Origin of the sequence: Methylocystis sp. L43 (assembly GCF_015709525.1) — a bacterium.
Taxonomy (GTDB): domain Bacteria; phylum Pseudomonadota; class Alphaproteobacteria; order Rhizobiales; family Beijerinckiaceae; genus Methylocystis.
Genome location: NZ_JADNRA010000036.1, coordinates 1 through 224,883, shown reverse-complemented (window position 1 = coordinate 224,883; position 224,883 = coordinate 1). Strand labels below are relative to the sequence as shown.

Annotated in this window: 207 protein-coding genes, 2 tRNA genes and 1 riboswitch (1 of these 210 only partly in view); of the genes, 106 read left to right on the top strand and 103 right to left on the bottom strand. The window is 63.3% G+C overall.

Annotation, left to right across the window (positions count from 1 at the left end; genetic code table 11):
- On the top strand, nucleotides 1-1,422 hold the 3' portion of the coding sequence (locus IYX23_RS19095) for an ATP-binding protein (protein ID WP_196394530.1). It extends 294 nt beyond the left edge of the window; the window shows 1,422 of its 1,716 coding nt (coding positions 295-1,716); its start codon lies beyond the left edge, outside the window; its stop codon occupies nucleotides 1,420-1,422.
- 66 nt (nucleotides 1,423-1,488) lie between these two features.
- Here IYX23_RS19095 and IYX23_RS19090 read toward each other — a convergent pair whose 3' ends face one another.
- Nucleotides 1,489-2,367: a pirin family protein gene (locus tag IYX23_RS19090; RefSeq protein WP_196394529.1), complete on the bottom strand. Its 879-nt coding sequence runs from the start codon at nucleotides 2,365-2,367 to the stop codon at nucleotides 1,489-1,491.
- A 126-nt stretch (nucleotides 2,368-2,493) separates the two neighbouring features.
- Here IYX23_RS19090 and IYX23_RS19085 point away from each other — a divergent pair, with 126 nt between their 5' ends.
- A complete protein-coding gene (locus tag IYX23_RS19085) occupies nucleotides 2,494-2,820 on the top strand; it encodes a multidrug efflux SMR transporter (RefSeq protein ID WP_196394528.1) in 327 nt (108 codons plus the stop codon).
- 51 nt (nucleotides 2,821-2,871) lie between these two features.
- Here the strand turns inward: IYX23_RS19085 and IYX23_RS19080 are convergent, their stop codons facing one another.
- Nucleotides 2,872-3,984 (bottom strand): amidinotransferase, encoded by a 1,113-nt coding sequence (locus IYX23_RS19080; protein ID WP_196394527.1) that lies wholly within the window; start codon nucleotides 3,982-3,984, stop codon nucleotides 2,872-2,874.
- A gap of 359 nt (nucleotides 3,985-4,343) precedes the next feature.
- Here IYX23_RS19080 and rpmI point away from each other — a divergent pair, with 359 nt between their 5' ends.
- The 3 genes from rpmI (at nucleotide 4,344) to lpdA (ending at nucleotide 6,668) form a co-directional block, all read left to right on the top strand.
- Nucleotides 4,344-4,544, top strand: coding sequence for a 50S ribosomal protein L35 (gene rpmI, locus IYX23_RS19075; RefSeq protein WP_109025906.1), 201 nt, complete (start codon nucleotides 4,344-4,346; stop codon nucleotides 4,542-4,544).
- A gap of 37 nt (nucleotides 4,545-4,581) precedes the next feature.
- Nucleotides 4,582-4,947: a 50S ribosomal protein L20 gene (rplT, locus tag IYX23_RS19070; protein WP_018409162.1), complete on the top strand. Its 366-nt coding sequence runs from the start codon at nucleotides 4,582-4,584 to the stop codon at nucleotides 4,945-4,947.
- 281 nt (nucleotides 4,948-5,228) lie between these two features.
- Complete coding sequence (gene lpdA / locus IYX23_RS19065) at nucleotides 5,229-6,668, top strand: dihydrolipoyl dehydrogenase (RefSeq protein ID WP_196394526.1); 1,440 nt, start codon at nucleotides 5,229-5,231, stop codon at nucleotides 6,666-6,668.
- A 6-nt stretch (nucleotides 6,669-6,674) separates the two neighbouring features.
- Here the strand turns inward: lpdA and IYX23_RS19060 are convergent, their stop codons facing one another.
- Nucleotides 6,675-8,558: an alpha/beta fold hydrolase gene (locus IYX23_RS19060; protein ID WP_196394525.1), complete on the bottom strand. Its 1,884-nt coding sequence runs from the start codon at nucleotides 8,556-8,558 to the stop codon at nucleotides 6,675-6,677.
- Between the two features lie 146 nt (nucleotides 8,559-8,704).
- Here IYX23_RS19060 and IYX23_RS19055 point away from each other — a divergent pair, with 146 nt between their 5' ends.
- Nucleotides 8,705-9,247, top strand: coding sequence for a peroxiredoxin (locus IYX23_RS19055; RefSeq protein ID WP_196394524.1), 543 nt, complete (start codon nucleotides 8,705-8,707; stop codon nucleotides 9,245-9,247).
- A 79-nt stretch (nucleotides 9,248-9,326) separates the two neighbouring features.
- Here IYX23_RS19055 and irrA read toward each other — a convergent pair whose 3' ends face one another.
- Nucleotides 9,327-9,809: an iron response transcriptional regulator IrrA gene (gene irrA / locus IYX23_RS19050; protein WP_014890443.1), complete on the bottom strand. Its 483-nt coding sequence runs from the start codon at nucleotides 9,807-9,809 to the stop codon at nucleotides 9,327-9,329.
- Nucleotides 9,810-9,995: 186 nt separating this feature from the next.
- On the opposite strand from irrA, the gene IYX23_RS19045 reads away from it, so the two are divergent.
- Nucleotides 9,996-11,165 (top strand): lytic murein transglycosylase, encoded by a 1,170-nt coding sequence (locus IYX23_RS19045; RefSeq protein ID WP_196394523.1) that lies wholly within the window; start codon nucleotides 9,996-9,998, stop codon nucleotides 11,163-11,165.
- Between the two features lie 12 nt (nucleotides 11,166-11,177).
- Here IYX23_RS19045 and IYX23_RS19040 read toward each other — a convergent pair whose 3' ends face one another.
- On the bottom strand, nucleotides 11,178-11,960 hold the full coding sequence (locus tag IYX23_RS19040; RefSeq protein ID WP_196394522.1) for a hypothetical protein: 783 nt from the start codon (nucleotides 11,958-11,960) through the stop codon (nucleotides 11,178-11,180).
- Between the two features lie 165 nt (nucleotides 11,961-12,125).
- Between IYX23_RS19040 and IYX23_RS19035 the strand changes: the two genes are divergently transcribed.
- Nucleotides 12,126-13,964 carry a M3 family oligoendopeptidase gene (locus IYX23_RS19035; protein WP_196394521.1) on the top strand — a complete coding sequence of 613 codons (1,839 nt, stop codon included), beginning with the start codon at nucleotides 12,126-12,128 and terminating at the stop codon, nucleotides 13,962-13,964.
- A gap of 83 nt (nucleotides 13,965-14,047) precedes the next feature.
- On the opposite strand, the gene IYX23_RS19030 is transcribed toward IYX23_RS19035, so the two are convergent.
- Nucleotides 14,048-14,419: a hypothetical protein gene (locus tag IYX23_RS19030; RefSeq protein ID WP_196394520.1), complete on the bottom strand. Its 372-nt coding sequence runs from the start codon at nucleotides 14,417-14,419 to the stop codon at nucleotides 14,048-14,050.
- Nucleotides 14,420-14,620: 201 nt separating this feature from the next.
- Between IYX23_RS19030 and IYX23_RS19025 the strand changes: the two genes are divergently transcribed.
- Nucleotides 14,621-15,289 carry an O-methyltransferase gene (locus IYX23_RS19025; RefSeq protein WP_196394519.1) on the top strand — a complete coding sequence of 223 codons (669 nt, stop codon included), beginning with the start codon at nucleotides 14,621-14,623 and terminating at the stop codon, nucleotides 15,287-15,289.
- Between the two features lie 19 nt (nucleotides 15,290-15,308).
- Here the strand turns inward: IYX23_RS19025 and IYX23_RS19020 are convergent, their stop codons facing one another.
- From IYX23_RS19020 to crcB, 8 genes are all read right to left on the bottom strand, one after another.
- Nucleotides 15,309-15,758, bottom strand: a complete 450-nt coding sequence (locus tag IYX23_RS19020; protein WP_196394518.1) for a hypothetical protein — start codon at nucleotides 15,756-15,758, stop codon at nucleotides 15,309-15,311.
- A 170-nt stretch (nucleotides 15,759-15,928) separates the two neighbouring features.
- Nucleotides 15,929-16,324: a hypothetical protein gene (locus IYX23_RS19015; RefSeq protein ID WP_196398862.1), complete on the bottom strand. Its 396-nt coding sequence runs from the start codon at nucleotides 16,322-16,324 to the stop codon at nucleotides 15,929-15,931.
- A gap of 84 nt (nucleotides 16,325-16,408) precedes the next feature.
- Nucleotides 16,409-17,473: a GTPase ObgE gene (gene obgE / locus IYX23_RS19010; protein ID WP_196394516.1), complete on the bottom strand. Its 1,065-nt coding sequence runs from the start codon at nucleotides 17,471-17,473 to the stop codon at nucleotides 16,409-16,411.
- Between the two features lie 7 nt (nucleotides 17,474-17,480).
- Nucleotides 17,481-18,083 carry a GNAT family N-acetyltransferase gene (locus tag IYX23_RS19005; protein ID WP_196394515.1) on the bottom strand — a complete coding sequence of 201 codons (603 nt, stop codon included), beginning with the start codon at nucleotides 18,081-18,083 and terminating at the stop codon, nucleotides 17,481-17,483.
- 178 nt (nucleotides 18,084-18,261) lie between these two features.
- Nucleotides 18,262-18,531 (bottom strand): 50S ribosomal protein L27, encoded by a 270-nt coding sequence (gene rpmA, locus IYX23_RS19000; protein WP_109025895.1) that lies wholly within the window; start codon nucleotides 18,529-18,531, stop codon nucleotides 18,262-18,264.
- A 66-nt stretch (nucleotides 18,532-18,597) separates the two neighbouring features.
- A complete protein-coding gene (gene rplU, locus IYX23_RS18995; RefSeq protein ID WP_018409146.1) occupies nucleotides 18,598-18,906 on the bottom strand; it encodes a 50S ribosomal protein L21 in 309 nt (102 codons plus the stop codon).
- A gap of 234 nt (nucleotides 18,907-19,140) precedes the next feature.
- Nucleotides 19,141-19,833 (bottom strand): spermidine synthase, encoded by a 693-nt coding sequence (locus IYX23_RS18990; protein WP_196394514.1) that lies wholly within the window; start codon nucleotides 19,831-19,833, stop codon nucleotides 19,141-19,143.
- A gap of 29 nt (nucleotides 19,834-19,862) precedes the next feature.
- Nucleotides 19,863-20,237: a fluoride efflux transporter CrcB gene (gene crcB, locus IYX23_RS18985; RefSeq protein ID WP_196394513.1), complete on the bottom strand. Its 375-nt coding sequence runs from the start codon at nucleotides 20,235-20,237 to the stop codon at nucleotides 19,863-19,865.
- Between the two features lie 84 nt (nucleotides 20,238-20,321).
- Nucleotides 20,322-20,383, bottom strand: a riboswitch (Fluoride riboswitch).
- Between the two features lie 289 nt (nucleotides 20,384-20,672).
- Between crcB and IYX23_RS18980 the strand changes: the two genes are divergently transcribed.
- Entirely contained in the window at nucleotides 20,673-21,008 is a 336-nt protein-coding gene (locus IYX23_RS18980) for a Kazal-type serine protease inhibitor family protein (protein WP_196394512.1), read from the top strand.
- 44 nt (nucleotides 21,009-21,052) lie between these two features.
- Here IYX23_RS18980 and IYX23_RS18975 read toward each other — a convergent pair whose 3' ends face one another.
- From IYX23_RS18975 to IYX23_RS18940, 7 genes are all read right to left on the bottom strand, one after another.
- A complete protein-coding gene (locus IYX23_RS18975) occupies nucleotides 21,053-21,394 on the bottom strand; it encodes a hypothetical protein (protein WP_196394511.1) in 342 nt (113 codons plus the stop codon).
- A 97-nt stretch (nucleotides 21,395-21,491) separates the two neighbouring features.
- Nucleotides 21,492-22,799: a murein L,D-transpeptidase family protein gene (locus IYX23_RS18970; RefSeq protein WP_196394510.1), complete on the bottom strand. Its 1,308-nt coding sequence runs from the start codon at nucleotides 22,797-22,799 to the stop codon at nucleotides 21,492-21,494.
- A gap of 75 nt (nucleotides 22,800-22,874) precedes the next feature.
- A complete protein-coding gene (locus IYX23_RS18965; protein WP_196394509.1) occupies nucleotides 22,875-23,402 on the bottom strand; it encodes an adenine phosphoribosyltransferase in 528 nt (175 codons plus the stop codon).
- A gap of 924 nt (nucleotides 23,403-24,326) precedes the next feature.
- Nucleotides 24,327-24,500, bottom strand: coding sequence for a hypothetical protein (locus tag IYX23_RS18960; RefSeq protein ID WP_196394508.1), 174 nt, complete (start codon nucleotides 24,498-24,500; stop codon nucleotides 24,327-24,329).
- Between the two features lie 157 nt (nucleotides 24,501-24,657).
- Nucleotides 24,658-24,873 carry a type II toxin-antitoxin system RelE/ParE family toxin gene (locus IYX23_RS18950; protein WP_196394506.1) on the bottom strand — a complete coding sequence of 72 codons (216 nt, stop codon included), beginning with the start codon at nucleotides 24,871-24,873 and terminating at the stop codon, nucleotides 24,658-24,660.
- Nucleotides 24,870-25,127 (bottom strand): hypothetical protein, encoded by a 258-nt coding sequence (locus IYX23_RS18945; protein WP_196394505.1) that lies wholly within the window; start codon nucleotides 25,125-25,127, stop codon nucleotides 24,870-24,872. The genes IYX23_RS18950 and IYX23_RS18945 overlap by 4 nt, the downstream gene beginning before the upstream one ends.
- Before the next feature lie 21 nt (nucleotides 25,128-25,148).
- Nucleotides 25,149-26,024 (bottom strand): S-methyl-5'-thioadenosine phosphorylase, encoded by an 876-nt coding sequence (locus IYX23_RS18940; protein ID WP_196394504.1) that lies wholly within the window; start codon nucleotides 26,022-26,024, stop codon nucleotides 25,149-25,151.
- 250 nt (nucleotides 26,025-26,274) lie between these two features.
- Here IYX23_RS18940 and IYX23_RS18935 point away from each other — a divergent pair, with 250 nt between their 5' ends.
- The 5 genes from IYX23_RS18935 to IYX23_RS18915 all read left to right on the top strand — a co-directional run bounded on the left by IYX23_RS18935 (nucleotide 26,275) and on the right by IYX23_RS18915 (nucleotide 31,269).
- Nucleotides 26,275-26,838, top strand: a complete 564-nt coding sequence (locus IYX23_RS18935; RefSeq protein ID WP_196394503.1) for a F0F1 ATP synthase subunit delta — start codon at nucleotides 26,275-26,277, stop codon at nucleotides 26,836-26,838.
- Complete coding sequence (gene atpA, locus IYX23_RS18930; RefSeq protein WP_018409135.1) at nucleotides 26,838-28,367, top strand: F0F1 ATP synthase subunit alpha; 1,530 nt, start codon at nucleotides 26,838-26,840, stop codon at nucleotides 28,365-28,367. Before IYX23_RS18935 ends, atpA begins: the two co-directional genes overlap by 1 nt.
- 50 nt (nucleotides 28,368-28,417) lie before the next feature.
- The gene (locus IYX23_RS18925; protein WP_196394502.1) at nucleotides 28,418-29,299 is read left to right on the top strand and encodes a F0F1 ATP synthase subunit gamma; all 882 of its coding nucleotides are present in this window, start codon (nucleotides 28,418-28,420) and stop codon (nucleotides 29,297-29,299) included.
- 24 nt (nucleotides 29,300-29,323) lie between these two features.
- The gene (gene atpD, locus IYX23_RS18920; RefSeq protein WP_196394501.1) at nucleotides 29,324-30,751 is read left to right on the top strand and encodes a F0F1 ATP synthase subunit beta; all 1,428 of its coding nucleotides are present in this window, start codon (nucleotides 29,324-29,326) and stop codon (nucleotides 30,749-30,751) included.
- Nucleotides 30,752-30,867: 116 nt separating this feature from the next.
- The gene (locus IYX23_RS18915; protein WP_196394500.1) at nucleotides 30,868-31,269 is read left to right on the top strand and encodes a F0F1 ATP synthase subunit epsilon; all 402 of its coding nucleotides are present in this window, start codon (nucleotides 30,868-30,870) and stop codon (nucleotides 31,267-31,269) included.
- A gap of 308 nt (nucleotides 31,270-31,577) precedes the next feature.
- On the opposite strand, the gene IYX23_RS18910 is transcribed toward IYX23_RS18915, so the two are convergent.
- From IYX23_RS18910 to IYX23_RS18890, 5 genes are all read right to left on the bottom strand, one after another.
- Nucleotides 31,578-32,819, bottom strand: a complete 1,242-nt coding sequence (locus tag IYX23_RS18910) for a cyclic nucleotide-gated ion channel (RefSeq protein WP_196394499.1) — start codon at nucleotides 32,817-32,819, stop codon at nucleotides 31,578-31,580.
- Entirely contained in the window at nucleotides 32,816-35,488 is a 2,673-nt protein-coding gene (alaS, locus tag IYX23_RS18905) for an alanine--tRNA ligase (protein ID WP_196394498.1), read from the bottom strand. Before alaS ends, IYX23_RS18910 begins: the two co-directional genes overlap by 4 nt.
- A 295-nt stretch (nucleotides 35,489-35,783) precedes the next feature.
- The gene (gene recA / locus IYX23_RS18900) at nucleotides 35,784-36,857 is read right to left on the bottom strand and encodes a recombinase RecA (protein WP_196394497.1); all 1,074 of its coding nucleotides are present in this window, start codon (nucleotides 36,855-36,857) and stop codon (nucleotides 35,784-35,786) included.
- A gap of 212 nt (nucleotides 36,858-37,069) precedes the next feature.
- Complete coding sequence (locus tag IYX23_RS18895) at nucleotides 37,070-37,894, bottom strand: hypothetical protein (RefSeq protein ID WP_196394496.1); 825 nt, start codon at nucleotides 37,892-37,894, stop codon at nucleotides 37,070-37,072.
- A 183-nt stretch (nucleotides 37,895-38,077) separates the two neighbouring features.
- Nucleotides 38,078-38,872, bottom strand: a complete 795-nt coding sequence (locus IYX23_RS18890; RefSeq protein ID WP_196394495.1) for an IS1595 family transposase — start codon at nucleotides 38,870-38,872, stop codon at nucleotides 38,078-38,080.
- Nucleotides 38,873-39,040: 168 nt separating this feature from the next.
- On the opposite strand from IYX23_RS18890, the gene IYX23_RS18885 reads away from it, so the two are divergent.
- The 3 genes from IYX23_RS18885 (at nucleotide 39,041) to IYX23_RS18875 (ending at nucleotide 41,158) form a co-directional block, all read left to right on the top strand.
- The gene (locus tag IYX23_RS18885; RefSeq protein WP_196394494.1) at nucleotides 39,041-40,057 is read left to right on the top strand and encodes an alpha/beta fold hydrolase; all 1,017 of its coding nucleotides are present in this window, start codon (nucleotides 39,041-39,043) and stop codon (nucleotides 40,055-40,057) included.
- A 10-nt stretch (nucleotides 40,058-40,067) separates the two neighbouring features.
- Nucleotides 40,068-40,826 carry a class I SAM-dependent methyltransferase gene (locus tag IYX23_RS18880; protein WP_196394493.1) on the top strand — a complete coding sequence of 253 codons (759 nt, stop codon included), beginning with the start codon at nucleotides 40,068-40,070 and terminating at the stop codon, nucleotides 40,824-40,826.
- A 140-nt stretch (nucleotides 40,827-40,966) separates the two neighbouring features.
- Complete coding sequence (locus IYX23_RS18875; RefSeq protein ID WP_196394492.1) at nucleotides 40,967-41,158, top strand: hypothetical protein; 192 nt, start codon at nucleotides 40,967-40,969, stop codon at nucleotides 41,156-41,158.
- A gap of 84 nt (nucleotides 41,159-41,242) precedes the next feature.
- On the opposite strand, the gene IYX23_RS18870 is transcribed toward IYX23_RS18875, so the two are convergent.
- Nucleotides 41,243-42,199 (bottom strand): glycoside hydrolase, encoded by a 957-nt coding sequence (locus IYX23_RS18870; protein ID WP_196394491.1) that lies wholly within the window; start codon nucleotides 42,197-42,199, stop codon nucleotides 41,243-41,245.
- Nucleotides 42,200-42,405: 206 nt separating this feature from the next.
- On the opposite strand from IYX23_RS18870, the gene IYX23_RS18865 reads away from it, so the two are divergent.
- The 5 genes from IYX23_RS18865 to IYX23_RS18845 all read left to right on the top strand — a co-directional run bounded on the left by IYX23_RS18865 (nucleotide 42,406) and on the right by IYX23_RS18845 (nucleotide 45,116).
- Nucleotides 42,406-42,921, top strand: a complete 516-nt coding sequence (locus tag IYX23_RS18865; protein WP_196394490.1) for a phage tail protein — start codon at nucleotides 42,406-42,408, stop codon at nucleotides 42,919-42,921.
- 92 nt (nucleotides 42,922-43,013) lie between these two features.
- Nucleotides 43,014-43,442, top strand: a complete 429-nt coding sequence (locus IYX23_RS18860; protein ID WP_196394489.1) for a universal stress protein — start codon at nucleotides 43,014-43,016, stop codon at nucleotides 43,440-43,442.
- A gap of 41 nt (nucleotides 43,443-43,483) precedes the next feature.
- A complete protein-coding gene (locus IYX23_RS18855; RefSeq protein WP_196394488.1) occupies nucleotides 43,484-43,825 on the top strand; it encodes a cytochrome c in 342 nt (113 codons plus the stop codon).
- 34 nt (nucleotides 43,826-43,859) lie between these two features.
- Nucleotides 43,860-44,540: an MOSC domain-containing protein gene (locus tag IYX23_RS18850; RefSeq protein ID WP_196394487.1), complete on the top strand. Its 681-nt coding sequence runs from the start codon at nucleotides 43,860-43,862 to the stop codon at nucleotides 44,538-44,540.
- Between the two features lie 120 nt (nucleotides 44,541-44,660).
- A complete protein-coding gene (locus IYX23_RS18845) occupies nucleotides 44,661-45,116 on the top strand; it encodes a phosphate-starvation-inducible PsiE family protein (protein ID WP_196394486.1) in 456 nt (151 codons plus the stop codon).
- 55 nt (nucleotides 45,117-45,171) lie between these two features.
- Here IYX23_RS18845 and IYX23_RS18840 read toward each other — a convergent pair whose 3' ends face one another.
- Entirely contained in the window at nucleotides 45,172-45,405 is a 234-nt protein-coding gene (locus tag IYX23_RS18840) for a cysteine rich repeat-containing protein (RefSeq protein ID WP_154453230.1), read from the bottom strand.
- 223 nt (nucleotides 45,406-45,628) lie between these two features.
- Between IYX23_RS18840 and scpA the strand changes: the two genes are divergently transcribed.
- Together scpA and IYX23_RS18830 are read left to right on the top strand one after the other, a co-directional pair.
- Nucleotides 45,629-47,791: a methylmalonyl-CoA mutase gene (gene scpA, locus IYX23_RS18835; protein WP_196394485.1), complete on the top strand. Its 2,163-nt coding sequence runs from the start codon at nucleotides 45,629-45,631 to the stop codon at nucleotides 47,789-47,791.
- Between the two features lie 282 nt (nucleotides 47,792-48,073).
- Complete coding sequence (locus tag IYX23_RS18830; protein ID WP_196394484.1) at nucleotides 48,074-48,265, top strand: DUF6494 family protein; 192 nt, start codon at nucleotides 48,074-48,076, stop codon at nucleotides 48,263-48,265.
- A 5-nt stretch (nucleotides 48,266-48,270) separates the two neighbouring features.
- On the opposite strand, the gene IYX23_RS18825 is transcribed toward IYX23_RS18830, so the two are convergent.
- The 3 genes from IYX23_RS18825 to IYX23_RS18815 all read right to left on the bottom strand — a co-directional run bounded on the left by IYX23_RS18825 (nucleotide 48,271) and on the right by IYX23_RS18815 (nucleotide 50,596).
- The gene (locus IYX23_RS18825; RefSeq protein ID WP_196394483.1) at nucleotides 48,271-49,557 is read right to left on the bottom strand and encodes a DUF2254 domain-containing protein; all 1,287 of its coding nucleotides are present in this window, start codon (nucleotides 49,555-49,557) and stop codon (nucleotides 48,271-48,273) included.
- A 283-nt stretch (nucleotides 49,558-49,840) separates the two neighbouring features.
- The gene (locus tag IYX23_RS18820; RefSeq protein WP_196394786.1) at nucleotides 49,841-50,203 is read right to left on the bottom strand and encodes a hypothetical protein; all 363 of its coding nucleotides are present in this window, start codon (nucleotides 50,201-50,203) and stop codon (nucleotides 49,841-49,843) included.
- 316 nt (nucleotides 50,204-50,519) lie between these two features.
- Nucleotides 50,520-50,596 (bottom strand) — tRNA-Asp (locus tag IYX23_RS18815).
- A 198-nt stretch (nucleotides 50,597-50,794) separates the two neighbouring features.
- On the opposite strand from IYX23_RS18815, the gene IYX23_RS18810 reads away from it, so the two are divergent.
- The 3 genes from IYX23_RS18810 (at nucleotide 50,795) to IYX23_RS18800 (ending at nucleotide 55,950) form a co-directional block, all read left to right on the top strand.
- Nucleotides 50,795-51,067 (top strand): succinate dehydrogenase assembly factor 2, encoded by a 273-nt coding sequence (locus IYX23_RS18810; RefSeq protein ID WP_196394482.1) that lies wholly within the window; start codon nucleotides 50,795-50,797, stop codon nucleotides 51,065-51,067.
- Nucleotides 51,064-54,603 (top strand): transcription-repair coupling factor, encoded by a 3,540-nt coding sequence (gene mfd / locus IYX23_RS18805; protein ID WP_196394481.1) that lies wholly within the window; start codon nucleotides 51,064-51,066, stop codon nucleotides 54,601-54,603. The genes IYX23_RS18810 and mfd overlap by 4 nt, the downstream gene beginning before the upstream one ends.
- 372 nt (nucleotides 54,604-54,975) lie before the next feature.
- The gene (locus IYX23_RS18800) at nucleotides 54,976-55,950 is read left to right on the top strand and encodes a Spy/CpxP family protein refolding chaperone (RefSeq protein WP_196394480.1); all 975 of its coding nucleotides are present in this window, start codon (nucleotides 54,976-54,978) and stop codon (nucleotides 55,948-55,950) included.
- Nucleotides 55,951-56,078: 128 nt separating this feature from the next.
- On the opposite strand, the gene IYX23_RS18795 is transcribed toward IYX23_RS18800, so the two are convergent.
- The gene (locus tag IYX23_RS18795; protein WP_196394479.1) at nucleotides 56,079-57,773 is read right to left on the bottom strand and encodes a multicopper oxidase family protein; all 1,695 of its coding nucleotides are present in this window, start codon (nucleotides 57,771-57,773) and stop codon (nucleotides 56,079-56,081) included.
- A gap of 216 nt (nucleotides 57,774-57,989) precedes the next feature.
- Between IYX23_RS18795 and IYX23_RS18790 the strand changes: the two genes are divergently transcribed.
- On the top strand, nucleotides 57,990-58,988 hold the full coding sequence (locus IYX23_RS18790; protein ID WP_196394478.1) for a TonB family protein: 999 nt from the start codon (nucleotides 57,990-57,992) through the stop codon (nucleotides 58,986-58,988).
- Between the two features lie 56 nt (nucleotides 58,989-59,044).
- Here IYX23_RS18790 and IYX23_RS18785 read toward each other — a convergent pair whose 3' ends face one another.
- The 6 genes from IYX23_RS18785 to IYX23_RS18760 all read right to left on the bottom strand — a co-directional run bounded on the left by IYX23_RS18785 (nucleotide 59,045) and on the right by IYX23_RS18760 (nucleotide 67,492).
- Nucleotides 59,045-59,824 carry a polyphenol oxidase family protein gene (locus IYX23_RS18785; protein WP_196394477.1) on the bottom strand — a complete coding sequence of 260 codons (780 nt, stop codon included), beginning with the start codon at nucleotides 59,822-59,824 and terminating at the stop codon, nucleotides 59,045-59,047.
- Nucleotides 59,825-59,835: 11 nt separating this feature from the next.
- On the bottom strand, nucleotides 59,836-60,918 hold the full coding sequence (locus tag IYX23_RS18780; RefSeq protein ID WP_196394476.1) for a class I SAM-dependent methyltransferase: 1,083 nt from the start codon (nucleotides 60,916-60,918) through the stop codon (nucleotides 59,836-59,838).
- The gene (gene lgt, locus IYX23_RS18775) at nucleotides 60,915-61,739 is read right to left on the bottom strand and encodes a prolipoprotein diacylglyceryl transferase (protein WP_196394475.1); all 825 of its coding nucleotides are present in this window, start codon (nucleotides 61,737-61,739) and stop codon (nucleotides 60,915-60,917) included. Before lgt ends, IYX23_RS18780 begins: the two co-directional genes overlap by 4 nt.
- Before the next feature lie 311 nt (nucleotides 61,740-62,050).
- Nucleotides 62,051-64,258 (bottom strand): 3-hydroxyacyl-CoA dehydrogenase NAD-binding domain-containing protein, encoded by a 2,208-nt coding sequence (locus IYX23_RS18770; RefSeq protein ID WP_196394474.1) that lies wholly within the window; start codon nucleotides 64,256-64,258, stop codon nucleotides 62,051-62,053.
- Between the two features lie 150 nt (nucleotides 64,259-64,408).
- Nucleotides 64,409-65,617: an acetyl-CoA C-acetyltransferase gene (locus IYX23_RS18765; RefSeq protein WP_196394473.1), complete on the bottom strand. Its 1,209-nt coding sequence runs from the start codon at nucleotides 65,615-65,617 to the stop codon at nucleotides 64,409-64,411.
- Nucleotides 65,618-65,698: 81 nt separating this feature from the next.
- On the bottom strand, nucleotides 65,699-67,492 hold the full coding sequence (locus IYX23_RS18760) for an acyl-CoA dehydrogenase C-terminal domain-containing protein (RefSeq protein ID WP_196394472.1): 1,794 nt from the start codon (nucleotides 67,490-67,492) through the stop codon (nucleotides 65,699-65,701).
- 289 nt (nucleotides 67,493-67,781) lie between these two features.
- On the opposite strand from IYX23_RS18760, the gene IYX23_RS18755 reads away from it, so the two are divergent.
- The 3 genes from IYX23_RS18755 to IYX23_RS18745 all read left to right on the top strand — a co-directional run bounded on the left by IYX23_RS18755 (nucleotide 67,782) and on the right by IYX23_RS18745 (nucleotide 73,018).
- Nucleotides 67,782-71,378, top strand: coding sequence for an SEL1-like repeat protein (locus tag IYX23_RS18755; RefSeq protein ID WP_196394471.1), 3,597 nt, complete (start codon nucleotides 67,782-67,784; stop codon nucleotides 71,376-71,378).
- Nucleotides 71,379-71,496: 118 nt separating this feature from the next.
- A complete protein-coding gene (locus IYX23_RS18750; RefSeq protein ID WP_196394470.1) occupies nucleotides 71,497-71,778 on the top strand; it encodes a hypothetical protein in 282 nt (93 codons plus the stop codon).
- A 64-nt stretch (nucleotides 71,779-71,842) separates the two neighbouring features.
- Nucleotides 71,843-73,018, top strand: coding sequence for a lytic murein transglycosylase (locus IYX23_RS18745; RefSeq protein ID WP_196394469.1), 1,176 nt, complete (start codon nucleotides 71,843-71,845; stop codon nucleotides 73,016-73,018).
- Here the strand turns inward: IYX23_RS18745 and IYX23_RS18740 are convergent.
- Together IYX23_RS18740 and IYX23_RS18735 are read right to left on the bottom strand one after the other, a co-directional pair.
- Nucleotides 72,986-74,149: an AI-2E family transporter gene (locus tag IYX23_RS18740; protein WP_196394468.1), complete on the bottom strand. Its 1,164-nt coding sequence runs from the start codon at nucleotides 74,147-74,149 to the stop codon at nucleotides 72,986-72,988. The two genes, IYX23_RS18745 and IYX23_RS18740, sit on opposite strands and share 33 nt — an antisense overlap.
- A 157-nt stretch (nucleotides 74,150-74,306) precedes the next feature.
- Entirely contained in the window at nucleotides 74,307-74,504 is a 198-nt protein-coding gene (locus tag IYX23_RS18735) for a hypothetical protein (protein ID WP_196394467.1), read from the bottom strand.
- Between the two features lie 162 nt (nucleotides 74,505-74,666).
- On the opposite strand from IYX23_RS18735, the gene IYX23_RS18730 reads away from it, so the two are divergent.
- The 3 genes from IYX23_RS18730 (at nucleotide 74,667) to lptA (ending at nucleotide 76,583) form a co-directional block, all read left to right on the top strand.
- Nucleotides 74,667-75,281, top strand: a complete 615-nt coding sequence (locus IYX23_RS18730) for a ribonuclease D (protein WP_196394466.1) — start codon at nucleotides 74,667-74,669, stop codon at nucleotides 75,279-75,281.
- Nucleotides 75,282-75,347: 66 nt separating this feature from the next.
- Nucleotides 75,348-76,052, top strand: a complete 705-nt coding sequence (gene lptC, locus IYX23_RS18725) for an LPS export ABC transporter periplasmic protein LptC (protein WP_196394465.1) — start codon at nucleotides 75,348-75,350, stop codon at nucleotides 76,050-76,052.
- Complete coding sequence (gene lptA / locus IYX23_RS18720) at nucleotides 76,053-76,583, top strand: lipopolysaccharide transport periplasmic protein LptA (RefSeq protein ID WP_029651623.1); 531 nt, start codon at nucleotides 76,053-76,055, stop codon at nucleotides 76,581-76,583.
- A gap of 13 nt (nucleotides 76,584-76,596) precedes the next feature.
- Here the strand turns inward: lptA and IYX23_RS18715 are convergent, their stop codons facing one another.
- Entirely contained in the window at nucleotides 76,597-77,094 is a 498-nt protein-coding gene (locus tag IYX23_RS18715) for a lytic transglycosylase domain-containing protein (RefSeq protein ID WP_196394464.1), read from the bottom strand.
- A gap of 169 nt (nucleotides 77,095-77,263) precedes the next feature.
- Here IYX23_RS18715 and IYX23_RS18710 point away from each other — a divergent pair, with 169 nt between their 5' ends.
- The 3 genes from IYX23_RS18710 to IYX23_RS18700 all read left to right on the top strand — a co-directional run bounded on the left by IYX23_RS18710 (nucleotide 77,264) and on the right by IYX23_RS18700 (nucleotide 78,469).
- A complete protein-coding gene (locus tag IYX23_RS18710) occupies nucleotides 77,264-77,593 on the top strand; it encodes a DUF3175 domain-containing protein (RefSeq protein ID WP_196394463.1) in 330 nt (109 codons plus the stop codon).
- 199 nt (nucleotides 77,594-77,792) lie between these two features.
- On the top strand, nucleotides 77,793-78,047 hold the full coding sequence (locus tag IYX23_RS18705; protein WP_246716952.1) for a type II toxin-antitoxin system prevent-host-death family antitoxin: 255 nt from the start codon (nucleotides 77,793-77,795) through the stop codon (nucleotides 78,045-78,047).
- Nucleotides 78,044-78,469 (top strand): type II toxin-antitoxin system VapC family toxin, encoded by a 426-nt coding sequence (locus tag IYX23_RS18700; protein ID WP_196394461.1) that lies wholly within the window; start codon nucleotides 78,044-78,046, stop codon nucleotides 78,467-78,469. The genes IYX23_RS18705 and IYX23_RS18700 overlap by 4 nt, the downstream gene beginning before the upstream one ends.
- 83 nt (nucleotides 78,470-78,552) lie before the next feature.
- On the opposite strand, the gene ettA is transcribed toward IYX23_RS18700, so the two are convergent.
- On the bottom strand, nucleotides 78,553-80,205 hold the full coding sequence (gene ettA / locus IYX23_RS18695) for an energy-dependent translational throttle protein EttA (RefSeq protein WP_196394460.1): 1,653 nt from the start codon (nucleotides 80,203-80,205) through the stop codon (nucleotides 78,553-78,555).
- 133 nt (nucleotides 80,206-80,338) lie between these two features.
- Nucleotides 80,339-81,022 (bottom strand): hypothetical protein, encoded by a 684-nt coding sequence (locus IYX23_RS18690; protein WP_196394459.1) that lies wholly within the window; start codon nucleotides 81,020-81,022, stop codon nucleotides 80,339-80,341.
- A gap of 139 nt (nucleotides 81,023-81,161) precedes the next feature.
- Between IYX23_RS18690 and purD the strand changes: the two genes are divergently transcribed.
- Nucleotides 81,162-82,445: a phosphoribosylamine--glycine ligase gene (purD, locus tag IYX23_RS18685; protein ID WP_196394458.1), complete on the top strand. Its 1,284-nt coding sequence runs from the start codon at nucleotides 81,162-81,164 to the stop codon at nucleotides 82,443-82,445.
- A gap of 39 nt (nucleotides 82,446-82,484) precedes the next feature.
- Here the strand turns inward: purD and IYX23_RS18680 are convergent, their stop codons facing one another.
- Genes IYX23_RS18680 through IYX23_RS18665 form a run of 4 tightly spaced genes read right to left on the bottom strand, consistent with a single transcriptional unit; the run spans nucleotide 82,485 to nucleotide 84,837 of the window.
- Nucleotides 82,485-83,093, bottom strand: coding sequence for a TPM domain-containing protein (locus tag IYX23_RS18680; RefSeq protein ID WP_196394457.1), 609 nt, complete (start codon nucleotides 83,091-83,093; stop codon nucleotides 82,485-82,487).
- The gene (locus tag IYX23_RS18675) at nucleotides 83,093-83,878 is read right to left on the bottom strand and encodes a TPM domain-containing protein (RefSeq protein WP_196394456.1); all 786 of its coding nucleotides are present in this window, start codon (nucleotides 83,876-83,878) and stop codon (nucleotides 83,093-83,095) included. Before IYX23_RS18675 ends, IYX23_RS18680 begins: the two co-directional genes overlap by 1 nt.
- A 2-nt stretch (nucleotides 83,879-83,880) precedes the next feature.
- Nucleotides 83,881-84,312: a transcriptional repressor gene (locus tag IYX23_RS18670; protein ID WP_196394455.1), complete on the bottom strand. Its 432-nt coding sequence runs from the start codon at nucleotides 84,310-84,312 to the stop codon at nucleotides 83,881-83,883.
- A gap of 39 nt (nucleotides 84,313-84,351) precedes the next feature.
- Complete coding sequence (locus tag IYX23_RS18665) at nucleotides 84,352-84,837, bottom strand: hypothetical protein (protein WP_196394454.1); 486 nt, start codon at nucleotides 84,835-84,837, stop codon at nucleotides 84,352-84,354.
- A gap of 105 nt (nucleotides 84,838-84,942) precedes the next feature.
- Here IYX23_RS18665 and IYX23_RS18660 point away from each other — a divergent pair, with 105 nt between their 5' ends.
- From IYX23_RS18660 to IYX23_RS18645, 4 genes are all read left to right on the top strand, one after another.
- Nucleotides 84,943-86,181, top strand: coding sequence for an argininosuccinate synthase (locus IYX23_RS18660; RefSeq protein ID WP_196394453.1), 1,239 nt, complete (start codon nucleotides 84,943-84,945; stop codon nucleotides 86,179-86,181).
- Between the two features lie 170 nt (nucleotides 86,182-86,351).
- Entirely contained in the window at nucleotides 86,352-87,446 is a 1,095-nt protein-coding gene (locus IYX23_RS18655; RefSeq protein ID WP_196394452.1) for a lysine-2,3-aminomutase-like protein, read from the top strand.
- A 58-nt stretch (nucleotides 87,447-87,504) separates the two neighbouring features.
- Entirely contained in the window at nucleotides 87,505-90,180 is a 2,676-nt protein-coding gene (locus IYX23_RS18650) for a DUF3772 domain-containing protein (protein ID WP_196394451.1), read from the top strand.
- A 40-nt stretch (nucleotides 90,181-90,220) separates the two neighbouring features.
- On the top strand, nucleotides 90,221-90,745 hold the full coding sequence (locus IYX23_RS18645) for a CAP domain-containing protein (RefSeq protein ID WP_196394450.1): 525 nt from the start codon (nucleotides 90,221-90,223) through the stop codon (nucleotides 90,743-90,745).
- A gap of 2 nt (nucleotides 90,746-90,747) precedes the next feature.
- Here the strand turns inward: IYX23_RS18645 and IYX23_RS18640 are convergent, their stop codons facing one another.
- Nucleotides 90,748-90,948, bottom strand: coding sequence for a hypothetical protein (locus IYX23_RS18640; RefSeq protein ID WP_196394449.1), 201 nt, complete (start codon nucleotides 90,946-90,948; stop codon nucleotides 90,748-90,750).
- Between the two features lie 164 nt (nucleotides 90,949-91,112).
- Here IYX23_RS18640 and IYX23_RS18635 point away from each other — a divergent pair, with 164 nt between their 5' ends.
- On the top strand, nucleotides 91,113-92,162 hold the full coding sequence (locus IYX23_RS18635; protein ID WP_246716949.1) for a DUF2336 domain-containing protein: 1,050 nt from the start codon (nucleotides 91,113-91,115) through the stop codon (nucleotides 92,160-92,162).
- A gap of 108 nt (nucleotides 92,163-92,270) precedes the next feature.
- Here IYX23_RS18635 and IYX23_RS18630 read toward each other — a convergent pair whose 3' ends face one another.
- The 3 genes from IYX23_RS18630 to IYX23_RS18620 are packed head-to-tail and all read right to left on the bottom strand — an operon-like array spanning nucleotide 92,271 to nucleotide 95,270.
- Nucleotides 92,271-92,612, bottom strand: a complete 342-nt coding sequence (locus tag IYX23_RS18630; protein ID WP_175092558.1) for a DUF1491 family protein — start codon at nucleotides 92,610-92,612, stop codon at nucleotides 92,271-92,273.
- A 47-nt stretch (nucleotides 92,613-92,659) separates the two neighbouring features.
- Nucleotides 92,660-93,427, bottom strand: coding sequence for a peptidoglycan-binding domain-containing protein (locus IYX23_RS18625; protein ID WP_196394447.1), 768 nt, complete (start codon nucleotides 93,425-93,427; stop codon nucleotides 92,660-92,662).
- Entirely contained in the window at nucleotides 93,420-95,270 is a 1,851-nt protein-coding gene (locus tag IYX23_RS18620) for a HAMP domain-containing sensor histidine kinase (RefSeq protein WP_210330774.1), read from the bottom strand. The genes IYX23_RS18625 and IYX23_RS18620 overlap by 8 nt, the downstream gene beginning before the upstream one ends.
- A gap of 216 nt (nucleotides 95,271-95,486) precedes the next feature.
- Between IYX23_RS18620 and IYX23_RS18615 the strand changes: the two genes are divergently transcribed.
- From IYX23_RS18615 to IYX23_RS18595, 5 genes are all read left to right on the top strand, one after another.
- The gene (locus tag IYX23_RS18615; RefSeq protein WP_196394446.1) at nucleotides 95,487-95,771 is read left to right on the top strand and encodes a hypothetical protein; all 285 of its coding nucleotides are present in this window, start codon (nucleotides 95,487-95,489) and stop codon (nucleotides 95,769-95,771) included.
- 192 nt (nucleotides 95,772-95,963) lie between these two features.
- On the top strand, nucleotides 95,964-96,557 hold the full coding sequence (locus tag IYX23_RS18610) for a hypothetical protein (protein WP_196394445.1): 594 nt from the start codon (nucleotides 95,964-95,966) through the stop codon (nucleotides 96,555-96,557).
- Nucleotides 96,558-96,669: 112 nt separating this feature from the next.
- The gene (gene lepA, locus IYX23_RS18605; protein WP_196394444.1) at nucleotides 96,670-98,475 is read left to right on the top strand and encodes a translation elongation factor 4; all 1,806 of its coding nucleotides are present in this window, start codon (nucleotides 96,670-96,672) and stop codon (nucleotides 98,473-98,475) included.
- 144 nt (nucleotides 98,476-98,619) lie between these two features.
- Nucleotides 98,620-98,850, top strand: coding sequence for a type II toxin-antitoxin system prevent-host-death family antitoxin (locus tag IYX23_RS18600; RefSeq protein WP_196394443.1), 231 nt, complete (start codon nucleotides 98,620-98,622; stop codon nucleotides 98,848-98,850).
- Nucleotides 98,851-98,917: 67 nt separating this feature from the next.
- Nucleotides 98,918-99,991, top strand: a complete 1,074-nt coding sequence (locus IYX23_RS18595) for a hypothetical protein (protein ID WP_196394442.1) — start codon at nucleotides 98,918-98,920, stop codon at nucleotides 99,989-99,991.
- 8 nt (nucleotides 99,992-99,999) lie between these two features.
- On the opposite strand, the gene IYX23_RS18590 is transcribed toward IYX23_RS18595, so the two are convergent.
- Together IYX23_RS18590 and IYX23_RS18585 are read right to left on the bottom strand one after the other, a co-directional pair.
- Nucleotides 100,000-100,902 carry a DMT family transporter gene (locus IYX23_RS18590; RefSeq protein ID WP_196394441.1) on the bottom strand — a complete coding sequence of 301 codons (903 nt, stop codon included), beginning with the start codon at nucleotides 100,900-100,902 and terminating at the stop codon, nucleotides 100,000-100,002.
- Between the two features lie 130 nt (nucleotides 100,903-101,032).
- Nucleotides 101,033-101,764 (bottom strand): class I SAM-dependent methyltransferase, encoded by a 732-nt coding sequence (locus IYX23_RS18585; protein ID WP_196394440.1) that lies wholly within the window; start codon nucleotides 101,762-101,764, stop codon nucleotides 101,033-101,035.
- Nucleotides 101,765-101,912: 148 nt separating this feature from the next.
- On the opposite strand from IYX23_RS18585, the gene IYX23_RS18580 reads away from it, so the two are divergent.
- From IYX23_RS18580 to IYX23_RS18570, 3 genes are all read left to right on the top strand, one after another.
- The gene (locus IYX23_RS18580; RefSeq protein WP_246716947.1) at nucleotides 101,913-103,166 is read left to right on the top strand and encodes a glutamate-5-semialdehyde dehydrogenase; all 1,254 of its coding nucleotides are present in this window, start codon (nucleotides 101,913-101,915) and stop codon (nucleotides 103,164-103,166) included.
- A 48-nt stretch (nucleotides 103,167-103,214) separates the two neighbouring features.
- Nucleotides 103,215-103,775 carry a DUF4145 domain-containing protein gene (locus tag IYX23_RS18575; RefSeq protein ID WP_196394438.1) on the top strand — a complete coding sequence of 187 codons (561 nt, stop codon included), beginning with the start codon at nucleotides 103,215-103,217 and terminating at the stop codon, nucleotides 103,773-103,775.
- A gap of 151 nt (nucleotides 103,776-103,926) precedes the next feature.
- The gene (locus tag IYX23_RS18570; protein ID WP_196394437.1) at nucleotides 103,927-104,532 is read left to right on the top strand and encodes a nicotinate-nucleotide adenylyltransferase; all 606 of its coding nucleotides are present in this window, start codon (nucleotides 103,927-103,929) and stop codon (nucleotides 104,530-104,532) included.
- 71 nt (nucleotides 104,533-104,603) lie between these two features.
- Here the strand turns inward: IYX23_RS18570 and IYX23_RS18565 are convergent, their stop codons facing one another.
- Nucleotides 104,604-104,924, bottom strand: a complete 321-nt coding sequence (locus tag IYX23_RS18565; protein WP_196394436.1) for a hypothetical protein — start codon at nucleotides 104,922-104,924, stop codon at nucleotides 104,604-104,606.
- A gap of 42 nt (nucleotides 104,925-104,966) precedes the next feature.
- Nucleotides 104,967-106,316 carry a 30S ribosomal protein S12 methylthiotransferase RimO gene (rimO, locus tag IYX23_RS18560; RefSeq protein ID WP_196394435.1) on the bottom strand — a complete coding sequence of 450 codons (1,350 nt, stop codon included), beginning with the start codon at nucleotides 106,314-106,316 and terminating at the stop codon, nucleotides 104,967-104,969.
- Nucleotides 106,317-106,667: 351 nt separating this feature from the next.
- Here rimO and IYX23_RS18555 point away from each other — a divergent pair, with 351 nt between their 5' ends.
- From IYX23_RS18555 to hypB, 17 genes are all read left to right on the top strand, one after another.
- On the top strand, nucleotides 106,668-107,651 hold the full coding sequence (locus IYX23_RS18555) for a beta-ketoacyl-ACP synthase III (RefSeq protein WP_196394434.1): 984 nt from the start codon (nucleotides 106,668-106,670) through the stop codon (nucleotides 107,649-107,651).
- 194 nt (nucleotides 107,652-107,845) lie between these two features.
- Nucleotides 107,846-108,820, top strand: coding sequence for a sulfate ABC transporter substrate-binding protein (locus IYX23_RS18550; protein WP_281431805.1), 975 nt, complete (start codon nucleotides 107,846-107,848; stop codon nucleotides 108,818-108,820).
- 428 nt (nucleotides 108,821-109,248) lie between these two features.
- Nucleotides 109,249-111,798: an alginate export family protein gene (locus IYX23_RS18545; protein ID WP_196394432.1), complete on the top strand. Its 2,550-nt coding sequence runs from the start codon at nucleotides 109,249-109,251 to the stop codon at nucleotides 111,796-111,798.
- 348 nt (nucleotides 111,799-112,146) lie between these two features.
- Complete coding sequence (locus IYX23_RS18540) at nucleotides 112,147-113,232, top strand: hydrogenase expression protein HypE (protein WP_196394431.1); 1,086 nt, start codon at nucleotides 112,147-112,149, stop codon at nucleotides 113,230-113,232.
- 17 nt (nucleotides 113,233-113,249) lie between these two features.
- Nucleotides 113,250-115,070, top strand: coding sequence for a nickel-dependent hydrogenase large subunit (locus IYX23_RS18535; RefSeq protein ID WP_196394430.1), 1,821 nt, complete (start codon nucleotides 113,250-113,252; stop codon nucleotides 115,068-115,070).
- The gene (locus IYX23_RS18530) at nucleotides 115,067-115,588 is read left to right on the top strand and encodes a nitrogen fixation protein NifU (protein WP_196394429.1); all 522 of its coding nucleotides are present in this window, start codon (nucleotides 115,067-115,069) and stop codon (nucleotides 115,586-115,588) included. Before IYX23_RS18535 ends, IYX23_RS18530 begins: the two co-directional genes overlap by 4 nt.
- 22 nt (nucleotides 115,589-115,610) lie before the next feature.
- Nucleotides 115,611-116,234, top strand: a complete 624-nt coding sequence (locus IYX23_RS18525) for a DUF5947 family protein (RefSeq protein ID WP_196394428.1) — start codon at nucleotides 115,611-115,613, stop codon at nucleotides 116,232-116,234.
- Nucleotides 116,227-116,874, top strand: a complete 648-nt coding sequence (locus IYX23_RS18520) for a DUF6084 family protein (protein ID WP_196394427.1) — start codon at nucleotides 116,227-116,229, stop codon at nucleotides 116,872-116,874. Before IYX23_RS18525 ends, IYX23_RS18520 begins: the two co-directional genes overlap by 8 nt.
- On the top strand, nucleotides 116,871-118,229 hold the full coding sequence (locus IYX23_RS18515) for a hypothetical protein (RefSeq protein ID WP_196394426.1): 1,359 nt from the start codon (nucleotides 116,871-116,873) through the stop codon (nucleotides 118,227-118,229). The genes IYX23_RS18520 and IYX23_RS18515 overlap by 4 nt, the downstream gene beginning before the upstream one ends.
- Entirely contained in the window at nucleotides 118,226-118,714 is a 489-nt protein-coding gene (locus IYX23_RS18510; RefSeq protein WP_196394425.1) for a hydrogenase maturation protease, read from the top strand. The genes IYX23_RS18515 and IYX23_RS18510 overlap by 4 nt, the downstream gene beginning before the upstream one ends.
- 171 nt (nucleotides 118,715-118,885) lie before the next feature.
- Nucleotides 118,886-121,285, top strand: coding sequence for a carbamoyltransferase HypF (hypF, locus tag IYX23_RS18505; RefSeq protein ID WP_196394761.1), 2,400 nt, complete (start codon nucleotides 118,886-118,888; stop codon nucleotides 121,283-121,285).
- Complete coding sequence (locus IYX23_RS18500; protein ID WP_196394424.1) at nucleotides 121,249-121,545, top strand: HypC/HybG/HupF family hydrogenase formation chaperone; 297 nt, start codon at nucleotides 121,249-121,251, stop codon at nucleotides 121,543-121,545. Before hypF ends, IYX23_RS18500 begins: the two co-directional genes overlap by 37 nt.
- Before the next feature lie 5 nt (nucleotides 121,546-121,550).
- Entirely contained in the window at nucleotides 121,551-122,240 is a 690-nt protein-coding gene (locus IYX23_RS18495) for an SIS domain-containing protein (RefSeq protein WP_196394423.1), read from the top strand.
- Entirely contained in the window at nucleotides 122,237-123,382 is a 1,146-nt protein-coding gene (gene hypD / locus IYX23_RS18490) for a hydrogenase formation protein HypD (protein WP_196394422.1), read from the top strand. The genes IYX23_RS18495 and hypD overlap by 4 nt, the downstream gene beginning before the upstream one ends.
- Complete coding sequence (hypE, locus tag IYX23_RS18485; protein ID WP_196394421.1) at nucleotides 123,379-124,446, top strand: hydrogenase expression/formation protein HypE; 1,068 nt, start codon at nucleotides 123,379-123,381, stop codon at nucleotides 124,444-124,446. The genes hypD and hypE overlap by 4 nt, the downstream gene beginning before the upstream one ends.
- Before the next feature lie 10 nt (nucleotides 124,447-124,456).
- Nucleotides 124,457-124,795, top strand: a complete 339-nt coding sequence (locus IYX23_RS18480; protein WP_196394420.1) for a hydrogenase maturation nickel metallochaperone HypA — start codon at nucleotides 124,457-124,459, stop codon at nucleotides 124,793-124,795.
- On the top strand, nucleotides 124,795-125,730 hold the full coding sequence (gene hypB / locus IYX23_RS18475) for a hydrogenase nickel incorporation protein HypB (RefSeq protein ID WP_196394419.1): 936 nt from the start codon (nucleotides 124,795-124,797) through the stop codon (nucleotides 125,728-125,730). Before IYX23_RS18480 ends, hypB begins: the two co-directional genes overlap by 1 nt.
- 23 nt (nucleotides 125,731-125,753) lie before the next feature.
- Here hypB and IYX23_RS18470 read toward each other — a convergent pair whose 3' ends face one another.
- Genes IYX23_RS18470 through IYX23_RS18460 form a run of 3 tightly spaced genes read right to left on the bottom strand, consistent with a single transcriptional unit; the run spans nucleotide 125,754 to nucleotide 132,443 of the window.
- Nucleotides 125,754-126,635: a transglutaminase family protein gene (locus IYX23_RS18470; protein ID WP_196394418.1), complete on the bottom strand. Its 882-nt coding sequence runs from the start codon at nucleotides 126,633-126,635 to the stop codon at nucleotides 125,754-125,756.
- Complete coding sequence (locus tag IYX23_RS18465; protein ID WP_196394417.1) at nucleotides 126,632-129,145, bottom strand: circularly permuted type 2 ATP-grasp protein; 2,514 nt, start codon at nucleotides 129,143-129,145, stop codon at nucleotides 126,632-126,634. The genes IYX23_RS18470 and IYX23_RS18465 overlap by 4 nt, the downstream gene beginning before the upstream one ends.
- The gene (locus tag IYX23_RS18460; RefSeq protein ID WP_196394416.1) at nucleotides 129,135-132,443 is read right to left on the bottom strand and encodes a transglutaminase family protein; all 3,309 of its coding nucleotides are present in this window, start codon (nucleotides 132,441-132,443) and stop codon (nucleotides 129,135-129,137) included. The genes IYX23_RS18465 and IYX23_RS18460 overlap by 11 nt, the downstream gene beginning before the upstream one ends.
- Nucleotides 132,444-132,739: 296 nt before the next feature.
- Here IYX23_RS18460 and IYX23_RS18455 point away from each other — a divergent pair, with 296 nt between their 5' ends.
- Both IYX23_RS18455 and lldD read left to right on the top strand, forming a co-directional pair.
- Nucleotides 132,740-133,822 (top strand): putative zinc-binding peptidase, encoded by a 1,083-nt coding sequence (locus IYX23_RS18455; RefSeq protein WP_196394415.1) that lies wholly within the window; start codon nucleotides 132,740-132,742, stop codon nucleotides 133,820-133,822.
- 207 nt (nucleotides 133,823-134,029) lie between these two features.
- Complete coding sequence (lldD, locus tag IYX23_RS18450; protein ID WP_196394414.1) at nucleotides 134,030-135,163, top strand: FMN-dependent L-lactate dehydrogenase LldD; 1,134 nt, start codon at nucleotides 134,030-134,032, stop codon at nucleotides 135,161-135,163.
- 99 nt (nucleotides 135,164-135,262) lie between these two features.
- Here lldD and IYX23_RS18445 read toward each other — a convergent pair whose 3' ends face one another.
- Nucleotides 135,263-136,030 (bottom strand): carbonic anhydrase, encoded by a 768-nt coding sequence (locus tag IYX23_RS18445; RefSeq protein WP_196394413.1) that lies wholly within the window; start codon nucleotides 136,028-136,030, stop codon nucleotides 135,263-135,265.
- A gap of 329 nt (nucleotides 136,031-136,359) precedes the next feature.
- On the opposite strand from IYX23_RS18445, the gene IYX23_RS18440 reads away from it, so the two are divergent.
- Nucleotides 136,360-136,566 (top strand): NepR family anti-sigma factor, encoded by a 207-nt coding sequence (locus IYX23_RS18440; RefSeq protein WP_196394412.1) that lies wholly within the window; start codon nucleotides 136,360-136,362, stop codon nucleotides 136,564-136,566.
- Nucleotides 136,567-136,665: 99 nt separating this feature from the next.
- On the top strand, nucleotides 136,666-136,947 hold the full coding sequence (locus tag IYX23_RS18435) for a PsiF family protein (protein ID WP_196394760.1): 282 nt from the start codon (nucleotides 136,666-136,668) through the stop codon (nucleotides 136,945-136,947).
- A 54-nt stretch (nucleotides 136,948-137,001) separates the two neighbouring features.
- On the opposite strand, the gene aqpZ is transcribed toward IYX23_RS18435, so the two are convergent.
- From aqpZ to IYX23_RS18370, 13 genes are all read right to left on the bottom strand, one after another.
- The gene (gene aqpZ / locus IYX23_RS18430) at nucleotides 137,002-137,703 is read right to left on the bottom strand and encodes an aquaporin Z (protein ID WP_196394411.1); all 702 of its coding nucleotides are present in this window, start codon (nucleotides 137,701-137,703) and stop codon (nucleotides 137,002-137,004) included.
- 174 nt (nucleotides 137,704-137,877) lie between these two features.
- Nucleotides 137,878-138,846 (bottom strand): DUF5996 family protein, encoded by a 969-nt coding sequence (locus tag IYX23_RS18425; protein WP_196394410.1) that lies wholly within the window; start codon nucleotides 138,844-138,846, stop codon nucleotides 137,878-137,880.
- 30 nt (nucleotides 138,847-138,876) lie between these two features.
- Nucleotides 138,877-139,839, bottom strand: coding sequence for an L-histidine N(alpha)-methyltransferase (gene egtD, locus IYX23_RS18420; protein ID WP_196394409.1), 963 nt, complete (start codon nucleotides 139,837-139,839; stop codon nucleotides 138,877-138,879).
- On the bottom strand, nucleotides 139,839-141,143 hold the full coding sequence (egtB, locus tag IYX23_RS18415) for an ergothioneine biosynthesis protein EgtB (RefSeq protein WP_196394408.1): 1,305 nt from the start codon (nucleotides 141,141-141,143) through the stop codon (nucleotides 139,839-139,841). The genes egtD and egtB overlap by 1 nt, the downstream gene beginning before the upstream one ends.
- A 102-nt stretch (nucleotides 141,144-141,245) precedes the next feature.
- Nucleotides 141,246-141,962, bottom strand: a complete 717-nt coding sequence (locus IYX23_RS18410) for a glutathione S-transferase (protein ID WP_196394407.1) — start codon at nucleotides 141,960-141,962, stop codon at nucleotides 141,246-141,248.
- 239 nt (nucleotides 141,963-142,201) lie between these two features.
- Nucleotides 142,202-142,810, bottom strand: coding sequence for a nucleotidyltransferase family protein (locus tag IYX23_RS18405; protein WP_196394406.1), 609 nt, complete (start codon nucleotides 142,808-142,810; stop codon nucleotides 142,202-142,204).
- Nucleotides 142,807-143,823 carry an XdhC family protein gene (locus tag IYX23_RS18400; protein ID WP_196394405.1) on the bottom strand — a complete coding sequence of 339 codons (1,017 nt, stop codon included), beginning with the start codon at nucleotides 143,821-143,823 and terminating at the stop codon, nucleotides 142,807-142,809. The genes IYX23_RS18405 and IYX23_RS18400 overlap by 4 nt, the downstream gene beginning before the upstream one ends.
- Nucleotides 143,824-146,085, bottom strand: a complete 2,262-nt coding sequence (locus IYX23_RS18395; protein ID WP_196394404.1) for a xanthine dehydrogenase family protein molybdopterin-binding subunit — start codon at nucleotides 146,083-146,085, stop codon at nucleotides 143,824-143,826.
- A gap of 9 nt (nucleotides 146,086-146,094) precedes the next feature.
- Entirely contained in the window at nucleotides 146,095-147,111 is a 1,017-nt protein-coding gene (locus IYX23_RS18390) for a xanthine dehydrogenase family protein subunit M (protein ID WP_196394403.1), read from the bottom strand.
- On the bottom strand, nucleotides 147,108-147,629 hold the full coding sequence (locus IYX23_RS18385; protein WP_196394402.1) for a 2Fe-2S iron-sulfur cluster-binding protein: 522 nt from the start codon (nucleotides 147,627-147,629) through the stop codon (nucleotides 147,108-147,110). The genes IYX23_RS18390 and IYX23_RS18385 overlap by 4 nt, the downstream gene beginning before the upstream one ends.
- A gap of 119 nt (nucleotides 147,630-147,748) precedes the next feature.
- Entirely contained in the window at nucleotides 147,749-148,108 is a 360-nt protein-coding gene (locus tag IYX23_RS18380) for a hypothetical protein (protein WP_196394401.1), read from the bottom strand.
- 352 nt (nucleotides 148,109-148,460) lie between these two features.
- Nucleotides 148,461-148,536, bottom strand: a tRNA-Ala gene (locus tag IYX23_RS18375).
- Between the two features lie 269 nt (nucleotides 148,537-148,805).
- On the bottom strand, nucleotides 148,806-149,180 hold the full coding sequence (locus IYX23_RS18370) for a response regulator (protein ID WP_196394400.1): 375 nt from the start codon (nucleotides 149,178-149,180) through the stop codon (nucleotides 148,806-148,808).
- 239 nt (nucleotides 149,181-149,419) lie between these two features.
- On the opposite strand from IYX23_RS18370, the gene IYX23_RS18365 reads away from it, so the two are divergent.
- From IYX23_RS18365 to glcF, 3 genes are read left to right on the top strand one after another with little or no spacing between them, the layout of a single operon-like run.
- Nucleotides 149,420-150,913, top strand: a complete 1,494-nt coding sequence (locus tag IYX23_RS18365) for an FAD-linked oxidase C-terminal domain-containing protein (protein WP_196394399.1) — start codon at nucleotides 149,420-149,422, stop codon at nucleotides 150,911-150,913.
- A gap of 2 nt (nucleotides 150,914-150,915) precedes the next feature.
- A complete protein-coding gene (gene glcE / locus IYX23_RS18360; protein ID WP_196394398.1) occupies nucleotides 150,916-152,145 on the top strand; it encodes a glycolate oxidase subunit GlcE in 1,230 nt (409 codons plus the stop codon).
- Between the two features lie 6 nt (nucleotides 152,146-152,151).
- Entirely contained in the window at nucleotides 152,152-153,438 is a 1,287-nt protein-coding gene (gene glcF / locus IYX23_RS18355; protein ID WP_196394397.1) for a glycolate oxidase subunit GlcF, read from the top strand.
- Here glcF and trpS read toward each other — a convergent pair.
- On the bottom strand, nucleotides 153,435-154,469 hold the full coding sequence (trpS, locus tag IYX23_RS18350; protein ID WP_196394396.1) for a tryptophan--tRNA ligase: 1,035 nt from the start codon (nucleotides 154,467-154,469) through the stop codon (nucleotides 153,435-153,437). The two genes, glcF and trpS, sit on opposite strands and share 4 nt — an antisense overlap.
- A 239-nt stretch (nucleotides 154,470-154,708) precedes the next feature.
- Between trpS and IYX23_RS18345 the strand changes: the two genes are divergently transcribed.
- Complete coding sequence (locus IYX23_RS18345) at nucleotides 154,709-155,692, top strand: hypothetical protein (RefSeq protein WP_196394395.1); 984 nt, start codon at nucleotides 154,709-154,711, stop codon at nucleotides 155,690-155,692.
- Here the strand turns inward: IYX23_RS18345 and hslU are convergent.
- The 3 genes from hslU to IYX23_RS18330 form a co-directional block, all read right to left on the bottom strand.
- A complete protein-coding gene (gene hslU / locus IYX23_RS18340; RefSeq protein WP_196394394.1) occupies nucleotides 155,682-156,986 on the bottom strand; it encodes an ATP-dependent protease ATPase subunit HslU in 1,305 nt (434 codons plus the stop codon). The two genes, IYX23_RS18345 and hslU, sit on opposite strands and share 11 nt — an antisense overlap.
- Before the next feature lie 84 nt (nucleotides 156,987-157,070).
- Nucleotides 157,071-157,634 (bottom strand): ATP-dependent protease subunit HslV, encoded by a 564-nt coding sequence (gene hslV, locus IYX23_RS18335; protein WP_196394393.1) that lies wholly within the window; start codon nucleotides 157,632-157,634, stop codon nucleotides 157,071-157,073.
- 120 nt (nucleotides 157,635-157,754) lie between these two features.
- A complete protein-coding gene (locus IYX23_RS18330) occupies nucleotides 157,755-158,441 on the bottom strand; it encodes a hypothetical protein (protein ID WP_196394392.1) in 687 nt (228 codons plus the stop codon).
- A 360-nt stretch (nucleotides 158,442-158,801) separates the two neighbouring features.
- Between IYX23_RS18330 and hisB the strand changes: the two genes are divergently transcribed.
- From hisB to IYX23_RS18290, 8 genes are all read left to right on the top strand, one after another.
- Nucleotides 158,802-159,398 (top strand): imidazoleglycerol-phosphate dehydratase HisB, encoded by a 597-nt coding sequence (hisB, locus tag IYX23_RS18325; RefSeq protein WP_196394391.1) that lies wholly within the window; start codon nucleotides 158,802-158,804, stop codon nucleotides 159,396-159,398.
- Between the two features lie 34 nt (nucleotides 159,399-159,432).
- On the top strand, nucleotides 159,433-159,831 hold the full coding sequence (locus IYX23_RS18320; protein WP_018409005.1) for a DUF2628 domain-containing protein: 399 nt from the start codon (nucleotides 159,433-159,435) through the stop codon (nucleotides 159,829-159,831).
- Nucleotides 159,828-160,478: an imidazole glycerol phosphate synthase subunit HisH gene (gene hisH / locus IYX23_RS18315; protein ID WP_196394390.1), complete on the top strand. Its 651-nt coding sequence runs from the start codon at nucleotides 159,828-159,830 to the stop codon at nucleotides 160,476-160,478. The genes IYX23_RS18320 and hisH overlap by 4 nt, the downstream gene beginning before the upstream one ends.
- Nucleotides 160,475-161,221: a 1-(5-phosphoribosyl)-5-[(5-phosphoribosylamino)methylideneamino]imidazole-4-carboxamide isomerase gene (gene hisA, locus IYX23_RS18310; protein ID WP_196394389.1), complete on the top strand. Its 747-nt coding sequence runs from the start codon at nucleotides 160,475-160,477 to the stop codon at nucleotides 161,219-161,221. Before hisH ends, hisA begins: the two co-directional genes overlap by 4 nt.
- Entirely contained in the window at nucleotides 161,221-162,000 is a 780-nt protein-coding gene (gene hisF / locus IYX23_RS18305) for an imidazole glycerol phosphate synthase subunit HisF (protein ID WP_196394388.1), read from the top strand. Before hisA ends, hisF begins: the two co-directional genes overlap by 1 nt.
- A 172-nt stretch (nucleotides 162,001-162,172) precedes the next feature.
- A complete protein-coding gene (locus tag IYX23_RS18300; RefSeq protein ID WP_196394387.1) occupies nucleotides 162,173-162,496 on the top strand; it encodes a phosphoribosyl-ATP diphosphatase in 324 nt (107 codons plus the stop codon).
- Entirely contained in the window at nucleotides 162,493-163,455 is a 963-nt protein-coding gene (coaA, locus tag IYX23_RS18295) for a type I pantothenate kinase (protein ID WP_018408999.1), read from the top strand. Before IYX23_RS18300 ends, coaA begins: the two co-directional genes overlap by 4 nt.
- 61 nt (nucleotides 163,456-163,516) lie before the next feature.
- Nucleotides 163,517-165,127, top strand: coding sequence for a Na+/H+ antiporter (locus IYX23_RS18290; protein ID WP_196394386.1), 1,611 nt, complete (start codon nucleotides 163,517-163,519; stop codon nucleotides 165,125-165,127).
- Nucleotides 165,128-165,297: 170 nt separating this feature from the next.
- On the opposite strand, the gene clpB is transcribed toward IYX23_RS18290, so the two are convergent.
- A complete protein-coding gene (clpB, locus tag IYX23_RS18285) occupies nucleotides 165,298-167,922 on the bottom strand; it encodes an ATP-dependent chaperone ClpB (protein ID WP_196394385.1) in 2,625 nt (874 codons plus the stop codon).
- 178 nt (nucleotides 167,923-168,100) lie between these two features.
- Nucleotides 168,101-168,511, bottom strand: coding sequence for a hypothetical protein (locus IYX23_RS18280; protein ID WP_196394384.1), 411 nt, complete (start codon nucleotides 168,509-168,511; stop codon nucleotides 168,101-168,103).
- Nucleotides 168,512-168,605: 94 nt separating this feature from the next.
- Here IYX23_RS18280 and IYX23_RS18275 point away from each other — a divergent pair, with 94 nt between their 5' ends.
- Nucleotides 168,606-169,364, top strand: a complete 759-nt coding sequence (locus IYX23_RS18275) for an MOSC domain-containing protein (protein WP_196394383.1) — start codon at nucleotides 168,606-168,608, stop codon at nucleotides 169,362-169,364.
- A 117-nt stretch (nucleotides 169,365-169,481) separates the two neighbouring features.
- Here IYX23_RS18275 and IYX23_RS18270 read toward each other — a convergent pair whose 3' ends face one another.
- The 3 genes from IYX23_RS18270 to htpG all read right to left on the bottom strand — a co-directional run bounded on the left by IYX23_RS18270 (nucleotide 169,482) and on the right by htpG (nucleotide 173,697).
- Nucleotides 169,482-170,366 carry a DUF4167 domain-containing protein gene (locus tag IYX23_RS18270; RefSeq protein WP_196394382.1) on the bottom strand — a complete coding sequence of 295 codons (885 nt, stop codon included), beginning with the start codon at nucleotides 170,364-170,366 and terminating at the stop codon, nucleotides 169,482-169,484.
- A 518-nt stretch (nucleotides 170,367-170,884) separates the two neighbouring features.
- A complete protein-coding gene (gene prmC / locus IYX23_RS18265) occupies nucleotides 170,885-171,784 on the bottom strand; it encodes a peptide chain release factor N(5)-glutamine methyltransferase (RefSeq protein WP_196394381.1) in 900 nt (299 codons plus the stop codon).
- A gap of 2 nt (nucleotides 171,785-171,786) precedes the next feature.
- Complete coding sequence (htpG, locus tag IYX23_RS18260; protein ID WP_196394380.1) at nucleotides 171,787-173,697, bottom strand: molecular chaperone HtpG; 1,911 nt, start codon at nucleotides 173,695-173,697, stop codon at nucleotides 171,787-171,789.
- Nucleotides 173,698-174,167: 470 nt separating this feature from the next.
- On the opposite strand from htpG, the gene IYX23_RS18255 reads away from it, so the two are divergent.
- The gene (locus tag IYX23_RS18255; RefSeq protein ID WP_196394379.1) at nucleotides 174,168-174,578 is read left to right on the top strand and encodes a DUF2794 domain-containing protein; all 411 of its coding nucleotides are present in this window, start codon (nucleotides 174,168-174,170) and stop codon (nucleotides 174,576-174,578) included.
- A gap of 30 nt (nucleotides 174,579-174,608) precedes the next feature.
- Here IYX23_RS18255 and IYX23_RS18250 read toward each other — a convergent pair whose 3' ends face one another.
- Entirely contained in the window at nucleotides 174,609-175,853 is a 1,245-nt protein-coding gene (locus IYX23_RS18250; protein ID WP_196394378.1) for an FAD-dependent oxidoreductase, read from the bottom strand.
- A gap of 92 nt (nucleotides 175,854-175,945) precedes the next feature.
- Between IYX23_RS18250 and purB the strand changes: the two genes are divergently transcribed.
- Complete coding sequence (gene purB / locus IYX23_RS18245) at nucleotides 175,946-177,289, top strand: adenylosuccinate lyase (RefSeq protein ID WP_196394377.1); 1,344 nt, start codon at nucleotides 175,946-175,948, stop codon at nucleotides 177,287-177,289.
- Here purB and IYX23_RS18240 read toward each other — a convergent pair.
- The 3 genes from IYX23_RS18240 to IYX23_RS20335 all read right to left on the bottom strand — a co-directional run bounded on the left by IYX23_RS18240 (nucleotide 177,243) and on the right by IYX23_RS20335 (nucleotide 178,943).
- Entirely contained in the window at nucleotides 177,243-177,719 is a 477-nt protein-coding gene (locus tag IYX23_RS18240; RefSeq protein ID WP_196394376.1) for a DUF2721 domain-containing protein, read from the bottom strand. The genes purB and IYX23_RS18240 overlap by 47 nt on opposite strands.
- Nucleotides 177,720-177,829: 110 nt before the next feature.
- Nucleotides 177,830-178,426 carry an AAA family ATPase gene (locus IYX23_RS20340; RefSeq protein ID WP_246716944.1) on the bottom strand — a complete coding sequence of 199 codons (597 nt, stop codon included), beginning with the start codon at nucleotides 178,424-178,426 and terminating at the stop codon, nucleotides 177,830-177,832.
- Entirely contained in the window at nucleotides 178,389-178,943 is a 555-nt protein-coding gene (locus tag IYX23_RS20335) for an AAA family ATPase (RefSeq protein ID WP_348643691.1), read from the bottom strand. Before IYX23_RS20335 ends, IYX23_RS20340 begins: the two co-directional genes overlap by 38 nt.
- Nucleotides 178,944-179,035: 92 nt before the next feature.
- On the opposite strand from IYX23_RS20335, the gene ccmI reads away from it, so the two are divergent.
- The 8 genes from ccmI to IYX23_RS18195 all read left to right on the top strand — a co-directional run bounded on the left by ccmI (nucleotide 179,036) and on the right by IYX23_RS18195 (nucleotide 187,340).
- Complete coding sequence (gene ccmI / locus IYX23_RS18230; protein ID WP_196394375.1) at nucleotides 179,036-180,151, top strand: c-type cytochrome biogenesis protein CcmI; 1,116 nt, start codon at nucleotides 179,036-179,038, stop codon at nucleotides 180,149-180,151.
- A 59-nt stretch (nucleotides 180,152-180,210) separates the two neighbouring features.
- Complete coding sequence (gene ccmE / locus IYX23_RS18225) at nucleotides 180,211-180,648, top strand: cytochrome c maturation protein CcmE (RefSeq protein ID WP_196394374.1); 438 nt, start codon at nucleotides 180,211-180,213, stop codon at nucleotides 180,646-180,648.
- 219 nt (nucleotides 180,649-180,867) lie between these two features.
- Entirely contained in the window at nucleotides 180,868-182,835 is a 1,968-nt protein-coding gene (locus IYX23_RS18220; RefSeq protein ID WP_196394373.1) for a heme lyase CcmF/NrfE family subunit, read from the top strand.
- Between the two features lie 152 nt (nucleotides 182,836-182,987).
- On the top strand, nucleotides 182,988-183,479 hold the full coding sequence (locus IYX23_RS18215) for a cytochrome c-type biogenesis protein (RefSeq protein WP_196394759.1): 492 nt from the start codon (nucleotides 182,988-182,990) through the stop codon (nucleotides 183,477-183,479).
- Nucleotides 183,480-183,673: 194 nt separating this feature from the next.
- Nucleotides 183,674-184,765, top strand: a complete 1,092-nt coding sequence (locus tag IYX23_RS18210; protein ID WP_196394372.1) for a hypothetical protein — start codon at nucleotides 183,674-183,676, stop codon at nucleotides 184,763-184,765.
- Between the two features lie 124 nt (nucleotides 184,766-184,889).
- Nucleotides 184,890-185,141 carry a zinc-finger domain-containing protein gene (locus IYX23_RS18205; RefSeq protein ID WP_196394371.1) on the top strand — a complete coding sequence of 84 codons (252 nt, stop codon included), beginning with the start codon at nucleotides 184,890-184,892 and terminating at the stop codon, nucleotides 185,139-185,141.
- Nucleotides 185,142-185,154: 13 nt separating this feature from the next.
- A complete protein-coding gene (locus IYX23_RS18200) occupies nucleotides 185,155-186,339 on the top strand; it encodes an FAD-dependent monooxygenase (RefSeq protein ID WP_196394370.1) in 1,185 nt (394 codons plus the stop codon).
- 377 nt (nucleotides 186,340-186,716) lie between these two features.
- Entirely contained in the window at nucleotides 186,717-187,340 is a 624-nt protein-coding gene (locus IYX23_RS18195; RefSeq protein ID WP_196394369.1) for a transglutaminase-like cysteine peptidase, read from the top strand.
- 6 nt (nucleotides 187,341-187,346) lie between these two features.
- Here IYX23_RS18195 and IYX23_RS18190 read toward each other — a convergent pair whose 3' ends face one another.
- Complete coding sequence (locus IYX23_RS18190; RefSeq protein WP_196394368.1) at nucleotides 187,347-187,877, bottom strand: gamma carbonic anhydrase family protein; 531 nt, start codon at nucleotides 187,875-187,877, stop codon at nucleotides 187,347-187,349.
- Between the two features lie 212 nt (nucleotides 187,878-188,089).
- Here IYX23_RS18190 and IYX23_RS18185 point away from each other — a divergent pair, with 212 nt between their 5' ends.
- From IYX23_RS18185 to IYX23_RS18175, 3 genes are read left to right on the top strand one after another with little or no spacing between them, the layout of a single operon-like run.
- Nucleotides 188,090-189,808: a heparinase II/III family protein gene (locus tag IYX23_RS18185; RefSeq protein WP_196394367.1), complete on the top strand. Its 1,719-nt coding sequence runs from the start codon at nucleotides 188,090-188,092 to the stop codon at nucleotides 189,806-189,808.
- Between the two features lie 28 nt (nucleotides 189,809-189,836).
- The gene (gene purH / locus IYX23_RS18180; protein WP_196394366.1) at nucleotides 189,837-191,429 is read left to right on the top strand and encodes a bifunctional phosphoribosylaminoimidazolecarboxamide formyltransferase/IMP cyclohydrolase; all 1,593 of its coding nucleotides are present in this window, start codon (nucleotides 189,837-189,839) and stop codon (nucleotides 191,427-191,429) included.
- Nucleotides 191,430-191,486: 57 nt separating this feature from the next.
- A complete protein-coding gene (locus IYX23_RS18175) occupies nucleotides 191,487-191,816 on the top strand; it encodes a cellulose-binding protein (RefSeq protein ID WP_196394365.1) in 330 nt (109 codons plus the stop codon).
- A 70-nt stretch (nucleotides 191,817-191,886) separates the two neighbouring features.
- Here the strand turns inward: IYX23_RS18175 and IYX23_RS18170 are convergent, their stop codons facing one another.
- From IYX23_RS18170 to ptsP, 3 genes are all read right to left on the bottom strand, one after another.
- Nucleotides 191,887-192,150 carry a hypothetical protein gene (locus tag IYX23_RS18170; protein ID WP_196394364.1) on the bottom strand — a complete coding sequence of 88 codons (264 nt, stop codon included), beginning with the start codon at nucleotides 192,148-192,150 and terminating at the stop codon, nucleotides 191,887-191,889.
- A gap of 121 nt (nucleotides 192,151-192,271) precedes the next feature.
- Nucleotides 192,272-193,342: a peptide chain release factor 1 gene (gene prfA / locus IYX23_RS18165; protein WP_196394363.1), complete on the bottom strand. Its 1,071-nt coding sequence runs from the start codon at nucleotides 193,340-193,342 to the stop codon at nucleotides 192,272-192,274.
- Between the two features lie 57 nt (nucleotides 193,343-193,399).
- Nucleotides 193,400-195,664 carry a phosphoenolpyruvate--protein phosphotransferase gene (gene ptsP / locus IYX23_RS18160; RefSeq protein WP_196394362.1) on the bottom strand — a complete coding sequence of 755 codons (2,265 nt, stop codon included), beginning with the start codon at nucleotides 195,662-195,664 and terminating at the stop codon, nucleotides 193,400-193,402.
- Between the two features lie 319 nt (nucleotides 195,665-195,983).
- Between ptsP and IYX23_RS18155 the strand changes: the two genes are divergently transcribed.
- Both IYX23_RS18155 and ligA read left to right on the top strand, forming a co-directional pair.
- Nucleotides 195,984-198,851 carry an EAL domain-containing protein gene (locus tag IYX23_RS18155; RefSeq protein ID WP_196394361.1) on the top strand — a complete coding sequence of 956 codons (2,868 nt, stop codon included), beginning with the start codon at nucleotides 195,984-195,986 and terminating at the stop codon, nucleotides 198,849-198,851.
- Between the two features lie 261 nt (nucleotides 198,852-199,112).
- Entirely contained in the window at nucleotides 199,113-201,227 is a 2,115-nt protein-coding gene (gene ligA / locus IYX23_RS18150; protein ID WP_196394360.1) for an NAD-dependent DNA ligase LigA, read from the top strand.
- A 160-nt stretch (nucleotides 201,228-201,387) separates the two neighbouring features.
- Here the strand turns inward: ligA and IYX23_RS18145 are convergent, their stop codons facing one another.
- From IYX23_RS18145 to IYX23_RS18130, 4 genes are all read right to left on the bottom strand, one after another.
- Nucleotides 201,388-202,035 carry a sterol desaturase family protein gene (locus tag IYX23_RS18145; RefSeq protein WP_196394359.1) on the bottom strand — a complete coding sequence of 216 codons (648 nt, stop codon included), beginning with the start codon at nucleotides 202,033-202,035 and terminating at the stop codon, nucleotides 201,388-201,390.
- A gap of 3 nt (nucleotides 202,036-202,038) precedes the next feature.
- Complete coding sequence (locus IYX23_RS18140; RefSeq protein ID WP_196394358.1) at nucleotides 202,039-203,034, bottom strand: fatty acid desaturase; 996 nt, start codon at nucleotides 203,032-203,034, stop codon at nucleotides 202,039-202,041.
- On the bottom strand, nucleotides 203,031-204,245 hold the full coding sequence (locus IYX23_RS18135) for a hypothetical protein (RefSeq protein WP_196394357.1): 1,215 nt from the start codon (nucleotides 204,243-204,245) through the stop codon (nucleotides 203,031-203,033). Before IYX23_RS18135 ends, IYX23_RS18140 begins: the two co-directional genes overlap by 4 nt.
- A 62-nt stretch (nucleotides 204,246-204,307) precedes the next feature.
- Nucleotides 204,308-205,546 carry an aminotransferase class I/II-fold pyridoxal phosphate-dependent enzyme gene (locus tag IYX23_RS18130; protein ID WP_196394356.1) on the bottom strand — a complete coding sequence of 413 codons (1,239 nt, stop codon included), beginning with the start codon at nucleotides 205,544-205,546 and terminating at the stop codon, nucleotides 204,308-204,310.
- Nucleotides 205,547-205,778: 232 nt separating this feature from the next.
- On the opposite strand from IYX23_RS18130, the gene ccmA reads away from it, so the two are divergent.
- Nucleotides 205,779-206,444: a heme ABC exporter ATP-binding protein CcmA gene (gene ccmA / locus IYX23_RS18125; protein WP_196394355.1), complete on the top strand. Its 666-nt coding sequence runs from the start codon at nucleotides 205,779-205,781 to the stop codon at nucleotides 206,442-206,444.
- A gap of 175 nt (nucleotides 206,445-206,619) precedes the next feature.
- Nucleotides 206,620-207,291, top strand: a complete 672-nt coding sequence (gene ccmB / locus IYX23_RS18120; RefSeq protein WP_109026715.1) for a heme exporter protein CcmB — start codon at nucleotides 206,620-206,622, stop codon at nucleotides 207,289-207,291.
- Between the two features lie 9 nt (nucleotides 207,292-207,300).
- Here the strand turns inward: ccmB and IYX23_RS18115 are convergent, their stop codons facing one another.
- The 4 genes from IYX23_RS18115 to IYX23_RS18100 form a co-directional block, all read right to left on the bottom strand.
- Nucleotides 207,301-207,741, bottom strand: coding sequence for a DUF1036 domain-containing protein (locus IYX23_RS18115; protein WP_196394354.1), 441 nt, complete (start codon nucleotides 207,739-207,741; stop codon nucleotides 207,301-207,303).
- A 434-nt stretch (nucleotides 207,742-208,175) separates the two neighbouring features.
- The gene (locus IYX23_RS18110; RefSeq protein ID WP_196394353.1) at nucleotides 208,176-208,982 is read right to left on the bottom strand and encodes an enoyl-CoA hydratase; all 807 of its coding nucleotides are present in this window, start codon (nucleotides 208,980-208,982) and stop codon (nucleotides 208,176-208,178) included.
- A gap of 60 nt (nucleotides 208,983-209,042) precedes the next feature.
- Nucleotides 209,043-211,448 (bottom strand): penicillin-binding protein 1A, encoded by a 2,406-nt coding sequence (locus tag IYX23_RS18105; protein WP_196394352.1) that lies wholly within the window; start codon nucleotides 211,446-211,448, stop codon nucleotides 209,043-209,045.
- A 377-nt stretch (nucleotides 211,449-211,825) separates the two neighbouring features.
- Nucleotides 211,826-213,043: an N-acetylmuramoyl-L-alanine amidase gene (locus tag IYX23_RS18100; protein ID WP_196394351.1), complete on the bottom strand. Its 1,218-nt coding sequence runs from the start codon at nucleotides 213,041-213,043 to the stop codon at nucleotides 211,826-211,828.
- A 696-nt stretch (nucleotides 213,044-213,739) separates the two neighbouring features.
- Here IYX23_RS18100 and IYX23_RS18095 point away from each other — a divergent pair.
- Nucleotides 213,740-216,751 (top strand): ribonuclease E/G, encoded by a 3,012-nt coding sequence (locus tag IYX23_RS18095; RefSeq protein ID WP_196394350.1) that lies wholly within the window; start codon nucleotides 213,740-213,742, stop codon nucleotides 216,749-216,751.
- Nucleotides 216,752-216,861: 110 nt separating this feature from the next.
- Here IYX23_RS18095 and IYX23_RS18090 read toward each other — a convergent pair whose 3' ends face one another.
- Nucleotides 216,862-218,025 carry a pyridoxal phosphate-dependent aminotransferase gene (locus IYX23_RS18090; RefSeq protein ID WP_196394349.1) on the bottom strand — a complete coding sequence of 388 codons (1,164 nt, stop codon included), beginning with the start codon at nucleotides 218,023-218,025 and terminating at the stop codon, nucleotides 216,862-216,864.
- A 102-nt stretch (nucleotides 218,026-218,127) separates the two neighbouring features.
- On the opposite strand from IYX23_RS18090, the gene IYX23_RS18085 reads away from it, so the two are divergent.
- Together IYX23_RS18085 and IYX23_RS18080 are read left to right on the top strand one after the other, a co-directional pair.
- Entirely contained in the window at nucleotides 218,128-218,469 is a 342-nt protein-coding gene (locus tag IYX23_RS18085; RefSeq protein ID WP_348643690.1) for an MmcQ/YjbR family DNA-binding protein, read from the top strand.
- Entirely contained in the window at nucleotides 218,457-219,743 is a 1,287-nt protein-coding gene (locus IYX23_RS18080; RefSeq protein ID WP_196394348.1) for an MgtC/SapB family protein, read from the top strand. Before IYX23_RS18085 ends, IYX23_RS18080 begins: the two co-directional genes overlap by 13 nt.
- Here IYX23_RS18080 and modC read toward each other — a convergent pair.
- From modC to IYX23_RS18055, 5 genes are all read right to left on the bottom strand, one after another.
- On the bottom strand, nucleotides 219,738-220,832 hold the full coding sequence (gene modC / locus IYX23_RS18075) for a molybdenum ABC transporter ATP-binding protein (protein WP_246716940.1): 1,095 nt from the start codon (nucleotides 220,830-220,832) through the stop codon (nucleotides 219,738-219,740). The two genes, IYX23_RS18080 and modC, sit on opposite strands and share 6 nt — an antisense overlap.
- Entirely contained in the window at nucleotides 220,825-221,499 is a 675-nt protein-coding gene (gene modB, locus IYX23_RS18070; RefSeq protein ID WP_196394346.1) for a molybdate ABC transporter permease subunit, read from the bottom strand. Before modB ends, modC begins: the two co-directional genes overlap by 8 nt.
- Nucleotides 221,500-221,602: 103 nt before the next feature.
- Nucleotides 221,603-222,385 carry a molybdate ABC transporter substrate-binding protein gene (gene modA / locus IYX23_RS18065; protein WP_196394345.1) on the bottom strand — a complete coding sequence of 261 codons (783 nt, stop codon included), beginning with the start codon at nucleotides 222,383-222,385 and terminating at the stop codon, nucleotides 221,603-221,605.
- A gap of 81 nt (nucleotides 222,386-222,466) precedes the next feature.
- On the bottom strand, nucleotides 222,467-222,787 hold the full coding sequence (gene trxA / locus IYX23_RS18060) for a thioredoxin (RefSeq protein ID WP_018408946.1): 321 nt from the start codon (nucleotides 222,785-222,787) through the stop codon (nucleotides 222,467-222,469).
- Between the two features lie 561 nt (nucleotides 222,788-223,348).
- Nucleotides 223,349-224,875, bottom strand: coding sequence for an acyl-CoA carboxylase subunit beta (locus IYX23_RS18055; protein ID WP_196398863.1), 1,527 nt, complete (start codon nucleotides 224,873-224,875; stop codon nucleotides 223,349-223,351).
- Nucleotides 224,876-224,883 lie beyond the last annotated feature (8 nt).

Sequence of the window (224,883 nt, the reverse complement as noted above, 5' to 3'; positions counted from 1 at the left end):
GAACAGGCGAGCTATGTCGAAGCGATCGGCGATTCGAGCCGTTCGCTCTCGCAGCTGATCGACGACATTCTGGACTTCTCCAAGATCGAAGCCGGCAAGTTCGAGCTACGCCACGAAGCCTTCGCGCTCGCGCCGTTCGTCGAAAGCGTGGTCGAATTGCTGGCGCCGCGCGCGATGGCGAAAGGGCTGGAGCTTGCCAGCGTCATCTCGCCCGATACGCCGCGCGAGATCGTCGGCGATCCGGCGCGACTTCGGCAGGTGCTCGTCAACCTCATCGGCAACGCCGTGAAGTTCACCGAGCGGGGCGGGGTTGGCGTGCGCGTCGCGCGAGAGGGCGCGCGGCTGCGCTTCGAGGTGCGCGACTCCGGGCCGGGCGTGCCCGAGGCGGCGCGCGAGGCGATTTTCGAGGAATTCGAGCAGGCCGATCCTTCCGAGAACCACCCGCAGGCCGGCACGGGGCTCGGCCTCGCCATTTCTCGCCGTCTCGTCGCCAGGATGGGCGGCGCGCTGGCGCTCGTCAATTCAACGGACAGGGGCGCCGTTTTCGCCTTCACGCTTCCTGCGCCGCCGTTCAGCGAAGACAGGGCTGCGGCGCCGCTCTTCGGACTTAAGACGCTGATCGTCGCGCACAGCATCTTCGAAGCGCCCTATCTCGCCGAGAGCTTACGATTCGCCGGCGCCGAAGCGGAGATCGTCGCGGCCGAGAATGCGCCGTCAGCGCTGCAAGGGCCGCGTCAGAAGCCCTTCGACGCCGTCATCGTCGACTGCGCGCTGGGCCCGCACATGACCGCGCAATTGGCGAAAGTCGCTCGCGACGCGCAGGCGGGACGACTGTTTCTGCTCTTCTCGCCGATCGAACGGCGGGCCTTCGGCGAAGACGCCCTGTGCGATTTCGACGGCTGGCTGGTCAAGCCGGTGCGGATCGCCTCGCTGATCGCCCGTCTCTCGCCAGAGAGCGCCAATGCGCCGGCGCCTGCAGACGACGCGCCGCCGCAGGCGCTCGCGGGCGTGAACGCGCTTATCGCCGAAGACAATGAGATCAACGCGCTTATCCTCACGCGCCATCTCGCAAAGCTTGGCGCGAAGGTGACTCGGGCGGAAAGCGGCGCGCTCGCGCTCGCCCGCGCCCGCGAAGCGATCGAGGGCGCGGGCGCGCCCTATGACGTGATCGTTATGGATCTTTTCATGCCGGATTTCGACGGACGCGAGGCGAGCCTCCGCATTCGTGAGGCTGAGGCGCGGGCGGGCGCGCCGCGCACGCCCATATTGGTGCTCACGGCCAGCGCGCGCGAGGAAGACGAGCGCGCCGCCCGCGCCGCCGGAGTCGATGCGTTTCTCACCAAGCCGGTGGAGTTTGCTTCGCTCGCGGCGACCATCGAAGAGCTGAGATTGGCGCCGCGTCGCCGCAGCGCGTCCTCGTAGAGCAGGTTCCGAAAAAGTTGAGCGATTCCGTATCGATCACATGATTCGATGTGATCGGAAAGCGCTCTAACCGCCCTGTGGCGCGATGACGCCGAACCGTCCTGATTGATAGTCGGCGAAGGCCTGCCGCAATTCATCCTGCGTATTCATCACGAACGGGCCTTCTTGCGCCACGGGCTCGTCAATCGGTTCGCCGCTCATGATGATCAGCTTCACATCATTATTGGCTTCGAAGACGATGTCGCCGCCTTCCTCCTCGAATACGACAACATCCGTCGCGCGCGCGATCTTCTCGCCATTGACTTCGACCGTTCCCTCGAGAATCGCGACGAGCGCCGTATGGCCTTCGGGCAGCGTGAACCGGGCGCTCTTTCCCGCGTCGATCCGCACGTCCCACAGGTCAATCGGCGTCGCGGTTTGCGCTGGTCCGCGATGCCCGTCGAATTCACCGGCGATGACGCGAACAAGCCCGGCGTCGTCCGGCAGATCGACGCGCGGAATGTCCTTGTCGAGAAGCGTCTGGTAGCGCGGCGGACTCATCTTCTCGTGCGCCGGCAGATTGACCCAAAGCTGCACGACTTCGAAGCGCCCGCCCGTTTCGGCGAAGCTTTCGGAATGATACTCCTCGTGGACGACGCCCGAGGCGGCGCGCATCCATTGCACGTCGCCGGGACCGATCAGTCCGCCGGCGCCGGTCGAGTCGCGATGCGCGAGTTCGCCGTCGAGGACGATCGTCACCGTCTCGAAGCCGCGATGCGGATGGGCGCCGACGCCGCGCCGCTTAGCGGTCGGTGAAAAGTCAAACGGTCCCGCATAGTCGAACAGCAAAAAGGGGCTCACCTGCGCGCCATGTTCGTGATGCGAAAACAGCGAGCGTACGGGAAAACCGTCGCCGACCCAGTGCATGGAATCCGGAGCGGGGTAGACATCGATAATTCTTCTCATGATGAAGGCTCCTGCGGCCTATGTGGGCGGCGTCTCGCAAAATGCAAATCGGCGGTTCTTGACGGATTGGACCGCAAAATCCACAAGTCGCCGGACGCGGCGACGTCGGCAGGCAAGGACGGTTAAATGGACTGGATCATCCTTTTTATCGGCAGCATCTGCGAAGTCGGCTGGCTCATCGGGATGAAATATGCGGAAGGATTCACGAGGCTCTGGCCTTCGCTCATCATGGTGTTTTTCATGGCGGCGAGCGTCGGATGCCTGGGCATTGCGGTAAAGACGATTCCGGCCGGCACGGCTTACGCCGCATGGACCGGGACAAGCATCGCTGCGGCCACGCTTGTGGGCGTCTACCTCTTTAACGAACCGACGACCTTTCTGCGTTTAGGCTCGATCGGCCTGATCGTTCTGGGCATCATCGGCCTGCGGCTCGGCGGCGTCGACCTGAAATAGAGATCGCCCGGCGCTCGTTCGAGATGCGTCGGGCGAAAGAAGCGCGGTTGATCAAAAATAGCTTTCGAGCGTTCCGCGCCGGCGCACGTCGAGCGTCGCGCAATGGAAGGCGCCGCCGAACGCCGCATAGTGCAGGAACGAACAGGGGATCGGCTCGTAGCCCCATTTCTCCATCTGACGCATCATATTGGTGTGATGCGGATCGACGATGACGCGCTTCTCGTCGATCATCAGAATGTTCATGCTGAGCCATTTGCCGCACATCGAGGTGATCGCGAGAATGCGGTCATTGATCGGATCCGGCTCAGGCGCGACGAGAATGTCCCATTTCTTCAAAATATCGGGCAGCTCATCGGGATTGATATATTCCGGATTGATCAGCAGGCGCCCGGGCCCGAGCGGCAGAATCGTCGTGTCGATATGCATCGGGTTCGGGCAGCGGCTCTTGATCTCATGGATGCGATAGCCGTCGCCAAGATGGCGGCGCAGCCAGTCGATGCCCATGGCGTTCGTCACATTGGAGCGCGTGACGAAAATATCGCGGCCGCAGCGGAAGAAATCGGCTGCGTCGAACACCGGCTCGAACTCGGTGAGAATGTAGCGAATCTCCTCGCCCTTCTCGGGCAATTTGAAGTTGGGATCGAACAACTCGTCGGTGAGCTGCGGCTTGGGCGCCGAGGTCCAACGCGCGCCGCGCTTAAAATAGTCTTTCAGGATCGGCCGATAGCTGTGCGTCTCGAAATAGCGACAGGGCCAGGCCATGGGCGTTTCCAGAATTTCGTCGCCGAAGACGAGCATGGAGTCGCGCGGGCAGGAATTGCAGAAGCCGCGCGACGACCAATAGGGCGTCGAAAATTTCGCCTTGTGATTGAAGGGCTCCGGCCGCGTCACCGTGACGCCGAGCGATTCGAGCAAAGCGATGAAACCGTCGAGCTCCTGCTGCGCCGGCTCGATCATGAACTTCGGAAAGCGGAAGCCTGCGGCGAGCGATTGGGCGCGCGCGGCCATGCCGGGGATGTTGCAGGTGACGACCGGATGGTCGGAAGGAATCGTCGAGCCTTCGAGGCGGCCGACGATGATCTCCTCCAGTGGATCCCACTCATTATGGGAATTGACCGGACAGTCCGCGGCAATCGCGCCTTCGACAGATGCATGCACATTCATAATGCGCTCCGAATCGTTTCCAATCAGAGACATTTAGCGCTTTGCGCCTGTTCTTCAAACCCTGATAAAAACGCCTTTATTTGTTGAGTTTAACGATACGCCTGCAACCTCTTACTTTCTCTGTTCGGTTAACCAGAGTCGCGGGCGGACTCGCCAAGAGGCGGGGCCGTCTACTCCGGGCGCTCCCAAAGGTTTGCGCGGACTTGCGTTTCCCCCGGCGTTGGGCAATAAACCGCGCTCTACAGAACCGCCCGGCCAGTGATGGGCTGCCGTGGCGGTTCTTTCGCTCGCGCGAACACGCGTCGTTTGGACCAATCCCTGCGGCGCAAACAACAGGGCCCAGAGCCCGGGAGAGCAAAATGCCCAAACTGAAGACGAAATCCGGCGCGAAAAAGCGCTTCAAGATCACCGGCACCGGGAAAGTGGTCTACGCCCAGCAGGGCAAGCGCCACGGGATGATCAAGCGGACGAACAAGCAGATCAGAAATCTGCGCGGAACGGCCGTTTTGTTCAAGACTGACGGCGACAACGTGAAGAAATATTTCCTGCCGAACGGCTGATCGCAAGAGCGCACTTTTTCCGCAAAGGAGTTTCGTCATGGCTCGCGTCAAACGCGGCGTCACATCGCACGCCAAGCACAAGAAGACCCTCAAGGCCGCCAAAGGTTTCTATGGCCGCCGCAAGAATACCATCCGCGCGGCCAAGGCCGCCGTCGATCGCTCGATGCAATATGCGACGCGCGACCGTAAGGCGAAAAAGCGCGTGTTCCGCGCGTTGTGGATTCAACGGCTCAACGCCGCCGTGCGCGAGCACGGGCTGACCTATTCGCGCTTCATCGACGGGCTCGCCAAGGGCGGGATCGAAGTCGACCGCAAGGTTTTGTCAGATCTCGCCATCCACCAGCCCGAAGCCTTCGCGGCGATCGTGGCGCAGGCGAAGTCGGCATTGCCGCAGGCCGCCTGAGACTGACGTCTTTGAACAATTCGAGCCTCCCGCAGCCGGCTGCGGGAGGCTTTTTGTTTTTAATCCGATTATCGGCTGATGCTGCGGCGGATTTCATGCCTCGTGCCGAACTGTCGCGCCGGCGCACGATACACTCGACGACATTATGCTTTCCGCAAGGGCGTAATTATCAGATCAATCTTCAGCGCTGAAGACATGCTCACGCGGGCTCTTGGCCGCGCAAGCGGTCTCCCCTTTGCCTTGGCCTGGCCTATAATCCGATGGGGAAGCTAGGACGAAGCATGGCCGACACATATGATCTCATCGTCATCGGCGGCGGGCCCGGCGGCTATGTCGCCGCGATCCGCGCCGCGCAATTGGGTCTCAAGACGGCGGTCGTCGAGCGCGAACATCTCGGCGGCATTTGCCTGAACTGGGGCTGCATCCCCACGAAGGCGCTGCTGCGCTCCGCCGAGGTCTATCGCCTCGCCAACGAGGGCGAGCGGTTCGGCGTTTCGCCAGGCGCCCTGAGCGCCGACGTCGCGCGCATCGTGGCGCATTCGCGCGAGGCGGCGACGCGGCTCAATGGCGGCGTGGCGTTTCTGCTCAAGAAGAACAAGATCGACGTGATTTGGGGTGAGGCGACGCTTGCCGGAAAGGGCGAGGTGCGCGTCGCCGCGCCGACCAAACCGCCCATGCTGCCGCAATCGCCGTCGCCGAAAACGAGGCTCGACCACGGCGTCTATCAGGCGAAACACATCATCATCGCGACCGGCGCGCGCCCCCGCGTTTTGCCGGGCCTCGAGCCCGACGGACGACTCATCTGGACCTATTTCGAGGCGATGAAGCCGGAGCGTTTCCCGAAATCCCTGCTCATCGTCGGCGCCGGCGCCATCGGCGTCGAATTCGCGTCTTTCTATCGGACGTTTGGCGTCGAGGTCATTCTCGCCGAAGCGCTGCCGCATATTCTTCCGAGCGAAGACGAAGAGATCGCCGCTCTGGCGCATCGATCGTTCAAGAAGCAGGGGATCGACATCCGCGTCGCGACGACGGTGACGGGCGTCGAGAAGAAGGCCGACAGCCTCGTCGTGACGCTGAAGCCCGCGGACGGCGAGCCGCAGACGCTCGAAGTGGAACGCGCGCTGTCGGCGATCGGCGTCGTCGCCAATGTCGAAAATCTTGGGCTAGAAGCGCTCGGCGTCGCCCTCGAGCGCGGCGTCATCAAGATCGACGGCCTGGGGCGCACCAATGTCGAAGGCGTTTACGCGATCGGCGACGTCGCCGGCGGCCCGATGCTGGCGCATAAGGCGGAGCACGAGGGCGTATCCTGCGTCGAGGCGATCGCCGGATTGGACGCGCACGCGCTCGACAGGTCGCGCATTCCAGGCTGCACCTATTGCCATCCGCAGGTCGCGTCCGTCGGCCTGACCGAGGCGAAGGCGAAAGAGCAGGGGCTCGACGTGAAGATCGGCCGCTTTCCCTATCTCGCCAATGGCAAGGCGATCGCGCTCGGCGAACTCGAAGGCGTCGTGAAGACGATCTTCGACGCCAAGAGCGGGCGGCTGCTCGGCGCGCATATCTTTGGAGTCGAAGCGACGGAACTGATTCAGGGCTTCGTCATCGCCATGAATCTCGAGACGACCGAAGAAGAGCTGATCCGCACGATCTTTCCGCATCCGACGCTGTCGGAAACGATGCATGAGAGCGTGCTCGCCGCCTTCGGCCGTGCGATTCACGTGTAAGTCGCGTCAGCTCTGCAGCACATAGGTTCCCGGCGCGTCGCAGAGCGCTTCGGCCATCGCAGGCGGCGCGACCGGCGGCCCGGATCGGGCGGCGAGCCACGCGCTCCATTCCGGCCACCAGGATCCTTCCCTGACAGCCGCGATCTTCACCCATTCCGCGGGGTCGGCGTAATGCTCGCCGTCCACGCGGTTCGTGAAGCGGTACTCGCCGCGCTTCTTCTCGGGCGCCGAGACGATGCCGGCGTTATGCCCGCCGCTCGTCAGCAGGAAGGTGATTTGCGCGTCGGCGAGCAGGTGGATCTTATAAACCGAGCGCCAGGGCGCGACGTGATCGCGCTCCGTGCCGATGGCGAAAATCGGGGCGCGAATGTCGCTGAGCGCGACGGCGCCGCCGCTCACGCGCAGCCGGCCCTCGGCGAGATCATTGTTGAGGAAGAGCCGCCGCAGATATTCCGAATGCATCTTATAGGGCATGCGCGTCGCGTCGGCGTTCCAGGCCATCATATCGGTCATCGGCTCGCGCTCGCCCATGAGATAGGATTTCAGCGCATAGGACCAGACAAGATCATTGGAGCGCAGGAGTTGGAACGCGCCGGCCATCTCTTTGGAATCGAGAAAGCCGTGCTCCCACATCAGATCTTCGAGAAAGTTGAGTTGGCTTTCGTTAACGAAGAGCGTCAGTTCTCCCGCTTCGGTGAAATCGGTCTGCGCGGCGAGGAGCGTCAGGCTCTTGAGGCGATCGTCGTTGTCGCGCGCCATGGCCGCCGCGGCGATGGCGAGCAGCGTTCCGCCAAGACAATAGCCGGCCGCATGGATCTTTCGGTCCGGCATGAGCCGCGAAATCACGTCGAGCGCGGCCATCACGCCGAGCCTGCGATAGGCGTCCATGTCGAGATCGCGATCTTCGGCGCTCGGGTTACGCCAGGAGATCATGAAGACGGTGAAGCCTTGCTCGGTCAAAAACCGCACCAGCGAATTATGCGGCGATAGATCAAGGATGTAATATTTCATGATCCAGGCGGGCGTGATGAGCACGGGCTCGGGCCGTACCGTCTGCGTCGCCGGCGCATATTGGATGAGTTCGATCAACCGGTTGCGATAGATCACCTTGCCCGGCGTCGTCGCGACGTTCTGACCGGGAACGAAGGCTTCGGCGCCGACAGGCCGTTTGCCGCCGGCGCGCCGCTCCATGTCTTGAAGAAAATTCTGCAGGCCATAGACGAGATTGACGCCGCCAGTCTCGAACGTGCGTTGCAGCGCCTCGGGATTCGTCGCTAAGAAATTCGACGGCGAGAACATGTCGAGCAATTGCCGCGAGGCGAATTCAACGACGTTCTCATGCTGCTTGGTGACGCCGCCTATCCCCGTCGTGGCGTTGTGCCACCACTGCTGATTGAGCAGAAAACCCTGGTAGAGCAGCGCATAGGGCCAGCGCCGCCATGCTTCGCCCGAAAATCTCTTATCCTGCGGCAGCGGCTCGATGCAGGGGGCGGCGTTGGGCTGCAGCGCGCAGCGCCCGGCGTAATTTGCGAATCGCCAAGTTTTGCGCATCGCCTTTTCGGCAAGCTGCATCTGCTTTCCTGGCGCTGACGCAAGATGCGCCGCCCAGTCCCAATAGGCGCTCGCCATCGAGGCGGGCGAGAGTCCGCCGGTCAGATGCGCGACGCTCGCATGAAGCGAGCGGTCGATGACGTCGCTGAGCGCCGCGTAGCCATATGAATCACTGTCGGTGGCGCGCTCCGCCGCCAGAAAGGCGCTTGGCCACGCTTCGACGAAGGCTCTCGACGCAAGGCGCGGAAAGTCATGGGCAGGGGAGGGGTGGCGATGGCTGGAAGATGCCTGCTCTGCGCGCGCAGGGTTCGGCTGCGCGGCATTGGGGTGCTTTGTCATCAAAGTCCTTTAAGCCGAGGCGCTCGACTGGATACTGATCTTATTTCAGGCAATGCTGCATCGCAACATTGCGGCCCCGGGGCTTGGCCGGGAGGCGAGCGCTACCATGTCCTTGTGAAGGAATGCCGACCGCTTAGGAGAGCCCTATGAGAGCCATCGCCGCCGCCTTATTGACTCTCGTCTCGAGCGCCGCGCTCGCCGCCCTCAAGCCCGGCGACGCTGCGCCCGACTTCGCCCTAGAGGCCGCGCAGGGCGGCAAGGAATTCTCCTTCTCGCTGCGGCAGGCGCTCGAGAAGGGTCCGGTCGTGCTGTATTTCTATCCGAAGTCGTTCACGAGCGTCTGCACGCTGGAGGCGCATGAATTCGCGCAAGCCATGGAGCAGTTCGCCGCCATGGGCGCCAGCGTCATCGGCGTGTCGAGCGATAAGATCGCCACGCAGCGCGAATTCTCGACGAAAGAGTGCCGGGACAAATTTCCCGTCGGCGCCGATCCGGGCTTCAAGGTGATCAACGCCTATGACGCCGCCTTCAAGGTTCCGGTCGCGGGCGCGATGTTCGCGAACCGCATCTCTTATGTCATCGCGCCCGAGGGGAAGATTCTCTCGGCGGTCGAGGATTCCGGCGCAACGAAGCATATTGAGAATGCGCTCGCCGTCGTGCGGCAGTGGCGCGACGCGCAGCGGAAATAAGCTACGCGCAAGGGGCAATCGTCCGTATGCATCAGCCAGCCGCCCGACGCGCAAAACGCGCCATCGCGTCTCGCGCCTGTCACCCCCTCTTCGGGCGAATGCGGATGATCACGTCGCAGCCGACGATTTCCATTCCTTCCGGCGGCGCCGGCAGTCGCGTAAATTCGACAGAGCCATCGGCGGCGTCGAACATGCGGCCCGTCGCCTCATCCATGAAGTGATGATGCGGCGAAGTGCGGGTGTGGAAGTAGGTGCGGGGTCCCTGCACGGCGATCTCGCGCAACAGCCCTGCTCCGGCGAACTGGTTGAGCGTGTTGTAGACCGTGGAGAGAGACATTGTCAGACCGGCTTCGCGCGCTTCAGCGTGCAAAGCCTCGGCGCTCACATGTCGATCGCCGTTGCCGAACAGCAGCCGACTCAGAGCGAGCCGCTGCACGGTTGGACGCAGACCTGCGCCGCGCAGCCGCGCTTTGATTTCCGAGACCTTCGTTGCGCTCTCGGGGGATTGATCGCGCAGTTTGATCGAACGGTCGAAACTCGTAGTCGAAGGTTGATGAGTCATTCTTCGCGACAGGCGAGCATCACTCGCTCCCTATTCATACATTAAGCTTTTTTCAGTAGAGGGCAGCGCCTGCCCCCTGTCAAACGAAATGGCGGAAGGTGTAATATTTCCAAAGAAGCAGCAAAGGACTGGCTAATGATGGGGCGCCTTAAGCCAATACTCTGTGCAGGGATTGATCGACGTCGGATGCTCGGCGCGTCGGTTCGTGCAGTCGCCGCGCTTTGGTTTGCGGGAGGCCGCGCCAAAGCCGACACGTTCGAGGCGTTTTTGCAGGGCCTGTGGCCGTCGGCGCAGGCCGCCGGCGTCTCGCGCGAAACCTTCGACGCGGCGATCGCCGGACTTGCGCCGGACCCATCGGTCTCGGCGAAGCCGCGCGCACAGTCCGAGTTCACCATTTCGATTCCCGCCTATCTCGCCGGCTCCGTGACGAATGGTCGCGTCGCGCGCGGCCGGGCGGTCGCCGCCGAACTCGCGGGGCCGCTCGGTCGGGCGCAGTCGCGCCACGGCGTTCCAAGCGAGATCGTCGTCGCCATTCTGGGCGTCGAAAGCAATTTCGGAACGGCGGCCGGCGGCTCTGACGCGTTGCGCGTCCTGGCGTCGCTTGCGTGGCAGGGGCATCGCGCCGAAACCTTCATCGAGGAATTTGTCGCCGCGCTCGTGATGCTGGAGAAGGGCTATGCGACGCGCGCGCAATTGCGCGGCTCCTGGGCCGGCGCCATGGGCCAACCGCAGTTCATGCCTTCGGCCTATCTCAAATATGCCGAAAGCGACGCGGGCGGCGGCGCGCCGGACATCTGGCGCTCGCGCGGCGACGCCGTGGCCTCCATCGCCAATTTCCTGGCGAAATCCGGTTGGGTCGCCGGAATGCCCGCCGTCGTCGAAGTTCGACTGCCCGCGGGATTCGACTACGGCGCCTTCGATCTCGACTTCGCCCGCTGGCGGCAGCTCGGCGTGACGCGCGCCGATGGCGGCGCGCTTCCCGGCGGCGGCGCCGCAAGCCTATATCTGCCGGCCGGCGCGAACGGCCCAGCCTTTCTGATCACCGACAATTTCGAAGTCATTCGGCAATACAATACGTCTGACGCCTATGCGATGTCGGTCGCGCTGCTCGCCGATCGCATCGCCGGGCGCGATATCCCGATCACGCCCTGGCCGAAGGTCGCGCCGCTGTCGACCGCCGACGTCAAGGCGATGCAGCAGCTGTTGACCGAGCGCGGCTTTTATCGTGGGACGTTCGACGGCAAGCTCGGGCGTGCGAGCCGCAACGCCATCCACGCCTTTCAATTGAGCGAGGGCATACAGCCCGCCGACGGCTTTGCGACGAAAGACGTTCTGGCGCGGCTGCGCGGCCGGTAAAGCCGCCGCGATTCAGACGTCGAGATCGCGGTAAACGGAGACTTCCCTTTCACGCGCGGTCCGCGCCGCATCGCCGGCGCGAAAGCCGCGCCAGACGTCGAACGCCATGACCAGGGTCGTGAACAGTCCGGAAATTTTCCCGACGATGAAGCTGAAGGGAAAAATAAGACGGTCCGGCGGAAGAATGAATTGCGCGCCAAGAAAGATGAGCGCTGCGTTGACGAAATAGGCTGGCCGGAACAGCGATTTTTCTTCCCAGGCGCTTTGCGCATAGCTGCGTGAATTCTTCTTCACCGTGCGGTTATAGGCCGGATTGGGAAACATGCCCCAGAAGCGCCGTTTGGGCGGAAGCGCATTCGGCCCCGCGAGCAGCGCGCGATAGCTTTGACGCACCGAGGAATGCGCCAGCAGCGCGAGAATGATGTTGGCGATCACGAACGCGAATTTGAGCGTGAGGAACGAGAACGACAGTTGCGCGGCGAGGTCGACGAAAAACAAATGGGTGAATGCGTTCAGCATGAAGGCGGAGCGATGAAAGCTCGCGCGGTTGATGTCTTGAATCTTCTCGTCGATGAAAGTCGCGCCGGCCTTCGTCTCGGCGCGTTCCTTGAGAGTCAGCCGATCATAGTCGTCGGTTTTGAACCGCTTCGCGATCTCGCCAATCATTTCGAGCGGCGGCCCGCGCTTGATCTTGAAGGTCGCCTTGTTGAGGAAAGTTGAGATGCGCGCGAAAATATCTCGCGCCATGGCGTAACGCGACGTTACCGAACTGAGAAAATCGGGCTCTCCCGCCATTGCGCGCACCTAAGCTGATTCTTTCGCTCTCATATTGTTATAAACGCAACTGGCGCTGGCGCCGACCCTGACCGCAGGTTGATCCTGTCCGGCCTCTTGCCATATTTAGGCTGATCCCGATCCTCGCGTCTTCGCTTGTCGGAGCCGCCCATTTTGGTCCCCGCCATGTTCAGCGCCCGTTCTTTCGCCCATTCGATCGCCGAAGCTCCCGCCGCGAAAACTGCGGAACGACTGCCGGAATGGAATCTCGCCGACCTTTATCCAGGAATCGATTCTCCGCAGGTCGCGTCCGATCTTGCCAAGGCCGCGCAGGAGGTTGCGCAATTCGGCAAGGATTATCGCGGCCGGCTAGAGTCGCTAGCTAAAGGCCCGGACGCCAGCGTCAAGCTGGGCGAGGCGGTGGCGCGATATGAAGCGCTGCAGGACTTGCTCGGGCGGCTGATGTCCTTCGCCGGCCTGCTCTATAGCGGCGACACCACTGATTCCGCCCATGCGAAATTCTATGGCGACGTGCAGGAGAAGGTCACCAACGCTTCGGCGCAGCTGCTGTTTTTTCAGCTTGAGCTCAATCGGATGGACGACGCCGCGCTGATGGCTGCGGCCAGCAAGGAGCCGCTCTCGCGCTGGAAGCCGTGGCTCGAAGACATCCGCAAAGAGAAGCCGTACGAACTCGAGGACAAGCTGGAAGAGCTGTTCCACGAAAAATACATCTCTGGCGCGGCCGCCTGGAATCGGCTTTTTGACGAGACCATCGCCGGATTGCGCTTCAAGGTCGAAGGCGAGGAGCTTGCGATCGAGCCTGTGCTCAATCTCATGCAGGATTCGCGCGAAGAGACGCGTCGGGAAGCAGCGCAGGCGATCGGCGTTACGCTCAAAAACAATCTGCGCACCTTTTCGCTGATCACCAATACGCTGGCGAAGGATAAGGAAATCTCCGATCGCTGGCGCGGCTTTCAGGACGTCGCCGATTCGCGCCATCTCTCCAATCGTGTCGAACGCGAGGTGGTCGAGGCGCTCGCACAAGCGGTCGAGGCGGCGCATCCGCGCCTGTCGCATCGCTATTACAAGCTCAAAGCGAAATGGTTCGGCAAGGACGCGCTCGACTATTGGGATCGCAGCGCGCCGCTGCCGTCGACGCCGGCCAAACGCTATTCCTGGCCCGAGGCGCGCGAAATCGTGCTCGAGGCGTACGACGGATTTGCGCCGCGCATGGCGGAGATCGCGGGGCGTTTCTTTGAGAAGAACTGGATCGACGCGCCGGTGCGGCCGGGCAAGGCGCCGGGGGCCTTTTCACATCCGACCGTGCCCTCCGCACATCCCTATGTGCTGCTGAATTTTCAAGGCAAGACACGGGACGTGATGACGCTCGCGCATGAACTCGGCCATGGCGTGCATCAGGTGCTTGCGGCCCGGCAGGGCGCCTTGATGGCGCCGACCCCGCTTACTCTGGCGGAGACGGCGTCCGTCTTCGGCGAAATGCTCACCTTCCGCGCGCTCATCGCGCAGGCGTCGGACAAGGCGCAAAAACGGGCGCTGCTCGCCTCCAAGGTGGAGGATATGCTCAACACCGTGGTGCGGCAGATGGCGTTCTACGCCTTTGAGCGAAAGGTGCATAACGCCCGACGCGAAGGCGAACTGACCGCAGATCAGATCTGCGAATTATGGATGAGCGTGCAAGCCGAAAGCTTTGGCCCGTCAATTCGCCTAGGCCCTGGCTATGAGACCTTCTGGGCCTATATCCCGCATTTCATCCATTCGCCGTTCTACGTCTACGCCTATGCATTCGGCGATTGCCTGGTGAATTCGCTCTACGGCGTCTATCAAAAGGCGCATGAAGGATTCGCCGAGCGCTATTTCGCTCTGCTCGAAGCGGGCGGCGCCAAGCCTTATGGCGAGCTTCTCAAGCCCTTCGGATTGGACGCGCGGGATCCGGCGTTCTGGAACATCGGCCTTGAAATGATCGAGGGTCTGATTGCGGAACTGGAGGCGATGGAGGACGCTTAATTGGCGCGATGACGACACGCGCGCCAAATAAAAAACGCCGGCGTTGAGCCGGCGTTTGTGTTGGAAGAGGCTGTTGTCAGCGCTTAATTCTGGCCGCCCCGGATCACGATCTTTTCGCCGTCGCAGGCAGCTTCGCCAATATAAACGTTGTGGGCGCCCTCGACGGGCTTGCCGGTCCATACGCAATTCTTCTTGGAATCGGAGCGGTCCACGAGTTTGAGCGTGTAAACGCCGCCCGTGAGTTCACCTTCAAGCTTGTAGGTCAGTATGGAGCCGTTATCGAGCTGCATTTCGCTCTTGCCCGAAACCTTGTCGCCTTCCGTCGCGACAGTCCAGGTGCCCTGCGCGCGCTTGATGCCCGCCTTATTCGCTTCGGTCACATTCCACTGCGCGGCATAGGCCGATGCGCTAAAGGCGGCGGCGGCAAGGGCCGTCGTCAAAGCAAGCTTGATCATTTGTTGTGCTCCCATAAAGTGTTGTGATGAGCAGCATATCGGCCGCAGTCCAACTGGGGCTCGTGAAATGCGGCTATCAAGCCTTTTTGCGTCCGTGCGTTTTGGCGCGCGAACGACGGCGGAACATCGCGTGATATCACGCGAGATGTCAATTTATTTTCGCCTTAGCTAACGTTAAGCGCTCGATGTAAGGGACGTCAAATGTTCGAAGTAAAACACTGGCGTGGCGTGGACGATTACATCGGCGCGGCGCTGATTTCCAAAGAAGAAGCGCAGGAGGAGACGCTTGCGGCAAATGCGCGCGCTGGCCTTCCCGCGATCGATGTTTCGCCGCCGCAAGGCAAATTGCTGCATCTGCTCGCCTGCGCGATCGGCGCAAGACGCGTTCTCGAAGTCGGGACGCTTGGAGGCTATTCGACGACCTGGCTGGCGCGGGCGGTGGGCGAGGGCGGCAAGGTCGTCACCTTCGAAGTCGATGCGCATCACGCCGAGGTCGCGCGCGCCAATATTGCCCGCGAAGGCATGAGCGCGCGCGTCGATCTGCGCGTCGGCCCCGCGCTCGACATGCTGCCGCTGCTTCAATCGGAGCGGGCGCAACCCTTCGATCTTGCCTTCATCGACGCCGACAAGTCCAACAATGCCGCCTATTTCGATTATGCGCTGAAACTGTCGCGTCCTGGCGCGCTGATCATCGTCGACAATGTCGTGCGGGAGGGCGCCGTCGCCGACGCATCCGCCATGGACGATGGCGCGCTGGGAGCGCGCGCGCTGTTTGACGCCGTCGCCGTGGAAGGGCGGGTCGAAGCGACGGCGGTGCAAACCGTCGGCGCCAAGGGTTGGGATGGATTTCTGATCGCGCGCGTCAAATAGGACGCCTCGACAGCGCCCTTCAGACGCTGTCGAACGCCCGTTTGCTCCGCCGCTTGCGGGGCAAAGGCGCGCCGTCGGCTCCGAACAGGGCGGCTTCGACCTGGTTGCCGCTGTCGTCATAACGCCAGGAGATGCGCGCCGCGCCAAGATCCTTGCGGATCGTGGGCTTGCCCTCGGCGTTAAAATAGGCCTCCTCGACCTGATTGCCCTTGGCGTCATAGAAGCGCGCCACCCTGGCTGCGCCCAGGCTTTTGCGCTTCATTGGCCGGCCGTCGGGATCGAAATAGGCCTCGACGACCTCCACCCGTCCGCGCGTCGGGGCTGGCGCCGCAATGGCTTCAGGCGCGATGCGGATGTCGCCGTCGCTCACCGCGGTCAGCTTCCCGTTCTGAGAGCAGCGCCGTTCTCCCGAGGCCGCGATGCGCGCCCTCTTCGCGAGGCGCGGCGCCAATTGAGTTTTCTGTTCCATGATCCCAAATCGCTGCGCGGTCCGATGGCTCGTCGCAACCGCCAGTCTGAGAACTGAGCGGCGCGTGCTCTCTGCGATGCACGCTGACAAACGACGGATACGCTGGTCTGACTCTCCCCGCCGGCGGCATACCGACATCGGGGCGTGACGCCGCATTCCTGCGGCAAGCGTCAGATCAGGACGGGAGGGGCGCGGGAGCCGAGCGGCGGGGGCGACGCCTCTGGAGGACGAGATGTCTCGTCAAAGGCCAGTCCGATCGTCGAATAGGACGCGGCCGGGGGCGTCTCGCCGATGAACGGCGAGGCGGCGGTCGCGCCGCCGAGCGATGCGCAATGCGCGACGCAACAGACGTCGCCGTGCCGCGCCGGACGTGCGGGAGTCGCGGGATCTCCGGAAAGCGGTCCGGAAGCCTTGCTAAAGCAGATCGTGTTGGCGAAGAGGCCCGAACCGCGTCCGTTGAACGAAACGCCGACAGCAAGGCCTTGCAAAACAAACAGATAGGCGACGAGCAGCGCGACCGCCGTCGAACCATACTGCGATGTTTTGACTTCGCTGCGCGTGCTCATAGCCCGTCGAAGCTATTCATTGATCTTGTCAAGGTCAATGGCGCCGCCGCGCGCCGGCGGCGATTAAAGGTTTCGTATCGGTAGTCAGGGGCTCCAGGGCCCTCCGGCTTCCGACGCGCGCTCGAACGCCTTTTGCGCCTCGATGGCGTCGAACAGCGCGCGGAGCGCTTCCCTGACGCCGGCGCCGCTCGCCGATGAAAGGAGCAGGGGCGCCGGATGGCGCTCGTGCGTCTCAGGCCCGGCGGCGGCGATCGCCCGCTTCAGCCGCTCCCGCTGCTTCTTAAGATGATCCGCGTCGACCGCATCGATCTTTGAAAGCGCGACGATTTCCGGCTTCTCGGCGAGACCGGCGCCATAGGCGGCGAGTTCGCCGCGGACGATCTTGTAATCCTTGCCGGCATGTTCTCCGGTCGCGTCGATGAGATGCAGCAGCGCCCGGCACCGCTCGACATGGCCGAGAAATCGATCGCCGAGGCCGTGGCCCTCATGGGCGCCCTCAATCAGACCCGGGATGTCCGCCAGAACCAATTCTCTGTCGTCGCTGCGCACGACGCCGAGACCGGGATGCAGCGTCGTGAAGGGATAGTCGGCGATCTTGGGCTTCGCCGCCGTCACCGTCGCCAGGAATGTCGACTTGCCGGCGTTGGGCAGGCCAATCAGCCCTGCGTCGGCGATGAGTTTCAGCCGCAGGATGATGGTGCGCTCCTGGCCCTCGAGGCCCGGATTGGCGCGCCGCGGCGCCCGATTGGTCGAGGTGGTGAAATGCGCGTTGCCGAAGCCGCCATTGCCGCCTTTGCAAATGACGACGCGCTGCCCAACCTCCGTCATGTCGGCGATGAGGGTTTCACCATCCTCTTCAAAGATTTGCGTCCCGACCGGCACTTTCAGCACGGCGTCGGCGCCGCGCCCGCCGGCGCGGTTCTTGCCCATGCCGTGGCCGCCGGTCTTGGCCTTGAAGTGCTGCTGGTAGCGATAATCGATCAGCGTATTCAGCCCCGCGACGCATTCCGCGACGACGTCGCCGCCGCGTCCGCCGTCTCCGCCGTCCGGTCCGCCGAATTCAATGAACTTCTCCCGCCGAAAGGAGACGGATCCGGCGCCGCCGTCGCCGGAGCGGACAAAAACGCGGGCCTGGTCGAGGAACTTCATGTGCCGCTCACGGTGAGAAGAATCGCGGCCGGCGCGCGCCGAACAGCGTATGCGCTTCGCCGCGCTTTAATTCAAAAAGCTCCACTTCCATTTCGCCGCCGCGCGCGGGCGCCGGCCGCATGCCGCGGCCGATCGGCCGGAAGCCGAGTTTTTCATGGACATGCAACGACGAGCGATTATCCGGCCGCGCGGCGGAGACGATCCGATCCAGCGAGGTGATTCCGAAGGCGAGGTCGATGAGGGCTCTGGCCGCCTCGGTCGTATAGCCTTGCCCCCAATAGGGCTTGCCGAGCCAATAGCCAAGCGTCGCCGAGCCGCGACGGTCCGCGCCATGCAGGCTCACAAGCCCGATCGGCTCGTTGGGCCGGTTCTTCGGGGTGATGACGAGATGGAGGCCGCCGCCGGCGCCGTTCTCCGCGCGCACCGAGGCGATGAACGCGTCGGCGTCGTGCGGCTCGTAAGGATGCGGGATGCTTGCCGTCATCAGCGCGACGTCGGGATCGCCGACGTGCCGGCGAATCTCGTCGGCGTCAGCGGCGCGCGGCCAACGCAGCCATAGTCTTTCAGTCTCCAGCCGAAAAACGTCGTCGCGGGTAATATCGGGAAACATTCATGGCTCCAAGCGACATCGGAAAAATTGGCCTAAGAGCCTGAAAGGAGAGCGCTCCCCACTGGCCCTTCACGGCGCTTCCGGACATCTCGCCTGAAACGTTCCCGCCTGAATTCGCGAGAGTGGTAGTCGAGACGACTGTCGCCGGAAGGCCGGCGGCGGGTCGTCCCCTACCGCCTTACTCGGCTGCTGCGGCGGGCGCCGGCGCCACCGATACGCTGGCGCGTCCGCCGCTGGACTTGAATTCGACGACTCCGTCGACGAGCGCAAAAAGCGTGTGGTCCTTGCCCATGCCGACATTGCGGCCCGGATGCCACTTCGTGCCGCGTTGGCGCACGATAATATTGCCGCCGATGACGGCTTCCCCGCCGAATTTCTTGACGCCGAGGCGCCGGCCGTCCGAATCGCGGCCGTTGCGCGACGAGCCGCCTGCCTTTTTGTGAGCCATGGTCTTGCTCCGATCTTCCTATTGCGGCGACTGGGCCGCTTTATTCTGCGTGTCGCGAGAGGGCGGTCAGCTCTCGATCGCGGTGATTCTCACAAGCGTCAGGTCCTGGCGATGACCGCGCTTGCGCTTGGAATTCTGCCGGCGGCGCTTCTTGAAGGCGATCGACTTGGCGCTGCGGGTCTGCTCGGCGATCTCGCCGGAGACTTTCGCGCCGGCGATCGTCGGGGCGCCGACCTTGGGGCTGTCGCCCCCCAGCATGAGCACTTCGTCGAAGGTGACGGCGTCGCCCGGCGCGCCGTCGAGCGCCATGACGGTGATCACATCCCCAGCGGCGACGCTATATTGCTTGCCGCCGGTTTTGATGACTGCGAACATCTTTTTTTCCTGTGTTCGTCCCGACGCTGGCGTCTCCGCCGGCCGGCTTCTTGGCAGTTAGTGGCTTCGCCTCGAACTTGCGCCAGGCGCAAACGAAAAGCGCGGCGAAACCGCCGCGCCGAAGCGACGTTCATCTACCCTTCAAAGCCCGCGACTGTCAATATGTGGGGCGGTTGGGCATCTCAGTTTGAAATTTCAGCTTTGGGTAAAAACAGAACTTTTGCTGGCAGGGTTCTATTGCGTCTGAGGCGTCGACTCTCTTGTCGCGATCCAGATGACGTGCCGGGCGCCGCCACGTTGGCCGTTGGCGTGCACCTTGACTTCATCCACGCGGAACCCGGCTTTACGGAGGCGCGACGTGAAATTCCGATCCGGCCCCGATGACCAGACGGCCAACACCCCATCAGGGCGCAGCGCCTTGCGGGCCGCCCTCAATCCCTCGATATCGTAGAGTCCGTCATTGGCTTCGCGAGTCAGGCCCTCGGGGCCATTATCGACATCGAGAAGGATGGCGTCATAAGTCGAGCGGCCAGACCGGATCAGGCGCCCAACGTCCGCTTCCTCGATGCTGACGCGCGGATCCGTCAGGCTGGCGCCGAAGACTTCCGCCATCGGACCGCGCGCCCAGGCCACGACCGCCGGAACGAGTTCGGCGACAACGATCCGCGCTTTCGCGCCGAGGACAGTGAGCGCGGCGCGCAGAGTGAAGCCCATCCCCAGCCCGCCGATCAGAACGCACGGCTGTGGGCGCGCCTGAATTCTCTCGCAAGAGAGCGTGGCGAGCGCCTCCTCCGAGCCACTGAGGCGACTGTTCATCAATTCGATATTGCCCAACATGATGGAGAATTCTGCGCCGCGACGTTTGAGGCGGAGTTCGCCCTCGCCGCCGGGTATCGGCGCTGTGTCGAGCAGGGTCCAGGGAATCACTGATAACTCTCCGTTGGAGTTCGAACCCTTCACGAAAAATGCCGCAGCAGCGATAGGCCGGCGAGGAGGCCGGCGACCGCAAGGCCGACCGACGCCACGACATAGAACGTCGCCATCGCCAGTTCGCCGCGCTCGTAAAGCAAAACCGTCTCGAGCGAGAACGCCGAAAAGGTGGTGAAGCCGCCAAGGATCCCGGTCGTGAGGAACAGGCGCCAGTTCTGGGACGCCTCGCCCTGGAAGGCGAAATAACCGACGATCACGCCCATCAGGAACGAGCCAAGCACGTTCACGGCCAGCGTCCCGAACGGAAAACCGACGCCGATCAGTCGGGCAAGAAGAAGATTGACCCCGTGGCGCGCGGCCGCGGCCAGTCCCCCGCCAGCAAATACGATGAAGAAGCCCATGACGTCGTCCTTTCCAACGAGCGGACGACAAACATGCTGCGGCAGGCGGCGTTTAAGACGCGCTCCTCCCGCAGGACGCGCGTCCTTGCGGCAGGAGCCATCAGCCTCATCAGGCGGTTACCGGGAGCCCCATCCCGTGTGGAAGCGAGCATAGTCGCGCCGGTGCAAACGATCAACCGGCCGCCAGCCGCCGTCAGGGCTTCGAACTCTGGCTAAGTTCAGCTCACTCTCAGCCGTCATGCCCGGCCTTGTGCCGGGCATCCACGCCAGTCAACTGCGAAACGCATCGCGCGGCGTCATCGCGTCATGCCGCGACAAGCGCGGCGATGACGCGGTGAGATACCCCCAGCCCTGCAGCCGCCGTCGCCCGAGGGGAACGCTCGCCGGCCGCAGGCGTTATCCAACCGTTACCAAAGCATTTTTTGGAGAATTGCTATGCATTTACGCCTTGGCTTGCGCCTCCTCGCGCTCCTCGTTTCGACGCTCTTCGTATTCTTTGCTCCCGCGCCCGCCTCGGCCGCCAAGGTCGGCGAGATGTGCGCAGGCATCGCCGGCATTCAATGCGACAAAGGCTTGTGGTGCGACCCCGAGCCGGGCCAATGCGGCGGAGCGGACATCGCCGGCAAGTGTGTGGAGGTTTCGCAGATCTGCACCAGGGACTATCGTCCCGTCTGCGGCTGTGACGATAAAACCTATGGGAACGACTGCACGCGCCGCGCCGCGAAGATCGCGAAAAAGTCCGACGGCGAGTGCGCGAAACCTTACAGGTGAGCCTTGGTGATGGCGCGGCGCAATCGGCCGCGCCAGCGCTTTGGCTAGTTGAAGCAGCCGCTGGCCTGCATCTGCGCGAACCAGATGGCGCAGGCCGCCTTGGCGCGCTGGTAACGGCGGCGCGGGGAGCCGCCGCCATAGCCGCCGTAACCGCCAAATCCGCCGTAGCCGCCATCGTCGTCGAAATCGTCGCCGGGATATCCTTGGCCGTACCCCGGACCATAACCGCCGTGCCCGCCGCGCCCGTACTGATGCTGGCGCATGCAGGTGTTGTAGTTTTGAGCGATCGCGAGGCACAGCGGCGCATTGGCCGCCTGAGCGATCGGCGTGAAGAGGATGCCGAGGGCGCAAGCCGCGCCGACGATAGAGTAAGTCACGAGCCGCATGCGGCTTTTCCCTGATTGCGTTCCCCAGCGCTTTTGCCACGGCATCTTCGCGCGCGACGGCTGAAACCAAGCTGAACAGCGTCTCAGCGGGCCGGGATCACCAGCCGGCGATGCGTCGGCATGACGAATCGCCCGCGCCAAAGGCGTAGTGATCGCCGCAGGCGAAGGCCACCGGCGGTTCGCCGGTCTGCTCGAAGATGTCGTAGCCCTGCTTCAGATTGCGCCAGAACTCGGTCCAGTGCTGATAATTGCCGCCCGCGCCGACGAAAGCGAGCCAGCTTCCGCCGGTTTCCCGAGCGATCGCCTGCTCCGTTAGGCGGAACGGAAAAATATGCACCTGCACTTCGCGCTGGCCGGCGCGCATCGCCGCCTCGACGAAGGCGTAGATTTCCTCGATGCCGCGGTCGGTCATGGCGAAACAGCCGACCGACTTGCACGCGCCATGCACCATGACGAGGCCGCCGGTCCGGCCGTTCTGGCGATCGAAGGCGTTCGGATAGCCGACGTTGAACGCGCGGTGATAATTCGAATGCGGATGCAGCTGCTTCGCTGAGACGCTGTAGAAGCCTTCCGGCGACTGGTAATCGGCTTCCTTGAGCTTTGGCCCGAGCCTGCCGGACCATTTGCAGATCGGATAGGTTTTATAGAGCGAGAAGCGGCTGTTGCTCTTTCGCAGCCAAAGCTCGAGCTGCCCTTCCTGCTTGAAGATCCGCACGAAGACCTGATCGCCCATGCCGAAGCGGATCGGGGCCTCCTGCTGAAACGCGTCCTCGGGCGCAGCCCGCAGGGTCGGCTCGACGGCGCGCGCCACCTGGGTCGGCGGCGCCGACTCCTGCGCCGTGGGCGTCGCCTCTACCGCGGCTCTCGCTGAAGGCTCCTGCAGCCGGGCCGGCGGCAGCGGCGCATTGGCGAGCGTCGGCGCGGCCGCCGGGACCTCGGCGGGCGCCGCCGGGGTCGCCTCGGCGGTTTGCGTTTGCCCGGCAGGGGCCGCCGCCGTCTCGGCGAATTTGTCGGCAAGCTCGGCGAGATTGGCCGGTCGCGACGGGGGCAGCGGCGTGGGCTTTTCCACAATCTCCGGCCGCGCGGGCGGCGGCGCGGGCGGGAAGGACACCGACCCTTCGACGCCGTCGCCGCCTTGCGGCACCGCCGCGACCTCGGCGGATGGCTCTTGCGCCGGCGCCGCGGCGACTGGCGGCGGAGCAGGGGGAAACGCGCCGGGCTTTATCCGCAGGGCCATGCGGCGCAGGCCGGTCGGCAGCGCGCCGCTCCAGGCGCTGCGCGCGGCCTCGCTGCGGACGGGAGAGGGGCTCCCAGCGTCGGGCATATAGCGGAGGGCCGCGACTCCGCCGACGAGCGCGGCGAGGGCGAGCGCCGCCAGCGCCAAATGGGTCCGTCGCGGCGTCATGCGCCTATGCAAGCCTCTCACGGAGATTCTGAACTTCGAGCCTGGGCTGAGCAAGAACACCCGGAAAAAGGCGCTTTAGTGGCCTGCGAAGGCGACGAGCGTGCGCACCGGCACGCCGAGCGCCTGAAGCCTTGTCACGCCGGCGAGATCGGGCAGGTCGATGACGAAACAGGCGGCGACGACGTCCGCGCCGCCCTGGCGCAGGAGCTTCACGGCGCCTTCCGCCGTGCCGCCGGTGGCGATCAGATCGTCGACGAGAATCACGCGCTCGCCGGGGGAGACCGCGTCTTCATGCATCTCCATTTCGTCGACGCCATATTCGAGCTCATAGGAGACCGAGACGACGCGATGCGGCAGCTTGCCCTTCTTGCGGATCGGGATGAAGCCGGCGGAAAGCTGATGCGCCACCGCGCCCCCCAGGATGAAGCCGCGCGCCTCCATGCCCGCGACCTTGTCGATCTTGCCGCCGCACCACGGCTGCACGAGTTCGTCGACCGCCTTGCGGAACGCCTTGGCGTCGCCGAGCAGGGTGGTGATGTCGCGAAACAGGATTCCCTTCTTGGGATAATCGGGAATGGTGCGAATGGCGGCGGCAAGCGGCATGAAACGGCCTTGCGATCGGCGGCGAGTGTGGCCGCGTGGATGGATATGGCGAAACCGCCACAGCTGAGAGGAATACACGGATGGCGGGGCGGGGCGCAAATTGGGGGCTGGGGCAATCGGGAGAGCCATGATCTTGATCAACTCGCGGGGAAATACCTCCCCCTTGCGGGGAGGTCGGCGGGCGCAGGCAAGTTTACGCAGGCTGCGTAAACCTGGCTGCGGGCCGACGGGTGGGGGTCATTCGTCTCTTGTGAGGAGTTTACCCCACCCGACCCCGCTTCGCGGCGCCACCCTCCCCGTAAAGGGGAGGGATTCGCAAACGCCTGAAGTGAGCGGCCTGTCTGCGACGAGCAGGCCTCGATCCACAGCCAACCTTTTCTTCGGATCAGCGAACAAATATCGACATCTCAGCATTATGCGACATGAGGGAACTAAGTATGTGACTCTCGCGCTCTAATTCCGATGTGATGGAAAAAATTGCCAAGGAGTGTTCCCTAAGATTCCCCAACTTATTAAATGGACTAAATAAATCCTTGGCGACAATTGCATCCGACTTTTACGTATGTTCTACAAAGCCTGTGCGCTTCCGAAAAACGCTCGATTTTCGATATGGTATCAGGCCCAAAAAAGATCCTAAAGACAAATGCTCTGATTAGTCTCAACCTCTCTGCCAGCTGAATCAAACACCTTTGCTCGATTAACAGGCTCAACGTGAGAATAATCTATGTTGATGGAGGTTCCCGCGACGCACTGAGCATTCTCTGCTCCGCGCACAGCGCCCGGAGCAGAATAAAAGATCAAAAGAATCGTAATTTGTTTTAGCAAAAATTTATAGAAGTCCAGCATCTACGCTCTCCAGGCGTTTCCTTGGCAAACGCTCGCCTTCTGCAGAAAGCAACATAATACTCCTGTTGGCGCGCTCCGTTAACGAACTGCGGCGGCGCTGATATCGCTGATCAGTCGCGACTGCCCCTTCCCATCACCGCGTCGAGCTTCTTTGAGCAGTTCCGGATCGCGCGCGTCGAGCGCCTCGCTCATTGCGCCGTTCGCCGCCTCCTGGGAAACCCTTTCGGCTTCGGCGGCGCGCAGCAGCTTCACCTGCGCGTTAACGCTTTCGCCGCCCGTCGAAATCGCGCGCGTAACAGATCAGGGCCGGGTCGCTAAGAACCATGCAAAAGCTTGCGGGTGATTTTGCGCCGACCGTGCACGACGCGAACAATGCTCACTATGTCGTCGCCGGCAGCGTGGCGATAGATCACGAGATAGGGGACGACCACCCCGACTCGATGTGCGCCCCGAGCTTCGGCCGCGCTTCGTAACTGTCAGGATGCTCGGCAAGCCTGTCGTAAAGACTTTCAATGCGAAAGCTGTATTTTTCGGCGGCGCGATAGCCTGCCTCACGTGTGATGTCTGCGAGAATTTCCGCCGTATCCGCGTCGGCAAGTTCGGTAACGATAACGCGAGTCGTCACCCTTTGAGCGCGGCAAGACGGGCCGCGTTACGTGCCCTATGCTCCTCAAGCGAAATAAACTCGCCGCGTTCAAGCGCGGCTAGACCTTCCTCAACGAGGGGCTTTGCCCAAACCAGATCGTCTTTTTCAAGTTCGCGCTCGACAATGCGCTCGTCGATGAGCTGACGGGCGGCCTCCTCGATCGAGGGAAAATCGCCGGTCGCGACATGCGCTTGAAGCCAAGCTTCTTGGTCGGGGGTGAGGGTGATCGCCATAAGCTTCTATATCATAAAAGCCTATCCCCCCTTCACCCTTCCCATCACCGCGTCGAGCTTCTTCAACAGTTCCGGATCGCGCGCCTCGGGGGCGGTGACGATGGCGTTGTCGAGCGCGCGGTCGGACCCGATCAGGCAGGGCTCGTGTTCGCGCGGGAAATCCGTCAGAACCCGCGCCAGCAAGCGCGCGACGGTCGCCGAATTTTTTTGAACGACCGCGATCACCGAGGCGATATCGACATTGTCGTGCTCGGGATGCCAGCAGTCGAAATCGGTCACCATGGCGACGGTGGCGTAGGAGATCTCGGCCTCGCGCGCGAGCTTGGCTTCCGGCATCGCCGTCATGCCGATCACGTCATAGCCCGCGGCCTTATAGGTGAGCGATTCGGCGTAGGACGAAAACTGCGGGCCTTCCATGCAGACATAGGTTCCGCCGGCGACGTGATCGATGCCCTCGTCTTTCGCCGCGGCGCCGATGCGGGCGGACAGCAGCGGCGCGATCGGATGCGCCATCGACACATGGGCGACGCAGCCGTCGCCAAAGAAGGAGGATTGCCGCGCGAAGGTGCGATCGACGAATTGATCGATCAGCACGAAGAGACCGGGAAAAAGCTCCGATCTGAACGAGCCGCAGGCCGAGACCGAAATCAGATCGGTGACGCCGGCGCGCTTCAACGCGTCGATGTTCGCGCGATAGTTGATGGTCGAGGGCGAGAGCCGATGGCCGCGCCCGTGCCGCGGCAAAAAGACCGCCTGGGTCGCGCCGAGTTCGCCAAAGACGAGTTCGTCGGAAGGCTCGCCCCAGGGCGTCGCGACCCGCTCGCGGCGGATGTTGGCGAGCCCCGGCAGATCATAAACGCCTGACCCGCCGATTATTCCGACGACCGCTTTGGTCATGAATATGTCTCCCTCGATAGCTGTTGCTTGGCCGGGTTTTAGGCCGGCGCCAAAAATCGCGGCAATGTGACAGGGTTGCGCCCCCAAAATGCCTGTGTTAGGGGACGCTCGCCTTGGAGCTGGGGCGCAGCGGCCCTCGTTCCTTTTCCTACAGCATCCGTCGTTTGAGGCTAACCGCTTAATCGTCGCGACCGTGCAACTTGCACTGCGAGCGGCGTCTCCAAACGGCGTAGATTGACGAGCGAACCAAGTGGCTCAAGACGGGGATTCCTTATCAGGCGTTGCAGGTCGCTACGCCTCCGCACTCTATGATTTGGCGACGGAAAATCACGCCGCCGATGACGTCGCCGCGGCGCTCGATCGATTCAAGACTCTGCTGGACGGCAGCGACGATCTCAAGCGCATGGTCAAAAGCCCGGTGTTCTCCGCCAAGGAGCAGCTCGACGCTCTCGAGCCCGTTCTCAACAAGGGCCAGATCTCGGGCATCGCCGCCAATTTCATCCGTCTCGTCGCCGCCAAGCGACGTCTCTTCGTCATCTCCGACATGATCGCCGCCTATCGCCGCCTGCACGACAAGTCCAAGGGCCTGGTGCGCGCCGATGTGACGATCGCGGCGGCGCTGAAGCCGGATCATGAAGCCGCGCTGCGCCAGACGCTCGCCGGCGTCACCGGCGGCAAGACCATCGATCTCCAGGTGACGACGGATCCGTCGATCATCGGCGGTCTGATCGTCAAAATAGGTTCACGCATGGTCGACGCCTCCGTGCGCACCAAGCTCAACTCAATCCGCACACGCATGAAAGAGGTCGGCTGATGGATATCCGCGCCGCAGAAATTTCCGCGATCCTCAAGAAGGAAATCGCCAACTTTGGCGCCGAGGCCGAGGTCACCGAGGTCGGCCAGGTTCTGTCCGTCGGCGACGGCATTGCGCGCGTCTACGGACTCGACAATGTGCAGGCCGGCGAGACCGTCGAATTCCAGGACGGCACCAAGGGCATGGCGCTCAATCTCGAAACCGACAATGTCGGCATCGTGATTTTCGGCGACGACCGCCACATCAAGGAAGGCCAGACGGTCAAGCGCACCGGCGCCATCGTCGAGGTTCCCGTCGGCAAGGAGCTGCTGGGCCGCGTCGTCGACGCGCTCGGCAATCCGATCGACGGCAAGGGCCCGATCAAGACAGCTCAGCGTTCGCGCGTTGACGTCAAGGCGCCCGGCATCATTCCGCGCAAATCCGTGCATGAGCCGATGGCGACGGGCCTGAAGGCCGTCGACGCGCTGATCCCGATCGGCCGCGGCCAGCGCGAACTGATCATCGGCGATCGCCAGACCGGCAAGACCGCCATCGCGCTCGACACGATCCTCAATCAGAAATCGCTGAACGACGGCGACGACGAGAAGTCGAAGCTCTACTGCGTCTATGTCGCCATCGGCCAGAAGCGCTCGACCGTGGCGCAATTCGTCAAGGTGCTCGAAGAGCGCGGCGCGCTCGAATATTCGATCATCGTCGCCGCGACGGCCTCCGATCCGGCGCCGATGCAGTTCCTCGCGCCCTTCTCCGGCTGCGCGATGGGCGAATATTTTCGCGACAACGGCATGCACGCCGTCATCATCTATGACGATCTGTCCAAGCAGGCCGTCGCCTACCGCCAGATGTCGCTGCTGCTGCGCCGTCCGCCGGGCCGCGAAGCCTATCCGGGCGACGTCTTCTATCTGCATTCGCGCCTGCTCGAGCGCGCCGCGAAGCTTTCCGACGATCGCGGCGCCGGATCGCTCACCGCGCTGCCGGTCATCGAAACGCAGGCGAACGACGTGTCGGCCTATATTCCGACGAACGTCATCTCGATCACCGACGGCCAGATCTTCCTGGAGACCGATCTCTTCTACCAGGGCATTCGTCCCGCGGTGAACGTCGGCCTTTCGGTGTCGCGCGTCGGCTCGTCGGCGCAGACCAAGGCGACGAAGAAGGTCGCCGGCAAGATCAAGGGCGAACTCGCGCAATATCGCGAAATGGCCGCTTTCGCCCAGTTCGGCTCGGATCTCGACGCGGTGACGCAGCGCCTCTTGAATCGCGGCGCGCGCCTCACCGAACTCTTGAAGCAGCCGCAGTTCTCGCCCTTGAAGATGGAAGAGCAGACCTGCGTGATCTACGCCGGCGTCAACGGCTATCTCGATCCGCTGCCGGTCAATCGCGTGCGCGCGTTCGAAGACGGCTTGCTCGCGCTGCTGCGTTCGCAGCACAGCGACATTCTCGAGAGCATCCGCACGACGAAGGATCTCACCGACGAGACCGCGGCGAAACTCAAGAACGTCGTCGAGAGCTTCGCGAAGAGCTTCGCTTAACGCGCGCCCGGCCAAATGGACGTTGGTGAAACGAGACAGGCAAAAACGATATGCCCTCGCTAAAGGATCTTCGAAACCGCATCTCCTCCGTCAAGGCGACGCAGAAGATCACCAAGGCCATGCAGATGGTCGCCGCCGCGAAATTGCGCCGCGCCCAGTCGGCGGCGGAGGCGGCGCGTCCCTATGCCGAGCGCATGGAGTCGGTGCTCGCCAACCTCGCGTCCAGCGTGACGGCGGGCGGACCTCCGCTCTTGGCCGGCAATGGCAAGGACGAGACGCATCTCCTCGTCGTCGCCACCGCCGAGCGCGGCCTGTGCGGCGCCTTCAATTCCTCGATCGTGCGTCTCGCCCGCGAGCACATCGCGCGGCTTCAGGATCAGGGCAAGACCGTCAAGATCCTCTGCGTCGGCAAGAAGGGTTTCGAGCAGCTCCGCCGCCAGTATGAGCGCCACATCATCGAGGTCATCGAGCTGCGCGGCGTCAAGCAGATGGGCTTCGACACCGCCGATGAAATCGGCAAGAAGATCATCCGCATGTTCGAAGAGGGCGACTTCGACGTCGCGACGCTGTTCTTCTCGCGCTTCAAATCGGTGATCGCTCAAATTCCGACCGCGCAGCAGCTCATCCCGGCGCAAATTCCCTCGAACGAAAATGCGCCGCCGGTCGAAGGTCCGCAGGCGTCTTATGAATATGAGCCGGGACAGGACGAAATTCTCTCGACGCTGCTGCCGCGCAACATCTCCGTGCAGGTGTTCCGCGCGCTGCTCGAAAACGCCGCCTCCGAACAAGGCGCCCGCATGAGCGCGATGGACAATGCGACGCGCAACGCCGGCGACATGATCAAGAAGCAGACGACGATCTACAACAGGTCGCGTCAGGCGATGATCACCAAGGAGCTCATCGAAATCATCTCGGGCGCCGAGGCGCTCTGAGGCATTTTAGGACGAGGACCAAACATGGCCGCCAATAAGCCCAGCGGGCGCATCACCCAAGTCATCGGCGCCGTCGTCGACGTGCAGTTCGACGGGAATTTGCCTGAGATTCTGAACGCGCTCGAGACGACGAACCAAGGCAATCGCCTCGTTCTCGAAGTCGCGCAGCATTTGGGCGAAAACTCCGTTCGCACCATCGCCATGGATTCGTCCGAAGGCCTCGTGCGCGGTCAGGAAGTCACCGACACCGGCGCGCCGATTTCGGTTCCGGTCGGCGACGAGACGCTCGGGCGCATTATCAACGTCATCGGCGAGCCGGTCGACGAGGCGGGTCCGATGCTGACGAAATCGCGCCGCGCCATTCACCAGCCGGCGCCTTCTTACGCCGAGCAGGCGACGGAAGCGCAGATTCTCGAGACCGGCATCAAGGTCGTCGATCTGCTCGCGCCTTACGCCAAGGGCGGCAAGATCGGCCTGTTCGGCGGCGCGGGCGTCGGCAAGACCGTGCTGATCATGGAGCTGATCAACAACATCGCCAAGGCGCATGGCGGCTATTCCGTCTTCGCCGGCGTCGGCGAGCGCACCCGCGAAGGCAACGACCTCTATCACGAGATGATCGAGGGCGGCGTCAACAAGAAGGGCGGCGGCGAAGGCTCCAAATGCGCGCTGGTCTACGGCCAGATGAACGAGCCGCCGGGCGCGCGCATGCGCGTCGCGCTGTCGGGCCTCACCGTCGCCGAAGATTTCCGCGACCGCGGCATGGACGTGCTGTTCTTCGTCGACAACATCTTCCGCTTTACGCAGGCGGGTTCGGAAGTCTCGGCGCTTCTCGGCCGCATCCCTTCGGCGGTGGGCTATCAGCCGACGCTCGCGACCGACATGGGCGCGTTGCAGGAACGCATCACCACGACGACCAAGGGCTCGATCACTTCGGTGCAGGCGATTTACGTCCCGGCCGACGATCTGACCGACCCGGCGCCCGCCACCTCCTTCGCGCATCTCGACGCCACGACCGTGCTGTCGCGCTCGATCGCCGAGAAGGGCATTTATCCGGCGGTCGATCCGCTCGACTCGACCTCGCGCATGCTGTCGCCGGCGATCGTCGGCGAAGAGCATTACGACGTCGCGCGTAAGGTGCAGTCGACGCTGCAGCGCTACAAGTCGCTGCAGGACATCATCGCCATTCTCGGCATGGACGAACTTTCCGAAGAGGACAAGCTCGTCGTCGCCCGCGCCCGTAAGATCGAGCGCTTCCTGTCGCAGCCCTTCCATGTCGCCGAAGTGTTCACCGGCTCGCCCGGCAAGCTCGTCGCGCTCGCCGACACGATCAAGGGCTTCAAGGGCCTTGTCGAAGGCGAATACGACCATCTGCCGGAGGCGGCCTTCTATATGGTCGGCTCGATCGAGGAAGCGGTCGAAAAGGCCGGGAAGCTCGCCAAGGAAGCGGCGTAATTTTACAGAGCGTCATGGCCGGACGTGCTCCGGCCAGGTCGCTGATCAGTTTTCGTGGATGGCCGGGTCAAGCCCGGCCATGACGGGCTGGATGCAAAGCGCCGTCGGAGAACATCATGGCTGCATTCCACTTCGAACTCGTCTCTCCCGAGAAGCATCTCTTCTCCGGCGAAGTCGAGTCGGTCGTCGCCCCTGGCGCCGACGGTCAGTTCACCGTGCTCAAAGACCATGCGCCGGTGATGACCACGCTGAAGGCCGGCGTGGTGACGGTCGCCGGCGGCGACGGCAAGGTCGAGAAGCTTTTCGTGCGCGGGGGATTCGCCGACGTCAACGCGTCCGGCTTCACCATTCTCGCCGAACAGGCGATTCCGCTTTCCGAGATCGATCTCGCCAAGGTCGACGCCGACATTCGCAACGCGCGCGAAGACATCGCCGACGCCAAGTCTGACGACGCGCGTCTCGCCGCGTCCGACAAGCTCGCGCAATTGCAGGAACTGCGCGCGGCGATCGGCGGCTGATCAGAGCGCTCAGGGAAAGCCACACATCCTCTCTACAGCGTTTGCCGAGCCTCTTCGCGTCATGCCCGCGCTTGTCGCGGGCATCCACGTGACGCCGTCCGGCGAGTCTCTCAACGTTTACGCACACTCTCGGCGTGGATGGCCGGGACAAGCCCGGCCATGACGGCTGAGTGATTGCGCAACGGCGTTAGAGACTGCTTCCACGCGAGCGTCTCTTCGTCGCCGTCCGCTTCCTCTCCGCGTCATGCCAGCTTGTCGCGGGCGCCCGCGCGGCGCTCTCACGCGGAACTGCTCAAACGCGGCGTGAACTATGTCTCGTTCACGTCTTCCGACGCCGGCTCTTCGAGCTCCGCTTCAATCATGTCGCCGTGCCGCTCTGCTGGCGCGAGTTCGGATCGTGACTGCGCAATCTCCCGGATCGCCTCTCCAATCTCCGGATTGCGCTTGGTCAGCGTCTGCAGATCATAGGCGTCGAGAATGAGGAGTTTCGTTGGCGCCGTGGCCCGCACGTCGGCGGTGCGCGACGTTTTTTGCAGCACGGCGATCTCGCCGAAGAACTGACCTTCGCCGAGCTTGACGTTTTCATGCGCCAGTTCGACTTCGACCTCGCCTTCGGCGATGAAATACATCGAATGTGCGGGATCGCCCTTGCGCACGATCAATGCGCCACGGGGAAGGGACTGCGCCCGAAGATAGCGCATGATCTCGGCGATCCCCGCCGCATCGAGGCCGCGAAACAGCGGCACGCTGGCGACCATCGTCCAGGTGACGACGAATTCGCGGCGGTGAATTTCTTCGGCGAAGGCGGTGGCGAGAATGCCGACCGGCAGGCCCAGCAGCAGAAAACCCGTCACCATGGCGAAGGAGGCGATGAGCTTGCCCGCCAGCGTGAGCGGGATGACTTCGCCATAGCCGACGGTCGTCACCGTTTCGATCGCCCACCACATGGCGTCTGGAATCGTGCCAAATTTTTCGGGCTGCGCCTCATGTTCGGCGATATGCATCGCGGTCGAATAGAAGAGAACCGCGCCGAACAGAATGATCAGCCAGGCGAGCAGCGCCTTGCGCTCGGCCTCAATCACCGCCAGCAAGGTGCGGATGCCGGGAGAATAGCGCGCGAATTTGAAGAAGCGCAGCAGGCGCAGCATCAAAAAGACGCGCAGATCCGCCGAGAAGTAGAAGGAGAGATAGAAGGGCAGGAAGGCGGCGAGGTCGATCAGCGCCCAGCCTGATCCGACGAAGGCGAGCCGCGCCGCCGTCGGCGAGCGATGCGCGTAGAGCGCATGTTCGGGCGCGCACCAGACGCGCAAGACATATTCGAGCGTGAAGGCTGCGACGGCGACATATTCGATAAAGTCGAAGACATCCGCATAGCTGTCGCTGTATTCCGGCACCGATTCGAAAATCACCGAAACGACCGACAGCAGGACGAGCCCAATCAGCCCGCGATGCACGACGCGCGCCACCCGGTCGTGGCTGCCGCCGTCCAGGACGACGTGGACGCGTCGCCGCAACAAAGCCAGACCGCGCCGCCGGTCCGGCTCGTTCATGGCGTGGCCGCTTTTCCGCGCAACGCGTCCTCGACGGAAGCGAGCGCCTGATCGATGGCGGCGGCGTTGGGGCCGCCCGCCTGCGCAAGGTCGGGGCGGCCGCCGCCGCCCTTGCCGCCGAGCATAACGCTCGCGACGCGCACGAAATCCACGGCGCTGTATTTCTCGGTGAGATCGTCGGTGACGCCGACGACGATGCCGGCCTTGCCGTCGGGCGAGGCGCTGGCGATCGCGACGACGCCTGAGCCGATCGCCTTCTTGGCGTCATCGACCATCGACTTCAAATCCTTGGCCTCGATGCCTTCAACTGCGCGCGACAGCAGCTTGACGCCGCCAATGTCGCGCGGCTTGTCGGCGGCGCCGTCGACAGCGCCGCCGCCCATCGCGAGCTTGCGTTTTGCGTCGGCCAGTTCGCGTTCGAGCCGCTTGCGCTCGTCGAGAAGAGCCGCAAGCCGCGCCGGCGCGTCTTCGACCGGTGCGCGCATCAGCGCCGCCATGTCGCGCAGCGCGCGCGACTGCGAGACAAGCTGGCTGCGCGCGCCCTCGGCGGTCCGCGCCTCGATGCGGCGCACGCCGGATGCGACCGCGCCTTCCCCGACGATGGCGACGAGGCCGATGTCGCCGGTGCGGGCGACATGCGTGCCGCCGCACAGCTCGACGGAGAAGGGATGCGCGGCGCCGGGACTCACCGGGCCCATCGAGACGACGCGCACTTCGTCGCCGTATTTCTCGCCAAAAAGCGCGCGCGCGCCGGAGCGGATGGCGTCGTCCTGGGCCATCACCCGCGTCTCGACGGGCGCATTGTCCTGAACGATCTCGTTGACGAGCGTCTCGACGCGCGCCAGCTCCTCATCGGTGAGCGGCTTGGGATGGGTGAAGTCGAAGCGCAGCCGATCGGGCGCAACGAGCGACCCCCTTTGCGCCACATGCTCGCCGAGCACCTGCCGCAGCGCCTCATGCAGAATATGCGTGGCCGAATGGTTGGCGCGCGACTGGGTGCGGCGCTCGTGATCGACGTCGAGTTCGAGCGCCAGGCCGGGCGTGATCTCGCCCTCTTCGACGACGCCCTCGTGAACGATGAGGTCGCCGAGCTTCTTGACGGTGTTTTCGACGCGAAAGCGCATGCCGCGGGCGCGCATCACGCCGACGTCGCCGACCTGTCCGCCCGATTCGCCATAGAAGGGGGTCTGATTAAGGATCAGCGCCCCGCGCGCGCCCTCCTTCAGCGAAAAGGCCTCGCCGCCGTCATGAATGATGGCGGTGACGACGCCCTCGCTTCTCTCGGTTTCATAGCCGAGGAATTCGGTCGCGCCGAGACGTTCCTTGAGCGCGAACCAGAGCGCTTCGGTCGCGGTTTCGCCGGAGCCGGCCCAGGCCTTGCGCGCGTCCGCCCGCTGGCGCTCCATCGCGGCGTTGAAGATTTCCTTGTCGACGCCGATCCCGCGCGGGCGCAGCGCGTCCTCGGTGAGATCGAGCGGAAAGCCGTAGGTGTCGTAGAGTTTGAACGCCGTTTCGCCGGAGAGCTTGTCGCCCTGGCCGAGCGCCGCCGTCTCCTCGTCGAGGATCGCGAGGCCGCGCGCGAGCGTGGCGCGAAAGCGCGTTTCTTCGGAAAGCAGCGTATCGGCGATCAGCGACTGGGCGCGAACGAGCTCCGGATAGGCCTGGCCCATCTCGGCGACGAGCGTCGGCGCCAGTTTCCACATCAGCGGCTCTTTCGCGCCGAGAAGCTGCGCGTGGCGCATGGCGCGGCGCATGATTCGGCGCAGCACATAGCCGCGGCCTTCGTTCGACGGCGTGACGCCGTCGGCGACGAGGAAGGAGGAGGCGCGCAGATGGTCGGCGATGACGCGATGACTCGCGCCCTGCGGGCCGTCGACCGGCGCGCCGGTGAAATCGGCGACGGCGCCGGTCAGCGCGCGGAAGAGATCGATCTCGTAGTTGGAGGTCACGCCCTGCATCAGCGCGGCGATGCGCTCCAATCCCATGCCGGTGTCGATCGAGGGGCGCGGCAGCGGCGCGCGTTGCCCTGGCGCCACCTGCTCATATTGCATGAAGACGAGGTTCCAGAACTCCAGGAATCTGTCGCCGTCCTCGTCCGGGCTGCCGGGCGGACCGCCTTTGAGCGCCTCGCCCTGGTCGTAGAAGATCTCCGAGCAGGGGCCGCAGGGCCCAGTGTCGCCCATGCTCCAGAAATTGTCGGAACTGGCGATGCGGATGATGCGGCCGTCGTCAAAGCCGGCGATCTTTTTCCACAGATCATAGGCCTCGTCGTCGTCGTGATAGACGGTGACGAGCAGCCGATCGACGTTGAGCCCGAATTCGCGCGTGATCAGGTTCCAGGCGAGTTCGATCGCGCCTTCCTTGAAATAGTCTCCGAAGGAGAAATTGCCGAGCATTTCAAAGAAGGTGTGGTGGCGCGCGGTGTAGCCGACATTGTCGAGGTCGTTATGCTTGCCGCCGGCGCGCACGCATTTTTGCGCCGAAGCGGCGCGCGCATAGGCGCGTTTTTCGACGCCGGTGAAGACATTCTTGAATTGCACCATGCCGGCGTTGGTGAACATCAACGTCGGATCATTGTGCGGCACGAGCGACGATGAGGCGACTTTCTCGTGCCCCTTGTGCGCGAAATAGTCGAGGAAGGCGGTTCGGATCTGGTTGACGCCACTCATGCGGTCACGGCTCGCGAATGCGCTCCCGTCGCCGAAGCGGCTTCTGCGCCGATGCGGGAGACGCGTTTAAACAATAACCTGGAGCGGCTTTTCGTTTCAACGAAACAGGCGACGGCCCGAGGTTGCGGCGAAGGCTGCGGCAGGCGGCGCCGTCGCGCGCTTCGTCCTGCGCGATATGACAGTTTCGGGGGGAAACGGCAATGGCGAGGGGGCCGTTAGGCCCCTTCGCCAGTTCCAAATCACCAGCGCGCGCAGCGCCTCAAGCCTTGGCGACGAAATGCGACGCGTGGGGCGGCTAGGCCTCTCCGGCCTCGTTGTCATCCGGCGCGTCGAGAATGCGCTCGGCGATCAGCCCGGCGTTCTCGCGGATCGCCTGTTCGATGCGCTGCGCGGCCTCGGGGTTTTGCTTCAAAAACGTCTTGGCGTTCTCGCGACCCTGGCCGAGCCTCTGGCTGTCGTAGGAGAACCAGGCGCCCGATTTCTCGACGACGCCGGCCTTGACGCCAAGATCGATTAATTCGCCGAATTTGGAGACGCCTTCGCCATACATGATGTCGAATTCGACCTGTTTGAACGGCGGCGCCACCTTGTTCTTGACCACTTTGACGCGGGTCTGGTTGCCGGTCGTCTCGTCGCGGTCCTTGATCGCGCCGATGCGGCGGATGTCGAGCCGCACCGAGGCGTAGAATTTCAGCGCATTGCCGCCGGTCGTCGTCTCGGGCGAACCGTACATCACGCCGATCTTCATGCGGATCTGATTGATGAAGATGACGAGCGTGTTGGAGCGGGCGATCGAGGCGGTGAGCTTGCGCAGCGCCTGGCTCATCAGCCGCGCCTGCAGGCCGGGCTGCACGTCGCCCATCTCGCCCTCGATTTCGGCGCGGGGCGTCAACGCCGCCACCGAATCGACGACGAGCACGTCGACGGCGCCGGAGCGCACCAGCGTGTCGGTGATCTCTAACGCCTGCTCGCCGGTGTCGGGCTGCGAAATCAGGAGATCTTCGAGATTGACGCCGAGCTTGCGGGCGTAGATGGGGTCGAGCGCATGTTCCGCGTCGACGAAGGCGCAGACGCCGCCCAATTTCTGCGCCTCGGCGATGACATGCAGAGTAAGGGTGGTCTTGCCCGAGGATTCCGGCCCGTAAATCTCAACGACGCGGCCGCGCGGCAGGCCGCCGACGCCCAGCGCGATGTCGAGCCCCAGCGAGCCGGTGGAGATCGTCTCGATCTCGACGGCCTTCTGGTTCTTGCCGAGCCGCATGATCGAGCCTTTGCCGAAGGCGCGCTCGATCTGCGACAGAGCGGCGTCGAGCGCCTTGGTCTTGTCCACGGACGTCCCTTCCACGAGGCGGAGATTGGCTTGGCTCACGGCTGAAATTCCTTCTGACACGGTTGGCTAGGCGCGGCAATGCGGCTGCGAGGGGCGGGGCCAAACGCGCCAAGGCGAGAAGGGGACGGCGCGCTTGACCCTGACCTCAGTGTGCACGATTTGTTCTTTTTGCCAAGTTCTTTTTTTGTCCCAATTATGCACTTGACATAACGAGGACAAAAATGACAAGCAAAAAAGGACAGGCCGGCAAATCACCCGTTTTTAATGAGCGAAGGCATAAGCGAGTTCGAGACGAGTCGAGCGTCATCGTCGTTCATCTCGGGGACGATAGGCCACTCGATCACTCGATCGAGGGCAGGCCAGATTCTGCGCATTTGCAGGCTTACAAAGCCTTGAAAGCTAATTTCGAAACCTTCGAACGAAGACGAAACGAGATAAAGGTAGAATTTTCCACAGATGATCGTGGTTGCCTGTGTGTTGAACATTGGGCTTTCACTGAAAGGTATAGATGATCCTTTTTTCGTAACTTGAATTCCTTGGTGGTTATAGTATGTAGGTAATAAGTCGTTCCCCATGTAGTAGCCGATCCATATCTTGAATTTAGGCGGCGGTTCTTGTTTCTGATAGAACATGTTTCTATCAGAACCAGAAATTGCCATGTGTTCAGTATCATCAAATTCCGCGATAATCGCTTTTAGCGTTGACCATCTTGCCAGTATTGTCTGTTCATCTTCAGTTATAATGCATGGTGTGCCTAGAATCATCCTGGACAATATAGGTTTTACAGATGATTCAGTGCGAGACATCCACCCGGAGTTGCAGCCGCTGCACACGACGTTCATGCGCTTGCTCACTGGATCGCCGGCGCGCTTTTTTGACGAAGGCCAAATGAAAACTTTGCGGTTCTGAATGTCCCGCCGGCCTTTTATTTTTGAGCCCATATGGCTTTTCCGCTTGCCTGAGAGAAGCGGATGCATCCACTCGGGCCATATATGCTCGCCTGACCGCTTGTTTTCTGGCGTATAGATGACGTCGCAGAAGATACAACGTTGTTTGTGATCTGGGGTTTTGGGCATGGCGAAGGGCGAGGCCTGTAATATGAGAGACGATGAAATTGACGCAAGGCGTGATGACGCGATCCGCCGCGCGCTGAACACGCCGCCAAAGCCGAGCAGGGAAATTGTCGGTAAGGCGGAGCGCGCTCAGCCGCAAGCCGAGACTAAAGCGCGTCGAAGAGTTCGAGCCAAGCCAAAAGACGCCTAAGCTTCCACAGTGGTGATACACGCCACGCATTCCGCGTTTGAAAATGCCGAAATATCCTTCAACTTGTTCGTCGTCGTTTCGCCGCGCGCATATTCGCCGTTGCCTTGATTGACCGCCTCATGCGCTGCGAACGCTTTGCCGGGCTGCTTGTAGAACTGCGCTTCGTCCGTGTTGAGAGTTGAGTCGAGCACGATATGCGCGCCCAAAATCTTCTTAATCGTCGGGATGGTGAGATCGTCGACCTTGATAGAGACGCAGCGACCGCCGCGCTCAACCATCGTCAGCACCTTTCGCTTCGTCGCCGTGCCGCGCTTGCCCACCCATCCCTTGCCGTTGACGAAAGTTGAGTCCGGCTTGCCAATATAGGTTTCGTCGACCTCATCCGTCTTTCCCTTGCCTCCAAGGGGCTCCGGGTCGCGGTCCGCCATCGCCTCGCGAATGCGATGCGCCATGAACCATGCCGTCCGATAGGAGCCGAGGCCAAGATTGCGCATCAACTGGTGAGCGCTAATGCCTTTCTTGCTGGACGCCATCAGGTGAAAGCCGAGCGCCCATTTATGGAGCGGGACGTGAGAGGACTCCATGACGGTTCCGACCGTCACGGTGAAGTGCTCGCGGCAAGCGCGGCAGACGAATAAGCCGGGGCGATGCGACTTTCCTTCAAGGCGCGTCGCCTGATCGACAACGCCGCAGTGCGGGCAGACGGGCTTGCCGTCGGGCCAGCGGATTTTCTCGAAATGCGCGCGGGCGGCGTCTTCGTTCGTGAAAAGCGGGTCGGTCAGATTCGTCATTGCCTTAGCTCCAATGACGAGAACTCTACCTGAACATTTGCGTTATGTAAAGTGCATAAGACCCTTTATTGTTCGTGGAGGACATCAGCTTACTGGATTATTAGTTTGGCTTACGAATGATGAGCTGCGTGGCGCATGGAGAAAGCTATTAGAAGTGCGATGAAACGGATGCCCGATAAACCCTCCCCCTCACTCCCCCCGCTTCCCACCTTTCGCGAGCGGGCGCCGTGGCTCGGCGGCGATCTGCAGACGCTGCGCAACATCATCGTCGGCGGGCCGCCGGAGCTCCCCGGCGGCGAGCGGCTGCTGCTCGCCATGCCCGATGGCGACCGTCTCGCGGCGCGGCTCGATCGGCCGGTGACGGAAACGAACGCGCCGCTCATCGTTCTGACGCATGGGCTCGCCGGCTCCGAATCCAGCCGGCATGGAATGGCCACGGCGCGCTATCTCGTGAGCCAAGGCTGGCCGGTGCTGCGCCTCAATCTGCGCGGCGCCGCGCCCTCGCGCGCCACCTCCGGCGGGCGCTACCACGCCGGCAAGACCGAGGATCTCGTCGCGGCGCTGCGCGGCCTGCCGGCGGAACGCGTCAGTCGCGGCATCGTGCTCATCGGCAATTCGCTCGGCGGCAATCTCGTGCTGAAATTCATCGGCGAGGGCGGCCACGAGTTGCCGCTTCTCGCCGCCGTCGCCGTATCGACGCCGATCGACCTCGCCGCGTCCTGCGCCCGCCTGATGGCGCCGCGCAATTTCATCTATCATTGCTACATGCTCGATGAGATGAAACGCGAAGCGCTGGCGCCGAGCGCCGCGCTCACCACTGCCGAGCGCGCCGCGATCGCCGGCGCCCGCACGCTGTACGAATTCGACGATCGTTTCGTCGCGCCGCATTTCGGCTACCGGGGCGCGCCGGACTATTATGAATCCAACGCCGCGAAGAATTTCCTCGCCGGCGCCACGCTGCCGACGCTGATCCTGCACGCGCTCGATGACCCCTGGGTGCCGGCGGAGAGTTACGCGGCGATCGACTGGTCGAATCTGCCGATGATCGAGGCGGCGTTGACGCAGGGCGGGGGACACATGGGCTTCCATGGCGTCGGCAGCCTGACGCCCTGGCATGATCGCGCAACGGCGCATTGGCTGGGGCAAAAAGGTCTCGGCCCGCAACGCATGTTCGAGACGAAGTGAGACCGCCGCAATGAATGCAGGCCAGACGATGGTGTTCGGCGACAACGCTGGCGACTATCGCGCCTTTCGCCCGCATTATCCCGACGCGCTTTTCGCGTGGCTCGCGAGCGTTGCGACGCAGGATCGTCTCGCCTGGGATTGCGGCGCGGGGAGCGGGCAGGCGGCGCTCGGACTGTCGCGCCATTTCACGCGCGTGCTCGCGACGGACCCCGATCCCCGGCAGCTGGCGCTCGCGCCAAAGGAGCCCAATGTCGACTATCGTCTGGCGCGCGCGGAAGACGATCTCGGCCTGCGCGGCGAGGTCGATCTCATCGCCTGCGCCTGTTCGATCCACTGGTTCGACCTGCCGAATTTTTATGTAAACGCGCGGCGCGCCTTGCGCCCCGAGGGGATCATCGCGGCATGGACCTATGACTGGCCGCGAACGCAGATCGAGCCGCTCGATTCGATCCTGCGCAGGCTGAAGGACGATATTCTCGGCCCCTTCTGGGCGGAGAATTCGGCGCTCTATTTCAATCGCTACGAGACCCTGCCGTTTCCGTTCAAGGAAATCGACTGCCCGCGGTTTCAGACGCCCATCGCGCGCTCGAAAAGCGAGTTCGTGAGCTTTCTGAAGACCTGGTCGGCGGTCGAAAAATACAGACTGCATTATGGCCGCGATCCGCTGGCGCTCGTTGATCGCGAGTTGGAGGAGGCCTGGCGCGCGCATCCGCCGGATCTGCCGTTATCCGTCCCGCTTTACATGCGCTGCGGCGTTAACATACCGTAAACTTAAGAATTGGCGCGCGCTATCCTACGTGTCGCCCGCAGCTTTCCCTAATTTTGCCCGTTTGTTGGCGACGATGAAGAGTCGTCGCGTTGAGCCAATGCCGTATCGCCCGAGGGGATCGTTCAGCAAAGGACAGCAATATGCTTGAGGCTGGCAAAATTTATAAAGTCACGACGCTTGTGAATTGCGAAGGCGCCTGGGACGAAGAGATCGATCTGTGGACCGTCACAGCGGTCGAAGGCACCCGCGCCAAGCTCAGCAATGAGAGTCGCGAAAACAGGATCGTCGACACGGCGTCCTGGAACTTCGTCAAAGCCGAAGCGGTCGAATAGGTTTCGATTCGTCAGCTGTCGGGGGACGGCGTCGTCCCCGCGACGAAGCATCGCCATCGCGCTTTGGCGGGCGCCGGAGCGGCGCTATTTGCATTTCATCAGCCGGACGTCCTTCGTTAAGCCGGATTCGCTGCATAAGCCGAAATGCCTGTCGGCGTCGTCGTTGTTCGGACAGCCGCCGCCGGATTGTTTGTCGTAAGCGGCGAAATAATAACTGTCGAAGTTCTGCTGGCGCGTTTTCCACGTGCTGAAATAATCAATTTCGGACTCGATGTTCATGTCCTTCATGCCGGCGTTGTTTCCACAGCTCGGCCAGCCTTCTTCGGTGACGATGACCGGCTTCGTGGTTTTGCTCGCTAAGTCCGTAACAGTGGCCTGAATATCGTTTGCGACGCTCCTGCCGTTGACCTTCTCGGGCGAGCCGCCCCAGAACGGATAGATATTGGCGCCGATGACGGGGACATTCTGCAGCACTTTTTGAGGATCGCTGGCGGCGAGGCGAATCCAATCCGGCGCGCGTTGCGCCGTCGTCACCACAACCTTGTTATTGGTCTTACTCCTGAGCGTGTTCATGTCGGCCACGATTCGCTGCTGCATCGCTGGCTGCGGATTGCCTTGCCAATCGAACATGTCTTCATTGCCGACGACGATCGCGACGACCGTTCCGGGGTAACGGAAATTAGCGTCGACGGCGGCGCTGATCTGCGACTGCGTCCAGTCGGGATGATCGGGAAATTCGAAAACGCCCAGCATCAGGCGCATGTTTCTCGCCGTCGCCAGCTCAGCGATGTTTACGCATTGCTGCCCGTTGATCGTGCAATAAGTCGAGTAGAATGTCTTGACCCGCGAAAAGCCCAGCGTCCTGATCTGGGTGAGATCGTCGCCGACAACCTTCTTCATCGTCGCGACGTCATTTGCCTTCTGCGCCGCCACGTAAGCGCCGCTGTGCGCAGGATCGTAGTTGACGCCGTTCTCGGCGGCGTAGGCGTGGGACGACGCGAAGAGTGACGCCGCAAGGGCGGCTCCAAACCAAGCCTTCATAAACTCCTCCAAAGACTATCTGAAACTGCTATCGAGCTTAACTTAGTCTGAGCTTTTAAAAACAGGGTCGCCGTGACAAATCCACTTTTCCACCACTTTTTGGAGAGTGGTTCGATCTAACAAAGAGCGCAGCGCTTCGTCTTTGCCTGCTTGAGTGAAGCGGCCATCAAAGGGCTCATGCGCGCGAATTGCTCGAGGGGATTTCAATGTCGCAATTCACCGTCAACGCCGCCCGCATCGATCCCTACAAAAACTTCAAGTTCCGATTGAAGTGGGACGGACGCTATGTCGCGGGCGTCTCGCTCGTCGGGCCGTTGCGACGCACGACTGAAGTTATTGAATATCGGGAAGGCGGCAGCCCGTCGTTGGCGCGCAAGCTGCCGGGCGCGACGACCTTCGCGCCGATCGTCATCGAACGCGGCGTCTCGCATGATCTTGAATTCGAGCGCTGGGTGAACAAGGTCTGGAGTCTTGACGGCGCGGCGGGCGTTGAATCTTCGCTCAAGGATTTCCGCAAGGACGTCGTCCTCGAACTTCTCAACGAAGCTGGCCAGGTGGCGATCGCCTATGTCATCCGCCGCTGTTGGCCGTCTTGCTTCGAGGCGCTGCCGACGCTCGACGCCAATGGCTCGGCCGTCGCCATTCAGCGGCTCGTGCTCGAAAACGAGGGCTGGGAACGAGACCTTTCCGTCACCGAGCCGGCGGAGCCATCCTACGATTGACCTTCGCCGGATGCGGCGCTGTGGCTCGGCGGCGCCAGCCGCGCTATGAAGGAGCGAGTCGGCGTCGACGCCGCGCGCATCGGGAGGCGGGAATGTATAAAAAAATATTGGTGGCGGTGGAGATCGGCGAGGAGGAGGTCACGCAGATCGCGCTCGACGCGGCGGTGGCGCTTGCAAAAGTGGAGCATGAGGCTCAGCTTCGGCTCATCAATGTCCAGCCGCTCGTTCCGGTGGCCTTCATCGACTACATCCCGCCCAATTTTGACGAGGAGATGCGCGAGGCGACCGAAAAGGACCTCGCAGTGCTGCGTGGCAAGATCGCCTATCCGGCGGATCGCGTCTCCTCGATCGTGCGCTTCGGCGCCGTCTACCCGGAAGTGCTCGCCGAAGCCGAGGAATGGGGCGCCGATCTTGTCGTGGTCGGTTCGCATCGCCCGACGATGGCGACCTATCTGCTCGGCTCCAACGCCAAGACCATCGTGCGTCACGCCAAATGCTCGGTGCTTGTCGTGCGCAAATAGGGCGCGGTGACAGGCGCCGCTCGCGCGGCTAGACTTCAATTATGCTTCGATTCGCGGCTGTAGCGATTACGATTTGCCTTTTGCTCGCCGCGAGCGTCGCCGCGGCGAAAGCGCCTGTCGACGCTCAATTGCTGAAGCGCGGGCGGGCGATCGCGCAAGCAAATTGCGGCCGCTGCCATGCGGTCGGCCCGCGCGGCCAGAGCGCCAATCCCAGGTCGCCGGCGTTTCGCGATCTCGCGCGAAAATATCCGCTGCACAATCTCGAAGAGGCGCTCGCCGAGGGCATCGTCGTCGGCCATGAAGGCGTCGAGATGCCGCAGTTCCGGCTCAGCGCCGCGCAGATCGAAGCGCTGCTCGCCTATCTCAACTCCGTCCAGAGATAGACCTGCGCGACAGCTTGCGCGGGAATGAATCGCGATGGTTGAACTCCCAATCGAGACGCTCTACGCGGGGCGCCCGCGCGAGATCGCCCCGGGCCGCAAAAGCGCGATCCGCAAGGCGCCGCTGGCGCCGCCCTGGCGCATCGAGGCGGAAGGGCTCGTCGGCGATCGGCAGGCGGATCGGCGTTATCATGGCGGGGTCGAGAAAGCGCTGCACCACTATCCCCGCGAGCATTACGATGCTTGGCGCGCCGATTTTCCGGAGCTTGCGAGCGAATTCGTTGCGCCGGCCTTTGGCGAGAACATCTCGACGTTCGGGCTCACCGAAGCTGAGGTCTGCGTCGGCGACGTCTTCGCGCTCGGCGGCGCGCGCCTGCAGGTGAGCCAGGGACGCCAGCCCTGCCTGACCCTCAATTTTCGCTTCGGCCGGCGCGACATGGCGCGGCGCACGCAGGAGACGATGCGCTGCGGCTGGTATTACCGCATTCTCGAAACCGGCGCGGCGCAGCCGGGCGACTCGCTGCGGCTTTTGGAGCGGCCGCGTGCCGATTGGCCGCTCTCCCGCCTTTTCGTCTTGCTCTACGTGCGGCTGCGCGCGTTCGATGAACTCACTGAGATGGCCGCGCTGCCGGAGCTCGCGGAAAGCTGGCGGGCGCTCGCGCGCAGGCGACTCGAAAGCCGCAAGGTGGAAGACTGGGGACGGCGGCTCGGCGCGTAGCTTGGCGGACAAGCGTAAGGAGCTTTGCGACAAAGTCGTTTGCGCCGGGCGTCGCCATGCGCGACGTTGACGCTGCGGCCTTCAACCATGCGGGCGCTGCACATACCTTGCAGGCAGGCGATGAAAGACTTGGACAGGAAGCAACACCCGGCGGTGCGTCGATTGCTGGATCTGATGGATCCGATCGGCTACCTGCTCACCGAAGTCTTTCACCTTCTGGGACTGTTCGCGATCGGCGGCGCGACGGTCTGGGCGGCGGCGAAAGCGTTTCTCGAAATGGCGACGAAGGGGCACGCTTCGATCGAAGATTTGTTGCTGCTCTTCATCTATCTCGAAATCGGCTCGATGGTCGGCATCTATTTCCGCACCAACCACATGCCGGTGCGCTTTCTCCTCTATGTCGGCATCACGGCGCTCACCCGTCACATGATCGGCTATGTGCAGACGGAGTCGCTCCCGGACGTTGGCATACTGATCCTCGCGGGCGCGACGCTCATTCTCTCGCTCGCCGTCCTCACGATTCGCTACGCCTCGGCGCGATTTCCCTCCAAGGCGTCGGACGGAATGGACGGCTGAACGCGCCCCTGAGGCGCCCCTCCGCCGTAGCGGCGGAAGCGCGGGAGACGGGGGGTCAGTTCTTCATCTTGGACAGCGCATCGGCGCAGTCCGGCGAGACTTCGGCTTTATGCGCCTGAAAACAGGCGAGGATGCGCCCGCCGCCAGGCATGATGCCGCTGCACAGCCTCGAATAGTCCGATTTGCATCTTACCTTCACGTCGTCGGGAATATCGCTTGCCGCCATGGCCTGCACGGGCGCGACGCTGGCGAAGAGGGCGATCAGCAACAGGCATACGGAATGGCGCATGTAGTTTTTCCTGGGTTGGGGTTGGGACGAAGGCGATCGGCCGAGAGTGGGATTGTGGCCCGCTTGCCGCGATCAGGGCAAGAGGGCGGCGAGGGAGGGTGGCGAGCCGAGCGGGGGCTGACCCGCAGCGCTTCAAATCGCCGCGCTCCGCCCTCTGCGGCCACGGCTTTGCGAGACAGGCCGCTCTAGTCTAAGAGAAAGCGGTAAAATAGCCGAGGAAAGAATGTCCGCGATACCGAACTTTGCATCGATTCCCTTTGCGCCCGTCGCGCCCGAGCAGGAGGCAAAGCCCCGCCGCTGGCTGACGCCCGAAGGGATCGAGGTGAAGAACGCCTATGGCCCGCAGGATATCGAGGGTCTCGCCTTCGTCGACGGCTATCCCGGCGTCGCCCCTTACGTACGCGGACCCTATCCGACGATGTATGTCGCCCAGCCTTGGACAATCCGCCAATATGCGGGCTTCTCTACGGCCGAGGACTCGAACGCCTTCTACCGGCGCAACCTCGCCGCCGGACAGAAAGGCCTCTCCGTCGCCTTCGATCTCGCGACCCATCGCGGCTATGATTCCGACCATCCGCGGGTGATGGGCGACGTCGGCATGGCGGGCGTCGCGATCGACTCGATCTATGACATGCGCACGCTGTTCGACGGCATTCCGCTCGATCAGATGTCCGTGTCGATGACCATGAACGGCGCGGTGCTGCCGGTTCTCGCGCTCTTCATCGTTGCGGCGGAAGAGCAGGGCGTGCCGGCCGAAAAGCTGACCGGCACGATCCAGAACGACATCCTCAAAGAATTCATGGTGCGCAACACCTACATCTACCCGCCCGATCCTTCGATGCGCATCGTGTCGGATATTTTCGCCTATACCTCCAAGCATATGCCGAAGTTCAACTCGATCTCGATCTCCGGCTATCACATGCAGGAGGCCGGCGCCTCGGCCGATCTCGAACTGGGCTACACGCTGGCCGACGGCGTCGAATATGTGCGCGCCGGCGTCGCGGCGGGCCTCGACATCGACGCCTTCGCGCCGCGTCTTTCCTTCTTCTTCGCCATCGGCATGAATTTCTTCATGGAGGTGGCGAAGCTGCGCGCCGCGCGCCTGCTCTGGGCGCGGCTGATGAAGGATCTCGGCGCCAAGTCCGAGAAGAGCATGACGCTGCGCACGCACTGCCAGACCTCCGGCTGGTCGCTGACGGCGCAGGATGTTTACGTCAACGCCATCCGCACCTGCGTCGAGGCGATGGCGGCGACGCAAGGGCATACGCAGTCGCTGCACACCAATGCGCTCGACGAAGCGCTCGCGCTGCCGACTGACTTCTCCGCCCGCATCGCCCGCAACACGCAGATCGTGCTGCAAGAGGAGAGCGGCACGACGCGGATCATCGATCCCTGGGGCGGCTCTTATTATGTCGAGCGCCTGACCGCGGAGCTTGCCAAGGGGGCCTGGAAACATATCGAGGAAATCGAGACGCTGGGCGGCATGGCGAAGGCGATCGCCGCGGGCGTGCCCAAGCAGCGCATCGAAGAGGCGGCCGCGAAGACGCAAGCGCGCATCGACAGCGGAACGCAGGTCGTCGTGGGCGTGAACAAATATCAGCCCGTGAACGACGCCAAGCCCAATGTGCTGAAGGTCGACAACGCCGCCGTGCGCGCCGCGCAGCTCGATAAGCTTAAGCGGCTGCGCGAAGAGCGCGACGAAGCGAAGACGCAAGCAGCGCTCGACGCGCTGACCGACGGAGCCACATCGGGCGCTAATCTTCTCGATCTCGCGGTTAAGGCGGCGCGGGCGAAGGCCAGTGTCGGCGAGATCTCTTTCGCGCTCGAAAAAGTATTCTCCCGGCATCAGCCCAAGGCCAATGTGATTTCGGGAGTTTATGCGAAGGAAGCCGGCAAGGAGAGCGTTCATCTTGGCCGCGTCATCGGCATGACGCGCGACTTTGAGGATAACACCGGGCGCAAACCGCGCATTCTCGTCGCCAAGATGGGCCAGGACGGCCATGATCGCGGCCAGAAGGTCATCGCCTCGGCCTTCGCCGACATGGGCTTCGACGTCGTCATCGGCGATCTCTTCGCGACGCCCGATGAAGTCGCCAGGAAAGCGGCGGAAGCCGACGTGCATATCGTCGGCGTCTCGACGATGACCGCCGGCCATCTGACTCTGACGCCGGAACTGCGCGACGCGCTAAAGCGTGCCGGGCGCGGCGACATCATGATGGTCGTCGGCGGCGTTATCCCGCCCGACGATTTCCAGGCGCTGTATGATTCTGGCGCCGCGGCGATCTTCCCGCCCGGCACCAATATTCCGCTCGCGGCGGAGAAATTGCTGTATGAGCTGAATATCCGTCTGGGCTTTGCGCAGCGCGAAGTGGCGAAAGCGGTTTAGCCGAGCATGCATCTCCAGGGGGTGATTGAAGGCCGGTAGGCGCCCCCACCCGGCGCGGCTTGTGCCGCGCAAGGGGGAGGTGATCGAACACGAAGGCCGTCGTCTCTCCTTGATGAGTTAATGCAATTTCGTGTTCGTCCGTTACGCGCGACGCTGATGCAGCGCCAATCCCTCCCCCTTGTGGGGAGGGTGGTTCGCGAAGCGAACCGGGTGGGGGCCTTCCATGCATGACGCCGCCTCTCCGTGTCCTATCTATTCTTACGTAAGCTAGGGAGCCGGGCGATGGACGAAGACGCTTTCAATATGGCCGTTCGAAAGTTCCTCAAGGAAGTGGGCGTCACCTCGCAGCGCGAGATCGAGCGAATCGTGCGCGAGCACAAGGTCGATAACGGCCGTTTGAAGCTGCGCATGGCGCTGACGGCGGAAGGCACGCCGCTCAATCATATCGTCGAAAGCGAGATCGACGTTCGCTGAGCCTGTCAGATCGTCGGCGCCTCGACGAAGCGGGCGGCCTCGTCGATCTGTGCAGCGAGCGCGCGTATCTGCTGCTTTTCCGACTCGAGGGTCAGTTTTGCTTCCGCGCGCGCCAGGGCGTCCGCGGACTGGCGGAGGGCGGCCTTGCCGAAGGTCGTTTCATCATCGCGCGCCAGACCGAGCAGGATTTTCTGCAGCCAGATCTGCACTTCGACCAAGGCGGCGCCGTCGCGCGCGATGGGGCGAAAGAAATCCTCGAACATGTCGCCGATGTCGAGGGGCGGCAGATAGATGTTGGGAAAGTTCACTTCCGCTTCGCTGCGGGTCTCCCATAGAGCGAGCAGGCGCGCGCCCCGCGTGAGCACGTCGATCGCCGTGCCGGGATCATTGATCGCCGGCGAGAGCGCGCGCGAAGCGATTTCGCTAAGCACGATCAGGCCAAATCGGGGATCCTGCTCGAAGGTTCGATTGTCGCCGACGGAAAAAACGCCTCGCAGAGTCTCCGTCAGCTCCTTGAGCCGCTCTTGCTCGATGTTCGGACATGCGACGTAACACAGGGGCTTGGTGCGAAGCGCGAAGGAGCCGGGGTTCACCTCTATCCACACGGTCGCGCCTGTCTCTTCCGCCACTTCCTGCGCCGCCGTGAGGTCCATGTGCAGGACATAGCCCGGCCGCTCCGCATGGATCGGCGTCGCGTTTTCGGGCGGAGGCTCGATCGAGGGGTTACATCCGAGGTATGGCGATTCGAGCCGCTCCTCGAGCGCTTCGGCGGTCGCCTTCTCCACCCGCGGCAGAAGGTCCGAAAAGCGGCCGAAGACGCGCAGCAGATCGATCCAGCGAATGAAATTCCAGAACATCAGCGCGATGAGCACAAGCGTGACGAAGAACAGCAGAAGCCGTCCGGCGCCGCCGTAGATTCCCATATTGAGCGTGACGATTCCAACGAGGCTGAAGACGAATGCGCCAAGAAAAGTCGCGATGACCTTTTGAGAGGTCTTCTCTTCGAGCAGAAGCTGTATTGCGCGCGGCGTCGCGCTCGATGCGGCGCTCGCGATCGCGGCCGCCATGATGCCCAGTGAGAAGGTCGATACCGCCAGCATCGAGGAGGCCAGTATCGTCAGCACGCTTTCGAGGGCGTCGGCGCCGAGCTCCTGGTCGATCCATTCCGGCACATAGGTGCGCAGCAGGAAGGCGGCGAAGGCCGTGACGCAGCCGACGATCGCGTAGAGCGTCACCCGCACCCAGAGTTGCTGGAAGAAATGGGACAGCCGCCAGGCCCACTTGCTTTGCATGCCAATTCCCTCTGAAGCGCCGCGTCGAAGCTCAAGAGGGAAATAGCGCGCGGCAGCCGCCGAGCCACAGCAGGCTATTTCAGGCGAGAGGGCCTGTTAAGGGGCGCCGCAGCGGCCAGGAGTATAGGCAGGCGGTCCTTTGGGAGCCGTACGCTTTACCGGGAGCAGTATGGCGGAGAGGGGTGACGCACTGGCGCATTCGCGCTGGAATGCAGCCGCGCATTGCGCAGCTGCACCGTCTTACTATTCAGACCTCAATTCAACCAGCTTGGAGTTGAAACGCTTACCAGCACGTGCAGCCGCCGTAGGCGGGGACGGCGGCGCCGTAATAGCCGGGAGTGGCCGCGCCATAGTAGCCAGGGTAGCCATAGCCGTACGGGCTCGTCGCCGCGCCGAGCGCGAGGCCGGTGGCCAAGCCCGCCACGCCGAGCCCCAGCCCGGCGCCTGAGCCCCAATAGCCCCCGCGGCCCCAACCGCCACCGTAACCCCAGTTGCGGCCAAATCCGCCGCCGCCCCAAGCCTGGCGGCCCCATCCGCCGCCCCCACCCCAACGGCTCCACGCCGAGGCCGGGGTGGCGACCGACAACGCGCCGACGAGCATGGTGGCGGCGAGCGCTGTCGTGAGTAACTTGCGTGAGTTTTTCATCCCAAAATCTCCAGGTCCTCGTGTGAGGAGCCCCCCGAGCACGCCTAACGCGACAGCAGTTATCTTGTTCCGGGCGCGAGGGTGAGAGGGGGAGCTTTGTCCTGCAGAGTCCGAGGCTTTCGGCGTCCTCGTTCAGCGCTCCAGCGAGGAAATTCCATGAATTCCGTCGCGCTCAATCGAAAGCTTGCAGACTCGATCGGCCCGTGACGGCGTGCGCTGCGTGAGCGAGCGATCAGAACAAAGCGCGCTGATTTTTGAACGATCGCGAAAAGCGCCGGACCGACGATGTGCGAGGTTTCTCTATGCTATGGAAGGATGGCGAGAGAGACGGGACTTGAACCCGCGACCTCCGGCGTGACAGGCCGGCGCTCTAACCAACTGAGCTACTCCCCCGCGAGCGCGCGCACGCGAGAGGCGCCAGATAGCGCAGCCGCATCTAGAGGTCAAGGAACTTCGCTGTCGCGGACCTCAGACGAAGCGCCGCGGCGCCGGGGCACGCCGTGCGAGCGGCCGGCTGCTGGCGTCTTTCCCTGACCTTCCTTTGCCTTTCCTTTGCGCCTGCATTAAGCCTCGCGCCATATAAGGAGACAGATGTTGGACGACGACATGCGCAGGCGGCGCATCCGGGTGCGCGCCTGGCGGCGAGGCATGCGCGAGATGGACATCCTGTTGGGAGGCTTCGTCGACGCGCGCGTCGAGACGCTTCCCGCGCAGGCGCTTGACGAACTCGAGACTCTGCTCGACCTGCCGGACGCCGCGGTGTTCCGGTGGCTGTCGGGGGCTGAACAGCCGCCGGCCGAGCATGACACGTTGCTTCTCCGGCAGATCATCGCCTTTCACCAACACGACGGGCCGATCCATTGAGCGCCGCCGCGACAAAGCTCAAGAAAGCGGCGGCGGGACTTCAAGCGGCCCGCACCGGCCTCGTCAAAGGCGAAAGGCTGATTTTCGCCCATGCGCCGGACGGCTTCGACGCTTTCGTCAGCGCCGATCTTGCGCGCGCGCTCGCGCGCGATTCGGAAGGACACGCGGCGGTTTTCGTGCATGTCGCGCGCGACGGCGCGCGGTCGGCGGCCTTTCGCACAGCGCTGCGTTTCGCCAATCCCGACGTCGAAATCCTCGACATTCCGGGATGGGACTGCCAGCCCTACGATCGCGTGTCGCCGCATGCGGGCGTCGTGGCGCGGCGGATGACGGCGCTTTCGCGTCTCACGCGCGCAAAATCCTCATTCGAACGTCCGCGCGTCGTCACGACCACCGTCGACTGCCTGTTGCAGCGCGTTCCGCCGCAAAAGATGGTCGCCGCGGAAAGCTTCGCCGCCGCGCCCGGCAATGTCGTGAAGCTCGACGAACTGGCGCTTTGGCTCGAGTCGAACGGCTATCTGCGCGCGAGCACCGTGCGCGAGACCGGCGAATATGCGCAGCGCGGCGGCATTGTCGATCTTTATCCGCCGGGGCTGCCGGCCCCGATCCGTCTCGATTTCTTTGGCGAAACGCTCGAGTCGATCCGCTCGTTCGACCCCGATACGCAACGCGCGACGGGGCAGCTTCGTTCGCTCGACCTGACGCCGATGAGCGAATTGCGGCTGACGAGCGAGACGATGCGCCGCTTCCGGCAGTCCTACGCCGCGCGCTTTGGCGGGCAGACGCGCGGCGACGCCCTTTATGAGGCTGTCAGCGAAGGCCGGCGTTTCCACGGCATGGAGCATTGGCTGCCGCTGTTCTATGAGCGGATGGATACGCTCTTCGACTATCTGGGCGAGGCGCCTGTCGTGCTCGATCCGCTTGTCGAGGATGCGGCGGCGGAGCGCGTTAAGCAGATCGAGGATTATTACGACGCGCGCAAACATGCGCATGATCTCGATCCCGCCGCCTCAAACTACAAGCCGCTCGAACCGCGCGCGCTCTATCTGTCGCTCGAGGAATGGCGCGCGGCCATCGAGCGGCGCGCGGCGGCGCAATTCTCTCCTTTCGCGGCGCATGAGGGCGAGAAAGTCATCGATTGCGGCGCGCGGCCCGGCCGCGACTTTGCGCCCGAGCGCAACACGCCCGACGTCAATGTCTTCCAGGCGGCCGCGGACCATGTCGAGGCGCTGCGCGACGCGGGCAGAACGGTCATCGTCACCGGCTGGTCCGAGGGCTCCTGCGAGCGGCTCGGCCATGTGCTCGCGGAACACGGCTTGCCCGACTTGCCGCGCGTCGCGTCGCTTCCACAGGCCTTGTCGAAGGCCGTCTCCATAGCCGTTCTCGGGATCGAACACGGCTTCGAAACGGATGCCTACGCGGTTCTGGGCGAGCAGGACATTCTTGGCGACCGCTTCGTTCGTCGCCGCCGCAAACGCAAGCCCAGCGAAAATCTTCTCGGCGAAGTCGCCGCGCTCGCCGCCGGCGATCTCGTCGTGCATGTCGATCACGGCATCGGCCGTTTCATCGGCCTCGAAACGATCTCCGCCGCCGGCGCGCCGCATGATTGCCTCGAACTCCACTACGCCGGCGGCGACAAGCTCTATCTGCCGGTCGAAAACATCGAACTCTTGACGCGCTACGGCGGCGAGGACGCCGAAGCGCAGCTCGATCGCCTTGGCGGCGCCGGCTGGCAGTCGCGCAAGTCGAGGATGAAGAATCGCATCCGCGAAATGGCGAAAGGGCTCATCGAAATTGCGGCGCAGCGGCAGCTGCGCGAGGCGCCGAAGCTCGTTCCGCCGGAAGGACTCTACGACGAATTCTGCGCGCGCTTTCCTTATGACGAAACCGAGGATCAGCTCGCCGCCATCGACGCGACGCTCGATGATCTCGCCGCCGGCCGGCCGATGGACCGACTGGTTTGCGGCGACGTTGGTTTTGGCAAGACCGAGGTCGCGCTGCGCGCCGCCTTCTGCGCCGCCATCAATGGCAAGCAGGTGGCCGTCGTCGCGCCGACCACCTTGCTTGCGCGCCAGCACTACAAGACGTTCACCGAGCGCTTTGCGGGCCTGCCGGTGCGCATCGGACGATTGTCGCGGATGGTGGGCGCCGCGGAAACGCGCGAGACGAAGAAGGACCTCGCCGACGGCCGAATCGAAATCTTGATCGGCACGCATGCCGTGCTTGGCAAGACGGTGAGCTTTAAGGATCTGGGACTCGTCATCATCGACGAGGAGCAGCATTTCGGCGTCGGCCACAAGGAGCGGCTGAAAGAATTGCGCGCCGAGGTGCATGTTCTGACGCTCTCGGCGACGCCGATACCGCGCACGCTGCAGCTCGCCATGACGGGCGTGCGCGAGCTTTCGATCATCGCCACGCCGCCCGTTGACCGGCTGGCGGTGCGCAGCTTCGTCTCGCCCTTCGATTCGCTCATTGTGCGCGAAGCGCTGCTGCGCGAGCGCTATCGCGGCGGCCAGGCTTTCTTCGTCTGTCCGCGCATCGAGGACCTCGAGGAGGCTGCGGCGTTTCTGCGCGAAAACGTGCCTGAGTCGAAATTCGTCCTGGCGCATGGGCAGATGAGCGCGAGCGAACTCGAGGACAAGATGTCGGCCTTCTGCGACGGCAAATTCGACATTCTGCTGTCGACGACGATCGTCGAGTCGGGCCTGGACATCCCACGCGCCAATACGCTGATCGTCTGGCGCGCCGATATGTTCGGCTTGGCGCAGCTCTATCAGCTGCGTGGCCGCGTCGGGCGCGCCAAATTGCGCGCTTATGCGCTGTTCACGACGCCCGCCAACCGCACGATCACGCCTCAGGCGCAAAAGCGTCTGGACGTGCTGCAGTCGCTCGATACGCTTGGCGCGGGCTTCCAACTCGCCAGTCACGATCTCGACATTCGCGGCGCCGGCAATCTGCTTGGCGACGAGCAGTCGGGACATATCAGGGAGGTGGGCTATGAGCTGTATCAGCAGATGCTCGCCGACGCGATCACGCTGTTGAAAGCTGGAATCGAGGAGCCGCAGGAGGAAGCCTGGTCGCCGACGATCGCGATCGGCGCGCCGGTGACGATACCGGAAGATTATGTCGCCGACCTCACGCTGCGCCTGCAGCTCTATCGCCGTCTGTCGACGCTCGAAACGGATCAAGACATCGAAGCGTTCGCCGCCGAGATGATCGACCGTTTCGGCCCGATTCCGCCGGAAGTGGAACAATTGCTGGAGATCGTCGCGATCAAGGCGCTCTGCCGTCGCGCCCACGTCGAAAAGATCGACGCCGGCCCCAAGGGCGTCATCGTCGCGTTCCGCGAAGACAAATTCGCAAACCCGGCGGGGCTCGTGCGTTATGTCGCGGAGCAGCGGTCAAGCGCCAAGGTGCGCCCCGACATGCGCGTGGTGTTCATCCGCGAGTTCGAGAACACGAAACAGCGGCTCGCCGGCACGCGCCGAATTCTGCGGGCGCTCGTCGAGATCGCGGAGAAGAAGAAGGCCGCGTAAGCCTTTGCGCCGCATCGCAGCGGCGTTTTTCGCTTGTGCGAAGAAAAGCAAGTTAGCGCGACGAATTTGCGACAACGAACCTCGCGCGCGTTGCGCAACCGACGTGGCCGAGTGAAAGATGCGCGATGGGTTTGCGCCTGTCCGTTTTTGCGTCGCGGGATCTGTTCAAAAGAAGCAAAGTTCGCTTTCAAAATTCATGCGGCTGCGTGACGATTCGCCCATCGCCTCACGGCTTGATCTGTGACAAAGTTGCAGACGTTCAACGGCGCCTGATGCTCGATTAGGCGCTCAACATGCGCGAAGCTCCATCAATGATTCGTCGCGCCAGCGACGACAGGAGCGATCGCGACAAACATTTCAAGGGAGGGCGCCATGACGACGCGAAAACAAACATCGCGCGGAAAATTGCTTGCGGCGAGCGCCGCCGCTTTGCTTCTCGCAGCTGGAGTCTCGGTGGCGCAGGCGCAGCAGGGCGGCGCCGAACACGGCGGCATGGACCATAACAAGATGGACCATGGCGCCATGGAGCATGGCAAAATGGACCACGGCGGCGCCAGCGCCCCGGCGCAGTGGGCGGACCCCGGCAAGGCGCAATCAGGCGGCGCTGAATCCGGCAAGGCCGACGAGCAGAAGAGCGAAGCGGGCAAGGCCGGCGAAGGTCATGCAGGCCATCATGGCGGCATGTCGGGCATGGGCCAAGGCGGCGGCCAGAGCGGCGGCATGGGCGGCATGTCGGGCATGAGCCACGGCGGCGGCATGGGCGGCGGCATGGGCGGCGGCGGCATGGGCGGGATGATGGGCGGCATGTCGGGCATGAGCCACGGCGGCGGCAAAGACGGCGGCAAGGCCGCCGACGGCATGAGCGGCATGTCGCATGCCGGCGGCGGGATGATGAACAAAATGGTCTGCGGCTTCGCAGAACATGTCGATGGGCGGCTCGCCTATCTCAAGGCCGAGTTGAAACTCACGGCGACGCAAACCGGCGCCTGGAGCGCCTTCGACGATGCATGGCGCGCTGCGGCGCAAAAGGCGAAGCAAAAATGCGACGCGTCCGACATGCGCATGGACCATTCCAAGCCGGAAGTGTTGAATAAGCTCACGATGATGGAGAACCATATGGTCGACCATCTCGAGGTCGTGCGCGCCCAGAAGGCTGCGATCGAATCGCTCTTCACCAGTTTGAGCGATGAGCAGAAGAAGACCGCAAATGAAACGCTGACCGGCATCATGAAGGTCGGCAAGTCCATGGGCGACATGATGGGCGGGGGCATGGGCGGCGGCATGATGGGCGGCGGTATGGGCGGCATGTCGCATTCGGGCGGCGGCATGGGCGGCATGCAGCATTAGTCCGGCAACATCGCTCCCGGCGGGCCGCGGGCCCGACCGGGAGTGCGCCTAAATGGCTTTTGAGATTGAATTAGAAGCGGCTTTTGAGATTTGAGAATGCGCTTGGCAGCCGCGCGTCTGAGTTCGCTCTACTCCACCGAAAACTCGCGCATCATGCCTGCGTCCTCATGTTCGAGGTTGTGGCAGTGATACATGAAGCGGCCTTTGAAATCGCCGAACGGCTTGATGATTCGCAGGCGCTCGCCCGGCGTGACGAGCACAGTGTCCTTTAGGCCGCTGTCGATGAAGCCATCGCGGACCGAGGCGTAGGCGTCCTCGTCGCCTTCAAAGCGGCGCTCGATAATTTCGAAAGGCTGGCCGTGCAGATGGATGGGATGCGCCATCGACATCATTCCCATGCCGCCCATGCCGCCCATACCCATGCCGCCCCTGCCCATGCCGCCCATGCCCATGCGGCCGCGCATCATGCCGCCGCCCATCATGCCGCGACCTTGCATCCCGCCCATGCCCATCCCGCCCATCCCGCCCATGCCCATGCCGCCCATGCCGCCGTGCTCATGGAAAATTTCGATGAGCTGCGTCGTGTCGACGGGGATGCGCTCGCGCGGCTGGATGTCGTCGTGACCGTAAGGTCGTCCGTTCAGGAACATCGCCATATGCGCCATGGTGATCGCGATCGGCATCGGATCGTCGAGATTGGCGATCTCGTCCTTGCGAAAACGCCGTATCGTCGAGAGCTTTTCCGGTAGTTTCCACGAGTCGTTTGAAGCTTTCGTCACCCGCGCCGTAAACAGGGGGAATTCTTCCCCCATGGCGAGATCGCTTCCCATCATGCGTTGCGCCATCGGCGGAATAAGACCGTAGAATTCTCCGCTCAGCATCGTCAGCTTCGAGCCCTGCGGACGTCCGCTGAAATCGACGATGAGATCGAGGCGCTCGGCGGGCGCGAGCATCACATAAGGCCGCGTCTCCGCCTTCTCCAGCAGTCCGCCGTCAACGCCGATCACGGTGAGCGGAGTCCGGTCGTCCCAGCACAGTTTGTAGATGCGCGCATTCGAGCCGTTGAGGAGTCGTAGACGATAGGCGCGGCTCGCGACGTCGAGCGTGAAGTCGCTTCGTCCATTGACGAGCACGCGGTCGCCGTAAAAGCCGAACATGCTCGTATGCATGTCGCCGCCATAGGCGAGCTGATTGTCGTCGTCGAACGAGCGATCCTGGATGACGAGCGGAATTTCGAATTCGCCGGACGGCAGTCCGAGCGCGCGCTCTTCCGCGTCCTCAACGATGATGGCGCCGGCCAGGCCGCGATAGACCTGCGTCGCCGTCTTCTCGTGCGTATGCGGATGATAGAAATACATCCCGGCGCGATTGCGGATCTCGAATTCGTAGACATACGTTTCGCCCGGATCGATCGCCGCCGTTGGATGGCCGTCCATGAGCATCGGCACATGCAGACCGTGCCAATGTGTGATGGTTTCCTCCGGCAATTCGTTGCGAAGCCGGATGCGAACCTTTTGTCCCTTGGTGAACCGCAGCAGGGGGCCGAGGTAAGCGTCAGGCAGCGCCGTCAGCGCATTCGGCGGACCTTTGATCAGATTGCCGACGTAGCGCCACACGCGCGTCGGCTTGCCCGTCAAAATCGGCGTCTCATCGCGCTTGCAGATTAATTCGAGTTCAACGTCCGGCGTGAAGGCGTCGGACGCCAGGTTGGGCGCGATCCGGCGCATCGCATGGCCCTGGCCGAAGGCCGGGGCGCCGAACGTCGCCGCTGCGCCCGCGCCGATGAGAAGTCCCCGGCGCGTCAAAGGCCTAAAGCGTTTCATGCATCCCCCTGAGCGGCGTTTGCTCGCCACTTAAATTAGATAGTGCTTATATATGCGGTCTCAGGGCGTTGATAACTGCGGCAAAACGCGTCATGTTTTTTGCGGGGGCGCGTTTTTGCCCAAAGGCGGTTATAATTGGAGAGTGGCGCCCCCCGCTCACCGACCCAGATCGATTATGCAAGCAGCGGCGGCGCTGGAGCGCGGCTTTCCATCGCAATGAACGACAGCAGCCAACAACGCGCCTTTAGCGCGACCTTGGCCGTGGACGCCCTTCGGCGGCGCCGCGCGCTCGTGGTGCGCCCGCGCTTCCTCATGTTTCTCCTGCTGTGCCTGCTGGCGCATCTGAGCGTCCTCGCGTTCCTGCTCTGGGAGGACTGGCGCTCCGCCCGCGAAGCGCCGCGCATCGACGAGGAAACTCCCGTCGAGGTGATCACCGAACCGCCCGCGCCGAAGCAGGAAGAGCCTCCTGCGCCCGAGCCGGAGAAGCCGCCGGAGCAGCAAAAACAGCAACAGAAGCCGCCGCCTCCGCCGCCGCTGGAAGAGGAAAAGCCGGCTTTCGACGCCCCCGAGGCCGAGAGCAAGACCAAGTCCGACGTCAACGCGCCGGAGGAGAAGGACGTAAAGACGCCGAAGAACGCGGAGGAGAAGGACGCGCCCAAGGACGACAAGCCTCAGGGCATGAAGGACGCCGAGGACGAAGACGGAAAGGCGAAGGCGCCGGAAGAGACCAAAGATACGCCGCTCGAGGATAAGAGCGACGCCGAGATCATCGAGCAGGCCGCGCCCGAAAAGAAGCCGCAGGAAAAGCCCGACCCGAACGAAAAGGGGTCAGTGAAGAAGGGCGAGGCGAACTCCATCGCCGATCAGCTCGCGGCGCTGGCGCCGATCCCCGACTACAAGCTTGCCGCGCCGCGCAAGTTCTCGCCGGTCGGCGGCGGCCACGCGAAGACGACCTATCTGACGATTCTCTACGGCCTGATCATGCCGCACATGCGTATTCCGCCACGCGTGCGCGGGAGCGGCGCGATCGGCAGGGGCGCGGTTGTTTTTTACATCGACGAGTTGGGCAATCTCACCCATCAGGCTGTGCACCAGCCGAGCGGCGCGCCCGATCTCGACGCCGCCGCTCTTGCGGCCGTGCGCCGCGCCGCGCCTTTCCCCGCGCCGCCGCGCGGCCTGCCGCACTCGATGATCTTCAGCTACGCGACGAAGTAGTCTGGATTCCGGTCAGGCTTTCGCCTGTCACGCCAACCGCTCAATTCAATCATGCGTTAGATCAGCGCGATCGCCGAGACGAGCCGTCCATAATCCGGCTCGCGGCGATGGACGCTGCGGCGGTAGCTGAAGCAGCGCGCTTCATCGGCATAAGTGTCGACGCCGAGGTCTTCGAACGAGGCCACGTCGAGCGCCTCGACGCGTGAGGCGATGAAGCCCGGCAGATCGAAGGTGGCATGGCCTTCGCGCGCCGTCGGCGTAAAAAAGCGCGAAAAGGACGCGTCGGCGTCGCGAAACTGATTGATGAATTCCGGCCCGACTTCATAGCTCGTCGCGCCGATCGCCGGGCCGAGCGCGACATGGATGTCGGCGCGGCGCGCGCCATGCGCCTCCATCTCTCTGACGGTCGCTTCGATGACGCCGCCGAGCGCGCCCTTCCAGCCGGCGTGGCAGGCGCCGATGACGGCCGCATTCGCGTCGGCGAAAAGCAACATGCCGCAGTCGGCGCCGGTGACGCCGAGTGCGAGCGAGACTTCCGCCGTCACCACGCCGTCGCATCGCGGCCGTGCGTCAGCGCTCCACGGTTCGCGCACGGCGTGCGCCTCTGCGGAATGGATCTGGAACGGCACCAGCAGGCGCTCGGCCTCAACGCCGAGACGCGCCGCCATCCGGGCGCGATTCTCCTCGACATGCGGCGGCGCGTCGCGCGAGCCGACGCCGCCATTGAGCGAGGCGTAGACGCCTTGGGACACGCCGCCGTCGCGGGTGAAAAAGGCGTGGCGCAGGCCGGGCAGGCTGAGATTTTGCGCGGTCAGCGCAGGCGTTTCGAACGTCATCGCGTCAGATGTTACACGAAAAATCCCGGCAGGTCGGGCATGTCGGGATGGGTCACCGCCATCACTTTGAACAGTCCGCCCATCTGATGGCGCGCATCGTCGACGCCGGTGAGACGTTCGAAAGCGTCGATGATCGACTGCGCCTGTTCGGGCGTCGCCTTTTTCGACAAGGTCTCGGCGCGGCGTTCGATGCCAAGCTGCAGCAGAAATTGCGCTTGCGTGACCGGGCCCATCACCTTGGCGCCGCGCGCGCGCGCGGCGCGCGCCAGAGCCGCGAAATCGACGTGCGCGGTCAAATCCGCATCTCCCGGGGTAGCGAGCGGATCGACATAGGCGTGGCGCGACACCGCCTGCAGACTTTCGCCAAGCGACGTCTGCTCATAGCCATAGTCAATGAGCAGCAGCGCGCCGCCCTCGGCGACGAGGCGCGTGGCGATGTCGCCGATGAGCTTTTGGCTTGCGGCGCTGACTTCGATGATCGATCCGTCGCGCGCCGGAACATTGAGCGTCGGCTCGATCTGATCGGACAGTCCGAAGGCGAGTTCGCCTTGAGCGTCGAGCCCGACAAGTTGTTCGCGCCAGCCGCTGGCGGTCTTGACGAAGTGCCTGACGGGCAGGGCGTCGAAAAACTCATTGGCGAGGATAAAGGCCGGACCGGGCGGCGTCTCGGCAAAATCCAAATGCCATTGCGCCGGCTTGGCGGCCCTAGCCAGCGTCTGGCGTTGCGTCTCGCGCAGAACCGGACTGGTTTCGACGAGATGCACGCTGACGGCGGAAAAAAAGTTGGGCGCGATCGGCGTCACCCGCAGCACGTCCGACATCAGCGTGCCGCGGCCGGGTCCGAGTTCGATGAGCCTCGCCTCAGTCGGCGCGCCCGCCGCGCGCCAAGCCTCGGTGACCCAGACGCCGAGCAATTCGCCGAACATCTGGCTGATCTCCGGCGCGGTGACGAAGTCTCCGCCCGCGCCGAACGGGTCGCGCGTCATGTAATAGCCGTAGCGCGGATGCGTCAGACAGAGCGACATGTAGCGCTCGAGCGTCATCGGACCGTCATGAACGATCGTCTCGACGATCTCTCTCTTTAAGGCGCTCATGCCGTCGCGCTCCTTGGGCGCAGCGCGAACAGGATCGCCGCCGCGCCAATCAAAACAAGCGGCGCCGAAAGGACCATGCCCATGGTCAATCCATTGGGCAGCGCTTCCTGCACCGGATCGGGTTCACGAAAAAACTCGCAGAAAATGCGCGCCAGTCCGTAGCCGACGCCAAAAAGGCCGGTGGCGAGCCCCGGGTGTTTGAGCGCGCCGTGGCGCGCGGCGAGCCACAACAGCAGGCCCAGCGCCACGCCTTCAAGCCCCGCCTCATAAAGCTGGCTGGGATGGCGCGAGATGTCGCCCGCGCCGGGAAAGACCATCGCCCAGGGAACGTCGCTTTCGCGCCCCCACATCTCGGGCTTGATGAAATTGGCGAGGCGGCCGAAGAAAAGTCCGATCGGCGCGACCGTGGCGCAAATGTCGCTCACGGTGAGCAGCGGCACGCCGCTGCGACGCGCGTAAAGGACCATGCCGATGATCGCCCCGACGAGGCCGCCGTGGAAGGCCATGCCGCCCTTCCAGGTCTGGAAAATTTCTAACGGGTGCGCGAGGTAAAAGCCCGGATCGTAGATCAGCACATGTCCGAGGCGACCGCCGATGACGACGCCGAAGGCGACGAAGACGAGAAGATCATCGAGAGACTCTCGGCTTGGTCGCGGTTGGCCGCGCCCCCAGAGCGCGTCGTTGGCGGCGAGCGCGCGCAAGCCGAGCCAGCCGAAGATGAAACCGCCGATATAGGCGAGCGCATACCACCGCAGCGGCACGGGCCCGATGTTGACGGCGACAGGATCGATCACAGGAAAGGGAAGCACAAAAATCGGCATTAACCAGGTCCGGGCGCGGGCGCGCGCGTTTAAAACCTACACGCCCAGCCTGTCTTTTACCCGTCGGCCCTGCGGATGTCATGTCCCCTAAAGGTGAAGCGCCCTCGCAGCGTGCGTTCAGGAGGCCCCTCGTCCTTCGAGACGCGGCTTCGATCTTGGGCGCGCCCGAGATCGAAAACCCGACTTGCGGGCGGCTCTCAGGATGAGGGGCCTCAGCTCCGCATTTTTGCATGCTCGATGAAGCAGCCCTCATGCTGAGGAGGTCGCGAAGCGACCGTCTCGAAGCACGAGGGCTGTGATGCCGAATGTAATTACGCCGCCATTTTCTGCGGCATGAAGCGTCCGTAGAAGCTTTCGCCTTTCGCCGCCATGTCGCGCAGCAATTGCGGCGGCTCGAAACGCTTGCCGTATGTCGCGGCGAGCTTATCGCACAGCGCGACGAACGCCTTCGCGCCCATGCCGTCGATGTAGGAGATAACGCCGCCAGTGAAGGGCGCGAAGCCGAAGCCGAGAATGGAGCCGACGTCGGCCTCGCGCGGATCCGTGACGACGCCCTCCGCCATGGCGCGCGCCGCCTCGACCGCCTGCGTCACGAGAAAGCGCTGCTTCATTTCGCTGACGTCGAGCGTATCGGGGTCGATCTCATTCTGCGCCAGTGCAGAGAGGCCGGGCCAGAGGCTTTTCGTTCCATTGGCCTGATAGTCGTAAAAACCCTTGCCGTTCTTGCGGCCGAAGCGGCTGTTTTCCTCAACCATGAAGCGCAGCACGCGCTCCTGCGCGGGATCGACGGAGCCTTCGCCGAGATCTTTCTTCGTCGCCTGCAGGATTTTCCACCCGAGATCGAGCGCGACTTCGTCGTTGAGCGACAATGGCCCAACCGGCATGCCGGCCATGCGGGCGACATTCTCGATCATCGCCGGCGGCACGCCGTTGACAAGCATGATCTGCCCTTCACGAACATAATTGAGCACGCAGCGATTGGCGAAGAAGCCGCGGGAGTCGTTGACGACGATCGGCGTCTTCTTGATGATGCGGACGAAGTCGAGCGCCGTCGCCAGCGCGCGATCGCTCGTTTTCTCGCCCACGATCACTTCGACGAGCAGCATCTTCTCGACGGGCGAGAAGAAATGGATACCGATGAAGTTCTCGGGCTTTTGCGTGGTTTCCGCGAGCGAGGTGATCGGCAGCGTCGAGGTGTTCGAGGCGAAGATCACGTCGGCGCCCACAACCTCCTGCGCGCGCTTGGTGACGTCGGCCTTGACGGCGCGATCCTCGAATACGGCTTCGAGCACGAGATCGCACCCTTTGAGCGCCGCATAATCGGAGGTGGCCAGGACGCGCGCCATCAGCGCGTCCTTGTCGGCGGCGGTGGCGCGGCCCTTGCTGACGGAGCTCGAGATGAGCTTGTCGATCGTCGCCACGCCCTTGTCGGCGCTCGCCTGATCGCGATCGATGAGAACGACGTCGAGGCCGTTGAGCGCGCTGATATAGCCGACGCCCGCGCCCATGAAGCCCGCGCCGATAATGCCGATCTTCTTGAGATTCGTCGGGCCGACGTCCTTTGGTCGATGCGCGCCCTTGTCCAATTCGTTCTTCGAGAGGAACAGCGAGCGGATCATCGCCGCCGCTTCCTTCGAGCGCAGGATATGCGCGAACCAGCGCGACTCGACGGTCAGCGCCTGGTCCATCGGCAATTGCAGCCCTTCATAGACGGCGTGCAGAATGGCCTTGGCGGCGGGATAATTGTCGTAGGTCTCGCGGCGATAGATGGCGTTGGCGGCGGGCCAGATCATCATGCCCGTGGGCGAGAACACTCTGCCGGACGGAGTCTTGAACTCCTTGGCGTCCCACGGCGCCTGCGCCTTGCCGCCGTTGACGATAAAGGCGCGGGCGCGCTCGACGATCTCGGCTTTCGGCGCGATCTCATGCACGAGCTTGGCGCCGAGCGCGGCTCTCGGCTTGATCTGATCGCCCTTGAACAGAAACTGCAGCGCGTCGCCCGTCTGCATGATGCGCGAAACACGCTGCGTGCCGCCGGCGCCCGGAAAGAGCCCGACCTTGATTTCCGGCAGCCCGACCTTTGTCTTGTCATCGTCGGCCATGACGCGGTAGTGGCAGGCGAGCGCGAGTTCGAAGGCGCCGCCAAGACAGACGCCGTGAATGGCGACGGCGAAAGGTTTGCCGCAGGTCTCTAACTTGCGGTAGAGCAGCGACAATCGGCGCGAAAACTCGAAGAAATGCTTGTTCGCCGCGTCTTCGCCCTGCTCCTTGAGCGCCCTGGCGTATTGCGCGGCGCCATGCTGCAGCATGGAAAGATCGGCGCCGCCGGAGAAGGCGGTCTTGCCCGACGCGATCACGCAGCCTTTGACGTCGGGCGCGGCGACCACTGTGTCGATGAGCTGCTCCAGCTCGTCCATCACCTCCGGCGTGATGACGTTCATCGTGCGCTCGGGCATGTCCCAGGTCGCAAGCGCGACGCCATCGGCGCCGGTTTCGAAGTGGAAATTGACGAGGTTCATTGTTTCGTCTCCGAAAGATTTTGCGCTGTATTGAACCTCGTCCTTCGAGACGCCCGCTGCGCGGGCTCCTCAGGATGAGGTTCATAACGTTGCCTCACCCTGAGGAGCGAGCGAAGCTCGCGTCTCGAAGGGCGAGGAAACGTTGCATCTTCATACCCGCTCCACGATCGTCGCGGTGCCCATGCCCGCGCCGATGCAGAGCGTCACCAGCGCGGTCGATTTTCCCGTGCGCTCCAATTCGTCGATCGCAATTCCCATCAGCATGGCGCCCGTCGCGCCGAGCGGATGGCCCATGGCGATGGCGCCGCCATTGACGTTGACCTTGGCGGGATCGAGGTCGAAGGCTTCGAGATAGCGCAGCACGACGGCCGCGAAGGCCTCGTTCACCTCAAAGAGGTCGATGTCGTCGACGGTCATGCCGGCGCGATGCAGCACTTTTTTCGTCACATCGACAGGGCCGGTCAGCATCAGCGCCGGGTCCGAGCCGATATTGGCGTAGGCGCGTATCTTCACGCGCGGCTTCATGCCGAGCTTCTCGCCAGCCTCTTTCGAGCCGACGAGCACCGCCGCCGCGCCGTCGACGATGCCTGAAGAATTGCCGGCATGATGGACGTAATTCAATTTCTCGACTTCCGGATGCGCCTGAATCGCCACGGCGTCGAAGCCGCCCTGTTCGGCGTAAAAGGCGAAGGATGGCTTTAGCGCCGCGAGCGACTGCATGTCGGTTCCCGGCCGCATATGTTCGTCGCGGTCGAGCAGAGTGATGCCGTTGACGTCCTTCACCGGAACGACCGAATGTTTGAAGCGGCCTTCTTCCCACGCCTTCGCCGCGCGCTTTTGCGATTCGACGGCATAGGCGTCGACGTCGTCGCGCGAGAAGCCGTATTTCGTGGCGATGAGATCGGCCGACACGCCCTGCGGCATGAAGTAGGAGGGAATGGCGATCGTCGGATCGACGGGCCAGGCGCCGCCCGACGCGCCGATGCCGACGCGGCTCATGCTCTCGACGCCGCCGCCGATCGCAAGGTCATGCTGGCCGGACATGATTTCGCCGGCGGCGAAATTCACCGAATCCAATCCGGAGGCGCAGAAGCGGTTGATCTGCACGCCGGGCACTTTGTAGGAATAGCCTGATGAAATCGCCGCGGCGCGGGCGATGTCGCCGCCGGCTTCCCCAACCGGATCGACGCAGCCGAGGATCACATCGTCGATCTCGGGGCCGGCGAGCTTGTTGCGCTCCCGGATCGCTTGCAGCGCCGTGACGGCGAGGCCAAGCGAAGAGACCTCATGCAGCGAGCCGTCCGGCTTGCCGCGGCCTCGGGGGGTGCGAACGGCGTCATAGATAAAAGCGTCGGCCATATCGTCTCCTATAACGGCAGTCGGCGGTTGGGCTTCCGCAGTAGGACATGACCATTGCCGACTGCCGAAATCCGACCGCCCTTAAAACATCTCCTCGGGGAGCGACATCATCGTGTCGGCGCCGGTTGAAATGCGCGTCAGGCGCAGGCTCGTTTCGGGCAGCATGCGCTCCATGTAGAAGCGCGCGGTGAGAAGCTTGGCGTCCATGCGCGCCGCTTCATGAGGCTCGCGCGCCTTCTTCTCCATCGCCGCCTGCGCGATCTTCACCCAGATCACGCCGAGCGCGACGCGGCCGAAGAGATGCATATAGTCGTAAGAAGCGGCGCCGGCATTGTCGGGCTTCGTCATGGCGTTCTGCATCAGCCACATCGTCGCCTTTTGGAGATCGTCGAGCGCCGCCTTCACCGGCGCGGCGAAGGACTTCATCGCTTCGTCGGATGCGAGCGGCGCCAACAGCTCCGTGGTGTCCTTGAAATAAGCCATGATCGCGCGGCCGCCGTCGCGCGGCAGTTTGCGGCCGACGAGGTCGAGCGCCTGAATGCCATTGGCGCCCTCGTAAATCATGCTGATGCGCGCATCGCGCACGAACTGCTCCATGCCCCATTCGCGAATATAGCCATGTCCGCCAAGCACCTGCTGGGCCTTGACGGTGTTTTCGAAGCCGATGTCGGTGAGCACGCCCTTGAGCACGGGCGTCAGCAGGCCGAGCCGGTCTTCCGCCGCCTGGCGCGAGGCCGCGTCATCCGATCGGTGCGCGATGTCGCTGTCGAGCGCGGCCGACAGCGCGAAGCCGCGCGCCGCTTCGTTGAAGGCCTTCATCTCGAGCAGCATCCGCCGCACGTCCGGATGCACGATGATCGGGTCGGCCGGCTTTCCGGGGTCTTTCGGACCGGAGAGCGCGCGGCCCTGCAGACGCTCCTTGGCGTATTGCGCCGCGTTCTGGTAGGCGACCTCGGACTGGGCGAGACCTTGCATCGCCACGCCGAGCCGCGCCTCATTCATCATCACGAACATGGCGTTCAGTCCGCGATTGGCTTCGCCGACCAGAAAGCCTTGCGCGCCGTCGTAATTCATGACGCAGGTGGCGTTGCCGTGGATGCCCATCTTTTCCTCGATGGAGCCACAGCTGACGCCGTTGCGCGGTCCAAGCGCGCCGTCGCCGTCGACCAGGAACTTCGGCACGACGAAGAGCGAGATGCCTTTCACGCCGGCGGGCGCGCCCTCGATGCGCGCGAGCACGAGATGCACGATATTTTCGGTCAGATCATGCTCGCCGGCGGAGATGAAGATCTTCTGTCCGGTGATCGAATAGGAGCCGTCGCCACGCGGCGTCGCCTTGGTCGTCAGCAGGCCGAGATCGGTGCCGCATTGCGGTTCGGTCAGATTCATCGTGCCCGACCAGCGGCCTTCGGCCATCTTGGGCACATAAAGCTTCTTCTGCTTGTCGTCGCCGTGGCGCAGCAGAGCGGCGAGCGCGCCTTGCGTCAGACCTGGATACATGGCGAAGGACATATTCGCCGAGGAGGCGAACTCGTTCATCGCCATGGCGAGCGTATAGGGCAGGCCTTGTCCGCCATATTCCTCGGGCACGGCGAGACTGATCCAGCCTCCCTGAGCGAAAGCGTCATGCGCTCCCTTGAAGCCGGGCGGGGTGGAGACTGAGGCGTCGTCGTGGCGCTTGCAGCCCTTTTCGTCGCCAATCTGGTTGAGCGGCGCGAGCGCCTCCTCGCAGATCTTTCCCCCCTCCAGGAGGATTTGCGACAGGACGTCCGGCGTCACGTCCGCGAAGCCTGGCAGATTGCCGAAACGCTGAAAATTCAAGACATCATTTAGCAGGAAGAGGGTGTCGTCTACAGGCGCCTTGTAGCTCGGCATCAACGCCTCCTTGCAAGCCGGCGCTTGGCGCCGAGCCGTCGCGCCGCGATTCTCTCGGGCTGCGTCATAGGTAGAGAGGCGCCGGCGCGGGCGCAAGCGAGCCGCTGTGTGACAATCGTGAACGCGACGGCTCTTTAGAGCCGTTTCTTAACGGCTTCTTTACTGCGATCGACGGAAAGTCACGGCGGTCGGCGGCCCGCGCCGACAGTAGCGCGCGATTCGCGCGCACGCGTTGGTTCCACCGCGTTTTTGTCCCAATTTCCACGGGTCGGCCCCGCCGGACAGCCACATGACCAAGGCGCAATTTCCTGATCAGGGTCGTCCAGGTTCCAAGTCGCTCGAAGATCAGCGCGATCGGGGAGGAAATTTTCCCGACGCGGAAGAGTCGCGCGATGAGAACCGTGGCGACGACGACACCATCTGGCGGTCGATCGCCGCGCTCTCCAAAAGCCGTATCGAGAGCCAGCTCGGCGAGCAGCCGTCCGCAAACGCGCGGCCGATTCGCAACGCGCTGGCGGAGCTCGAAGCCCGGCTGGCGCGGCTGTCGGGCGAACACCGCGGCGCCGACGTCGAGAAGACGTTGCGCGGCCTTGATCAGCATCTCGCCGAAATTGCAGGACGGCTGGACGACAATGCGGCGCGCGGGCGCGTAGCGAAGCCGGCCTTGACGTCGGGCGCTTCCGCCGGATCGCGCTTTGAGGCGCTGCAGCGCTCGATCGATTCCGTCACGCAGGGTTTAGACAGCTTTCGCGAGGACGCCGCGGAGCGCGGCGACCAGCAACTCGTGATGATGCGACAAATCGAGAACGTCCGTCGCGAACTCCAGGACGTGGCGCAAGCGATCGGCGAACTCGCGCCGCGCGCATCCGTCGCCGCGATCGAAACGGCGATGGGCGATCTCCGCCAGGGCATCGAGTCGCAGCGCGGCCGCGGCGTTCCAGACGAGACGCTCGCGCCTGCCGAAAGAATGATCGGCGAATTGCGCGCCGTGATCGAAGATCTCGATCCGACTCCCATCGTGCGTAACCTGCGCGCCGACGTCGAAACCATCGGCATCAGGCTGGAGAAGCTGCAGACGGGAGATGTTGCGAACGCTTCGGCCGTGCGCGACCTGGCGCACGAAACTCATGAGATCAAGGAACAGCTGTCGGCGCTTCTGGCCCGCCCGCTGCCGCTTGAGAGAATCGAAACACGCATCATCGACGTTACGCAACGTGTCGACGCGCTGGCGCTTTCACGTGGCGCGTCCGGCGCGGATCTTGGCGAAGTGGTCAAGGCGATCCGTTCCATCGTCGCGGCGGAAACAGGCAAGGGACTGGAGACCTTCAACAAGCGGCTCGAACGGCTCGCGCGCAAGCTTGACGTCGTCGCCGAACAAACGTCGGCGGCGCGGTTCGACGAAATCGGCGAGCGCATCGACGAACTCGGCAAGACGCTGACGCAGCGCATCGATCGCGGCGCCGCGAACATGGCCCCCCTCGAAGCGCTCATCACATCGCTCGCCAAAAAAATCGATACGGCGCTGGACGGCGACAATCACGCCTCGGCGTTCGAGGAGATCGGCCGCAGGTTCGATCGGTTCGAGTCCCGCGTCCTGGAAAGCGCGCCGACTGAATCGCTCGCGCGCATAGAGGCCACGCTTGCCGAACAGAACGCTGAACGTCAGTTCGCCGATCTCGCGCAGCGCATCGATGAGCTTCGACAGACGATCGCCGAACGATTGGCAGGCCCCGCCGGCGCCGGCGATTCCGAACATTTCGCCGCTCTCGAGAATCTGGTGCGCGGCCTCGACAGAAAAATGGACGCCGCGTTCGCCGCCGATGTGCGGGATCTCGATCTGCAGGCTGTCGAGCGCCAGCTCGCGCAGCTCTCGTTCAAGATCGACCGGCTCGACGATCCCTTCTCAGCGCCGAGATTTGGCGAACAGAACGCTCGACTCGACGACATCGTCGAGCGCCTCGACCGTATGCACGCCGCCTTTGCGCAGCGGGTCGAAGACGGCGCGCGCGTCGAGAAACGAGAGAGCGAACTGGCGGCTCTCGTCGGGTCGCTCGCCGACCGCATGAAGCAGTCGGCTGATCCCATGGCCGATGGCGGCGCGCTCAAATCGCTTGAAACTCAGATCGGCGCGCTGGCGCAGCGGCTCGAACGACTCGACGCAGGGAGCGGCGCGCTCATCGGCTTTGAATCGAAGATCACCGATCTTTTCGCGCGCCTGGAGGACACGCGGTCCGCAACGGCGGAGGCGGCGGTTCGCCGGGCCGCCACGGAGGTTCTCCGCGATGCGGCGGGCGTTCAGCCGGCGGCCGTGCGCGTCGCTGTGCAGCGCGAATTGAACGAATTGCTCAGGACGCAAGACGCGAGCGGCCAGCGCACGAATGAGATGCTGACGGCGGTCCATGAAACGCTCGAGCGCGTCGTCAAATGTTTGGGTGTTTCTGATGACGAAGTGACCGAGAACCGCGGCGCCGCGCGGCGCTCGACCGATGCAGAACTCGGGCTCGAACGTTGCGGCGAGGATACGCGCGAGCGCCTCGGCGCGCCGGCCGCCGCTGACGCCAAGGATGCTGAAGGCGAAGCCTTGGCGCCGATTGATCCGATGGAGTTCCTGCTGCCGGTTGGCGAGGGGGGCGTCGAACGGCGCGAGCCCTTCATGGGGCCGCCAGGACCGGAGGCCGATCAGGCCGCGCATCGCAATTCCATTCAGTCGGACTTTATCGCCGCCGCGCGCCGCGCCGCGCAAGCGCCTGCGGCTGACGCCCAGTCGGACGAAGCGGCGCGCCACGCGGGACAGGCCCAGGAAAAGCCGCAGGGCGCCGCCGTGGTCAATTTCAGCGCCCTCATTCAGGACCGCAAGCGTCCGCTGCTCTTAGGCCTTGCCGCGGTCATGCTGCTGATCGGCGCCTATCAGATTGCGCGCATGGAGGGGCAGGGCGGCTTGACGCTCGGGCCGTCGCTCAGACAGCAGGAGGCGAAGGCGCCAGCCAAGGCGGTTCGGCCGGCGTTGTCGCCGGAAAAGCGGCTGGCCTCCAACAGCGCCTCGTCGCCGGCGATCGCGCAACGCCCGACCAAAGAGCTTCCCTCTGGCGCGGCGCCGGCGGCGTCCGCTGCGCGACCCGTCGCCGTGCAGCAGAACATCGATCCGACGCCCACCGGAACGATCGAGGCGCCGCCGCTGTCGCCCGGCGACGCCTTGGCGACGATCGAGCGCCTCGCCGTTGAGGGCAACCCGGCCGCCCAATACGAAATGGGCGCGCGTCTGGTCGAGGGACGCGGCGCCGCGCGCGACGCCAAGGCGGCCGCGCACTGGTTTCAAAAGGCGGCCGAAGTGGGCCTGGCGCTCGCCCAATACCGCCTGGGTTCGATGTATGAGAGGGGCGTCGGGGTCGCGCGCGACTACGCCCGCGCCAGGCAGTGGTACGAGCGCGCGGCCGAGTCCGGCAACGCCCGCGCCATGCATAATGTCGCCGTGCTTCTCGCCGAGGGCGGCGACGGCAAGCCGGACTACGCCGCCGCTGCGGAGTGGTTCCGTCGGGCGGCCGAATACGGCATCCGCGACAGCCAGTTCAACCTCGGCATCCTCTACGCCCGCGGCCTCGGCATTAGCCGCGATCTGCAGCAATCCTACGTGTGGTTTTCCGCCGCAGCGGACCAGGGCGATGAAGACGCGGCCAAAAAGCGCAACGAAATCGGCGCCCGGCTCGATTCCAAAGAGCTTGCCGCGGCCAAGGCGCTGGCCGCCGCGTTCCGCGCCAAAATTCCGACCTCGGAGGCGAATGACGCGCCGGCGATCCGGACGGGCGCCGGCCAAGGCGCCCGGGAGCAGACCCCGGTCAAGCCGGCGCCGAAGTCGCCTTCCGGCAAGCCGCGGGTCTCGCAGCTTTGAAGCCTCGCTTGCCGGGCCATTAACGATTCGTCTACGGGATCGCTCCTATTGTCCCATCGAGCGAGCTTGCCGGCGCAGCGCGTGCGGACATGTGGCTCGCCCGTCTTGGGAGAGTAAGATGCGCAGAACTATTGCGACGCTTTCGGCGGCTTTGGCTCTAGGCGCCGCAGTTGCGCCGGCGCGCGCCGATTCAGCCGGCCCGGCCATTGCGGCGGGCATTGGCGGGTTTGCGCTAGGCGCCATCACCGGCGGGGCGCTCGCCAATTCGGGGCCGCCCGTGGTCTATGCGCCCGCGCCCGTCTATGTCGCGCCGCCGCCGGTGTGCTGGGTCGAGCGCCGTCCCGTCTTTGACGAATATGGCGAGGTGATCGGCTCCCGCCCGCGTCGCGTTTGCGAGTGACGCGCTCTTTTCACGACCGATACGGCTCATGAAAAAGCCGCGTCCTTACGCTAGAATTCGCGCCATGAAGGCACATCATCTTCTGGCGGCGCTTGCCGCGCTCATGCTCACGGCCGCGCCCGCCCGCGCCGAATGGTCGAGCTGCCTCTCCAGTCTGCGCGCCGCCGCGGCCGGCGCCGGCGTCGGCCAGCAGACGATCGCGTCGGCGACGAATGGGCTCGCCCCCAACGACGCCGTCAGCTTCATGGATAAGCAGCCGGAGTTTACGACGCCTGTCTGGGACTATGTCGCCGGGCTCGTCGACGAGGAGCGCGTGGACGAAGGGCGCGTGATGCTGCATCAGCATTCCCGCGCGCTGCACGCCGCGGAAAGCCGCTACGGCGTCGACGCCCCGACCATCGTCGCCGTGTGGGGCGTCGAATCCGACTTCGGCAAGAGCTTCGGCAAGCGCCCCGTGGTGCAGAGCCTCGCGACGCTCGCCTGCGAAGCGCCGCGCCGCAATGACTATTGGCGCAAGGAATTTATCGCCGCGCTCAAAATCCTCGACCACGGCGATATCGCGCCGGAGGAGTTCTACGGCTCCTGGGCGGGCGCCTTCGGCCACACGCAATTCATGCCGTCGACCTTTCTCGGCATGGCGGTCGATCTCGACGGCGACGGCAGACGCAATATCGCCAGCTCGGCGGCCGACTCGCTCGGCTCGACGGCGAATTATCTGCGCAAGAGCGGCTGGCGCGCCGGCATGCCCTGGGGCTTCGAGGTGCGTCTGCCGGAAGGCTATTCCGGACCTTCCGGACGCAAGGGACGCCAATCCATGGGCTTCTGGCAGGCGCGCGGCGTGACGCGCCTCGACGGCGGCGGCCTCGGCGAGGGAGCTGCGGCGCTGCTGCTGCCGGCGGGGCGGAACGGCCCGGCGTTCCTGGTGACGAAAAATTTCGACGCGGTCTACGCCTATAACGCCTCCGAATCTTACGCGCTGGCGATCTGCGTCCTCTCCGACAGGCTGCGCGGACGGCCGGGCATTCAAACGCCATGGCCGACCGACGATCCGGGCCTCTCGCGCGCCGAGCGCCGCGAATTGCAGGCGCTTCTGACCCGCAGCGGCTATGACGTCGGCGACTCCGATGGCGTGATCGGAACGAAAACCAAAGAGGCGATCGCCGACTTTCAGTCGCGCGCCGGCTTGCAGCGCAATGGCCGCGCCGGGCTAAAGGTTCTTAACGCCTTGCGCGGACGGTAGGATCGGCGACGTCTCCACGTTGAAATCGGGTTCGGCGGCTGGGTCGTTGACCAATTTGAGGTCGTCGGCGATCCAGGCCTTCGTCAGCTCCCAAACGACGGCGAGCACGACCGGTCCTGCGAACAGGCCGGCGATGCCATGCGCCAGAACGCCGCCGATCACGCCCACGAAAATCACCGGTATCGGCGTCGACAGCCCATGCGCGAAAATGAAGGGCTTCAGCACGTTGTCCACGTAATTGACGCTGAGCATGCAGACCGTCAGCGCCAGCGCCGGCCCGGTCGCCAAGGTCGTCCACGCCCAGAAGATGACAGGCGCCACGACGATCAACGGCCCGATCTGAACAATGCCGAGAACCAGAATGGCGATCGTCAGCAGGCTCGCGCCCGGCACGTCGGCCAGATACATGCCGGCGCCGCCAACGACGGCCTGCAACAGCGACAGCCCCATGACGCCGCGCGAAACCGCGTTGATCGTCGCGCCGGCGAGATCGACGAATTTCTCGCCGCTGGAAGGGTCGATGCGCCGCGATAGCGCGCGCGCCCCTGCGAGCATTTGCGGCGCGGCGGCGAGAATGAAGCCCATGAGCAGGACGGAGACGAGAAATTTGAGCGTGCCTGCGCCTGCGCTCTTCGCCATGTCGAGCAAGAATTCCCCGGCGGGCTTCAGCTGCGGCAAAACTTGAGTGAAGGCGCTGCGCAGATTGGTCGAGGCCAGCAGCCAGAAGGAATAGAGCTGCTCGCCGACGAACGGCCAGTCCTTGATCGAGGCGGGCGGCGGCGGCACCGCGATATCGCCCGTCTCGATGCCCGCCATCACTGCCTTGATGGGGTCGATGGCGCCGACCGCCATCCAGGTGACGGGCCCGATGATCAGCACGAGTCCGGCGATCGTCATCAAAACGGCGGCTGTTATTGGCCGGCCGCCCAATATTTCCGCCACCACGCGAAAGATCGGATAGAGCGCCACGGCGAGCACGACGCTCCACAGAATAATCGCCGCGAACGGCAGGACGATGATGAAGGTCCAGTAGATCAGCGCGCCGATCGCGAACAGGCGGATCGCCAGTTCGATGACCAGCGCGTTGAAGCGGCGGTCGGAGCCGTTAAGGCCGTTGGGTTGATCGTTCACCGGCGTACTCTCGCCATCCCGCAAAGTTTGCATCGCAATAGAGTGAAGACTTGGCGGGCGTCTGACAAGAGGAGCAGTTTTGGCAGGGTATCGGGCGAGGAGATTCCGGGCGAACCGCTTGCCGAACGCCAGCGAAGCCCTGCGGCGTCACCGCGCCCTAATAGTCGCCGCTGCCAACCAAAGGATGGATGCCGCCGGCGCCGCGATCGGCGTTCTGCCGAGTGCGTTTGCCGGTTTTTGTCGATTGATCCGATTTCGAGGCCGAAACGGATTTGGCGGTGGATTTCGAGGACGCCGCGGAGGCCGGCGGCGCAGCAATTGCGCAGGCGACAATCAAAGCAAGAATGTAACGCATGGGGTTACTCCCTGGGCCAGGAGGTCCATCGACCAGGCCCCAGCCATTAGGTAGCACAATTCGCCGCGCAGGCGAGCGCGTCGGGCGCCCCCCGCGGCGCTTCGACAAGCCTTGCGCATTCTGCGATAGACTGTCCGCTCCACATCGAAAGATTCGAGCCGCATGACCATCCGCCTCCACCAGGGCGATCTCCCCGAGGGGATCGGCGCTGGCGCCATTGTCGCGATCGACACCGAGACTCTGGGCCTCAATCCGCATCGTGACCGTCTGTGCCTGGCGCAGCTCTCCTTCGGCGACGGCAACGCCGAGCTCGTCCAGTTCGGGCGCGGTCAGACGCGCGCGCCCAATCTCGAGCGCCTGCTCGCCGATCCGGCCGTTCTGAAGCTCTTCCACTTCGCCCGTTTCGACATCGGCATCTTGGCCAAGACCTTCGGCTTCGTTCCGGCGCCGGTCTATTGCACCAAGATCGCCTCGAAGCTCGCGCGCACCTATACGGACCGGCATGGCCTCAAGGATCTCGTGCGCGAGCTTCTTGGCGTCGAGATTTCGAAGCAGCAGCAGTCGTCGGACTGGGGCGCCCCGGTTCTCTCCGACGCGCAGCAGGCCTATGCGGCGTCGGACGTTCTCTATCTGCATCAGCTCAGGGACAAGCTCGACGCCATGCTCGCCCGCGAGGGCCGCGCCGAACTGGCGCAGGCCTGTTTTGACTTTCTGCCCGCCCGCGCCCGACTCGACCTCGCCGGTTGGCCGGAAACGGATATTTTTGCCCATGAGTAAGGGCCATGGCGAGTCAGGCTTTGGCTTTGCCTCGAATTCGCCACCTGCACGCCTCATGATCACGTCATGACCGACGTCTTGCCGGCGCCCAGCGCCCGCGATCGCCTGGGCGGCCTTGTTGCGCCGCGCCAGAGCGCCTTTCCGGAGGCGCTGCGCCACACGACGCGCGTTGCGCACCTGCGCCGCTGGATCCTTTGGGGGGCGGGCGGCGTCGTTGGAATCGTCGGCCTCGGCCTGCTGATCAGTTCGCTGCGCTTTCTGCCCGCCGATCTGAGCCTGGCGCGCGTTGCGCTCAAAGGCTCCCGCATCGTCATCGAGAGCCCCAAGCTCGTCGGCTATCGCAAGGACGGGCGTCCCTATGAAGTGCGCGCGCTTGTGGGCACGCAAGATCTGGCGAAGCCTGATGTCTTTGAACTCGATCAGCTCGAGGTCCGGGTCGAGAACTCCAAGGACAATTCCATAGTCCTGTCGGCGGCGAAGGGCGTTTACAACAGGAAAGCCGATCGGGCCGATATGACTGGCGGCGTCAATATCCACGAAGACAACAACTTCGACATGCGGCTCGAGTCGGCGGTCATGGATTTCAAGGATAGCGTGATGACGTCCGACAAGCCCGTGCTCTTGAAGATCGACGGCGGCGAGGTCACCGCGCAGTCTGTCGCATTTTCCCAAAAGGACCGTCACGCGAGTTTCGCGGGCGGCGTCCATTCGGTGCTATACGGTGAGGGCGATGCGCCTTCGCAAACTTCCGGCGCCGCGACCAAGGACTAAATGCGCCGCCACCTCTTCGTTCTCTCCCTAGCTGCGCTCGTCGCCGCGACGCCGGCCAGCGCCGCGGGCCGCTCGGGCGGCATTCTGCCGGGCGCCTCCGCCAAGGATCCGCTCAACATTGACGCGGGCAAGCTCGATTATTTCGAGAAAGAGCAGAAGCTCATCTACTCCGGCAGCGTGATCGTCACGAATGGGCCCTCGACGCTCAAGGCCTCGCGCCTCATCATTTTTCTCGAGGGAAAGGGCGCCGGACAACCCGCCGCGACGACGAACGACCGCGTCAAACATATCGACGCCGAAGGTCCGGTGACGCTGGTTTCAAAGGACCAGATCGGCACGGGCGATCGGGGCAGCTACGACAAGGCCGAAAACAAGGTTTATCTTATCGGCAACGTCACGCTCACCCAAGCCGAGAATATCGTGAAGGGCGACAAGCTCGTCTATGACGTGACGACCGGCATGGCGACCGTGCAGGGCGGCGCGGCGCAGGGGGGCCGGGTGCGCAGCACCTTCACACCGAAAAACCAATAAGGCTTCTTAAGACTTAGTGGGACGCGGACGTCACCAGCTCGTCGAGCATCCGCTTGCGCTTCGCTTCGTAGTAGTAGCCGCCGGCATAGAGCCTGATCGCCCGGCCTTCATCGCCGCCGCTGACCTTATAGGCGTTGGCGAGATACGGCACCGCGAACGCAAGATTGGTGTCGGCGTCGAGAAGACCGCTCGCCGGGCCCTGATAGCCCATGTGTCGCGCCGTGTCGTGACGGATCTGCATCAGCCCCCAATAGGGTCCATGCCGGGCGTGGGGATTATAATTGCTCTCGCGGCGAATTGAGCGATGAATGAGCGATTCCGGAATGTCATAGATGCGGGCGTAATGGGAGATTCGCGCATGCAGCGCGTCCTGGCCGGTGAGCTCGGTCGCCTTGGCGGCCTCTTCATAGGCGGCGGGGGCTGACGCGACGGGCGACTCCTGCGGCGCACAGCCCGCGAGCGGCAGAGCGCCGATGGCGAAAAAGGCAGCGGCTCGGCGGAATAGTCTCATCTAAAAAATCCCTCATGACCGCCCACGGCCCAGCTGGGAAATGCGCCATGCACAAATGGCGAATTCGTGGCGGTCACGCTTCGGCGCGTTGATTTCTGTGGGCGGCCGACTACCTGGCCAAGGCTCGTGACAAGCGCTCCTGACAAGCGCTCCCGAGATGAGGCGGACGATGGCGCAAAGGCAGCCGAAAAGCCGCGCGCCGGCAAAACGTTCAAAGACGCCGACCAACTACTGGTCGGGAGAGGTCACGCGCCACAGCAACGCGCTCGATCTCGATGCGGGGGTATTCACATGGGACGACCCCGTGAAGATCGCCCACTCTCTTAAGCGTTCGGCGGAAGCGAGCGAGCGGCGCAAAGCGGACCCGTTCCGTTCCGCCATGTCGATGCTGACCTTCTACATCAACCGGGCCGGCAAGGATTTGCCCGACGCGCGCCGACAGGTGCTGGAGCAGGCGAAGGACGAGCTGCGGAAGGCGTTTGGGCGAACGCCCCATTGAGCGCGCCCGCAGATTGCGAGCCCGCGGCGGCGCCAAGACGAAGGCGCTGACGGATTCTTTATCGGCGCGCATCCGGCGTAGCGCGCCAATTTGATGCGGGATTTGGGAGCGTATGGAAATAACTCTCTGGCGCCGCAACGCATTGTGTCGCCGGAAATTATGTCCTAATTTTCAAAAAATGACCATTTTTGAGGCGGCCATGTCCTCCTACCCCATCGCCAAGGCGAAGGAACAATTGTCCCGGCTGATCGACGAGGCGCTGGCGGGCGAGACGGTGACGATCACCCGTCATGGCAAACCCGTCGTCGAACTGCGTCCGAGCACACCCGACGAAGCGCCCAAACGAATGACGAAGGCCGACATCGAATGGCTGCGCAAGCGACGCGACGCGCTGCCGCCGCTGGGCGAGGACGCCGTCACTCTCATCCGCCGGATGCGCGACGAAGAAGAATGAGCGTTTATCTTGACGCGAGCGCAATCGTTCCACTGATTCTGCGCGACGCGCATACGATGAACATGGAGCAATGGCTTGCCAATGCGCGCGAAGAGCTCGTCGTCAGCGACTTCGCCGCACTTGAAGTTGCGGCAGTAATTTCTCGGCAGGTTCGTTCGGCGCGCATGTCCGAACAGCAGGCGTCGCTCGCGCTGGCGTTGCTCGACGATTGGTTGGCTCGTGCATTTACAAGTACTGAAACGGTCGCATCCGACCTCGCGCTCGCAGATCGTTTCGTTCGCGATTTCGCGACCAAACTCGCCGCGCCCGACGCGCTGCATCTCGCGCTGGCCTCGAACCGTGGCTATCGACTGGCGACTTTCGATACGCGGCTGGCGGCTGCGGCGGCAATGAGGGGCGTTCGGGTGGTTCCGCTGGAGTGACGGAGAAGGGCGGGGCGGCTCCCATCTGCGCCACGCGAGCGCGCCCGCGCGCTAATCCTGACTCGCGACGTCGGGAGGCTAAGTCACCGCGCGAACTTCTTATATTTCAGCCGGTGCGGAATGACGCTGTCGATCCCGAGGCGCCGCTTCTTGTCTTCCTCGTAATCGGCGAAGTTGCCTTCGAACCATTCGACATGGCTGTCGCCTTCGTAGGCGAGAATATGCGTCGCGATGCGGTCGAGGAAAAAGCGGTCATGCGAGATGATGACGGCGCAGCCGGCGAAATCGACGAGCGCCTCTTCGAGCGCGCGCAGCGTGTCGACGTCAAGATCATTGGTCGGCTCGTCGAGCAGCAGCACATTGGCGCCGCTCTTCAGCATCTTGGCGAGGTGCACGCGGTTGCGTTCGCCGCCTGAAAGCTGCCCGACCTTCTTTTGCTGATCGGCGCCCTTGAAATTGAAGGCCGAGCAATAGGCGCGGGAATTGATTTCGCGCTTGCCGAGATAAATCACCTCATTGCCGTCCGAGATTTCCTCCCAGACGGACTTGTTGGCGTGCAGCGCGTCGCGCGACTGGTCGACATAGCCGAGCTGCACGCTGTCGCCGATTTCGATCGTTCCGTTGTCGGGCTTCTCTTGTCCGGTGATCATGCGAAACAGCGTCGTCTTGCCGGCGCCGTTCGGCCCGATGACCCCGACGATGCCGCCTGGCGGCAATTTGAAGGAGAGATCGTCGATCAGAAGCGTGTCGCCATAGCCTTTCGACAGATGGTCGAACTCGATGACATTGTCGCCGAGGCGCTCGGCCACCGGAATGACGATCTGCGCGGTGGTCGGCGCCTTGTCGTTCTGCTTGGCGACGAGTTCCTCATAGCGCTGAATGCGCGCCTTGCTTTTGGCCTGCCGCGCCTTTGGCGAAGCGGCGATCCACTCGCTCTCGGCTTCGAGCGCGCGCTGGCGCGCCTTGTCCTCGGAAGATTCCTGAGCCAGTCGCTTCTGCTTTTGCTTCAGCCAGCTGGTGTAGTTGCCCTCGTAGGGGATGCCGCGGCCGCGATCGAGCTCCAATATCCAACCGGTGACATTGTCCAAGAAATAGCGGTCGTGGGTGACGATGAGGATCGCGCCGGGATACTGGCGCAGATGTCCTTCGAGCCAGTTGACGGTTTCAGCGTCGAGATGGTTCGTCGGTTCGTCGAGGAGCAACATTTCCGGCTGTTCGAGCAGCAGTTTGCACAGCGCGACGCGACGCCGCTCGCCGCCCGAAAGCTTGGTGACGTCAGCGTCGTCAGGCGGACAGCCGAGCGCGTCCATCGCCTGGTCGACCTGGCTGTCCAAGTCCCAAAGACCTTTCGCCTCGATCTCGTCCTGAAGCTTCGTCATCTCGTCGGCGGTCTCGTCCGAATAATTCATGGCGAGATCGTTATAGCGATCGAGAATGGCCTTCTTGTCGGCGACGCCGAGCATGACATTGCCGCGCACGTCGAGCGTCGGGTCGAGCTGCGGCTCCTGCGGCAGATAGCCGACCCGCGCGCCCTCGGCGACGAAGCCCTCGCCGGAATATTCCTTGTCGGCGCCCGCCATAATGCGCAGCAGCGTCGATTTGCCGGAGCCGTTGACGCCCAGAACGCCGATCTTGGCGTCGGGATAAAAGGAGAGATTGATGTTCTCCAAGACCTTCTTGCCGCCCGGATAGGTCTTGCTGAGGCCCTGCATGTGATAGATGAACTGCCGCGCCATATCGCCTCGCAAAGAGAGATTGCGCTGTCTTTAGAGCATTTTCCCTCCGGGAGGGAAGCCGTCTGGGGCCTCGACGAGGCAGAAAAACGCCCCCGACGGGCGGTCGGGGGCATTTGTCTTCCGGGCGCTGCGCTCAGGTTCGCATAAAGCTCAGAACTGTGGCGCTAATGGTGCTGCCCGTGAGCACGATCGTCGAGCCGAGCGCGAGCAGCGCGACCAGGTTCAGGGTCAAATCGTTAGGACTGCCGGCAAGCGCCAGAATGCCGAGGACGATCGCCGCCAGTCCGGCGAGCGCCTGAATGCCCGCTGAACCAGACGCCATTTCGCTGGCGAGCATTTCGGCGCCGACATGTTGCGACTGTCCGATCGCGGTCTCCATCTGAGCGGAGGCGCGCCGCAGCACATAGAGGCGCCACACGGCGTTGCTGCTCAGCAACAGAGCGGTGCCATAGGCGATCGCGGCGATCGGGGTCAGGATTGCCGCACTGATTCCAAGGAGCGACAAAACGCCGAGCACAATGCCGGCGGCGCCGACGAGGAAGACGAGCGCGAGACTATTGCCGCCCATCTGCTCGGCGGAAGCGGTGCGAACGCCGCCGGGAAACACGACCTGCATATATTCCGACAGCATAGCTCCGCCTTGAATTAACAATGCGACGCCAAACACGATCGTCGCGATCGCGACCATCATGGGGGGCGCTATTCCAACTAAGCCGCAAATCACGAGGACGATGGTGGCGACGCCGCCAATGGCGTCAATGAGGCCGCCATAGGCGACCGCATTGTCATGCGATGCGATATCTCGGGTAATGGACATGTGGGACACTCCAGCCGCTAGCCCCCGACCGATAGCTAGCGGCGCTTACGCAATGGGCAAGCACAGCATTTCAGGAGCGGATTGCCTTTTGGCGTCCGCGCGCTCTAGAAGCGGAAACGAAGCAACCGGGCGAGCGTTAATGAATGTTCTTCTGATCGGATCGGGCGGTCGCGAGCATGCGATCTCCAATGCGCTAACAAAAAGCCCGATGCTGACGCGGATCTATATCGCGCCAGGCAATCCGGGGACGGCTCGCGTGGGAGATAACGTCGATCTCGACGTCGCCAACCACCCCGCCGTGATCGACTTTTGTCGCGATGCGGGAATTGCGCTCGTTATTGTCGGACCCGAGCAGCCGCTGATTGGCGGTCTCGTCGACGAACTGGAAAAGCACGGGATCCTCGCCTTCGGGCCGACGCAGGCGGCGGCTCAGCTCGAAGGGTCCAAGGGTTTCACCAAGGATTTGTGTCGCGACTACGGGATTCCGACCGCGAGCTATGCGCGGTTTGCCGCGCTTGAGCCGGCGCTAAGCTATCTGCGTGAGCGGGGCGCGCCGATCGTCGTCAAGGCGGATGGGCTCGCCGCCGGCAAAGGCGTCGTCGTGGCTCGGACGCTTGAGGAAGCGGAGCGCGCCGTTCAGGCCATGTTCGCGGGCGCTTTCGGCCTCTCGGGCGCGGAGGTGGTCATCGAGGAATGTCTCGAAGGCGAAGAGGCGTCGTTCTTTGCGATCTGCGACGGCGTTTGTGCGCTGCCGTTCGCGACGGCGCAGGATCATAAGCGAGTCGGCGACGGCGACACGGGGCCGAACACAGGCGGCATGGGCGCCTATTCGCCGGCTTCCGTCGTGACGCCAGAAATAGAAGCGCGTGTGATGGCCGAGATCATCGAGCCGACGATGCGCGCGATGCGCGACAAGGGCGCGCCCTTCAAGGGCGTGCTCTACGCCGGACTCATGCTGACACAAGAGGGGCCAAAGCTCATCGAATATAATTGCCGATTCGGCGATCCGGAGGCGCAAGTCATTCTGCCCCGTCTCGAGGGCGATCTTCTGGAGCTGATGCTTGCCGCCGCGCGGGGCGCATTGCCTCAGCAGCGACTGCGGTTTTCGCCGCTGGCGGCGCTGACGGTGGTGCTGGCGGCGAAAAACTATCCGGGAACGCCGATGACCGGATCGGAAATCCGCAACGTCGAATGCGCCGAAGCCGTCGAGGGCGTCGCCATCACCCACGCCGGCACGCGCGAGGAAGGCGGACGACTGCTCGCCGCCGGGGGTCGCGTGCTGAATGTCACGGCGTTAGGCGAAAGCGTCGCCGAGGCCCAGGCGCGCGCTTATGCGGCGGTCGACCTCATCGATTGGCCGGGCGGGTTTTGCCGCCGCGACATCGGCTGGCGGGAAGTCGCGCGCGAACGAAAGGCTTCCTGAGCATAGACGCGCATGGGGGGCCGGCCAAGGCGCGGCCCGCTACACTACATAGATCTTGTCCGGCAGTTCGTCGCCGTCCGCTCCAGGCGGCGCATGCCGCGCCAGGAGGCGCGCGCATTCCTCTATCGCCGCGACAAAGCCGTCCGCCAGCCGTTCGCGTTTCAGGTCTTCAAGCAGCAAATCGAGAGCTGCCTGCCATTCGTCATTACTGATCTTTTCGGCGATGGCGTCATCCGCGACGATGCGCGCGTAACGCTCGGCGAATGAGACGAATATGAGCACGCCCGTGCGCGCCTTGGTGGCGGAGACGCCGCGCGAGAAAAATTGCTCAATCGCCTCGCGCGCGGCGCGGGCGCGCTTCACGGCGCGCGGCGTCAAGAAAAAGCGCACCGGTCCCCATGAAACGACGAGCGTCGCAACGATAAAGATGGCGATCTGCGCAGCGAAAATCTCACGAGGCGAAAGGTCGGTGAAAAGCAGCATGGGCCAAGGCGACGCTAGCGCGATAAATGCGCCCCAGAGCGGCGGCACGAACGCGTAATCGGAAGAGCGACGCGCCAGCACGCAGACGATTTCGCCGGAGGTTTTCTCTTCGGCGCGACGGATGGTTTGCGCGATGCGCTCGAAGTCGTCCGCCGTGAGCTGCATCACCAATCCCCCGAAGCGCCGCCGCCGCCGGATGAGCCGCCGCCGCCGGAAAAGCCGCCGCCGTCTCCGAAACCGCCTCCCCCTCCCCACCCGCCGCTAGAATCCCCCCAGAAGCCGCCGCTCGGGGGCAATACGATGACACGGGGGCCACCACGACCGTAACGCGGGTCGTACCGTCGCCTGCCGCGCGCGCTACGCGCCATCCAGACCACGATGAACAGAAACAGGGCGAAAAAAATGAGCGGGGAAAGCTCATCGAAGGTCGTGGACTGCGGGCCGCGCGCCCGTTTGGTCCATTCGGCGGAATCGCCGGAGAGCACCTCGATGATCCCCTCGACGCCGCGTTCGATCCCCGTGCCGTAGTCCCGCGCTTTGAATCGCGGCGCCACCGCGCTCGTCAAAATGATCTTCGACAGCGCGTCGGTGAGCGTTCCTTCCAGGCCATAGCCGACTTCGATGCGCATTTTGCGCTCGTTCGGCGCCACCAGAAACAGAACGCCATTGTTCTTTTTTGCTTCGCCGAGCTTCCACGCGCGAAACAGGCCATTGGCGTAGGTTTCGACGTCCAATCCCTCAAGCGAATCGACCGACGCGACGACGAGCTGGATGCCGGATTTATCCTCAAGATCCCTGAGCTTGCTCTCGATCGCGCTTTTCGTGGACGGCGGAATGACATCGGCCTGGTCAACCACCCGACCAGTGAGCAGAGGATAGTTCACCGCCGCGAAGGCCAGCGACGCGACAAGAAAGACGAGCGGCGCGAGCCAGCGCGCGGCCCCGCGCATCGCTATTTGCCTTCGCACCGGGCGCAGCGCCCGGCGATTTCCACGACGCGCGTGCGGGCGCTGAAATGCGCCGCGCCTACAAGCGCCGCAAGTTCGCGGGCGAATCCTGGCGACGTCGCCTCTTTCACCTCGCCGCATTGCTCGCAAATGATGAAAACGACGGGCTCCTCGGCTTCATGGGCATGGCCGCAGACGATATAGGCGTTTTTTGACGCGAGCCGATGCGCAAGGCCGTTGTCCATGAGGTAACCAAGCGCGCGATAAACGGACACGGGCGCGGGGCGCTTGCCCTCTTCGTCGGCCATGAGATCGATCATCTCATATGCGCCGACGGGCCGATTCGCTTGCGTGAGAATATCGAGCGCGCGCCGGCGCGCCGGCGTCAGACCGGCGACCTTGGGCCTTGTGGGGTTTTTCATCGAACGGCTGCTCATTGCGCCAATTTAGGGGGCTCCGACGTAAAAAACGAGGCTTTAGCGTTTGGCGCAGGCCGCGGCGAATTTCTTGAATTTCTCCGCTGCGTCGGCGAGGGGCGCCGATCGCTTTGTTCCGCCAACGGCGATGTCGAGCGTTTCCCCGCCGGCCATCGCCGCGAAGATCGGGTCTTTCGCCGGCAGGCTTCCCTCGAAGCTCGGCACGCCCGCTTCTTCATTGGGCACGAGCTTGCCGGCGACCTTCGCCGTCTTTTCGCCAACCGAAAGGATCGCCGTCGTCTTGCCTCCCGCTTTGAGCTTGTCGCTGGTTTCGGCGATCCAGATTTTGACCAAGCCGCTGCCTGGCGCGCAGGTGAAGCTCCCAAGGCTGTCGTCGCTCTCCGGCACCCCATAGCCAAGATAGATGCTGTCGGCGTTTTTCTCCTCCAATCCGCCAAGCGTCCAGACGCGCTGGTCGGTTTGCGCGCAGAGACCCGATAGCCCCAGAAAAGAAAGGACGCCCGCCAGGGCGAATGTTCGCTTCACGCCGTTTCTCCTGCGCGGACGTGGGCCGCGTCGCGCCGCCTTGCGCTCGGGCCCGCGGCGCCTATAGTCCGCGCGCAAATCGCCTCCCGCCGAGCCAGAGCCAAAATGACCCGCCTGAAAAAAGAAATCAAACGCGTCGTCCTCGCCTATTCCGGAGGGCTCGACACCTCCATCATCCTGAAATGGCTGCAGACGACCTATGGCGCGGAAGTCATCACCTTCACCGCCGATCTCGGTCAGGGCGAGGAACTCGAGCCCGCGCGCGAGAAGGCGCTGCTTCTGGGCGTGAAGCCTGAGAACATCTTCATCGAAGATCTGCGCGAAGAATTCGTGCGCGGTTACGTCTTCCCGATGTTCCGCGCCAACGCCCAATACGAGGGGCTTTACCTGCTTGGCACCTCGATCGCGCGCCCGCTCATCGCCAAGAAGCAGATCGAGATCGCGCGCAAAATGGGCGCCGACGCGGTCTGCCATGGCGCGACCGGCAAGGGCAACGACCAGGTGCGGTTCGAACTCGGCTATTACGCGCTCGAGCCCGATATCACCGTGATCGCGCCGTGGCGCGAATGGGACTTCGTCTCGCGCGCCGATCTCATCGCCTTCGCCGAAAAGAACCAGATACCGATCGCCAAGGATAAGCGTGGCGAAGCGCCGTTCTCGACCGACGCCAATCTTCTGCACACGTCTTCGGAAGGGAAGGTGCTCGAAGATCCGACTCAGGAGACGCCCGATTACGTCTATTCGCGCACCGGCAATCCCGAGGATGCGCCGGACGCGGCGCAATATGTCACGATCGACTTCGAGAAAGGCGACGCGGTCGCGGTGGATGGCGTCAAGCTTTCGCCTGCGGCGCTACTCGCTAAGCTCAATGATCTGGGGCGTCTTCACGGGATCGGGCGACTCGATCTCGTCGAAAATCGCTTCGTCGGCATGAAGTCGCGCGGCATGTATGAAACGCCCGGCGGCGCGATTCTGCTCGTCGCGCATCGCGGAATCGAGAGCCTGACGCTCGACCGCGGCGCTGCGCATCTTAAAGACGAGTTGATGCCGCGCTACGCCGAACTGATCTATAACGGCTTCTGGTTCGCGCCGGAGCGCGAGATGCTGCAGGCCGCGATCGACAAGAGCCAGGAGCATGTCACCGGCCGGGTGCGCATCAAGCTCTACAAGGGCTCGGCGACGCTTGTCGGCCGCGAAAGCCCCTGGTCGCTTTACGATCAGGACCTTGTCACCTTCGAGGAAGGCGGAACCTACGACCAGCGCGACGCGGAAGGCTTCATCAAGCTCAACGCGCTGCGCCTGCGCACGCTGGCCAAGCGCGCCGCGCGGGGGGCGAAGCAATAACGAACCGCGCGGATGATTTTTTCGCGGAACGCTTGACGCCTCCCTCTCCCGCGCAGCGGGGGAGGGTAAGCGAGGGGGAATATATTCGAGCCGAGCGCACACCGCATCGCCCCCTCTCCAACTCTCCCCCGCTGCGTGGGAGAGAGAGCGATTGCGCGGCGGAGAAACGCGTGCCGCTGGATCGAGACGCAGCTGCGCTCATGCGCGCGCCGTCGCGCACGCTTACCTCGATCGCCGATCTGGTCGACGCGCGCCTCATGAGCGAGGTCAACGGTCTCGATCAGGTGGCGCAGCGCTACAGCATCGCCGTTACGCCGGAGATAGTGGCGCTGATCGACCGCGCCGATCCGAATGATCCGATTGCGCGACAGTTTATCCCCGATCTTCGCGAGGCCGCGACGACGCCGCAGGAACGCGCCGATCCGATCGGCGACGACGCCCATTCGCCGCTGCCAGGGCTCGTGCATCGCTATCCCGACCGCGTGCTCCTAAAGCTGCTGTCGGTCTGTCCCGTCTACTGCCGTTTTTGTTTCCGGCGCGAGACGGTCGGTCGCGGCAAAGGCGATCTGCTGCCCGAGCCTCACGTCGTGGCGGCGCTCGACTACATCGCGCGGCGACCACAGATTTTCGAAGTGATCCTCACGGGCGGCGATCCCCTGATGTTGTCGGCGCGTCGCCTCGGCGCCGTGTCGCGCCGGCTTAGCGATATCCCGCATGTGCGGCTGTTGCGCGTCCATACGCGCGCGCCGACGGTCGCGCCCGATCTCGTGACGCGCGAGCGGCTTGCCGCGCTTCGCGAAAGCGGCAAGACGCTTTTCATCGCCTTGCATGTCAATCATGCGCGCGAACTGACCGAACCGGCGCGCGCGGCGATCGCTCGGCTGCGCGAGGCCGGCGCAGTCCTTCTCTCCCAGACCGTGCTGCTCAAGGGCGTCAATGACAACGTCGACGTCTTGGAGCGGCTGATGCGCGATTTGGCAGGTTTGGGCGTTCGGCCCTATTATCTGCACCATCCAGATCTCGCGCCGGGGACCGCGCATTTTCGGCTCAGCCTCGCGGCGGGCAGGCGACTCTACGCAGAGCTCTCGCGCCGCGTGACCAGCGTTGCGCTGCCGGCCTATGCGCTCGACATTCCCGGCGGGTTCGGCAAGGCGCGGGTCGCCGAGGGCGCCGCCGCGCCGGACGGGCAGGGGGGATGGACCGTGATCGACCGGAATGGCGACAGACGGTCCTACCGCGATGAACTGGAACCGCTGCAAGATTGACCTTTCGCCCGCGTGTTCGAAACCGATTTGATCGGCTCGCTCCACTTAAGGAACGCATGTGCGCAAACTGACGCTCCTGATCGCCATCCTGATTGCGACGCTCGCCGCCCCCGGACTGCGCGCCGACGAAGCGCCGGCTTCGATCGAACAGTTCAACGCGCGTCTCGATCGCGCGCGCGCCACGCTGGACGAGGTGCAGAAGGCGCTTGAGCAGCCCGAGCTTTCCGACGCCGCGCTGCGCAGTCTGCGCGCGCGTATCGAACCCTTGCCGCACGAGTTGGAAGAAACGATTGAAAAGCTGACGCCGCGTCTTGCCGCGATCGATGCGCGGTTGAAGGAGCTTGCGCCCGCCGCCGCAAAACCGCAGGAGCCGCCGAAAGAGGCTCCGAAACCGCCCGAGACGCCGGCGGATTCCAAGCCCCAGGCCAAACCTGCTGTAAAGAACAGCGTCGCGAAGCCGCCGCCGGCGAGAGGGCCGCCGGTCCCCGCGCCCGAAGCGACGCCGAACGGGCCCGAATCCGCCGATGCCGCTGCGCGCGTCAGCGCCAACGCCGAACTCGAAGAGCAGCGTCGTCTTTACGACGCGGTTGACGCGACTCTAAAACGCGCGCGCGCCATGTTGCTCGAGACGCGGCAGGTCGCCGTAACGATTGTCGCGCGCCAGCGCGGACTCTTTGCGAAGAATCTCTTTCTGCGCACGGATGGTCTATTCTCGCCTTCGCTGTGGCGCGCCGCGCTCGACGGGGCGCCCGCCGCGATCAGCGATTCTGCGACCTTTCTTTCCGACCGAACGGCGAATGTCGTCGATCGCGTCAACGGCGGCCGACGCGCGCAGTTTTTCGCCGTGCTTTTTGCGATCGCAGCGAGCGTCGCCTTGGCGCTCTTTATGGCCCGACGCGTCGTCCGGCGTTCGGAGGACGAGTCTGGTCCGACGCCTTTACGCAAGGCGGCCGCGGCCGGATGGACGGCGCTCGTCATCGTGGCCGCGCCGGTTGCGGCGGTCGGCGCGTTAAGCCTCGCCTTCGACGCCTATGATCTTATCGACGCCGCGCTCGAACCGATCTGGCGACGCTTTGTCGAGGGCGTGGCGCGCATCGCCTTCGCCTACGCCATCGCGCGCGCGGTTCTTGCTCCCGCGCATCCGAACTGGCGGCTGATTGATCCGGGCGATCGGCTTGCGAAACGTCTCACGCAACTCGTCACGCTGGCTGCGGTGACTCTTTCCGCGGCGCGTTTCCTGGAGCAATTGGAAGAGTCCGTGCAGGGGGGGCTTTCGCTCGTGATCGTGACGCGCGGCCTCGGCGTTATGATCGTCACGGCGCTCATCGCTATCGCGCTCTTCAATCTGCCAAGCCGAGTGGAAGTCGAGGAGGGCGCCGCCGTCGCCACCCCCGAGGGCCGCGACTGGATGAGCGCGGCGCGTTTTTTCGGCGCGCTTATCGTGCTCGTGCTCGTCGGGGCGTGCGCGGCAGGCTATGTCACTTTCGCTAATTTCGTCATCCTGCAGATCGGCTGGACGGCGGCGGTCATCGCCATCCTCTATGTCGTCGTCACCCTTTCGCGCGGCGGCATCGAGGCGGCGCTTGCGCCGACAAGTTTCCTCGGTCGCAGAATGATCAGCGGTCTTGGCGTGCGCCGCGAACAGCTCGCGCCCATCGCCGTGCTCCTGTCCGGCATTGTCACGTTGCTCTGTTTCCTCGCCGCGGCGTTGGTGGCGCTCGCGCCGCTGGGCTACGAGTCGGGAGATTTCCTGGGCAATATTCGCTCGGCGTTCGTTTCCTTCAAGATCGGCGACGTCACGATCTCTCCTTCGAGCGCGCTTGTGGCGATGCTGCTCTTCGCCGCGGCGCTTGCCGCAACGCAGGGGCTGCGGCGCTGGCTCGACGCGCGTTTTCTGCCGCTCACCCGGCTCGATCTCGGTTTGCGGAACTCGATCAGCGCGACGCTGGGCTACGCCGGCTTCATTCTCGCCGCGGCGCTCGCACTGTCTTATGTCGGGCTCGGTTTCGAAAAACTCGCGATCGTCGCCGGCGCCCTCTCGGTCGGCATCGGCTTTGGCCTGCAGTCGATCGTCAACAATTTCGTCTCCGGCCTCATCCTGCTCTGGGAGCGCGCCATTCGTGTCGGCGACTGGGTCGTGGTCGGCGACGAGCAGGGCTATGTCAAACGCATTAATGTCCGCTCCACCGAGATCGAGACCTTCGATCGCGCGACGATGATCGTGCCGAATTCAAATCTCGTCGCGGGCGTCGTGAAGAACTGGCTGCGCGGCGACAAGGTCGGCCGCATCAAGATCGCCGTTTCGCCGCATGTTGGGGTCGATCCGGAAAGAATGCGCGACATTCTTCTTGCGGCGGCGCGCGCGCAGGAAAGCGTTTTACGGATACCCGCGCCGCAGGTGATGTTCCTCGGCATGGAGGCGAACATCTTCAAATTCGAGCTTTGGTGCTACGTCGAGGATGTCGAGCAGTCCGCGCGCGTGCGCAGCGACCTGCACTTCGACCTCTATGAGCGCCTCAAGGACGCCGGAATCTCGATCGGTCCTATTGCTGCGCCGCCGCCCCCAACGATCGTCAACATTCCCGACCTCGACAAGCTGGCCGCAGCGGCCGCCGCGAGCGCGCTGGCGATCGAAGCCAATCTGGCGGGCGGCAAGAGCGAAGATGAGCGGACCGAACAGTCTGACGACTCGAAGGAGGATGCTGCGACGCCGGACGATGCGCAAGCAAAGTAATTCCTCGCCATTCATTGTTTCTCAAAGAATGAGGAGCGAGATGCGCGTGATGTTTTCCTCGCTTCTCCCTCGCGCCGCCACTCTCCTGGCGCTCAGCGTGCTTGCCGGCTGCAACGCCGCGCAAGAGCCTGCGCCTAGGGTGACCGGGTCGGAGCCGCCGATGTATCGCTCATTGGCGGCGGCCGGCGCGCGCGTCGATCCGGTGACGGCGCGCGACATGATCTCGCTTTATCGACGCAACAGCGGGCTCGGCGCTCTGACGCTGGATGACGGACTGCAGCGCGTCGCGGAGGCGCAGGCGCGGGACATGGCGCAGAGCGGGGATCTTGCGGCGCGCGGCGAACTCGGCGACCGCCTCGTGGGCGCGGGCATTCAAACGCCGGCCGCCGTGGAGAACGTATCGGCGGGCTATCGCACGCTGGCGGAAGCTTTTTCCGGCTGGCGCGATTCCGCGCCGCATAATGCGCGCATGCTGGATAAGCGCGTGAAACGGATGGGCATCGCGACGGCGTACGCGGCCGGGGCGAAATATAAGGTCTATTGGGCGCTCGTTCTTGCCGACTGAGGTCAGGGGCGTACACGGCTTCTGCGCTTGCCGCCGCCCGGCGGGGCGCCGCAGGACTCCGGGGCGGGCTTCGCTGCTTCATTGACGAGAGCGTCGTCCACCCGCACATAGCGCACGCCGAGAAAGAACAGGATCTGCGCGTCGCGCTGCTGCACGTCGTTGCGCCCTCTCGTGCGCGGCTGGAAGGCGATGACCTTCCCCATGGCGATTTCTCCAAGCTCGTTCCGCCGACGATGAATCAGCCGTCCTTAACGATTAGGAATTGGCGAGGGTTAATGCTCCGTCAACGACCGGATGTTAAATTTTCTGCCAGTTGCGTATGGGTTCGAGTGGTGAAGTGATGGGCGCCGATAGGGAACAGCGTCGGATGGTCGACGCTTCGCTGCTTCGAGCGGTCGTCGATCAGTTTGTCGAGCGATCGATGCATCCGACGGCCGACATCCGGCAGTTCGAGCAGCTCGCGCTCGGGCTCATCGACATTGTCGATGCTGAAACAGTGGCCCGCGCGGCGCTGCCGCTCTGCTTCCATCCCGAAACGCCTGCCTCGATTTTTGCGCGTCTTTTTGACAAAGGCGGCGCTGCGGCCGCGCTTGCCTTTCAATTCGCGCCTAATCTTGTGCAGCGGGACATGATCGCCACCGTCGAGCAGGGGCCGGCGCAATTCGCGGCGGCTGTCGCCCGCCGACGTGACCTCGATCGGGAGACGATGCTGGCGCTTGCGTTGCGTCCCGAGGGCGAGGTGCTTCGCGCGCTCGCCGGCAATCTCGCTGCGCATTTCGATTCGGCGTCCAGGCGCGCACTGGTCATGGCGGCGCGCGATGATCTGACGCTTGCGCGCATGTTGCTCGACCGCGACGATCTTGATCTCGATCCAGAACCGCTTTTCCTTGCGGCGAACCGGCTCGAGCGCACGGCGATCGTGCTCAACGCCTGCCGCCAAATATTGGCGAGCGGCGCGACCGAAGCGCCGCTTCGCGCCGACGACGCTTTCCTCGAGAAACTGGAAGCCGCGGCGCAACGCCATGATCGCAACGCGGTGGCCGCTCTCCTCTCGGAGGCGCTCGAATGCCGAAGGGATCGGGCGCGCGCGCTTGTCGTCGATCATCTTGGCGAGGCGCTCGCTTTGGCGCTCAATGCGATTGGCGTCCCGCTCGAATCGGCGACGCGCATTTTTCGCTGCGCCGAGCCGGGAGTCGCCCATGACGTCGAGGTCGTGCGGGCGTTGCTCGGCTTGATGCGCTCGACGCCGCAGCGCGCCGCGGCGCGCATCGTGGGCGCCATGACCGGCGCGGCGCGATCGGAGCGCGAGAATTCTCGCCGTGCGGCGCGAGAAGATCCTGGCGCGCTGACGCGCCGCCGCGCGGCGCCGCAGCAATCACTGGCGCGGCCATCGCGCAAACTCGATCAATCCGCTTAGGACGCTTCCTGATCGCATGGGATCATGTGATCGACAGGAATCGCTCCATCAAAAGAGAGCAGGTTCTCATCGAAAAAGTTTGTCGGCTTTTTCGCAAACCTGCTTGCGCTAAGCGGCGAGGTCGACGAACACGCGGCCGTCGGGATCCTCGATCTCCACGATCCAAAGGTCGGGGTCGAACATGATCTCGCGCTTGAGCCTCTGCTCGGCCTCCGCCGGATCGAGCCAGTCGCCTGCATGGACGCGCGCGAACAGCCGATCGACTCCCTCCGGCGGCTCTTCGCTCTGCGGGGCAGGGCCATAGACGGCGGCGCGCCCGTCAAGCCGATCGAGTTTAACAAAGATCGCGCCGGCTTCAGCGGCGCCGCGCCGGCGCAGCATGGCGACCGCGCCTTGCACCTCAGCCCGGCGGATCAGCGCGGAGACGAATATGTCGGACCTCAGTCGCATGGGCGCAAACTAGCGCTTGAGCGGCGGGATTGTCGAACGCGCGCGACTCAAGGGAGCGGGAGGCGGGAGCGCGCAGCGAGCTGCTGCAGCAATTTCGGCGTGATCCGCCCTTTGACCGGCAGGCCGGCGTCGCCCTCGAACTTCTCCAAAGCATGGCGCGTCGCGCCGTTGAGAACGCCGTCGGAGCGCACCACATAGCCGAGCTTGAGGAGCGCGCGCTGCGCATAAAGAACGTTTTTGTCGACAGATGCAGTTTTGTCGGGGCTAGCGGCCTTGTCCGCCTTGTCCGCCTTGTCCGCCTTGTCGGCTTTGTTGGCGCTTGCCTTAATCGGCGGCGGATCGCCGACGATCAGCAGGCCGATTGCGTCCCGCTTCTTGTCCGCTGTGTGCGGCGGATCTGCTTTCGCCGGCGCGCTCTTGCCCCCGTCGAGGCTTTTGGCGGCGTCAAGCTTTTCGATCTTGCTGGCGATGAGGTCTTTCGGGGAGAGGCGCGCGGGGACGTTCGCGTCTCGCTCTGTGCGGGCTTCGATCGCCGGCGGGCGCGCCGGCGGCGTCGGCGCGCCGAGGACCGCATTTGAAGGCTGGGCCGAGAAGAGCGGCGCCGGATGTCTTCCGTCCTGGAGGAACAGCGCGTTCATGGGCACGCCGATCGCCGCCACGGCGGCGATGCCGAGGATGAGCGTGACGCCGATTGGCGTCGCGCCGAACATGCGCGCAAGGACTGAGCGACGCCCATTGCGTCGTGTGTCGCGCGGCGGGGCGCGATCGGTGGGGGAAGCCTGAAAGCGAGAGGCGTAGAGCGAGGCGTCACGCAATTTTCTTCACCGTTGCTGGTTCTGCGCCGCCGACCGCGGCCATGCTGAGCGGCGCGCCAAGTCGCGCGACCGCCTGAATTCTCGCCGGACCGCTGGTCGCGCCGCGGTGGATGCGGCAGTCGATCGGCAGGCGCAAGGAAACCGTCGTGCCAACCTGCAGGCCGCTTTCGATGGTGATCGAACCGCCGTGCAGCCCCACGAGTCCGCACACCATGGAAAGGCCGAGGCCAGTTCCCTCGCGCCCGCTGTCGAGCGACGCGCGGGTCTGAAAGAAGGGATCGCCGAGCCGTGCGAGATCGCCTGCGGCGATGCCTGCGCCATCGTCGGCGACGGTGACGGCGACGTGATTTCCTTCGAGCTGAAGCGCCAGCTTCACCGTGCCGCCGCGCGGCGTGAATTTCAGCGCGTTAGAGAGCAGATTGATCAAGATCTGTCTGCAGCCGCGTTTGTCGGCGACGATCTCGCCAAGGCTTTCGGCATATTCGCGCGCGAGCGTCACGCCAGACTGATCGGCCTGCAGCTGCATCATATCGCAGCACTGATCGGCGAGCGTCGGCAGGGTGAAGGACTCAGCGGCGATTTCCATCGCGCCGGATTCGATTCTGGACATATCCAGAATGGAGTTGACGATCTCAAGCAGATGGTTGCCGGAGTCGCTGATGATCGATGCATATTCCCGCTGTTTGGCGGGTTCGGAAGGCGCAATTTCGTCGGTCGCCAACATCTGGGAGAAGCCGATGATGGCGTTGAGCGGCGTGCGCAGCTCATGGCTGACATTGGCGAGCAGGCGCACGTTGCTGGTTGCCGCGCGCTCGGCCGCCGCGTGAGCCGCCGCAAGCGCGATATCGGCTTCGAGCGTGGCGTGCACGTCTTGCAGGGCGCAGACGACGGCCTCCGCTGCGCATTCCTCGTCGTTTGAATGAGCGCGGCGCAGGCGCGCCTCGAAATAGTTGAAAACGGGCGCGAGGAATCCACTGGTCGCGTTGCGCGCAACGCCAATCTGAACGCGAACAGCTGCGGTCGCCAGCGCCTCGCCGTCGACGGCGTCGGAGACGGCTTTGAGGAAGCTCGGTCGGTCGGCGACGTGAATGCGCTGGAAGAATTCGCGCCCGATCAGATCGCGCCGATTGAGATCAAAGGTATGGCGCGCATCTCCAAGCACCGCGTGGACGAAGCCGGCGCGATCGAGGTGCAGCAGGATGTCGCCGACGGCGCCTGTCAGAAGCTTGAGCTCGCGGTCGTTGCGCGCTTCGGCGCGGGCGCGAGCCTGCTCGACCCGGACAGCGCCGAAGACGAGAGCGGCGATATAGAGAAACAGCGGCGCTCCGAGAAGAATGGCTGTCGTCGCATGTTCAGTCAGCAGTTCGCGCGGCGCCCCCAGATTGAGGCCGGCGGTCAGCGCAAGCGCGGCGACGGCGACCACTTCTATGACGAGGACCGCGCCGGCTTCGGGCGTCAGAGCGGCCTCTATGAGCGCAACGAGCAGCAGCGCGACTGAAAAGGCGTCGTAGCCCGGCGTCAGCGCGTGAATGGCCGTCGCCATCGCCATCCAGCCGCCGATCGAGAGGCTCCGCGCAATGCGCAAATCTCCCGTGCGCGACAATACGATGACGGAGGCGAGCGGGATCTGCGCGAAAAGGAAAAGGACCAACTCGCTTACCGTCGGTGCGCCATGGAAGAAGAGAAACAGCGGCGCCGAGAGCAGGACACAGGCGGCGACGATGAGCCGAGCGACGATGAACGCCCGATGCCGCGCCTCTTCCACCGGTCGTCCGGCGACCCGCTCGTGCAAGGCGGCGTCCACGCAGGACTCGTAATGGCTGTCGTCGGCAATGCTACTCAAGGCGTACGCTCCTTATCGCCAACAGCGATAGCAGGGCGTCCTTAAGCAGCCGCTAAGCCGATGCGAAAGCTTCGACAGCTACTCGGCGACGCATCGACATGGTTTGCATTTTATTGCCATGGCTTTCGGGGAAAGAATCCGATGGCGCGTTTACGAAGGCTCAACCCCGCCGCGCCATCACTGACAAGAAACCGCTTTCCTGACGGAGACGACGAGTTGGTTTTTCTTGCCAAATGCGCGATCTGCATTCTCCTCGTCTGCGTCGCCCTGCAATGGCGCGCTGATCACGCGCCGCTTGCGCCGAAAAGCGCAGCCGCCCGCGCATCGACGCCACAAAATGCGTCCGGTTTCGTGCAGGACGTTATCGAGAGAGCCTCTTCGCTGAGTCGCGCCGGCGGCGCCGCGCTCGCGGGCGCAGCGCGCGATAAATGCCTGGCGGCGCCGCGCGAGTGCCTTTCGGCGGCGCAGCGACTGCAATCGGCCGCCGGTCGCGCGCAGTAAGGCCAATCCACGATGGCGCAGTGTGTAATAACTGCGCCGCTACGCCGGTTTTGCAGAATCAGTTTTTTGACACTAAACATGTTCGCGCTTGGCGCGCGATTTTGAGGCCGAACCGCCACCGAGGCCATTCCGTTTTTGCTCGCGCGACCCGTTCGCACATCGCGAGCCATCCTCTCCCTAAAGGAGGCGGCCATGTCCGAAGAAACTTCATCGCAACCCGAAGATACGGTTTCCCGCTCCGAACTGACCAATCTGCAGGAGCAGCTCAAAGCGACGCGCATGGAGCGCGACCGGCAGATTTTCGAGAAGTCCGAGATCGTGGCGAAGGCGAACGCCTACGCCAAGGAGCGCGACGATGTTCGCGACAGCCTGGCGGCGATGACCGCCGAGCGCGACCGCCTCGCCGCGGAGAACGCCGGAGCGTCGACGAAAGCGCTTGAGATGTCTCGGCAGCTCGAAGCCGCCAATCGCCGTGCCGATGAGGCTACGGCGGAGGTCGTGCGGCTACGCCACGCGATCGCCACCGCGCCTTCGTCCGATCCCGCCGTCGTGCTGTGGAGCCTCATCTCGGAAAAGACCCGGGACGGCGTCGCCTGGGTCAGGGGCAAATTCCCCGCCGACAGCCCGGCTTTGCCCTGGTTCGACAAGACGGTCTCGCTCGTGACCCAGATCGGCTGCATGGCCGTGAAGGCGGCGGACGCCTTCATCCGCTGGGCCGTGCCCAAGGCAATCGAGCTTTTTAACAAGGGCAAGGCGGAGCTCGAGGCGCGGATGGAGAAGAAGTAGCCTTCCAGAAGGCTCAGGCGGCCCCTAAGCCGCCCGGCTAGGAATGAAATGGCGCTGGGCGCGGGCCGGCGCGCCCTTTCATTCCTTGGCGGGCGCTGCTATCCCCGCGCACATGACCGCCCACAAGATCGAAAACATCCGCAATTTCTCGATTGTCGCGCATATCGACCACGGCAAATCGACCCTGGCCGACCGGCTCATTCAGGAGACGGGGACGGTCGCCGCGCGCGACATGGTCGAGCAGGTGCTCGATTCGATGGATATCGAGCGCGAACGCGGCATCACGATCAAGGCGCAGACGGTGCGCCTCAATTACAAGGCCAAGGACGGCAAGGATTACGTCCTCAATCTGATGGACACGCCGGGCCACGTCGACTTCGCCTATGAAGTGTCCCGCTCGCTGAAGGCCTGCGAAGGCTCGCTGCTGGTCGTCGACGCCTCCCAGGGAGTCGAGGCGCAGACGCTCGCCAACGTCTATCAGGCCATCGACGCCGGCCATGAGATCGTTCCCGTCCTCAACAAGATCGACCTTCCAGCGGCCGAGCCCGACCGCATCAAGGAGCAGATCGAGGAGGTCATCGGGCTCGACGCCTCGGGCGCGGTGCTCATTTCGGCCAAGACGGGCATCGGCATTCCCGACGTGCTCGAGGCGATCGTCACGCGCCTGCCGCCGCCAAATGGCGACGAGAAGGCGCCTTTGAAGGCGCTGCTCGTCGACAGCTGGTATGACGCTTATCTCGGCGTGGTCGTGCTGGTGCGAATCTTCGATGGAACCCTGAAGAAGGGCCAGAAGATCAAAATGATGGCGGCCGACGCCCATTACGAAGTGGATAAGATCGGCGTCTTTCGTCCTAAAATGCAGGATGTCGCGGCGCTTGGTCCCGGCGAAGTCGGCTTCATCACGGCGCAGATCAAGCAAGTGGCGGATACCCGCGTCGGCGATACGATCACCGACGACAAGAAGCCGACCGCCGAGGCGCTGCCCGGCTTCAAGCCGGCGCAGCCCGTGGTGTTCTGCGGACTCTTTCCGGTGGACGCCGCCGACTTCGAGGATTTGCGCGCGGCGATCGGCAAGCTGCGCCTGAACGACGCCAGCTTCTCTTATGAGATGGAGACGTCCGCGGCGCTCGGCTTCGGATTCCGCTGCGGTTTCCTGGGCCTGCTGCATCTCGAAATCATTCAGGAACGTCTGCAGCGGGAGTTCGATCTCGATCTCATCGCGACGGCGCCGTCGGTCATCTACAAGATCAGCATGACCAACGGCGACGAGATCGAGCTGCACAATCCGGCCGACATGCCGGATGTCGTGAAGATCGAGGAGATCAACGAGCCCTGGATCAGGGCGACGATCCTGACGCCCGACGACTATCTCGGCTCGGTGCTGAAACTCTGTCAGGACCGGCGCGGGGTGCAGGTCGATCTCAACTATGTCGGCAAGCGCGCCATGGCGGTCTACGATCTGCCGCTCAACGAGGTGGTGTTTGATTTCTATGACCGGCTCAAGTCGATCTCGAAGGGTTATGCGTCCTTCGATTATCAGATCACCGACTATCGCGCCGGCGATCTCGTCAAGATGAGCATCCTCGTCAACGCCGAGCCGGTCGACGCGCTCTCCATGCTCGTGCATCGCACGCGCGCCGACGGACGTGGCCGGCAGATGTGCGAGAAATTAAAGGAGCTGATCCCGCCGCATATGTTCCAGGTGCCGATTCAGGCGGCGATTGGCGGCAAGATCATCGCCCGCGAGACGGTGCGCGCCTTCCGCAAGGACGTCACCGCGAAATGCTATGGCGGCGACGTGACCCGCAAGCGCAAGCTCCTGGAGAAGCAGAAGGAAGGCAAGAAGAAGATGCGCCAGTTTGGCCGCGTCGAGATTCCGCAGGAGGCGTTCATCGCCGCGCTGAAGATGGAGGAGTAGGGGGTTCCCGAAGCTCTCCCGCGCAATGCCCGCGCTTGTCGCAGGGCATCCACGCGGTAGCGCCGCCGCCAATCTTGCGAAGCGAGCGCAACGTCTCGGCGTGGATGGCCGGGACAAGCCCGGCCATGACGGATAAATCAAGCCATGCGCAAAATTTCTCAGAGCGATCTTCGCAAGAACCTCGCCGCCACGCTTGATCGCGTCGCCGAAGACCGCGAGCCCGTCGTCATTACCCGTGACAAGGGTGAGCCGGCGGCTCTGTTGATCCCGCTCGAGGATTTCGCGTCCTATGAGGAGACGAGCTACCTGTTACGGAGCCCGCGAAACGCCGAGCGGCTGATGGCTGCAACCGAGAAGTTAAACGGAGGGAAATAGGAACTATGTTGAATTTTGACAGGGATAAGCTGTAATTGCTGCCAATTATGACGATTGGAGAGAAATGATGACTGACGAGATTTTCATGAGCGGCAAGACCCCGAGTCAGCAAGAAGAACAAGATTATGCTGTTTTGCTGCCTTGCTCTCCTTCATCATTCTACGATTTTATATCTGGGCTTCTAGGTAAATCTCAAACGATTAGTGGCCATGTTCAAGGTTTTTTCGAGATTGATCGAGACGATATAGCAAACATATTTCAGCTTCTCGATCAGCGAATCTCGCAACAGAATGAAGCCCGTCTTATTCAATTTTCAATTTTGATCGAATATAGCGATAGCACAACGGTGCTTATCAACTCTATTGACGATTTTTATAATTATGCAGAGGTAAGGCCGAGGGAGTCCATCGGGTTCCAGCTATCTTGGACATATCTCATCAAATTCATTGATAGAAATGTGCCAGAGAAGCAAACAATAGAGATTGACTTCCGTGACTCGCGGAAACGCTATCGGCCTTTAGAGCCAATTGGAGGGCGCTTTGAGGAAAGCTACGTGGGTTTCTATTATAGAATTCACCATACAGCACGCTCTTGGGGTGTGGATTTGGCCTCGCTTATCGAAGGACACCTACAAACGGCGAGAAAGGCAAAAATTTCTGAGCGACTCCTTTGGGTATCGAATAACAAAGGCTGGATAATTTTTTGGACAGCCCTGGTGTTGTTTCTCGTAGCGAACGCCGGACTCTTTCATGCGATCAAATCATACGAGCGATTGCAGCTTGCCACATTCAATGAGCATATCTCGAATCTGGCAAATAGCGATAGAGTCGTTGACATCGTAACTTATATTGCTAAGCAGGGCTTATCAGGAAGCGTCGCTATATACATGGTATCTGTCATTCTTTATATGGTAGTTATGGCGCTGATAATAGGAGTGTTCTGTGCTATATTTGAAAGTATTCTTTATTACGAAGCAAAGGGCGCTTTGTTGCTTACAACTAAATCTGAGGAAGCCTATGAGCAACGTCAGAACGCAATTTCAGGATCTTGGGTGAATGCAACTCTATCGATGATTGGAGCACTTACTGTAGGCGTTGCCTCCAACTACGTTTTTTTGTGGTTGACAACCCATTGGGTTTGAAAAAATATTTACTCCCTTGCCAGCGCGATCATGACCGCGCCAAACAGCATCACCGCCGCGCCAAGCAGCCGGCCGCTTGACTCCTCCTTCAGCACACGTCCGCTCGCGACAACCGTGAAGAGCGCCGACAATCGCTTGATGGCGATCACGTAAGGCGTGAACAGCACGGTGAGCGCCCACATCTGCAACGTGTTGCCGAAGGCCATCGCCGACCCCGCGCCGATGGCGTAACGCAAATCGAACGCGCTTGGCGCGGGGCGGCGCGCGGCAAGCCAGTAGAGCAGGGCGCAAAACGCGATGACGATCGTCACCGCCGCGATCCAGATGAGCGGCGTCGACGCCCTGACGCCGAGCTTGTCGATATTGGCGGTGACGCTCCAGATCACGGCGGTGCCAATCATCATCCGCGCGCCCTTGTCGCGCGCGAAGACAGGGAAGTTGAAGCGGCGCCCGTTTGCCCGATCGGCGTCGAGCAAGCCGACGCCGAGCACCGTGAACAGCACGCCGAAGACGCCCATCGGCGGCGCGTGCTCGCCGGTCATGATCGGCGAGGTGAACAGCATCAACACAGGGGTGAGCAGGACGAGCGGCGCGACCAGCGACGCGTCTGACAGTCGAAAGGCGCGGATGTAGAGCACATAGGCGACGACATTGAGCGCGCCCGACCAGGCGAGGAGACTCGAGAATTCGGGCCTCGTCAGCGACGCGAGGGTCTCGCGCGGCGCGCCGAGAAGGCCAGGATAGAAGATGACGCAAGCAAGGCTCAGCAGGACAGCGCCCGCGCACCATTGTGCGGCGAGAATCGCGCGATCGTCGGCCGTCCGCGTCGCGGCTTTTGTGCCGAGATCGGTGACGGATTGGCAGATGGCGGTGACCAGCGAGGCGAAGAGAGCGAGAAGCGCGAGATCCATGGCGCGCTATAGCGCATGATCAGCGAGAGTGGGAACTAGCGTTGCCTGAGATATCGAGCTTGCGCGCGGCCACCCTCTCCCGATGGGAGAGGGTTGCGCGCCCCGTCTTGAAAGAGAAACGCGCGTCGCCTCAGGCGCCGGGCTTCGCCGCGGTCACCAGCGTGTCGACGCCGTCGCGGAATTCAACCGCGACCGGCGCGAAGCCCGCGGCGCGCAACTGCTCGAGCGCTGGCTCGAAAGGCATAATGTGCAGAGGCGATTCGTCGCTCAATAGATGCACGATCCAGTCTTCGAGCAGATCGAGTCGATTCATCTTCGTGAAAATCTTGAACCAACCCCGCACCACCGCTTGCGTATCGGCAAGATGCGCTGCCGGGTCGTCCATCGCGTAGCGGTCGCCGTTGACGAAAATGCCGCCCGGCTTCAGGACGCGGAAAATCTCCGAAACCACGGCCTTACGGTAGTCGTCAGGAAAGTTATGGATCGCGTAATTCGAAATGACGACATCCATGCGCGCATCGGGCAATGCTCGGAGCGCCGTCAGCGCATCGGCGTCGATAAATTCGACGCGGCCCGCGAGGGCGTAATCGGCGAGATTGGTTCGCGCCTGATTCAGCATTTCGCCGGCGCTGTCGATCGCGGTGAGCTTGAGGTCGTCCCGCGCCGAGAGCGCCGCCAGTGTGCTGATCCCCGTTCCGCAGCCGATCTCGAAGCCGTCGATCGGCCCTGCGTCGGAACGCCATTCGGCGACCCGGTCGCCGATCTTTTTGGCGAGCGTGGCGGCGTTTGGACACATCAGCCGCAACACGTCATATTCGGCCCCAATGGGCCCAGTGAACGGATTCTCTTGAAGCGCGGACATGCGGCTTTTTTTCATATCGCGGCAGGCCTCGCAAGGCCGGCTTTTCTTGTCGGGGCCGCCATGTTAGCGAAACTCCAGCATATTCCGTGAGAAAGCTATGACGCAGGCTATACGCAGCGAGCCGCAGGCAGCCCGCGCAGACGCGACGATGAGCGACTCATTTGTCGCGCTGGGGCGCGCCGCGCGCGCAGCCGCGCGGGCGGTGGCGCTCGCTTCCACCGACGCCAAGAACAACGCGCTGCGCGAAGCCGCCGGTGAAATTCGCCGCCAGAGCAACGCCATACTGGCCGCCAATGCGCTCGACGTCGCTGACGCCAAGGCGCGCGGAACGGCGGCGTCTTTCCTCGATCGGCTGACGCTCGATGCCGCCCGCGTCGAGGCGATCGCCCGTGGACTGGAGGAGATCGCCGATCTGCCGGATCCTGTCGGCCGCGTTCTGGCGAGTTTCGATCGACCGAACGGCCTGAAGATCGAGCGCGTCTCGACGCCGCTTGGCGTCATCGGCGTGATTTACGAAAGCCGGCCGAACGTCACCGCCGACGCTGGCGCTCTGTGTCTCAAGGCCGGCAACGCCGCGATTCTGCGCGGCGGCTCCGAGAGCCTGCGCTCGTCGGCCGCCATTCACGCCTGCCTTGTCGCGGGGCTGAAGGGGGCCGGGCTTCCCGAAGCGGCGATCTCGCTTGTCGCGACCGCGGACCGCGCCGCCGTTGGCGCGATGCTCGCGGGCCTCGAGGGCAATATCGACGTGATCGTGCCGCGCGGCGGCAAGAGTCTCGTCGCCCGCGTGCAGCATGAGGCGCGCGTGCCGGTTTTCGCGCATCTTGAAGGCATCGTGCATGTCTTCGTGCATAAGGACGCCGATCTCGACATGGCGAAACGCGTGCTGCTGAACGCCAAGATGCGGCGCACCGGCATTTGCGGCGCGGCGGAAACGCTGCTCGTCGACAAGGCCTGCGCCGCGACCCACCTTCAACCGCTCGTCTCGATGCTGATCGATTCAGGCTGCGAAGTGCGCGGCGACGCAGCGACCCAAGCCGCCGACGCGCGCGTGAATCCGGCGCGCGAAGACGACTGGCGCGCCGAATATCTCGACGCCATCATCGCGGCGCGTGTCGTCGATGGGTTAGCGGGCGCAATCGATCACATCGAAACTTACGGCTCGCACCACACCGACTGCATCATCACGCGCGACGCCGATGCGGCGCAGCGTTTCATGAACGAGGTTGATTCCGCGATCGTGCTGCACAACGCCTCGACGCAATTCGCCGACGGCGGCGAATTCGGCTTTGGCGCCGAGATCGGCATCGCCACGGGCCGCATGCATGCGCGCGGACCCGTCGGCGTCGAGCAGCTGACCTCGTTCAAATATCGCGTCTATGGCGACGGCCAGGTGCGTGGGTGAGGGCTGGAATTTTGGACTACCCGCTACGTTACGCAGGCTAACGGCCATATGAAAGACGATAAACAGCCTGAAGGCGCGCCGATTGAGGAATTGCTTAGTAAAGCGCCTCACATGAAGGAGTTTCTCGACCTGCTGCCTGCTTGGTATAAGGAGTCCGATCGAGGCATGGCGCTTATTGCTACGAGCTACCTTGAGGACATTCTGCGGCGAGCAGTTGCGGATTTTCTTGTTGACTGCAAAGCCAATCGTGACCTTTTGGAGGGCTTCAATGCGCCTCTGGGGACTTTCTCAGCACGGATTGCTGCCGCCGTCGCCCTGGGTCTTATTTCCCAGAAGGAAGCAGAAGAAGCTCATCGACTACGAAAGATTCGTAACATCCTTGCCCATCAAGTCCACGTTTCATTTGAGGATAAAGGTGTCAAGAATATTTGCCACACTCTTGGTGCGGTTGGGCTCGATGAAGGCGAGGTCGACAAAAATGGTCAAACTCGCTACGGGCCGAGAAACGACTTCTCAAACTCAGCGTTGAAATTAATTAATACATTAGTTAATAGGTTTCTACGAAAGAAAATTAGGAAAGTTAGGCTTGAGCCTTATCGCGATGAATAAAACAGAGCCGTGTTAAATGGGCACCGCAAGCCCCCTTGTCCTATGTTCAAAAAATGAACGTGCATGAGAAAAGGTTTCGTTTTCCGGAATTAATCGCCCGCTCGTCCGGCCACTCTTGATCTAGCCCATGCCCGCGCCGCATATCGGCGTAATGAGCTCCGCCCCTGTCCGCCTCCCGCCCTTTGCTCCCGGCATGCGCATCGGTCTCTTCGGCGGCTCGTTCGATCCGCCGCATGAGGGCCATGCGCTTGTCTCGCGCGTCGCGCTGACGCGCTTGAAGCTCGATCGGCTGTGGTGGATCGTCTCGCCCGGCAATCCGCTCAAGGACGCGCGCGAACTGCCGTCGATTGCGGCGCGAATAGCGGCGGCGAAAAAGATCCTGCGCGATCCGCGGGTCGCCTTCACCGGGTTCGAAGCCGAGATCGGCGCGCGCTACACCTGCGACACGCTTGAATTTCTGCACGCGCATTGTCCCGGCGTGCGTTTCGTCTGGATCATGGGGGCGGACAATCTTTTGCAGTTCCATCGCTGGCGACGATGGAAGGACATTGCGCGGACGACGCCGATCGCCGTCATCGACCGGCCGGGCGCGACGCTCAAAGCCGCCAACGCCAAGGCGGCGGTCTATTTCAAGAGCGCGAGAGTTCCCGAGAGCGAGGCCGGCATGCTCGCTGTGACGCCGCCGCCGGCGATCGTCTATTTGCACGGGCCGAGACTCGAGCGTTCGTCGACCGAGCTGCGCGCCGAAGCGCGTTGATAAACGCGCTCCGTTTCTTGGATCGCATTGTCACGCCGAAACGGCATCCACTTCGGCGGAAAATGCTTTGGCTATTTGCGCTCGAAGAGCGGCAATATCCAGCGCTTATAGGCCCAGAAGCTCAGGGGAATGCCGACGAAGATCGCGACCCACATCAGAGCTGAATTGTCCGTGCCGTGCTCGTAAAAACTGCCGCCCTCTGTGACCGACTGCGTATAGGGATTGCGCACGAAGAGCGTGATGGCGAATGAGCCGATGACGATCAGCGCGGTCGCGATGTAAAGGCTGCGCGGAATTTTGAACTGCGGCCCCAGTGGCTGCGCCGGCCTTTCGGGCATTGTCGGCGGGGTTTCCTGCGGCGGCGTGCCCTTGTCGTGGGGTTCTTCGGTCATGGGCTTCTCTCCAGATCGTCCTTGGTCCAATATAGGGCTGCTCTAGGTCGCTGCGCCATAGACGTCATAGGCCTCCGAGCGTTCAATTTTCGCCGTGACGATGTCGCCTGCGCGCAGCGGGCGCCGCGATGCGACAAAGGCTGCGCCGTCGATCTGCGGCGCGTCGGCCTTGGTGCGGCCCTTGGCGAGCGCGCCCGAGGGTCCGCCGCCCGGTTCGTCAATGATGACGGAAACGCGCTTGCCGATCTTGCGCTTCATCAGCCGCGCGCTGATCGCCTGCTGTTTCTCCATAAAGCGCTTCCAGCGCGTTTCCTTCACGTCGTCGGGGACGGCAGGCAGGCCAAGCTGCTCGGCCGGCGCGCCGGCGACAGGCTCATATTTGAAGGCGCCGGCGCGGTCGATCGCGGCCTCCTCCAGCCAATCGAGAAGATAATCGAAATCCGCGTCGGTCTCGCCGGGAAAGCCGACGATGAACGTCGATCGCAACGCAAGGTCCGGACACACGTCGCGCCATGCGAGAATGCGCGCCAGGGTCTTTTCATCATTCGCCGGGCGTTTCATGGCCTTCAGCACATTCGGCGCGGCATGCTGAAAAGGAATGTCGAGATAGGGAAGAATTTTCCCTTCCGCCATTAAGGCGATGACCTCATCGACATGAGGATAGGGATAGACGTAGTGCAGGCGGACCCAAAGGCCGAGATCGCCAAGTTCGCGCGCCAGATCGAGAAAGCGCGCGCGCACGCTACGGTCGCCGAACATGCTCTCGGCGTAGCGAATGTCGCGGCCGTAGGCGCTCGTGTCCTGCGAGATGACGAGCAGTTCCTTGACGCCGGCGCGCGCCAGCTTTTCCGCTTCGCGCAGCACCTCGGCGGCCGGCCGCGAGACGAGCGGCCCGCGCAGATGCGGGATGATGCAGAAGGAGCAGCTGTTGTCGCAGCCTTCCGAGATTTTCAGATAGGCGTAATGGCGCGGCGTGAGCTTCACGCCTTGTTCGGGAAGAAGATCGACAAAGGGGTCATGCGCGGGCGCGGCCGCGCGGTGTACGGCGTCGACGACGCTCTCATATTGCTGCGGGCCGGTGATCGCCAGCACTTGCGGGAAGCGTTCGGCGATCGCTTCGGGCTCGGCGCCCATGCAGCCGGTGACGATCACCTTGCCGTTTTCGTTCAGCGCGGCGCCGATCGCTTCGAGCGACTCCGCCTTGGCGCTGTCGAGGAAGCCGCATGTATTGACGATGACGACGTCGGCCCCGGCGTGGGCGCGAGTCAGCTCGTAGCCTTCGGCGCGCAGCCGCGTGATGATCCGTTCGCTATCGACGAGGGCCTTCGGACAGCCGAGCGAGACGAAGGAGACGCGCGGGGCGGCGCTCAGCGGCCTCTGTTGTTCCTGCATGGCGCCCCTTGCCACGCGGCGGCGGACTTTGCAATCGCGGGCTCGGCGTTACGCCGTCAGCGCGCCAATGAGAGCGAAGAGCGCGGCGGCGGCAAAGATGATAGCGTGGACCATAAACGCAACTCCGACGAGCCCCGAATTGGTCTAGTTGCGCCCACTTTAAGAAAGCGTTGACGGCCTCGTTTTGGGACAGTCTTCCGGCGCAGGCGCAAAAAAGCCAATAAGTCGGTGACGATCATGGCCCTCGCCGGAGTCAAAAAGAAAAATTTGCGCTCGGCCTGAGCCGCTCTTAATGAATAGCGCCACGCTCACGAGCTTCAGCCACGCCGTCTCAGAAGGAAGCGCCACGTCTTGACGAATTCCATAGTTCTCGGAACCGGGTCTTATGCGCCCCAGCGCGTCATCTCCAACGCCGACCTCGAGAAAATCGTCAGGACGAACAATGAGTGGATCGTCAGCCGCACCGGCATCAAAGAGCGCCGAGTGGCCGCAGATCATGAGGCGACATCGGATCTGGCGGCGGCCGCCGGGCGCGAGGCGCTGCAGTTCGCTGGCGTAAAGCCGGACGACGTCGACATGATCGTCGTGTGCACGGTGACAGGCGATTCGCCGACGCCGTCCTGCGCGTCGTTTGTTCAGGCGCAGCTTGGCGCGAAGAACGCCTTCGCTTTCGACGTCGGCGCGGCCTGCGCCGGTTCGCTTTACGGTCTTTCCATCGCCGACCAATTTATCAGAAGCGGCAAGGTCAAGCGCGCGCTGGTGATCGGCGCCGAGACCCTCAGTCGCTTCGTCGATTGGACAAACCGCGAGACCTGCGTGCTGTTTGGCGACGCCGCCGGCGCGATCTTGCTTGGCGGCAGCGAAGAGGAAGGGCGCGGCGTGCTCGCCGCCAGCCTGCGCACCGACGGCTCGATGACGGGCATTCTCGGCATCTATGGCGGCGGCAGCCGCCGCCCGCCATCTGCTGAAATGCTTGAAGAAAAGGCCGGCAAAATCAAGATGCGCGGGCGCGAGGTCTATAAGGTGGCGACGCGGCTGTTGCCCGAAGTGGTCGGCGACACGCTCGAAGCCGCCGGTCTGACCGCAGCCGACGTCGATCACGTGATCGCCCATCAGGCCAACAAGCGCATCATCGAGTCCGCAATGCAGAATCTCGGCGTTCCGTTCGAGAAATGCTGGATCAACATCGACCGCTACGGCAATACGTCGAGCGCCTCCATGCCGATCACGCTCGATGAGGCGAATCGGGCCGGAAAGCTGAAAAAGGGCGACGTCATCGCGATGATGGCGATCGGCGCGGGCATGACCTGGGGCGGCGCAGTGCTGCGCTGGTAGGCGCCTCCTTTCGCGGCCGTCCTCACTCGAAGCTCCGCTGACGTCGCGCAGGCTTGACCCGCGCTTTTTCCGCCTTGCCCAATCAGTCTACTCATGCTAGTGATTTTATAGACTGTTGGAGAGGCGTCACTATGAGTGAGAATTTGCAGAAGAGTCTTGGTCTGGGAATTTTAGCGGGCTTGGTTGCGCTTACGATGCTGGCGAGCTCGCATTCTCAAGCGGGCCAGACGTTCCTGAACGTCTCCTATGACCCCACGCACGAGCTCTACAAGGCGATCAATCCCGCTTTCGCGGCGGACTGGAAAGCCAGGACCGGCGAAACCATCGAGCTTCAAGCCTCGCATGGCGGCTCTGGCGTACAGGCGCGCGCGGTGATCGAAGGGCTGAACGCCGATGTCGTGACGCTGGCGCTCGCCGCCGACATTGACGCGATCGCCAGCAAAAGCGGCAAGATTCCGGTCGACTGGCAAAAGCGCCGACCGAATAACTCGTCGCCCTATACGTCGACGATCGTTTTTCTCGTCCGCAAGGGCAATCCGAAAGCCGTCAAGGATTGGGACGATCTGGCGAAGCCCGGCGTCGCGGTCATCACGCCCAACCCGAAGACGTCCGGCGGCGCGCGCTGGAATTATCTTGCGGCCTGGGGCTATGGGCTGAAGAAATTCGGCGGCGACGAAGCCAAGACCAAGGATTTTGTCAAGGCGATCTACAAGAACGCCCCGGTCATGGACACAGGCGCGAGAGGCTCGACGATCACCTTCGCCCAGCGCGGCATCGGCGACGTGCTCCTCGCATGGGAGAACGAAGCCTTCCTTGCGCTGAAGGAATTCGGCGCTGACAAGTTCGAGATCGTGACGCCGCCGCAGTCCATTCTGGCGGAGCCGCCGGTCGCCGTCGTTGACGCCAACGCCGACGCCAAAGGCAACAGGCAGCTCGCGGAAGCCTATCTCGACTTCCTCTATTCGCCGTCGGCGCAGGCGATCATCGCACGCAATTTCTATCGTCCCGTGCATCCCGAATATGCGGCCAAGGACGACGTAAAGAAATTCGCCAACATCGAATTCATCACCGTCGATAAAAGTTTCGGCGGCTGGGCGGCGGCGCAAAAGAAGCATTTCGCCGACGGCGGCATTTTCGACGACATCCAGAAACAAGAGCTGACAAGGTGACAAACAAGAGCTGACAAGGTGACCTCCCCGAGCCTTGTCGGCAAAAACGCTCGGCGCTTCGCGCGCCGAGCGTCATTCCAGGCTTCGGCCTGACCTTCGGCTATACGCTGATCTATCTTGGCCTCATCGACGAAAAGTTACGGTTTCGCTTAACTGGCTCTTGCGGCGTGGACGGGAAATAGCTGGCAGAGGGGTGCCCTCGGCGGGCCAGAAAGAGAGCTGGAATGTCGAAGCGAACTGAAGGCGGGGACTGCAGTTGCGGCGTTTACTGTGGCTATTTCACAACAGCGCAAGTCGAAAATCGAGTTGACTAAAACATGAGCTTAACAGATCGACCGTAACGGTATATCCGATATATACACGGCTTACATATCGATCCGTCGATCAACGCGCCAACCGGAGTCCAGGCTAAGCGATACGGAAAGTCGATGTCGACAAGCAAAAGCAGCAAGAAGTTAAGATTAGCCGCGTTTGGCGCCGTTGTCGGCGCCGCCCTTAGCGTTCCCGAAATAGCGGCCGCCGAAGACAAAGCACCCCCGAAGGAAGTTGCGGGAAAAGGGGGGCAGTCGGATGACGGCGCAAAGGCGGCCGCGCCGGAAAAAGGGTCAGTGAAGGCGAAGACCGAGGGCAAGGGTGTCGCTGTTGGTCCCGCCGCGCCACCGGCGCCGCTGGTGAAGGAGAGCTACTATGTGCCGACGCGCGGCTATCGTTTGGAGCCGCAGCCCGACATTCCGCCTTACGTGCGTAACCTCGCGAACACCTACAAGCAATTCGAAGGTATCGACTGGCTGAACGTCGGTCTCGATTCGCGCGCGCGTTTTGAATATCGCAAGGACGATTATCGGCCGTGGACGAACACGACGACCAATCCGCCGACGTCGCAGCGCAAATATTTTCCCAATTCGCTTTGGCTGTCGCGCACGCGGGCCTATCTGGGCGTGCAGAACATTCTCGATCCCTTTCGATTCGTCGTCGAATTTCAGGACTCGCGCGCCTACAACAGCATCTATGAATATCAGGGCCAGGAGATCAATCAGACGGAGCTCATTTCCGGCTATGGCGAACTTTTTTTCAAGGACGCCTTCGGCAAGGACGATCTCGGCAACGATCGGCCGCTGACCCTTCGCGCTGGGCGCTTTCACCTCGAGCTGCTCGACCGCCGTCTGATCGCCGAGAATGAGTTCCGCAACACGACCAACACGTTTGACGGTTTTCGGATCAAAATCGGCAAGAAGGACAATGACTGGGACATCGACAGTTTCCTGATGCGGCCGGTTATTCGTTATCTCTATCAGTTCGACCGACCTGACTGGCAGAACTGGATCTACGGCAGCGTGTTCAGCATCCGGCGCTGGTCGGAATTTGCGACGATCCAGCCTTATTTTCTGGGCCGCAAGCAATATGGGGATCCGCTCAACGTCTCGAACGCGCTGAAGTTTCATCGCGACACATACGCGCCCGGCCTGCGCGTCTACGGCGTGATCAAAGATTTTGATTACGACGTCGACATCAACAAGCAGTTTGGCGAGACCGACGAATTCCGCGATTTCGGCGCGCGCCGCAACGCCATTCAAACGACCGTCCAGCACGACGCCATCGCCTATGCGTTCGAGGCGGGCTACACATTTTCGGAGCACCCGTGGAAGCCGCGGATCAGCGCCAACTACGCCTATGGCTCAGGCAATAAGAGTCCCTTCGACAGCGTCAATCAGACCTTCGATATCTTCTATGGCTTCAACCAGCCGTTCTCACGCAACGACTATCTCGCCTGGAACAATGTTAAGGCGCCCAAGGCGCGCATCGAATTTTCGCCTTTCAAAGATTTCCGGATCGATACGGCGTTCAGCGCCTACTGGCTGGCGAGCGCGGCGGCGGTCTGGGACCGCGCCAATCTTTTTGCGCCGCTTGGCAACAGAGGCACGTTCATCGGGACGGAATATGATCTGCGCATCCGCTACAAACTAAATCAGTTCATTAATCTGACCGCGAGCTACGCGCGGTTCTGGCCGGGCTCCTTTACCTCGAGCTTCGCGCCTGCGGTCGTGCTGCAGCCGTTCTTCCCGCAATCTTTTTCCGGACAGACCACGACGACGAATGGCCTGACCGGGCGGCCGACCGACTTCTTCTATCTGGAAGTCTCAGCCAACGCCTTTGGCGACGGCAATCCGATCACCAAGCCGCCGGGCTCGGATTTCCTGGCTCTCTTCTCGCCTGGGGGGCCTCCGCCGCCGCCTGCGCCGCCGCCAAGCTGGTCTGACGTCTACGTCGGTCTCAATGGCGGCGGGGCGTGGTCGAGCCCACGATCAATCGTGCAGCCCTGGCCCTTCGGCGCAGCCGCCGCGAGTCCAGCCGTGGCTGTCAGCGCGACGCCGATCGATCAGACGAACCATCTCGCCGGCTTCATCGGCGGTTTCCAGATTGGCGCCAATTGGAAGTTCGCCGACAGCTTCTTCGCCGGCGCTGAGGCGGATCTGCACGGCGTTTCGGGCAACACCGACACGCGGTGGCAAGCGACCCTGGCGCAGGGGGGCGGCAATAGTTTCGCCACTTATGCGCAGCGCACCGCGACCCTCAACTATCTGGGAACGATTCGCGGCCGATTGGGCTATCTCGTCACTCCGACGCTCGCCCTCTATGGCACGGGCGGCATGGCCTATGGCGGCGTCATCTCCAACGCCGCGATCTTCACCCGAAGGATTGGCGGGACGAACCAGACGCTCGTCAATCCCGTCTATCAGGACAGCTTGATCGGCTGGACGGCGGGCGGCGGCGCTGAATGGATGTTCACGCCAGAGTGGAGCGTTAAGATCGATTATCTTCGCTACGATCTCGGCGCCGCTCAAGGGTTCAATTTCGCGGCGCAGTCGACGGGCTTTTACGCCTATGGCGCGTCGAGCTCGACGCGCTTCAATGGCAATTTGATCCATGCCGGCGTCAACCGTCACTTCGATCTCATCAACATCGCAGAAGCAAAATAGGCTCAAGCTGAAGGTGCCGAGAGCATCCGGTTGAGGCAGCGCCAGCTGGCTTTTGCAGCGCGCTTCCGAGGGCGCTTCAGTCGCGCTCTTGCCGTCTCGATGGGCAGGATCGACCCGTGTCCAAAAAATGAAAATCGCTCCCACGCTGTTCAGCGCACGAGCTGTGCATTTTGTTCCCTCCTAGGAACATTTCTCAAGTTCCAGAGTTTTCCTTCGGCCGTGACAGGCCTGTATGCCGCCGCGCGCCGGCATGGTTGCGTCGCTCGCAGCCAATAGAAGCGCAAGCCGAGCAGGTTGGTCCCGGTGCAGACTTTCCGTCGCCACGTCTCTTGGTGAAAGGATTGACCGATGGCTCCAGACCCCAATCCAGTTCCCAAAGGAAAAGAGCGGCCTCCATCCACGATCCAAGAGCTTGACGTGCTCTGGCTTACGGCGGGACTGAGTTGCGACGGCGACTCGGTCTCGATCACCGCCGCCAGCGAACCAAGCATAGAGGACGTCATCCTCGGAGCGATCCCCGGCCTACCGAAGGTGCGCTTGCACAATGCAGTCCTCTCCTACGAAGTGGGCGATGACTTTATGAAGGCCTTTCATCAGGGCGCGCGGGGCGAACTCGAAAACTTCGTCCTTGTGGTCGAAGGCTCCATCCCGAACGAGAAGCTGAGCGGCGATGGATATTGGGCCGCGATCGGCACGGATGCGGCGACCGGACAGCCAATCAGAACGACCGAATGGATTGATCGTTTGGCGCCAAAGGCCCTCGCGGTAATCGGCGCCGGAACTTGCGCCACATACGGCGGCATTCATGCAATGAAGGGCAATCCCACCGGTTGCATGGGCCTTCAGGACTATCTTGGCGCTGAGTGGAAATCGAAGGCGGGTTTGCCCATCGTCAACGTCCCGGGTTGTCCGGTCCAGCCCGACAATTTCATGGAGACGTTCCTCTATCTGCTGCGCCAGCTCGCCGGCTTGGCGCCGATGATTCCCGTCGATCGACACGGCCGCCCGCGTTGGCTGTTTGGTCCCACCGTTCATGAGGGATGTGACCGCGCCGCTTACTACGAAGAGGCCGACTTCGCGCAAGAATATGGCTCGCGGAAGTGCCTGGTGAAGATCGGCTGCTGGGGCCCGGTCGTTCAATGCAACGTGCCCAAGCGCGGTTGGATCGCGGGTCTTGGAGGCTGCCCCAATGTCGGCGGCATCTGCATCGGCTGCACCATGCCGGGCTTTCCCGACAAGTTCATGCCGTTCATGGATGAACCGCCCGGCGCCCGCATCTCATCGGTTCTCATCAAGCCTTACGGCGTGCTGATCCGCAATCTGCGGAAAATCACCAATCACACCCTCAACAAGGAGCCAAAGTGGCGCAACAGGGAGCCGACCTACACCACCGGGTACGATCCTGATCGGCCGAATAAAACTCATCCACTCTAAAGTAAGGGACTGCGATCATGGTCGACCTTGCAACGCGTCGCTCCGCGTCTCCGAGCCCCAATAAAGCCTCGCCAAATCTCGTCGAGATGAATTGGGATCCGATTACCCGGATCGTCGGCAGTCTCGGAATTTTCACCAAAATTGATTTCGAAAATCGGCAGGTCGCCGAATGTCACAGCACGTCGTCGATCTTTCGTGGCTACAGCATTTTCATGAAGGGCAAAGATCCTCGTGATTCCCACTTCATCACCAGCCGCATTTGCGGGATCTGCGGCGACAATCACGCGACGTGCTCGGTCTATGCGCAGAATATGGCCTACGGCATCAAACCACCGCCCCTCGCCGATTGGATCATCAATCTCGGCGAAGCCGCGGAATATATGTTCGACCACAATATCTTTCAGGACAATCTGGTCGGCGTCGATTTCTGCGAGCAGATGGTCAAGGAAACCAATCCAAGCGTCTGGGTAAAGGCGCAACGGACCCCGGCGCGAAACTCGGACGCTCATGGCTATCGCACGATCGCCGACATCATGACCGCGCTCAATCCATTTTCCGGCGAATTCTACCGTGAGACATTGATTGTAAGCCGCTACACGCGTGAGATGTTCAGCCTGATGGAGGGGCGCCATGTGCACCCCTCCACTCTTTATCCGGGCGGAGTCGGCACCGTGCCGTCAAATCAGCTCTTTACCGAATATTTGACGCGACTGGTGCGCTACGCCGAATTCATGAAAAAATGCGTGCCGCTGCACGATGATCTGTTCGACTTCTTTTACGAAGCGCTGCCCGGCTATGAGGAGGTTGGACGTCGACGAATACTGCTCGGGTGCTGGGGCGCGTTTCAGGACCCGAACCATTGCGACTACAATTATAAGCATATGACCGACTGGGGCCGGAAGATGTTCGTCACCCCGGGCGTCGTCGTTGATGGCAAGCTGGTCACGACCGACCTCGTCGACATCAATCTGCAGATTCGCATCCTGCGCGGTCAGTCCTATTACGAGGACTGGGACAATTGCGAAACCTTCGTCAAGATGGACCCGCTGGGCAATCCGGTCGATCAGAAGCATCCGTGGAATCAGACGACCATTCCGCGGCCGCAGAAGCGGGATTTCGACAAGAACTATTCCTGGGTCATGTGTCCGCGCTGGCTCGACAAGAGCAGCGGAGATCATCTGCCGCTCGACACCGGCGGAGGCGCCTTCGCGCGCCTATTCTCGACGGCGCTGGCAGGGCTCGTCGACATGAACGGCTATGTCAAAGCGACGGGCGACAGCGTGAAGATCAATCTTCCCAAGACGGCGCTCAAGCCTGCAGTGGAGTTTGAATGGAAGGTGCCAAAGTGGAGCAACGCGATCGAACGCGATCGGGCGCGCACCTATTTTCAGGCCTACTGCGCCGCTGCGGCATATTACTTCCTGGAGCAGGCCTTCACAGAGATTCAGGCGGGCCGCACAAAGACCTTTACGCCGTTCGAAGTTCCGGACGAGGCGATCGGCTGTGGCTTCCACGAGGCGGTGCGCGGCGTGCTGTCGCACCATCTCGTCATAAAAGACAAGAAGATCGCCAATTACCATCCCTATCCGCCGACGCCGTGGAACGCGACGCCGCGAGACGATTTCGGAACGCCGGGGCCTTACGAGGACGCGGTTCAGAACACGCCGATCTTCGAAGAGAATGGTCCGGACAAGTTTAAGGGCATCGACATTATGCGCGCGGTGCGCAGTTTCGATCCCTGTCTGCCATGCGGCGTGCATATGTATGTCGGCGGCGGCAAGACCGTTAAGAGCATGCATTCGCCCATGTTTGGCGCGTCGCGAAAGCAGCAGCCATGAGTGGGGAGGCGCGCGGGACGGAGACGCTGGAGCAGTCTCTGGCCCGGCTAGAGAAGCTGATGGCCGCGCTTGAAGAGATTGCGGACGGGACCGGGCGGGAGGCGGCGCGCGAGTTGCTGGCGCTCCTGCTCGATTTGCACGCCCGATCGCTCGCGCGGCTCAGCGCGATTATTGCAGCATCGGACAATGGCGCGACCTTACTCGATAAGATCGTCGAAGATCGGGATCTTCGGGCAATATTGCTCCTCCACGGGTTACATCCGCAGAGCGTAGAGAATCGTCTACTGGATGTCATCGCGCGCATGCAGCCGCAGTGGAACGCGCGCGGCCTCCATGTCAGCCTCATGAGCGCGAGTAAAGCCTTTGCAATAGTTCAGCTGCAAAGGAATGGCGTTGCTGAGCCTACCGACCAGTTGCGGCTGGAGATCGAGAACGCGCTCACCGACGCGGCGCCGGACCTCGACGATATTTTGATCGAATTGGACATGACCACGCTTTACGCCGAAACCGCCGCCTAGAGACTGAAAGAGGCGCGACAGCATGGAAAGAATAGAATCGGGGAATTGGGCGTCTCGACTGCAGCGCTTCGTGCGCACGACGGATGAAGAGCATTGCGAGTTCTGCTCGAAGGTCATCGCTTCCCGGCACGCGCATTTGGTCGAGCGCGCGACGCGAAAGTTCTTTTGCGCTTGTCCCCAATGTGCGTTCCTCTTGGGCGGGGGTGAGCGTTTTGCCGCTTTGCGGGCACGCGCTGATGCGCTTCACGATTTCGATCTGAGCGACGACGAATGGCAGGGCTTTCGTATTCCGATTGATCTCGCCTTCGTGTTCCACAGCACGCCGGCGCAGGGGCCCGTGGCGATCTATCCAGGTCCGGCCGGAGCGATCGAGTCTCCCTTTGCCGCCGACGGCTGGTCGCGACTGGTCGCGGCCAATCCGCCGCTGGCCGACCTTGATCCGGACGTCGAGGCGTTGCTCGTCAATCGAATGAATGGCGCACGAGAATATTATCTCGTTTCGATTGATCGCTGCTATGCGCTCATCGGGCTGATCCGAAGGCACTGGCGCGGATTGTCGGGCGGCGCAGACGTCTGGGAGGCTGTTCGCGACTATTTTGCGAACCTGCGGGACGACGTCGAGACGAAGGACAGGGTACATGGTTGATCTCGACTTTCGCATCGAAGACGTCAAAGTCGAGAAATATTCGGCCGCGCCGCTGCTGCTGTTTGCGCTGCATGTCGTAAACAAGACGCCTGACCTGCCCATTCTCAACGTGATGTTGAACTGCCAGATTCGCATCGAGCCTGCGCGGCGGCGCTACGACGGCGACGAGCATGATCGTCTTTCCGATCTCTTCGGTCAGCCGTCGCGCTGGGGCGAGACCATGCGGAGTTTCCTTTGGACGCATGCGAGCGTTTCCGTTCCCGCAGTCAACCCTGAGCGCATGGTCGATCTGCCGGCGCCCTGCAGCTATGACTTCAACATTGCAGCGACCAAATATTTTCATGGCCTGGAGCAGGGCGATGTTCCGCTCAATTTTCTGTTCAGCGGTTCGATTTTTTACCGCGACAGCGAAGGCAGGTTGCAGATTGAGCAAGTCGCTTGGAGCAAGGAATGCGCGTATCGCCTGCCCTTAAGCGTATGGCGCGCGATGATGGAGCACTACTATCCGCAGAGCATGTGGCTTTGTCTGCACCGCGACGCTTTTGAGGACCTGGACCGTTACCGGCGCCGGCAAGGACTTCCGACATTTGAACGCGCCTTGCAGGCGCTACTCGAAGCCAGCGCGGCGGAGGCGACATGAAACTCGGTTCCATCAGAGCGATCGCCAACGCCGTTCTTTACGAGGGCTACATCCTTTATCCCTATCGGCCATCGTCAATAAAGAATCGTCAGCGTTGGACGATCGGCGGTGTCTTTCCTAAGGCGTTCGATCAGCAGGGCGACGCCTCGCGCATGGAGACGCAGGTTCTCTTGCGGGGTGGAGAGCAGGCGGCGTTCAACGTCCATTTTCGATTCCTGCAGGTCATGACGCGCGAGGTCGGACAGCTAGCGACGCCGACGCGAGAGCTTCCGGAAGAGGGCGAGCCGGCGCTGACGCGCGTTCCGAGCTTCAATGTCGACGGTCGGGAGTTGCTGGCCTGGGAGGAGGCGATCGAACGGGAGATCGCCTTAGGTCCGCTGCGGCCGGCAGATGTTCAAGAGGTAGCGACTGTCTTGCCGTTCCACTTCGAAGGCGCGCGCGAAATTGAGCCGGTGCGCGGCGCAGACGGCTGCGTCGCCGCCGTTCTCATTCGCACCTCGCATGAGATCCAGGGCGTGGTTGAGGCGAGGGCGGAGAGGCTGGCGCCCGAGTTGTGGAAGCTGACGATCGGGATCGAGAACGTCACGCCGCTTACGGGCGCGGTTCGCGAGGAACGCGCAGCCGCGCAACTTCGCGCCTTTACCTCGACGCATGCAATCCTCACGGTCGAAGACGGCGCGTTTGTCTCGTTGCTTGATCCTCCCAACGATTTGCGAGAGGCCGCCGGGCAGTGCCGAAATATCGGCGCCTTCCCGGTGCTGGTTGGCGGTCAAGACAATAGCGCCATGCTCGCTTCGCCGATCATCCTCTATGATCATCCGGCGATCGCGCCCGAAAGTCCCGGCGACCTGTTCGACGGCACTGAGATCGATGAAATCCTCACGCTTCGTATTCTCGCGATGACCGACGCCGAGAAACGCGAGATGGCGTCCGTCGACGCCCGTGCGCGCGCGCTTCTGGAGCGCACGCATGCTCTGACCGCTGAGGACATGGCGCGGCTTCATGGCGTCATGCGCAATCACCAGTCTCAGGCCAGCGAAATTGAACCGCCGCCGGTGGGCGGGGACCATGAGAAGCCTCGCCTCGTCTCGCTGCTGGAGAGCGGACGCAGCCTATGCGTCGGCGCCCACGTGCGGCTACGCCCAAAATCGGGCGGCGACATCATGGATATCGCGCTCAAAGACAAGATCGCCATCGTCGAAGCGATCGAGCGGGATTTCGAGGACCGGATCCATGTCGCGGTGACATTGATTGACGATCCGGGCCGAGATCTCGGCGCAGCGGGCTTTCCTGGACATCGGTTCTTTTTCAGTCAGGAGGAGATCGAGCCGATTGCCGCGGGAGATGGACCATGACCTCGATCCTTGTCGCCTGCGTCGGCAACATCTTTAATGGCGATGACGCCTTCGGCGTCGAAGTGGCGCGCCGGCTCTCACGGCGGACGCTCCCGGACGGGGTACGGGTGATTGATTTCGGCATTTGCGGAATCGATCTCACCTACGCGCTGATGGATGGCTACGACGCCGTGATTCTCGTCGATGCGGCGCAGCGGGGGGAAGCGCCGGGCGTCGTCTCAGTGGTTAAGCCCGATCCAATCCCGGCGGGAGACCCCATAGCCGAGGAGCTGGCGCTTTCGCCGCATGAGCTCGATCCCGCGAAGGTTCTTCGTCTGGTGTCGGCGCTCGGCGGCACTTGCCGGCGCGTCCTGCTGGTCGCCTGCGAGCCGTTGACCTTCGGTGACGACGAAGGCGTCATGGGTTTGAGCGAGCCTGTCACGGCGGCGGTGGCTGTCGCTGCGGAGACCGTCGAAGAGCTGATTGAGGAGATGATGGCGGCGTAACATAACGCGATCGCGCTAGCGCCGCGCATCCGGTAAATGGAGAAATGTCATGAGCGGATGGGAGATTACAGGCATCGTCCTGGGGCTTATCATCCTCGGACTGCTGATCATGAATGCGAAGGACCTCTGGCGCTATATCAAGATCAGCAATATGTGAGACTGACAGGGATCATGAGTTTTGCGGCGGTAGAGCCATCGCAGGCGCTCGAATTTCGGGTGCGCGGGCGTGTGCAGGGGGTCGGCTTTCGCCCGACCGTCTGGCGCATGGCGCGCGAACTAGGGCTTCCCGGCGAGGTCCTCAACGACGGCGAGGGCGTATTATTGCGCGTCAGCGGCGACCCGTCGCGCGTAGCTGCGCTGCTTCGGCGAATCGAACGAGACCCGCCGCCGCTCGCGCATATCGACAGCATCGAAAGGCGATACTACAGCGGCCGACTGCCAAAGGAGTTCCGTATCGCCGAAAGCGTCGGCGGACCCGCACGCACCCAGGTCGCACCGGACGCGGCGCTCTGCAGCGCATGCGCGGCGGAGCTGCGCGATCCAAACGAACGCCGCTATCGCTACGCATTCACCAATTGCACCCATTGCGGACCGCGCCTCAGCATTGTGACGGCAATACCCTACGATCGCGCGACGACCACGATGGCGCCATTCGAGCTGTGTGCGGCCTGCGAGGCGGAATATCGCAATCCGATCGATCGCCGTTTTCACGCCGAAGCTGTGGCTTGCCCGTCGTGTGGGCCGACTGCATCGCTGGTTGCATTCGGTGAAGCGGAAGTTCCGCGCGATGGCGACGCCGACGCGGTAAAGATTGCAGCGGGGCTTATCACGCGAGGCGACATCATCGCCGTTAAGGGACTGGGCGGCTATCATCTCGCGTGCGATGCGACGAATGCCGAGACTGTCGCGCGCCTGCGTCGTTTGAAGCGTCGTGACGCAAAGCCGTTCGCGCTGATGGCGCGGGATCTTGCCGTTATCCGTCGCTACTGCGCGATCGACCCGGTCGAGGAACGCGCGCTCACAAGCGTTGAGGCGCCGATCGTGCTGCTGCGTGCGACTGGCGCCGAGCGCCTGCCTGAGGCCGTTGCGCCTGGACTTGCCACGCTCGGCTTCATGCTGCCGACGACGCCGCTGCATCTGCTATTGATGGATCAGTTCGATCTTCCGCTCGTGATGACGAGCGGCAATATCTCGGACGAGCCCGCCGTCGTCGATGACGCGGAGGCGTACCGACAGCTTGCCGAAATCGCCTCCTTCGCATTGACGCATGATCGTGACATCGCCAATCGGGTCGATGACTCGGTCGTGCGGGTCATGGCGGGGCGAGCGCGCGTTCTTCGGCGCGCCCGCGGCTACGCGCCTGCGCCGCTGCGCTTGCCGAGCGGCTTCGAGAAGGCGCCCGACCTGTTGGCGATGGGCGGGGAGCTGAAGGCGACCTTCTGCCTGGCCAAGGACGGTCAGGCGATCCTGTCGCAGCATCAGGGCGATCTCGAGAACGCGGCGACGTTAGATGATTATAAAAAGAACCTCGCCCTCTATCGGAGCCTGTTCGATCATGCGCCCTCGGCGATCGTCGTCGACCGGCATCCGGAATATCTGTCGTCGAAAATCGGACGTGCAGAGGCCGAAAGACGCGGCGCGCCGCTGATCGAGGTTCAACATCATCATGCCCATGTCGCCGCTTGTCTTGCCGAGAACGGGCGCTCGTTCGATGCGTCGCCAGCGCTCGGCGTCGTGCTCGATGGATTGGGCTTTGGCGATGACGGCGCGATATGGGGCGGGGAATTCCTGCTCGCCGACTATAGCGGCTACGAGCGGCTGGCGCGGTTGAAGCCGGTCGCCATGCCCGGCGGCGCACAGGCGGTGCGCGAACCCTGGCGAAACCTCTATGCGCATCTTAGGGCCGCAGGCGCGTTCGACGCGACGCCTTCTGGGTCTGGCGATTGGAGCGCTTTGAACGGCAAGCCGCTTGCGACGATCGACCGGATGATCGGACAAGGCCTGAATTCGCCGTTAGCCTCCTCTTGCGGACGGCTGTTCGATGCGGTCGCCGCCGCGATCGGCGTTTGCGCCGACCGTCAGGCCTACGAAGGCGAAGCCGCGGCGCGGCTCGAGGCGCTTGCGGCGGCGGCGCCAAACGAGACGCGCGGCTATTCGCTGAGGATTTCCGAGTCCGAGTTCATCGACATCGACGCGGCGCCCCTGTGGCGCGCTATTCTCGAGGATCTGCGGCAGGGCGTTTCGGCGCAGATCATTGCGCGCCGTTTTCACCTCGGTCTGGCGCAGTCAATCACTGAAGTCGCCGTGCGGCTGGCGGCTGCGCGACGCTTTGAAACGGTGGCGCTGTCGGGCGGCTGCTTCCAGAACCGCCTGCTTTTCGAAAGCGTCTACGACGGTTTGTGCGAGGCTGGCTTCACGGTGCTCACACATGCTGACGCGCCCGCCAATGATGGCGGGCTCTCGCTGGGTCAGGCCGCCATCGGCGCCGCGCATCTGATGAGAACCGACATGACAAGAGATGGAAAGGACGGCGCATGTGCCTCGGCATCCCCGGCTGCATCGTTAGCATAGACAATGCCGACGATCTCGTCGCGACCGTTGACGTGAGCGGGGTGCGCCGGCAGATCAACATCAGCTGCATCGTGGATGAAACGCATCCTGTCGAGTCGTGCGTTGGCGATTGGGTTCTCGTCCATGTCGGTTTCGCGATGAGCCGGATCAACGAAGCGGAGGCGGCGGAGACGCTCAGATTGCTGCAAGAGCTTGGCGAACTCCAAGCCGAACTTGAGACTATGCAAACGCTCACCGACGCAGTTGCGGCCGAGGAATAGGGATCATGACCAGCAAGAGCGCATTGGAGGTCCTGTATCCGTTCCTGCATGGCCAAGAGCAGGATCCTGCCGCCGTTGACGCGAGCCTGATGCAGTCGATTGCCGAAAAGGCGCGCGAGTCGCGCGAGACCAATGCGAGTTTCTTCGGCGAGCAGGCGCCGGTCCTACTCGACGCGGCGAAGGCGCTTGCCGCCGTTTATCGGCGCGGCGGCAGAATGTTCACCATGGGCAATGGCGGCTCGAGCTGCGACGCCTCGCATGTGGCCGTCGAATTCCTCCATCCGATCACGGCCGGTCGGCCAGCGCTTGCAGCGATAAATCTCACCGCCGACGTGGCGATGACGTCCGCCGTGGGCAACGACGTAGGTTTCGAGCACATTTTCGTGCGCCAGATCATCGCTCATGGCCGGGCCGGAGACGGGCTTATCGGCCTCTCCACCAGCGGCAATTCGGCGAATCTCATCGCCGCCTTCGCCAAGGCGAGAGAAATGGGTCTGACGACGATTGGCTTTAGCGGCGGCGACGGCGGCAAGATGGCGTTGGGGGCCTGCGATCATTGTCTTGTCGTGCCGACGACGTCCGTCCACCGCATCCAGGAGTGTCACGTCGCCGCCTATCACATACTGTGGGACCTGGTTCACACGCTGCTCGCCGACGATCGCGGCTCGGCCATAAGCAAGGACGTCGCGGCATGAGATATGTCGACGAATTTCGCGATCGGGCGAAGGCGGATTTCCTGGTCAAGGAGATCGAGCGGCTGCTCGCGCGAATCGGACGCGATGAAAATCGGCCGCTGCAGATCATGGAAGTCTGCGGCGGGCACACGCATTCGATTTTCCGCTACGGCGTCGAAGGGATGCTGCCGAAGTCCATCGAACTCGTGCATGGACCCGGCTGTCCTGTTTGCGTGCTGCCGATGGGACGCGTCGACGATTGCGTCGCCATCGCCGAGCATTCGGAGGTGATCTTCACAACCTTCGGCGACGCTATGCGCGTGCCGGGCTCACGCAAGAGTCTGTTGCAGGCGAAGGCCGACGGCTGTGACGTGCGCATGGTCTATTCGCCGATGGATGCGCTGGCGCTTGCGCGTAAAAATCCCGCGCGCGAGGTGGTGTTCTTCGGCATCGGCTTCGAAACCACCATGCCGTCGACGGCGTTGACGGTGTTGCAGGCGGAGCGTGAAGGGATCAAGAACTTTTCGATCTTCTGCAATCACATCACCATCGTCCCGACGATCAAGGCGATTCTCGACAGCCCGGATCTGCGGCTCGACGGATTTCTGGGACCGGGCCATGTTTCCATGGTGATCGGCGATGCGCCCTATGAATTTATCGCGCGTTACTACAAAAAGCCGATGGTGATCGCGGGATTCGAGCCTCTCGATATTCTTCAGTCAATCTGGATGTTGCTCAAGCAAATCGATGAAGGACGCTGCGAGATCGAAAATCAATATGCGCGGGTCGCGCCGGCAGGAGGCAATTCTGTCGCGCTGCAGGCGGTTGCGCAGGTGTATGAACTGCGCGAATTCTTCGAATGGCGCGGGCTCGGATCGATTGATCACTCTGGCGTCAAAGTGCGCGACGCCTATGCGGGGTTTGACGCCGAGCGCAAATTCGCGGTGCCGAATGCAAAAATAGCCGATCCCAAATCCTGCCAGTGCGGCGAAGTCCTCAAAGGCGTCATCAAGCCCTGGCAGTGCAAGGTTTTCGGCCGCGCCTGCTCGCCGGAGACGCCGCTCGGCGCGCTGATGGTGTCGTCCGAGGGCGCTTGCGCGGCCTATTACCAATATGGCGGCATAAAGCGAGGACGCGACGAAGCGGAGGCGAGCGTCGCATGAACATGGTCTCCTTCCCGCCCCGGCGTTCGCGCGGCAAGGTGCATGTGCCGACCGTCACGCTGGCGCATGGCGGCGGCGGCAAGGCGATGAAAGATCTGATCGACGACGTGTTCGTCGAAGCCTTCGACAATCCGCTGCTGGCGTCGCTCGACGATTCTGCGCGCATCGATCTCCTGGACCTCGCGCAACATGGCGACCGGCTGGCCTTCACGACTGATTCCTTTGTTGTTGACCCGCTGGTGTTCCCCGGCGGCGACATCGGCAGGCTTGCGGTCTGCGGCACGGTGAACGATCTCGCCGTGGGCGGCGCGCTTCCGCTCTATCTCTCCTGCGCGGTGATCGTCGAGGAGGGCGTCTCGATCGATTTTCTGCGGCAGATCGCAAGGTCCATGGCGGCGACGGCGCAGGAGGCCGGGGTGAAGATCGTCACCGGCGACACCAAGGTCGTAAACAAGGGCGCTTGCGACCAGATGTTCATCACCACGACAGGCGTTGGCGTCGTCGCCGCCGGCGTCGAGCTTGGCGCGCATCGCGCAAGACTGGGCGACGCCGTGCTCGTCAACGGCCTGCTCGGCGATCATGGCGCGGCAATTCTTGGGGCGCGCGGCGATATGGCGTTGCAGTCGCCGATCGAGAGCGACTGCGCGCCGCTGCAGGGCCTTATCGCAAGCCTGCTCAATGCGGCGCCGAACGCGCGTTTCCTTCGTGATCCGACGCGGGGAGGAGTCGCAACCGTGCTCAATGAAATCGCCGAAGCCGCACAGGTCGCCATCGAAATCGACGAGGCGGTCACGCCGCTGCGCGATGAGGTGCGCGGCTTTTGTGAAATTCTCGGCCTCGATCCGCTCTATCTCGCCAATGAAGGCAAGATTGTCGCGATTGTCCCGCCCGACGAGGCCGAACAGGCGCTCGAAGCCATGCGGGCGCATCGGCTGGGCCGACAGGCGGCCGTCATCGGCAGCGTCGTCGCGGGCGAGCCTGGTCGCGTCACCATGCGCACGATTTTCGGCGGCCGGCGCATCGTCGACATGCTGGTCGGCGAGCAATTGCCGCGCATCTGCTAAAGGAGCCGACGTGCACGAACTCTCGATCGTTTGCAGCATTGTCGAACTGGCGTCGCAGGCCGCGGAAGGGCGTCGCGTGCGCCGGGTGACGCTCGAGATCGGCACATTGTCGGGCGTCGAGCCGCAGGCCGTCGCGTTCTGTTTTCCTGAAGTCGCCCGAGGCACGCCGGTTGAAGACGCGACGCTGGACATCCGCGAAGTCGACGCCGAGGCGTGCTGCGACGTCTGCGGCGCGGAATTTCCCACGCCCGACATGCTGTCGGCGTGTCCTTGCGGCTCTCGCCAGTTTCAGCGCCTGCGCGGCGAAGAGCTGAACATCAAAAGCATCGAAGTCGAAGAGGCTGCATAATGTGCACGAGCTGTGGCTGCCAAGGGCAGGGGACTACGATGACCAATCTGCAGACCGGCGTGCGCGCGGAGATCGCGGCGCTGCCCGAGCATGACGGCGCGGCCCACTCACATGGGGACCATGGCCACGGTCATTTTCATGGCGCGCATCATCATGCTGATGATGAGCATCATCATGAGCATGATCATCATGCGCACGGGCATGAGCACGGCCACGCGCATGCGCATGATCATGGACATCACGATCACGCGCACGAGGAGTCCCACCGGCGTCTCGAACTTGAAACGCGCATTCTCGCGAAGAACGACGCGATCGCCGCCAAATGCCGGGCATGGCTCGCGGGTCGCGAAATTGTGGCGCTCAATCTCGTCAGCTCGCCCGGCGCGGGAAAGACGACGCTGCTGGAGCGCGCCATCGCCGACCTCTCAGGCGAACTGCCGCTGTTCGTCATCGAGGGCGATCAGGCGACGTCGAATGACGGCGAACGCATTCGCGCGGCGGGCGCGCCGGTGGTTCAGGTCAACACCGGCACCGGATGCCATCTCGACGCGGAAATGATCGCGCGCGCGCTTTCCGAACTCAAGCCGAGCGTCGCTTCGCTCGTCTTCATCGAAAATGTCGGCAATCTCGTCTGTCCGGCGCTTTTCGATCTCGGCGAACACGCCAAGGCGGTCATCTTTTCGACGACGGAAGGCGAAGACAAGCCGCTCAAATATCCGCATATGTTCAGCGCCGCGAAGCTCGTCATCTTCAACAAGATCGATCTCCTGCCGCATCTGGATTTCTCGATGGAGCGTGCGCGGGAGAATATTCTCCGCGTCAATCCGGATGTTGAGATCGTCGAAGTCTCCGCCAAGACCGGCGCGGGCATGCAGACGCTCTATGACTGGATTCGCGCGCAGCGTATCGCGGTGAAGGAACAGGCGCTTGTGTAAAGACAGCGGTGCAGGGCGTCCTGCTAAATCGCCGCTTCCTTCACATCCACGCTGACATCCAAATCTTGATCGCCGGCGCCGATAATCACGCCGTCGATCGGCGAAACATCCGCATAGTCGCGTCCGATGGCGATGGCGACATGGTCGTTGCCGACGACAAGGGCGTTCGTCGGATCAAGGTCGTAGAAGCCAAATTCCGGTCCGCACCAGACAGACACCCACGCATGGGTTGAATCGGCGCCTTCCAGTCGCGCCTGGCCTGGCGCGGCGAAGGTGCGAAGATAGCCGCTGACATAGGACGCCGCCAAACCGAGACCGCGTAGCGCCGCGATCATGATATGCGCGAAATCCTGGCAGACGCCGCGACGGCGTTCGAACGCCTGCGCGATCGGCGTCGCAATATGCGTCGCATCCGGATCGTAGGCGAAGTCGGCGTGGATGCGCTGGGTCAGGTCAATGGCGCCCTCGAGAATAGGCCGCCCGGGCGAAAAGCTCTCGCGCGCATAATGTGTCGCCGCATCGAACAGCGGCGCAAAGCGGCTTGCGTAAATGTAATGGGCGGGAGAGGACGCGGCGAGCGAGTCGGCCGCGTAGGCGGCATTCCTCACGTTTTCCCAAGCCGGCGTCAGCGCCGGCGCAGGCGGCGGCGCCCGCTCGACCGCGACGCGCGCCGCAAGGGCGATTTGCAGCCTCGTATGAGGCTTGAGAATGCGCGCTTCGCAGACCCGGTTTCCGTGAAAGTCGATCCTCTCATTGAGGATTTCGGCCGATGGCGACAGCTCAATTCGATGAGACAGCAGTGTTTGGCCGCGATCATTGCGCGGGATCAGGCGCATCGCGCAGCGCGCCGAAGCGACCGGCGCGTCATATTTGTAGATCGTGCGATGGGCGATGTCGTAAATCACGCGATCCGCGACGGCTGAGAATTTGCGGCGCCATCGGCGCCATGCGTGAAATAACGCTCGGCGATTTTGTCGGCAAGAGACATCAGGCGTTGCTCAAACCCAAGAATGATCGCGGCGTCCAAGCGGCGCGCATCTTCCGACTCCAGCTCGGCGCGCAGCTTGACGGAGAGTCGCCGCGGCGGCTCCATGACGCCATCGTCGCGCAGAGTCGGCAGCGCGGCGAGATGTTCGTCGATACGCATCGCCTGGAAAAGGACGGATCGCGGATTGAACGGGTCGAGCATGGCCATGTCGAGGACGGGCGCCAGAGCAGCGCCGGCGATGTAGCGGGAGCGATAGGTGATCTGCGAATCGAGCAGATCGAGCAAAGCGTCCAGCGTCTCGACCGTCGCATCGTCGCCGGCAAATTGCCGGGCGAAGCGGCACGTCCCGATGGCGCGTTCGATTCTTCGGCCAAGATCGATAAAGCTCCAGCCGGCGACGCGATTGAAATTTTCGTCGATCAGTCCCGACAACGCCGCCAGCGTATGGAGCGAACGCTCCACAATTTCGAGCGCCTCGGGCTCCGTTATCACGCCGGCGCCGGCGCGCGTCAGGCGTGTCTCGATACGTCCGATGAGTTGCCAGACATCTTGGGACAAGCGCTCGCGCACGATCGAGGCTGCGCGTCTTGCATAGCGCACGACAGAGAGCGCTGAACCGTAATTGTCGGCGCCTGCGGCGGCCGCCCATGCGATCTGCGTCGGGTCCATGTCCGGCATGTCTTCGGGGGCGGCGCCCCAGGCGATCAGCAGTCGCGCAAGCCGTTCGATCGACTGGCGCCCTTGCAGATCGATGTGCTGGAGTTCGCCCAGCCGCGTCCCGAGCGACCGCACGACGCGCAATGTCGCTTCGGCGCGCTCAAGATAACGTCCCAACCAGAATAGATTATCGGCGGCGCGGCTTGGCAGATTGCCGAGCGCGCGCACGATCGGCGGATCCTCGTCGGACGGCAGCAGCGTCGACCATTCGATCGGATGGCTCGTCAACACCCAGACGTCGCTCGATTGCGCGCCGGCGTCCATCGACACGGCGCGCGCATTAAGCCGGTTGGAGACTCGGCAGAATCCGCCGGGCATCACCGTCCAACCGTCAGCCGTCGCGGCGGCGAACACGCGCAAGGCGAAAGGTCTCGGCGTCAGCCTGCCGTCGGCCCAAGCCGGCGTCGTGGAGAGATTGACCGGTTCCTGAGCGACATAGTCGACGCCGCGCTGATTTATGGCGTCGATCAGCCGCGCGCGCTCCTCGCTGGAGAGCGCATGACCGAGCGCCTCACGACGTTCGCCAAATCCCGGGAGCCTGTCGCTGAACGCCCCGCTGATCGCGTAGTCGCTCAAGGTCTCGACAACCTGATTTCGGGAGCTTTCGCGTCCGCACCACCACGTCGTGACATTGGGCAGTTTGAGGTTCTCGCCGAGCAGGCGTTGCGACAGCTCCGGCAGGAAACTCATCAGCGCGCGCGATTCGATGAGACCGGCGCCGGGCATGTTGGCGACGACAACGGCGCCGCGACGGATGGCTTCGAACATCCCAGCGACGCCCAGACGCGACGCGGCGTTCTGCTCCAGCGGGTCGCACCAGTCAGCGTCGACGCGACGCCAAATCGCATCGGCGCGCTTCAAGCCGGCGATGGTGCGCACATGCAGCTTGCCATTGCTCATCACGAGATCTTCGCCTTCGACCAGCGTAAGGCCGAGATAGCGGGCGAGATTCACCTGTTCGGAATAGGTCTCGCTCCAAGGGCCAGGCGTCAGCAGGCAGATGCGCGGATCAACGCGTTGCGCCGCGCCGGAGATGCTCGCACGGAATTCTCGGAAAAACGGCGCGAGGCGCTCGACGTTCATGTCTCGATAGAGTCTCGGCAGAGCGCGCGACAGGATCATCCGATTTTCTAAGGCGTAACCAGCTCCCGAAGGCGCCTGGGCGCGATCGCCGAGCACCCGCCAGGCGCCATCTGGCCCGCGCCCGATATCGGCGGCGTAAAAGCGAAGCCAGCGTCCGCCGGGCGGCGCGACTCCGCACATCGGTCGTATGAAGTCCGGCGATCCCGTGATGGCTGCGGCCGGCAGGGCGCCCTCAGCGACAAGCCGCGCCTCGCCGTAAACGTCATGCAGGATCTGATCGAGAAGTTCGGCGCGCTGTGCGACGCCAGTCGCAATATCGCGCCATTCTGATTCCGGGATCAGAAGCGGCAAACGCCCTAACGGCCAACTGCGCTCCTTGGTTTCTCCGTGGACCCGGTAGGAAATTCCCATGTCGTCGATGCGGCGGCCGGCCGCGGCGAAGCGTTGCTCAAGGCCGATATCGCCGAACGCGGCGAGCGATTCGAGGAACTGGAGCCAGTGCGCACGCGGACATCCATCACGATCGAGAAGCTCATCCGGCGCGTCGCGCATCGGCGCATACTGAGCGATCCAGGCGGCAACGCGCTGCGACGCCTTGTCCGTTTCAATCGGGCGCTCAGCGGACAATGCTCCTCCGAAGATCCAGCGTCAGCGGAAACTCTTGGCCTGGCTCCTCGCGCGGCGGATCGACAGGCCCGGGCGTGTGCCCATGATCCTCAAATCGCGCCAAGCGCCGCGCTTCGGCTTCGTTACTGTTGACGGGGAAGGCGTCGTAATTGCGGCCTCCAGGGTGCGTCGCGTGATACACGCAGCCGCCCAGCGAACGCCTGCTCCAGCAGTCGATCACGTCGAAGGTCAATGGCGCGTGGACCGGCAGCGTCGGATGCAGGCCGGAGGGCGGCTGCCAGGCCTTGAAGCGAACGCCCGCCACCGCCTCGCCGGGGACTCCGGTGCTGGTCATCGGGACACGGCGTCCGTTGCAGGCGATCATGTGCCGGCCCGGAACGAGGCCCTTCGCTTTGACCTGCAGGCGCTCAAGCGACGAATCGACGTAGCGCACCGTGGCGCCGTTCGCGCCTTCTTCACCCATCACATGCCAGGGTTCGAGCGCGCCGCGGATCTCCAGATGAACGCCGCCGTGCTCGACGCTTCCAGCGAGCGGAAAGCGGAATTCCCGCTGCGCCTCAAACCATTCCTCTTCGAAGGCGTAGCCGGCGCGGCGCAAATCATCGATAACGCCAAGGAAGTCCTGCCATACGAAATGCGGCAGCATGAATTTGTCGTGCAGCGCCGTTCCCCAGCGCACCAGATCGCCGTGCTGCGGCTCCCGCCAAAACCAGGCGACGAGCGCGCGTAGCAACAGCTGCTGCGCCAGACTCATTCGGGCGTCCGGAGGCATTTCGAAAGCGCGGAATTCGACGAGCCCGAGACGCCCGGTCGGTCCGTCGGGCGAATAGAGCTTGTCGATGCAGATCTCGGCGCGATGGGTGTTGCCGCCGACATCGACCAGAAGATTGCGGAACAACCGATCGACGAGCCACGGCGGCACATAGCCTTCGCCGGAAGACGGCACCTGCGCCAGCGCGATCTCCAGTTCATAAAGCGAGTCGTGCCGCGCCTCGTCAACGCGGGGCGACTGGCTGGTCGGGCCGATGAAGAGTCCGGAGAACAGATAGGATAATGAGGGATGCCGCTGCCAATAAAGCACCAGACTCTTCAAAAGGTCGGGGCGGCGCAGGAAGGGCGAGTCGGCGGGCGTTCTGCCCCCAAGCACGACATGATTGCCGCCGCCCGAGCCGATCTGCCGGCCGTCGATCATGAATTTGGCCGTCGTCAACCGCGCCTGCCGCGCGTCCTCATAGAGCGCGGTCGTCGTTTCGACGGCCTCCCGCCATGTGGCGGCCGGGTGAATATTGACCTCGATGACGCCAGGATCAGGCGTCACCTTGATCACTTCGAGGCGCGGATCGTCGGGCGGCGGATAGCCTTCGATATAGAGCGGCAGCCCGGTCGCTTTGGCGCTCTCTTCCACCGCCTCGAGCAGTTCGAGATAATCCTCGAGCGTTTCGACGGGCGGCATGAACACGCAGAGATTGCCGTCTCGCGGTTCGATGGTGAAGGCGGTGCGCACGGCGCCTTCGACAATGGACTGTTCGTGCACGTCCTGGCGCGCGTGACCCCCGGACGTCGCCCCGCCGCCTTGAACGCGGCGAAAATGTCCGGGTTCCGGCAGCGGCTCGCGGGGCGCGAAGGGATCCTGCGGATAGATGAACGGATATTCGCCTTCGGGCAGCTTGGGCAAGGAAGCGACCGGGAGCCGCAGTCCGATAGGCGAATCGCCCGGCGCCAAGAAGAGTTTTCCGCGGCGAAGCGTCCACTTTTCCGAGGTCCAGCGCGACTGGGACTCGGCGCGCGCGTTCCAGCGCTGAATTGGCAGGACGAAACCCGTCGGCTTGCTCAGGCCGCGTTCGAACACCCGCATCATGCGCGAGCGCTCCTCCGCATCGTCGATCTTGGGATCGGCGGGGTCGACATTGATCGGGAGGACGCTCTCCTTGACCATCCAATGCGCGGGATCTTCGTAGGCCGGCAAGGCATGTTCGGCGCCCACCCCGAGACGCTCGGCAAGATCCTGCACAAAGACTTCCGCTTCCGCCGTGGTCGCGCCTTTCGGCTCGGCGATCTCGGCGATCAGTTGCGGCTGCGACCAAATCGGCTTGCCGTCCCGGCGCCAGTAAAGCCCGAAGGCCCAGCGCGGCAGGCTTTCACCCGGATACCATTTGCCCTGGCCGTAATGCAGAAACCCGTTTGGCGCAAAGCGCTCGCGCAGCATGCGAATAAGGTCGTCGGCCCGCTCTCGCTTAGTGGGGCCGGTCGCCGCCGTGTTCCATTCGGAGGATTCGAAATCGTCGATCGAGACGAATGTCGGCTCGCCGCCCATGGTGAGGCGAACGTCAAGCGCGCCAAGATCGGCGTCGACCTTTTCGCCCAGGGCGTCGAGCCGGCGCCATGCGTCATGGGAAAATGGCGCGGTGATGCGCGGCGCCTCGTTAATGCGATCGACGCGCATCTCGAAACCGAATTCGACCTGGGCGGGCTCGACGAGGCCCGACAGAGGCGCGGCGGAGCGATAGTGCGGCGCGCTGCATAGCGGCAGATGACCTTCGCCACAGAACAGTCCCGACGTCGCGTCGAGACCGATCCAACCAGCGCCGGGCAGAAAAACTTCCGCCCAAGCGTGCAGATCCGTGAAGTCGTGATCGGTGCCCTTCGGGCCTTCAATCGGATCGACATCGGCTTTTAACTGGATGAGGTATCCAGAGACGAAACGCGCCGCGAGACCGAGCTTGCGCAAGATCTGAACGAGAAGCCAAGCGGAATCGCGGCACGAACCCGATCCCAGCGCGAGAGTCTCTTCCGGCGCCTGCACGCCAGGCTCCATCCGGATGACGTAGCGAATGTCGCGGTGCAGCCGCGCGTTGAGTTCGACGAGAAAATCAATTGTCCGCATTTTTTGCCGCGGAAGGCTTCGGACGAAGTCTTCCGTCAGAGGCCCGACGTCCTCGGGGTCAAGATAGGCGGCAAGCTCAATTTTCTGTTCGTCCGGATAAGCGAACGGGAATTCTTCGGCATAAGGCTCGATGAAGAAATCGAATGGATTATAAACGGCGAGATCCGCCAGCAGGTCGACCTCAATCTTGAATTCGCTCGCGCTATCGGGGAACACCAGACGCGCCAGCCAATTCCCGTGCGGATCCTGCTGCCAGTTTATGAAATACTCCGAAGGCGCGATCTTGAGCGAATAGCTCAAGATTTTCGTGCGGCAATGTGGAGCCGGGCGTAGGCGGACGATCTGCGGACCGAGCGCGACCGGGCGGTCATATTTGTAGTGGGTGATATGGTGAAGGGCGATCTGGATCGACACGTTAATCAGCGTCTCGTTTCAGCGTCATTCTCTCAAGAACTAACGCAGGGCCACTGCCGGGAGTTTAGCGGGGCCGCGCCGCGCAGTGTCAATCTGACGAGCCGCCAAAATGACGGTTTTGTCCGAAATTACGGCAATAAGCCTAGCAGGTGAATACGGGCTGCGCATTCAACTGGCGCCAGATAGGATGCCGCGGAAGACCGAGTTCCCGAGCGACCACCGCCGCTCTGTCTTGACCAGGAACATTCCGCCTGCAGCGCAGTTAAGGCGCCAAGCGCGGTTGGGAAAGATCCTTCATGAAAGCCTTTCGATGCCAAGTTTGCCGCCAGAGCATACTTTTTGAGAACACCAAATGCGAAAGTTGCGGGCACACGCTTGGCTATTTGCCGGCGCATGGCGAAATGACCGCAGTCGAACCCGTCGGTAACGGATGGCGCGCGCTCGCTGACGGAACCCGCGAATATCGCTTCTGCAAGAACTGGGAGCTGCACGGATGTAATTGGATGGTCGAGAAGGGCGGTCCCTCGGCGTATTGCCTTGCGTGCCAGCACAATCGAACCGTGCCTGACTTGTCGGACGACAAGCGCCGCGCCGCCTGGCAGAAAGTCGAAGCCGCTAAGCGGCGGCTCTTTTACAGCCTGATCAGACTGAATCTTCCTGCGCCAACGGCGTCCGAGAATGATGGCGAGCCGCTCGTCTTTGACTTTTTGGCGGAGGAGCCATCGCAACGGCCGGTGCTGACGGGCCATAGCTCGGGCCTGATTACGATCGCCTTGAAGGAAGCGGACGACCCCATCCGGGAAAAACTGCGCGATGAGATGGGTGAGCCTTATCGTACCTTGCTTGGGCATTTCAGGCATGAGATCGGCCACTATTATTGGGATCGTATCGTGCCGAACGCCGATCATCTTTGGCCGTTTCGAGAACTCTTTGGCGACGAGCGGGAAGACTATGTCGCCGCCCTCAAGAGACATTATGAAGAGGGGCCGCCAGCCGACTGGCGACAGAAGCACATAAGCGCCTACGCCTCCTGTCATGCGTGGGAAGATTTTGCGGAAACCTTCGCGCATTATCTCCATATCGTCGACACGCTCGAAACCGGTCGTAGCGCAGGGCTCGTCGTGCGGCGGGATGACGGTTCTCCGGCGCGGGTCGATTTTGATCCCTACGGCTATCCCGACATTAATGAGATGGTCGATAGTTGGCTGGACATTTCGTTCGCGTTGAACAACATCAACCGATCGATGGGGCAGCCAGATATCTATCCCTTCGTGATTTCCCCGGTCGTGAAAGACAAACTGAGCTTTGTCCAAAATCTTCTCATGGATCACGCGCAGCGGCACGCCGCCGCCGCCGCGCCGCGCGCCGCGTGTTGCTAATCCCTCCATTTGCGATACAGGCCAGTTCGCACGCGAAGCGCTCTTGATCTGTGACGAAGCGGCAAGCGTCCAAGGCGATAGATCGGTTTGACGATGCGCCGCGCTCCTGCGATCAAAGCGGAAGGCGTCAACCCTCGACGCGCGCCTGTGCGTTCAGGCGTAGGCTCGCGCTCACGCTCCAGCGCCCGACCAGCTTTGGAGAATCGAATGATTGTTTCGTCAGCTTCGGATTATCGAAAGGTCGCGCAGCGCAAGCTGCCGCGCTTCCTCTTTGATTATATCGATGGCGGCGCGAACGCCGAAGACACGCTGCAGGCCAATGTCGCTGATTTGAGAGCGGTGAACCTCAGACAGCGCGTGCTGAAGAACGTTTCCGACCTCAGTCTCGCGACGGCGTGGTTCGGTCAGGCTTCTGAGCTTCCGGTGATCCTGGCGCCTGTGGGCCTGACCGGATTGTTCGCCCGTCGAGGCGAGGTTCAGATGGCCAATGCCGCGGCGAACAAGGGCGTTCCTTGCGTGGTGTCGACGCTCTCGGTCTGTTCGCTCGAAGAAGTTACGTCGCAATGCCCGCAGCCGATCTGGTTTCAGCTCTACGTGCTCAAAGATCGTGGCTTCATGCAGTCGATGTTGGAGCGCGCCCAACGTGCGGGCGTGAAAAACCTTGTCTTTACGGTAGACCTGCCCGTGCATGGATCGCGCTACCGCGACGCCCATTCCGGCTTGTCGGGACCCTACGCCATGCAGCGGCGAGTACTGCAGGCGATGACAAAGCCCGCTTGGGCCCTCGATGTCGGGATCCGCGGACGACCGCACGATCTCGGCAACATCTCAAAATATCTCGGCAAGGCGACCGGACTGCAGGACTACATCGGCTGGCTTGGAAAAAACATTGATCCGTCGATCAGCTGGTCGGACCTGGAATGGATCCGCGAGTTCTGGAAGGGGCCTTTGATCCTTAAGGGCATATTGGATCCTGAGGACGCACGGGACGCCGTGCGGTTCGGAGCGAATGGGATCATCGTTTCCAATCACGGCGGACGGCAGCTCGATGGGGCGCTGTCGACAGCCAAAGCCTTGCCCCCGATTGCGGACGCCGTCGGAAGCGACCTTGAAGTATTCGTCGATTCAGGCGTGCGGTCCGGACTGGACGTGGTGCGCATGCTGGCGCTCGGCGCCAAGGGCGTCCTGCTCGGGCGGGCCGCAGCCTATGCGCTGGCTGCGGCCGGACAGGGTGGCGTCGAGAATATGCTCGAGATATTCGCCAAAGAAATGCGCGTGGCGATGACTTTGACGGGCGTCACTTCGATTGCGCAGATCGATCGGCAGATTCTCGCTTCATAGCAGGCGCGGTCGGCCGTTCGGATCAACTGACGTTCTTGCGCCGCCATCGACGTTACGTTTCGTGACCGGCGCCAATAAGCCAGCGTCAGCTCTTCAGCCTCACGCAAAAAGATCGACCCGACCGTCGCCGAGCCGGTAAATTCCGCTCGCGATTTTGAAGCGCTTTTCGTTGAAAGCGGCGCTTAGCAAAGGCGTTGCGGACTTGAGCGTCTCGACGCATAGCCGCGCGTTTTCCATCGTCGCGTTTTCTAATTGATCGCCTGGGCGGCCAGCGACCGCTTTGACCGCAGGGGCCAGAGCAGCGACCAGCGAGGGAAGGTGGCCAGGCAAAGTCGTATGATCCTGTATTGAGGAAATCGCCGATTGAACCGCGCCGCAGGCTTCGTGACAGAGCACCAGAATCACAGGCGTCTTCAGCACCTCCACCGCATATTCCAAGCTCGCGATATTGTCCGGGTTGGCGAAGTTGCCGGCGACGCGAACCACAAATAAATCTCCGCGCGAACTGTCAAAGGCGTATTCCGGCGCGATCCGCGAATCCGCGCAGCTGAGAACCGCAGCGTAGGGGTTCTGTCCGCCGACGAGGGCCTCGCGTTCCGCGACGAAGTCGTGCCGTCGTGCGGCGCCCTTCTGATATCGCTTGTTGCCCTCCATCAGGCGCGCCAACGCGTCGTCCGGACTCATCACGTTCTCAGGCTTGGGCGGCGCCCTATTCGGCTTGGCTTGTTTTGACTGGGATTTTCGGCCCTGGGCGCTCGCGCTTCCAACGACCGTCAGCGCGCCCGCCGCAGCGGCGCCGAAGACAAAGGCTCTGCGGCGCATTTTGCCGCCATGAACGATATCGGCAAAGCCACACGCCTGACACATACGCGATCCTCCGAGAGAGAAAACAACGCTCTAACGCTGTCGCGCAAGGATAGCGCCAAATGATCGATATTGAAATTACATACTCGGACGTGGCTTTTTGAGCAGCGGTCAGAAATCGCTGCGCCTTCAACGCTCACAAGATGGCATGCGAACGGCTGCGGGCTCTGAAGATGGTAATGGCGGCCCGATTAAGCAGAATGCTTTGTGTCTAATTTACCATGAATTTTACAAATCGCCTGATGCAGGCCCACCGGGACCGCGTCGCTCACATTATGGCCGCAACCTAAGTCGACGCTCTCACGTCCGCTGTGGGCGAGTGGAGGCGTAACATGCGTCGGTCCCCAATGTATGGCCAAAAAGTCGGCGATGAAATCGCCGAATTGCTACGGCAAACCTACGACGACGTTCTTCGAGAGCCGCTCCCCGACCGGTTCCGCGATCTGTTGGAGGGGCTGGAAACGGACAGGGCGTTGTTTTTAGCGGAAGCGCGAGCGAGCGAAGACAGCGACGCCGCTGATGCGCTCGCGGAGCGCTGACGTCGTCGGCGCCTGCGGTCTGCATGGGCTCAGGTCATCTCAGCAGATCGCGTCGTCATCGTTAACTTGGTCTCTTCGCTGAAGCTACGGGAGGACAACATGTCGGTAAGAATTTTGATTGCCGGTATATGCGTCGCTGGGGCTTTGGTTTCGGCTGCTGCTATCGCTCAAACGCCGGCTGGCCCGGACTGCGCCGCCAAGGCGACAGAAAAGAAGCTGCACGGCGCAGCGCTGAAAAGTTTCATGAAAAAGTGCGACAGAGACGCCGCTGCAAGCGCCTGCGACGCCGCTGCGGCTGAAAAGAAACTGGCAGGCGCAGCCCGGACGAGCTTCACGAAGAAGTGTGTCAGGGACGCTGCGGCGAAGCCGAGCGTCCACTGAATGCGTCTCGGATCAGCTGCTTTTCACGCAAGTGATCGCGGCGGTTCGCGTCACTCATTCATCAGCAAGGGTAAAGCGATGAATGAGCCCCCCGATCACGGCGCCGACGAGCGGCGCGACCCAGAACAGCCAAAGTTGTTCGAGGGCCCAGCCGCCGACGAAGAGCGCCTGGCTTGTCGAACGTGCAGGGTTCACCGAAGCGTTGGTGATGGGGATGTCGACCAGATGGATCAGCGTCAGCGCCAATCCGATCGCGATTGGCGCGAAGGCGACCGGCGCGCGACCTTCCGTCGTGCCCAGAATGACAAGCAGGAAAAACGCCGTCAGCACGATTTCCGCAAGAAGGCCAGACTGCCATGTGTATCCAGCGGGGGAATGTTCGTCATAGCCGTTGGCGGCAAAGCCATTGGCGAGTGAAAAATCAATGTTGCCCTGAGCGATCTTGAGCAGCACGAAAGCCGCAAATGTCGCGCCGAGAAGCTGCACCACCCAGAAGGGTCCGACGTCCTTCCAGGAGAAGCGGCCGGCCGTCGCGACGCCGAGCGTCACCGCTGGATTGAAATGGCCGCCAGACACGGGGCCGAAGGCGTAAGCGCCCGTCAGCACCGTGAGCCCGAAGGCGAGCGCCACGCCGAGGAAGCCAATGCCGAGCTGTGGAAAGCCGGCGGAAATCACCGCGCTGCCGCACCCGCCGAACACGAGCCAAAAAGTCCCAAGAAATTCAGCGAGAAGCCTGCGTGGAAGAGAATGCCGCATTTAAGATCTCCATCGGTCGGCGGACGAATGAATTCGTGAATCGAAGGAAAGCTTAGCGCAAAGCCATGGTTTGATCGAGTGCCGACATGCCGCGGCAAGGGCGAGCGAGGACCGGCTCGGGGTCCCAGATCCGAGTGAAAGAACAGAAAGTCGCACGCGGATCGGTAGAACGCCTTATCCGCGAATGGGCCGCGGGACGCCGACATGTCCTAATGGACATTCGAGCGCCATGCGGTCCCATCCGCCGGCGTCGGCGGCAGCGTCATATGTGCTTTGCAAAAAGCGAAGGAGCGTCGCATCCGGATCTTCAGCTTTTCGCACGATGTCATAGGGCAGGATGAATTCCTTGAGATCCTGGCTAAAAAATGCGCCCTCGGGTCCTACCGGCGCGCGTTCGAATCCCGGCGGCGCGGGATAGGCGTAGGAATAGAAAGCGGGAAAATCGATCGAGCCGCCGCCAGGCCAAAAGCCCGCGCTGCTCACCTCATGCGAGTAGGCTTCGCGCACAACGGCGTCCGCAAGATTTGGAACGCCCCCGGGATGGCGCGGCGCGCCGCGACCGGAAAACCTCGTCACCGCCAGATCGAAACTGCCCCAAAAAAAATGCACAGGGCTGACCTTGCCAACGAAGCCCGTGCGAAAGGTTTTGAAGACGCGATCGGCTTGCACAAGCAATCTCCAAAAGCAGTTTGCATAAACAGGATCGTAGTCGGCATGAATCCGGTCCGCGGTGAAGGGAAGCGCATCAGGTATCTCGTTGGGATGTTCATTGATGCGCACAAAAATGCTCAACTCCTCGAGCCTGCTGAAAAGATGCGCGTAAAAGTCGGCGACAGTCTGAGATCGGAGCTGCATTTGGCGTTCGTCGCCATCGCTCGTCGTTATACTAAGCACGTGGTCTATAAAATCGAAATCAATCTGAAAGATGCTTGCGCCATATGCGATTGGCGACGTTGTGAGGCCACGCGTCGTCACATAAAGCGCAACGTGCCAGGAGTGGTTTTGCCAAGGAGTCAGCGACAGCCGGATCTTGCCGACGATCTGAGTCCAGAGATGCAGAGTCGTACAGGTCTCTCGCCAGGCGAAGTAGGGCAATGCTGGCCAAGCGTTTTGCTCTGCTTCGCTCACCACCGTCGTGGGCATTCGGCTCATCCCGTCTGTGTCGTCCTCCGCTCAAGGCGCGACCAATTCATGTACGCTGAATAGATTGAGTTCATCTTTCCACACGCGCAGAGGGGTCCACCCCGCCGCCTGCGCGATCAGATGGAACTCCTCGGTCGTGTATTTGTAAGCGCTTTCGGTGTGAATCGTCTCCGCTTCGCGGAAGCGAATTTTTCTTCCCGCCACCCAGACGTCCTGATCCTTCAAACTGACGAGATACATCTCAATGCGTCCTTCGAAGGGCTCGTAGGTCGCCGCATGGCGAAAGGCTTGAAGATCGAATGTCGCATCGAGTTCACGATTAATGCGTACAAGGAGATTGAGATTGAATGCGGCGGTGACCCCATTTGCATCATCGTAAGCTGCAACAAGTTGGCGGACGTCCTTTTTCAGATCGACGCCGATGATCAGCTTTCCGCGCGGCGAAAGCGTCTCTCGCATCGCGCGTAGCAACTGCGTCGCCTCCGCAGGGACGAAATTGCCGATCGTCGATCCAGGGAAAAATCCCAGCTTCGGCCGTTCCGCCAGCTCGGGAGGAAGCTCGATGGGATGCGAAAAATCAGCCAATAGAAGCTGAATGTTGAGTCCGGAAAATCGCGCCGTCAGCCGCTCTCGAGCATCCGTGAGAGCGCTCTCCGAGATATCGATCGGCACATAGGCGTGTAGACGCGGCATATGTCCGAGCAAGATTTCCGTCTTGATGCTCGAACCGGAGCCGAACTCGACGAGAACCGTCTCTGCGACCGCTCCCTCGAGCATCTGCATCGCATTGGCTGTAAGAATCCCAACCTCAGTTCTCGTGGGATAGTATTCGGGCTGGCGCGTGATGTCTTCGAAAAGCGCGCTGCCTTTAGCGTCATAAAAGAAGCGACAGGGAAGACTCTTCTTTGGCCGGGACAGGCCCTCGAGCACGCTAAAAGCGAAGTCGTCCGCTTGCCGCACGAGCGGCGCCGAGCGTTCCGTCACCTCTGACATCAGGCGATCTCCGAAGCGAGGCGTAGGCCCAAAAACTGCCAACGCTGATGCGGATAAAAGAAGTTGCGATAGCTCGGGCGGACGTGATCTTGCGGGGTTACACAGGAGCCGCCGCGCAACACGTGCTGACCAACCATAAACTTGCCATTGTATTCTCCCAGCGCTCCCTCAGGGGCGCGATAGCCCGGATAGGGCAGATAGGCGCTCTGGGTCCATTCCCAGACATCGCCGAACATCTGACGAAGCGATCCATTGGGTCTGACTTCAGCCGGTCGCGGATGCAGTGCCGCCGTTTCAAGAAAATTTCCCTGCTTTGGCGCCGCGGCCGCCGCGACCTCCCATTCAAATTCCGTCGGCAATCGCTTGCCCGACCAGCGCGCAAAAGCGTCGGCTTCGTAGTAGCTCACATGTGCAACCGGCGCATCGAGGTTCAGTGGTTGCAGTCCTTCGAGCGACATCTCAAACCACTCTCCGTCACGAGACTCCCAATAGAGTGGCGCATGCCAGTTTTCGCGCAGGATCGCGGCCCAGCCGTCGGACAGCCATAGGGTCGCCGTCTCGTACCCGCCGTCGGCGACGAACGCCAACCACTCGCGATTTGTGACCAGGCGGTCAGCAAGCCGAAACGGGCGCAGGAGCACTTCGTGGCGGGGACCCTCATTGTCCCAAGCAAAACCCTTCCCCCCGTGACCGATCGGAAAGACGCCGCCGGCAAAATCGATCCAGCGTAGCGGCTCACATGGCGCCGGAATGGAGCGGGGCTGGGTCGGGCGGTAGGCTGGCTTTAGGGGATTTGCAGCGAAAAGCGAGAGGATGTCTGTGAGCATAAGCTCCTGATGTTGCTGCTCGTGATTGATTCCGACCTCGAGCGTATCGAACAATGCTTTCGGCGCGTTGGTTTGCTCTGCGAGGAGTTGCGCCAAGGCCAAGTCAACATGCTCCCGATAGGCGAGAACCCGATCGAGCGACGGTCTGGTGAGAAGTCCGCGCTTCGGCCGAGGTTGCCGGGGCCCCTGGTGCTCATAGTAGGAGTTGAAGCAATAGTTGAACGCCTCATCGAATAGTTGATAGTCCGTCAGATACGGCGTCAAGACAAAGGTTTCAAAAAACCATGATGTGTGTGCGAGATGCCATTTGGTCGGACTGGCGTCTTCCATCGCTTGGACGACCATGTCTTCGGCGCTGAGCGGCGCCGCAAGTTCGATGGAAAGTCTGCGGGTTTCGAAAAGACGATCGCTCAAGGCGCCGTGAGCGCTCGCCGAAAGCTGCGTATCGAGAATTGAGGCTAATTCACCCATCAGCATCTCTCCAAGAAGCAAGCCGAACCCGAGCTGCATGCGCGGACAAGGTGAGCATATAGGGCGAGGCGATCGATCTAAGATCCGTGTGAGGACTGCCCCCGCTGATCAGCCATCGAGTTCAGGATAGTGACGAAATATCCCCTGCTCGTTGAATTTCAGCCGGCGATCGCTATCGAGGTATGCGCGAATGCGCGGGCGTTGCGCGACCGTCATGCGAAGAGCTGACACGCGCGGCGATTCGGCGAGAAGGGCCTTCGTTGTCTTGGGAAACGCATAGAGCAAGCCTTCCAGAACCTGGAACAGGGAAAGATCGGCGTAGCTCAAGGCATCGCCGACGAGATGCGAGTCGCCATCGGGATTGCGTGCGAGAATCGTTTCGAACCAATCAAGATATTTTTGTATCCGTTCCTTACGGAACCACTTGGCTCTGCGTGAGGCCTCGGGTTTCTGCTCTTCATAGTACAAATCCCCGCCTAAAGGATGATGGGTGTCGTGAGCCTCGCCGACCAAATCAGCGATCGTCAACTGAATTTGGTGAACCCAAAGTCTGCGCGCCGCGTCGCTGGGCGCGAGATCGTGACGATCGCCGAGATAAAGCAATATTGCGGCGGTCTGTCCGATGACCACATGTCCGACTTTAAGGAACGGCGGTGCGAATGACGGATGGACAAGATCCGTTCGTTCGAGAAAAGCTACAAGCGCCGCCTCGGCGTTTGGCTCACGCGCCATATCAATGTAGCTGGCGCCGGCCTCTTCCAACACGAGCCTGACGAACTCTCCACGTCCTTGAATGCCGGGCCAATAATAGAGCTCATAGGGCATGACTGGGCCTGCTGTCTCGGCGGCGCCGGAACCATCCTGCGCCGAATGTCGTCTTGGAGGTTGATCGCTTGATGGCCGCTAACGCTGCAAACATATTCCTTGAGCCGCACACATCAAGGTCGCGGCTCTTTGAGGTGCATCAAAGCCCGGACGCAGTCGCGCGGCTGCTCTATCTATCGCCGCGCGCGCTGTTAAGAGTGGCCCATTTGCATGACGAATTCTGCGCCGCGTAAAAGCTCTTAAGGATTCGCAACGTTCAATCGCGAACGGGCGGCTTCCAAATCCGCGGGCGCGTCAATGTCGGCATAGGCGCTTTCATCAAATACGTGCGCCTGCTTTTGAGAACCCGCGCAGTTCCTAAGCAATTGCTTGGCGCCCAGCGACCCAGAGAGCGCCGCCAGAGAGGAGAAGAATCGTCGGGGCCACAAAACAGGGTTGCGTTGCTCGCCCATGCACGTGGTCGGATAGGTGATCAAAGCGCCGCGGCTTTCCATAAAGACGGCCATCAGATCTTTGATCAGATCCGATGTCAAAAAAGGCAGATCGCCCGGGACGACAAACGCCCCTTGAACTTGCTGGCCGAGCGCCATTACGCCGACGGCGATCGACTCTCCCATGCCGCTTTCCCAGTTCAAATTGTGTGCAAAACGTAGCGTCAAGCCTTCGAGAGCTTTTTCGATCTGCGGGCGATCGCAGCCGGTAACGACGACAACTTCAACGCCGCTGCTGACGACTGCTTCGGCCACCCTGCGGATGAGCGGCTTCCCGCCAAGGTCAGAAAGAAGTTTGTTGTTCTCTCCGAAACGCTTCGAGGCTCCAGCAGCCAAGAGCACAGCTGCAATATTCACACGTGCCTCTTTTCGCGCGCGACTTTGACGATTTGCGCGAGAATCGAGACGGCGATCTCAGCCGGTCCCTTCGCGCCAATCGGCAGTCCGACCGGGGCGCTGATGCGCGCCAGCTCCGTATCGTTGAAGCCTGCGGCGGCGAGACGTTGCAGGCGCTTGGCGTGTGTCCGTGTCGAGCCCAGGGCGCCAATATACAGGCACTGCGAGCGCAGCGCCTCGATGAGCGCTTCATCGTCAATGGCGGCGGCGTGGGTCAGAGCGACCACCGCGGTCCTTGGGTCAAGCCCCAGGGACTTCAGCGAGATCCCAGGCCAGTCGGTGAGATTCTTGAAATCGCCCACGCGGTCGGCGCTCGCAAATGCGGCGCGCGGGTCGACGACGACGACGTCGTAACCAATGCGACTCGTCAGCTCAGCAAGCACCTGGCCGACATGCGTCGCGCCGACAATGACCACGCGAACGGGCGGGGTGAGCGCATGCAAGAAGACGGGATCATCGCCGAGAGAGAGAAGCCGGCTTTCACCCGAAACCAGGCATTGGGCGAACTCGGCCCACATCGGCGCCTCGGCGTCGAACAGGCGCCGCTCGCCGGTCGCAAGCGTCGTGAGCACGGCAAGCGACGTCCGTGCGCGGCGCGCTGAAAGCACTCTCTCCAGAAATGCTGAATCTCGCTCTCGACGCAGCGGCTCGACGTAGATGCTGATAGCGCCGCCGCAGGGAAGGCCTGCCCTCCACGCCAGCTCTTCCCCGACTCCGAATTCCAGCAGCCTCGACTTGTCGCGCGTCAGAACGTCCGCCGCTTCGGTAATCACTTCCGCTTCGACGCAACCGCCGGAGACCGAGCCCTCGAATTGTCCGTCTGGACCGATGGCCATTTGGCCGCCGATCGGCACGGGCGACGAACCCCAGGTGGAGACGACGGTCGCCAACGCCGCCTGTCCGAATTCCTCAAGCCACCTGCGGGCGCTCGTGAGCGCGTCTCGCGGCCGGCCGGGGTCTGGGACATAATTCATTTACGCTGCGTGGTTGTTCGTGGGCTGCCTCAGCGCGAGCAGCTTGTCGATGGTGATCGGAAGATCGCGGACGCGCACGCCGGTGGCGTGAAAGACTGCATTGGCGATCGCGGCGGCCGTGCCGACAATGCCGATTTCGCCGACGCCCTTCACGCCGAGCGGGTTCAGCCGAGGCTCCTGCTCGTCGACAAAAATAACGTCGATGGCGTGGACGTCGGCATGTACCGGCACGTGGTATTCGGCGAGATTGTGGTTCATGAACCGACCATATCGATGATCGATCACCGTCTCTTCGTGAAGCGCCATGCCGATGCCGCCAACCACGGCGCCAAGGATCTGACTCCTTGCCGTTTTGGGATTCAAAATGCGGCCCGCGGCCACCGCGCTGACGACGCGCGCGACGCGCAGCATGCCAAGCTCCTCATCGAGCCGCACCTCGGCAAACACCGCCGAATGCGCGTAATGCGAATAATCCTGCAAGACCCGCTCGTCTGGCGTCGACGATACTTCCGACGTAATGGGTTCGTTGAGACCGAGCAGCGCTTCCGACAGCGGCATGGCGCGCGAGGGGTCGCTGGTCATCCGGATTTCGCCATCCACCCAAGTAAGATCGGCCAGATCGACGCCTCTGAGCGGCGCGTTGCTGACTGCGCCGGCGCGCTTGAGGAGTTCCTTGCGCAGGCCGTCGCAGGCCTCCATCACCGCGGAGCCCGCAGAGGCGGCTGTCCAGGATCCGCCTTCGACAGGCGCGCTCGGCAAATCGGAGTCGCCAATCTTTACGATCACCTTGTCGAGCGGAAGGCCGAGCATCTCGGCGCCGATCTGCGCCAAAATCGTATATGTCCCAGTGCCAATATCGGCCGTCGCGCAGGCGATTTCCAATGTCCCGTCAGGCGCGAGAATCGCCCTCGCGCTCGTCGGCACGCGAAACGCTTCCCAAATCCCCGTCGCCATGCCGTAGCCGATCAGTTCGCGCGCCTCGCGCATCGAACGCGGCTCGGGCCGACGCTTGGACCAGCCGAAACGCTCGGCGCCTTGAAGGTAGCAATCCCTCAACGCCTTGCTTGAGATTGGCTTGCCATAGTTCTGATCCGTCTCGGAATAGTTTTTGAGGCGAAGTTCCAAAGGATCGACGCCAACCGCATAGCTGAGTTCGTCCATGGCGCTTTCAAGCGCATACATGCCGACCGCGCCGCCGGGCGCCCGCATGTCGCAAGGCGTGAAGAGATCGAGCCGAGCAAGCCTCGATGTGACCGTCGAGTGATCGCATGGATACAGCGCGCCAGACCAAACGACGGTGGGCTCCTGGTAGTCTTCAAACCGAGACGTATTAGCGATCGCATCATGCTTCACGGCGACCAATCGTCCATCGTTCTCGGCTCCCAGCGTTAGCGTCTGGAGTGTTTGCGGACGATAGCCAAGCGTGAACATCTGCTGCCGCGTCAGCGTGACCCTGACAGAGCGCTTGAGGCCAATGGCGGCGAGCGCCGCCATGAACAGCTGATAGTTGGGCCTGAGGCCTGCTCCGAAGGCGCCGCCCACATAGGGCGACAAAACTCGGACTTTTTCCTTGGCGAGGCCGAACACGTTACACAAATATTCGTGGCAATTCGGCGCGCCCTGCGTTTTATCGTAGACCGTGAGGCGGCCGTCGTTCTCCCAAACCGCCGTGCTCGCAAAGGTTTCCATCGGGTTGTGATGTTCGACCGGTGTGCGATATTCCTTCCGAATAAGGTTTGGCCCCCGCGATAAGGCGCTGTCGACATCTCCGCGCGGAGATGGATTCCACTCCGGCGCTCGTTTCTCCGGCGGCTCGAAAGCTTTGTCGATCTGCGTATCGAGATCGGTGACGGCCTCTTGCGTTTCATAATTGATGTCGATGAGACTCGCGGCAAAGCGCGCAGCTTCGAGCTCCTCCGCAACGACGAGCGCCACGGGCTGTCCCGAAAACAGAATTTCGCCGTCGTAAAGCGGGCGGAAGGGCGAGCCAGGCGCGGCGACTTGGTCCGTATATTTTTCATGCGACGAGGGGAGGGAGGGCCTGTTGTCGTGGGCAAACACTTCGATCACACCGGGCACAGCGAGCGCCGCGCTTCGGTCTATGCTTTTAATTCGGCCTTTGGCGACCGCGCTTGAGACCACAAAGCCATAGGCGAGGTCGGGCGCGCTGAATTCAGCGGCGTATTTCGCCCGGCCCGTGACTTTTGCCGGACCATCGATTCGCGAGACCGGCTTTCCGATGCCGTTCGTTCCAACAGACATAGCGCGGACCTAAACGATCACTTTCACGGATTGGGACTGCGGCGTTCCGGCGGCTGCTTGCTCAAGGGCGCGGACGATCGCCCGCCGTGCAAGTTCGATTTTGAAGCGATTATGGGCAAAGCCGACAGCGCCCTGCAAGATGATATCGGCTGCTTCGCAGAACGCCTTTCGACCAGCCTGCTCGCCCACGAGACCCTGCTCGGCGTCAGGCGCGCGCCATGGTTTATGGGCGACCCCGCCCAATGCGAGGCGCGCGGACTTAATCGCGCCTGCTTCAATCTTCAGAGCAGCAGCGACGGAAACAAGCGCGAAAGCGTAGGACAACCGATCCCGGATCTTCAGATAGCTGTAATTGCGGGAAAAGTCCTCGGATGGCAGTTCGATCGCCGTTATGATTTCATCACGCGCAAGATTGGTGTCGATTTCGGGCGTGTCGCCCGGCAGACGGTGAAAATCGGCGGATTTGATCGCGCGCTCGCCCTTGGGGCCCGCGACGTGAACCACGGCCTCAAGCGCGGAAAGCGCGACGCACATGTCGGAAGGGTGCACGGCGATACAGGATTCGCTCCAACCCAATATCGCATTCATGCGGTTAAAGCCTTCCGCTGCCCCGCAGCCCGACCCTGGACGTCGCTTATTGCAGGGAGTCGCAGTGTCGTAAAAATAGAGACAACGCGTTCGCTGCAATAAATTGCCGCCGGTCGACGCCATGTTGCGCAGTTGAGGCGAAGCTCCCGCAAGAATGGCGCTCGCGAGCAGGGGATAGCGCCTTGTAATGCGTTGGTCATAGGCGAGGTCGCTGTTGGGTACAAGAGCGCCGATCTTCAGCCCCCCTGTTTGCGTCTCCTGAATTTCGTTAAGCGGCAGCCCCGTGATGTCGATCAATCGCGTCGGTTGCTCGACGTTCTCCTTCATCAGATCGATGAGGTTGGTGCCGCCCGCAATGAACTTCGCAGCCTGGTGTTTCGTAATCTGGCTAAGAGCGTCGCCGACGTCGCTGGCCCTAACATAATCAAAATCGATCATGTCTCGGATCCTTGCATGACCGCCTCGATCGCCGCGAGAATGTTGGGATAGCAGCCGCAGCGACAAATATTGCCGCTCATCGATTCTCTGATTTCATCGCTCGTCTTGGCGCGGCCCTCGGCGATCAGTCCCACCGCCGAGCAGATCTGTCCGGGCGTGCAGTAGCCGCATTGAAAGCCGTCATGCGCAATAAAGGCGGTCTGAAGCGGATGCAGCTCGCCATTTTGCGCCAATCCCTCAATGGTGGTGATCTCGGCGCCGTCCTTCATCACGGCGAGCGTGAGACATGAAAGGACGCGCCGTCCGTTGATGAGCACCGTGCACGCGCCGCATTGGCCGTGGTCGCAGCCCTTCTTGGTTCCGGTGAGGTCTAGATGTTCACGAAGGGCGTCGAGGAGGGTGGTCCACGGCCGCAGGGCCACGCGGCGTTCCACGCCATTGACGCGGAAGGCTATTTCGAGCTTCGGCAGCAAGCTTCGCTCAGGAGGGTGCGATGTCGCCTGTGGTCTTCCCTGCATGGCTGATCCAAGAACGCGGAACTAGAACCGCCAGCATCGGGATTGGTTCCCTTGCAGCTTCAGGAGAGCATCGCAAATCAGATCGGGCGGAGAGGAGCACGATGGCTCGAAATGCTAGGTCACTTCTGTTCGACACACGCGCCGTTGATGGAGACCGTCATCTCATGGGAAGCGGCGTTCACGGCATATAATTCCACTGCGCCGTTGGAACGGTTGATGTTGCCTCCCTGATTCTTCTTATTTTTAAAGACGTAATAGGCGTCATTCTTTCGAATGAGGGAAAAATTGCCGTCGAGGGCGCTGACGTTGCTGAGCTTCACCGCTGCCCCTCTTATCTCGATGGAAAATGGCGCGGACTGGCTTGAGTCGCTCTGTTGAGCCGAAACCTCGCATTGATATGTCACCGGCGCATCTTCAGCGAAGGCCCAACCCGAGCAAAGCAAAGACAGGGCCGTCGCAACGGAGAGTCGTGATTTCACTTTGCATGTCCTTTTCTTTGGAAGCGTCGTCCTGTGCGCAGACGGGCGTCACTCGACCTCATTCGCGGGCTTACCGTTGTCGCGAGATCGGCGCCAACCCAATCTTTGAGAACGCATTTCGGATTCAGTTCGTCCATTTGGTGAGCGTCTTTGAGCGGGTCTCTCGCGCCGGGGTTTCGTCGCGGGATCACCTGTTTGGACGCGAGAACAATTTGCCCACGCCGAGACCGGCCGCCAGGTTCAGAGGCTGCGCGGCGTACTTGCGATTCGGCTAGGGCCAAGTCCGGGATTTGTCGAGAACCATTCCGTTGGTTTCTTCGAAAAGCCACTTTAAAACAGCGAATTAGGATAGTGGTGGAGCCAGACGGAATCGAACCGACGACCTCTTCAATGCCATTGAAGCGCTCTCCCAACTGAGCTATGGCCCCGATCTATTCGGACGCCTCTTGGGGGAGGCCGGACGGCTTGACGTCGTCGCGCGCTGTATAGTTCAGCCGCGCGTCGCCTGCAAGCCCGCTCAGCGAGGGCCGCCGCTCCGCCATGGCCGAACCATCGACGGGTCTGGCAATTAAGTCGTCTGCGCCAGCCTCCAGCCCACAGACGGTCGCCAGGGAGCCGTCATCGGCTGCAAGATGCGCGGTCGTTCGCGGGCAGATCGTCAATGAGGGGGATGCGCGCTCATGTGACGACAGAGCTCTCAGGGCTTCTCTGCGAGAAATGAATTCACCGTTTCCAAGAATTTCGCCACGGAGATCGGTTTTGACAAATAGGCTTCGCAGCCGCCCTGCAGGATTTTTTCCTCGTCGCCCTTCATCGCGAAGGCGGTGATCGCGATGACGGGAATGGCGCGCAGATCATCGTCCGCCTTGAGCATGCGGGTGACTTCCAGACCGCTGATCTCGGGCAGCTGGATGTCCATCAGGATCAGGTCCGGCCGATGGCTGCGCGCGAGGGATAGCGCCTCGAAGCCGCTCTTTGTTTGCAGCGTCGCATGGCCGTTGGCTTCCAAGAGATCGTTAAAGAGCTTCATATTGAGCTCGTTATCCTCGACGATGAGGATGGTCTTGGTCATTTCCCTTCTGCCCGTGTTTCCGCGTGCGATCAATCTCACCTAGCATAGGCGGATTAATGAAAAGCGCCAGAAATCCGCGTATTTCTAATGGTTGCGCGATCGGGCCATGCTTGCGGGCAATTCGAGGCTCCTCTAAACGGTTCGGAGATAGGGCGTAGCCCGGAGCAAGGTCCATGCTCCGCTTAGGCGGATTGCTGCAGGTTCAGCAGCGCTCTCGCTCGCGTTGGAGGCGCGAGTCCATGACGCTTCTCATGCCGAAGCCCGAGCCGGCGATTATGTCGCGGCGCAATGAACTCATTGCGCGCCTTGCGGCCATACTGCCGCGCGAAAGCCTGATCGTCGACGAGGTCGCGCGTCGCGCCTACGAATGCGACGCCTTCACTATGTACCGGGCGCTCCCTCTCCTCGTGGCGCTGCCAGAGAGCGTGGAGCAGGTGCGGGCCATTATGGCGCTCGCCGCCGAAATGAACGTCAAGGTCGTGCCCCGCGGCGCCGGCACGTCGCTGTCCGGCGGTTCGATGCCGCTCGAGGACGGCATTCTTCTCGGCATGTCCAAGTTCAATCGCATTCTCGAAATCGACTACGAAAACCGCTGCGCGCGCGTCCAGCCGGGCGTGCAGAATCTGGCGATTTCCAAGGCCGTTGAAGCGCAGGGCTTCTATTATGCGCCGGATCCGTCGTCGCAGATCGCCTGTTCCATCGGCGGCAATGTCGCCGAGAATTCCGGCGGCGTTCACTGCCTGAAATACGGCCTGACGACCAACAACATTCTCGGGCTCGACGTCGTGCTGATGGGCGGGGACCTCATCCGGCTCGGCGGCAAGCATCTCGACAGCGAGGGCTACGACCTCATCGGCCTGATGACCGGCTCCGAAGGCTTGCTCGGCGTCGTCACCGAGGTGACGGTGCGGCTGCTCCAAAAGCCGCCCGTCGCGCGGGGGCTGCTGCTCGGCTTTGCGAGCGTCGCGGCAGGGGCGCGCTGTGTCGGCGCGATCATCGCGCGCGGCGTCATCCCCGCTGGCCTCGAAATGATGGACAAGGCGACGATCCATGCGGTCGAGCGCTTCCAGCCATGCGGCTATCCGCTCGACGCCGAAGCGCTGGTCATCGTCGAGCTCGATGGGCCGCAGGCTGAAGTCGATCATCTCGTCGGCGTCGTGCAGGATATCGCGCGCGAGGAAGGCGCGACCACGATACGGGCTTCGACAAGCGAGGCCGAGCGGCTGCAGTTCTGGGCCGGACGCAAAAACGCCTTTCCGGCGGTGAGCTGCATCGCGCCCGACTATCTTTGCATGGACGGCACGATCCCGCGGGCGCGGCTGCCGGAAGCGCTCGCCGGCATGGATCGGCTCGCCAAGGCGCAGGGCCTCGGCGTCGCCAATGTGTTTCACGCCGGCGACGGCAATCTCCACCCGCTCATTCTCTATGACGCGTCGAAAGAGGGCGACATCGAACGCGCCGAAAAGCTCGGTTTCGACATCTTGCGCCTGTGCGTCTCGCTCGGCGGCGTTCTCACTGGCGAACATGGCGTCGGCGTCGAGAAGCGCGACCTCATGGGCGAGATGTTCACCGAGGTGGATCTCGCGCAGCAGATGCGGCTCAAATGCGCCTTTGATCCGGAGGGACGGCTCAATCCGGGCAAGGTGTTTCCGACGCTGCATCGTTGCGCTGAACTCGGGATGATGCATGTCTCGGGCGGCAAAATGCCCTTTCCCAACCTGCCGAGATTTTAGCGATGCGCTCCGCTTGCGCGACGCTCGAAATCCGCGACGAAGCGGACGCCGTTGACGCGATTTGCGCGGCGAAAGCGAAAGGCGACTGCTGCGCGATCGTCGGCGGCGGCTCCAAGTCGGGGCTCGGCCGCTTCGCGCCGCAAGCGCAGGCGCTCTCCACAGCCGCGCTGACCGGCGTGACGCTCTATGAGCCCGATGAACTCGTGCTCTCGGCGCGCGCCGGCGTTCCTCTGAGCGAGATTGAAGCGCTGCTGGACCAGCAGGGTCAACAGCTCGCCTTCGAGCCCATGGATTATGGACGGCTGTTTGGCGCAGAAACGGGCGGCGCCACGATCGGCGGCGCCACGATCGGCGGCGCCATCGCGGTGAACGCCGCCGGGCCGCGGCGGATCAAGGCGGGCGCGGCGCGCGATCATCTGCTCGGGTTCCGCTGCGTCACCGGTCGCGGCGAGCAGGTGAAATCCGGCGGCCGCGTGATGAAGAACGTCACCGGCTACGACCTGTCGAAACTCGTCTGCGGCTCCTACGGCACGCTGGCGCTCCTCACCGAGCTGACGCTCAAGGTGCTTCCCAAGCCGCAGACCGAATGCACGCTGCTGGCGATCGGCGCCGACGAGGCGGAGAGCCTCGCGCTCTTGCGCCGCGCCACCGCGACGCCCTGTGAGCCTTCAGCGCTCGCAATGCTGCCGGCAGGCGCCGCATTGGCGCTGGACGCCGATGCGGCCGCCATTCGCCTTGAGGGTCCCGCCATTTCCGTGACGGCGCGCCGCGACGATCTCGTGGCGCGACTGGCGAGCGGGCGCCTCAGATTTGAGGCGCTCGACGCGCGCGACTCGAAGACGCTGTGGCGAGGGCTGCGCGACGCCGCGCCCGTCGCCGCCAAGGTCGGCCAAATCTGGCGCATTTCCGTCGCGCCGAGCGAAGGTTTCGCGGTCGTCGAGCGCATCCGCCGCGCGGGCGCGCCGATGCTCGCGCATTTCTACGACTGGGCCGGCGGACTGATCTGGCTGTGCCTCGAGACTGCGCCTGACGCGTATGCCGCCGTCGTGCGCAGCGCGGTGGACGCCAGCGGCGGCCATGCGACGCTGATCCGCGCGAGCGCGGAGGCTCGCGCGAGGGTTGACGTCTTCCATCCACAACCGGCGGCGCTCGCCGCGCTGACGCGCCGCGTCAAGGAAAGCTTCGATCCGGCGCATATTTTGGAGCGCGGCCGCATGCGCGCGGAGTTTTAAGAGACGATGCAGACGTTTTTCTCGCTGCAGGCGCTCGCCAATCCCGACATGGCGGAAACGGAGAAGATTCTGCGCGCCTGCGTGCACTGCGGATTCTGCTCGGCGACATGTCCAACCTATCTTCTCACCGGCGACGAACTCGACGGGCCGCGGGGCCGCATCTATCTCATAAAGGAGATGTTCGAGAAGGAGCGGCCGGCTGATGCGCGCACGGCCCTTCACATCGATCGTTGTCTGTCATGCCTCTCCTGCATGACGACCTGTCCTTCGGGCGTGCATTTCATGCATCTCGTCGATCACGCCCGGGCGCATATCGAAAAGACATATGCGCGACCTGTCACGGAGCGCGCCATGCGCGCGGCGCTCGCTTTCGTCTTGCCGCGTCCTTCTCTCGCGCGACCGCTGTTTCGCGTCGCGGCGGCGATCCGTCCCTTGGCGCGCTTCCTGCCGCGCCGACTCGCGGCGCCGTTCGCGCTGGCGCCGTCCAGCCTTCCGCCTGTTTCCAGCGTCGATGCGCCGCAGGTCTTCGCCGCGCAAGGCGCGCGCAAGATGCGCGTTGCTCTACTCAATGGCTGCGTTCAGTCGGTCATCGACACGTCGATCAACGAGGCGACGATACGGCTGCTCACGCGCCACGGCGTCGAGGTCGTCGTCGCGAAGGGCGCCGGCTGCTGTGGGGCGCTGCCGCATCATCTCGGTAAGGTTGACGATTCGCTGCGCCATGCGCGGGCGAACATCGAAGCCTGGACGCGCGAAATCGACTCTGGCGGACTCGATCATGTCGTCATCAACGCTTCGGGCTGCGGAACGAGCGTGAAGGACTACGGCCATATGTTCCGCAATGATCCGACTCTCGCGGATACGGCCGCGCACATCTCGGCGATGACAAAAGATGTGACGGAGCTGATGACTGAGATTGGCTTTGCGCCGTCGGGCGACGCGCCGAAACTTCGGGTCGCCTACCATTCCGCCTGCTCTTTGCAACATGGGCAGAAGATATCGCAAGAGCCGGTCGCGCTGTTGACCGCCGCTGGCTTTGACGTCGTCGCCGTTCCGGAGGGTCATATCTGCTGCGGTTCGGCGGGAACTTATAATGTGCTTCAGCCGACGTTCGCCGAGGCGTTGCTGTCGCGAAAGGTCGCGAATATCGAGAGCGTCGCGCCGGACATTGTCGCGGCGGGCAACATCGGCTGCATCGTGCAGATCAGGTCGGGAACGCCCGTCCCAGTCGTCCACACAGTGGAATTGCTCGACTGGGCGAGCGGAGGGCCGAAGCCTGCCGCACTCGGCTAACGCAAAAACCCAACAATATCCTTCACCGCATTCATGTTCTCGCGAGCGATGGCGCGGGCGCGTTCGGCGCCGTCGCGCAGCACGCCGTCGACATAGCTCTCATCCTCGCGAATGCGGCGCATCTTGTCGGTGATCGGCGCGAGCTTGGCGACGGCGAGATCGACAAGCGCGCTCTTGAAGGTCGAGAAATTGGCGCCGCCGAATTCGCCGAGCACATCCGCCTTGCTGCGCCCCGAAAGCGCCGCGAAGATGCCGACGAGATTATAGGCCTCGGGGCGCCCTTCGAGGCCCTTTTCCTCGGAAGGCAGCGCGTCGGGGTCGGTCTTCGCCTTCTTCACCTTCTGCGCGATCTGGTCGGCGTCGTCCGAGAGGTTGATGCGCGAATAGTCGGAAGCGTCTGACTTCGACATTTTCTTGGTGCCGTCGCGCAGGCTCATCACCCGCGTCGCCGGGCCGGAGATCAGCGGCTCGGGCAGGGGAAAGAAGGCCTCGCCAAAGCCGTTGCGCGCGATCGATTCCGAGAAGTCATTGTTGAACTTCTGCGCGATATCGCGCGCAAGCTCCAGATGCTGCTTCTGGTCGTCGCCGACCGGCACATGCGTCGCGCGGTAAATCAAAATATCGGCGGCCATCAGTACCGGATAGTCGAGCAGGCCCATGGAGGCGTTCTCGCGATCCTTGCCGGCCTTGTCCTTGAACTGGGTCATGCGATTGAGCCAGCCGATGCGCGCAACGCAATTCAACACCCAGGCGAGCTCGGCGTGCTCCGGCACCTGGCTCTGGTTGAAGACGATGTTCTCTTTGGGGTCGATGCCGCAGGCGATGAATGCGGCGGCGATCTCGCGCGTGTTCGCCTTCAGCGCGATCGGGTCCTGCGGCACCGTGATCGCATGCAGGTCGACGACGCAATACATGCAATCGAAGCTCTTCTGCAGCTCGACGAATTTGACGATCGCGCCGAGATAGTTGCCGAGATGCAGATTGCCGGTGGACTGCACGCCCGAGAAGACGCGCTGAGGAAGTGTGGACATGTGATCGGCCAAGGGTTTTGGGTTTGGCCGGTCTTATGGCGAGAAGCGCGCGCGCGCAAGTCCGGGGCGCCTGCGTTGTCACTGCCCTGGATTTGCGACCGAAGAGAGATGGCGCTTTTGCTTGAAAACGCGCCGTGGTATCCGGAAATTCCATTGACTTCGCGGACGGGAAGATTGCGGTGGATCAAGGGCAGCTGTCGGAGGAACGCTACGTCCAGTCGACTCGTTGGACGCTAGTGATGTTGCTGCTCAGTTGCGGAATGACCGGCGCGTCAATCTACATTCTTCTTCTCTTCAACGCTTCTAACCGCCCTGAAGCTGCGTGGGGCGTAATTTTTGGTTGGCTCGGCGTTGGCTTCTTCGGCCTTTGCGCTTGCGTGTTTCTAGCGCTTCTGGCGCGTCCTCCGACGTTGCTGTTGAACAGCGCGGGATTCACGCTCGCCGGCGGCTTGAACCTTACGCCGCAGAAAACGGCGTGGCGCCACGTTGAGCGATTCTTTGTTAATCACGAGGGATTTCTCTCACCTGGAACGGTCGGTTTGCGTTATCGCGGGCTTCCAGGGGAAAGGATATTGCCGGTCGACTGGGAATTGCCGACCCGGGAGATGGTCGCGCGCCTCAATGCCTATCGAGAGCGCGCCCTCGCATGCGCCGGCGATCCAGATGATTTGCATGTTGCTTCGGAGTCGCCAGCCAGTGAACGACCGAACGTCGAAGTGGAGAATTTGGTCGTCTTCGGGCCGGAGCGCTATGTCACATCGGCCCGCAAAGTCTTTTTCATGCTGCTGTTGGGCTGCGCGTTAGTCGCCGGGTCTTTTTTCGTTACCCGTGCCGTGGGCCTTTTTGCCATCCTATTTTTGGCCGTTCCTCTCTTGAGGCTGCTCTGGCTTTTGATTCGCCCCTATAAATTAATGTTGGACGGCGAAGGCTTCACGCTTTCCGGCGGAACATCTTTGAAGCCCCAAAAAACGGCATGGCGCGACGTCGAGCGATTTTTCATCCGTGGTTCCGTGGTTCCCGGCCCTAAATCCGTCGCCTGGGCTTGCGTTGCAGGTCGTAGCCCAAAAAAACGGGCGTTCATGAGCCATTTCCTTGCGCCTGAAGGTGAACTGGCTGATGGCGAACTGCCCGACCTGTGGACATCATCGGCGCCGGAGTTAGAGCAGCGCCTCAACGCCTATCGAGCGCGCGCTCTTGCCGCACAAGACAAGCTCACAAAATAAATCGGCTCAAATCCCTGTTCTTCGCCAGATCGCCGATATGCTCCTCGACATAGGCGCCGTCGATCACGACACTGTCGCCCGCGCGGTCCGACGCCGAGAAGCTGATGTCGTCGAGCACGCGCTCCATCACCGTCTGCAGGCGCCGCGCGCCGATATTCTCGACGGAAGTGTTCACCTGCACGGCGACCTTGGCGATCGCGTCGACGGCGGATGGCGAAAATTCGAGCGTCAGGCCCTCGGTGCCCAATAGCGCGGAATATTGCTTCGTCAGGCAAGCCTCGGTTTCAGTCAGAATGCGACGGAAGTCGTCTTCATTGAGCGAAGCGAGTTCGACGCGAATCGGCAGGCGCCCCTGAAGTTCCGGCAGCAGGTCGGAGGGCTTCGCCACATGGAAGGCGCCGGAGGCGATGAACAGCACATGGTCTGTTTTCACCGTTCCATGTTTCGTCGCGACGGTCGTGCCTTCAATCAGCGGCAGTAGGTCGCGCTGCACGCCTTCGCGCGAGACGTCGGCGCCGCCGCGTCCTTCGCGCGCGCAGATCTTATCCATCTCGTCGATGAAGACGATGCCGTTGTTCTCGACCTCGTGGATCGCCTCGCGGACGCTCGCTTCCTGATCGATCAGCTTGTCGCTCTCTTCGGCGATCAGAGGCCCCTGCGCCTCTTTGACCGAGAGTTTGCGCGGCTTGCCGCGCTGCATCGCCTTGCCGAAAATATCGCCGAGCGAAAAGGCGGAGACGCTGGCGCCGGGCATGTTCGGCAGTTCGAACATTGGCATTGAGGAGCCCGACTGCGTCAGCTCGACTTCGATTTCCTTGTCGTCGAGTTCGCCCGCGCGCAGGCGGCGCCGAAACGTTTCACGCGTGCCGGGCGACGCGGCGGGTCCCACCAGCGCATCGAGCGTGCGCTCTTCGGCCGCTTGCTGCGCGCGCGCCTGCACGTCCTTACGGCGGCGCTCCTTGACCATCAGAATCGCGACTTCGACCAGATCGCGCACGATCTGCTCCACATCGCGGCCGACATAGCCGACTTCGGTGAATTTCGTCGCTTCGACTTTGATGAAGGGCGCATTGGCGAGACGCGCGAGACGGCGGGCGATCTCGGTCTTGCCGCAGCCTGTCGGGCCGATCATCAGGATGTTCTTGGGCAACACCTCTTCGCGCATCTGGCCTTCGAGCTGCAGTCGCCGCCAGCGGTTGCGCAGCGCGATGGCGACGGCGCGCTTGGCGTCGCTTTGCCCAACGATATAGCGATCAAGTTCGGAAACGATCTCGCGCGGCGAGAAGTCGGCCATGGTCAGTTCCTTCGGAACGGCAGTAGGCAGTAGGCGATCGGCAGTCGGGCTATCCTAACTGCCGACCAACGACTGCCGAATGCCCTAGATCTTCTCCACCACCACATTCTGGTTGGTATAGACGCAAATCTCGGAAGCGATCACCATTGCGCGGCGGGCGATGGTTTCGGCGTCGAGCGGCGAATCGAGCAGGGCGCGCCCGGCGGCGAGCGCGTAGTTTCCGCCCGAACCAATGGCGGCCACCGCGCCTTCGCCCGTGCCTTCCGGCTCAAGCACGTCGCCGGAGCCGGTGAGTACGAGGCCGACGCTCTTGTCGGCGACGAGCATCATCGCCTCCAGGCGCCGCAGATAGCGGTCCATGCGCCAGTCCTTGGCGAGTTCCACGCAGGCGCGCATCAATTGTCCGGGATATTGCTCGAGCTTCGATTCGAGCCGTTCGAAGAGCGTGAAGGCGTCGGCGGTCGCGCCGGCGAAACCGGCGATGACGTCGCCCTTGCCCAAACGGCGCACTTTCTTGGCGTTGCCCTTCATGATCGTCTGGCCGAGGCTGACCTGGCCGTCGCCGGCGATCACCGTTTCTCCGGCTTTCTTGACGAGGATGATTGTCGTCGCGTGCATGGCCGCAAGGCGGTGTTGTTCGCTATCCATTCGCCGTATCCAGCCTGAGAGGTCCAGCCGATGTAGGGTTTAGCGGCGATTCGAGCAAGGGCGGAGCGGCGACGGGGCAGCCGCGCAATTCGCCAGTTGGGCTGGGATTCACTGCCAGACTCACTCGCGCGGCGCGCCGGCGAGCGGCGCGGGAAAATCCAGGACCTCGCGCGTATAGGTCTCGTGCACCTCGGAGAGAGGACGTTGATCGCGCGCATAGACCACGGCCGTGTGCTCGAAGAGGTCGTGCGGAATGGAGAGCGCGCCGCCAGCATTTTCAGGCGAGGCCGTCGAGAGGGCCGAAAGCTCCCAGCCTTCGGGCAAGGGCGACCAGCGCACTTTCATCTCGATGGTGCGACGGAACGGCTGCAGCGGAGCGATGGCCTTGCCGAAGGGCGTTTCCGTCGTCTCCAGCATGCGGTTCATTTCATCGGAAAGCCGCCCAGGCACATACCAATTGTCGGCCTCCGAGAGCACGTGATCGCCGCAGGCGAGCTGCACGCGCCGGTATTTCACCGGCTCCTCGTCGCTGACGTCGAGCCGCCGGCGCGTCTCCGCGCTCGGCTGCTGCTCGATTCCGGCAACGCGGCGGGCGACAATCTTGGGCTCCGCGGACATCTTGTGATCGGCGCACCATTTCTCGAGCGTCGCCGTGGCGCTGCGGCTTGCGAGCAGGGAGGCGTTGAGCGTTTGCATGAGCGCCAGCGCTTCGATGCGCGGCACGAAGCCGTCCCGCCAAGGCTCGCCGGCGGCCGGAATCGACATCAAAGACGCCGCGAGGAGCGCGAGAACGAGCCTAAGTCGCATGTTTATGCCTCCCTGCGCGCGGCAGATTAGCGCCGCGACTTCGCAATTCCACCGGCCGCCACCGGCCGGTCGCCGCCAACTGCGGCATTTAGCGTGTTCTTGATGCGGCGTCGCGAAGCTACAAGCGCCTATCGGCGTCGGAGTTATTGCCGTGGTCGCGCTTAGCCAGGGAATCGACGCGAACAGACGGACCATTCTTTTGTGTCGGATCCACCGACAAGCGGCGTTGGTTGGCGCGCATCTCGCTTCTCCTGACGCCCAAGCAGTTCGGGTGGCGAATCCAAGGCGGAGTTGCTACAAGCTGGCCGCTTGCGGCCGCAGTCGCCGGCAACGCCGGCATGGCCCAGGAAAAGGCAGGAAATGCGCAGCGCGACGATCGAGCGCAACACCAAGGAAACCAAAATCTCGGTCACCGTCGACCTCGACGGGGACGGCCGCTCGGAGATATCGACCGGCTTGGGGTTTTTCGATCATATGCTCGACCAGATCGCCCGTCATGCGCCGCTGGATCTTGCGGTGCGCGCTGAGGGCGATCTGCACATCGACGGCCATCACACGGTCGAGGACGTCGGCATCGCGATCGGCCAGGCGGTGGATCGCGCGCTTGGAGACCGCAAGGGCATTTCCCGCTATGGCGACGCGCATGTGCCGCTCGACGAGGCTCTGACCCGCGTCGTCGTGGACGTTTCGGGGCGGCCCTTTCTCGTTTACGAGGTCGCATTTCCGGCGCAGCGGATCGGCGGCTTTGATACCGAGCTGATGCGCGAATTCTTCCAGGCCTTTGCGGTTCATGCCCGTGTCGGGCTGCACATCGAATGCCTGCGCGGCGTCAACAGCCACCATATCGCCGAAAGCGCCTTCAAGGGCTTCGCGCGCGCCTTCGGCAAGGCGGTGGCGATCGATCCGCGCCGCTCGCAGGGGGAAGCGCCTTCCACCAAGGGAACGCTCACCGCCTGAAGAGAGGCGGCTGACGCCGACGAGGGGACGGCCGATGGCGATATTCACTGTTCATTTTCCGCGCATGGCGCCGGGCCAGCTTCCCGCGCCGGACAAGATCGTCTTCTTGCGCGACGGCTTTTCCTGGCCGGCCTTTATTTTTGGGCCGTTCTGGCTGGCCTGGCGGCGCGCCTGGCTGGTCGCCGTCCTCTGGACGCTGCTTCTCGTCGCCTTGGCGCTTATCGCCTGGCAGCTGCGGGTGTCGCGCGACGCGATGTCCTGGCTGACGTTCGGGCTCGCTGTCTGGCTCGGTTTCGAGGGGGAACGGCTCGTCGGCTGGAATTTGGCGCGCCGCGGCTATGTCGAGCAGGATCTCGTCATTGGCGATGACCTCGACGAGGCGGAGGCGGCCTACTTCCACCGCCATCGCCCTTCTGGGGAGCCCGCTCCTTGACGACCGCGATCATCGACTATGGGTCGGGCAATCTGCATTCCGCCTTGAAAGCCTTTGAGCGCGCTGCCCGCGAGTCGCAGGCGCGAGGCGACATTTGCGTCACCAGCGACCCCGACGTCGTGCGCGCCGCCGAGCGCGTCGTCCTGCCGGGGGTCGGCGCCTTCGCCGATTGTCGCCGCGGCCTGATGGCGATCGACGGTCTCTTCGGGGCCCTGCAAGAGGCGGTCATTGACCGCGGCCGGCCGTTCTTAGGGATTTGCGTCGGGATGCAGCTCATGGGCGCGCGCGGCCTTGAACATGGCGAAACGCCGGGCCTCGGCTGGATTTCGGGAGACGTCGCCGCGATCGAGCCTGCGGAGCCTTCGCTGAAAATCCCGCATATGGGCTGGAACACGCTGACGCTGAGCCGGGAACATCCGCTCTTTGCCGGCGTGCCGACGGGAGAGCGCGGATTGCATGCCTATTTCGTGCACTCGTTCCAGCTGACGCCGGCGTCGCCAGAACATGTTCTCGCGACGACCGACTATGGCGCGCCGCTCACCGCGGCCGTGGCGCGCGACAATATCGTCGGCGTGCAGTTTCATCCCGAAAAAAGCCAGAGGCTGGGCCTAGCGTTGATCGGCAATTTCCTGAGGTGGCGTCCGTGATTCTGTTTCCCGCAATCGATTTGAAGGAAGGTCAGTGCGTGCGCCTCGCGCAGGGCGATATGGACCGCGCGACCGTGTTCAATGACGATCCCGCCGAGCAGGCGCGCGCTTTCCAGCGAGTCGGATTTGAATATCTGCATGTCGTCGATCTCGACGGCGCTTTCGCCGGCGCGCCGCGCAACGCGCAGGCGGTCGAATCCATTCTCGCCGCGCTGACGATTCCCGTGCAACTCGGCGGCGGCATTCGCGACATGCGCACGCTGTCCTGCTGGTTGGAAAAAGGCGTCGCGCGCGTCATCATCGGCACGGCGGCCGTAAAAGACCCGTCTTTCGTGCGGGAGGCGGCGCGCCTTCACCCGGGCCGTGTCGCCGTAGGGGTCGACGCCAAGAATGGTTTTGTCGCCGTCGACGGCTGGTCGCGCGCGACACGCATGTCGGCGCTCGATCTCGGCAAGAGCTTCGAAGACGCGGGCGTGAGCGCCATCATCTACACCGACATCTCGCGCGACGGCGTTTTGACCGGGCTTAACATCGAGGCGACCTTGGCGCTCGCCGACGCCTTGACGATACCCGTCATCGCCTCCGGCGGCCTCGCGTCGCTCGCCGACGTCGAGCGGCTGCTGCAGCCCGACTGCCGCAAGCTCGCCGGCGCGATCACCGGACGGGCGCTCTATGACGGGCGGCTCGATCCGGCGCAGGCATTGGCGATGATCCGCGCGCGCGCGGCGACCGAGAACGCGTGATGCTGAAAGCGCGCGTCATTCCCTGCCTGGACGTGAAAGGCGGACGCGTCGTCAAAGGCGTCAATTTCGTCGATCTGCGCGACGCCGGCGATCCGGTCGAATGCGCCATCGCCTATGACGCCGCCGGCGCCGACGAACTCTGCTTTCTCGACATCACCGCAAGCCATGAAGACCGCGGCATTCTGCTCGACGTCGTGCAGCGCACGGCGGAAGCCTGCTTCATGCCGCTGACCGTCGGCGGCGGCGTGCGCACGCTGGACGACATCCGCAATCTGCTGCTCGCGGGCGCTGACAAGGTCTCGATCAATTCCGCGGCCGTGGCTAATCCCGGATTCGTTCGCGAAGCGTCGGAAAAATTTGGCGCGCAATGTATCGTCGTCGCCATTGACGCCAAGCGCGCAGCCGAGGGACGCTGGGAAATCTTCACTCACGGCGGGCGCCGCGCAACGGGGATCGACGCAGTGCAATTTGCGCGCGACGTCAGCGAACTCGGCGCCGGCGAAATCCTGCTCACTTCGATGGATCGCGACGGCACGAAAAGCGGCTTCGATATCGCGCTGACGCGGGCCGTCTCCGACGCGGTGCAGGTGCCGGTCATCGCCTCGGGCGGAGTCGGAACGCTCGACCATCTCGTCGCCGGCGTCAAGGAAGGCCATGCGAGCGCTGTGCTCGCCGCTTCGATTTTCCATTTCGGCGAATATTCGATCCCGCAGGCGAAGCTTCACATGGCGGCTGCGGGGCTGCCGATGCGCCTCGATGGCCTGGAGGCGATGGGATGATGGCAAAATCCAGTTGCAGCGCAGGGGCGATGACCCCCTCCCTGTCCCTTCCCCGCTTCGCTTCGCTCGCGGGAGAGGGGACGCTAACGATCGGCGTTAGCGAAATCCCGACGAAGCGCGAAATCTGCTCCCTCTCCCGCGAAGCGGGGGAGGGTTGGGGAGGGGGCCTCTCATGAGTTTCACGCTCGACGATCTCGCGGCGCTCATCAAATCACGCCGCGTGGATGACGCCTCGACCTCCTATACGAAAACCCTGCTCGACTCCGGAATGCCGCGCATCGCCAAGAAATTCGGCGAAGAGGCGGTCGAAACGGTGATCGCGGCGATGGAGGACGACCGAAGCGCGCTTGTCAATGAAGCCGCCGATACGCTCTATCATCTTCTCGTCATGCTCGAAGCGCGGGATATTTCGCTCGGCGACGTGTTGCGCGAACTGGAGCGGCGCACGAAACAGTCCGGGCTCGCAGAGAAAGCCGCGCGCGGAGTAAAGGAATGACGGTGGCGGAGCTCGTCCCCAACAACGAGGCTCTTTCCCCCTACCGGCATTTTACGCGCGCCGAATGGGCGTCGCTGCGCGCCGATACGCCGCTGACGCTGACGCTCGACGATCTCGTCCGACTGAAGTCCCTCAACGATCCGATCTCGCTCGAAGAGGTCATCGAGATCTATCTGCCGCTCTCGCGCCTGCTCGCGCTTTACGTCGCTGCGACGCAGGGCCTCTTCAAGGCGACGCAGCGCTTTCTCGGCGCCGAGGACGGCAAGGTTCCCTACATCATTGGCGTCGCGGGCTCCGTCGCTGTGGGCAAATCCACGACGGCGCGCGTCTTGCGCGCGCTCCTGTCGCGCTGGCCGAATACGCCGAAAGTGGAGCTCATCACCACCGACGGATTTCTCTTGCCCAACAGAATCCTTGAAGCCGAAAAGCTGATGGACAAGAAGGGCTTTCCGGAAAGCTACGACAACAAATCGCTGCTGCGATTCCTCTCCGATGTGAAGGCGGGACGGCGCAACGTCTGCGCGCCGGTCTATTCGCATATGACCTATGACGTCGTCGAGGGCGAAGCGAGCTGCGTCGACCGGCCCGACATTCTCATCGTCGAAGGCGTCAACGTCTTGCTTGCGCCGCGCATGCGCGACGGCCGCGAAATACCCTTCGTCTCCGACTTCTTCGATTTCTCGGTCTATCTCGATGCGCCCGAAGGCGTGCTGGAGCGATGGTATGTGGAGCGCTTTCGGCGCCTTCAGCAGACCGCGTTCCGCGATCCGAAATCCTACTTCCGCGTCTATGCCGATCTCGATGCGGAGGAGACGACGCGCGTCGCAAAAGACATATGGACGCGCATCAACCTCGAGAATCTGCGCCAGAACATCGCCCCGACCCGCCCGCGCGCGAGTTTGATCCTCACCAAGGACGCCGATCACAGGATCGAGGAAGTGTCGCTGCGCAAATTATGAGCTTCGCTTCGGCCGCGACGCGGAGTTCGCTTGCGCGAGGCGCGGCTTATAGGGTGGGCGCATGATCGCGGGTCTGCAAACGCTTGTCTTTCTTCTCGCGGCGGTGGCGTTCGTCGCCTTCATCGCGTCGCGCTCCGGCGCCGCCGCGCCAATCCTGCTCGTCGCGGCCGGCGTGCTGATCGCCGTCGCCCCGGGCGTGCCCGCCCTTGTGTTGGAGCCGCAATTCGTGCTGCTCCTCGTGCTGCCGCCGGTGATCTACATCTCCGCGGTCAATATGAGCTGGCGGGAGTTCAAATTTAATCTGCGGCCGATCCTTCTGCTCGCCGTTGGCTGCGTCGTCTTCACCACCATTTCCGTTTCACTCGCGACGAAATGGCTGCTCGGCTGGCCTTTGGCGGTTGGCTTCGTGCTCGGCGCGATCGTGTCGCCGCCCGACGCCGTCGCGCCGCTCGCCATTGCAAGGCGCATGCAATTGCCGCGGCGCATCTCGGTCATTCTGGAGGGAGAGGGTCTCGCCAACGACGCCACCGCGCTTGTCCTTTATCGCTTCGCGGTGGCGGCGGTCAGCGTCGGCTCCTTTTCGCTGGCGCAAGGAGGCGAGACCTTCACGGTGATTATCGCCGGCGAAATCGTGTGGGGCATCGGCGTCGGCTGGACGATGCTGCGGCTGCGTCGCTTCATGCGTGATCCGCGCATTGAAATCACGCTCTCGCTGATCACCCCGTTCTTGGCCTATTGGCCGCCTGAACATCTCGGCGGCTCGGGCGTCATCGCGACGGTCGCCACCGGCCTTTATATCAGCTGGAACGGCCCCAGACTGATCAGCGCCGCGACGCGTCTGCAAGGCGTGTTTTTCTGGGATTTCTTCCTTTTTCTGATCGAAGGCCTGGTTTTTCTCTTCACCGGTCTACAGGCGCAGGCGCTTTTTGCGCGAATCCAGGACCATTCGCTGTACGAACTGACGACGTCCGCCGCGATCGTTTCGCTCGTCGTCATCGCCGCGCGATTCGTGTGGACGTTTCCGATCACCTACCTGCCGCGCTGGCTCATTCCGCCGCTGGCGCGACGCGATCCTTCGCCGCCGTGGCAGTGGCCGTTCATCATTTCCTTCACTGGCGTGCGCGGGATTGTCTCGCTCGCCGCGGCGCTGGCGATCCCGCTCGCCACTGCGGACGGCGAGCCGTTTCCCTATCGCGACTCGATCTTTTTTCTCACCTTCTGCGTCGTGATGGTGACGCTCGTCTTTCAAGGGTCGGCGTTGCCGTGGATCATCCGCAAACTCGGCCTCGTTAGAACCGGCATGATGGAACGCGTGCTCGACCGCGCTGAAGAGCTGCGCGCCCGCCACGCCGCGATCGAGGCGTCGAGCGCGAAACTCGCGCGCTTCGGGGCGGAGGATGACGTGCCGGAAGAAGCGATGAACTCGCTTCTCGCACAACAGGAATATTTTCTGTCGCGCGTCCGCATGAAATGCGAGGCAAGCGAAGAACGCCGTACGCTGACGGTGCTTCACGACGAGATCGAACTGCAGCTCATCGCCGAGGAGCGCAAATTGATCAACGGCATGCTGCGGGAAGGAAAACTCACCGACGAAGCGCGCCGCCGCATCGAACGCGAACTCGATCTGCGCGAGGCGGACACGCTGAATCGGAAGAAAGAGCGGCTGGGGTAGAGCGACGCGGCGCGTCAAGAACGCGGCGCTCGGGAAACGTCAAAAGCCCCCTCCCTGTCCCTCCCCCGCTTCGCGGGAGAGGGGACGCTAACGATCGGCGTTAGCGAAATCCCGACGAAGCGCGGAATCTGCTCCCTCTCCCGCGCAGCGGGGGAGGGTTGGGGAGGGGGTTACGCGTTCCCAACCGTGCGCAGCAGCGGCGGCGCGGCATGACGATGCGCTGACTTGCCGTCGATGACGAGGCCCGAGGCGTCCGCCGAAACTTCGACGCTCGCGCCGTCGACGATCTCGCCCGCGAGCAGCCGCTCGGCGAGCGTGTCCTGCAACTCTTTCTGCATGACGCGCTTCAAGGGCCGCGCGCCATAGGTCGGGTCGTAGCCCTTGGCGGCCAGCCAGTCGCGCGCCTTGGCGTCGAGGCGCAGCGTGATCTTGCGATCTTCGAGAAGCTTCTGCAGCCGCTTGACCTGGATGTCGACGATCGCGCCCATATCCTCGCGCCGCAGGCGGTTGAACAGGATGATCTCGTCGACGCGGTTCAGGAACTCCGGCCTGAAATGCGCCCGCACGACCTGCATGACTTCGCTGTGCACGGCGGAGGAATCCTCGCCCTCTTTCTGCATGACGAGGAATTCCGAGCCGAGATTCGACGTCATGATGATCAGCGTGTTTTTGAAATCGACCGTGCGGCCCTGGCCGTCGGTCAGGCGGCCGTCGTCGAGCACCTGCAGGAGCACGTTGAACACGTCCGGATGCGCCTTTTCGATTTCGTCGAAGAGCACGACCTGATACGGCCTGCGGCGGACGGCTTCGGTCAACGCGCCGCCTTCCTCATAGCCGACATAGCCGGGCGGCGCGCCGATGAGCCGCGCCACCGAATGCTTTTCCATATATTCGGACATGTCGAGCCGCACCATCGCCGTCTCGTCGTCGAAGAGAAACGCGGCGAGCGCCTTCGTCAGCTCGGTCTTGCCGACGCCCGTGGGGCCAAGGAAGATGAAGCTGCCGATCGGGCGATTGGGGTCCTGCAGTCCGGCGCGCGCGCGGCGCACCGCGGTCGACACGGCGACCACCGCGTCATGCTGCCCCACGACCCGCTTTGCGAGTTCGTCCTCCATGTGCAGCAGCTTCTCGCGTTCTCCTTCGAGCATCTTGTCGACGGGCACGCCGGTCCAGCGCGAGACGACCTGCGCCACGTCATTGGCCGTGACCTCCTCGTCGACAAGCGTGTCGGCTTCGCCTTCCGTCTCGCCCAGTTTCTTTTCGAGATCGGGAATGACGCCATAGGTGAGTTCGCCCGCACGCTGATACTCGCCGCGCCGCTGCGCCTGCGCGAGTTCGTTACGCGCCGCTTCAAGCTGCTCCTTGAGCTTCTGCGCCGCGCCGAGCTTGTCCTTCTCGGCTCGCCAGCGCGTGGTGAGCGCCCTCGATTTCTCTTCGAGGTCGGCAAGCTCGCCTTCGAGCTTCGCCAGGCGATCTTTCGACGCCGTGTCCGTTTCCTTCTTGAGCGCTTCCTGTTCGATCTTCAGCTGGATGATGCGACGGTCGAGTTCGTCGAGCTCCTCCGGCTTCGAGTCGATCTGCATGCGCAGGCGCGACGACGCCTCGTCGATGAGGTCGATCGCCTTGTCCGGCAGGAAGCGGTCGGAGATGTAGCGGTTCGACAAAGTCGCCGCGGCGACGATCGCGCTATCGGTGATGCGCACGCCGTGATGGAGTTCGTATTTCTCCTTCAGGCCGCGCAGGATCGAGATCGTATCCTCGACGGTCGGCTCGTCAACGAAGACCGGCTGGAAGCGCCGGGCGAGCGCCGCGTCCTTTTCGACATGTTTGCGGTATTCATTGAGCGTCGTCGCGCCGACGCAATGCAATTCGCCACGGGCGAGCGCCGGTTTCAGCAGATTGGAGGCGTCCATCGCGCCATCCGCCTTGCCGGCGCCGACGAGCGTGTGCATCTCGTCGATGAACAGGATGATATTGCCTTCGGCGGCGGTGACTTCGTTCAGCACCGCCTTCAGCCGCTCCTCGAATTCGCCGCGATATTTCGCGCCGGCGATCAAAGCGCCCATGTCGAGCGCGAGCAGTTTCTTGTCCTCAAGCGATTCCGGCACGTCGCCATTGACGATGCGCAGCGCGAGACCCTCGACGATTGCGGTCTTGCCGACGCCCGGTTCGCCAATCAGCACCGGATTGTTCTTGGTGCGGCGCGACAGCACCTGAATAGCGCGGCGGATCTCCTCGTCGCGGCCGATCACCGGATCGAGCTTGCCCTCTCGCGCCGCCTCGGTGAGGTCGCGGGCGTATTTCTTCAGAGCGTCATAGGCGTTTTCGGCGGAAGCCGAATCCGCCGTGCGGCCCTTGCGCAGATCCTCGATCGCGGCGTTCAGGGTCTGCGGCGTCACGCCGGCGGCGGCAAGAATTTTCGCGGCCTCGGAGTCCTTCTCCATCGCCAGCGCCAACAGCAGCCGCTCGACGGTGACGTAAGAATCGCCCGCCTTCTGGGCGATCTTCTCGGCGCTGTCGAAAAGCCGGGCGGTCGCCGGCGCAAGATAGAGCTGGCCGGCGCCGGAGCCGCCGACTTTCGGGAGTTTGGCGAGCGCGGCTTCGGTTTTCGCCAGCGCCTCGTGCGAGCGGCCGCCGGCGCGGTCGATCAGCCCGGCGGACAGGCCCTGATCATCGTCGAGCAGGACTTTCAATATGTGCTCGGGCGTAAACTGCTGGTGGCCTTCGCGCGTCGCCATCGCCTGCGCCGATTGAACGAATCCGCGCGCGCGTTCGGTGTATTTCTCAAAATTCATTTTTAGCCCCTCTGACCAGGAGGCGGCCCTTTGTTTTAAGCGGCGCGCCTCGCGTCCAAAATTTCTCGTTCAAGGCCCCTTGCGGCTGCCCTCGTGGTCGATATGGGAAGGGCTGCACGAGGTTAAAGGGGGTGCGGCGCGAAAGCGCGGACTCGACCGCAAGCGAAGATGTTATCGATTAACCGCGCCCGTCCGCCTTGACCGCGCGCCATGCCCCATAGAGCGCGAGGGCCGCGAGCGACAGCATCATTGCATAGACCAGGCCGGAGGCGATGAGACCGGCGATGGGACTGCCGTACATCGCAGAAATGTCAGGCGGCCGCTGCTCGGCGGCGGGGCTTAGATGCGCGAACCACAGCGCCACGGCGCCAAGAACGCCGATGACCGCCCAGAACCCCGCGCCGATCTTACCGCGGAAATAGAAATACAGCGCGGCGCCCGTGAGCGCGTATTTCACCGAAAGAAAAGCGGCGGCGATCGACCATGCCCCTGCTTGCGAGAAATCGTCGCGCAACAGGTGGTCGAGATCATGCGCGGCGGAAAACGCCACTGCGGCGAGAACGAGGACCGTAAGCGTCTTGTCCGGCATGGCTGGCTCTCCTTGCGAACGGCCGAATCTATTCTCCTGATGGCCGGGCGGGTGTAGGCAATTCGCCTCGACTTGTCACCGAACAGGGACGTCTATGCGACTCGCCTCTCTCTACCGCTATCCCGTCAAGGGCCTCTCGCCGGAGCGGCTGGACGCCGCCGAACTTCAAGCAGACGGCTACTTTCCGGGAGATCGGCTGTTTGCGCTGGAAAACGGCCCTTCAGGCTTCGATCCCGCGGCGCCCGAGCATCAGCCCAAGATCAAATTTCTGATGCTGATGAGGAACGGCGCGCTCGCGGGTCTTGCGACGCGCTACGATGACGCGACGGGCGTATTGACGATCGCCAGGGCAGGGCGCGAGGTCGCGCGAGGGGATTTGCGGTTCGCCGAAGGGCGACAACCCATCGAAGACTTCCTGACCGGCTTTCTTGGGCCCGAGATCCGTGGTCCCGTGCGGCTTCTGGCCGCGCCAGACGGTTTTCGCTTCACGGATTCGAAGTCGGGATTTGTCTCACTCGTCAATTTGGCGAGCGTCGCGGCGATTGCGCAGGCGCAAGGAGCCGCGCTCGATCCGCTGCGGTTTCGCGCCAATCTCTACGTCGAAAACATGGACGCATGGGCCGAAGCGGCGCTCTTGGGACGAATCCTGTCGATCGGCGGCGCGCGGCTAGAGGTGCTCAAAATGACCGATCGCTGCGCGGCCACAGGCGTCGAGCCGGGCACAGGGCGACGCGACATGGACATCGTTCAAACGCTGCGCCAGAACTTCGGCCACATTGATTGCGGCGTTTACGCGCGGGTGATCGCGGGTGGCCGGATCAAGGCCGGCGACGCGATCAGCATCCTCGCCTGAAGCCCTTGAGCGCTTCCCGATCACATGGACTCATGTGATCGATAAGGAATCGCTCAAAATCAAAATGCTGGAGCAGGTTCTCCTCGAAAAAGTCTGTCAACTTTTTCGAACCCTGCTCTAGAACCGATCGGGCTCCAGCGGAAGTTCGCCCACCTGCGGCGATTCCTCGTCCCGCGCGCCGCCGGCGACGTCATCCATCGGCGGGCGCGGGCGCCGGCGCCGGCGTGAACTCAAGTGATAATTGACTCCGCCCTCGTTTTCACGCGGCGCATTCTCGCGCTCGAGAACGGGCTCCGCGCCCGCGCCCTCGCTGCTGGGAACAGCGGCGCGCGCCACTGGCGCGGTGATGAATGAGGGAAGCGCCGTACCAGCATCGCTCTCGGCGGCGCTGGGCTCGGGGCGCGGCTGGAAGCGGCGGTCGCGGCCGCGCTCATATCCCTGGTGGCGAGGACGATCGCCGCCTTCGGCGTTGCGGTCCCGGTTAAACGGCGGTCGTTCCGGCCGCTGCTGCCGTTCCGGCCGCTCCACGCGCTCGCCGGCGCGCATCTCGCCGATCGGGCGCTCCTCGAAGGGCTGGGGCTGGGGCTGCGGCTGCGGCTGCGAGAAATGCGGCTGCGGCTGTGGTTGCGGCGCGAAGGGCGGCGGCGGCTGGAAAGCCGGGGCCGGGAGCCGTTCGGCAAGCGGCGCGAAACGGTCCGGAAGCGGGGCGAAATCGTCGTCGTCCTCGGAGGTGTCGACTTCCGCTTCCAGCTGCGGGCGCCCGTAGCCATTGACTTGCTGCTGCTGCTGCGCGGCGGCGATCAGCCGGAAATAGTGCTCCGCATGCTGCAGCAGGCTCTCGGCCATGATCGTGTCGCCGGAGGACTGCGCGTCGCGCGCCAGCTGAAGATATTTCTCGGCGACATGTTGAGCCGTGCCGCGGATCTTCACGTCGGGGCCATTCGACTCATAGGACCGTGTCAGCGGATTGGGCCCTTTGCGGTTGTTGGGCCGTCCGCGCATTCTCTTGTTTTGCCCTGGTCTCATCAAACTCCCCGAAATCTTGCTGCGCTCGGCCCCGCCTGCGCGGCGTTCCCAATAACGTCGCCGCTAAATTCCTTCGCCCGGCGCATGCGCAAACGGACAGGCGACAGCAATCCGTTTTCGGACCTCAAGCTTCGATAACGCTGTGCGCGAGTCGATTTTCCTCAAGTCGGCGCCAATCGGCGGCCCCACGTAGCTCTGCGCTAATTCCCCTCAGCGCAACGGCTTGACGTCCAACGCGATTGCATGCCTGCCTGCCGGATCGCAACGCCTCCGACAATCGAAGTGGTCTTCACTCCGGCGCTTTCTGTCGATTTCGACGTTGCTCCTGGCCGGTCGTTTCGGGCTTCCGTTCGCGAAGCGGAGCCAAAGCGTTCGAGTTCTCTCTCGAAGTCGGCGATCGGCTGGACCTGGGATGACTATAGTGGAGGGGGTGGCCGCCAACAAGGCCGAGCGCGGCGAGACGAGCCAAAAAAGCGGTCACTGTCGCCAATATGTCACGGCCTTGGCGGGCCAAGCCGCGCCGCCACGACCCTTTCGTGGCCCCCGAAATCGCGCGCCACACGCTCGATGCTGAAGCCGTGGGCCTCCAACAGCGCGGCGACGCCGCCAGCTTGATCGAAGCCGACCTCGAACACGACGACCGTGTCCTCGTCGATAAGCCGCGGCACGTCGCCGATGATCTCCCGATACCGCTCGAGCCCGTCGGCGCCGCCGTCGAGCGCCAGCGCCGGATCATGGAGCCGCACCTCGGGATCGAGGCCTGCGATGTCCTCGGTGCGCACATAGGGGGGATTGGACACGATGAGGTCGAAACGCGTCTGGAGCGCCTCCGCCCAGCGGCCGCGCACAACCGCCGCGCGGTCTGACAGGCCGCAACGGGCGAGATTTGCGGCGGTCGCCGCGCAGGCGTCCTGCGAGAGATCGACGGCGACGGCGCGCGCGGCCGGAAGCTCGCTGAGGAGCGCGCAGGCGATAGCGCCCGAGCCGGCGCCGAGATCGAGAATCGAGAGCGGCGCGTCGCGCCTGTCCGCAACGAAGCGCAACGCTGTTTCGACCAGCGTTTCCGTGTCGGGCCGCGGATCGAGCACTGACGGCGCGACGGCGAGGTCGAGCGTCCAGAATCCGCGCTCTCCAAGAATGCGCGACACCGGCTCACGGGCGGCGCGTCGCGCCGCGTAGCGGGAGAGGGCGCGCGCCTCCTTCTCCGAAAGCGGGGCGCGCGGCGTCATGGCGAGTTCGAGCCGCGTCAGCCCTGTGGCGGCGCGCAGCAGAGCGCGCGCGTCCTCCTGCGCGTCGTCGACCCCCCGCGCGCCGAGATAGTCCGCAACTGTCGCAATCGCCTGGGCGCGCGTCAGCGGATCGCTCGTTGCGGCCTTCCTCGCGCCCAGACTCATTTCTACCCCCGGCTGGCGAGAAGCGCCGTCAGCCTTTTTGCGAAAGCCGCCGCGTCGATGGGATGCTCGCCGTCGGCGACGCGGGCGAGATCGAACAGCAGGAACTGCTCGTCGCGCGCCGCTTCACGCCCCTTTGCGCGCAAGGCCGTCGCCAGCGCGACGATCGCTTCATGCCTCGGGTTGATCTCCAAAACCGGCTTTCCGAAGGCCGCCTGTTGTCCATGTTCAGCCAGAAGCCGGGACAATTGGCGATCGAGCCCGCTGTCCGGAGCGACGAGGCAAACGGCGCTGTCGGTGAGCCGCGTCGAGGCGCGCACGTCGTCCACATATTCGGCAAGCGTTTCCTTGAGGGCCGCCAGCAGGTCGGCGACGTCGGCCGGCGGCGTCGCCTCCGTCTTGGCGTCCTCGACCAGCGCGATCGAATCGATGTCGGCTTGTCCCTGCGTGACGGATTTGAACGGCTTGCCTTCGTAGCCGAGCGCGCTCGTCACCCAGAAGGCGTCGACGGCGTCGTCGAGAAGCAGCACCTCGACGCCTCTGGCGCGGAATCCTTCAAGCTGCGGGCTGGCGCGCAGCCGCTTCATGTCGTCGCCGACAAGATAATAAATCGCCGTCTGGTTTTCCCTCAGATCGGCGACGTAATCCTTGAGCGTGCGGGTCTGTTCCTCGGAGGTCGTCGAGGCGAAACGGGCAATTTCGAACAGCGCGTCGCGGCGGCTGGGGTCTTCATGCAGCCCTTCCTTGAGCACGGAGCCGAAGTTCTTCCACACTTGCGCGAATTTTTCGGGCTCGGCGTCGGCGAGCTTCTTGAGTTCCTGTAAAATGCGCGTCGCGATGGCCTTGCCGATCGCGCCGGCGACCGGGCTTTTCTGCACCATCTCGCGCGAGACATTGAGCGGAATGTCGGCGCTGTCGACGACGATTCGCATAAACCGCAGCCAGGCGGGCAGTAGCTCCATGTCGCGCGAGATCAGCACGCGCCGGACATAAAGCTTGGATTTGCTCTTTCGCGCCGGGTCGAAGAGATCGAAGGGCCGCGCCCCAGGGACAAAGGCGAGCACCGTGTATTCGGTGCGTCCCTCGGCGCGCCAGTGGGCGATCAGCGCGGGCTCGTCCAGCTGCCCGGACAATTGCCGGTAAAAGTCGACATATTGCTCATGTGTGATGTCAGACTTCGGCTTCGTCCACAGGGCGACGCCTTCGGCGATCCGCCGGGGCTCTTCGCCCGGCGCCGCGATGAGATCAATCGGGGCGGCGATCGCGCCCGAGTGCTCGCGCACGACGCTTTCAACCCGCCAGCCGTCGAGAAATTCATCGCTGTCGGCGTTGAGATGCAGCGTGACGCGGGCGCCGACGGCGGGCGCCGCCTCGAGCGGCAGAGCCGCGATCTGATAGGAGCCCTTGCCGTCTGAACTCCACAGCCAGGCCTGATCCTGGCCGGCGCGCCGCGTCGCGACCTCGACGCGGTCGGCGACCATAAAGGCGGAATAGAAGCCGACGCCGAACTGGCCGATGAGGCCGGCGTCCTTCTCCTTTCCGAGTTTGTCGAGAAAGGCGCGCGTGCCCGAATTGGCGATGGTGCCAAGGGCGCTGATCAGCTCCTCGCGGGACATGCCGACGCCATTGTCGGCGATCGTCAGCGTGCGCTTGTCCTTGTCCAGCGAGATCGTGACGAGCGGCGCGGCGGCTTGCGCGGCGAGTTTTTCGTCGGAAAGCGCCTCGTAACGCAGCTTTTCGCAGGCGTCGGCGGCGTTCGAGACGAGTTCGCGCAGAAAGACGTCGCGCTCCGAATAGACGGAGTGCGTCATCAGCTCGAGCAGCCGCGCGACGTCGGCCTCAAAACCGAAATTGGCGGCGGTTTGCGGATCGGCGGCGGGAGCCGCCGCGTCGACGGATGCGGCGTCGTCGGTCATGTTCTCTCCAATGAAAACAAAAAGAGAAGGGCGTCGCGGGCGACGCGACTGCGGCTCCTGAATTCGTCATTGATGAGGAATTTGCAAGAGGCTCGGCGGCTCATCGCCGCGGGTCCGCTATAGCTGGGTACGAGCCCGCTAAAGCTAGACGAGCCGGCGCGGGAGCGAAACTCCCGGCCGGCCCGACCATCGCCACGACCTCTATATCTCTGAACCGCACGCTTTCGGGGGGCTGGGGGGCTGACGAAACCGAAAACGCGTGGCCCCGAGCTGTCGAGGCAATGAACTTCATTTTGGGCGGCGCGTTTGGCTGGCAAGGGGCGCCATGCCGGCGAAAGTATGATTCTTCCCAGCCAAATCTTATCAGAGCGCAAGCACGCGAAGATTCTCGTCGTAAACCAGTCATTAAGTCTTGCCCGGCGCATCCTTGCGGGCCAACATGGTTAAGAGAGATCGAGGAGAGCGCACGCATGGCGGAGTCGGAGACGACGGAGCCCAGCCGGGTTCGCCCCGCGCTCGTCGTCGTGAACGGCGCTTCGCCGGACGCGGCGTCGGGAGTTCGGGGAGACAAGCGCGGCGTGGCGGTCTCGTTCAGCCGCCCGGAACTCAACGTCATCTTCAATCTTTACGGTTCGAAAGTCGCGCAGGGTGAATGGCGCGACTACGCCATCGACTTCACGCCGGCGAAGGCCGTGTTCTCCATTTTCCGGCGCGCGAGCGAGGCGCCGCTGTATCGAATCGAGAAGGACCCGGCGCTGGCGCGTCGGCAAGGCGCCTATTCCGTCATCGCGGCGACGGGGCTCGTGCTTCGTCGCGGACATGATCTCGCGCGCGTCGTGCGCGTCCTGGATCGCGCGTTAAAGCTCGTCGGCGCTGAATAGCCTCGCGAGAGACCCACAAAACCACCCGGCTCAGAATCGATCGGCCCGATAGGGCGCGGGATCGATGAAGGGCTTTTCGCCCGTCATCATCTCGGCGAGGAGCCGGCCGGACACCGGCCCAAGCGTCAACCCGTGATGCGCATGGCCGAAATCGAACCATAGGCCGCGATGACGCGGCGCAGGACCGACGATCGGCAGCATGTCCGGCAGGCAGGGCCGCGCGCCGCGCCAGGGTTCTGGATCAAGCCGTTCGGCGAGCGGAAACAATCGGCGCGCCGTCGGTTCGCAAGTCTCGATCTGCACGGGAGTCGGCGGCGCATCGCGGCGGGCGAATTCAGCCCCGCTCGTCAGCCTGACGCCGCGGCGCATCGGCGCCAAAAGATAACCGACGTCGGCGTCGAGGATGGGATGATTGAGCTTTGCGCCGTCCTTGGCGGCGTAATGCATGTGATAGCCGCGCTTCCAACCGAGCGGAATGCGATAGCCCAGCGGCCCATAGACAAGATCCGACCAAGGGCCGAGGGCCACCACCGCCGCGCCGGCGACGAGCGGCCCGTTGGCCGTCTCGATGCGCCAACGCCCGTCCGGCTCTTGCGAAAGGCTGCGCGCGTCTCCGGAAAGAAACTGGCCGCCGCGTGAGACAAACAGATCCGCGTAGGCTTTCGAGAGCGCGGCGGGATCGGTGATCGCGGCGGTGTCACGGTAATGGATAGCGCCCATGATCGGCGCGAGATCGGGCTCCAGCGAAGCGACTCCGGCGGCGTCGAGCGTATCGATATGCAGGCCATAGGCGCGCAGCCGCTCCGCGTCGGCGACGGCATGCGCCAGAGTCGCCTCCCCGCGATGCAGCTTGATCCAGCCGCTTCTGCGCAAAAGTTCGCCAGCGCCGGCCTGCTGGATCAGCGCCTCATGCTCGCTCAGGCTGTGTTCGATTAGCGGGCGCCGCGCTTCGATGTTGCGAAGCACACGCTCCGGCGCGCTCGCGCGCCAATAGCGCAGAAGCCATGGCCCCACCGCGGGCAGGGCGGAGAAATGGTAGTGCGCCTCGGGCAGGAGGTTCAGCGCATATTTGATGAGCTTCGCCGGGTCGCGCGGGAAAAGATAAGGGATGAGCGACGAACGTTCGATCAGTCCGGCGTTGCCGAAGCTCGTCTCTTGTCCCACCGCGCCGGCGCGATCGATGAGCGCGACGTCGCGCTCGCGCGCCTGCAGATGCAGCGCGGCGCTGACGCCAACGATCCCGGCGCCAAGAACGACGACATCCGTGGACTGCATGAATCCTCCAAGCTGGTCGCCCCATATATGGACTTTGATGCAACCCGCATGCTAGGCGCCTCTCTCTTCCTCAAATTTTCAAGGCGCGCCGGATGATCCCCCGCTATTCCAGACCCGAGATGACCGTGATCTGGGAGCCGCAGACGCGGTTTCGCATCTGGTTCGAGATCGAGGCATACGCCTGCGACGCGCTCGCTGAGATCGGCGTCATTCCCAGGGAGAGCGCCAAGGCGATCTGGGACAAAGCGGATTTCGTCACTTTCGACGTCGCGCGGATCGACGAGATCGAACGCGTCACCAAGCATGACGTGATCGCCTTTCTGACGCATCTTGGCGAATTCATCGGCGCCGAGTCGCGCTTCGTCCATCAGGGCATGACGTCGTCCGACGTGCTCGACACCTGTCTTGCCGTGCAATTGTCGCGCGCCGCGGATCTGCTGATCGCCGATGTCGACGCGCTGCTGTCGGCACTTAAGAAGCGCGCTTATGAGCATAAATATACGCCGACGATCGGACGCTCACATGGCATCCACGCCGAGCCGACGACGTTCGGGCTGAAACTGGCGCAGGCCTATGCCGAATTCACCCGTGCGCGCGAAAGGCTCGTCGAGGCGCGCCGGGAAATTTCGACCTGCGCGATTTCCGGCGCCGTCGGCACGTTCGCCAATATCGAACCGCGCGTCGAGGAATATGTCGCCCATAAGATGGGTCTCACCGTCGAGCCGATCTCGACGCAGGTCATTCCGCGCGATCGCCATGCGGCGTTTTTTGCGACGCTCGCCGTCGTGGCGTCGTCCGTCGAACGGCTCTCCATCGAAATCCGTCATCTTCAGCGCACGGAGGTGCTCGAGGCGGAGGAATATTTTTCCCCCGGGCAGAAGGGCTCTTCCGCCATGCCGCATAAGCGCAATCCGGTGCTGACCGAGAATCTGACCGGCCTCGCGCGGCTCGTGCGCGGCATGGCGATTCCCGCGATGGAAAACGTCGCGCTTTGGCACGAGCGCGATATTTCGCATTCGTCCGTCGAGCGCATGATCGGGCCCGATGCGACGGTCACTCTCGACTTCGCGTTGGCGCGGTTGACGAGCGTGATTGAAAATCTCGTCGTCTACCCCGAAAATATGCGCAAGAATTTAGAGAAACTCGGGGGACTCATTCATTCGCAGCGCGTGCTTCTCGCGCTCACGCAAAAAGGCGTCTCGCGCGAAGACGCCTACGCCATGGTGCAGCGTAACGCCATGCCGGTTTGGCATAGGGCGTTCGAGGGACGCCCGTCGCAAGAAAATAATTTGGAAGGGGATTTCCGCACGCTGCTCGGGAACGACAAGGATGTGAGCGCGAAGCTGTCGCTGACGGAATTGGATGCGCTGTTCGACCTCTCGTACCACTTCAAACATGTGGATACGATTTTCGCGCGCGTCTTTGGAGAGGCTTAGCGCCGCCGCTAATCTCAATATATCCGAGCTGCAATTCTCTCGCGAAGGCGACGAGCGCGGCGGTGAAGAGCGCCATCGCCAGGGCGAACAGCAGCCCTGCGCCATATTCGTGGCGCACATGAAGGTAAGCCGCCCCGAAGCTGACGATGACGAGAATGCTCGTCACGATGCAGCTCGCCACGCCCCAGTAGATCGCGTAATGCATCAGCAGGCCGCGCTTTTTGAGGATCGGCAGTTCAGCTTTCAGATCGACTTGCGCCGCGCTGTCGCCGTCCGTCTGGACGATGGTTCTCGCACGATCGATGATGCGGTCCAATCGTGAGACGAGGACGGCCAAGAGCTGCGCCTCGGCTGCGAGCAAGAAGGCTGGACCCGTGACCTGTGAGATCACAGTGGAAAGCTGTTCGATCGAGGGCGTGTTGATGAGCATGAGGGTCTCTGAGCATGAGGGTTCGCACGAGGATCCGGCGCAATTCCGATCAGGCGCGCCCGGCAGTCAAGCGTTACCGTGACGGCCAGCGCCATTTTGGCGGATCATGTTCAGGCGCGAGGGTCTCGCCCAGATGCTTCTCTAGCGCGATTTCGACGCAACAATCGTCTTTTCTCCGAGACCAGTTGGGCCGAGTGCGACACGACGAACAGCTGAGTTTCGTTGGAGACCTTGCGCATCAGGCGCGCCAGCGCGCCGATGAGATTGGGATGGAGGCTCGCTTCAGGTTCGTTAAACACCATCAGCGGCGGCGGGCGCGGCGTCAGCAGCGCAGCGACGAGCAGCAAATAGCGCAGCGTGCCTTCCGAGAGCTCCGCGGCGCGTAGCGGCCGGAGCAGCCCATGCTGTCGCATCAGCGTCTCGACGTAACCGTCCGATGCCGAAATATTGATCGTGCTGGATGAAAAGGCGTCGTCGATCGTCTCTCCCAGGCCGTCCGCGTCGCCAACTTCCAGAATGGTTGCGAGCGCCGCTGCGAGGTCTGCGCCGTCATCGGCGAGCGCGGGGGTGAAGGTGCCGATCTGCGGGCGTCGCGCCGGCGCTTCGCGGTCGGCGCGCAAATTGTCATAGAAGCGCCAGCGCCGCACCGTCTCACGCAAGATTGAGAGGTCATAGGCTTCGCGCAGGTCGGCGCAGTGCGTCATCATGCTGTCGACGCCGGCGAGTGAAGCCGCGGCCTGCCGCCATTCGCCATTTTCCCCGCGAATGCGTGCGCTCGGTCCCCCGTCGCTCGGCGAAAAGATTAGCATGGCCGAGATGTTCTCCGGTCCATTGCGCCTCGAGCTTGATCTGCGGATCGAGCGGGAACGCCTCCGTCGCAATGGAAGTTGGGCCGAGGTCGATCGCATAACCATAGGTCTTCGAAGCGAAGCCGAGCTTCAGCGCCTTTCGCGACTGGCGCGCCAAGGGCTCTATCGGAGTTTCGCCCGCTTTCATGGCGCGGGAGAATTTCTCGGGCCCAGCCCAAAGCGTCGAATTCAGTCCGCCCTCCCGGGCAAGGGACTGGATGATGCGCCCCTGCGCAACATCGGCGAGCAGGCGCAGCGCACGATAAAGGCTGGACTTGCCGGCGCCATTGGCGCCAGTCACGATGGTGAGCCGCCCCGGCGCAAGGACCAGATCGCGAATGGATCGATAGCCGGAAATTGCGAGCCGCGTGATCACGGGGCCTCCCTCGGCGCGAATATCCGACGGACCGGCGTGCAGGGGCAATGGCCGCCCTTCCAATAGGGAGCGCAAAGCCTTAAAGAACGGGCATGATCTGGCTTATCTTCGCCTTGCTGACCGGCGCCGCGGTGATGGCGGTGCTGGCGCCGCTCGCCATGCGGAATGGGGCGCGGAATGAAAGCGCCGCCGACGTCGCCTTTTTCGAGGAGCAGATCGCCGAAATCGAGCGCGAGCGAGAGGAAGGGCGTCTCGACTCGGCGGACGCGGGAGCCGCGAAGACCGAGGCCGCGCGTCGACTGTTGCGCGCGGAAGCCACGCCAAAGGCGCAGGTCGTCTCCTCGCGCAAACTCGCGCTCGGCGCGGCGCTCGCGGCCATCGTGGTCATCCCCGCCGTCGCGCTGACGCTTTATGCGCGGCTTGGCCATTCCGACATGCCGGATATGCCGCTGACGGCCCGACTCGACTCCGCGCCGGACCGCAATGACCTCTCCGGCGCCGTCGCGCGCATCGAACAGCATTTGCGCGAGCATCCCGAAGACGGCCGCGGCTTCGAAGTCATCGCGCCATATTTGCTGCGCACGGGGCGCGGCGAAGACGCCGTCCACGCCTATTCCGAAGCGCTGCGACTTTTGGGCGCGACCGCGGCGCGACATGCGGCGCTTGGAGAAGCGCGCGTCGTCGTCGCTCAAGGCGTGGTGACGCCGCAAGCCAAGAAGGATTTCGAGGCGGCGCTCGCGCTCGACGCGGCGGCGCCCGAGGCGCAGTATTACCTCGGCGTAGCGGCCGCGCAGGCCGGCGAGAAGGACAAGGCGATCGCAATCTTTTCCAAGATGGCCGCTGACGCGCCGGCCGACGCCGCTTATCTGAAGGCTGTCAACGCCCAGCTCGCAATTCTGCGCGGCGAGGCGAATCCGCCGATCGTCGCGCGCGGGCCGTCGAGCGAGCAGGGCAAAGCGATTGCGGCGATGCCCGCCGATCAGCGTCAAGAGATGATCCGCGGCATGGTGGATCGTCTGGCCTCGAGGCTCGAATCCAAGGGGGACGACGTCGAGGGATGGCTAAAGCTTATTCGCGCCTACAGCGTCCTCGCCGAGACGGAAAAGGCGAAGAAGGCCGTGACCGAGGCGCGCAAGGCGCTCGCCAGCAAGCAAGATGATGTCGCCCGCATCGAGGCGCTGGCGAAGGAATTGAACATCGGGGGCTGAGGCGACGTTTCGCCTCTTCGCGAGAGCGGCCACGTGGCCGCATGGGAGCGATGTGAATAATGACGCGTAAGGGAAAGCGGCTGACGTTGATTGGCGGCGCGATGGCGATTCTTGGCCTCGCCGCCGGGCTTATGCTGTTCGCGCTGCGCGACAATATCGTGTTCTTCTACACGCCGTCGGAGCTTGCGAAGAAGCAAACGGCCTCCGGCGCGCGGCTGCGCATTGGCGGGCTGGTGAAGGAAGGCACGGTGGTCAAGAATGGCCAGGATGTGCGCTTCACGGTCACCGACAAGACGAGCGATCTCACGGTGTCCTACACAGGCCTGCTGCCGGATCTCTTCCGCGAAGGGCAGGGCGTCGTCGTCGATGGCGTGCTGCAGCCCTCCGGCGGCTTTCGCGCCGACAGCGTGCTGGCCAAGCACGACGAACGCTACATGCCGCGCGACGTCGCCGACGCTTTGAAGAAGCAGGGCGTCTGGCAGGGAGAGACGAAGTGATGGGCGGCTGCCGTGTTCATACCTCCCCTTGCGGGGAGGTCGGTCGCCATCGCAGCCAAGTTTACGCAGCCTGCGTAAACTTGGCTGCGAAGCGACCGGGTGGGGGGCGATCTCACGGTCCCTCTACGAGATCACCCCACCCCGAACCGCGTCGCGGTTCGACCCTCCCCGTCAAGGGGAGGGATATGCGCCCTTTCTTGCGATCCTCGGAAGGTCTGCATGATCGTTGAAACCGGACATTACGCGCTTGTCCTCGCGCTCGCCCTTGCGCTGGCGCAATTCGCCATTCCCTTCATCGGCGCCCGGCTGAACGATGCTGCGCTGATGCGCGTTTCGCGCCCCGCGGCGATCACGCAATTCCTGTTCGTAGCGCTCTCCTATGGCGCGCTGACCTACGCCCATGTCGTTTCCGATTTCTCGCTCGTCAACGTCATCGAGAATTCCCATTCGCTGAAGCCCTTCATCTATAAAATCTCCGGCGTCTGGGGAAACCACGAAGGCTCGATGCTCTTGTGGGTGCTCGTTCTCTCGCTGTGCGGCGCGCTGATCGCGATTTTCTCGAACGCGATGACCGACAGGCTGCGCGCCGACGCGCTCGCCGTGCAGGGGCTGCTCGGCGCGGCCTTTCTCCTTTTCATTCTGCTCACCTCAAATCCGTTCGCGCGCGTCGCGCCGGCGCCGTGGGAAGGGCGCGATCTCAACCCGATCCTGCAGGACCCGGGCCTCGCGATCCATCCGCCGCTGCTCTATCTCGGCTATGTCGGCTTTTCGATCGTGTTCTCCTTCGCCGCCGCCGCGCTTATTGGCGGACGCATCGACGCCGGCTGGGCGCGCGTCATTCGCCCCTGGACTCTCTTCGCCTGGATCGCGCTGACGCTCGGCATCGCGATGGGGTCGTACTGGGCCTATTACACGCTCGGCTGGGGCGGCTTCTGGTTCTGGGACCCGGTCGAAAACGCCTCGCTGATGCCCTGGATCGCCGGCACGGCGCTCGTGCACAGCGCCGCCGTGATGGAAAAGCGCGAGGCGCTTAAGGTCTGGACGATCTTTCTCGCGATCCTCGCCTTCTCGCTGTCGCTGCTCGGTACGTTCCTCGTGCGCTCCGGCGTGCTCACGTCGGTGCATGCGTTCGCGAGCGATCCCGACCGCGGCGTCTTCATCCTCGCCATTCTCGTCTTCTTTATCGGCGGCGCGCTCGCCCTCTTCGCGTTGCGCGCCGGCGCGCTGCCCGTCGGCGGCCTGTTTTCGCCGATCTCACGGGAAGGCGCGCTCGTCCTCAACAATCTGCTGCTTTCGGCGTGCTGCGCCACCGTCGTCGTCGGGACGCTCTATCCGCTGGCGCTCGAAGCGATCACCGGCGAGAAGATTTCCGTCGGCGCGCCGTTCTTCAACACCGTGCTGATCCCGATCGCGCTGCCGCTCGCCTTGTTGATGCCGATCGGCCAGATGCTGTCCTGGAAGCGCGGCGATCTCGCCGCCGCCTTGCAGCGGCTGCGCGTCGCCTTCATTGTCGGCGTCGTCGCCACGGCCGCTTTCGGAGCCTGGTACGGAACGCCCTTCCTCTCCATCGTTACCGCCGGCATCGCGATTTATCTCGTCGTCGGCGCTTTGAGCGATCTCGCATTGCGCGTGCGGGGGAGCTCGGGACGCGCGAGCCTGAAGCGGCTCGCCGGGCTGCCGCTGTCGGCCTTCGGCACGTCGATCGCTCACGCCGGCATGGGGCTGACGCTTCTCGGTCTGGCCGCGACCGGCTGGGGCGTCGAAACCATCGTGGCGATGAAGCCTTCGAGCTTCTATGACGTCGGTCCCTATCAGATCGGCATCGACTCCGTTTCGCCGCGCCAGGGGCCGAATTATTCGGAAGTCTACGCCGTCATGGCGGTGCGTAAGGACGGCGCGACGCTCGCGACGATCGAACCTGCCAAGCGCTTCTATCAGGCGCGGCGCATGGCGCGCTCGGAGGCGGGGATCGTCACGCTCGGCCTCGGCCAGGTCTATGCGGCGATCGGCGAGTCGCACGAGGACGGCACGATCGACGCGCGGCTGTACTGGAAGCCGCTGGTGACGCTGATCTGGATCGGCGCGCTGATTATGGCGTTCGGCGGCGCGCTGTCGCTCGCCGACCGTCGCCTGCGCATCGGCGTCGCCCGCCGCGCCGCCGCTCCGGCCCTGGAGCCCGCGGAATGAGCGTCGATGTTTGTTTCGGCCAATCCCCCAAGCCCCTCACCTTACCTCTCCCCGTTTTCACGGGGAGAGGGGTCATCAGCGCATCGCGTGTGCGATCGGCCTTGCGGCGCGGCGCCGACCGCCTCCTCTCCCCGCTCGCGGGGAGAGGTGAGGTGAGGGGCCGGGGGTTTTGCCTTCGACTCGCGGCGTTACTCTTCCTCCTTTTCCCCCTGACCGCTCACGCCGTCACGCCGGGCGAAAGGCTCGCCGATCCGGCGCTCGAAGCCCGGGCGCGGGCGATCACCACGGAGCTGCGCTGCCTCGTCTGCCAGAACCAGTCGATCGACGATTCCGACGCCTCGCTCGCCAAGGATTTGCGCGGGCTCGTGCGCGAGAAGCTCAAGGAGGGGATGAGCGACGCGCAGGTGCGGGAATTCGTCCATGCCCGCTATGGCGATTTCGTGCTGCTCCGCCCGCCGGTGAAGCCCGGCACGCTGCTGCTCTGGGCCGCGCCGCTGATCGCGCTGCTCGCGGGCGCCGCCGCCGTCTGGATGGCTGCCCGCCGCCGCCGAGGGGTCGTGACGGCGCAGCCGGCCGAGCTGACCGCAGAGGAACAGGCGCGGCTCGAAGCGCTCGGCGTCGGGCGGCATTCGGACGATCGCTGACGAGCGTCTCGCTCGGGTCCGAACCGCCCTGCAAGCAATCCGCGCAGTCTACTTTCCGGACCGCTGAGGTTGTGTTATCCTGTGGAACGAATTGAAGAATTAGCGCCATCGCGCCGTGGCTCCAGAAGCGAGTAACGCCGTCCGGCGTCCTTCCGCAGCCAAGCTTTTTTACAAATTATTTCAGGAGAAGCAAAATGTCGCAGCGGTTGAACGAAGCCATGTTGCAGCCGGTTGCGGGCCCGACTGACATTTTTGGCGTCGCCTATCTGCAGCTGTGCCAGATCTCCTATGCGTTGCCGTCGGCCATTCCCCGGCTCGTCAACACCAAGATGCCCCCTCTCAGCGCCGGCGGGAGATGGGCCTGCGTCTGGGGACCGGTTGAAAGCGACGATCTCGCCAATCTGGTCTTCGTGGCAGCCTATTATGACGGGCCCAATCTTCCGCCGACTTTCGCTGCTGTCGTCACGCGCGGCACCGACGTGGACGTCGATGACGTCTGGGGCGTCCTGCAGCAGGCCTTCGAGGACTTCTACGTCATTTTCCAGAGGTCGCCGCCATGGCTGCCTGCGAGAAGCTCGGCGCTTCTGGCTGACGGGACAATTTTCGCGCTGAAGACCATCCAGAGCTTTACCTCGGGCGGCCGCTCGCTTTTGGATTTCGTCTCGAACTTCCTTCAGGCGGCGGAGAACCAGAACCCGCTTCTCGTCTGCACAGGTCACAGCCTCGGCGGATGCGTGACATCAGTGCTGGCGCCTTGGCTACAGTCCTCGCTTGCCCTCGTTGGCGTTTCGAACCCGATCGTGCCGGCGACATTCGCGGCCCCCACGGCCGGCAACGCCGCCTTCGCGGACTATTACACATCCACCTTCAGCTATTGCCCGCGCTACTACAACACGCTGGACATCGCCCCCTTGGCCTGGGGGAATCTCGACGCAATCTCCACGCTCTATGACGGCTGCAACATCCCGATTCCGGACGCCGCCTATCTGCTCCTCGTCGCCTGGGCGGACGCCATGTGGGTCGAGGGGGCGAGCTATTCCCAACAACAATCCAACAATGCGCCGCTGCCTGGAACCTGCTTCGAACTCTATCCGCCCGACTGGTCTACGCAGGCCCTCATGCAGCACCATACAGCCACCTATATGCGCCTTCTCGGCGGCGCCTCGATCGACATCGGACCAAGCATGTTGGCTCGCGGGCGCCGGCAGCGGCGGATCTCGCACTACCGGCTGCAGTCACAAATCAGGAGCCCCGAAAATTTACTGCTGAAGCTGACAGAGCGCTGAGGCTTGTTCGCAGGCGGGCACGCGGCGCCTGCGCCTTCGCCCCCTATCCAATTCCCTCTCGCTCCCATATAGGGGGCCGGAGCAATCCCGAGCCGCAAACGCGGCGTCACCTGAAGAGCGGATCATGGCCCAGCATTACACGCCCCATTTCCACAATCAGCCCGGCGTCGCGCAGATCAGGATCGGGGCCAAGGAATTCATGTGCATCGGGGCGCTCCCGCCCTTCGACCATCCGCATGTCTATCTCGACATGGGCGCGTCGAACGAGGCCGTCTGCCCCTATTGCTCGACGCATTACGTCTATGACGCGACGCTGCGCGGCGGCGCCGACCCGGCCGAATGCATCTATCGCATCTCTGAAGACACCGCCGCCTGACAGAAGATCGCGGGTGAACGCGCCGATCGTCATCGCCGGCGCAGGCATTGGCGGGCTCGCCACGGCCCTGTCGCTGGCGCGCGCCGGCAAGCGCACGCTGGTCCTTGAGCGCGCTGCTCGGATCGAAGAGGTCGGCGCGGGATTGCAGATCGCGCCGAACGCCGGACGCATCCTCGCCAGGCTCGGGCTCGAGCCGGCGCTCGCCGCCGTCGCTCTGGAGCCCGTGGCCATCAATATCCGCCGCGGGCGCGATGGCGCCGTTCTGGCGCGCCTCGATCTTTCCGCCGCGAGGACCCGCTGGGGCGCGCCGTTCCGGCTTTTCCACCGCGCCGATTTGCAGGGCGCGCTGCTGCAGGCGGCGCTGGACAATCCGCAGACTCATGTCCGCGCGGGCGCCCGCGTCGGCGATTTCGAAGCGACCGCCCGAGGCGTCCGCCTTCGCGTGCACACCCAGGACGGCGTCGAGGAAATCGAGGCGGCGGGCCTGATCGGCGCCGACGGCGTGCGCTCGAGCGTGCGCGGCCATCTCGTCCCGTCCGAGCGCGACGCGCCCTCTTATTCCGGCTGCGTCGCCTGGCGTGCGACGCTGCCCGCCGAGAGCGTTCCGGCGGCGCTGCGCGCACGCGAGTCCAATCTCTGGCTGCTGGCGGGCGCCCATGTCGTGCACTATCCGCTACGCGACGCCTCAATGATCAACGCCGTCGTCATCATCGAAGAGCCGCCGGAGGCGGAGGACGCCGCGTCAAGCCTGTCGCTTGACGGCGCGGCGCTCGCGCGCCGACTCGCGCCGCGAAAAATCGCGGCGGAACTGCGCGACTTGATTGAAGCGGGCGACTCCTGGCGGCATTGGCCGCTGTTCACGCGGCCTGCCCTGGAACGCTGGACGCAGGGACCGGTGACGCTCCTCGGCGACGCCGCGCATCCGATGGTCCCCTTTCTCGCGCAGGGCGCCGCCCAGGCGATCGAAGACGCCGCCGCCTTGGGCGACGCCTTCATGCGATTGGGCGCGACGGTCGAAACCGCCTTCGCCGCCTATGAGGGCGCAAGGCTTCCCCGCGCCGAGCGGGTCGTGCGCGCCTCGCGTCGCCAGGGCGGCTATTTCCATATGGGCGGACTGCCGGCCGCGGCGCGCAATCTAGCGATCCGCGCGCTCGGCGGAGGCGGCATGCTGGCGCGCAACGCCTGGCTTTACCGTTAGACGCCCTCCTGGAGCTCGGCGTAAACCTCTGTGACGAATTTGCGCTTCCACGAAGGCGCGCCGTCACACTCGCTAAAAAAATTTGCGCGCCGAGCGGGCGCGTTAACCGCCAGAATGGTCGCATATTAACTGGCGTTCCTCGAACCTTAAGTGGGGTTGGCCGGAAGGGTCGGAAACGACACGCCTGGCAGGAAAAAATGTGATACAATTCAGTGTGATAGGAGATCGCATCAAATTTTATGCATTCCCATAAGACGAAATTATACTTACCGACGACCTGGGAAAATCTGAACGCATTCGCGTAAAATGCGGCTGAAATACTTTCATCGACGGCAAAACAACAAAACTAACCTCGCCTCATGTCACGGAGGCGGGTTATGTTGGGCATCGTTAGCAAGGCGGTTGTGGCTCTCGGGATGGCGGGCGCGGCGCTTATCGCCGTCAATGCAAAAAGTTTCGCCGGACCCGAAACCGCGAGTTTCGCCACGCTTGGCGCCGAAACCAGCGTGCCCTACGGCTGGGTGGACTTCTGCCAGCGCTACCGGGGCGAATGCCAGAACGAGGAAACCGCGCCGCAGGAGGTCGAACTCACCGCCGCCGTCTACCGCAAGATCGCGCGCATCAACGCCTGGGTGAATCAGAACATCGACCCGATCGCCGACGCCGATCACTGGGGCGCGGTCGATCAGTGGGATTATCCCAGCGACGGGAAGGGCGACTGCGAGGATTTCGCGCTTCTAAAGCGCCGCATGCTGATCGAGGAAGGCTTTCCCCGGCAGGCGCTGCTGCTCACGGTGGTGAAGGAGAAGAACGGCGACGGCCATTCCGTCCTGACGGTCAAGACCAACCGCGGCGAATTCGTGCTCGATAATCTGTCCAACGAGATGCGGCCCTGGACGCGCGCTCCCTATCGCTTCGTCAAGCGCCAGTCGCAGCAAAATCAGAACGCCTGGGTGGCGATCGGCCCGGCGACCAGCGCCCCGCTGTATGTGTCGCGGTAAGGGAGCTCAGCCAATCAGCGTCAGCCCGCTCGCGTAGCGTTGACCGTTCTCCACATAATGTTTCGCAGAGTCGAGATGGCGCTCGCGCGCCGCTTCGTCGAGCGTGCGGATCGCCTTGGCGGGCGAGCCGACGATCAGCGAAAAATCGGGGAATTCCTTGCCTTCGGTGACAAGCGCATTGGCGCCGACGAGGCAGTTCGCGCCGATCTTCGCCCCGTTGAGGATTGTCGCCCCCATGCCGATCAATGTCGCTTCGCCGATGATGCAGCTATGCAGAATGACGCCATGGCCGATCGTGCAGTCCGGCCCGATGACGAGCGGAAAGCCCATGTCGGTGTGGAGAATGCTGTTCTCCTGGATATTGGTGCGGGCGCCGACGGTGATCCATTCATTGTCGCCGCGCAGCACGCAGCCGAACCAGACATTGGCGTCCTCCTCCAGCGCAACGCGGCCGATGATGTGCGCGCCGGGAGCCACATAGAACCGGCCGGGGGCCGGAAGGCGCGGCGCGATTCCATCGATCGAGTAAAGCGGCATGGGCGAAGCCTCCTAAAAAAGAGGCGCGACATTGGCATTTTCCCCCTTTTGCATGCAATGGCGTAGCGCCGAAGCCGGCGCGATCTCATTCGGAAGTCACGGAAATTTGGACTATAAGCGGACGGCGGGGTTTGATATTGCCCGCTGGCGCGCCGCCGGTGGGGATCTATCGCGCGAGAGCCGCTATCGGAGGACGCCCACTGAGCGCCATCATGTTGCGGGATCGGGTTCGACTGGCGAGCGTTTCCGCGGCGCGGGCGGCGGGAGCCTTCGCGCGAGGCGCCGCCGCGCCCTACCACCTCATGAAGTCGATGGCGATCGCGCCGCCGGAGCGGCTGCGCATCGCGCCTCCCGACATCAGAACCACCGATTCGACGGTCGCCGACCAGATTTACGCCGGCTATTTCTCCTTCGAGGGGAAAACCGTGCAGGCGCGAGGCGTATCGCCTTTTCTGGTCGCCGCGCCTTCCGAATGCTGGCGGCGCTCCCTAGCAGGCTTCTCCTGGCTGCGGCATTTGCAGGTCTCAGATAACAGGGTGGCCCTGGCCACGGGGCAGGAGCTTGTCGCGGATTTTCTTTCGCTTCCGAAAATTCCGGCCGACGATCCGGCGATGGAGCCTGCCGTCGTCGCGCGGCGCCTCCTGTCTTTCCTGTCGCAATCGCCGACGCTGCTCGACGGCGCCGACGCCGATTTTTATGACGCCTTCATGTTGGCGCTCGCGCGCAACGCCCGGCTGTTGTGGCGGGCGCTGGCCGGCGACGGGGCGCGCGGCGCCGATCGCGCCTTCTGCGCCATCGCGCTTGCCGAATTCGCCGTTTGCGCGGACACCGGCCGCAAAATCGCCCCGCATGTGTCGCGCGCGCTCAGCGCGGAGCTCGACCGCCAGATCCTCATCGACGGCGGCCATGTAAGCCGCAATCCGCAGGTCGCGGTCGACCTGCTGCTCGATCTGTTGCCGCTGCGGCAGGTGATTGCGGCGCGCGGGCTGCAAACGCCGTCCGCCGTCCTGCGCGCCATCGACCGGATGATGCCGATGCTGCGGATGCTGCAGCATGGCGACGGCTCGCTGGCGCTGTTCAACGGCATGGGCGCGACGGCGCTGGACCGGCTGGCGAGCGCGCTCGCCCATGAGGACACGCGCGGCGCCCCGCCCGTCAACGCCCCATACGCCGGCTATCAGCGGATGGAGGCTGGCGACGCGCTCGTCCTCGTCGACGCCGGCGGGCCGCCGCCTTTCGAATTTTCCCTATGCGCGCACGCAGGCTGCCTGTCTTTCGAATATTCGCTTGGAATCGAGCGGGTCGTCGTCAATTGCGGCGCACCCTCGGCGCCGCATCTCGACGCCCGTGAACTGGCGCGCGCCACCGCCGCGCATTCGACGCTCGTCGTTGGCGATCGCTCCAGCGCCCGCATTGCGCCACAGAGCGCGCCGCGCCGGCGCGCCGGCCGCGTTCTCGGCGGCCCGCGCAATATGGCGGTCGAGCGCCGCCGTCTCGACGGCGAGACGACGCTCGTTTTGTCGCATGACGGCTATGTGCGCGATTTCGGCCTTGTCCATCAGCGCGAACTGACGCTTCCCACCGATGGCGCCGCGCTCCTGGGCGTCGATCGGCTCATTGCCGCGGAGCGGGGCGGAAAACATCCGCAAGCGAGCGATTTCGCCCTGCGCTTTCACATTCATCCACGCGTGCGCGTTGGGCCGAACGCCGACGGCGCAATCGAACTCACGCTCGCCGATGGCGAAATCCTCATCTTTGAAGCGCAAGACCTGACGCCCGAAATCGAAGACAGTATTTTTTTCGCCGCGCCCGGCGGCGCGCGCAAATGCGCGCAAATCATTGTGCGAGGGGCGGCGGCCGCTGGCGCCGAGATCGCTTGGAGCTTCCGGCGGCGCGCAGGCGCGCAGGTTCCTCCCCGCGGCAAGGTGTGATAAGCGCGGCGCCAGTTAGGAGTATGCAATGCCCGTCGATTTGCGCCACGTGGCGCGCGCGCTGATTTCCGTTTCCGACAAAACAGGCCTTGTCGAGTTCGCGCGCGTTCTGGCGACGCATGGCGTTGAGCTTGTATCCACCGGCGGCACGCGCAAGGCGCTCGCCGAGGCGGGTCTCGCAGTTCGCGACGTGGCCGATCTCACGCAGTTTCCGGAGATGATGGACGGAAGGCTGAAGACTCTGCATCCCAAGGTGCATGGCGGGCTTCTGGCGATCCGCGAGAATCCCGAACATGAAGCGGCGATGCTTGCGCATGACATCCGGCCGATCGACCTGCTCGTCGTCAATCTTTATCCCTTCGAGGCGGCGCTTGCGAAAGGCGCGCCATTCGAAGAATGCGTCGAAAACATCGATATCGGCGGGCCGGCGATGATCCGCGCCGCGTCGAAGAATCACGACGACGTCGCTGTCGTCGTCGATCCCGATGATTACGCCGCGCTCATCGAGGAACTCGCGGCGACGAATGGCGCAACGCGGCTCGCGACGCGTCGACGGCTCGCGCAGAAGGCGTTTGCGCGCACCGCCGCCTATGACGCCGCGATCTCCAATTGGCTCGCGCATCAGCTCGGCGAAGCCTCGCCGCCACTGCGCGCCTTCGGCGGACGACTCGCCGAGCCGATGCGCTATGGCGAAAACCCGCATCAATCCGCGGGCTTCTATCTCACCGGCGAGAAGCGGCCGGGCGTCGCCACGGCGCGCCAGATTCAGGGCAAGCAGCTCTCGTACAACAACGTCAATGACACCGACGCAGCGTTCGAATGCGTGGCGGAATTTGATCCGGCGCGGACCGCGGCCGTGGTGATCGTCAAACACGCCAATCCTTGCGGCGTCGCCGAAGGCGCGACTCTTGTCGAAGCCTACGCCAAGGCGTTGCGCTGCGATCCGATGTCCGCCTTCGGCGGCATCGTCGCGCTTAATCGGAAGCTCGACGCCGAAGCGGCGCGCGAGATCGTCAAGATTTTCACCGAGGTGATCATCGCGCCCGACGCCGACGAAGAATCGATCGCCATCATCGGCGCCAAGAAGAATCTGCGTCTGCTGTTGACCGGCGGCGTTCCAGATGCGCGCGCGGCCGGCTTGACCTTTCGCTCGGTTTCGGGCGGCTTTCTTGCGCAATCGCGCGATCGCGCCGTCGTCGACGAGATGAATCTGCAGGTTGTGACGAAGCGCCAGCCGACGGCCGAAGAGCTCGCGGATCTCAAATTCGCTTTCCGCGTCGTGAAGCACGTCAAGTCGAACGCCATCGTCTACGCGAAGGGCGCCGCCACGGTGGGAATTGGCGCCGGGCAAATGTCGCGCGTCGACTCATCGCGCACCGCCGCACACAAGGCGCAGGAGGCTGCGCGCGTGGCGGGGTTAACGACAAGTCTCGCGAAAGGGGCCGTGGTCGCTTCCGACGCTTTCTTTCCTTTTGCGGACGGACTGCTGGCGGCGGCGGAGGCAGGCGTGACGGCCGTCATCCAGCCCGGCGGCTCCATGAATGATAAGGACGTGATCGCGGCGGCGGACGCGCAGGGTCTCGCCATGGTTTTCACCGGCGTGCGCCACTTCCGACACTAGCAATGCGTCGGGCGATCTGGCTAGAGTGGCCGCTTGACGCGAAACGGAGTTCAGAAAATGCGTAAGTCTTTGAAACTGGCGTTGGGCCTCGCGTTGGTTGGCGCGCTTGCTTCGAGCGACGCTCTCGCGAAATCGAAACAACGCGCGCCTGTCGCGACGGGTCAGGTCACCGCGACGCAGGGCGATGATTTTCCGATTCCTCTGCCGCATAATCTGACGACCGGCAAGGATTGGCTCGACGACGGCGCGGCGCCGGACGCGGCGAAGGGAAATCTGCAGCCCAATCGATACGCCAACGATAATTACTTCCTGGAGCAGCAGGATTTCTCGCTGCAAGATCCGCAGCGCTACAATGAAATCGGTCAGTATTTCGATTACGGCTGGTAAGCCGCGCGCGCCCTGAAATGAAAAGGCCGGCGTGGGCCGGCCCCTTCCTGACGATGAGATCTTGGCCGCATTAGCACGTCGGCACGGCGCGGTAGCCGATGACATAGCCGCGGCGGCTATAGATCGGCTCGCGAACGTAACCGCAATCGGGCTCGCTCGCGGCGGCGGCCGCCACTGCGCCTAACGCGAGCGCGCCGCCCACGGCGTAAGGCGCCCAGCCATAGCCGTGATGATGCCACTTGGACCAGGCCAATGCCGGCGTGGCGCTCGCAATCGCTCCCAACATGACGCTGGCGGCGAGGCTCATAGAGACGATTTTTTTCAACGTAGACATGAGTTCTCCTCGGCGTTCTCACTCGTCATTTGGCGAGCAGCCGCACTCTAGCGAGAGCCTCTAACGACGTTCGTGCGTCGGCGCACAGGACGCATTAGCACGTCATTTCGGCGGCGCGCCTCTACGCCTCGCTTTGCGAGAGGAGTTTTTGCTGATGATCGGTCGTCAGCGCGTCGAAGATCTCGTCGAACTCGCCTTCCATCACGCGGTCGAGCTTGTAGAGCGTGAGATTGATGCGATGGTCGGTGACGCGTCCCTGCGGAAAATTATAGGTGCGGATTCGCTCGGATCGATCGCCTGAGCCGACCTGCTGCTTGCGATCCTCCGAACGTTCATTGTCGAGACGCTGTCGTTCGGCGTCATAGAGACGCGAGCGAAGAACGTTCATCGCCTTGGCTCGGTTGCGATGCTGGGAGCGCTCCTCCTGCATCATCACCACGATGCCCGATGGAATATGGGTGATGCGGATGGCCGACTCGGTCTTGTTGACGTGCTGGCCGCCGGCGCCTTGCGCGCGCATCGTATCGATCTGCAGATCCTTCTCGTCGATGTCGACGTCGACGTCCTCGGCCTGCGGCAGCACCGCGACTGTCGCGGCCGACGTGTGGATGCGACCCTGCGTCTCGGTTTCCGGGACGCGCTGGACGCGATGCACGCCGGACTCGAATTTCAGCCGGCCATAGACGCCGCGACCGATGATCTCGGCGACGATTTCCTTGAATCCGCCAAGCGGGCCGGGGCTTTCGGACACGATCTCAATGCGCCAGCCCTTGAGCGCCGCATATCTCTGATAGGCGTGGAAGAGATCGCCGGCGAACAACGCCGCCTCGTCGCCGCCCGTGCCGGCCCGCACTTCCAGAATGACGCCTTTCTCGTCTGCTTCGTCCTTCGGCAGCAGCGCCAGTTTCAGCGCGCTTTCCGCCGCAGCAAGTCGTTCCTGCGCGGCCTCCGTCTCGCTTTCGGCCAGCCCGCGCATGTCGGCGTCGAGCGAGGCGTCAGCGAGCATGGCGGAAAGATCGTCGGATTCCTTTTGCGCGGCGCGATAGGCGCGAATCCTGTCGACGACCGCGTCGAGCGTCGCGCGTTCGCGCGAGAGCGCGACGAACGCCTGCCCGTCGGCGCCGGCCGCGAGCTTGTCGCCGATCTCGTCGTAGCGGCGCAGAATGAGGTTGAGCTTGTCTTGAGCGAACATGGGGGAGGAGGCTTCCCGAGCACTGGTGAGGGCGACGGCGTGAAGAAAGGGGGCTCGCTACAAGGGCACGCCGCGCGCGATCGCATAATCGCGCAATTGCTCGCGCACCGAAGCGCTGCCGTCGTCGCACGCGAGCAGCGAGGCGAGATACATCTGCGTCTCTTCGAGATTGAGACTGAGGATCATCGACTTGACCGGACCGATGGCGGAGGCCGCCATCGACAGCGAGCGGTAACCGATGCCGAGCAGCGCCAGCGCCTCGAGCGGGCGGCCGCCCATCTCGCCGCAGAGCGTCACCGGCGCATTGTGCCGCGCGCCCGCCGTGACGATGCGCTCGAGCGCGCGCAGCACCGGCCGCGAGAGATTGTCGTAGCGCTTCGAGACGCGCGTGTTATCGCGGTCGGCCGCATACATGTATTGCACCAGATCGTTCGATCCGACCGACAGAAAATCCGCGCGCTCGGCGATAAGATCGATTTCCCACAGGAGCGACGGCACTTCCACCATCGCGCCGAGCTCCAATCGCGTCGGCGGCGGATGGTGATGATGCGTGATGTGGTCGAGTTCCCGCAGCGCAATCGCTTTCGCCGCGTCGAATTCGGCGACGTTGGCGATCATCGGAAACATGATGCGCAGATCGCGATGGGCGCCCGCCTTCAGCATCGCGCGCAGCTGCATGCGCAAAAGCCCCGGCCTGTCGAGACCGATGCGGATGGCGCGCCAACCGAGCGCCGGGTTCTCCTCTTCGATCTTCGCCATATAGGGAAGGATCTTGTCGGAGCCGATGTCGAGCGTGCGAAACGTGATCGGCTTATCCGGCGCGGCGTCGAGCACGGCTTTGTAGAAGCGATATTGCTCGTCCATGCGCGGAAAGCGCGGCGCGAGCATGAATTGCAACTCGGTGCGGAATAGTCCGATCGAATTCGCGCCTGTCTCATGCAGATGTGGCATGTCGATCGCCAGGCCGGCGTTCATCTGCAGTCCGATTTCGACGCCGTCCTTAGTGACCGCCGGCACATCGCGCAGCTTGGCGTATTGCTCCTGACGCCGCGCCCGCAGCCGCGCCTTTTCAGCATAAGCGCTCTGCACGTCGGGCTGCGGCCGGACATGCACTTCGCCGGTCGTGCCGTCGACGATGATCGGATCGCCGGTTTCGACGATATCGATCAGTCCGGCAACGAGCCCCACGGTGGCGATGCCAAGCGCGCGCGCGACAATGGCGACGTGGCTCGTCGGCCCGCCTTCCTCCAGCACGAGGCCGCGCAGCCGCTTGCGGTCATAATCGAGAAGCGCCGCCGGCCCCATGGTGCGCGCTACGATGATGGCGTTTTCCGGCACGCTGTCACGATCGGCGACGTAGCTTTGACCCGTCAGCTGATGCAGCAGGCGGTTGGCGATATCGTCGAGATCGTGCAGGCGGTCGCGCAGATAGGGATCGGTCTGACGCTGCATGCGCGCGCGCGCGTCGTTCTGGACGCGCTCGACCGCGGCCTCCGCCGTCAGCCCGGTCATCACCGCTTCGCGCAGGCGGCGCACCCAGCCGCGGTCATAGGCGACCATGCGCACCGTTTCGAGGACGTCGCGCGGCTCGCCGGCGGCGATGCGGTCGCTATGCGCGACGAGCTCGTCGATCGACTGGCGCATCGCGTCGATCGCATGTTCGAGCCTCGCGAGTTCAGAGGGCATGTCCTCGGCGACGAGCTGCTTGATGACGACGCGCGGCTCGTGCAGCAGCACATGGCCGAGGCCGACGCCTTCCGCCATCGGCGCGCCTCTCAGCGACGCCGGGCGATAGAGCGCGAGATCGCGCGGGTCTTCGATCGCCTGCAATTCGCCCGAGGCGATGAGCTCGGCCAGCAGCATCGCCGTCGTCTGCAGCGCCTCGATCTCTTCTTCCGAATAAACCCGGCGCACCTTGTTCTGCACGACGAGCACGCCGAGCGTGTTGCCGCCGCGCAGGATCGGCACGCCAAGGAAGGAGTGATAGGCGTCTTCGCCCGTCTCGGGCTTGTAGGAGAAGGAGGGATGCTCCTGCGCCTCGGAAAGGGCGAGAGGCTCGGCGCTCTTGGCGATAAGGCCGACAAGTCCTTCGCCGGCGTGCATCGTGGTGAGATGCACGGCCTCTCGGTTAAGGCCCTCCGTGGCGTAAAGCTCCAAGCGCTGGTCGGCGCGCAGCACATAAACGGAACAAACCTCGGCGACCATATTCGCGGCGATCTGCACCACGATCTTGTCGAGCCGCGCCTGTGCGCTCACCGGTTCCGCGCTGATTTCGCGGAGTCGGCGCAGCAGAAGGCGAGGGCCGCCGAGAGCGCTTCGCATCCAGTCCTTTCCCGTTTTCCCAGAATTTCGCGGGTGGGCACACCGCAAAAAAACCGCCATGCGCCTGCAGATTGCGACGGTGGCCTTCAAGCAGCGTATATTGGCGCCGTCCGCGCTCCGCAAGCGCGGCCAAGAAGCGCAGCGACGCAAGGAACATACCGCTATTGCAAAGCTTGGCGAATCGGCTTGCCGGCAGGGCCCGAAGCCTCTACCACTTTCCGATCAGAGTCTGGCGATGACAGCCCGCCCACGCGCTTGGCGCCCGCCATCGGCCGCGCCAGACGCGTTCTCCGAGCCTGCGGCATCGAGAAGAGAATTCGTGCGTCTGAAAAAATACCTCGTTGCGCTCTTTTTGTTCATCCTCTCGGCTCAGGCCGTCGCGATGGAGTCGGTGCGGGTGCCGCAAGGCGCGCGGGCGATCGATCTCACCAATGTCATCGAGAAACATTCCTCGCAGGGCGACCGGCTGCAGGTCTCGACCGCGCCCGGCTCGGACGGCATCGTTCGCCGCATCGAAGTCGGCGCCAAGGAGGCGGGCAGCCAGCCTAACTGGATCGTTTTCGCGCTCACCAACGACACGGATGAGCAGATCGAGCGCCTGATCGTCGCGCCGCATTATCGCCTCCAGGGCTCGGGCGTCATCTGGCCCGATCTCGGCTCGACGCGCATTTCGGCGATCACGGCCAGCCAGGGCTTTCCGCCCGAGGCCGAAGACGCCTCCGACGCCGACGTTTTCCGGCTGACGCTCGACCCCGGGACCACGGTCACCTATGTCGCGGAGCTGCGCACGCCCAACCTGCCGCAGCTCTATTTGTGGGAGCCAGCCGCCTATAAGGACAAGGTGACGAGCCTGACGCTCTACAAGGGCATCGTCATTGGCATCGCCGGCCTGCTTGCGCTGTTTCTGACCATCGTCTTCGTGGTGAAAGGCGCCGTCATCTTCCCGGCGGCGGCGGCGCTCGCCTGGGCGGTGCTGGCCTATGTGTGCATCGATTTCGGCTTTTGGGACAAGATTTTCGGCTTTGACGCCAACGCCAACCGCATCTGGCGCGCCGGCGCCGAAACAGTTCTCTCGGCGACGCTCGTCGTCTTCCTTTTCGCCTATCTGAACCTCAACCGCTGGCATGTGCGCGCCTGGCACGTCGCCGCCCTGTGGCTGCTGATCCTATTGGACCTCGTCGGCCTGGCGGTGTTCGACGCGCCCGTCGCCGCTGGGGTGGCGCGCATCTCGCTGGCGACGGCGGCCGTCGTCGGCTTCGTGCTGATTCTCTATCTCGCGACGCATGGCTTCGACCGGGCCATCATGCTGATCCCGACCTGGTTCCTGCTGGCCGTGTGGGTGGCGACCGCGGGATTTGCGGTCGCCGGCTGGATCACCAACGACCTTGTCTCTCCGGCGCTCGTCGGGGGTCTGGTGCTCATCGTGATGCTGATCGGATTCACGGTGATGCAAAACGCCTTCGCCGCCGGCGGGCTGTCGCACGGCGCCATCAGCGACGTCGAGCGCAAAGCCCTCGCGCTCACTGGCGCGAATGAGATCGTGTTCGATTGGGACGTTCCGTCGGACCACATCTATGTCAGCCCGGAAGCGGAAGCCGCGCTCGGACTCGACCGCGGCGGGCTCGAGGGCGCCGCCTCCTCCTGGCTCGATCTGCTGCATCCCTTCGAGCAGGACCGCTATCGCGCCTGCCTGGACGCCATCCTGGAACAGCGGCGCGGCCGCATCAATCAGGACTTCCGCCTGCGCGCCGCAGACGGCCATTACCTCTGCTATCGGCTGCGGGCGCGGCCCGTCGTCGGCCCCGACGGCGAGGTGATCCGCGTCGTCGGCACGCTCAATGACGTGACCGACGAGCGCAACGCCCAGGAACGGCTGCTGCACGACGCCGTGCATGACAATCTGACGGGCCTGCCGAACCGCGAATTGTTCTTCGATCGGCTGGAGGCCGCCCTGATTCTCGCGCGCATGGAAAAGGACGTGCGCCCGACGATCCTCGTCATCGACATCGACCGCTTCAAGCAGATCAATGAGCAGGTCGGCATGGCCATGGGCGACAGCATTCTGCTCACCGTGGCGCATCGCCTGACAAGGCTGCTGCAGCCTCAAGACACGCTGGCGCGACTTTCCGGCGATACATTCGCGATCATCCTGGTCTCCGAGTCGCACGCCGACCACGTCATTTCCATCGCCGATTCGGTGCGCCGCGCCCTGTCTATTCCGGTGCGCTTCACAGACCAGGAAATCGCGCTGTTCGCCTCGATCGGCATCGCGCTCTACGATCAGCAGACGCATCCCGGCGCGGGCGACATGCTGGAAGACGCCCAGATCGCGATGCGCCACGCCAAGCGCTCGGGCGGCAACCGCATTGAAGTGTTCCGCCCGGCCATGCGCGCGCAGCGCTCCGACCGGCTGACGCTCGAGGCCGATCTGCGGCGGGCGTTGGAGCGCAGCGAGATCAAGGTTTTCTTCCAGCCGATCGTCAGGCTCGAGGATCGCACCATCGCTGGCTTCGAGGCCTTGCTGCGGTGGGACCATCTGCGCCTGGGTCGGCTCGAGCCTTCGGAATTCCTTCCCATCGCCGAGCAGACGGGACTGATCGTCGACCTTGGACTACTGGCCTTAGAGCGCACGGCGCGCGAACTCGCGGCCTGGCAACGCGCGCTTGCGGTCGATCCGCCGATTTTCGCCTCCGTCAACGTCTCGTCGCGCCAGCTCTTGCGCCACGACCTCCTGCGCGACGTCAAAAGCGTGTTGATGCGCAATGACATCGCCAAAGGCAGCCTCAAACTCGAACTGACCGAGAGTCTGGTGATGGAGAATCCCGAATATGCCGCGCAGATGCTGGCGCGCATCAAGGAACTCGGCGCGGGGCTGTCGCTCGACGATTTCGGCGCCGGCTATTCGTCGCTCGCCTATTTGCAGCGCTTCCCCTTCGACACGATCAAGATCGATCGTTCCTTCATCAAGCAGTCCGGCAAGGGCGCGCGCCCCATCATTCTGCGCTCGATCATCGCGCTGGCGCAGGATCTCGGCATGGACGTCGTCGCCGAGGGCGCGGAGACCGAGCAGGACGCCATCGAGCTTTATCAGCTCGGATGCGGCTTCGCGCAGGGCTACGCCTTCGGGCGCCCGATCAGCGCGCGGGATGCGCGCCGCCTCGTCGGAGCCGCGCCGGAAGCGGCGTAATTCCCTCTCCCCGCCGCGCGGCGAAACGATTAGGTTCGGCACGTGCGAACGTATTGGGATGTTCCTTCGAGTGTACGAATTCCGGTCACTTTGTTCGGAGAGCCTGTCATTCCCGGCAGGCCGAAGGCCTAACCGGGAATCCAGAGCCGACCCACGAAGGCGGGGTTTGCTCTGGATTCCCGATCGCGCAAGACGTGCGTCGGGAATGACACGCGAGCGGTTCAGCCGGAAGTTGTATGTCGCGTCGAACCATTTCTCCGCATGACCAAGAAACCTTCCTTACATCCAGCTTCTGTCGAGGAATTGACGCCCATCGAAGCGCGCGCCGAACATGCGCGGCTGCATGAGGAGATTGCGGCGCATGATCGGCGCTATTACCAGGAAGACGCGCCGACCATCTCCGACGCCGACTATGACGCGCTGCGCCGTCGCTACGAAGAGTTGGAAAGAGCTTTCCCCGAGCTCGCCACGGCGCAGTCGCTGACGAAGACGGTCGGCGCGAAGCCCTCTGAAAAATTCGCCAAAGTGAAGCACGTCGTGCCGATGCTCTCGCTCGGCAACGTCTTCTCGGATGAAGAACTCGAGGAGTTCGTCGCGCGCGTGCGTCGCTTCCTGGGTCTGCGTGACGGCCCGCTGCGCTTCACCTTTGAGCCCAAGATCGACGGGCTGTCCTGTTCGCTGCGCTACGAGAAAGGCCATCTCGTGCAGGCGGCGACGCGCGGCGACGGTTATGAGGGCGAAGACGTCACCGCCAATGTGCGAACGATCGACGAGATTCCGCAACGGCTACGCGGCGATCATTCCGACATTTTTGAAGTGCGCGGCGAAGTCTATATGACGCATAAGGATTTCGCTGCGCTCAATGCGCGGCAACAGGAGTCCGGCAAGACTCTCTTCGCCAATCCGCGCAACGCCGCCGCCGGTTCTCTGCGGCAGCTCGATTCGAAGATCACGGCATCCCGGCCGCTGCATTTCTTCGCCTATGGGTGGGGCGAGACGAGCGCATTGCCTGCGAATACGCAACTGGGCGTGCTTGATGCGCTGCGCCGTTACGGTCTGCCGGTCAATCCGCTGACGACGCTCTGCGAGAGCTCGGAAGACATGTTGGCGCATTACCGCGCGATCGAAACGCAACGCGCGACGCTCGGCTATGACATCGACGGCGTCGTTTACAAGGTCGACGACATCGCGCTGCAGGAGCGGCTCGGATTCGTCTCGCGCGCGCCGCGCTGGGCCGTCGCGCGCAAGTTCCCCGCCGAACGCGCCACGACAATTTTGCGCGACATCGAGATTCAGGTGGGGCGCACGGGCGCCTTAACGCCCGTCGCAAGGCTCGAGCCGGTGACGGTCGGCGGCGTCGTCGTACAGAACGCGACGCTGCACAATGAGGACGAGATCGCGCGCAAGGATATTCGCATCGGCGACACGGTGGTCGTCCAGCGCGCCGGCGACGTCATTCCGCAGATCGTCGACGTTGTGAAGGAGAAGCGCCCGACTGGCGCAAAACCCTATCAATTTCCGCATGTCTGCCCGCGCTGCGGCTCGGCGGCGCTGCGCGAGATCGACGAAAAGACCGGCGAAGCGGATGTCGTGCGCCGTTGCACCGGATCGCTTGTCTGTCCGGCGCAGGCGATCGAGCGCCTAAAGCATTTCGCCTCGCGCAACGCCATGGACATTGAAGGTCTCGGCGACAAGCAGATAGAGCTGTTCTTCCAGGAGGGCCTCATCCGCACGCCCTCCGACATTTTCACGCTGGAGGAACGCGACCGCGCGAGCCTCACCAAAATCAAAAACCGCGAGGGCTATGGCGAGACCTCGGTGCGCAATCTCTTTGCGGCGATCGAGGCGCGCCGAAGCGTTCCGATCAATCGCTTCATCTTTGCGCTCGGCGTGCGCCACGTGGGCGAGACCAATGCGCGCCGGCTTGCGCGACACTTCGGCGATTTCGAATCGCTGCGCGAGACGGCGCGCGACGCGTCGTTGGGGAGCGAAGCGCGCGCCCGCATCGATTCAATCGACGGCGTCGGTCCGGTCGTCGCCGAAGCGCTGCACGATTTTTTCGCCGAGCCGCATAATGAGCGCGAGCTCGACGCGCTTCTCAAACGAATCACGCTGGAGCCGATGCCGGCGGTGGCGTCCACCTCGCCCGTCTCCGGCAAGACCGTCGTCTTCACCGGCGCGCTCGAACGCCTCACGCGCGATGAAGCCAAGGCGCAGGCCGAGCGTTTCGGCGCGCATGTCGCGGCGTCGGTGTCGAAGAAGACGGATCTCGTTGTGGCCGGTCCCGGCGCGGGCTCGAAGCTGAAAAAAGCTGCGGAGCTCGGGATCGAGGTGATCAGTGAAGACGAGTGGTTTAAGCGGACAGGGCAGGGGTGAGCCTGGGGAGCTCGGAAGGGCGGCCTCGTCCTTCGAGACGCGAGCTTCGCTCGCTCCTCAGGATGAGGCCTAACCGATTGCAGCGAAAAAGCCCCTCATGCTGAGGAGCCTGCGCAGCAGGCGTCTCGAAGCACGAGGGGCGTCCCGTTCAATTCTCTTGTCACACCGCGCGCGTGCCGGGCGTCTCGTCCTTCCGATAGGCCGTGCCGAACACATAGTCCCACCAGATCGCGTGCACGCCGAAGCCTTTCTCGGCGTCGCGGAAATGATGCAGCATGTGCAGTCGCTTCACCATGCGAGCGAACTCGGATTTCGGCTGCCCGTGATGCGTCCAGTAATGCACGCAATCATAGATCACATAGCCCGTGATGAAGCCGGCGAGCGCCGGCCAGGCGAATGTCGCGCCGAAGAGCACGCGGGCGCAGACGAGCGCGATGAGCATGATCGGCGCCGAGAGCAGCGGCGGCATGACGAGCCGCAGCGGGTCGTTGGGATAGATGTGATGCACGCCGTGAATGAGGAACTGGAAGCGCGGTCCAAGCCCGAACGGCAGCGCGAACACGGTGTGGAAGAGATAGCGGTGGCCGAAATATTCGGTCAGCGTCCAGCCGAGATAGCCGACGACAAGACCCAATAAGACGAGCGTCAGACTGTTGAACGTGAGCGAATAGATCACCAGGCCGAGAATGATCGGGCAATAGACGATCACTGGCGTCAAATGATGCACCCGCGACAGCTTGTCGAGAAGATCGCTCTCGAAGAGGCGGGGCGAAGCGTCGAGCGCTTCCGTTCTTACGTCCTGCGTCATGACTTACTCCGCCGGCGCGACGACAGGCGCTACGCGCTCCGCCGCCTGCGTGACATTTTCCGACCGCGTGCCGAGCGAATAGGTCGGATCGAAGATGAAGGTGACGAGCAGCGCCGTCCAGGAACGATGGCAGCGCAGATCGTCATAGAACTCCGGCGCCATCGCTTTCAGCTGAGGCAAGCGATTCCACGGGATTTCGTGAAAATCGTGATGCTCGTTGTGATAGCCGATGTTGAGCGCGAGCGTATTGAGCGGCCCGTAATAGTCGAACGTCCCCTGGTCGGGCCCGAAGGCGAAATGCTCCTGCAGCCAGCGCGCGCTCAACGGGTGCAGCCCGCCGACCGAGAACCAGAAGGAAAAGAAAAGATAGAGCAGGGCGTTCGGCCCAAACGCCCAGAGCACGAAAAGATCGAAAACGGCGATGACGGCGATATTGACGTAGGTCCAGGTTCCCCAGATCGGCACCGTGCCTTTCAGGCGCGACAGGCGCGCAAGCTGAATGACCGGGAAGAAGAAGATCCACGCGGCCTTGCGCCAGCCGCTGTTGCCGACCCATTCGACCTCCCAGCGGCTCGGAATGTCGGCGTCATAGTCATAGGCCGAGAGATGCGAATGATGCTTGATGTGGTAGCAGCGAAAGCCCATCGCCGTCGGAAAGGCGTTGGGAAGATCGGCGAGGATCGCCGTCCACTTGTTGGCGAGCGGGCTCTCGAACACGCAATTGTGGATCGCGTCGTGGATGATGACGAAATTGGCGTGATTGGCGAAGGCACCGACGCCGATCGCCATCAAGAGCGACAGCCACCAGTAGGAGAGGCCGAGCGAACCCAAATTCGCGGCGATGACGAGCTGACCGACAAAAATCGCCGCCGTGATCTTGAAGGTCATCGGGTCCTTGCCGAAAAGTTGGCGCACTTGCGGATATTTTTCGAGGATCAGCTTGCGCCGCTCGACATGCGAGCGGTCGGCGCCATTGGCGGTGACGGATATGCCATTCATGACGTTGCATCCTGTAGCTGAGTTGCCGTGACGCCGTCACGCATACGCATGGCCTCGTCGCCGCCGCCGACCGTGAGGCGCTTTTCATAGATGCGATGAATCTTGTCGACCTTGCCGCCGAACATTTCAATCGGCCGGCGCATGTCGGCGTTGCTTTCCAACACCCATCCCGCTTCGAGATGCGGAACGCGGATTTTCGCATGGCGCCGCCGCATCTCTTCGACCAGCGACAGGAAGATCGCGCCGCCGGTCGCGCTTCTTTGCAGCGTCTTTCGCGTGCCAAGCAGCAACAGCCGCGCCGATTTGAACTGATGCGAGCGGAATCGCATAAACGCGCGCGCCCAGCCGAAGGGGAACAGGCGACCGTTGAGATCGGCGAGAATCTCGTTGAGATTGGGAAGCGCGATCGCAAAGGACTGCGGAACGCCGTCAAGCTCGACGACGATGCCGAAATCCGCCGGCACGAGAAATTGCAGCGCGTCGGCGTCGGAGTCGAATTCTTCCTTGGTGAAGGGCACGAAGCCCCAATTTCCGCTCCAGCCGTCGTTGAACAGTTCGGCCATCAGCGCGGTCTCGCCCTGCTTCAAGGCCTTCATATTCAACGGCCGGAGTTTCAAGCGATCGCGCCATTCGCGCCGCGTTGAAATGCGCGCGGGCTTGTCGCTCTCGTCGCCCGAAATGTCGAAGCGGTAGGACAAGAGGTCTTGCGCCTTCTCATAGCCCAGCGCCTCGAGATGGCGCGAGAGATAGGGCGGATGCCAGGGCATGAAGAACATCGGCGTCGCGTCGAAGCCATCGACAAGAAGTCCGCACTCCTTGTTGACCGACGGCGAGAACGGTCCGTTGATCCGCTCCGCGCCCTTGGCGCGCAGCCAGTCCTCGGCGGCCTGGGTCAGCGCGCGCACGACCTCGACGTCGTCGATTGCATCGAGCGCGCCGAATTGCGCATTGGAGGCGCCGACGGGCGTGACGCCGGGCTTATAGATCTGCGCCATGACGCGCCCGACCCATTGGCCGTCACGTCGGGCGAGAAATTTCTGCTCTTCGACGAGCTTGTAATGCGGGTTGAGCTTATGCGCGAAGACGCTCCAGCGCTCGAGGTCGAGCGGCGGCGCAAAGCCTGCCGCGCCGGCATAAAGCAGCCGCGGCAGCCTGCAGAAGGTCGCAAAGCGCGAAAGGCCGGCGACCGGGAGAATCTCGATCCGCGCCATATGATAAGTCCTAGCGGCCGCTGGCCTTAATCGAAAGCGTCAAAGTGACGCGGGAGTCAGCGCTAGCCGCCCGCCATCGCCGCGGCGACGATCTGATGCGCCTCTTCCGTCACCGGCGGCATGTCGCGCAGCATCTGGATGACGCCGCGGATTTCCGCTTCGCTGTGGTTCGCCGAGAAAAAGAAACGCAGCCGCGGCCCGTCCTTGGGCACGCCGATGCGCACGACCGGCGGCACGTAATAGCCATTCTCCAGCAGATGCTGCGACGCCCACATCGTTTCGACGTCGCTCGAGAACAGGATCGGCACGACCCCGCGGCCGATCGCCGGCCCAGTCGAGAATCCCGCTTCATGCGCGACCGTCCGGAAGAGCTCGGCGTTGTCGGCGAGTTTGGCGATGCGCCAGGTCTCTTCCTGCATCAGCCGCAGCGCGGTGCGCGCGGCGGCGAGAATGACGGGCGACAGGCCGACGCTGTAGACGAAGCCCGGCAGCGTATAACGGAACCAGTCGATGACCTGCTTCTTGCCGCAGACATAGCCGCCGCAGGACGCGAGCGTCTTTGACATGGTGCCGACGATGAGGTCGATGCGGTCCGGGTCGACGCCCTGATGTTCGGCGAGGCCGCGGCCAGTCGCGCCAAGCACGCCGAGAGAATGCGCCTCGTCGACAAGCAGCCAGACCTTGTATTTGTCCTTGATGGCGAAGAGCCGCGGCAGGTCGGCGGTGTCGCCGTCCATGCTGTAGACGCCCTCGACCACGATCAGGACGTTGCGGTATTCCTCGCGGTGGCGCGCGAGCAGATGGTCGAGATGATCCAAATCGTTGTGGCGGAATTTGACGACCTGCGCCGGCGCGCCGTCGGCGCCCGCGACGATGCTGTTATGCGCGAGTTCGTCGATGAAGATCGCGTCGCGCTTGCCGCTCATCAGCCAGGCGATCGTCGTGACATTGGAAAGATAGCCGGAGACGAGCGTTAGCGCGCTTTCCATGCCAAGGAATTCGGCGATCTCCGCCTCGAACGGCTTGTGCGTCGTGCGCTCGCCGCCGACAAGCCGCGAGGCCAGGGCGCCAACGCCCAAGCCGTCGACCTCGCGCTTTGCTTCCTCGCGAATCCGCGGGTGATTCGCGAGGCCGAGATAGTCGTAATTGGCGAAGCTGACGAAATGCTTGCCCTGCGCCTCGAATTCGGCGCGCAGCCTGTCGATCTGGGCGAAGAACGGGTCGCTGAACTCCAGCAAGGCGTTGCCAGCAAAACGGAATCGCCTTGCCGCGTAATCCTCTAAGCTCTTATGCTTCGTCACTTATTGGGCAATCCCTGGATAACGGGCGCGCCGCGCGCTATTGGCGAGAACTTGGGCCGTTGAGCACCCAAGAAAGGGTCTGCGCTGCTTAGCATTCCCGTCCCGTCTGCGCCAGCGGCGCGGCCGCGGGCGGGGCGGGGCGCTTGAGGCGCGAGCGGACGGGGCCCTCGCCAAGGACGCTCTCGGTCCGCCCTGTCTGGCGGATTCGGTCGCAAAGCTCTATGCGGAGCGCATGTCGATCGATATCCCAGAGCCCGTTGAGCCGCCCGTCGATGGGGCTTTACGTCTTTGCGTCGATAATCTCAGCGTTCTGCGCGGGGGCAGGCGCGTCCTCGACCATCTGAGCTTTTCGCTCGCCGCCGGGCAGGCGCTGATCGTGACGGGCCCCAACGGCGCCGGGAAATCGACGCTGCTGCGGGCCTTGGCCGGACTGCTGCCGCGCGCGGGAGGCTCCGTCGCGCTCGCCGGCGGACCGCCCGACGTCGACCTGCCGCAGCAGGCGCATTATCTTGCGCATAGCGACGGCTTGAAGTCGGCGCTAAGCGTCGAGGAGAACCTCGAATTCTGGTCGCGTTATTTGGCCCAGGAGCCTGACCGGCGCAGCCGCACGGTTGGCGCGGCGCTCGAGGTCGTCAGTCTCTCCCATGTCGCCGCCGCGCCGTTCGGCGTGCTGTCCGCCGGCCAGAAACGGCGCGCGGCGCTCGCGCGTCTTCTCGTCGCCTTCCGACCGCTCTGGCTCCTCGACGAGCCGCTGACCGCGCTCGACCGCGCCTCACGCGAAAAATTCGCGCTCGCCATGCGCGACCATTGCGCGCTCGGCGGATTGATCGTCGCCGCGACGCACGAGCCGTTGGGATTGAACGAAGCAAAGGAATTGGCCCTAGGGAGCGCGGGATAATGCTGCGTTTCTCTCTGCGGCTCCTTGCCCTCGCCCCTCACCTTACCTCTCCCCGCCAGCGGGGAGAGGGGTCATCGGCGCCGCGCTTGCCGCCCCCTCTCCCCGCGAGAGCGGGGAGAGGTGAGGAGAGGGGCTGGGGGATTGGCTCGAACGCCATAAAAGCCTGGAGTCTAGATTGAGTTCTCCGCTCGCCGCGCTTTTCCTGCGCGAATGGCGCGTGGCGCGCCGCATCGGCGGCTCGGGCGCGATGGGCGTCGTCTTCTTCCTGACGCTCGTCGCGATCGTGCCCTTCGCCGTCGGGCCCGACCCCAATCTTCTCGCCCGCATCGGACCGGCGATCCTCTGGATCGCGGCGCTGCTGGCGACCCTGCTTTGTCTCGACCGCCTGTTTCAGGCCGACGCCGAGGATGGCTCTCTCGATCTTTTCCATCTTTCCGAGACGCCGCTCGAATTGGCGGTGCTCGTCAAATGCGCGGCGCATTGGGCGGCGACCGGCCTGCCGCTCGTGATCGCCGCGCCGTTTCTGGGGCTGATGCTGCAACAGGAGGCCATGGCGCTTCTCGGCGTCGTCGCGACGCTGCTTGTCGGCACGCCGGCGCTCACGCTGATCGGCGCCATCGGCGCGGCGGCGACGGTGACCGTGCGAAGGGGCGGCCTCTTGATGGCGCTGCTCGTTCTGCCGCTGACGATCCCGGTGCTGATCTTCGGCGTCTCGGCCGCGGAGGCGGCGAGCGGCGGCGCCGTGCCCTTCTACGCGCCCTTCGCGATTCTCTGCGCGATCACGCTCGCCGCTCTCGCGCTCTGCCCCTTCGCCGCCGCCGCGGCGCTGCGCTATCTCGGCGAATAGGTCGCAGCGTCAATCAATGCACACGCGCCCGCTGCTCGAGCGGCCGGTGAGGCTGTGCGTATGGTTGCCGCTGCCGCTCGTGACATGAACGAAGTTCTTCATCTGGCCGCGTCGTCCAAACACGCAGCGCTTGGCGTTGCCGATCTTGAATGCGCCCGGGGTCGTGCAAAAAGCCGAGTCGCCGCGCCATTCCCTGCCGGCGCCATGGGCGTAAAAGAAGTAATTATGCGGATCGGACGTCTCGCTGCGCAAAACGACTCTTTCGCAGCCGCCGCAGGCGCGAAGCTTCCACCATCCCTCCGACGTGAAGCCGCCGCTCGGGCTCACCCAAGCGGACGCAACGGTGACTTGATCGGGCGTTCTGTTGCAGACGGTCAAATCCGCCTTCGCGGTCGGCGCAAAAGCGCAGGATGCGACGGCGAGCGCGATCGAAAGACGAAAAGCATTCATTTCACTCTCCAAAAAATGAGTTCTAAAAACTCGCGATAAGTCATCGACGCCCGCCAAAGCAGCTGACGCGTATTTCGCGGCGGCGCTCGATCAGCCTGCGCGCGCCGGGAAGGCGGCGAGCGTGAAGGCGATCGCGAGCGCGAGGAGCAGCGCCAGATGCAGGACGCGATTGCGCAATCTGGACATTTTTCTCTTCCTTCAAAAATGACGCGCCGTGCGAAACAGGCTACGTGCGGCAAACATCATTTAAGATCGAAATGGCGTGCGGCGCCTCGTCCGGTTAGCTGAGAGAGGCGCAAGAAAGATCAGCGTCGCAGCGCAGCCGAGAGCTGCGCGCATGGCAAGTCGCCGCGCCCAACTCTCTCCGAGCCTGCGGCTTTGCAAACTCGGTCGCTGGTCAATCGCCATGAGCCGCGCGTTATCGCGGGAGTCGTTCAACTTTCGGCCCATGTGGGGGAGCGCTTCTCCAGAAAGGCCGCCACGCCTTCCTTGGCGTCTTCCGCCAGCATATTCTCGACCATCACGGCGCTCGCCAGCTCATAGGCGTCCGAAAGCGTCTTCTCGCTCTGAGCGTAGAAGGCCCTCTTGCCGAAGCGGATCGCCTGCGGGGATTTTTGCGCGACGAGGCGCGCCAGCGCCAACGCGCCGATCCTTGCGCCATCGGCTGACATGCGGTTGACGAGGCCGATGCGCAGCGCCTCCTCGGCGTTGATGGGAACGCCCGTTAGCAGCATCTCCATCGCCTGCTTTGGCGCCACGTTGCGGGAGAGCGCCACGGCCGGCGTCGAGCAGAAAAGACCGATGTCGACCCCCGGCGTGCAGAAGCGCGCCCGCGGGCCCGCAACGGCGAGATCGCAACTCGCGACGAGCTGGCAGCCGGCGGCCGTCGCCATCTCATCGACAGCGGCGACGACCGGCTGAGGCAGCGTCACGATTTTCTGCATCAAGGCCGAGCAGGCGCGCATCGTCCTATCGAAGAAGGCGCGGCCTCGGTCGGGATCGTTGCGATGCGCCGTCAGCTCCTTGAGGTCATGACCGGCGCAGAAGGCGGGACCTTCCGCCTGCAGCACGACGACGCGAACGTCGTCGCTGCCGGCAAGCGCGTCGAGACTGCGCGCGAGGGAGTCGATCATCGCGAGAGAGAGGGCGTTGCGCGAAGCGGGGCTGTTCAGCGTCAGGGTCGCGACGCCGGCCGCGGTCTCCAGCGTCACACGCACGGTGGTTTCGGCGTCCAGGGTCATCGCTTCGAGCATATAAGTCCGGCGGCCGAAAACCAAAGTTCTCCGGCCGCCGTGCGCGATTTAGTAGAGGCCGCCGGTGCCGCTGCCGACCTGCTGATCCACGTCGTGCGGCGTATCGAGCGCACGCGGGCCGCCGCCGCCGGAATAGGAGTCGGGCGGCGCCGTTCCCGGCTTGAACGCTTCGAGAATCGTGCCTGCTCCAGACGAGCGCAGCCCGGAGTGCACGTCGATGGAAATGAGCTTGATCCCCGGCGGCACGCGGAACGGCGTATCGGGCTTGTCCTTCAGAGCCACGGTCATGAAGTCGCGGAAGATCGGCGCGGCGAACTGCGCGGCCTGGGCGTGGCTGCCGAGCGAGCGCGGCCGATCGTAGCCGATGAAGACGCCGACCGCGAGGTCAGGCGAGAAGCCGACGAACCAAAGATCTTTTGCGTCGTTTGTCGTGCCGGTCTTGCCGGCAAGGTGCTTGCCGACCGATCTGATCGAGACGCCGGTGCCGCGCTGGATCACGCCTTCCATGATCGAAGTGATCTGATAGGCGGTCAACGGATCGAGCACCTGTTCGCGCTTGTCGATGAGCTTGGGTTCGAGCTGATTCTCCCATTTGGCGGAATCGCAGCCGATGCACTGACGCTCGTCATGTCGGTAGACCGTCTTGCCCCAGCGATCCTGAATGCGGTCGATCAGCGTGGGCTTGATGCGCTTGCCGCCATTCGCCAGCATCGAATAGCCGGTGACCATGCGGAGCAGCGTCGTTTCGCCGGCGCCGAGCGCCATGGAGAGATAGGGCGTCATCTCGTCATAGACGCCGAAGCGCTTGGCGTATTCGGCGATGAGCGGCATGCCGACGTCTTTCGCCAGACGCACCGTCATCATGTTCTTGGAATGCTCGATTCCGTAGCGCAGCGGATGCGCGCCGGTGCCGTGGCCGCCTTCGAAATTCTCGGGCGTCCAATAGGTGCCGTCCGCCTGCTGGATGGAAATCGGCTCGTCGAGGATGGACGACGACGGCGTATAGCCATTGTCGAGCGCCGTCGCATAGACGAAGGGCTTGAACGAGGAGCCGGGCTGGCGCAACGCCTGAGTCGCGCGATTGAAAGACGACTGGTCGAAGGAAAAGCCGCCGACCATGGAGAAGACGCGGCCTGTATGCGGGTCCATGGCAACCATCGCGCCGGAGATGTCGGGGATCTGGCGCAGACGATATTGGCCGGCGCGTCCCGCGAGCGGCTCGACGTAGATCACGTCGCCCGTCGTCAAGGCCGTTCGCGGCGTGCGGCCGCTCCAGCGCATGCCTTCGGCCGGTAGAAGGCCGGTCTCGCGTTCGCGCGCCACTTCGCCGAATTTCTCGCGTCCCGGCTGAAGGCCGATGCGCGCGGCGTCGCCGGTCACATCCAGCACGACGGCGAGGCGCCATGGCTTGACGTCGCCAAGCGCGGGAATGGCGGCGAGCGTCACGCCCCAGTCGGAAGAGATGTCGATGTGGTTCATCGCGCCGCGAAAGCCATGCGCCTCGTCGTAGCGAACGAGGCCGTCGGCCAACGCCTTTCGCGTGAGGGCCTGCATCTTGGGGTCGAGCGTCGTGCGAACCGACAGCCCGCCTTCATAGAGCTTCTTCTCGCTTTGTTGCTCCAGCAACTGACGGCGCACTTCCTCGGCGAAATAGCCCGCGACATAAGTGTTGGGCGAGAGAACGCGCGGATTGACGCCAAGCGGCTCGGCTTTCGCCTTCGTGCCCTCTTCGGCGGTCACATAGCCATCGGCGATCAGTCGATCGATGACGTAGTTGCGGCGCTCGATCGCGCGCTCGCGGTTCTGGAACGGATGATAGTTGCTCGGCGCCTTGGGAAGCGCGGCGAGATAGGCGGCCTCGGCGAGCGTGAGTTCATTGACCGATTTGTTGAAGTAGTTGAGCGCCGCGGCGGCGACGCCGTAGTTTCCAAGGCCGAGATAGATCTCGTTCAGATAAAGCTCGAGGATCTTGTCCTTGGGATAGGCCGCTTCGATGCGGAAGGCGACGAGCGCTTCGCGAATCTTGCGTTCGATCGAGCGCTCATTGCCGACGAGGAAGTTCTTGGCGACCTGCTGCGTGATGGTCGAGGCGCCTTGCACATGGCGGCCGCCCTGGGCGAGCACCGTCACGGCGCGCATCACGCCTTCCGGGTCGATGCCGACGTGGTTATAGAAATTCTTGTCTTCGGCGGAGATGAACGCCTGCTTCACCAGCTGCGGAATGGCGGAGCTCGGCAGGAACAGGCGGCGTTCATGCGAATATTCAGCGAGAATCGAGCCGTCGCCGGCGTGCAGCCGCGTCGTCACTGGCGGCTCGTAGTCGCGCAACTGGGCTGTGTCGGGCAGATCCTTGGAGAAATAATAGATCAGCCCGGACCCGGCGATCGCCCCGATGAGGAAAACGATCGTCGCGGTCGCGAAGACGAAGCCCAAAAACCTTGCGAGCATTCGCATGAAATATCACCCTTAGAGCGGCCGGCGGCTGAGCGTCGGCTATTGTTTCAATGCCAAAGTCCGTGTCGCGACGGCGGGCGCCTGAGCCTAGCCGGCGCGCGAGAGCGACTCGTTCAGCTCAGATATAGTGAGCGATCGCACTTTTTGGGTCGCTTTCTTTCACAACGCCCGTTTGGATCGTTCCACCGTTCGGCGAATCCCTGGCGCCGGTTCGCGGCGCGTTTGACTGCGAACGCCGCCGGTCACGAAATTGCCGCGACGCGAGAAGCGTTTATCCGCAGTGTGTGACGCCGCGTCTGCGTTTCTCGCACTTCGGCGGCTGCGACGCGCGGGCGATCGTGCGTCGCGACTGTCTCCATGTGCCGCGATTTTGTGTTTTATTGTGGGCGCGCCGCGGACGAGGGGACCCCGGCGGGGGCCCGTGCTTCTTGGCTGCGCGCGCTGATAAAGGCGTCAACAGCTTCGGCGGTCTTCTGCGCCGCGCGCTCGCGCCACTCCTGCGACGTCAGCCGCGACAGATCCTTGTCGCTCGAGAGATACCCGAGTTCGAGCAGCACGGAAGGAACGTCGAAGGCTTTGAGCACAACGAAACCGGCCGAGCGGCTCGGGTTTTTGTTGAGCGCCCCGACTTCCCTCCAAAACGAGATCAGCGAATGCGAAAATTGCCGACTGTAGGCGCGGGTCTCGCGCCGCGTGAGTTCGAACAATATGTCGCCGACCTCTTCGGCGTCCGCCTTGCTTTCGAGTCCGGCGGCCTGATCCGCGAGGTTCTCCTTCTCCGCCATCCGCGCCGCTTCGGCGTCGGAGGCGCGCTCAGAGACCGTGTAGACGGTCGCGCCCTCGACGCGCGAGGCGGCGAGCGTGTCCGCGTGAATGGAGACAAACAGCGACGCATTGTTTTCGCGACCGATTCGCACCCGCTCGGCGAGTGGAAGGAACATGTCGTGGTCGCGGGTCAAAAGCACGCGCGCGCGCCCGGTTTCCTGGATTTTGTCCCGCAACGCGCGGGCGAATTCTAGCACGACGTCCTTTTCCATTTCGCCGTGCTTGGAGGTCGCGCCCATATCGACCCCGCCATGGCCCGGATCGATGACCACCACGGGCTTGTCCGTCGGCGCTTTGGCGGCCGTCGCCGGCAGTTTCGGCGGGTCCGCCGGCTGCAGGCGCGCCTGTTCGGCGACCGTCGAAGCGAAATGCCCGGCGCTGGTCGGGGCGAGCTCGATGACGAGCCGCGGTCCGCCGACGGCGACCTCGCTGTCCGCCTTGAGAATCTTGGCGGGCCCCGCGAGATCGATCACGACGCGCGAGCGCCCCGGCGCGAAGGTGCCATAACGATAGGATTTTATGAGCTTGTCGCCGGGCGACAGGCCGGCGTTCGCCTCCATGCGGAAGAGCACTTCCGGCAAATCGACGATGATGCGCGGCGGGTTCGCCACGGGATGCGCGGTCACCGGCGGCAGGCCGGTGAGATCGAAGAGGAGGCGGGAACGATCGGGGAGCGCCTCGATTCGCGCGGTCAGCGCAGAGATTTCCTTCTGCGGCTCATCGGCCGCGGCGGGCCGCGCGCCCAGAGCCGCGAGGAGCGCAGCCGCCATTGCGATCAACGGTCGTGACGCCCCTGCGCGCAAAGCTGTCCTCCTCACCTGCGTCCCTAAATTCGCGCGGCGTTTCGATCCGGCAATTGGCATTTTGGCAAGAGCGCCGTTAACGCATCGTTAGCTTATCTGAAAGCCGTCCGTTGCGGGACCTTTCCCCATGAATTTTTCGGTGAATAGCCGAGCCGGCGCTTGCGCCAGCCTACGTCGACCGATATGTAAGGAGATAGCTGCGGAATTCTGCGGCGCGATATTTGCCGCAAAATGCGGCCGTCAAGTCGAGCCAACAGAATTTCGGACAGTTGCTTTCCGTTGCGCCGCCCCGTGCAGGTCGTGACGTTTGGTCGCCGCCACTTGGCGGTGCGAAAGGTTTTTTGACGATCTCATGGCCAGGACCGTGATAGGCGCGAGAGCAGTCGTTTCCTCCGTGTGGCTTGTCCGCGCGGGAGGGCGCAGCCTCGCAAAAAACATGTCCTCTTGGCTCGTTCGTCATTTCACGGGGACGAGGCGCGATGCGCTTTGTCCCGCCGGCTCGCAAGCCGGCAAGCGTATCGCAGGTCTCAGGCCTGTCTCCCTTATCCTCACAAGAAGCGTTCGCGCCGTCAGGATGCGCCAAAGAGCGGTCGCCGAGTCCCCTCGAGGACTCAGGCTTGCCCCGTCGGCGTTATTGCGCGCGACGCCGCAGAAGAGTCCCCCATGGCTAACAAGATGCTCATCGACGCCTCCCACCCGGAGGAGACCCGCGTAGTCGTTCTACGTGGAAGCCGCGTTCAGGAATTCGATTTCGAGGCTGCTGACAAAAAACCCCTACGCGGCAATATCTATCTCGCGAAGGTCACGCGGGTTGAACCGTCCCTTCAGGCCGCCTTCGTCGACTATGGCGGAAATCGTCACGGCTTTCTGGCCTTCGCCGAAATTCACCCTGACTACTATCAAATCCCCGTCGCCGACCGTCAGGCGCTGCTCGAGGAAGAGAGCCGCGCCCATCAGCAGGCCGACGAGGAAGAGCGCGTTCCGCATGGTCGCGGGCGTCGTTCGCGCCGCCGCCAGCACGAGGGCGCCGAGAAGCGTGCGAGCGCCGACGAGGCGGTGACGAGCGAGCCCCTCGCGGACGCGGGCGCTTCGCCTCTCGTCATCGAGGATCAGGCCGAAACAGGCTTCGCCGAATCGGCTCAGGAAGGGTCTGAAGCCGCGCCGGAGTTCGCGCTCCAAGCTGAGTCGCAAGAGAATCTTGAAACCCCGCCGTCGGCCGTCGAGACCGAATCGAGGGGTCAAGACGTCGGGGCGGAGGAGGAGCCCGAGGCCGGGAACGCCGAAGCCGCCGAGTTTCGGTCGGAGAGCACGGACGTTGAGGCCGAGGCGGGCGATCAGCCGATCGCTACGGCGCAGCATGAGAGGATTTCCATCGATCCGGCCGGTTTCGGTTCGGTCGAGACCGGGGAGGCCGAGGAGTTTGCCCTCCAGACGCCGGAGCCTGACCATGAATTGAAAGCGCGCCGACAGGACGAGCGCGACGAGGCGCGCGAACGCGCCCGCGAAGATTCTGAAGAGGAAACGGCTGAGGTCAGCGCCCGCGTCGAGGCTCCGGTGGAGGAGCACGACGAGGAAGAGCATGACGACGAGGACGATCACGTCGAGCATATCGGCGGGGATGCGATGGACGAAGCGCCCTATCGCGCGCCGCGCTCCCGCCGCCAGTACAAGATTCAAGAGGTCATCAAGCGGCGGCAGGTGCTGCTCGTTCAGGTCGTCAAGGAAGAGCGCGGCAACAAGGGCGCCGCGCTTACGACCTATCTTTCGCTCGCCGGCCGTTATTCCGTGCTCATGCCCAACACCGCGCGCGGCGGTGGCATTTCGCGCAAGATCACGGACGGCGCGGACCGCAAGCGGTTGAAGGAGATCGTGCATGATCTCGAAGTGCCGGAAGGGATGGGCGTCATCCTGCGAACGGCCGGCGCGACGCGGACCAAGCAGGAGGTCAAGCGCGATTTCGAGTATCTGCTGCGGCTGTGGGAGAGCGTGCGCGAATTGACCCTGCGCTCCGCGGCGCCGACCCTCGTCTATGAGGAAGGCTCGCTCATCAAGCGGGCGATTCGCGATCTTTATGGGCGCGACGTCGAGGAAGTCGTCGTTTCCGGCGAAGACGCCTATCGCGAGGCCAAAGACTTCATGCGCATGCTGATGCCGAGCCACGCGAAGAACGTGCGCCTGCATCGCGAGCCCTTTCCGATCTTCGCCGAAAGCGGCGTCGAGGCCCAACTCGACGCGATGTTCTCCAACCATGTCACGCTGAAATCCGGCGGCTATCTGGTCATCAACCAGACCGAGGCGCTGGTCGCGATCGACGTGAACTCGGGACGTTCGACGCGCGAGCACAATATCGAGGACACGGCGCTTCGCACCAATCTCGAAGCCGCGGACGAAGTCGCGCGGCAGTTGCGACTGCGCGATCTCGCCGGGCTGATCGTCGTCGACTTCATCGACATGGAGGAGAGCCGCAACAATCGGGCTGTTGAGCGACGCCTCAAGGACGCGCTGAAAAACGACCGTGCCCGCATTCAGGTCGGTCGCATCTCACATTTCGGCTTGCTCGAAATGTCGCGCCAGCGCATCCGCGCGGGCGTCGTTGAAGGCTCGACAGTGCCATGTCCGCACTGCCTCGGCGCCGGTCATGTGCGCTCCACCGCCTCCGTCGCGCTGCACGTGCTGCGCGTGCTGGAAGAGGCGCTGGTCAAGAGCGCCGCGCATGATGTCACGCTGCGCACCCGCGCGGTGGTGGCGCTCTACATTCTCAACCAGAAGCGCGCCCATTTGCAGGAGCTGGAGCGCCGTTTCGGCGTCCACATCACGGTGGCCGCCGACGATACGCTGACGGGCGCGACCTATCATGCGCTCGAGCGTGGAGAACTCGCGACCGGTCCGCGCGTTTCGCAGCGCGACGCGCCTCTGCGGGTCGACTCGCTGCGCGCCGAACCTCTTGAGGAAGAGGCGCCGGAAGATGTGATCGGCGGCGAAATCGTCGAGGTGGAAGAGGAAGCCGTCGAGTCGAACGGGGACCAGCGTGACGAGAACGGCGAACGATCGCGCTTCGGCGCGGAAGAAGACGCGTCGCGTAGTCGTCGCCGCCGCCGTCGCCGAGGCCGTGGCGGCGGCGCACAGGGTGGCGAACCCTTGCCGCCCGGCGCCGAGCAGCCGTCCGATGAAGGTCTTGCGCTCATGGCGGCGATTGAGGGCGCGCCGGCGCCTGTCGAGGAGCGGCCTGACCGACGCGGCGGCCGACGCGGCGGCGGCCGCAGTCCAGATCGTGGTTCGGATCGCGGTCCTGGCCGTTGGCGGCGATCCGCGCCCTTGCCGGAGGAATTCAAGGACCCTTCCGCAGTTTTCGCGCTCGAGGGGGGTGGTGAAGACGCCCAGGCGCTGATCTCTCCGCGTGGGACGCAGACGCCGGAGTATCTGGAGACTTTGCCGGCGCCAACGCCGGTAAACGGCGCCGAGATTGCGCCGCCCTCCCAGCCGCCCTTCCAAGAGCGCGCAAGCGTGCCGGTCTCCCCGATCGCTCCGCCTCAGGCGGCGGCGCCGACGCCCGAGCCCGCCCCGCAGCCGGTCGCCCCGCGCGAGCCCACGGAAGTGGTCATTACGCAAGCGGACCCCGACCGCCCGAAGAAGGGCGGCTGGTGGCAGCGCGTGCGCACGCCTTTCGGAAGCTAGAGCGTTTCCCGATCACATGGAGTCATGTGATCGATAAGGAATCGCTCAAAATCAAAATCGTGGAGCAGGTTCTCATCGAAAAAGTCTATCAACTTTTTCGGAACCTGCTCTTAGGGCCGCAGCCAGGCTTCTAGGCGGGCGAGGCCCTCGCGCATGTCCGCCTCCGGCCCGGCGTAAGAAAGCCGCAGCGTTTTTGCGCCGCGGCGCGGATCAAAATCGAGGCCGGGCGTCGTCGCGACGCCGGCTTCGTGCAACATCCGCCGACAGAACCCGATCGAATCGTCGGTGAAACGCGAGATGTCGGCGTAGATGTAAAACGCGCCGTCGGGCGGCGCGAAATTGTCCAATCCCAATTTGGGAAGGCGGTCGAGCAGAAGCGCCCGGTTTCGGCCGTAAGCGGCGCGGTTCGCCTCCAATTCGTCGCCCGCGTCGAAAGCGGCGAGGGCCGCCCGCTGCGACAGGGTCGGGGCGCAGATCGCCAGCGACTGCTGCAACCGCTCGAGCGGACGCATCAATTCGGGCGGCGCGACCAGCCAGCCGAGCCGCCATCCGGTCATCGCGTAATATTTAGAGAAGGAATTGATGACCAGAGCGCGTTGCGAGAACCGCAGCGCGGTCTCCGCGCGCATCTCATATTCGAGTCCGTGATAGATCTCGTCGGAGACGAGAACGATTTCGGCTTCGTCGCAGAAGGCGCAGATCCGCGCCAATTCATCGCGCGCGATCATCGCGCCGGTCGGATTGGCGGGACTCATGAAGAGCGCGCCGTGAAGCTTCCTGTCGCGATGGGCCGCTTCGAGCATCGCCGCTGTGGGCGCAAAGCGCGTCTCTTCGCCGACGTCGAGCAGGACCGGCTCCAAGCCGAGCGCCGAAAGGATGTTCGCATAGGCCGGATAGCCAGGCGCGGTGACGGCGATTCTCGCTCCTGGATCGAACGCGGCGAGAAAGGCGAGTAGAAAGCCGCCGGATGAGCCTGTCGTGGCGATGACGCGGTCGGACGTGACCTCGGCGCCATAGCGCTCACGATAGTGGCGCGCGATGCGCTGGCGCAATGGCGCGTCGCCGAGCGCTTCGCCATAGCCGATCGAGCCGTTGCGCAGCGACTCGGCGGCGGCCTCGCGCACGCGGCGCGGCGCGGCGACCCCGGGTTCGCCAAGCTCCAAATGGATGATGCTGCGGCCGGCGCGCTCCAAGGCTTTGGCGTCGCGCAGCACGTCCATCGCCATGAAGGGCGCGATATGGGAGCGACGGGATGGGGGTAGGGGTAAGTTCATACAAGCCTTCTATTGCTAATCTCGGTCAGGCGCACGCTCTGGCGGCCACGCGCCATATGATCTTGAGCGGCGCACACCGCGTCGGGTCTTGATGGAGTAGTCGTGGCCACCAGCCGTGATTTCCGGCGCATCGCAATGTCGCTCGAGGGAACGCGCGAAGCGCCGCATTTCGACAAAACTGCTTTTAAGGTCGCGCGGATCTACGCGAGTCTCGCCGCCGACGGACTGACGGCCAACGTGAAATTCGCGCCCGAAGAGCAGGCGTTCAAATCCATGATGGCGCCGCAAGCCTTTGCGCCGGTCCCCAACGCCTGGGGACGGCAGGGATGGACGACGATTCTGCTCGAGGCGATCGACGTCTCGGAGCTGCGCGACGCGCTGGAAACTGCTTGGCGTCACGCCACAAAGAAAAAGACGGCAAAGAAGAAGAAATGTACGAATTAAGCGCCATCGAGCTGATTCAGAGACTGTCGATCGCGCTGGCGATCGGGCTGCTCATTGGCTTGGAACGAGGCTGGACGTCACGCGACGAGTCGGAAGGCGAGCGCGCCGCCGGCCTGCGCACGCATGGGCTTGCCGGACTGCTTGGCGGCGTGTGGGGCGCAATCGTTCAGCCTTTTGGCGCTTCCGGCGTCGTCGCTTTGGCGATCGCCTTCGCCTTCGTCGGCGCTTTGGTCGGGGTCTATCGCTACCGCGAAAATGTCCATGATGAGACCTTTGGCGCGACGACCGTCGTCGCGGCGTCGCTTGCCTTTTCGCTCGGCGCCTTCGCCGTGATCGGCGACATACAGGCGGCGGCCGCGGCTGCGGTGGCGACGACCGCGATCCTGGCGCTCAAAGGGTTTCTCCACGGCTTCGTCAAGCGCATCACCTGGGACGAGCTGCGCTCCGGGCTGGCGCTGCTGGCGATGAGCTTCATCTTGCTGCCGGTTTTGCCGAATCGCGCCATCGACCCGTGGCAAGCGGTGAACCCTTTCGAATTGTGGCTGATGACCGTGCTGATCGGCGTGATTTCCTTCGCGGGCTACGTCGCCGTAAAGATTATCGGCTACGGCCGCGGCGTCGCCGTCGCCGGCATGGCGGGAGGGTTGGCGTCATCGACCGCCGCGACGGCGGCGATGTCTCGGCTGGCGCGGGAACATCCGTCGCAGATTGGCGCTTCGGCGGCGGGCGCAATCTTCGCCAATGCGGTGATGGCGCCGCGAATCATCGCCGTCATCGCGGTCATCAATCCGACGCTGGCGTGGCGTTTGGCGCCGCCGGTCGTTGCGGCCGGCGTGCTCTTCGCGCTCGCCGGAGTCTTTCTCCTGCGGAGAAGCGAGCGGCCCGCAGAATCGAGCGGCTTTTCTGTCGGCAATCCGCTGGATCTGATGGCGGTGCTCAAATTCGGCGCGCTCCTTGCGAGCGTGATGATCCTCTCGCGGCTCGCGACGCATTTCGCCGGAAGCGGCGGCGCTTATGCGCTCGCGGCCATTTCCGGCATCGTCGACGTTGACGCGATCGGACTGACAATGGCGCGGCTCGGCGCAAGCGAGATCGGCATAAGGGCGGCGGCGGGGGCGGTGCTGCTGGCGCTGCTGTCGAACACGGCGTCGAAAGTGGCGATGGGCTGGGTTATCGGCGGCGCCGGAATGGGCCAAAGACTCGCCGCGGCTTCCGCTCTCGCCGTCGCCGGGGCGCTCATGGCGTTGTGGCTCGCGGAATTCGCAGGCCTATAGACCGCGTTCATCGAGCGCGACAGACTTCACCAGGACGAATACGTCTGCGCCGACGGTCAGCCGCAACTCGTCGAGCGCGAGGCGCGTGATCGCCGAGACAAGGCGGTCGCCGCCAACGAGCGTCAGCGTGACGAAGGCGAGGGCGCTCTCGGTCGCATCGATCTTCTCGATGCGGCCGCGCAAAATCGTGCGCACGCTGGTGTCGCGGGGTTCCGACATCGCAAGGGCGACGTCTGTCGCGCGCATGACGACGCGCGCCTCGCGCTGGGTTGTCAGACGCGCCGCGATCAAGATCTCGCCTGCCGGATGGGCAAGCCGCGTAACGCCGTAAGCGTCGTCGACGGCGACGACGCGCGCCTTGAGCGCGTTGACCACGCCGAATCGGCCGCCTTCGACAAGACGGCTTGCGCTTGGCAGCACGTCGAGCGGCGCGCCGCGCGCGACGACGCGACCGCGATCGAGCACGACGGCCTCGTCGGCGATGCGCGTGACTTCTTCGGGCGCATGGCTGACGTAGATGATCGGGATGTCGAGTTCGTCGCGCAGCCGTTCGAGATAGGGCAACACGTCGAGACGGCGCGCCACGTCGAGCGACGCCAGCGGCTCATCCATGAGCAGCAGTTGTGGACGCGTCAGCAGGGCGCGGGCGATCGCCACTCTCTGTCGCTCGCCGCCGGAAAGCGTATCCGGCCAGCGCGCCGCCAGAGCGGCGATGTCGAGCATTTCGCAGAGCGCGTCGCGGCCCGCCTCGGCCGCCGTGACGCGCGCGCGGGTCATTCCATAGTCGAGATTTCCTTTGACGGTCAGATGGGAAAAAAGGCTCGCATCTTGAAACACCATGCCAAGCGCGCGGCGATGCGTCGGCACGAAGACGCCATGCGCCTCGTCTTGCCAGACGTCGCTGCCGATCTTGAGAAGCCCGTCGGGGGCGCGCGCCAGCCCCGCCATGCAGCGCAGGGCGGTCGACTTGCCTGAGCCGGAAGGGCCAAAAAGCGCCGTGACGCCGCGTCCCGGCAGCTCCAGATCAACGTCGAGCGTGAAGCCGGAATAGGCGAGGCGGAAACGCGCGGCGATGGCGCCGTCAGCCATAGCGGCCGTTCCGTCGGCGCCCATAGAGCGCGAGGAGAACGCAGAAACTGAACAGCAGCATGCCCCCCGCGAGCCAATGTGCGCGCTCATAGTTCATCGATTCGACCTGATCATAGATCAGAACCGACACCACCCGCGTCTTGTCCGGAATGGCGCCGCCGATCATCAGAACGACGCCGAATTCACCGACGGTATGTGCAAAGCCGAGGATGGCCGCGGTGACGAGACCGGGCCTCGCCAGAGGCAGCGCCACCGTGAAGAAAGCGTCCAGCGGGCTCGCGCGCAAGGTGGCGGCGGCCTCCAGCGGACGATCGCCCATCGCCTCGAAGGCGTTCTGAATCGGCTGCACCACGAAGGGCAGCGAATAAAAAAGCGACGCCACGACGAGGCCGGCGAAGGTGAACGGCAAGGGCGCGACGCCGAGGAACGCCGTGAGCCTGCCCAGGGGTCCATGCGGGCCCATGGTCAGCAGCAGGTAAAAGCCCAGCACCGTCGGCGGCAGAACCAGCGGCAGCGCCACGACGGCCCCCAATGGTCCCTTGAGCCAGGAGTGCGTGCGCGCCAGCCACCACGCCAATGGCCCGCCGATCAGGAGCAGCAGAAAGGTGACGATCGTCGCGAGCTTGAGCGTCAGCCAGATCGCCGCGAAATCTTCAGATGTTGGCATGTGAGACCTGCCGGCGAGCGGCGGCGGTAAAGTTAGGACAGGCGGAAGACTGTCAGCGCCGCCTGTTCCACATCTTAGCGGATTCGTGCACGGACGAAACGCCCTACCGCGCGGCTTGGCCGGGGGGCGCGAAGCCAAACTTGATCATGATCGTCTGCGACTGTCCGGTTTTGAGATAGTCGAGAAAGGTCTTCGTCAGAGCTTTGTCGGCGCCCTGGCGCGTCACGACATAGGCCTGTTCGAGTCGTGAATGCAGCGTTTCAGGGATCAGAGAATAGCCGCCTCGGTCCGCGACCTCTTTGCTCAAAGCGATGGAAAGAGCGGTCAGCGCGACATCGGCGGCGCCTGTCTCGGCGTATTGCGTCGCCTGCGAGATGTTCTCGCCGAAGACAAGCTTATCCTTCACCTTGTCCCAAAGGCCGGCGGCGCGCAGCACTTGTTCCGCGCATCTGCCGTAAGGCGCATGCGCCGGATTGGCGATCGCGATCTTGCCGATCTTGGGATCCGCAAGATCCTCCAGGCGCATTTTTGCCGCGTCCCGCGTCGCGCTCCATAAAACGATCCTGCCAACCGCGTAGGGCGTAGGCTCGGTCGCTGCGTAGCCGTCCTTGCGCAGCGCGCGCGCATAGGCGATGTCGGCCGAAAAGAAAATGTCGAAGGGCGCGCCCTCGCGGATCTGCGTCTGCAGCTTGCCGGAAGAGCCGTAAACAACGTCGACCTTGTCGCTCTTATGGGCGGCCTGGAAGTTGGAGACGATTTCCTGCAGCGCGAATTTGAGATCGGACGCCGCCGCGATGGTGATTTCGCTGGCCGCCGCCGCGCCGAGCGGCGCGAGCGTCAAAACAATCAGGCAACAGAAAGCGAGAAACCCATGCAGTCGGCGCATCTATGCAGCTCCCGAGGTTTAATGGCTCGAAAGCATGCCTGTTGCGATGCGCCGGCCGCTGGACCCAATTGCAAGAATCGTTCACACGGCTGCAGCGATCCACCGCGACAATTCGCCCTTGGGCGCGGCGCCGACCTTTTGCGCTGCGGCCTTGCCGTCCTTGAACAGAATAAGCGTCGGAATCGATCGTATGCCGAGCTTGCTCGCCACGGCAGGGTTTTCGTCGATGTTGAGCTTGACGACTTTGATCTTGCCCTTCATCTCCGCGGCGATCTCCTCCAGCGCCGGGGCGATCATGCGGCAGGGACCGCACCATTCCGCCCAAAAATCGACAACAACCGGCTCGGCGGATTTGAGCACTTCCTGTTCGAAAGTGGCGTCAGTGATTTTCTGCGTGGTCATGGCCGGCCTTCCATTGGGGCTTTTCGTTAGACGTGCGCGGAACGTAGGAAGCGCGTCATCGCCCGTCAAGGCGACGTCCCAAGCAGATCCAGTTCAGACCGATCGGAATCATTCTTCGACGATAGCGATTCATCAAGCGAATGTGTCGCGCGTCGATAAAAACACAAAGAGCGGGAATGGCGTCCCGCCGCTCCCCGCTCTTTGGCACCCCGTCCTTAACCAAACTGAAACGCCAAGCTCCGAAGTCTTAAGTCGCTCCGATAGCCCCGTTCGCGCCGACTCATCTTGCGAGCCTCGGCGAACTGCGTTCTGTTCGGCGTCCTCCCCGACTTGGACCGTAGCTGGGCTTAATTCCTGCGACGCATTCGACGCTTAGGCTTTTACCCCAACCAACCTGGCGAGCGAACACTAGGACAAAACGGGCGGACTGTCACTTTAAAAATGTGCAGTCTGACGAATTTTGTGATCGGGGCGCCGCTGAATTAGGCGGATCACGCGGGCCCAGCCTCAATGGCGCAACGCCATCACGTTTGGGACGGCGCCGCGCTCGCTATTGGGCCGTTACAAGGGAATGTTGTCGTGCTTCTTCCAAGGATTCTCCAATTCCTTGTGGCGAAGCAGCGCAAGCGCACGAGCGATTCGTTTGCGGGTCGAACGCGGCGTGATCACTTCGTCGATATAACCACGCTCCGCGGCGACAAATGGCGACAAGAAGCGATCTTCATACTCCTTGGTGCGCTGAGCGATCTTCTCCGGATCGCCGAGATCGGCGCGGAAGATGATTTCGACGGCGCCCTTTGCGCCCATGACGGCGATCTGCGCCGACGGCCAGGCGTAGTTGACGTCGCCGCGCAGATGTTTCGAGGACATGACGTCATAGGCGCCGCCGAACGCTTTGCGCGTGATGAGGGTCACTTTCGGCACCGTCGCTTCGGCGTAAGCGAACAGCAGCTTCGCGCCATGCTTGATCAGCCCGCCATATTCTTGCGCCGTGCCGGGCAGAAATCCCGGCACGTCGACAAAGGTGACGATTGGAATGTTGAAGCAGTCGCAAAAACGCACGAAACGCGCCGCCTTCTTGGAGGCGTCGATGTCGAGCACGCCGGCGAGCACGAGCGGCTGATTGGCGACGAAACCGACCGTGCGCCCTTCGATGCGGCCAAAGCCGATCACGATATTGCGGGCATGCGCATCTTGGATCTCGAAGAAGTCGGCCTCGTCGACGACCTTATGGATGAGCTCCTTGATGTCGTACGGCTTGTTCGGATTGTCCGGAACAATCGTATCGAGCGATTCGTCGAGCCGGTCCACCTCGTCGAAAGCGGGCCATTCCGGCGCCTCCTCCTGGTTGGAGGAAGGCAGGAAATCAATCAGCCGGCGCATCTGCAGGAGCGCTTCGACGTCGTTGTCATATGCGCGATCGGCGATCGAGCTTTTGGTCGTATGCACCGAAGCGCCGCCGAGTTCTTCCGCCGTGACGGTCTCGTTGGTCACCGTCTTCACGACATCGGGTCCGGTCACGAACATATAGCTCGTGTCGCGCACCATGAAGATGAAGTCGGTCATCGCCGGCGAGTAAACGTCGCCGCCGGCGCAGGGGCCCATGATCACCGAGATTTGCGGAATGACGCCCGAGGCCAGCACATTGCGCTGGAAGACCTCGCCATAGCCGCCGAGCGCTGCGACGCCTTCCTGGATGCGCGCGCCGCCGGCGTCGAAGAGGCCGATGATCGGGGCGCGATTTTTCAGCGCCATGTCCTGCAGCTTGGTGATCTTTTGCGCGTGAGTCTCGGAGAGCGAACCGCCGAAGACGGTGAAGTCCTTGGCGAAGACGAAGACGGCGCGGCCGTTGACCGTTCCCCAACCGGTGACGACGCCGTCGCCTGAAATTTTTTCGCCCTGATCCATGCCGAAATCGGCGCAGCGGTGGGCGACGAACATGTCGAATTCTTCGAACGAGCCGTGATCGAGCAGCAGTTCGATTCGCTCGCGCGCCGTGAGCTTGCCGCGGGCGTGCTGGGCTTCGATCCGCTTTTTGCCGCCGCCAAGTCGGGCGGACGCGCGCCGCCGTTCAAGCCCGTCGAGAATATGTTTCA

What these genes read in the sequence shown, in the direction of transcription:
- IYX23_RS18820 (WP_196394786.1), bottom strand. Translation starts at nt 50,203, where the DNA reads ATGAAAAACTCACGCAAGTTACTCACGACAGCGCTCGCCGCCACCATG.
- IYX23_RS19035 (WP_196394521.1), top strand. Translation starts at nt 12,126, where the DNA reads ATGTTCAGCGCCCGTTCTTTCGCCCATTCGATCGCCGAAGCTCCCGCC.
- IYX23_RS18575 (WP_196394438.1), top strand. Translation starts at nt 103,215, where the DNA reads ATGAAAGACGATAAACAGCCTGAAGGCGCGCCGATTGAGGAATTGCTT.
- trpS (WP_196394396.1), bottom strand. Translation starts at nt 154,469, where the DNA reads ATGTCCACACTTCCTCAGCGCGTCTTCTCGGGCGTGCAGTCCACCGGC.
- IYX23_RS18500 (WP_196394424.1), top strand. Translation starts at nt 121,249, where the DNA reads ATGTGCCTCGGCATCCCCGGCTGCATCGTTAGCATAGACAATGCCGAC.
- IYX23_RS18880 (WP_196394493.1), top strand. Translation starts at nt 40,068, where the DNA reads ATGAATGCAGGCCAGACGATGGTGTTCGGCGACAACGCTGGCGACTAT.
- IYX23_RS19015 (WP_196398862.1), bottom strand. Translation starts at nt 16,324, where the DNA reads ATGAGCACGCGCAGCGAAGTCAAAACATCGCAGTATGGTTCGACGGCG.
- IYX23_RS19090 (WP_196394529.1), bottom strand. Translation starts at nt 2,367, where the DNA reads ATGAGAAGAATTATCGATGTCTACCCCGCTCCGGATTCCATGCACTGG.
- obgE (WP_196394516.1), bottom strand. Translation starts at nt 17,473, where the DNA reads ATGAAGTTCCTCGACCAGGCCCGCGTTTTTGTCCGCTCCGGCGACGGC.
- IYX23_RS18890 (WP_196394495.1), bottom strand. Translation starts at nt 38,872, where the DNA reads ATGACGAATCTGACCGACCCGCTTTTCACGAACGAAGACGCCGCCCGC.
- IYX23_RS18445 (WP_196394413.1), bottom strand. Translation starts at nt 136,030, where the DNA reads ATGTGTCAGGCGTGTGGCTTTGCCGATATCGTTCATGGCGGCAAAATG.
- IYX23_RS18860 (WP_196394489.1), top strand. Translation starts at nt 43,014, where the DNA reads ATGTATAAAAAAATATTGGTGGCGGTGGAGATCGGCGAGGAGGAGGTC.
- IYX23_RS18255 (WP_196394379.1), top strand. Translation starts at nt 174,168, where the DNA reads ATGGCGGAGTCGGAGACGACGGAGCCCAGCCGGGTTCGCCCCGCGCTC.
- IYX23_RS18940 (WP_196394504.1), bottom strand. Translation starts at nt 26,024, where the DNA reads ATGACCAAAGCGGTCGTCGGAATAATCGGCGGGTCAGGCGTTTATGAT.
- IYX23_RS18520 (WP_196394427.1), top strand. Translation starts at nt 116,227, where the DNA reads ATGGTTGATCTCGACTTTCGCATCGAAGACGTCAAAGTCGAGAAATAT.
- scpA (WP_196394485.1), top strand. Translation starts at nt 45,629, where the DNA reads ATGTCCGCGATACCGAACTTTGCATCGATTCCCTTTGCGCCCGTCGCG.
- IYX23_RS19005 (WP_196394515.1), bottom strand. Translation starts at nt 18,083, where the DNA reads ATGTTTCCCGATATTACCCGCGACGACGTTTTTCGGCTGGAGACTGAA.
- IYX23_RS18275 (WP_196394383.1), top strand. Translation starts at nt 168,606, where the DNA reads ATGCGACTCGCCTCTCTCTACCGCTATCCCGTCAAGGGCCTCTCGCCG.
- IYX23_RS18630 (WP_175092558.1), bottom strand. Translation starts at nt 92,612, where the DNA reads ATGCGACTGAGGTCCGACATATTCGTCTCCGCGCTGATCCGCCGGGCT.
- IYX23_RS18680 (WP_196394457.1), bottom strand. Translation starts at nt 83,093, where the DNA reads ATGCAGCTCACGGCGGACGACTTCGAGCGCATCGCGCAAACCATCCGT.
- IYX23_RS18240 (WP_196394376.1), bottom strand. Translation starts at nt 177,719, where the DNA reads ATGCTCATCAACACGCCCTCGATCGAACAGCTTTCCACTGTGATCTCA.
- IYX23_RS19030 (WP_196394520.1), bottom strand. Translation starts at nt 14,419, where the DNA reads ATGATCAAGCTTGCTTTGACGACGGCCCTTGCCGCCGCCGCCTTTAGC.
- IYX23_RS18675 (WP_196394456.1), bottom strand. Translation starts at nt 83,878, where the DNA reads ATGCGCGGGGCCGCGCGCTGGCTCGCGCCGCTCGTCTTTCTTGTCGCG.
- IYX23_RS19080 (WP_196394527.1), bottom strand. Translation starts at nt 3,984, where the DNA reads ATGAATGTGCATGCATCTGTCGAAGGCGCGATTGCCGCGGACTGTCCG.
- ettA (WP_196394460.1), bottom strand. Translation starts at nt 80,205, where the DNA reads ATGGCGCGGCAGTTCATCTATCACATGCAGGGCCTCAGCAAGACCTAT.
- IYX23_RS18320 (WP_018409005.1), top strand. Translation starts at nt 159,433, where the DNA reads ATGGCGATATTCACTGTTCATTTTCCGCGCATGGCGCCGGGCCAGCTT.
- IYX23_RS18600 (WP_196394443.1), top strand. Translation starts at nt 98,620, where the DNA reads ATGCGCAAAATTTCTCAGAGCGATCTTCGCAAGAACCTCGCCGCCACG.
- IYX23_RS18210 (WP_196394372.1), top strand. Translation starts at nt 183,674, where the DNA reads ATGTCGCAGCGGTTGAACGAAGCCATGTTGCAGCCGGTTGCGGGCCCG.
- IYX23_RS18945 (WP_196394505.1), bottom strand. Translation starts at nt 25,127, where the DNA reads ATGGCGATCACCCTCACCCCCGACCAAGAAGCTTGGCTTCAAGCGCAT.
- IYX23_RS18610 (WP_196394445.1), top strand. Translation starts at nt 95,964, where the DNA reads ATGTCCGAAGAAACTTCATCGCAACCCGAAGATACGGTTTCCCGCTCC.
- IYX23_RS19025 (WP_196394519.1), top strand. Translation starts at nt 14,621, where the DNA reads ATGTTCGAAGTAAAACACTGGCGTGGCGTGGACGATTACATCGGCGCG.
- IYX23_RS18175 (WP_196394365.1), top strand. Translation starts at nt 191,487, where the DNA reads ATGCGTAAGTCTTTGAAACTGGCGTTGGGCCTCGCGTTGGTTGGCGCG.
- IYX23_RS18110 (WP_196394353.1), bottom strand. Translation starts at nt 208,982, where the DNA reads ATGACCCTGGACGCCGAAACCACCGTGCGTGTGACGCTGGAGACCGCG.
- IYX23_RS18080 (WP_196394348.1), top strand. Translation starts at nt 218,457, where the DNA reads ATGTACGAATTAAGCGCCATCGAGCTGATTCAGAGACTGTCGATCGCG.
- IYX23_RS18895 (WP_196394496.1), bottom strand. Translation starts at nt 37,894, where the DNA reads ATGCCCAAAACCCCAGATCACAAACAACGTTGTATCTTCTGCGACGTC.
- IYX23_RS18585 (WP_196394440.1), bottom strand. Translation starts at nt 101,764, where the DNA reads ATGTCCGCGCTTCAAGAGAATCCGTTCACTGGGCCCATTGGGGCCGAA.
- IYX23_RS18910 (WP_196394499.1), bottom strand. Translation starts at nt 32,819, where the DNA reads ATGAACGAGCCGGACCGGCGGCGCGGTCTGGCTTTGTTGCGGCGACGC.
- IYX23_RS18590 (WP_196394441.1), bottom strand. Translation starts at nt 100,902, where the DNA reads ATGGATCTCGCGCTTCTCGCTCTCTTCGCCTCGCTGGTCACCGCCATC.
- IYX23_RS18975 (WP_196394511.1), bottom strand. Translation starts at nt 21,394, where the DNA reads ATGCGGCTCGTGACTTACTCTATCGTCGGCGCGGCTTGCGCCCTCGGC.
- rimO (WP_196394435.1), bottom strand. Translation starts at nt 106,316, where the DNA reads ATGCAGGAACAACAGAGGCCGCTGAGCGCCGCCCCGCGCGTCTCCTTC.
- IYX23_RS18410 (WP_196394407.1), bottom strand. Translation starts at nt 141,962, where the DNA reads ATGCCCTATGAGCTCTATTATTGGCCCGGCATTCAAGGACGTGGAGAG.
- htpG (WP_196394380.1), bottom strand. Translation starts at nt 173,697, where the DNA reads ATGACCGACGACGCCGCATCCGTCGACGCGGCGGCTCCCGCCGCCGAT.
- hslU (WP_196394394.1), bottom strand. Translation starts at nt 156,986, where the DNA reads ATGGCCGACTTCTCGCCGCGCGAGATCGTTTCCGAACTTGATCGCTAT.
- IYX23_RS18790 (WP_196394478.1), top strand. Translation starts at nt 57,990, where the DNA reads ATGAACGACAGCAGCCAACAACGCGCCTTTAGCGCGACCTTGGCCGTG.
- IYX23_RS18810 (WP_196394482.1), top strand. Translation starts at nt 50,795, where the DNA reads ATGTTGGACGACGACATGCGCAGGCGGCGCATCCGGGTGCGCGCCTGG.
- IYX23_RS18715 (WP_196394464.1), bottom strand. Translation starts at nt 77,094, where the DNA reads ATGAGACTATTCCGCCGAGCCGCTGCCTTTTTCGCCATCGGCGCTCTG.
- lgt (WP_196394475.1), bottom strand. Translation starts at nt 61,739, where the DNA reads ATGCCGATTTTTGTGCTTCCCTTTCCTGTGATCGATCCTGTCGCCGTC.
- IYX23_RS18750 (WP_196394470.1), top strand. Translation starts at nt 71,497, where the DNA reads ATGCGCAGAACTATTGCGACGCTTTCGGCGGCTTTGGCTCTAGGCGCC.
- IYX23_RS18140 (WP_196394358.1), bottom strand. Translation starts at nt 203,034, where the DNA reads ATGAATGGCATATCCGTCACCGCCAATGGCGCCGACCGCTCGCATGTC.
- IYX23_RS18850 (WP_196394487.1), top strand. Translation starts at nt 43,860, where the DNA reads ATGGTTGAACTCCCAATCGAGACGCTCTACGCGGGGCGCCCGCGCGAG.
- purH (WP_196394366.1), top strand. Translation starts at nt 189,837, where the DNA reads ATGCCCGTCGATTTGCGCCACGTGGCGCGCGCGCTGATTTCCGTTTCC.
- glcF (WP_196394397.1), top strand. Translation starts at nt 152,152, where the DNA reads ATGCAGACGTTTTTCTCGCTGCAGGCGCTCGCCAATCCCGACATGGCG.
- IYX23_RS18435 (WP_196394760.1), top strand. Translation starts at nt 136,666, where the DNA reads ATGTCGGTAAGAATTTTGATTGCCGGTATATGCGTCGCTGGGGCTTTG.
- rplT (WP_018409162.1), top strand. Translation starts at nt 4,582, where the DNA reads ATGGCTCGCGTCAAACGCGGCGTCACATCGCACGCCAAGCACAAGAAG.
- IYX23_RS19060 (WP_196394525.1), bottom strand. Translation starts at nt 8,558, where the DNA reads ATGACAAAGCACCCCAATGCCGCGCAGCCGAACCCTGCGCGCGCAGAG.
- IYX23_RS18565 (WP_196394436.1), bottom strand. Translation starts at nt 104,924, where the DNA reads ATGACCGAAGAACCCCACGACAAGGGCACGCCGCCGCAGGAAACCCCG.
- egtD (WP_196394409.1), bottom strand. Translation starts at nt 139,839, where the DNA reads ATGTCAGAGGTGACGGAACGCTCGGCGCCGCTCGTGCGGCAAGCGGAC.
- IYX23_RS18915 (WP_196394500.1), top strand. Translation starts at nt 30,868, where the DNA reads ATGGCTGCATTCCACTTCGAACTCGTCTCTCCCGAGAAGCATCTCTTC.
- rplU (WP_018409146.1), bottom strand. Translation starts at nt 18,906, where the DNA reads ATGTTCGCAGTCATCAAAACCGGCGGCAAGCAATATAGCGTCGCCGCT.
- IYX23_RS18195 (WP_196394369.1), top strand. Translation starts at nt 186,717, where the DNA reads ATGTTGGGCATCGTTAGCAAGGCGGTTGTGGCTCTCGGGATGGCGGGC.
- modC (WP_246716940.1), bottom strand. Translation starts at nt 220,832, where the DNA reads ATGGCTGACGGCGCCATCGCCGCGCGTTTCCGCCTCGCCTATTCCGGC.
- IYX23_RS18300 (WP_196394387.1), top strand. Translation starts at nt 162,173, where the DNA reads ATGAGTTTCACGCTCGACGATCTCGCGGCGCTCATCAAATCACGCCGC.
- IYX23_RS18220 (WP_196394373.1), top strand. Translation starts at nt 180,868, where the DNA reads ATGATCGTTGAAACCGGACATTACGCGCTTGTCCTCGCGCTCGCCCTT.
- IYX23_RS18390 (WP_196394403.1), bottom strand. Translation starts at nt 147,111, where the DNA reads ATGATCGATTTTGATTATGTTAGGGCCAGCGACGTCGGCGACGCTCTT.
- IYX23_RS18580 (WP_246716947.1), top strand. Translation starts at nt 101,913, where the DNA reads ATGAGCGACTCATTTGTCGCGCTGGGGCGCGCCGCGCGCGCAGCCGCG.
- lptC (WP_196394465.1), top strand. Translation starts at nt 75,348, where the DNA reads ATGACCGACGTCTTGCCGGCGCCCAGCGCCCGCGATCGCCTGGGCGGC.
- IYX23_RS18115 (WP_196394354.1), bottom strand. Translation starts at nt 207,741, where the DNA reads ATGAATGCTTTTCGTCTTTCGATCGCGCTCGCCGTCGCATCCTGCGCT.
- trxA (WP_018408946.1), bottom strand. Translation starts at nt 222,787, where the DNA reads ATGACCACGCAGAAAATCACTGACGCCACTTTCGAACAGGAAGTGCTC.
- IYX23_RS18425 (WP_196394410.1), bottom strand. Translation starts at nt 138,846, where the DNA reads ATGCCCACGACGGTGGTGAGCGAAGCAGAGCAAAACGCTTGGCCAGCA.
- IYX23_RS18290 (WP_196394386.1), top strand. Translation starts at nt 163,517, where the DNA reads ATGATCGCGGGTCTGCAAACGCTTGTCTTTCTTCTCGCGGCGGTGGCG.
- rpmA (WP_109025895.1), bottom strand. Translation starts at nt 18,531, where the DNA reads ATGGCTCACAAAAAGGCAGGCGGCTCGTCGCGCAACGGCCGCGATTCG.
- prfA (WP_196394363.1), bottom strand. Translation starts at nt 193,342, where the DNA reads ATGTTCGCTCAAGACAAGCTCAACCTCATTCTGCGCCGCTACGACGAG.
- IYX23_RS18135 (WP_196394357.1), bottom strand. Translation starts at nt 204,245, where the DNA reads ATGGCGCGGATCGAGATTCTCCCGGTCGCCGGCCTTTCGCGCTTTGCG.
- IYX23_RS18525 (WP_196394428.1), top strand. Translation starts at nt 115,611, where the DNA reads ATGGAAAGAATAGAATCGGGGAATTGGGCGTCTCGACTGCAGCGCTTC.
- IYX23_RS18365 (WP_196394399.1), top strand. Translation starts at nt 149,420, where the DNA reads ATGACGCTTCTCATGCCGAAGCCCGAGCCGGCGATTATGTCGCGGCGC.
- IYX23_RS18345 (WP_196394395.1), top strand. Translation starts at nt 154,709, where the DNA reads ATGTTGCTGCTCAGTTGCGGAATGACCGGCGCGTCAATCTACATTCTT.
- IYX23_RS18270 (WP_196394382.1), bottom strand. Translation starts at nt 170,366, where the DNA reads ATGCGCGGACGGCCCAACAACCGCAAAGGGCCCAATCCGCTGACACGG.
- IYX23_RS18965 (WP_196394509.1), bottom strand. Translation starts at nt 23,402, where the DNA reads ATGCCGCTTGCCGCCGCCATTCGCACCATTCCCGATTATCCCAAGAAG.
- hypE (WP_196394421.1), top strand. Translation starts at nt 123,379, where the DNA reads ATGAACATGGTCTCCTTCCCGCCCCGGCGTTCGCGCGGCAAGGTGCAT.
- IYX23_RS18870 (WP_196394491.1), bottom strand. Translation starts at nt 42,199, where the DNA reads ATGAAGGCTTGGTTTGGAGCCGCCCTTGCGGCGTCACTCTTCGCGTCG.
- ccmA (WP_196394355.1), top strand. Translation starts at nt 205,779, where the DNA reads ATGTCGATCGATATCCCAGAGCCCGTTGAGCCGCCCGTCGATGGGGCT.
- IYX23_RS18745 (WP_196394469.1), top strand. Translation starts at nt 71,843, where the DNA reads ATGAAGGCACATCATCTTCTGGCGGCGCTTGCCGCGCTCATGCTCACG.
- clpB (WP_196394385.1), bottom strand. Translation starts at nt 167,922, where the DNA reads ATGAATTTTGAGAAATACACCGAACGCGCGCGCGGATTCGTTCAATCG.
- purD (WP_196394458.1), top strand. Translation starts at nt 81,162, where the DNA reads ATGAATGTTCTTCTGATCGGATCGGGCGGTCGCGAGCATGCGATCTCC.
- ccmI (WP_196394375.1), top strand. Translation starts at nt 179,036, where the DNA reads ATGATCTGGCTTATCTTCGCCTTGCTGACCGGCGCCGCGGTGATGGCG.
- modA (WP_196394345.1), bottom strand. Translation starts at nt 222,385, where the DNA reads ATGCGCCGACTGCATGGGTTTCTCGCTTTCTGTTGCCTGATTGTTTTG.
- IYX23_RS19020 (WP_196394518.1), bottom strand. Translation starts at nt 15,758, where the DNA reads ATGGAACAGAAAACTCAATTGGCGCCGCGCCTCGCGAAGAGGGCGCGC.
- IYX23_RS18980 (WP_196394512.1), top strand. Translation starts at nt 20,673, where the DNA reads ATGCATTTACGCCTTGGCTTGCGCCTCCTCGCGCTCCTCGTTTCGACG.
- IYX23_RS18865 (WP_196394490.1), top strand. Translation starts at nt 42,406, where the DNA reads ATGTCGCAATTCACCGTCAACGCCGCCCGCATCGATCCCTACAAAAAC.
- lpdA (WP_196394526.1), top strand. Translation starts at nt 5,229, where the DNA reads ATGGCCGACACATATGATCTCATCGTCATCGGCGGCGGGCCCGGCGGC.
- IYX23_RS18925 (WP_196394502.1), top strand. Translation starts at nt 28,418, where the DNA reads ATGCCCTCGCTAAAGGATCTTCGAAACCGCATCTCCTCCGTCAAGGCG.
- IYX23_RS18800 (WP_196394480.1), top strand. Translation starts at nt 54,976, where the DNA reads ATGACGACGCGAAAACAAACATCGCGCGGAAAATTGCTTGCGGCGAGC.
- IYX23_RS18570 (WP_196394437.1), top strand. Translation starts at nt 103,927, where the DNA reads ATGAGCTCCGCCCCTGTCCGCCTCCCGCCCTTTGCTCCCGGCATGCGC.
- ccmE (WP_196394374.1), top strand. Translation starts at nt 180,211, where the DNA reads ATGACGCGTAAGGGAAAGCGGCTGACGTTGATTGGCGGCGCGATGGCG.
- IYX23_RS18660 (WP_196394453.1), top strand. Translation starts at nt 84,943, where the DNA reads ATGACCCGCCTGAAAAAAGAAATCAAACGCGTCGTCCTCGCCTATTCC.
- crcB (WP_196394513.1), bottom strand. Translation starts at nt 20,237, where the DNA reads ATGGGCTTCTTCATCGTATTTGCTGGCGGGGGACTGGCCGCGGCCGCG.
- coaA (WP_018408999.1), top strand. Translation starts at nt 162,493, where the DNA reads ATGACGGTGGCGGAGCTCGTCCCCAACAACGAGGCTCTTTCCCCCTAC.
- IYX23_RS18840 (WP_154453230.1), bottom strand. Translation starts at nt 45,405, where the DNA reads ATGCGCCATTCCGTATGCCTGTTGCTGATCGCCCTCTTCGCCAGCGTC.
- IYX23_RS18100 (WP_196394351.1), bottom strand. Translation starts at nt 213,043, where the DNA reads ATGGCGGCTGCGCTCCTCGCGGCTCTGGGCGCGCGGCCCGCCGCGGCC.
- prmC (WP_196394381.1), bottom strand. Translation starts at nt 171,784, where the DNA reads ATGAGTCTGGGCGCGAGGAAGGCCGCAACGAGCGATCCGCTGACGCGC.
- ptsP (WP_196394362.1), bottom strand. Translation starts at nt 195,664, where the DNA reads ATGCGAAGCGCTCTCGGCGGCCCTCGCCTTCTGCTGCGCCGACTCCGC.
- IYX23_RS18670 (WP_196394455.1), bottom strand. Translation starts at nt 84,312, where the DNA reads ATGAGCAGCCGTTCGATGAAAAACCCCACAAGGCCCAAGGTCGCCGGT.
- hypF (WP_196394761.1), top strand. Translation starts at nt 118,886, where the DNA reads ATGAGTTTTGCGGCGGTAGAGCCATCGCAGGCGCTCGAATTTCGGGTG.
- IYX23_RS18515 (WP_196394426.1), top strand. Translation starts at nt 116,871, where the DNA reads ATGAAACTCGGTTCCATCAGAGCGATCGCCAACGCCGTTCTTTACGAG.
- IYX23_RS20340 (WP_246716944.1), bottom strand. Translation starts at nt 178,426, where the DNA reads ATGATGACGCACTGCGCCGACCTGCGCGAAGCCTATGACCTCTCAATC.
- IYX23_RS18635 (WP_246716949.1), top strand. Translation starts at nt 91,113, where the DNA reads ATGGTCGACGCTTCGCTGCTTCGAGCGGTCGTCGATCAGTTTGTCGAG.
- IYX23_RS19085 (WP_196394528.1), top strand. Translation starts at nt 2,494, where the DNA reads ATGGACTGGATCATCCTTTTTATCGGCAGCATCTGCGAAGTCGGCTGG.
- IYX23_RS19055 (WP_196394524.1), top strand. Translation starts at nt 8,705, where the DNA reads ATGAGAGCCATCGCCGCCGCCTTATTGACTCTCGTCTCGAGCGCCGCG.
- glcE (WP_196394398.1), top strand. Translation starts at nt 150,916, where the DNA reads ATGCGCTCCGCTTGCGCGACGCTCGAAATCCGCGACGAAGCGGACGCC.
- lepA (WP_196394444.1), top strand. Translation starts at nt 96,670, where the DNA reads ATGACCGCCCACAAGATCGAAAACATCCGCAATTTCTCGATTGTCGCG.
- IYX23_RS18205 (WP_196394371.1), top strand. Translation starts at nt 184,890, where the DNA reads ATGGCCCAGCATTACACGCCCCATTTCCACAATCAGCCCGGCGTCGCG.
- alaS (WP_196394498.1), bottom strand. Translation starts at nt 35,488, where the DNA reads ATGAGTGGCGTCAACCAGATCCGAACCGCCTTCCTCGACTATTTCGCG.
- IYX23_RS18330 (WP_196394392.1), bottom strand. Translation starts at nt 158,441, where the DNA reads ATGCGACTTAGGCTCGTTCTCGCGCTCCTCGCGGCGTCTTTGATGTCG.
- hisB (WP_196394391.1), top strand. Translation starts at nt 158,802, where the DNA reads ATGCGCAGCGCGACGATCGAGCGCAACACCAAGGAAACCAAAATCTCG.
- IYX23_RS18710 (WP_196394463.1), top strand. Translation starts at nt 77,264, where the DNA reads ATGGCGCAAAGGCAGCCGAAAAGCCGCGCGCCGGCAAAACGTTCAAAG.
- ligA (WP_196394360.1), top strand. Translation starts at nt 199,113, where the DNA reads ATGACCAAGAAACCTTCCTTACATCCAGCTTCTGTCGAGGAATTGACG.
- IYX23_RS18780 (WP_196394476.1), bottom strand. Translation starts at nt 60,918, where the DNA reads ATGAGCGCCTTAAAGAGAGAGATCGTCGAGACGATCGTTCATGACGGT.
- IYX23_RS18385 (WP_196394402.1), bottom strand. Translation starts at nt 147,629, where the DNA reads ATGCAGGGAAGACCACAGGCGACATCGCACCCTCCTGAGCGAAGCTTG.
- IYX23_RS18495 (WP_196394423.1), top strand. Translation starts at nt 121,551, where the DNA reads ATGACCAGCAAGAGCGCATTGGAGGTCCTGTATCCGTTCCTGCATGGC.
- egtB (WP_196394408.1), bottom strand. Translation starts at nt 141,143, where the DNA reads ATGCTGATGGGTGAATTAGCCTCAATTCTCGATACGCAGCTTTCGGCG.
- IYX23_RS18400 (WP_196394405.1), bottom strand. Translation starts at nt 143,823, where the DNA reads ATGAATTATGTCCCAGACCCCGGCCGGCCGCGAGACGCGCTCACGAGC.
- IYX23_RS18855 (WP_196394488.1), top strand. Translation starts at nt 43,484, where the DNA reads ATGCTTCGATTCGCGGCTGTAGCGATTACGATTTGCCTTTTGCTCGCC.
- IYX23_RS18770 (WP_196394474.1), bottom strand. Translation starts at nt 64,258, where the DNA reads ATGAACCTCGTCAATTTCCACTTCGAAACCGGCGCCGATGGCGTCGCG.
- IYX23_RS18735 (WP_196394467.1), bottom strand. Translation starts at nt 74,504, where the DNA reads ATGCGTTACATTCTTGCTTTGATTGTCGCCTGCGCAATTGCTGCGCCG.
- IYX23_RS18640 (WP_196394449.1), bottom strand. Translation starts at nt 90,948, where the DNA reads ATGGGGAAGGTCATCGCCTTCCAGCCGCGCACGAGAGGGCGCAACGAC.
- hisF (WP_196394388.1), top strand. Translation starts at nt 161,221, where the DNA reads ATGCTGAAAGCGCGCGTCATTCCCTGCCTGGACGTGAAAGGCGGACGC.
- aqpZ (WP_196394411.1), bottom strand. Translation starts at nt 137,703, where the DNA reads ATGCGGCATTCTCTTCCACGCAGGCTTCTCGCTGAATTTCTTGGGACT.
- IYX23_RS18095 (WP_196394350.1), top strand. Translation starts at nt 213,740, where the DNA reads ATGGCTAACAAGATGCTCATCGACGCCTCCCACCCGGAGGAGACCCGC.
- IYX23_RS18645 (WP_196394450.1), top strand. Translation starts at nt 90,221, where the DNA reads ATGCGCGTGATGTTTTCCTCGCTTCTCCCTCGCGCCGCCACTCTCCTG.
- IYX23_RS18190 (WP_196394368.1), bottom strand. Translation starts at nt 187,877, where the DNA reads ATGCCGCTTTACTCGATCGATGGAATCGCGCCGCGCCTTCCGGCCCCC.
- IYX23_RS18250 (WP_196394378.1), bottom strand. Translation starts at nt 175,853, where the DNA reads ATGCAGTCCACGGATGTCGTCGTTCTTGGCGCCGGGATCGTTGGCGTC.
- IYX23_RS18795 (WP_196394479.1), bottom strand. Translation starts at nt 57,773, where the DNA reads ATGAAACGCTTTAGGCCTTTGACGCGCCGGGGACTTCTCATCGGCGCG.
- IYX23_RS18755 (WP_196394471.1), top strand. Translation starts at nt 67,782, where the DNA reads ATGACCAAGGCGCAATTTCCTGATCAGGGTCGTCCAGGTTCCAAGTCG.
- IYX23_RS18540 (WP_196394431.1), top strand. Translation starts at nt 112,147, where the DNA reads ATGGCTCCAGACCCCAATCCAGTTCCCAAAGGAAAAGAGCGGCCTCCA.
- IYX23_RS18970 (WP_196394510.1), bottom strand. Translation starts at nt 22,799, where the DNA reads ATGACGCCGCGACGGACCCATTTGGCGCTGGCGGCGCTCGCCCTCGCC.
- hslV (WP_196394393.1), bottom strand. Translation starts at nt 157,634, where the DNA reads ATGGATAGCGAACAACACCGCCTTGCGGCCATGCACGCGACGACAATC.
- IYX23_RS18730 (WP_196394466.1), top strand. Translation starts at nt 74,667, where the DNA reads ATGACCATCCGCCTCCACCAGGGCGATCTCCCCGAGGGGATCGGCGCT.
- IYX23_RS18690 (WP_196394459.1), bottom strand. Translation starts at nt 81,022, where the DNA reads ATGTCCATTACCCGAGATATCGCATCGCATGACAATGCGGTCGCCTAT.
- purB (WP_196394377.1), top strand. Translation starts at nt 175,946, where the DNA reads ATGATCCCCCGCTATTCCAGACCCGAGATGACCGTGATCTGGGAGCCG.
- IYX23_RS18545 (WP_196394432.1), top strand. Translation starts at nt 109,249, where the DNA reads ATGTCGACAAGCAAAAGCAGCAAGAAGTTAAGATTAGCCGCGTTTGGC.
- IYX23_RS19040 (WP_196394522.1), bottom strand. Translation starts at nt 11,960, where the DNA reads ATGGCGGGAGAGCCCGATTTTCTCAGTTCGGTAACGTCGCGTTACGCC.
- IYX23_RS18705 (WP_246716952.1), top strand. Translation starts at nt 77,793, where the DNA reads ATGTCCTCCTACCCCATCGCCAAGGCGAAGGAACAATTGTCCCGGCTG.
- IYX23_RS18595 (WP_196394442.1), top strand. Translation starts at nt 98,918, where the DNA reads ATGACTGACGAGATTTTCATGAGCGGCAAGACCCCGAGTCAGCAAGAA.
- IYX23_RS18440 (WP_196394412.1), top strand. Translation starts at nt 136,360, where the DNA reads ATGCGTCGGTCCCCAATGTATGGCCAAAAAGTCGGCGATGAAATCGCC.
- IYX23_RS18510 (WP_196394425.1), top strand. Translation starts at nt 118,226, where the DNA reads ATGACCTCGATCCTTGTCGCCTGCGTCGGCAACATCTTTAATGGCGAT.
- IYX23_RS18785 (WP_196394477.1), bottom strand. Translation starts at nt 59,824, where the DNA reads ATGACGTTCGAAACGCCTGCGCTGACCGCGCAAAATCTCAGCCTGCCC.
- lptA (WP_029651623.1), top strand. Translation starts at nt 76,053, where the DNA reads ATGCGCCGCCACCTCTTCGTTCTCTCCCTAGCTGCGCTCGTCGCCGCG.
- IYX23_RS18875 (WP_196394492.1), top strand. Translation starts at nt 40,967, where the DNA reads ATGCTTGAGGCTGGCAAAATTTATAAAGTCACGACGCTTGTGAATTGC.
- IYX23_RS18885 (WP_196394494.1), top strand. Translation starts at nt 39,041, where the DNA reads ATGCCCGATAAACCCTCCCCCTCACTCCCCCCGCTTCCCACCTTTCGC.
- IYX23_RS18530 (WP_196394429.1), top strand. Translation starts at nt 115,067, where the DNA reads ATGAGTGGGGAGGCGCGCGGGACGGAGACGCTGGAGCAGTCTCTGGCC.
- IYX23_RS18760 (WP_196394472.1), bottom strand. Translation starts at nt 67,492, where the DNA reads ATGCCGAGCTACAAGGCGCCTGTAGACGACACCCTCTTCCTGCTAAAT.
- IYX23_RS18535 (WP_196394430.1), top strand. Translation starts at nt 113,250, where the DNA reads ATGGTCGACCTTGCAACGCGTCGCTCCGCGTCTCCGAGCCCCAATAAA.
- irrA (WP_014890443.1), bottom strand. Translation starts at nt 9,809, where the DNA reads ATGACTCATCAACCTTCGACTACGAGTTTCGACCGTTCGATCAAACTG.
- IYX23_RS18765 (WP_196394473.1), bottom strand. Translation starts at nt 65,617, where the DNA reads ATGGCCGACGCTTTTATCTATGACGCCGTTCGCACCCCCCGAGGCCGC.
- IYX23_RS18550 (WP_281431805.1), top strand. Translation starts at nt 107,846, where the DNA reads ATGCTGGCGAGCTCGCATTCTCAAGCGGGCCAGACGTTCCTGAACGTC.
- lldD (WP_196394414.1), top strand. Translation starts at nt 134,030, where the DNA reads ATGATTGTTTCGTCAGCTTCGGATTATCGAAAGGTCGCGCAGCGCAAG.
- modB (WP_196394346.1), bottom strand. Translation starts at nt 221,499, where the DNA reads ATGCCAACATCTGAAGATTTCGCGGCGATCTGGCTGACGCTCAAGCTC.
- IYX23_RS18370 (WP_196394400.1), bottom strand. Translation starts at nt 149,180, where the DNA reads ATGACCAAGACCATCCTCATCGTCGAGGATAACGAGCTCAATATGAAG.
- IYX23_RS18395 (WP_196394404.1), bottom strand. Translation starts at nt 146,085, where the DNA reads ATGTCTGTTGGAACGAACGGCATCGGAAAGCCGGTCTCGCGAATCGAT.
- IYX23_RS18145 (WP_196394359.1), bottom strand. Translation starts at nt 202,035, where the DNA reads ATGACGCAGGACGTAAGAACGGAAGCGCTCGACGCTTCGCCCCGCCTC.
- IYX23_RS18825 (WP_196394483.1), bottom strand. Translation starts at nt 49,557, where the DNA reads ATGCAAAGCAAGTGGGCCTGGCGGCTGTCCCATTTCTTCCAGCAACTC.
- IYX23_RS18455 (WP_196394415.1), top strand. Translation starts at nt 132,740, where the DNA reads ATGAAAGCCTTTCGATGCCAAGTTTGCCGCCAGAGCATACTTTTTGAG.
- atpA (WP_018409135.1), top strand. Translation starts at nt 26,838, where the DNA reads ATGGATATCCGCGCCGCAGAAATTTCCGCGATCCTCAAGAAGGAAATC.
- hypD (WP_196394422.1), top strand. Translation starts at nt 122,237, where the DNA reads ATGAGATATGTCGACGAATTTCGCGATCGGGCGAAGGCGGATTTCCTG.
- IYX23_RS18700 (WP_196394461.1), top strand. Translation starts at nt 78,044, where the DNA reads ATGAGCGTTTATCTTGACGCGAGCGCAATCGTTCCACTGATTCTGCGC.
- IYX23_RS19045 (WP_196394523.1), top strand. Translation starts at nt 9,996, where the DNA reads ATGCTCGGCGCGTCGGTTCGTGCAGTCGCCGCGCTTTGGTTTGCGGGA.
- IYX23_RS18090 (WP_196394349.1), bottom strand. Translation starts at nt 218,025, where the DNA reads ATGAACTTACCCCTACCCCCATCCCGTCGCTCCCATATCGCGCCCTTC.
- IYX23_RS18845 (WP_196394486.1), top strand. Translation starts at nt 44,661, where the DNA reads ATGAAAGACTTGGACAGGAAGCAACACCCGGCGGTGCGTCGATTGCTG.
- IYX23_RS18185 (WP_196394367.1), top strand. Translation starts at nt 188,090, where the DNA reads ATGTTGCGGGATCGGGTTCGACTGGCGAGCGTTTCCGCGGCGCGGGCG.
- IYX23_RS18170 (WP_196394364.1), bottom strand. Translation starts at nt 192,150, where the DNA reads ATGTCTACGTTGAAAAAAATCGTCTCTATGAGCCTCGCCGCCAGCGTC.
- rpmI (WP_109025906.1), top strand. Translation starts at nt 4,344, where the DNA reads ATGCCCAAACTGAAGACGAAATCCGGCGCGAAAAAGCGCTTCAAGATC.
- hypB (WP_196394419.1), top strand. Translation starts at nt 124,795, where the DNA reads ATGTGCACGAGCTGTGGCTGCCAAGGGCAGGGGACTACGATGACCAAT.
- atpD (WP_196394501.1), top strand. Translation starts at nt 29,324, where the DNA reads ATGGCCGCCAATAAGCCCAGCGGGCGCATCACCCAAGTCATCGGCGCC.
- IYX23_RS18105 (WP_196394352.1), bottom strand. Translation starts at nt 211,448, where the DNA reads ATGCGAATGCTCGCAAGGTTTTTGGGCTTCGTCTTCGCGACCGCGACG.
- IYX23_RS18830 (WP_196394484.1), top strand. Translation starts at nt 48,074, where the DNA reads ATGGACGAAGACGCTTTCAATATGGCCGTTCGAAAGTTCCTCAAGGAA.
- IYX23_RS18280 (WP_196394384.1), bottom strand. Translation starts at nt 168,511, where the DNA reads ATGCCGGACAAGACGCTTACGGTCCTCGTTCTCGCCGCAGTGGCGTTT.